The organism is Paenibacillus piri, assembly GCF_004354045.1.
GTDB lineage: Bacteria > Bacillota > Bacilli > Paenibacillales > NBRC-103111 > Paenibacillus_S > Paenibacillus_S piri.
In genome coordinates this window covers 114,712-345,397 of record NZ_SMRT01000002.1, presented here as the reverse complement: position 1 = coordinate 345,397, position 230,686 = coordinate 114,712, and the positions used below count along the sequence as shown (strand labels likewise).

218 protein-coding genes, 1 tRNA gene, 2 CRISPR repeat arrays, 2 riboswitches and 1 other annotated feature (2 of these 224 running past the window's edge) are annotated in these 230,686 nt (G+C 50.4%); of the genes, 20 read left to right on the top strand and 199 right to left on the bottom strand.

The features are described 5' to 3' along the window. On the bottom strand, positions 1-1,074 hold the 5' portion of the coding sequence (locus tag E1757_RS06390; protein ID WP_133226012.1) for a spore germination protein. The gene continues 555 nt to the left of window position 1, outside the view; only the first 1,074 of its 1,629 coding nucleotides appear in the window; its start codon is at positions 1,072-1,074; its stop codon lies beyond the left edge, outside the window. Between the two features lie 386 nt (positions 1,075-1,460). Between E1757_RS06390 and E1757_RS06385 the strand changes: the two genes are divergently transcribed. Both E1757_RS06385 and E1757_RS06380 read left to right on the top strand, forming a co-directional pair. Beyond that, positions 1,461-2,321 carry a sugar phosphate isomerase/epimerase family protein gene (locus E1757_RS06385; protein ID WP_133226011.1) on the top strand — a complete coding sequence of 287 codons (861 nt, stop codon included), beginning with the start codon at positions 1,461-1,463 and terminating at the stop codon, positions 2,319-2,321. Between the two features lie 77 nt (positions 2,322-2,398). After that, entirely contained in the window at positions 2,399-3,487 is a 1,089-nt protein-coding gene (locus E1757_RS06380) for a Gfo/Idh/MocA family protein (RefSeq protein ID WP_133226010.1), read from the top strand. An 11-nt stretch (positions 3,488-3,498) separates the two neighbouring features. Here E1757_RS06380 and E1757_RS06375 read toward each other — a convergent pair whose 3' ends face one another. The 38 genes from E1757_RS06375 to E1757_RS06190 all read right to left on the bottom strand — a co-directional run bounded on the left by E1757_RS06375 (position 3,499) and on the right by E1757_RS06190 (position 50,891). Beyond that, positions 3,499-5,130 carry a response regulator gene (locus tag E1757_RS06375; RefSeq protein ID WP_133226009.1) on the bottom strand — a complete coding sequence of 544 codons (1,632 nt, stop codon included), beginning with the start codon at positions 5,128-5,130 and terminating at the stop codon, positions 3,499-3,501. Further along, entirely contained in the window at positions 5,127-6,503 is a 1,377-nt protein-coding gene (locus E1757_RS06370) for a cache domain-containing sensor histidine kinase (RefSeq protein WP_133226008.1), read from the bottom strand. Before E1757_RS06370 ends, E1757_RS06375 begins: the two co-directional genes overlap by 4 nt. Before the next feature lie 585 nt (positions 6,504-7,088). Then, positions 7,089-8,381 (bottom strand): ABC transporter substrate-binding protein, encoded by a 1,293-nt coding sequence (locus E1757_RS06365; protein ID WP_133226007.1) that lies wholly within the window; start codon positions 8,379-8,381, stop codon positions 7,089-7,091. A 120-nt stretch (positions 8,382-8,501) separates the two neighbouring features. After that, on the bottom strand, positions 8,502-9,335 hold the full coding sequence (locus E1757_RS06360) for a carbohydrate ABC transporter permease (RefSeq protein ID WP_133226006.1): 834 nt from the start codon (positions 9,333-9,335) through the stop codon (positions 8,502-8,504). Next, positions 9,335-10,216, bottom strand: a complete 882-nt coding sequence (locus E1757_RS06355) for a carbohydrate ABC transporter permease (protein ID WP_133226005.1) — start codon at positions 10,214-10,216, stop codon at positions 9,335-9,337. Before E1757_RS06355 ends, E1757_RS06360 begins: the two co-directional genes overlap by 1 nt. Before the next feature lie 69 nt (positions 10,217-10,285). Next, on the bottom strand, positions 10,286-11,626 hold the full coding sequence (gene accC, locus E1757_RS06350; RefSeq protein WP_133226004.1) for an acetyl-CoA carboxylase biotin carboxylase subunit: 1,341 nt from the start codon (positions 11,624-11,626) through the stop codon (positions 10,286-10,288). A gap of 12 nt (positions 11,627-11,638) precedes the next feature. Further along, a complete protein-coding gene (gene accB / locus E1757_RS06345; protein ID WP_133226003.1) occupies positions 11,639-12,145 on the bottom strand; it encodes an acetyl-CoA carboxylase biotin carboxyl carrier protein in 507 nt (168 codons plus the stop codon). 22 nt (positions 12,146-12,167) lie between these two features. Beyond that, positions 12,168-13,094: a 5-oxoprolinase subunit C family protein gene (locus E1757_RS06340; RefSeq protein WP_246079043.1), complete on the bottom strand. Its 927-nt coding sequence runs from the start codon at positions 13,092-13,094 to the stop codon at positions 12,168-12,170. 17 nt (positions 13,095-13,111) lie between these two features. After that, entirely contained in the window at positions 13,112-13,885 is a 774-nt protein-coding gene (pxpB, locus tag E1757_RS06335; protein ID WP_133226001.1) for a 5-oxoprolinase subunit PxpB, read from the bottom strand. A 208-nt stretch (positions 13,886-14,093) separates the two neighbouring features. Continuing rightward, entirely contained in the window at positions 14,094-15,242 is a 1,149-nt protein-coding gene (locus E1757_RS06330) for a Gfo/Idh/MocA family protein (RefSeq protein ID WP_133226000.1), read from the bottom strand. Between the two features lie 228 nt (positions 15,243-15,470). Beyond that, positions 15,471-16,622 (bottom strand): ROK family transcriptional regulator, encoded by a 1,152-nt coding sequence (locus E1757_RS06325; RefSeq protein ID WP_165971979.1) that lies wholly within the window; start codon positions 16,620-16,622, stop codon positions 15,471-15,473. Positions 16,623-16,799: 177 nt separating this feature from the next. Then, positions 16,800-17,693 (bottom strand): class I SAM-dependent methyltransferase, encoded by an 894-nt coding sequence (locus E1757_RS06320; RefSeq protein WP_133225998.1) that lies wholly within the window; start codon positions 17,691-17,693, stop codon positions 16,800-16,802. A 31-nt stretch (positions 17,694-17,724) separates the two neighbouring features. Then, entirely contained in the window at positions 17,725-18,627 is a 903-nt protein-coding gene (locus E1757_RS06315) for an NAD(P)/FAD-dependent oxidoreductase (protein ID WP_133225997.1), read from the bottom strand. A gap of 91 nt (positions 18,628-18,718) precedes the next feature. Further along, a complete protein-coding gene (locus tag E1757_RS06310; protein WP_133225996.1) occupies positions 18,719-19,117 on the bottom strand; it encodes an RrF2 family transcriptional regulator in 399 nt (132 codons plus the stop codon). A 344-nt stretch (positions 19,118-19,461) separates the two neighbouring features. Further along, positions 19,462-19,821: a GIY-YIG nuclease family protein gene (locus tag E1757_RS06305; protein ID WP_133225995.1), complete on the bottom strand. Its 360-nt coding sequence runs from the start codon at positions 19,819-19,821 to the stop codon at positions 19,462-19,464. 40 nt (positions 19,822-19,861) lie between these two features. Continuing rightward, positions 19,862-20,806: a vWA domain-containing protein gene (locus E1757_RS06300; protein ID WP_246079042.1), complete on the bottom strand. Its 945-nt coding sequence runs from the start codon at positions 20,804-20,806 to the stop codon at positions 19,862-19,864. A gap of 143 nt (positions 20,807-20,949) precedes the next feature. After that, positions 20,950-22,071: an AAA family ATPase gene (locus E1757_RS06295; protein WP_133225993.1), complete on the bottom strand. Its 1,122-nt coding sequence runs from the start codon at positions 22,069-22,071 to the stop codon at positions 20,950-20,952. Between the two features lie 23 nt (positions 22,072-22,094). Beyond that, positions 22,095-22,574, bottom strand: a complete 480-nt coding sequence (locus tag E1757_RS06290) for a DUF6530 family protein (RefSeq protein ID WP_133225992.1) — start codon at positions 22,572-22,574, stop codon at positions 22,095-22,097. Positions 22,575-23,140: 566 nt separating this feature from the next. Further along, a complete protein-coding gene (locus E1757_RS35700; protein ID WP_165971978.1) occupies positions 23,141-23,314 on the bottom strand; it encodes a hypothetical protein in 174 nt (57 codons plus the stop codon). Positions 23,315-23,794: 480 nt separating this feature from the next. Next, complete coding sequence (locus E1757_RS06280) at positions 23,795-24,826, bottom strand: glucosaminidase domain-containing protein (protein ID WP_133225990.1); 1,032 nt, start codon at positions 24,824-24,826, stop codon at positions 23,795-23,797. Between the two features lie 317 nt (positions 24,827-25,143). Further along, entirely contained in the window at positions 25,144-25,548 is a 405-nt protein-coding gene (locus tag E1757_RS06275; protein WP_133225989.1) for a CBS domain-containing protein, read from the bottom strand. Positions 25,549-25,695: 147 nt separating this feature from the next. Further along, positions 25,696-26,040 (bottom strand): endoribonuclease MazF, encoded by a 345-nt coding sequence (gene mazF, locus E1757_RS06270; RefSeq protein WP_133225988.1) that lies wholly within the window; start codon positions 26,038-26,040, stop codon positions 25,696-25,698. Continuing rightward, on the bottom strand, positions 26,034-26,264 hold the full coding sequence (locus E1757_RS06265; RefSeq protein WP_133225987.1) for an AbrB/MazE/SpoVT family DNA-binding domain-containing protein: 231 nt from the start codon (positions 26,262-26,264) through the stop codon (positions 26,034-26,036). Before E1757_RS06265 ends, mazF begins: the two co-directional genes overlap by 7 nt. A 236-nt stretch (positions 26,265-26,500) precedes the next feature. Then, positions 26,501-26,896, bottom strand: a complete 396-nt coding sequence (locus tag E1757_RS06260) for a DinB family protein (RefSeq protein WP_342774517.1) — start codon at positions 26,894-26,896, stop codon at positions 26,501-26,503. Between the two features lie 243 nt (positions 26,897-27,139). Next, positions 27,140-28,183: an SPFH domain-containing protein gene (locus E1757_RS06255; protein WP_133225986.1), complete on the bottom strand. Its 1,044-nt coding sequence runs from the start codon at positions 28,181-28,183 to the stop codon at positions 27,140-27,142. Between the two features lie 19 nt (positions 28,184-28,202). Beyond that, complete coding sequence (locus tag E1757_RS06250) at positions 28,203-29,006, bottom strand: TPM domain-containing protein (protein WP_425464827.1); 804 nt, start codon at positions 29,004-29,006, stop codon at positions 28,203-28,205. Next, positions 29,003-30,034: a TFIIB-type zinc ribbon-containing protein gene (locus E1757_RS06245; protein WP_133225984.1), complete on the bottom strand. Its 1,032-nt coding sequence runs from the start codon at positions 30,032-30,034 to the stop codon at positions 29,003-29,005. Before E1757_RS06245 ends, E1757_RS06250 begins: the two co-directional genes overlap by 4 nt. Before the next feature lie 27 nt (positions 30,035-30,061). Continuing rightward, positions 30,062-30,739 (bottom strand): PspA/IM30 family protein, encoded by a 678-nt coding sequence (locus E1757_RS06240; protein ID WP_133225983.1) that lies wholly within the window; start codon positions 30,737-30,739, stop codon positions 30,062-30,064. Positions 30,740-31,145: 406 nt separating this feature from the next. Next, positions 31,146-32,912: a methyl-accepting chemotaxis protein gene (locus E1757_RS06235; RefSeq protein WP_133225982.1), complete on the bottom strand. Its 1,767-nt coding sequence runs from the start codon at positions 32,910-32,912 to the stop codon at positions 31,146-31,148. 525 nt (positions 32,913-33,437) lie between these two features. Next, positions 33,438-36,655: a CRISPR direct-repeat array (repeat unit 32 nt; unit sequence ATTTCAATCCACGCACCCGCGTGGGGTGCGAC). Between the two features lie 167 nt (positions 36,656-36,822). Continuing rightward, positions 36,823-37,113 carry a CRISPR-associated endonuclease Cas2 gene (cas2, locus tag E1757_RS06230; protein ID WP_133226612.1) on the bottom strand — a complete coding sequence of 97 codons (291 nt, stop codon included), beginning with the start codon at positions 37,111-37,113 and terminating at the stop codon, positions 36,823-36,825. 9 nt (positions 37,114-37,122) lie between these two features. Further along, positions 37,123-38,154 (bottom strand): type I-C CRISPR-associated endonuclease Cas1c, encoded by a 1,032-nt coding sequence (gene cas1c, locus E1757_RS06225; protein WP_133225981.1) that lies wholly within the window; start codon positions 38,152-38,154, stop codon positions 37,123-37,125. Further along, positions 38,151-38,810 (bottom strand): CRISPR-associated protein Cas4, encoded by a 660-nt coding sequence (cas4, locus tag E1757_RS06220; protein ID WP_133226610.1) that lies wholly within the window; start codon positions 38,808-38,810, stop codon positions 38,151-38,153. Before cas4 ends, cas1c begins: the two co-directional genes overlap by 4 nt. Next, a complete protein-coding gene (gene cas7c, locus E1757_RS06215; RefSeq protein WP_133225980.1) occupies positions 38,800-39,660 on the bottom strand; it encodes a type I-C CRISPR-associated protein Cas7/Csd2 in 861 nt (286 codons plus the stop codon). Before cas7c ends, cas4 begins: the two co-directional genes overlap by 11 nt. Before the next feature lie 15 nt (positions 39,661-39,675). Continuing rightward, entirely contained in the window at positions 39,676-41,568 is a 1,893-nt protein-coding gene (cas8c, locus tag E1757_RS06210) for a type I-C CRISPR-associated protein Cas8c/Csd1 (RefSeq protein WP_133225979.1), read from the bottom strand. After that, on the bottom strand, positions 41,565-42,281 hold the full coding sequence (cas5c, locus tag E1757_RS06205; protein WP_133225978.1) for a type I-C CRISPR-associated protein Cas5c: 717 nt from the start codon (positions 42,279-42,281) through the stop codon (positions 41,565-41,567). Before cas5c ends, cas8c begins: the two co-directional genes overlap by 4 nt. A gap of 23 nt (positions 42,282-42,304) precedes the next feature. Next, positions 42,305-44,737 (bottom strand): CRISPR-associated helicase Cas3', encoded by a 2,433-nt coding sequence (gene cas3 / locus E1757_RS06200; protein ID WP_133226608.1) that lies wholly within the window; start codon positions 44,735-44,737, stop codon positions 42,305-42,307. Between the two features lie 455 nt (positions 44,738-45,192). Continuing rightward, positions 45,193-48,754: a CRISPR direct-repeat array (repeat unit 32 nt; unit sequence ATTTCAATCCACGCACCCGTGCGGGGTGCGAC). Between the two features lie 1,241 nt (positions 48,755-49,995). After that, positions 49,996-50,388, bottom strand: coding sequence for a helix-turn-helix domain-containing protein (locus tag E1757_RS06195; RefSeq protein ID WP_133225977.1), 393 nt, complete (start codon positions 50,386-50,388; stop codon positions 49,996-49,998). A gap of 56 nt (positions 50,389-50,444) precedes the next feature. After that, positions 50,445-50,891 (bottom strand): NucA/NucB deoxyribonuclease domain-containing protein, encoded by a 447-nt coding sequence (locus E1757_RS06190; RefSeq protein WP_133225976.1) that lies wholly within the window; start codon positions 50,889-50,891, stop codon positions 50,445-50,447. A gap of 441 nt (positions 50,892-51,332) precedes the next feature. Between E1757_RS06190 and E1757_RS35695 the strand changes: the two genes are divergently transcribed. Further along, complete coding sequence (locus E1757_RS35695) at positions 51,333-51,488, top strand: hypothetical protein (RefSeq protein WP_165971977.1); 156 nt, start codon at positions 51,333-51,335, stop codon at positions 51,486-51,488. 211 nt (positions 51,489-51,699) lie between these two features. On the opposite strand, the gene E1757_RS06180 is transcribed toward E1757_RS35695, so the two are convergent. From E1757_RS06180 to E1757_RS06160, 6 genes are all read right to left on the bottom strand, one after another. Then, complete coding sequence (locus E1757_RS06180; protein ID WP_133225974.1) at positions 51,700-52,746, bottom strand: sensor histidine kinase; 1,047 nt, start codon at positions 52,744-52,746, stop codon at positions 51,700-51,702. Further along, positions 52,743-53,417 carry a response regulator transcription factor gene (locus E1757_RS06175; protein WP_133225973.1) on the bottom strand — a complete coding sequence of 225 codons (675 nt, stop codon included), beginning with the start codon at positions 53,415-53,417 and terminating at the stop codon, positions 52,743-52,745. The genes E1757_RS06180 and E1757_RS06175 overlap by 4 nt, the downstream gene beginning before the upstream one ends. Before the next feature lie 84 nt (positions 53,418-53,501). Continuing rightward, complete coding sequence (locus E1757_RS06170) at positions 53,502-55,247, bottom strand: ABC transporter ATP-binding protein (RefSeq protein WP_133226606.1); 1,746 nt, start codon at positions 55,245-55,247, stop codon at positions 53,502-53,504. Next, on the bottom strand, positions 55,247-55,405 hold the full coding sequence (locus E1757_RS35690) for a hypothetical protein (protein WP_165971976.1): 159 nt from the start codon (positions 55,403-55,405) through the stop codon (positions 55,247-55,249). Before E1757_RS35690 ends, E1757_RS06170 begins: the two co-directional genes overlap by 1 nt. 194 nt (positions 55,406-55,599) lie before the next feature. Beyond that, positions 55,600-56,322 (bottom strand): DUF7002 family protein, encoded by a 723-nt coding sequence (locus tag E1757_RS06165; RefSeq protein WP_133225972.1) that lies wholly within the window; start codon positions 56,320-56,322, stop codon positions 55,600-55,602. 175 nt (positions 56,323-56,497) lie between these two features. Next, positions 56,498-57,874 (bottom strand): MFS transporter, encoded by a 1,377-nt coding sequence (locus E1757_RS06160; protein WP_133225971.1) that lies wholly within the window; start codon positions 57,872-57,874, stop codon positions 56,498-56,500. Positions 57,875-58,181: 307 nt separating this feature from the next. Here E1757_RS06160 and E1757_RS37050 point away from each other — a divergent pair, with 307 nt between their 5' ends. Continuing rightward, positions 58,182-58,325 carry a hypothetical protein gene (locus tag E1757_RS37050; protein WP_342774516.1) on the top strand — a complete coding sequence of 48 codons (144 nt, stop codon included), beginning with the start codon at positions 58,182-58,184 and terminating at the stop codon, positions 58,323-58,325. Between the two features lie 201 nt (positions 58,326-58,526). Here E1757_RS37050 and E1757_RS06150 read toward each other — a convergent pair whose 3' ends face one another. The 15 genes from E1757_RS06150 to E1757_RS06080 form a co-directional block, all read right to left on the bottom strand. Next, positions 58,527-59,321, bottom strand: a complete 795-nt coding sequence (locus E1757_RS06150; RefSeq protein ID WP_133225969.1) for a GGDEF domain-containing protein — start codon at positions 59,319-59,321, stop codon at positions 58,527-58,529. After that, complete coding sequence (locus tag E1757_RS06145) at positions 59,321-59,677, bottom strand: hypothetical protein (RefSeq protein WP_133225968.1); 357 nt, start codon at positions 59,675-59,677, stop codon at positions 59,321-59,323. The genes E1757_RS06150 and E1757_RS06145 overlap by 1 nt, the downstream gene beginning before the upstream one ends. Positions 59,678-60,226: 549 nt before the next feature. Continuing rightward, positions 60,227-60,709, bottom strand: coding sequence for a CcdC family protein (locus E1757_RS06140; protein WP_133225967.1), 483 nt, complete (start codon positions 60,707-60,709; stop codon positions 60,227-60,229). 289 nt (positions 60,710-60,998) lie between these two features. Then, entirely contained in the window at positions 60,999-61,439 is a 441-nt protein-coding gene (locus E1757_RS06135) for a hypothetical protein (protein ID WP_133225966.1), read from the bottom strand. Positions 61,440-61,520: 81 nt separating this feature from the next. Then, positions 61,521-62,894, bottom strand: a complete 1,374-nt coding sequence (locus tag E1757_RS06130; protein WP_133225965.1) for a sensor histidine kinase — start codon at positions 62,892-62,894, stop codon at positions 61,521-61,523. Beyond that, positions 62,891-63,571 carry a response regulator transcription factor gene (locus tag E1757_RS06125; RefSeq protein WP_133225964.1) on the bottom strand — a complete coding sequence of 227 codons (681 nt, stop codon included), beginning with the start codon at positions 63,569-63,571 and terminating at the stop codon, positions 62,891-62,893. Before E1757_RS06125 ends, E1757_RS06130 begins: the two co-directional genes overlap by 4 nt. A gap of 372 nt (positions 63,572-63,943) precedes the next feature. Next, complete coding sequence (locus tag E1757_RS06120; RefSeq protein WP_165971975.1) at positions 63,944-64,306, bottom strand: LytTR family DNA-binding domain-containing protein; 363 nt, start codon at positions 64,304-64,306, stop codon at positions 63,944-63,946. Between the two features lie 560 nt (positions 64,307-64,866). Then, the gene (locus E1757_RS06115) at positions 64,867-65,391 is read right to left on the bottom strand and encodes a hypothetical protein (RefSeq protein ID WP_133225962.1); all 525 of its coding nucleotides are present in this window, start codon (positions 65,389-65,391) and stop codon (positions 64,867-64,869) included. 101 nt (positions 65,392-65,492) lie between these two features. Then, positions 65,493-65,621: a cyclic lactone autoinducer peptide gene (locus E1757_RS06110; RefSeq protein WP_133225961.1), complete on the bottom strand. Its 129-nt coding sequence runs from the start codon at positions 65,619-65,621 to the stop codon at positions 65,493-65,495. 715 nt (positions 65,622-66,336) lie between these two features. Continuing rightward, positions 66,337-66,858, bottom strand: a complete 522-nt coding sequence (locus tag E1757_RS37155; protein WP_425464826.1) for an accessory gene regulator B family protein — start codon at positions 66,856-66,858, stop codon at positions 66,337-66,339. A 281-nt stretch (positions 66,859-67,139) separates the two neighbouring features. After that, complete coding sequence (locus tag E1757_RS06100) at positions 67,140-68,072, bottom strand: ketopantoate reductase family protein (protein WP_133225959.1); 933 nt, start codon at positions 68,070-68,072, stop codon at positions 67,140-67,142. Between the two features lie 122 nt (positions 68,073-68,194). Then, entirely contained in the window at positions 68,195-69,250 is a 1,056-nt protein-coding gene (locus E1757_RS06095; RefSeq protein WP_133226604.1) for an alcohol dehydrogenase catalytic domain-containing protein, read from the bottom strand. Positions 69,251-69,501: 251 nt separating this feature from the next. Next, positions 69,502-70,935, bottom strand: coding sequence for an NAD-dependent succinate-semialdehyde dehydrogenase (locus E1757_RS06090; protein WP_133225958.1), 1,434 nt, complete (start codon positions 70,933-70,935; stop codon positions 69,502-69,504). A 76-nt stretch (positions 70,936-71,011) separates the two neighbouring features. Then, entirely contained in the window at positions 71,012-71,971 is a 960-nt protein-coding gene (locus tag E1757_RS06085; RefSeq protein WP_133225957.1) for a phosphoglycerate dehydrogenase, read from the bottom strand. A gap of 24 nt (positions 71,972-71,995) precedes the next feature. Continuing rightward, positions 71,996-72,805: an HpcH/HpaI aldolase family protein gene (locus tag E1757_RS06080; RefSeq protein WP_133225956.1), complete on the bottom strand. Its 810-nt coding sequence runs from the start codon at positions 72,803-72,805 to the stop codon at positions 71,996-71,998. 374 nt (positions 72,806-73,179) lie between these two features. Between E1757_RS06080 and E1757_RS06075 the strand changes: the two genes are divergently transcribed. The 3 genes from E1757_RS06075 to E1757_RS06065 all read left to right on the top strand — a co-directional run bounded on the left by E1757_RS06075 (position 73,180) and on the right by E1757_RS06065 (position 77,255). Beyond that, entirely contained in the window at positions 73,180-74,364 is a 1,185-nt protein-coding gene (locus E1757_RS06075; protein ID WP_133225955.1) for an ROK family transcriptional regulator, read from the top strand. A gap of 59 nt (positions 74,365-74,423) precedes the next feature. Then, entirely contained in the window at positions 74,424-75,479 is a 1,056-nt protein-coding gene (locus tag E1757_RS06070; protein ID WP_165971974.1) for a zinc-dependent alcohol dehydrogenase, read from the top strand. A gap of 84 nt (positions 75,480-75,563) precedes the next feature. After that, positions 75,564-77,255, top strand: a complete 1,692-nt coding sequence (locus tag E1757_RS06065; protein ID WP_133225953.1) for an IlvD/Edd family dehydratase — start codon at positions 75,564-75,566, stop codon at positions 77,253-77,255. A 510-nt stretch (positions 77,256-77,765) separates the two neighbouring features. On the opposite strand, the gene E1757_RS06060 is transcribed toward E1757_RS06065, so the two are convergent. The 3 genes from E1757_RS06060 to E1757_RS06050 all read right to left on the bottom strand — a co-directional run bounded on the left by E1757_RS06060 (position 77,766) and on the right by E1757_RS06050 (position 82,921). Beyond that, entirely contained in the window at positions 77,766-79,913 is a 2,148-nt protein-coding gene (locus E1757_RS06060) for an ABC transporter transmembrane domain-containing protein (protein ID WP_133225952.1), read from the bottom strand. A 498-nt stretch (positions 79,914-80,411) separates the two neighbouring features. Beyond that, positions 80,412-81,341, bottom strand: a complete 930-nt coding sequence (locus E1757_RS06055) for an MBL fold metallo-hydrolase (RefSeq protein WP_133225951.1) — start codon at positions 81,339-81,341, stop codon at positions 80,412-80,414. Positions 81,342-81,442: 101 nt separating this feature from the next. Beyond that, on the bottom strand, positions 81,443-82,921 hold the full coding sequence (locus E1757_RS06050; RefSeq protein WP_425464821.1) for an amidase family protein: 1,479 nt from the start codon (positions 82,919-82,921) through the stop codon (positions 81,443-81,445). 236 nt (positions 82,922-83,157) lie between these two features. Between E1757_RS06050 and E1757_RS06045 the strand changes: the two genes are divergently transcribed. Further along, positions 83,158-83,385 (top strand): hypothetical protein, encoded by a 228-nt coding sequence (locus tag E1757_RS06045; protein WP_133225950.1) that lies wholly within the window; start codon positions 83,158-83,160, stop codon positions 83,383-83,385. A gap of 186 nt (positions 83,386-83,571) precedes the next feature. Here E1757_RS06045 and E1757_RS06040 read toward each other — a convergent pair whose 3' ends face one another. The 5 genes from E1757_RS06040 to glgB form a co-directional block, all read right to left on the bottom strand. Continuing rightward, positions 83,572-84,417 (bottom strand): HAD hydrolase family protein, encoded by an 846-nt coding sequence (locus E1757_RS06040; RefSeq protein ID WP_133225949.1) that lies wholly within the window; start codon positions 84,415-84,417, stop codon positions 83,572-83,574. Continuing rightward, on the bottom strand, positions 84,414-85,865 hold the full coding sequence (gene glgA / locus E1757_RS06035; protein ID WP_133225948.1) for a glycogen synthase GlgA: 1,452 nt from the start codon (positions 85,863-85,865) through the stop codon (positions 84,414-84,416). Before glgA ends, E1757_RS06040 begins: the two co-directional genes overlap by 4 nt. Positions 85,866-85,930: 65 nt before the next feature. Next, positions 85,931-87,040: a glucose-1-phosphate adenylyltransferase subunit GlgD gene (gene glgD, locus E1757_RS06030; RefSeq protein ID WP_181956616.1), complete on the bottom strand. Its 1,110-nt coding sequence runs from the start codon at positions 87,038-87,040 to the stop codon at positions 85,931-85,933. A gap of 6 nt (positions 87,041-87,046) precedes the next feature. After that, entirely contained in the window at positions 87,047-88,207 is a 1,161-nt protein-coding gene (locus E1757_RS06025; RefSeq protein ID WP_133225947.1) for a glucose-1-phosphate adenylyltransferase, read from the bottom strand. A gap of 17 nt (positions 88,208-88,224) precedes the next feature. Further along, a complete protein-coding gene (glgB, locus tag E1757_RS06020; RefSeq protein WP_133225946.1) occupies positions 88,225-90,159 on the bottom strand; it encodes a 1,4-alpha-glucan branching protein GlgB in 1,935 nt (644 codons plus the stop codon). Between the two features lie 249 nt (positions 90,160-90,408). Between glgB and E1757_RS06015 the strand changes: the two genes are divergently transcribed. The 3 genes from E1757_RS06015 to E1757_RS06005 all read left to right on the top strand — a co-directional run bounded on the left by E1757_RS06015 (position 90,409) and on the right by E1757_RS06005 (position 93,235). Then, complete coding sequence (locus tag E1757_RS06015; RefSeq protein ID WP_133225945.1) at positions 90,409-91,536, top strand: peptidylprolyl isomerase; 1,128 nt, start codon at positions 90,409-90,411, stop codon at positions 91,534-91,536. Positions 91,537-91,669: 133 nt separating this feature from the next. Beyond that, positions 91,670-92,533 carry a class I SAM-dependent methyltransferase gene (locus E1757_RS06010; RefSeq protein WP_133225944.1) on the top strand — a complete coding sequence of 288 codons (864 nt, stop codon included), beginning with the start codon at positions 91,670-91,672 and terminating at the stop codon, positions 92,531-92,533. 3 nt (positions 92,534-92,536) lie between these two features. Next, a complete protein-coding gene (locus tag E1757_RS06005) occupies positions 92,537-93,235 on the top strand; it encodes an RluA family pseudouridine synthase (RefSeq protein WP_133225943.1) in 699 nt (232 codons plus the stop codon). A gap of 592 nt (positions 93,236-93,827) precedes the next feature. Here E1757_RS06005 and E1757_RS06000 read toward each other — a convergent pair. The 4 genes from E1757_RS06000 to E1757_RS05985 all read right to left on the bottom strand — a co-directional run bounded on the left by E1757_RS06000 (position 93,828) and on the right by E1757_RS05985 (position 97,007). Next, on the bottom strand, positions 93,828-94,583 hold the full coding sequence (locus tag E1757_RS06000) for an ABC transporter permease (protein ID WP_133225942.1): 756 nt from the start codon (positions 94,581-94,583) through the stop codon (positions 93,828-93,830). Beyond that, the gene (locus E1757_RS05995; protein ID WP_133226598.1) at positions 94,583-95,266 is read right to left on the bottom strand and encodes an ABC transporter ATP-binding protein; all 684 of its coding nucleotides are present in this window, start codon (positions 95,264-95,266) and stop codon (positions 94,583-94,585) included. Before E1757_RS05995 ends, E1757_RS06000 begins: the two co-directional genes overlap by 1 nt. 192 nt (positions 95,267-95,458) lie before the next feature. Further along, on the bottom strand, positions 95,459-96,322 hold the full coding sequence (locus tag E1757_RS05990) for a bifunctional 5,10-methylenetetrahydrofolate dehydrogenase/5,10-methenyltetrahydrofolate cyclohydrolase (RefSeq protein ID WP_133225941.1): 864 nt from the start codon (positions 96,320-96,322) through the stop codon (positions 95,459-95,461). A 114-nt stretch (positions 96,323-96,436) separates the two neighbouring features. Beyond that, positions 96,437-96,516, bottom strand: a riboswitch (ZMP/ZTP riboswitch). A gap of 83 nt (positions 96,517-96,599) precedes the next feature. Continuing rightward, positions 96,600-97,007: a MarR family winged helix-turn-helix transcriptional regulator gene (locus E1757_RS05985; protein ID WP_133225940.1), complete on the bottom strand. Its 408-nt coding sequence runs from the start codon at positions 97,005-97,007 to the stop codon at positions 96,600-96,602. A gap of 215 nt (positions 97,008-97,222) precedes the next feature. Between E1757_RS05985 and E1757_RS35685 the strand changes: the two genes are divergently transcribed. Beyond that, positions 97,223-97,390: a hypothetical protein gene (locus E1757_RS35685; protein WP_165971973.1), complete on the top strand. Its 168-nt coding sequence runs from the start codon at positions 97,223-97,225 to the stop codon at positions 97,388-97,390. Here the strand turns inward: E1757_RS35685 and gyrA are convergent. From gyrA to E1757_RS05895, 18 genes are all read right to left on the bottom strand, one after another. Then, the gene (gyrA, locus tag E1757_RS05980) at positions 97,381-99,825 is read right to left on the bottom strand and encodes a DNA gyrase subunit A (protein ID WP_133225939.1); all 2,445 of its coding nucleotides are present in this window, start codon (positions 99,823-99,825) and stop codon (positions 97,381-97,383) included. The genes E1757_RS35685 and gyrA overlap by 10 nt on opposite strands. Before the next feature lie 6 nt (positions 99,826-99,831). Further along, positions 99,832-101,805 (bottom strand): DNA topoisomerase IV subunit B, encoded by a 1,974-nt coding sequence (gene parE, locus E1757_RS05975; protein ID WP_133225938.1) that lies wholly within the window; start codon positions 101,803-101,805, stop codon positions 99,832-99,834. Between the two features lie 114 nt (positions 101,806-101,919). Further along, positions 101,920-102,912, bottom strand: coding sequence for an ABC transporter permease (locus tag E1757_RS05970; protein ID WP_133225937.1), 993 nt, complete (start codon positions 102,910-102,912; stop codon positions 101,920-101,922). Beyond that, entirely contained in the window at positions 102,905-103,864 is a 960-nt protein-coding gene (locus E1757_RS05965) for an ABC transporter ATP-binding protein (RefSeq protein ID WP_133225936.1), read from the bottom strand. The genes E1757_RS05970 and E1757_RS05965 overlap by 8 nt, the downstream gene beginning before the upstream one ends. 57 nt (positions 103,865-103,921) lie before the next feature. Next, the gene (locus E1757_RS05960; protein ID WP_246079039.1) at positions 103,922-104,740 is read right to left on the bottom strand and encodes a GDSL-type esterase/lipase family protein; all 819 of its coding nucleotides are present in this window, start codon (positions 104,738-104,740) and stop codon (positions 103,922-103,924) included. Positions 104,741-104,891: 151 nt separating this feature from the next. Beyond that, on the bottom strand, positions 104,892-106,400 hold the full coding sequence (locus tag E1757_RS05955) for a LysM peptidoglycan-binding domain-containing M23 family metallopeptidase (protein WP_133225934.1): 1,509 nt from the start codon (positions 106,398-106,400) through the stop codon (positions 104,892-104,894). A 304-nt stretch (positions 106,401-106,704) separates the two neighbouring features. Further along, positions 106,705-108,561, bottom strand: coding sequence for an ABC transporter ATP-binding protein (locus tag E1757_RS05950; RefSeq protein WP_425464820.1), 1,857 nt, complete (start codon positions 108,559-108,561; stop codon positions 106,705-106,707). Next, entirely contained in the window at positions 108,558-110,402 is a 1,845-nt protein-coding gene (locus E1757_RS05945) for an ABC transporter ATP-binding protein (protein ID WP_133225933.1), read from the bottom strand. The genes E1757_RS05950 and E1757_RS05945 overlap by 4 nt, the downstream gene beginning before the upstream one ends. A gap of 410 nt (positions 110,403-110,812) precedes the next feature. Next, positions 110,813-114,499: a dynamin family protein gene (locus E1757_RS05940; RefSeq protein WP_133225932.1), complete on the bottom strand. Its 3,687-nt coding sequence runs from the start codon at positions 114,497-114,499 to the stop codon at positions 110,813-110,815. A 176-nt stretch (positions 114,500-114,675) separates the two neighbouring features. Then, positions 114,676-114,948: an NAD/NADP transhydrogenase alpha subunit gene (locus tag E1757_RS05935; RefSeq protein WP_133225931.1), complete on the bottom strand. Its 273-nt coding sequence runs from the start codon at positions 114,946-114,948 to the stop codon at positions 114,676-114,678. A gap of 39 nt (positions 114,949-114,987) precedes the next feature. Then, a complete protein-coding gene (nth, locus tag E1757_RS05930) occupies positions 114,988-115,653 on the bottom strand; it encodes an endonuclease III (protein ID WP_133225930.1) in 666 nt (221 codons plus the stop codon). Positions 115,654-115,872: 219 nt separating this feature from the next. Further along, complete coding sequence (locus E1757_RS05925) at positions 115,873-118,680, bottom strand: S-layer homology domain-containing protein (RefSeq protein ID WP_133225929.1); 2,808 nt, start codon at positions 118,678-118,680, stop codon at positions 115,873-115,875. Positions 118,681-118,741: 61 nt separating this feature from the next. Then, positions 118,742-119,308 (bottom strand): GerMN domain-containing protein, encoded by a 567-nt coding sequence (locus E1757_RS05920; protein ID WP_133225928.1) that lies wholly within the window; start codon positions 119,306-119,308, stop codon positions 118,742-118,744. 13 nt (positions 119,309-119,321) lie between these two features. Further along, entirely contained in the window at positions 119,322-121,091 is a 1,770-nt protein-coding gene (locus tag E1757_RS05915) for an N-acetylmuramoyl-L-alanine amidase family protein (protein WP_133225927.1), read from the bottom strand. 226 nt (positions 121,092-121,317) lie between these two features. Then, positions 121,318-122,820 (bottom strand): AAA family ATPase, encoded by a 1,503-nt coding sequence (locus tag E1757_RS05910; RefSeq protein ID WP_133225926.1) that lies wholly within the window; start codon positions 122,818-122,820, stop codon positions 121,318-121,320. Continuing rightward, entirely contained in the window at positions 122,813-123,343 is a 531-nt protein-coding gene (locus tag E1757_RS05905; protein ID WP_133225925.1) for a hypothetical protein, read from the bottom strand. Before E1757_RS05905 ends, E1757_RS05910 begins: the two co-directional genes overlap by 8 nt. Before the next feature lie 272 nt (positions 123,344-123,615). Continuing rightward, positions 123,616-124,107, bottom strand: a complete 492-nt coding sequence (locus E1757_RS05900; protein WP_246079038.1) for a cell wall elongation regulator TseB-like domain-containing protein — start codon at positions 124,105-124,107, stop codon at positions 123,616-123,618. 35 nt (positions 124,108-124,142) lie between these two features. Continuing rightward, entirely contained in the window at positions 124,143-125,444 is a 1,302-nt protein-coding gene (locus tag E1757_RS05895; protein ID WP_133225923.1) for an amidohydrolase, read from the bottom strand. Between the two features lie 274 nt (positions 125,445-125,718). On the opposite strand from E1757_RS05895, the gene E1757_RS05890 reads away from it, so the two are divergent. Both E1757_RS05890 and E1757_RS05885 read left to right on the top strand, forming a co-directional pair. Further along, positions 125,719-126,339, top strand: coding sequence for a DUF47 domain-containing protein (locus tag E1757_RS05890; protein WP_133225922.1), 621 nt, complete (start codon positions 125,719-125,721; stop codon positions 126,337-126,339). Positions 126,340-126,483: 144 nt separating this feature from the next. Then, entirely contained in the window at positions 126,484-127,485 is a 1,002-nt protein-coding gene (locus E1757_RS05885) for an inorganic phosphate transporter (protein WP_133225921.1), read from the top strand. 239 nt (positions 127,486-127,724) lie between these two features. Here E1757_RS05885 and E1757_RS05880 read toward each other — a convergent pair whose 3' ends face one another. The 14 genes from E1757_RS05880 to E1757_RS05815 all read right to left on the bottom strand — a co-directional run bounded on the left by E1757_RS05880 (position 127,725) and on the right by E1757_RS05815 (position 141,149). Next, positions 127,725-128,345, bottom strand: a complete 621-nt coding sequence (locus E1757_RS05880; protein WP_133225920.1) for a redox-sensing transcriptional repressor Rex — start codon at positions 128,343-128,345, stop codon at positions 127,725-127,727. After that, positions 128,342-131,197, bottom strand: a complete 2,856-nt coding sequence (gene dinG, locus E1757_RS05875; protein WP_133225919.1) for an ATP-dependent DNA helicase DinG — start codon at positions 131,195-131,197, stop codon at positions 128,342-128,344. Before dinG ends, E1757_RS05880 begins: the two co-directional genes overlap by 4 nt. Positions 131,198-131,340: 143 nt before the next feature. Beyond that, positions 131,341-131,976 (bottom strand): hypothetical protein, encoded by a 636-nt coding sequence (locus E1757_RS05870; RefSeq protein WP_246079037.1) that lies wholly within the window; start codon positions 131,974-131,976, stop codon positions 131,341-131,343. A gap of 64 nt (positions 131,977-132,040) precedes the next feature. Continuing rightward, complete coding sequence (panD, locus tag E1757_RS05865) at positions 132,041-132,424, bottom strand: aspartate 1-decarboxylase (RefSeq protein ID WP_133225918.1); 384 nt, start codon at positions 132,422-132,424, stop codon at positions 132,041-132,043. 89 nt (positions 132,425-132,513) lie between these two features. Further along, positions 132,514-133,377 (bottom strand): pantoate--beta-alanine ligase, encoded by an 864-nt coding sequence (gene panC / locus E1757_RS05860; protein ID WP_133225917.1) that lies wholly within the window; start codon positions 133,375-133,377, stop codon positions 132,514-132,516. A 12-nt stretch (positions 133,378-133,389) separates the two neighbouring features. Beyond that, entirely contained in the window at positions 133,390-134,247 is an 858-nt protein-coding gene (panB, locus tag E1757_RS05855) for a 3-methyl-2-oxobutanoate hydroxymethyltransferase (RefSeq protein ID WP_133225916.1), read from the bottom strand. 280 nt (positions 134,248-134,527) lie between these two features. After that, positions 134,528-135,517 carry a biotin--[acetyl-CoA-carboxylase] ligase gene (locus tag E1757_RS05850; RefSeq protein ID WP_133225915.1) on the bottom strand — a complete coding sequence of 330 codons (990 nt, stop codon included), beginning with the start codon at positions 135,515-135,517 and terminating at the stop codon, positions 134,528-134,530. Continuing rightward, positions 135,514-136,833, bottom strand: coding sequence for a CCA tRNA nucleotidyltransferase (locus E1757_RS05845; protein ID WP_133225914.1), 1,320 nt, complete (start codon positions 136,831-136,833; stop codon positions 135,514-135,516). The genes E1757_RS05850 and E1757_RS05845 overlap by 4 nt, the downstream gene beginning before the upstream one ends. Positions 136,834-136,934: 101 nt before the next feature. Further along, positions 136,935-138,104, bottom strand: a complete 1,170-nt coding sequence (gene bshA, locus E1757_RS05840) for an N-acetyl-alpha-D-glucosaminyl L-malate synthase BshA (protein WP_133225913.1) — start codon at positions 138,102-138,104, stop codon at positions 136,935-136,937. Positions 138,105-138,213: 109 nt separating this feature from the next. After that, positions 138,214-138,912 carry a bacillithiol biosynthesis deacetylase BshB1 gene (gene bshB1 / locus E1757_RS05835; RefSeq protein ID WP_133225912.1) on the bottom strand — a complete coding sequence of 233 codons (699 nt, stop codon included), beginning with the start codon at positions 138,910-138,912 and terminating at the stop codon, positions 138,214-138,216. Next, complete coding sequence (gene mgsA, locus E1757_RS05830; RefSeq protein WP_133225911.1) at positions 138,909-139,334, bottom strand: methylglyoxal synthase; 426 nt, start codon at positions 139,332-139,334, stop codon at positions 138,909-138,911. The genes bshB1 and mgsA overlap by 4 nt, the downstream gene beginning before the upstream one ends. Positions 139,335-139,391: 57 nt before the next feature. Next, complete coding sequence (gene dapB / locus E1757_RS05825) at positions 139,392-140,195, bottom strand: 4-hydroxy-tetrahydrodipicolinate reductase (RefSeq protein ID WP_133225910.1); 804 nt, start codon at positions 140,193-140,195, stop codon at positions 139,392-139,394. 55 nt (positions 140,196-140,250) lie between these two features. After that, positions 140,251-140,766, bottom strand: coding sequence for a tetratricopeptide repeat protein (locus tag E1757_RS05820; protein ID WP_133225909.1), 516 nt, complete (start codon positions 140,764-140,766; stop codon positions 140,251-140,253). A gap of 44 nt (positions 140,767-140,810) precedes the next feature. After that, positions 140,811-141,149: a nucleotide pyrophosphohydrolase gene (locus E1757_RS05815; protein WP_133225908.1), complete on the bottom strand. Its 339-nt coding sequence runs from the start codon at positions 141,147-141,149 to the stop codon at positions 140,811-140,813. 472 nt (positions 141,150-141,621) lie between these two features. Between E1757_RS05815 and E1757_RS05810 the strand changes: the two genes are divergently transcribed. Beyond that, a complete protein-coding gene (locus E1757_RS05810) occupies positions 141,622-142,491 on the top strand; it encodes a YitT family protein (protein ID WP_133225907.1) in 870 nt (289 codons plus the stop codon). Positions 142,492-142,517: 26 nt separating this feature from the next. Here E1757_RS05810 and E1757_RS05805 read toward each other — a convergent pair whose 3' ends face one another. The 14 genes from E1757_RS05805 to hisC form a co-directional block, all read right to left on the bottom strand. Further along, positions 142,518-143,390 (bottom strand): sporulation protein YpjB, encoded by an 873-nt coding sequence (locus tag E1757_RS05805; RefSeq protein ID WP_133225906.1) that lies wholly within the window; start codon positions 143,388-143,390, stop codon positions 142,518-142,520. 43 nt (positions 143,391-143,433) lie between these two features. Beyond that, a complete protein-coding gene (locus tag E1757_RS05800; protein WP_246079079.1) occupies positions 143,434-144,090 on the bottom strand; it encodes a DUF1405 domain-containing protein in 657 nt (218 codons plus the stop codon). Between the two features lie 279 nt (positions 144,091-144,369). Continuing rightward, a complete protein-coding gene (locus E1757_RS05795) occupies positions 144,370-145,251 on the bottom strand; it encodes a menaquinol-cytochrome c reductase cytochrome b/c subunit (protein ID WP_133225905.1) in 882 nt (293 codons plus the stop codon). A 76-nt stretch (positions 145,252-145,327) separates the two neighbouring features. Beyond that, positions 145,328-145,999, bottom strand: coding sequence for a menaquinol-cytochrome c reductase cytochrome b subunit (gene qcrB / locus E1757_RS05790; RefSeq protein ID WP_133225904.1), 672 nt, complete (start codon positions 145,997-145,999; stop codon positions 145,328-145,330). A gap of 16 nt (positions 146,000-146,015) precedes the next feature. After that, positions 146,016-146,561 (bottom strand): Rieske (2Fe-2S) protein, encoded by a 546-nt coding sequence (locus tag E1757_RS05785; RefSeq protein WP_133225903.1) that lies wholly within the window; start codon positions 146,559-146,561, stop codon positions 146,016-146,018. 344 nt (positions 146,562-146,905) lie between these two features. Beyond that, positions 146,906-147,349, bottom strand: coding sequence for a DUF2487 family protein (locus tag E1757_RS05780; RefSeq protein ID WP_133225902.1), 444 nt, complete (start codon positions 147,347-147,349; stop codon positions 146,906-146,908). A gap of 143 nt (positions 147,350-147,492) precedes the next feature. Next, positions 147,493-147,684, bottom strand: coding sequence for an IDEAL domain-containing protein (locus tag E1757_RS05775; RefSeq protein WP_133225901.1), 192 nt, complete (start codon positions 147,682-147,684; stop codon positions 147,493-147,495). Positions 147,685-147,725: 41 nt separating this feature from the next. Continuing rightward, positions 147,726-148,247, bottom strand: coding sequence for a gamma carbonic anhydrase family protein (locus E1757_RS05770; RefSeq protein ID WP_133225900.1), 522 nt, complete (start codon positions 148,245-148,247; stop codon positions 147,726-147,728). A gap of 48 nt (positions 148,248-148,295) precedes the next feature. Next, entirely contained in the window at positions 148,296-149,423 is a 1,128-nt protein-coding gene (locus tag E1757_RS05765) for a hypothetical protein (RefSeq protein WP_133225899.1), read from the bottom strand. A gap of 155 nt (positions 149,424-149,578) precedes the next feature. Next, positions 149,579-150,160: a histidine phosphatase family protein gene (locus E1757_RS05760; protein WP_246079036.1), complete on the bottom strand. Its 582-nt coding sequence runs from the start codon at positions 150,158-150,160 to the stop codon at positions 149,579-149,581. 110 nt (positions 150,161-150,270) lie between these two features. After that, positions 150,271-150,900 (bottom strand): anti-sigma factor family protein, encoded by a 630-nt coding sequence (locus E1757_RS05755; RefSeq protein WP_133225898.1) that lies wholly within the window; start codon positions 150,898-150,900, stop codon positions 150,271-150,273. Then, positions 150,900-151,490 (bottom strand): RNA polymerase sigma factor, encoded by a 591-nt coding sequence (locus tag E1757_RS05750; protein WP_133225897.1) that lies wholly within the window; start codon positions 151,488-151,490, stop codon positions 150,900-150,902. The genes E1757_RS05755 and E1757_RS05750 overlap by 1 nt, the downstream gene beginning before the upstream one ends. Positions 151,491-151,956: 466 nt before the next feature. Continuing rightward, positions 151,957-153,048, bottom strand: a complete 1,092-nt coding sequence (locus E1757_RS05745) for a prephenate dehydrogenase (protein ID WP_133225896.1) — start codon at positions 153,046-153,048, stop codon at positions 151,957-151,959. Positions 153,049-153,100: 52 nt separating this feature from the next. Next, a complete protein-coding gene (hisC, locus tag E1757_RS05740; protein WP_133225895.1) occupies positions 153,101-154,201 on the bottom strand; it encodes a histidinol-phosphate transaminase in 1,101 nt (366 codons plus the stop codon). Between the two features lie 302 nt (positions 154,202-154,503). On the opposite strand from hisC, the gene E1757_RS05735 reads away from it, so the two are divergent. Next, on the top strand, positions 154,504-155,052 hold the full coding sequence (locus E1757_RS05735; protein WP_133225894.1) for a hypothetical protein: 549 nt from the start codon (positions 154,504-154,506) through the stop codon (positions 155,050-155,052). Between the two features lie 163 nt (positions 155,053-155,215). Here E1757_RS05735 and trpA read toward each other — a convergent pair whose 3' ends face one another. From trpA to E1757_RS05630, 22 genes are all read right to left on the bottom strand, one after another. Beyond that, positions 155,216-156,028 (bottom strand): tryptophan synthase subunit alpha, encoded by an 813-nt coding sequence (gene trpA, locus E1757_RS05730; RefSeq protein WP_133225893.1) that lies wholly within the window; start codon positions 156,026-156,028, stop codon positions 155,216-155,218. After that, positions 156,015-157,220: a tryptophan synthase subunit beta gene (gene trpB / locus E1757_RS05725; RefSeq protein ID WP_133225892.1), complete on the bottom strand. Its 1,206-nt coding sequence runs from the start codon at positions 157,218-157,220 to the stop codon at positions 156,015-156,017. Before trpB ends, trpA begins: the two co-directional genes overlap by 14 nt. Next, entirely contained in the window at positions 157,213-157,935 is a 723-nt protein-coding gene (locus E1757_RS05720) for a phosphoribosylanthranilate isomerase (protein ID WP_133225891.1), read from the bottom strand. The genes trpB and E1757_RS05720 overlap by 8 nt, the downstream gene beginning before the upstream one ends. A gap of 7 nt (positions 157,936-157,942) precedes the next feature. Further along, positions 157,943-158,746, bottom strand: coding sequence for an indole-3-glycerol phosphate synthase TrpC (gene trpC, locus E1757_RS05715; protein WP_133225890.1), 804 nt, complete (start codon positions 158,744-158,746; stop codon positions 157,943-157,945). Further along, positions 158,736-159,776: an anthranilate phosphoribosyltransferase gene (gene trpD / locus E1757_RS05710; RefSeq protein ID WP_133225889.1), complete on the bottom strand. Its 1,041-nt coding sequence runs from the start codon at positions 159,774-159,776 to the stop codon at positions 158,736-158,738. The genes trpC and trpD overlap by 11 nt, the downstream gene beginning before the upstream one ends. A gap of 81 nt (positions 159,777-159,857) precedes the next feature. Continuing rightward, complete coding sequence (trpE, locus tag E1757_RS05705) at positions 159,858-161,399, bottom strand: anthranilate synthase component I (protein ID WP_133225888.1); 1,542 nt, start codon at positions 161,397-161,399, stop codon at positions 159,858-159,860. Between the two features lie 313 nt (positions 161,400-161,712). After that, complete coding sequence (gene aroH, locus E1757_RS05700) at positions 161,713-162,090, bottom strand: chorismate mutase (RefSeq protein ID WP_133225887.1); 378 nt, start codon at positions 162,088-162,090, stop codon at positions 161,713-161,715. A gap of 3 nt (positions 162,091-162,093) precedes the next feature. After that, positions 162,094-163,188 carry a 3-dehydroquinate synthase gene (gene aroB, locus E1757_RS05695; protein WP_133225886.1) on the bottom strand — a complete coding sequence of 365 codons (1,095 nt, stop codon included), beginning with the start codon at positions 163,186-163,188 and terminating at the stop codon, positions 162,094-162,096. A 27-nt stretch (positions 163,189-163,215) separates the two neighbouring features. Beyond that, entirely contained in the window at positions 163,216-164,379 is a 1,164-nt protein-coding gene (aroC, locus tag E1757_RS05690) for a chorismate synthase (protein ID WP_133225885.1), read from the bottom strand. A gap of 255 nt (positions 164,380-164,634) precedes the next feature. Beyond that, positions 164,635-164,799: a hypothetical protein gene (locus E1757_RS35680; RefSeq protein WP_165971972.1), complete on the bottom strand. Its 165-nt coding sequence runs from the start codon at positions 164,797-164,799 to the stop codon at positions 164,635-164,637. Between the two features lie 105 nt (positions 164,800-164,904). Further along, positions 164,905-165,687, bottom strand: coding sequence for a CheR family methyltransferase (locus tag E1757_RS05685; RefSeq protein WP_133225884.1), 783 nt, complete (start codon positions 165,685-165,687; stop codon positions 164,905-164,907). Positions 165,688-165,702: 15 nt separating this feature from the next. Then, complete coding sequence (ndk, locus tag E1757_RS05680; RefSeq protein ID WP_133225883.1) at positions 165,703-166,146, bottom strand: nucleoside-diphosphate kinase; 444 nt, start codon at positions 166,144-166,146, stop codon at positions 165,703-165,705. A 70-nt stretch (positions 166,147-166,216) separates the two neighbouring features. Beyond that, complete coding sequence (gene hepT / locus E1757_RS05675) at positions 166,217-167,191, bottom strand: heptaprenyl diphosphate synthase component II (protein WP_133225882.1); 975 nt, start codon at positions 167,189-167,191, stop codon at positions 166,217-166,219. After that, positions 167,188-168,042 (bottom strand): menaquinone biosynthesis protein, encoded by an 855-nt coding sequence (locus E1757_RS05670; RefSeq protein ID WP_342774515.1) that lies wholly within the window; start codon positions 168,040-168,042, stop codon positions 167,188-167,190. The genes hepT and E1757_RS05670 overlap by 4 nt, the downstream gene beginning before the upstream one ends. Next, positions 168,011-168,646 (bottom strand): UbiX family flavin prenyltransferase, encoded by a 636-nt coding sequence (locus tag E1757_RS05665; protein ID WP_133225880.1) that lies wholly within the window; start codon positions 168,644-168,646, stop codon positions 168,011-168,013. Before E1757_RS05665 ends, E1757_RS05670 begins: the two co-directional genes overlap by 32 nt. Continuing rightward, a complete protein-coding gene (locus E1757_RS05660) occupies positions 168,643-169,515 on the bottom strand; it encodes a UbiA-like polyprenyltransferase (RefSeq protein WP_133226588.1) in 873 nt (290 codons plus the stop codon). The genes E1757_RS05665 and E1757_RS05660 overlap by 4 nt, the downstream gene beginning before the upstream one ends. Positions 169,516-169,537: 22 nt before the next feature. Continuing rightward, positions 169,538-170,257, bottom strand: a complete 720-nt coding sequence (locus E1757_RS05655) for a demethylmenaquinone methyltransferase (RefSeq protein ID WP_133226586.1) — start codon at positions 170,255-170,257, stop codon at positions 169,538-169,540. Positions 170,258-170,267: 10 nt separating this feature from the next. Next, entirely contained in the window at positions 170,268-171,131 is an 864-nt protein-coding gene (locus tag E1757_RS05650) for a heptaprenyl diphosphate synthase component 1 (RefSeq protein ID WP_133225879.1), read from the bottom strand. 89 nt (positions 171,132-171,220) lie between these two features. Further along, a complete protein-coding gene (locus E1757_RS05645; RefSeq protein ID WP_133225878.1) occupies positions 171,221-171,751 on the bottom strand; it encodes a hypothetical protein in 531 nt (176 codons plus the stop codon). A gap of 93 nt (positions 171,752-171,844) precedes the next feature. Beyond that, complete coding sequence (mtrB, locus tag E1757_RS05640) at positions 171,845-172,078, bottom strand: trp RNA-binding attenuation protein MtrB (protein WP_133225877.1); 234 nt, start codon at positions 172,076-172,078, stop codon at positions 171,845-171,847. Positions 172,079-172,236: 158 nt separating this feature from the next. Next, positions 172,237-173,160, bottom strand: a complete 924-nt coding sequence (locus E1757_RS05635) for a phosphatase PAP2 family protein (protein WP_246079035.1) — start codon at positions 173,158-173,160, stop codon at positions 172,237-172,239. A gap of 163 nt (positions 173,161-173,323) precedes the next feature. Beyond that, positions 173,324-173,400: transfer RNA gene (locus tag E1757_RS05630), tRNA-Pro, on the bottom strand. An 860-nt stretch (positions 173,401-174,260) separates the two neighbouring features. On the opposite strand from E1757_RS05630, the gene E1757_RS36890 reads away from it, so the two are divergent. Then, positions 174,261-174,755, top strand: coding sequence for a CBO0543 family protein (locus tag E1757_RS36890; protein ID WP_281282480.1), 495 nt, complete (start codon positions 174,261-174,263; stop codon positions 174,753-174,755). A 388-nt stretch (positions 174,756-175,143) separates the two neighbouring features. Here the strand turns inward: E1757_RS36890 and E1757_RS05620 are convergent, their stop codons facing one another. From E1757_RS05620 to E1757_RS05500, 26 genes are all read right to left on the bottom strand, one after another. Next, positions 175,144-175,416 carry an HU family DNA-binding protein gene (locus E1757_RS05620; RefSeq protein ID WP_133225875.1) on the bottom strand — a complete coding sequence of 91 codons (273 nt, stop codon included), beginning with the start codon at positions 175,414-175,416 and terminating at the stop codon, positions 175,144-175,146. Positions 175,417-175,592: 176 nt separating this feature from the next. Continuing rightward, the gene (spoIVA, locus tag E1757_RS05615; RefSeq protein WP_133225874.1) at positions 175,593-177,071 is read right to left on the bottom strand and encodes a stage IV sporulation protein A; all 1,479 of its coding nucleotides are present in this window, start codon (positions 177,069-177,071) and stop codon (positions 175,593-175,595) included. A 262-nt stretch (positions 177,072-177,333) separates the two neighbouring features. Next, positions 177,334-178,071: a hypothetical protein gene (locus tag E1757_RS05610; RefSeq protein ID WP_181956615.1), complete on the bottom strand. Its 738-nt coding sequence runs from the start codon at positions 178,069-178,071 to the stop codon at positions 177,334-177,336. Continuing rightward, positions 178,071-178,415, bottom strand: a complete 345-nt coding sequence (locus E1757_RS05605; protein WP_133225873.1) for a 2Fe-2S iron-sulfur cluster-binding protein — start codon at positions 178,413-178,415, stop codon at positions 178,071-178,073. Before E1757_RS05605 ends, E1757_RS05610 begins: the two co-directional genes overlap by 1 nt. 117 nt (positions 178,416-178,532) lie before the next feature. Beyond that, entirely contained in the window at positions 178,533-179,150 is a 618-nt protein-coding gene (locus E1757_RS05600) for a nucleotidyltransferase domain-containing protein (RefSeq protein WP_246079034.1), read from the bottom strand. Positions 179,151-179,198: 48 nt separating this feature from the next. Further along, positions 179,199-179,492, bottom strand: a complete 294-nt coding sequence (locus E1757_RS05595) for a 2Fe-2S iron-sulfur cluster-binding protein (protein WP_133225872.1) — start codon at positions 179,490-179,492, stop codon at positions 179,199-179,201. Between the two features lie 45 nt (positions 179,493-179,537). After that, on the bottom strand, positions 179,538-179,717 hold the full coding sequence (locus tag E1757_RS05590) for a DUF2768 family protein (protein WP_133225871.1): 180 nt from the start codon (positions 179,715-179,717) through the stop codon (positions 179,538-179,540). Positions 179,718-179,826: 109 nt separating this feature from the next. Beyond that, positions 179,827-180,087: a stage VI sporulation protein F gene (locus tag E1757_RS05585; protein WP_425464825.1), complete on the bottom strand. Its 261-nt coding sequence runs from the start codon at positions 180,085-180,087 to the stop codon at positions 179,827-179,829. 110 nt (positions 180,088-180,197) lie between these two features. Further along, positions 180,198-181,241 (bottom strand): NAD(P)H-dependent glycerol-3-phosphate dehydrogenase, encoded by a 1,044-nt coding sequence (locus tag E1757_RS05580; RefSeq protein ID WP_133225869.1) that lies wholly within the window; start codon positions 181,239-181,241, stop codon positions 180,198-180,200. 50 nt (positions 181,242-181,291) lie between these two features. Continuing rightward, complete coding sequence (gene plsY / locus E1757_RS05575; protein ID WP_165972010.1) at positions 181,292-181,900, bottom strand: glycerol-3-phosphate 1-O-acyltransferase PlsY; 609 nt, start codon at positions 181,898-181,900, stop codon at positions 181,292-181,294. A gap of 9 nt (positions 181,901-181,909) precedes the next feature. Further along, on the bottom strand, positions 181,910-183,232 hold the full coding sequence (gene der, locus E1757_RS05570; protein WP_133225868.1) for a ribosome biogenesis GTPase Der: 1,323 nt from the start codon (positions 183,230-183,232) through the stop codon (positions 181,910-181,912). 112 nt (positions 183,233-183,344) lie between these two features. Beyond that, complete coding sequence (locus E1757_RS05565) at positions 183,345-183,533, bottom strand: capping complex subunit for YIEGIA (RefSeq protein ID WP_133225867.1); 189 nt, start codon at positions 183,531-183,533, stop codon at positions 183,345-183,347. 4 nt (positions 183,534-183,537) lie between these two features. Beyond that, positions 183,538-184,449, bottom strand: a complete 912-nt coding sequence (locus E1757_RS05560; RefSeq protein WP_133226576.1) for a YIEGIA family protein — start codon at positions 184,447-184,449, stop codon at positions 183,538-183,540. A 38-nt stretch (positions 184,450-184,487) separates the two neighbouring features. After that, entirely contained in the window at positions 184,488-185,114 is a 627-nt protein-coding gene (locus E1757_RS05555; RefSeq protein WP_133225866.1) for a YphA family membrane protein, read from the bottom strand. A 118-nt stretch (positions 185,115-185,232) separates the two neighbouring features. Beyond that, entirely contained in the window at positions 185,233-186,315 is a 1,083-nt protein-coding gene (gene fni, locus E1757_RS05550; protein ID WP_133225865.1) for a type 2 isopentenyl-diphosphate Delta-isomerase, read from the bottom strand. A 30-nt stretch (positions 186,316-186,345) separates the two neighbouring features. Next, on the bottom strand, positions 186,346-187,590 hold the full coding sequence (gene rpsA / locus E1757_RS05545) for a 30S ribosomal protein S1 (protein WP_133225864.1): 1,245 nt from the start codon (positions 187,588-187,590) through the stop codon (positions 186,346-186,348). A gap of 128 nt (positions 187,591-187,718) precedes the next feature. Then, positions 187,719-188,303, bottom strand: a complete 585-nt coding sequence (locus tag E1757_RS05540) for a lysophospholipid acyltransferase family protein (RefSeq protein ID WP_133225863.1) — start codon at positions 188,301-188,303, stop codon at positions 187,719-187,721. Position 188,304: 1 nt separating this feature from the next. Beyond that, the gene (gene cmk, locus E1757_RS05535; RefSeq protein WP_133225862.1) at positions 188,305-188,985 is read right to left on the bottom strand and encodes a (d)CMP kinase; all 681 of its coding nucleotides are present in this window, start codon (positions 188,983-188,985) and stop codon (positions 188,305-188,307) included. A 138-nt stretch (positions 188,986-189,123) separates the two neighbouring features. Then, on the bottom strand, positions 189,124-189,342 hold the full coding sequence (locus E1757_RS05530; RefSeq protein WP_133225861.1) for a hypothetical protein: 219 nt from the start codon (positions 189,340-189,342) through the stop codon (positions 189,124-189,126). 62 nt (positions 189,343-189,404) lie between these two features. Continuing rightward, positions 189,405-190,058 (bottom strand): flagellar brake protein, encoded by a 654-nt coding sequence (locus E1757_RS05525; RefSeq protein ID WP_133225860.1) that lies wholly within the window; start codon positions 190,056-190,058, stop codon positions 189,405-189,407. Between the two features lie 136 nt (positions 190,059-190,194). Next, positions 190,195-191,553 carry a germination protein YpeB gene (gene ypeB, locus E1757_RS05520; RefSeq protein WP_133225859.1) on the bottom strand — a complete coding sequence of 453 codons (1,359 nt, stop codon included), beginning with the start codon at positions 191,551-191,553 and terminating at the stop codon, positions 190,195-190,197. Between the two features lie 150 nt (positions 191,554-191,703). Then, on the bottom strand, positions 191,704-191,865 hold the full coding sequence (locus tag E1757_RS35675; protein WP_165971971.1) for a hypothetical protein: 162 nt from the start codon (positions 191,863-191,865) through the stop codon (positions 191,704-191,706). A gap of 47 nt (positions 191,866-191,912) precedes the next feature. Continuing rightward, positions 191,913-192,605, bottom strand: a complete 693-nt coding sequence (gene prsW, locus E1757_RS05515; RefSeq protein ID WP_133225858.1) for a glutamic-type intramembrane protease PrsW — start codon at positions 192,603-192,605, stop codon at positions 191,913-191,915. A 99-nt stretch (positions 192,606-192,704) separates the two neighbouring features. Continuing rightward, positions 192,705-193,949 (bottom strand): Glu/Leu/Phe/Val family dehydrogenase, encoded by a 1,245-nt coding sequence (locus E1757_RS05510; RefSeq protein ID WP_133225857.1) that lies wholly within the window; start codon positions 193,947-193,949, stop codon positions 192,705-192,707. Positions 193,950-194,271: 322 nt separating this feature from the next. After that, positions 194,272-194,874 (bottom strand): genetic competence negative regulator, encoded by a 603-nt coding sequence (locus E1757_RS05505; protein ID WP_133225856.1) that lies wholly within the window; start codon positions 194,872-194,874, stop codon positions 194,272-194,274. A 218-nt stretch (positions 194,875-195,092) separates the two neighbouring features. Further along, positions 195,093-195,446, bottom strand: a complete 354-nt coding sequence (locus E1757_RS05500; protein WP_133225855.1) for a hypothetical protein — start codon at positions 195,444-195,446, stop codon at positions 195,093-195,095. Positions 195,447-195,549: 103 nt separating this feature from the next. On the opposite strand from E1757_RS05500, the gene E1757_RS05495 reads away from it, so the two are divergent. Further along, complete coding sequence (locus E1757_RS05495) at positions 195,550-196,479, top strand: polysaccharide deacetylase family protein (protein ID WP_133225854.1); 930 nt, start codon at positions 195,550-195,552, stop codon at positions 196,477-196,479. 25 nt (positions 196,480-196,504) lie between these two features. Here E1757_RS05495 and E1757_RS05490 read toward each other — a convergent pair whose 3' ends face one another. Both E1757_RS05490 and E1757_RS05485 read right to left on the bottom strand, forming a co-directional pair. Then, complete coding sequence (locus E1757_RS05490; RefSeq protein ID WP_133225853.1) at positions 196,505-196,723, bottom strand: hypothetical protein; 219 nt, start codon at positions 196,721-196,723, stop codon at positions 196,505-196,507. Then, the gene (locus E1757_RS05485; protein WP_133225852.1) at positions 196,723-197,316 is read right to left on the bottom strand and encodes a CPBP family intramembrane glutamic endopeptidase; all 594 of its coding nucleotides are present in this window, start codon (positions 197,314-197,316) and stop codon (positions 196,723-196,725) included. The genes E1757_RS05490 and E1757_RS05485 overlap by 1 nt, the downstream gene beginning before the upstream one ends. A gap of 67 nt (positions 197,317-197,383) precedes the next feature. Between E1757_RS05485 and E1757_RS05480 the strand changes: the two genes are divergently transcribed. Beyond that, complete coding sequence (locus tag E1757_RS05480) at positions 197,384-198,301, top strand: hypothetical protein (RefSeq protein WP_133225851.1); 918 nt, start codon at positions 197,384-197,386, stop codon at positions 198,299-198,301. Positions 198,302-198,623: 322 nt separating this feature from the next. Here E1757_RS05480 and E1757_RS05475 read toward each other — a convergent pair whose 3' ends face one another. After that, on the bottom strand, positions 198,624-198,950 hold the full coding sequence (locus E1757_RS05475) for a rhodanese-like domain-containing protein (protein ID WP_133225850.1): 327 nt from the start codon (positions 198,948-198,950) through the stop codon (positions 198,624-198,626). 255 nt (positions 198,951-199,205) lie between these two features. Further along, positions 199,206-199,465 (top strand) — a binding site (T-box leader). Positions 199,466-199,528: 63 nt separating this feature from the next. Between E1757_RS05475 and serA the strand changes: the two genes are divergently transcribed. Next, positions 199,529-201,112 carry a phosphoglycerate dehydrogenase gene (gene serA / locus E1757_RS05470; RefSeq protein WP_133225849.1) on the top strand — a complete coding sequence of 528 codons (1,584 nt, stop codon included), beginning with the start codon at positions 199,529-199,531 and terminating at the stop codon, positions 201,110-201,112. 143 nt (positions 201,113-201,255) lie between these two features. Here the strand turns inward: serA and E1757_RS05465 are convergent, their stop codons facing one another. The 30 genes from E1757_RS05465 to E1757_RS05320 form a co-directional block, all read right to left on the bottom strand. Further along, entirely contained in the window at positions 201,256-203,136 is a 1,881-nt protein-coding gene (locus E1757_RS05465; RefSeq protein ID WP_133225848.1) for an ATP-binding protein, read from the bottom strand. A gap of 1 nt (position 203,137) precedes the next feature. Continuing rightward, on the bottom strand, positions 203,138-203,854 hold the full coding sequence (locus E1757_RS05460) for a response regulator transcription factor (RefSeq protein WP_133225847.1): 717 nt from the start codon (positions 203,852-203,854) through the stop codon (positions 203,138-203,140). A 26-nt stretch (positions 203,855-203,880) separates the two neighbouring features. Continuing rightward, positions 203,881-205,128: a cytochrome c biogenesis protein CcsA gene (ccsA, locus tag E1757_RS05455; RefSeq protein WP_133225846.1), complete on the bottom strand. Its 1,248-nt coding sequence runs from the start codon at positions 205,126-205,128 to the stop codon at positions 203,881-203,883. After that, positions 205,128-206,825, bottom strand: coding sequence for a cytochrome c biogenesis protein ResB (resB, locus tag E1757_RS05450; RefSeq protein ID WP_133225845.1), 1,698 nt, complete (start codon positions 206,823-206,825; stop codon positions 205,128-205,130). The genes ccsA and resB overlap by 1 nt, the downstream gene beginning before the upstream one ends. Before the next feature lie 223 nt (positions 206,826-207,048). Then, positions 207,049-207,576 (bottom strand): thiol-disulfide oxidoreductase ResA, encoded by a 528-nt coding sequence (resA, locus tag E1757_RS05445; protein ID WP_133225844.1) that lies wholly within the window; start codon positions 207,574-207,576, stop codon positions 207,049-207,051. A gap of 53 nt (positions 207,577-207,629) precedes the next feature. After that, the gene (locus E1757_RS05440) at positions 207,630-208,388 is read right to left on the bottom strand and encodes a pseudouridine synthase (protein ID WP_133225843.1); all 759 of its coding nucleotides are present in this window, start codon (positions 208,386-208,388) and stop codon (positions 207,630-207,632) included. A 21-nt stretch (positions 208,389-208,409) separates the two neighbouring features. After that, positions 208,410-208,751 carry a hypothetical protein gene (locus tag E1757_RS05435; protein WP_133225842.1) on the bottom strand — a complete coding sequence of 114 codons (342 nt, stop codon included), beginning with the start codon at positions 208,749-208,751 and terminating at the stop codon, positions 208,410-208,412. Between the two features lie 101 nt (positions 208,752-208,852). Continuing rightward, a complete protein-coding gene (locus E1757_RS05430; RefSeq protein WP_133225841.1) occupies positions 208,853-209,386 on the bottom strand; it encodes a spore maturation protein in 534 nt (177 codons plus the stop codon). Between the two features lie 5 nt (positions 209,387-209,391). Then, positions 209,392-210,006, bottom strand: a complete 615-nt coding sequence (locus tag E1757_RS05425; RefSeq protein WP_133225840.1) for a nucleoside recognition domain-containing protein — start codon at positions 210,004-210,006, stop codon at positions 209,392-209,394. A gap of 35 nt (positions 210,007-210,041) precedes the next feature. Then, a complete protein-coding gene (locus tag E1757_RS05420) occupies positions 210,042-211,214 on the bottom strand; it encodes a D-alanyl-D-alanine carboxypeptidase family protein (RefSeq protein ID WP_133225839.1) in 1,173 nt (390 codons plus the stop codon). A gap of 411 nt (positions 211,215-211,625) precedes the next feature. Continuing rightward, complete coding sequence (gene ytfJ, locus E1757_RS05415; RefSeq protein WP_133225838.1) at positions 211,626-212,099, bottom strand: GerW family sporulation protein; 474 nt, start codon at positions 212,097-212,099, stop codon at positions 211,626-211,628. A gap of 133 nt (positions 212,100-212,232) precedes the next feature. Further along, positions 212,233-212,907 carry a DUF2953 domain-containing protein gene (locus E1757_RS05410; RefSeq protein WP_133225837.1) on the bottom strand — a complete coding sequence of 225 codons (675 nt, stop codon included), beginning with the start codon at positions 212,905-212,907 and terminating at the stop codon, positions 212,233-212,235. Positions 212,908-213,076: 169 nt separating this feature from the next. Beyond that, the gene (scpB, locus tag E1757_RS05405) at positions 213,077-213,688 is read right to left on the bottom strand and encodes an SMC-Scp complex subunit ScpB (protein WP_133225836.1); all 612 of its coding nucleotides are present in this window, start codon (positions 213,686-213,688) and stop codon (positions 213,077-213,079) included. Further along, positions 213,657-214,448 (bottom strand): segregation and condensation protein A, encoded by a 792-nt coding sequence (locus E1757_RS05400; protein WP_133225835.1) that lies wholly within the window; start codon positions 214,446-214,448, stop codon positions 213,657-213,659. The genes scpB and E1757_RS05400 overlap by 32 nt, the downstream gene beginning before the upstream one ends. A gap of 183 nt (positions 214,449-214,631) precedes the next feature. Further along, positions 214,632-215,099, bottom strand: a complete 468-nt coding sequence (gene ribH / locus E1757_RS05395) for a 6,7-dimethyl-8-ribityllumazine synthase (RefSeq protein WP_133225834.1) — start codon at positions 215,097-215,099, stop codon at positions 214,632-214,634. Between the two features lie 36 nt (positions 215,100-215,135). Beyond that, positions 215,136-216,350: a bifunctional 3,4-dihydroxy-2-butanone-4-phosphate synthase/GTP cyclohydrolase II gene (locus E1757_RS05390; protein WP_133225833.1), complete on the bottom strand. Its 1,215-nt coding sequence runs from the start codon at positions 216,348-216,350 to the stop codon at positions 215,136-215,138. A gap of 45 nt (positions 216,351-216,395) precedes the next feature. Continuing rightward, on the bottom strand, positions 216,396-217,064 hold the full coding sequence (ribE, locus tag E1757_RS05385) for a riboflavin synthase (protein WP_133225832.1): 669 nt from the start codon (positions 217,062-217,064) through the stop codon (positions 216,396-216,398). Then, positions 217,045-218,178, bottom strand: a complete 1,134-nt coding sequence (gene ribD / locus E1757_RS05380; RefSeq protein ID WP_133225831.1) for a bifunctional diaminohydroxyphosphoribosylaminopyrimidine deaminase/5-amino-6-(5-phosphoribosylamino)uracil reductase RibD — start codon at positions 218,176-218,178, stop codon at positions 217,045-217,047. The genes ribE and ribD overlap by 20 nt, the downstream gene beginning before the upstream one ends. 296 nt (positions 218,179-218,474) lie before the next feature. Beyond that, a riboswitch (FMN riboswitch) is annotated at positions 218,475-218,640 on the bottom strand. A 114-nt stretch (positions 218,641-218,754) separates the two neighbouring features. Beyond that, complete coding sequence (locus tag E1757_RS05375; protein WP_133225830.1) at positions 218,755-219,318, bottom strand: hypothetical protein; 564 nt, start codon at positions 219,316-219,318, stop codon at positions 218,755-218,757. Between the two features lie 504 nt (positions 219,319-219,822). Continuing rightward, positions 219,823-220,254 (bottom strand): peptidylprolyl isomerase, encoded by a 432-nt coding sequence (locus E1757_RS05370; protein ID WP_133225829.1) that lies wholly within the window; start codon positions 220,252-220,254, stop codon positions 219,823-219,825. 280 nt (positions 220,255-220,534) lie between these two features. Next, a complete protein-coding gene (gene lysA / locus E1757_RS05365; RefSeq protein ID WP_133225828.1) occupies positions 220,535-221,866 on the bottom strand; it encodes a diaminopimelate decarboxylase in 1,332 nt (443 codons plus the stop codon). 78 nt (positions 221,867-221,944) lie between these two features. After that, entirely contained in the window at positions 221,945-223,765 is a 1,821-nt protein-coding gene (locus tag E1757_RS05360; protein WP_133225827.1) for a spore germination protein, read from the bottom strand. A gap of 75 nt (positions 223,766-223,840) precedes the next feature. Then, positions 223,841-224,266 (bottom strand): stage V sporulation protein AB, encoded by a 426-nt coding sequence (locus E1757_RS05355; RefSeq protein WP_246079033.1) that lies wholly within the window; start codon positions 224,264-224,266, stop codon positions 223,841-223,843. Then, positions 224,259-224,900, bottom strand: coding sequence for a stage V sporulation protein AA (locus E1757_RS05350; protein ID WP_133225825.1), 642 nt, complete (start codon positions 224,898-224,900; stop codon positions 224,259-224,261). Before E1757_RS05350 ends, E1757_RS05355 begins: the two co-directional genes overlap by 8 nt. A 302-nt stretch (positions 224,901-225,202) precedes the next feature. After that, positions 225,203-225,958 carry an RNA polymerase sporulation sigma factor SigF gene (gene sigF / locus E1757_RS05345; protein WP_133225824.1) on the bottom strand — a complete coding sequence of 252 codons (756 nt, stop codon included), beginning with the start codon at positions 225,956-225,958 and terminating at the stop codon, positions 225,203-225,205. A 12-nt stretch (positions 225,959-225,970) separates the two neighbouring features. After that, on the bottom strand, positions 225,971-226,417 hold the full coding sequence (spoIIAB, locus tag E1757_RS05340; RefSeq protein ID WP_133225823.1) for an anti-sigma F factor: 447 nt from the start codon (positions 226,415-226,417) through the stop codon (positions 225,971-225,973). Next, a complete protein-coding gene (gene spoIIAA / locus E1757_RS05335) occupies positions 226,414-226,767 on the bottom strand; it encodes an anti-sigma F factor antagonist (RefSeq protein ID WP_133225822.1) in 354 nt (117 codons plus the stop codon). Before spoIIAA ends, spoIIAB begins: the two co-directional genes overlap by 4 nt. Before the next feature lie 252 nt (positions 226,768-227,019). After that, complete coding sequence (locus E1757_RS05330) at positions 227,020-228,207, bottom strand: D-alanyl-D-alanine carboxypeptidase family protein (protein ID WP_133225821.1); 1,188 nt, start codon at positions 228,205-228,207, stop codon at positions 227,020-227,022. A gap of 235 nt (positions 228,208-228,442) precedes the next feature. Continuing rightward, a complete protein-coding gene (locus E1757_RS05325; protein WP_133225820.1) occupies positions 228,443-229,777 on the bottom strand; it encodes a pyrimidine-nucleoside phosphorylase in 1,335 nt (444 codons plus the stop codon). A 169-nt stretch (positions 229,778-229,946) separates the two neighbouring features. Further along, positions 229,947-230,686, bottom strand: the 3' portion of a protein-coding gene (locus tag E1757_RS05320; protein ID WP_133225819.1) for a hypothetical protein. It continues 445 nt past the right edge of the window; the window shows 740 of its 1,185 coding nt (coding positions 446-1,185); its start codon lies off the right edge, out of view; its stop codon occupies positions 229,947-229,949.

Below are 230,686 nucleotides of genomic sequence, written 5' to 3'. Positions count from 1 at the left end.
CCCCGCCCTCCCGCCAGCTACCGCTACGGCAAATTCCGTCGGGATCAATTCCGGATTGAAAGAAATAATCGCCACATAAATCGACGGGAACACTAATGAAAATACAAGAGCGACAAGCCGAGCCAGACGAATCGCGCTCATCAGCACAAACCGTTCCGTATAGTCCTCCACCGTCTGATAGAACTGGTTGAAGACGGTTGGAACAACCAAGGCTAGCGGTGAACCGTCTACCAATATGGCTACTCTTCCTTCCAGCAGGTTGGCAGCCACTTTATCCGGTCGTTCCGTGTACTGGACTTGCGGAAAAGGGGAATAATAATTATCTTCGATAAACTGCTCCAGGTAACCCGAATCCAGAATGGCGTCAATATCAATCTTGGCAAGGCGCTTATTGACTTCCTTCAACAGATCGGGGTTCGTAATGCCTTCCATGTAACAAATCGCTACTTTCGATTTGGTTCTGCGGCCGATTTCCATCGAGTTGATACGCAGATCCGTCGTTTGCAGCCTATAACGAAGCAGGGCGATATTGGTTGCCAAAGGTTCGATAAAGCCTTCGCGCGGCCCACGAATAACTTGCTCGGTCGCCGGTTGATCGATAGCCCGCTGCTCGATATTGCGCGTACCGATTACAAAGGCTTCGCCCAAACCTTCGATCATTACGACGGTCTTCCCTCGCAGCACACCCTCGATCAGCTTGCCGAATTGATTCTCCACACTCACATCGCTGTGAAAGATCGAATCCTGGAGCAGAGTGTCCTTCAACCGGTGAAATTCAATGTTCTTCCCTTCCAAGTAGGGAGGCAAATACATAAACGGTTTTAATATATCTCCGTTAATCATCGTCTGGTCGATCATAGTGGAAAAGTAGAACATGATCGCGGGATATTGGCCGAACACATGGAAGCGGCGCATCGTAAAGTCGTAGTTGCCGTCAAAAATTCGAGTGATAGATTCGATCGCTTCTTCCAAACGACCGTTTAGGTTCACGTTTTGAAATTGTCCGGAAGCTTGATTGGGAACATCGACGACCTTATGCTCTCTCCGTTTTTTGAACCATTTAAATATGGACATGATTTCATCGCCTGCCGATCTGCTCCTATTGACCCCCTGAATCTGGAAACCTATTAGTAGAATTGACGATTTTCATGCAGTTTAAACGATTGTATTGGAAAAATACAAAAGTAAATAGTGAAATAGGTCGGTTGATAGCCTACCATTACGGCGATTTCATTGATGCGAAGATTCGTATTTTTGCAGCACGTCTTTGTTTTACAACTCCCCCCTTCTGCAGCCTGCTCCTAAGCAATTTCATCCACCTGAATAGTCAAACCTATGAGTGTCTTGCCTTGCAAAGCTTGAATTATAATGAATGAAGTAGCAGCGGCTGTGCGGGAGCCTCCTGTTCCCTTCTGCTCCGGCACTTGCCGGGAGACTAAATAAGTGAGGAGAAAGTTACTATGAGTTTATCAATCGGGCTGCAGCTGTACTCCGTAAGAAATGAACTGCAGAAAGATCCGGTGGGCGCGTTGGAGAGAGTTGCGGCGATCGGATATAAAAATTTGGAGCTTGCCATTCATTATTCCGATGCAGCGGGCGAAGGCGGGTATGCAGTGGCCGGGATGAAGGCTCCGGAATTGAAGCGCCATCTTGACCGTCTTGGCATGAAAGCATTAAACGCGCAATTATTCCCGATCGAAAATGTTAAATGGGACAGCCTGACGGCATTTTGCCAAGAAATTGAAATGCCTGCCGTTTCCATTTCGATGTCCATGTTCAGAAATAAACAGGACGCCCTCGATTTTGCCGCCAAGTTAAACAGCTGCGGAGAAATTTGCCGCAAAAACGGGCTTGATTTTTATTATCATAACCACTTTCAGGAGTTCCAAAAATTTGACGGCCAATATGTCATGGATACGATTCTGGAAAACACCGATAAGAGCTTGGTCAAAATTGAATTCGATACTTATTGGGCGCTGCGCGGCGGCATCGATCCTTGCGATTACTTGCGCACGCTCGGAGACCGCTGTGACCTGGTTCACCAGAAAGATATGCCCGCCACCGCCAAGCCGGTCAATTGGTTCGATTTTTTCGGCGAGGATGCGGACATTACGCTCGATAAGAAGCTGGGAACCTCTACAACCGACCAATTTATCGAAATCGGCGAAGGCATTATGGATATACCTGCGATTATTCGAATGATCCGCGAGCTGGGTTTCGTTAAAACGATGTTTGTCGAGCAAGACTTTACCGCCAGAAATCAGCTGGATAGCGTCGAATTCAGCTACCGCAGCTTAAGCCGGATGCTTAATCAACCATAGGGGACGGCCAACCGGCAAAGCGGGACAAGCCCGTATAGCGGCCAAGCAATACAATTCGATTAAAGGAGATTATAATCATGGCTGAGAAAGTTAGAGTCGGAATTATCGGTACCGGAGGCATAGGCATGTCCAAGCACCTGCCCAGCTTGTCCAAGCTGCCGCAGGTAGAAATCACGGCCTTCTGCGATCTCGTGGAAGAAAAAGCGCGGCAAGCGGCGCAAACATTCGGAGCTGCCAATTCGGGCGTATATACCGATTACCGGAAGCTGCTGGAGGACCGCTCCATCGATGTTGTCCATGTCTGCACACCCAACAGCTCCCATGCGGAAATTACCGTCGCGGCGCTGGAGGCCGGCAAGCATGTGATGTGTGAAAAGCCGATGGCTATCTCTTCGGCCGATGCCCGCCTGATGCTGCAAGCTTCGAAACGGACCGGCAAAAAGCTGAGCATCGGTTATCAGAACCGCTTCCGTCCGGATTCCCTCGTCTTAAAAAGCTTGTGCGAGCAAGGCGAGTTCGGCGACATTTATTTGGGCAAAGCGTTCGCATTGCGCCGTCGCGGCGTTCCTACGTGGGGAGTGTTCCTGGATAAAGAACTGCAAGGCGGGGGCCCGTTGATTGATATCGGAACCCATGCATTGGACTTGACCTTATGGATGATGGACAACTACAAGCCGGTGAGCGTAACAGGCTCGGTTCTCCATAAACTGGGAAACACGAAAAATGCCGCTAACACTTGGGGACCGTGGGACCCGGATAAATTCAAGGTAGAGGACTCCGCTTTTGGCTTCATTAAAATGGAGAACGGCGCGGTCATTACGCTTGAAGCCAGTTGGGCGCTGAACAGCCTGGAAATCCGCGAAGCCAAAACATTGCTTTGCGGTACGCTTGGCGGGGCCGATATGGAGGAAGGATTGCGGATTAACGGTGAAAGACTTAGCCGGTTATACGAAACGAAAATCAAGTTTGACGGCGATGCCGTTGTATTTTACAGCGGAAAGAAAGACGAGACCCCTGCTGACATGGAAGCGCGTTTGTGGATCGAATGCATCCAGAATGACACCGAACCTGTCGTAAAGGCGGAACAAGCCCTGGTTGTCAGTGAAATTCTGGAAGCCGTCTATCAATCCGCTGAAACAGGAAAAACGGTTTATTTAAATCAATAGATCCATAAAATTTAACCGGGTTCGTTTCTTAATACCCTATAATCTTTCGGGGATCGGCCTTCCAGCTTTTTAAACACTCTGCTGAAATATTTTTCATCCTGATTCCCTACCTTGGAGGCCACCTCGGATATTCTCATTTGCGGATTCAGCAACAAGACCTTAGATTTTTCGATTCTCACCCGGTTCAGGAAATCAATCACATTTTCATGCAGCTCTTGCTTAAATTTGCGGGATATATATTCACGATTCAAATGGAATTTATCGGAAATATGTCCAAGTGTAATGTTTTCCGCATAGTTGAGCTGAATATATTTGGCAATCTCATTCATACTATGGCTATACTGGACTCTCTGGCTTACAAGTACGCGCATCAACTCGTTGAGATGATGCGTGAGCTTTTGCCGGAACAGGCTCAAGGAAAAATGCCCTTCGTCATCAACCGGAATAACAAACCGGGTATGCGCAGAGGACAGTTCCATTCCGGCCCCAGGCTCATGGACGTGCTCTTTAATCTCTTCAATCCATCGGGCTTGCAAAACCGTAAATTCGTCAAGCCATAAATCAAGCTGATCCGTAGTGATGGTCTCCATCCTATCCAAAAGGTTAAACCACTCTTGAAGCGCTGCCTCTATTTGCCCGATTCTTCCGCTTATCATCGCTAGGCTTACATGCTGTTCAAACTCGCTGAAACGAAGCGTGCCGATGATCATCGATGATACGGGACGGTACACTTGAATCCGGTTTACACGATCCAATAGATTGCGCTGGCGAAGCGCCTTTTGAGCTTGCTTGTACGCTTCCTTCAGGCTATGAGGGAACGGCATTTCAATACCGATACCGATATCGAACCGCGCTTTAAGCGCGGCCTCAATCCCGCGGTTGATTTCAGCCATCATGGCTTCGGCCTCCTCCAGCCTGTCCCATAGCAGCAAGCCGATTTCATATTTGCTGTTCAGATTGCGGAAGGCGATCCCGCAGTCCGCAGCCTGCACAATTTCATTGCAAATGTTGATTAGCGAGAAAACGAGCAGTCCCCGGTCCGAGACGAACTTTTCCCGAAGGCTTCGTTCCATATATTCGAATCGAAGCAGGGCGACACGGCATGATTTCACTTGCTGCAGCCCGGGAAACTCTTTGATTAGCAGCGCCAATTCGCTGGAATATCCTACAGGCTCGATGATTGAATTGGAAATCAGCTTGTCGCGGTAGATGGTTTTCAATTGGTTGAATTCCATAGTTTGCGATTGTACGTGCATGCGGTTTTGATCCGCTTCCGTCCAGCTGTCGATTGCTTTCTTGATCGCATCCTGAAGCTGCTTTTGGACAATCGGCTTGAGCAAATAATCGGTGCCCCCGTACTTCATAGTTTGCCGGACAAACTCGAAATCATTATGCCCGCTGATCACGATTTTTTTACAGTCCGGGTAGCAGGCATTCAGCCATTCCATCAGCTCGACACCGCTCTTAAGCGGCATCATGATGTCGGTTATGACAAGCTGCGGCCGCTCTTCCTCGATGAGGCGAACCGCTTCCAAGCCATTGCCGGCCTCGAGCACGGCTTCAATATTCAAAGCTTGCCAATCGACCAGCATACGGACGGAATTACGAACATGCTTTTCATCGTCAACAATTAGTACTTTCATGCTTGCACCTCCTCTTGCGCAAATTGCAGCGGAATGCTCAATGTTACTTTAAGTCCGTAAGGCTCGAGATTTTCCAGCTCGATCCCCGCCTGTTCTCCATAATATAAGCGCAGCCTCTGCATGATATTCGGCAATCCGATGTTTTTGCCGTAGCTGTCCCCGTGCTGCTCCTCTTGGGACAAGCTTTGACGGATCGCTTGAATCCGCTCCTCCGCGATACCGGGACCGTTGTCTGCCACACTAATGTAGAGCTTGCCTTCCTCCAACAGCGTAGTCACCTTGAGACATCCGGTTCGCTCCGCCCCGCTGTCAAAACCGTGTTTGAAAAAATTTTCAACGATCGGCTGAACGATCATTTTAGGTATCAGAATAGCATCCGCTTCCTCCAACAGATCAAATTGTATATGCAAATGGTCCTCAAAGCGGATTTGCTGAAGCTCGCAATAATGCTTTACATAATCGATTTCCTTGGAAAGCGGAACGACCGTTTCCTTCGTATTCATGCTGTAATGCATCATCTGACCTAAGGAAGAGACAAGCGAATATACTTTGGGCGCATTGCTTTCGAGTGCTTGATTGCCGATAGACTGCAGCGTATTATTCAAAAAATGGGGATTTACTTGCGCCTGCAGCATCTCTAATTGAATCGTTTTGTTAGCCAGCTTGAGCTTGTATTCTCTCAAAATCAAGCCGTTGATCGTATCCATCATCGTCTGAAACCGTTTGGCCAAAACGCCTATTTCATCCGAACGGTCGATAGCAATCGGCTTTTCCAGCTGCCCGGCCTGAATTTTGCTGATGTGCATAATGAATTGCTTCAGAGGCTTCGTCAGCTGCAAGGAAACCGTCAATACTGCAATCATGGCTATGGACAGAAACAGCACGGCTACGAGCGAATTAATCAGGGTCAGTCTGTGCGGATACTCATACAAATGAACAAAAGGAATGCGTTTCACCATCGTCCAATTCAAATAAGGCGTTTCCATTTTGGTATAAACCATAATACCTGAAAACTCCGCTTTATCCCATTCCATATAACCGGACCGATCCGGCTTATTGACAATCTGATTCATCCAGGTTTCGTTCGATGCCTGACTTTCCCCGGCTTCATTGGCCGCATAGACAACAGCTCCGGAGCTGTCCAAAATATACAGATCTTCATTGGCCTTATCATACAATTGTGACGTCAGCTTCCGGAGCGAATCCAGCTTAACGTCGATTGACAGCAGACCGAGCTGCTCATGGGTAGGCACCCGGAATAAAGGGCGGTGAATGGTGAATACCTTCTCGGGATAAATAAACAGGGAAGGGTTAGCGATTTTGTAATCATGACTCATGTGGGTCGATTCGGTATAAACAGTATAAGGAGCCACTTGTCCCTCCAGCGGAGGCTTGTAATTGATAGCTCCCCGCCGGAAATTGTTTTGATACAACACATAAGAGCTGTTAGTTTCGTTAATGCTTAAATATACCTGATAAATATCGCTCGCTGAACGGGAGAGAATTTGCATAACCGCAAAAATATACGATTCACTTTGGTTATCGGCTAAGCCTTTTGATAATATGCCTTGCAATTCGGCATTGGAATAGATCGCCAGCGACGCATTTTTAACCGTGTCCAAATAATTAATAATATTCGACTTGCCCTCTGAAATAAGACGGGTGTTTTCTTCAATGGATCGGTCTTTTAGGGAACGCTTCGTATAAATGTCGGTAATGAGATTGGATACGGCGATCGGAAGATGGTTGAAATCAGGAGCAGCGTTATCAATTTGTAACGAATACTATGTTTGAACATATGCATCCTCTCTCCTGTTCTTCCGGCAAGTTAAAGTCATTATATTATAGTAGTCTGCTCCCGCGAATTCAACCGCATCCGGTTTAAACCGCCTAAGCGCAGGCTCAGGCGGTTTGCCGGATCAGCTATTTACTTTTGTACAACAGTACGTTTCAATCCGTTATTTCTTCAGCTTGCTCCATCCGTCCTGAAGCTCCTTGTACAATTGCTCACGGTTAATTTTTCCGCCTACATACTTTTGCAGGATCGTTCCGAATTCTTGAACCCCGCCGTCGGGAAACTTGTTGAAATGCCATCCCAATACTTGTTCTTTGGCCAAATACTTGTTAATCCCCTCTCCCAACGGTCCGATTGCAGCGGCATCAGGCTTTACGGTCTTAAAGGCCGGTATAAACTGGAATTCCTTAGCAATGTATCGTTGACCGGTTTCCGAGGTAACAAGCCAATTCAAAAATTCCTTCGCTTCCGTTTTCACTTTGGAGTTTTTGTTTACGACCCAGTTAAGAGGAACGTCCACATACAGCTTATCATTTCTCGCAGCGTCGTCGTTAATCGGCATCGGCATGATACCTACATTTATTTTCGGATCCACTTTCGTTATTAAAGGATAGGTCCAGTTGCCGCTCTGCATCATGGCTGCCTGTCCGCTGCCAAAGGTGGCTATGAGGCTGTTATAATCGGTAGTCAGCTGATTTTTGTTGCCGTATTTAACCATGACATCCAACAGATCGATGCCTTCCTTAATAATAGCATTTCCTTCGAATTTCGCCGTGCCGTCATTTAATCCTTTAATAAAATCATTCGGATTCGGCTGCTGCGCAAACGGAACATTAAGCAGCTGTCTGCCTAGAGTAGTTTGCAATTGGAACATATTCACAAACGGAGTAATACCGGCTGCCTGCAGCTTCTTGGCGGTTTCCTCCAGCTCGGTAAGTGTTGCCGGAATTTTGGTGATGTTTGCTTTTGCAAACAGATCTTTATTATAAACAAATCCGTACCCTTCCAGATTCGCCGGCATGCCGTATAATTTTCCGTCGCTGGTCATCGGTATTTTGGCAAAATCATAAGCGTCCTTCACCCAGGGCTGATCCGACAAATCCTCCAGATGGTCTTTCCATACGTTAAGCTGCTGATAGCCTCCGTTTGTAAAAATATCCGGCATATCGGCTGCAGCGAATTTGGTTTTCAAAGCCGTGTCATAGTCGGAACCGATCACCGTTTCAAGCTGAAGTTTCACTCCCGGATGCGATTTCTCATACTCCTCTTTCAGTTTGTTTAGCTGCTCGGAAATTTCCACTTTGTAGTTAAAAATTTTCAAGGTCACTTCTTTTGCTTTACCCTGGTTGTTATTGCCGGCTCCATTGGCGGAAGGCTTCCCCTCACTAGCCGCACATCCTGCAAAAAGCGAAGCTGACAGGGCAATGGCGCTTCCGGTTAAAAGCACACGTTTCATTTCTAAGACCCCTTTCGTTTATGTCATTATTCCTTACATATCAATTATAATTCAAGCCTGTCCGTTCTGAACACTCATAGGTTTGACCCTGAAGGTGGATGAAATTGCTTTCATGTCCAATTAGCCTTTTACGGAGCCGGCCATAATACCCGCAATGATTTGACGCTGAAGAAGGAGGAAGAAGGCGAGCAGCGGAATGACGCTCATCGTAAGAGCTGCCAAAGCAAGATCCCACTGGTTTGTATACTCCGCAAATAAAGAGTTTATCGCGACCTGGATCGTACGGAGCTCCTGTTTTTGCAGAATGATCAGGGAAAGCAGGAAATCGTTCCAAATCCATAAAGTATTTAAAAGAATGACGGTCACGGTCATCGGCTTAAGCAGCGGGAATATAATCCGCCAAAAAATCCCGTATGGAGTACATCCGTCCATCGTAGCGGATTCTTCTATTTCCAAAGGAACCGATTTCACATATCCTTGAAACAAGAAGATCGATAACGACACTCCTAACCCCAAATAACACACCACCGCACCCGGTATACTATTTAATAAATGAGTCCATGCTGCTACTTTGACCAGCGGGATCATAATCGCTTGAAACGGAATAACCATTGCTGCAATAAACATGGAGAAGAGGAGCTTGTTGATTCGGCTCGGCTTGCGTATCAATCGGTAAGCTGTCATAGAAGCGATAACAACCAATCCTATGTTCGCCAAAATGACAATCGATACCGTGTTCTTGAACCGTAAGCCGAATTGAAGCACATCCCAGGCGCGGGTATAATTAACCCATTTGATAGCGTTAGGCAGACTGGCCGCATTCAGAAGAAGCTCTCCGTACGTCTTGAAGGAGTTGACCAGCACAAAATAAAAGGGGGAAAGAAAACCTAATGCCAACACGATCAATACGGCTTCAATGATCCATAAACGCGGCGCATATCGGTTCAGATTCATTACATATCCACCTCCTTGCGGCGTGTGATAGATACTTGGATTGCCGTAATAACGGAAACCGTAAGGAAAAAGATGAGCGCTTTTGCCGTACCCAAGCCGTAACGGTTTTTAACGAAAGCCTCCGAATAAATATTCATGGCCACCGACTCCGTCGAGTTAAACGGTCCGCCTTTAGTAAGGGACAAGTTCAAATCAAACATTTTAAAGGCCCAGGCAATTGTCAGAAAGAGGCATACCGTAACGACCGGCATGATCATAGGAATGGTGATGCTGCGCAGCACCTGCCAGCCGGTGGCCCCGTCGATACTGGCCGCTTCCAGCATATCCTGGGGGACATTCGCCAGTCCGGCAATATAGATGACCATCAGATAACCCGCTTGATGCCATATAAAAACGATAACCAACCCCCAGAAGGCAGTTGCTTCCGTCCCCAGCCATTGCAGGTTAAAGAAGCCGATATTCGTTAGTTTGCCGAGCGAAGTAAATCCTTGAACGAATATAAACTGCCATATAAAGCCGAGTAAAATCCCGCCCAAAACATTGGGAACAAAAAACACCGTTCTCAGCACATTCCGCGATTTTATAGGCTTTGACAACCAATAAGCGATAGCAAATCCCAATATATTCGTTAAAATAATAACAACAACGGTAAAGCGGGCAGTAAACCAAAAGGAATTGACGAAATTGGGGTCATCCGTCAATATGGACCGGAAATTATTGAAGCCTACCCAAGTAACTTTACCGGAAACACCGTTCCAATCCGTAAACGAATAATAGACGGTGAGCACAAAAGGCAATGCAATGATCAGCAGGTATACCAAGACAGCCGGGCCTAGAAACACGGTCTGCTGCATCCAATTCGATGTCAAAAGCTTTCGCAAATAAATCCCCTCCATCCTGCAATAGTAGTATATCCAGTCATTCAGCTTTCGCATTTAAACCGACCGGTATTATAGTGTCTGTTCTTCAAGAAATCCCGTATTGAATTTCCCCTCTGCAAACGCTTTGTTCTGCAACAACTTTAGATGAAACGGAAGCGTCGTCTTGATGCCTTCGATTCTAGTTTCACGCAAAGAACGTATCATCCGGCTAATCGCTTCTTCGCGGGTTCTCCCCCAAACAATAATCTTGGCCACCATAGAATCATAATAAGGCGGGATTTCATAGCCGGTATATACCGCGCTGTCAACCCGGACACCGGGCCCGCCGGGAGCATGATAGCTTTGGATTGTGCCCGGTGAAGGCGCAAAGCCGCGGTCGGGATCCTCGGCATTAATCCGGCATTCGATCGCCCAGCCGTTTATATGAACATCGCTTTGGGTGAACGGCAAGCTGATACCTGCAGCAACATATATTTGCTCCTTGATCAAATCGATTCCGGTAATCAGCTCCGTGACCGGATGCTCAACTTGAATTCTTGTATTCATTTCCATAAAATAAAACCGGTTATCATCGTCCAATAAGAACTCTACCGTGCCGACTCCGCAATAGTTCACTGATTTTCCGGCTTGGACGGCCGCTTCTCCCATTGCTTCTCTCAGCTTTGGAGTCATGCATGCGGAAGGAGCCTCCTCCAGCAGCTTCTGATGTCTGCGCTGTATGGAACAATCCCTTTCGCCCATATGAACCACGTTACCGAATGAATCCGCAATAATCTGAATTTCAATATGCCGGGGGTTTCGGATATATTTCTCGACGTAAATTCCCGGATTATTGAATGAAGCTTCCGCTTCTTTCCGGGCTTGGGAGAATGCTTTTTGCAGCTCGTCCGCGTTACCCGCAACTCTCATTCCTTTACCGCCGCCGCCGGCTGTCGCTTTAATAATGACGGGAAACCCAATGTGTGCAGCTATTGCGACCGCCTCATCCGGATTGTCCAACAAGCCGTCCGAGCCGGGAACTACCGGTACACCGGCTGCTTGCATTGTTATTTTGGCCTGTGCTTTATCCCCCATCTTGCGGATGGCATCGGAGCCGGGCCCGATAAAAGTAATTCCACAGGTTTGGCAAGCATCGGCAAACTGTGCATTTTCGGCCAGAAATCCGTATCCCGGGTGAATCGCATCCGCTTGCACGGCACATGCTATAGTCAATATTCGGGCAACGTTTAAATAGCTTTGCTTGGAAGCGGCGGGTCCAATACAGTAAGCTTCGTCAGCCATTGCTGCGTGTAAGGCGTGTTTATCGGCTTCCGAATAGACAGCTACGGTCGCAAGCCCCAGTTCCCGGCAGGCTCTAATAATCCGAACGGCTATTTCTCCTCTGTTGGCAATCAGTACCTTCTTGAACATAGAAATTCTCCCTTAATTTGGTCTGACGATAAATAACGGCTGCCCGAATTGTATCAACTGCCCGTTCTCAACTAAAATTTGTACGATTTCACCGTCCGTGTCTGCTTGAAGCTCGTTAAACATTTTCATGGCTTCTATAACACCCACCACAGAATCCTTCGTGATGCGGTCTCCTACTTGCACGAACGGAGGAGCGTCGGGCTCCGAAGAAGCATAAAATATGCCGACCATGGACGAAACGATTTCTTTTAAAGAAACGTTTCCCTTTTCCCCTTGCTCAGCCGCCGCTTTTTCACTGTAAGCCGGTTGGGTATCCGGGATTCGGGCTGTATCGGTATCGGCTTGCGCAAGCTGTGCAGCTTGAGAGGCTTCCGCGGAGCTGCTCTCATCGGGCTGCTGTCCGCTCCTGTTCTCCTTCTTGAACGAAAGCTTGACATCCCCGTATTCCAGAGAAAAATCATAAATCGGGGATTTTAAAACCATTTGAACAATATCTTTGATCTCGTCAATATGACTCAAACTTAACACTCCTTATGTCGTCCTACAAATTGTTGATCTTTAATAATGACAGCCTTTGTTCTTGCTGCTTCCAAAGCCGATGAGCCTGATCGATCCCGATTTGTTCGAACCGGACCGTGTCTCCCGGTTTTTTCTGCGCAAGGTACGGGAGATCTGTACTAATGACCACACCTATTTTGGTATAACCCCCTGTCATTTGGCAGTCGGCCATAAGAACGATCGGTTGTCCGTCTCCCGGAATTTGTATAGATCCGACGGTTATATAATCTGAAATAATATCCGGTCCGTTAATGTGCGCAAGAACGTTGCCTTCCAATCTGTAACCCATCCGGTCGGATTGATTAGATATGGTATAACCGGAGGAGGTGAAGGCTTGAATGGTATCCTCCGTAAAAGCATCCGCTTGGGGGCCTAAAATAAATCTTACGGGGCGTTCTTCCCGAAAATCGGGTTTAAAATCCGGCGGCAAGCTCCTTCCGGTCAAACAGCCAGGATCGCTATGCCTTGAAATTCCGGCTGATATAACGTCTCCCGCCTTCAAAGCTCTTCCGTGAAATCCGCCATAACTGCCTCTTATGAAGGTGGACCGGCTTCCCATAACAAGCGGTACATCGATCCCTCCCGCTGCAGCAATATAAGCGCGGCAGCCGCCATCTTGGGCTTGCTTGAAATTAAGAATGTCGCCCTTGGCTACCCGGAACGTTCTCCATACGGAAACCTTCTTGCCGTTGAGTTCGGGACATAAATCCCCGCCCGCTATAGCTATAATCCCGTCGCGGACAAACTTTAGCTCGGGTCCTGTTAACGTTACTTCAAGCGCTGCATCGTCTTCTTTATTTCCGGCTAACATATTGGCCAAGCGTAACGACAAGGCGTCCATAGCACCGCCCGCTGAAATACCGTAAACCTGATAATCGGCCCGGCCCAAATCTTGCACAGTGGTCAACATACCAGGACGTATTACTTCTAACAATTCCATTTAGCATTCCACTCGCTTTGCTTATATTCGTTCCAGCCGCCTGCTTCTTCCGGACTGACCGGTTCAAATTTAATGCGGTCGCCTGCTTGAAATATACTTGGCGGGTCTAATAGAGGATTAAATGATTTCATTGGCGTCCTGCCAATCAGATGCCATCCGCTTGGAGCGGAAAGAGGAAAAATAATAGTTTGCCGGTTTGCAATTAAGACGGAACCTTCGGCTACTTGAAGCCGCGGCTGCAAGCGGCGCTTCAGGGCAAGCCGGCTGTCCAGATCTCCGCAATAAGGACAGCTTCCGATAAGTCCCAGCATATAAATCATGTAAGTCTGAGCGGAATGAAGCTGGGTTACTTTTTCTTCAGTCAGACGGGTTGCCCCGGCAACGAACTCCAGATCCGGACCGTATTCACCGCCGTACACAATCGGAATGCGAATGGTTTTACCTGAATCAGATGCAGACGTGTCCGCAAAATCTGCCGCTTCCAAAATTGTCTGCAATTGTTGGATGATCCCGTTATAGCTCCAAAGAATAGGATTATAGCGGACAGCCAGACTGCAAAACGTAGGGATGACCTGCTTGATTCCCGGAATTCGGGCATTGGCAATATGGTTGGCAACAGCTATCACCCGGCGGCTAGTGGCGGGCGTTATTTGTTTTTCAAATTGAACAATAACCGCTTGATCCCCGAAAGGTAGAAATTCAATAGGCATATCCGCAAGCAATGCCTTTGGTTCCAGGCTATTGAGTTTTGTTATATCCAAGCTGTCAACACCTCTCTCCTGGCGGGTACTCAACTCTCCATAGAGCCATTATATGGGGTCTGTAACGATAATCCCACACAGAGAATTGAGTTGATTGGTGGACAATTTTGCTGGAAACGGGAAAAGGGCCGTATTAAGCGGGTATGCAAATACGAAAAACCGTCCAGCGAAAATAACCGGACGGCCCTAATAAGAGTATAGATTATGGTTAAACGGAATCGACTTTTTCCCAAGTTCCCGATTTTACGCTTCTAATCACGGCATCATTGATTACCATGATTTGATAGCCTTCTTTAAATGAGGCGACCGAATTCGAAGGCGCTTCCTTATTTAAGATCGCAGCGTAGAAATGGTGCATTGTATTTTTCAGGCTATCCGTCCAGCCCTCCTCATGACCGCTAGGATAGTGTAAGAACGGGAGCGCTTCCTTCTTAACCTGGTTCGGATCCCTTAATACCGTCTCACCCGGCTTGTCCCGGTACCCCGTTAAAATCCGGAACGGTTCCTCCTGCTTCCAGCTGCCGGAGGCAAACGAGCCGTCCAGGCTTATTTCAAGCGCGTTTTTTTTGCCGGCCGACACTTGGGAAACGGTGAACACCCCGCGTGCGCCGTTATTAAACTTCACAAGTACGGAACAGTAGTCTTCTGTCGTAATGTCAACAAGCTGCGGCATGCTGTCCGATTGCGACTGGAACGACTCATTTTGCCCCTTGGTCATGTACCGCTTTGGAATCACGATGGAGGTGTCGGCCAAAACCTCCGTAATCGTTAACCCGGTTACATATTGGACAAGATCAAACAGGTGGGAGCCGATATCGCTTATAGCCCGTGTTGGTCCTCCGAATTTGGGATCCATCCGCCAGTTGTAGTCGGTTTCATACAGGAGCCAATCCTGCAAGTAGCTGCCTCTTACAATGTTGATTTCCCCGAGGTCCTTGTCTTTGACCATGCTTTTTAAATGCTGAACCATTGGAAATTGCCTGTAGTTAAAATTGACGCCTGTGATGAGCTTGGTTTGACCGGCCAGATGATAAAGCTCTTTAGCTTCTTCACTGAATAGCGTCAACGGTTTCTCTGAGAGCAGGTGCTTCCCGTGCAGAAGAGCTTGTTTATTAATTTCAAAATGAAGATGATTGGGTGTGCAGTTGTGAACGGCTTCGATCTCAGTATCCTGCAGTAATTGTTCGTAACTTCCATAAGCTTTGGGAATGTTTAAAGCTTTGGCGTATTGCTCAGCTTTCTCTTGACTGTTTTGCCCGATAGCTACAATATCGACATAACCTACTCTGCGGATCGCTTCAATATGAGCTTTCCCGATAAAACCTGCTCCGAGAACAGCCGTTTTAATCCTTCGCATAATCATCCTCTCCTCGTTCCCACTATAATAAATAAACTTTTAGCAGTCAATGTCAAAAGTTTAATTTTATAAATATAAAGTTCCGCAGACAAGGAAATTCGGCTTTGCCGTCCTTAGGGACGAACGCGTTATCAAGGTTGTGCGAAGCAAGGTATGAATCTTATACTTTCTCCAAACAAAAAAATACCTGTTCGCAATAAGCTTCTCAGGTACCTTTTACCGTTCTATTTAATTGAGAAAATGGTTACCATCGTCGTCCGTCGCCTGGAGAATGAGCTGGTCTATGGTCATAAAAGCTCCGCCGGTCAGTCCGGCAGTATCACCTAAAACAGATTTGTTAATCTGTAAATTGCGGGTAGCTAACGGCAAAGATCTCTGGTAGACGCTTTGTCTTATCGCCGCCAGAAACAGATCTCCAAAGCCGGAAACTTTGCCTCCCAGCACGACAAGAGAAGGATTGGAGAAATTGACGACAGAAGCGAGGACCTGCCCGATCACGGTGCCGCTTTCGCGAACCAATTCCACGGCCATCGGGTCCAGCTTGAGAAGCCCGGCCCCTATATCGTCAAGCGTTAGCTCCCCGTGGTCCTGAAGCCGCGTTAACAAAAAGCCGCTTTTGCCGGCTAAAGCTAATTCTTTCCCTTTGGAAACAATCGCTTTGCCGCCCGCTACCGCTTCCAGGCAGCCTTTATTGCCGCACCAGCATATTTGGTCACGGCCGGTATCAAAATGTCCGATATCCCCGGCGCTGCCGGTCGTTCCCCTGTATAATTTTCCGTCATAAACAATCCCCGAGCCAATGCCTGTACCGATTTTAACAAAAAGTAAATTTTCAGTAGTAAAATTTAATCCTTTGGTATACTCGCCGAGCGCCATGACGTTAACATCATTATCCACGTAACAAGGACAATCATAAAGCTTGGCCCAATACTCCCGGATCGGAAAACGGTCCCAGCCGGGCATAATGGGAGGGGCTATCGGGATACCGAGTGAAAAATCTACCGGCCCCGGTATCCCTATGCCGATTCCTTTGATAGAAGATTTGTTCAGCTTATACTGTTCCAGCAGCTGTTCGGCTAACCGGTTCGTAAACGATAGCACCTTCTCCGGTCCGTCGCTTATATGAATCGGAGATGTTTTCAAACATAAAATGTCACAATCAAAATTGGTGAATGCGACTTGAACGAACGAGCTGCCCATCACTATAGACAAAATCAGTCCGTAATCAGGATTGACCGAATATTGCTTCGGCTTTCTCCCGCCGCTGGACTCTCCGATATGTGATAGTTTTATCAGCTTCTCATGAATCAATCGTTCCACATGAACGGAAACGGCAGATAAAGAAACTCCGGCTTCATCCGCGATTTCAGCCTTGGACAACGGAATCTCCGCCCTCCTGATTATTTGAAGTACGTTGGCTGCCATGGGAAACAATTGAAGCTCACCGCTTTCTTCGATAATACATCCGGATGTGATACTATAATTATAATTATATATGAACTTTCATTTTAAAGTTTATAGCCGATGAATTCAAGTAGAAGACTCGCTTCTCGTTTATCAAGCCTGCTTACTGTACATATGGCGATCTCGAATTTGAATAAGCACTTTACCGAAGCGTCCCCCCTGTTGGAACACAACGTTATTGTCCGGATAAGTGCGATGCAAATATTCCGTGACGATACGACGGGTATGCTCATCCGCGGACAACTGCCGGTGGCGCAGCCCATTCATCGCTTCCTCGATTGCCGCATCGACGGTTAATTCGGTCGTTTTCATCTCACGGGTAATCAGCGAAGCAAAGGAATAGCCTTTGAGATAAAGGAGTTGGAGCAGATAGGCCATCTCTGAATGATCGTGATCGCTTTTCCGGTCGGTAATCAGGGGCATGATCTCATCCATCAGGCCGTGCTCATGTCCGCCTGCCGACAGGCTGATATAACAGAACCGGCTTGCGCAGCTTATCAGGTTCTCTACTCTCTGCCAATCCGTGACGGTTGGACACATGGAGGCAAAAACGAGATCGAAGGCGTTCCGCCATCCTGCCGATTCGAGATCGATCGCTTCAAACGTTTCGCGTACTAACCTGACGCTGCCGGATTCGAGCTTGCCCGCGTTTTCCTGGAGAAGTTCGGCCAGCGGAACGCACGGTTCCACAGCCGTAACATTTGCTCCGCGTTCGGCAAAAGGAATGGAGAAGCCGCCCGAGGCAGCCCCGACATCGAGAACGGAAGCACCCTCGAACGCTACACCCTGATTCTCCAGCCAGCCGATAATCCGCTCTTTTCTCCGAATGCCCTCCTCGCTGAACGCCTGCTCGTTAAAATCTTTAGCTTTATGGTCGAATGCGTGCGCAGGATCGAAGCCCGCTTTCTTCATCCGATTTCCAAACGTCGTCGAATCCGTCTTCCAGACGTTCTCCCAAAAGTGCGCATCGAATAAATCCTTTGTCATTACGGTTCATCCTCTCCTGTTCTGGTATGGTTCAGGCGAAATCCTCTTCCATCAATTCCGCGTTGATGCCGGCAGCCGCCATACTGCCGGCCGCCGCGGCCACGATCAGCTGCGATGGGGCGCCGGAAGCGGCTTCACCGGCCGCAAACAAGCCGGGCACCGTACTTTTCCCCATTTCATCGGTCCGGATCCCGTCCAATTCCGTCGTTTCATAACCGAGCCCTTCGCGAAAAACAGCCTGCGGCAGCCACTGCGGCGTCACGAACCCGCCCGTTCTATTAATCCGAGAGCCGTCTGTGAATTCGACCTGCCGAAGCTTCCCCTCGCTGCCGTGGAAAGCCGCTATCGTTTGTTCCGTTTCAATAATATTTCGAGAATCCAGCACCTGCTTTTGTTTATCCGTCAGAACACTGCGACCATTTGTGCAGATCACGAGATCACGGCTCCAATTATAGAGCAGCTTGGCCATATGGAACACTTTTGGATTATCCGACAACACGATCAGCGGCTGATCCCGAAGCTCCCAACCGTCGCAATAGGGGCAATGGAACAGACTTTTGCCATACATTTCCGCAAGGCCGGGAATGGCAGGAAAAACTTCCTTAAGACCGGTGGCCATCAGCAGCTTGCGGGATTCGATCGTTTCACCGCTATCCGTGATGATTTGGAAACCGTCATGAAGCTTGCGGATATCTGTTACTTTCGCAGGACGGTGCTCTACCGTAGGATAATGCAGCACCTCGTTGTACGCGATGCGCCGGAACTCGGTCGGCGTAACGCCATCCCGTGTAAGAAACCCATGAGAGGCATGCGTAACTGCATTTCGGGGCTGATTATTATCGATTAGCGCCACACTTCTTCTCGCCCTGCCTAGCACCAATGCTGCATTTAGCCCTGCCGGACCTCCACCTATAATCGTACAATCGTAAATCATGGTCATTCTCCTTCCGCTGTGCGGTCATTTATTTTCATTAAGGACATAAAAGACTTTTTATATCTATAATTCAAGAAAAAAAGACGGATGATCAACCTCCTTTGAATTGCTCGGCCAGCTCGGATATTTTTTTATTCTCCAGATACTGCTCCATTTGCCGCTCTGCGTCGATCACAACCTGCTGAATGAGGCATTCGCTGCCATGATTCAGGCTGCATTCAAACAGCGAGGCGGTACCTTCAATCGCATGAATGATGTCCAGAAATGAAATATCTTGTTGGTTGCGTCTAAGCCGATACCCGCCATTTACACCAGAAACGGATTGGATTAATCCCGCTTTGACCAACTTAGTCAGCATTTTGGATAGGTAGGTTGGGGAAACGCCCAGTTTCTCGGCCAATAGCTGCACGCTTACTGGTTTATCCGGTGCTGCAGTTACCAGATAGAGCATAGCATGAAGCGCATAGTCGGTTGCTTGTGAGTATTTCATGGATCACCTCGATTAAAGACTTTATAAATCCATAATAGCTTTATTTTGTGTGTGTTGCAAGTATTTCTTTTCCTAAACGTACTGAACCACCTAACTATTAGGAGATGATGGACTTGAGCCAGTAGTTAAATCACACTTTATGGGCCCAACTTTCCGACTGTAATGAGTCCCATTCGCAGGTCAACGAGACTTACCACACCCAGATAAAAAGAAGAAGCCTTTACTGTGAAAGCTAAAGGTCCCTCCATTTCAATCTTCTGTAGGCTTCCTCGCCCCACAGAAACCAGTCGACGGGGCCTATACGTATTGAAGTAGATTACTGGTTTTTACCGCTCACCTATATATTATATGACTGGCGGCTTATTATATCCTCTGTCTCCGAAGGGCTGCAATTTCTCCAGCCACCGCTTTTCCATTTGCTTAAGCTCCCAGCGCACATCGGAAACTCCTTCGGTTTCCTTCTCTTCCAGCACCTCATAGGCGAAAGCGTCAGCCCCCAGTTCCTTCCAGTCCTTTTGCACCTGGGAATTCGCGAATCTGCCCATGTCCAGTTGGCCCTGCAGGGTCACCCATTTGTTTTTCAAGTTGGGATAGCTAGCCACGTAAATTTTGCCGTTGGCCTTGTTTATTATTTGTATTGCACCCATGTAAGTCTTAAGCTGCTTGTATTCCTCCTGAAGCTCTCTGCGTTTGTTCTTGTCCATGCTTTTCTCTCCTCTCAGGCTCTCCAAATGACTACAATAATTACAAATACCGTGCGATAATCCGTACTAGCTTTGCAGGCAGCTCCGTTAAATTTGTAATATCCAAAAATCTCTCGTTCCCATAGATATGATTAATCACATCTTTGTCCTGTCCTATTGCCGCGGCAAGAAATGTAATTCCTTTCCGTTCATATTCGGTTATGGTTTGTTGCATGTCTGTGATTGCATAACTTCCGGTATAATCATCCATCGCTTTGGGCTGCCCATCGCTAATGCTGATCAATAATTTTGACGTATGCGGCGAACCGGCTAATCGGTCTGCCATAATTCTAAGCGCCATCCCGTCGCGGTTATTGCTTCTGGCACGGATCCCCATAAGTCGGAATCGATCATTGGCATCTGTTTTATCAAAATCGGTATAGGCATAAATCGACATTTGCTCCAGCTTGGAAGCATCCGCCGTATCCCCGTAGATTAATATGGGAATATTGCAAATTTGACAAAATTCATATACGGCTATTACTGCACGCTTTGCAGCTTCTAACCTCCCAAAAGCTGACATGGACGCCGACTCATCCACCCTTAGACCGACCACTAGGGAGGGAGATTCGGTTGGAGGAAGTTTCTTGGCAAAATACCTAAAATCCCGATAAGCGACGCTATCCGCCTGAAATTTGCTGCCATAAAATTGACTCCTCGCAAATTCAGATGATATTTCATGTTCCAACAGCGGAAGTGTCTTTCTGGCAATCTCCCGGACGACAGGCATGAGTTCCTTACTTAGACTGATATATTCCTGTTGGGATTCAATATCGTATTCCGGACGGTGCACGATAAGCTTAACCTTTTTATGAATAGAATCGGATACAGCCTCCCTTGCGTCGCGATTCAGCTTTTTACGGAAATCCCGCTCTTTTTGTTTCGCTTCGTCCGACATTGGTTCAGGATTTGCCTGATGATATTTGGGAGTACCGTCCTCTCCCATATCTGAACTTTCCATATCGGTAAAATCATCGGAAACATCGGATGTGCTTTCGTCGCTATCCGCAGATTTTTTTAATGCGATCCCCTGTTCCTCTTCCTTGTCTTCGGGTTTAAAATCAATGTCGTCGATATTTCCCCATGTTCTTATCTCTGCTTCGTCAAATATTGTTTTTTTTTTAATTCAATCTCAACTTTATCCAGCTCATCTATCAAACCTTGGCTATTCAACGCTTCTTCCAATAATTTGATTTCGTCGGAATCTGTTGTGATCTTGTAGATGACTTTATGATAAAGGGATTGTTTGGCTGAAGCACCTTCGGCAACCGCATCGGCCCAATAAAAAAATGAACGCATACCGGCCACGCCTTTAATCGCATTAACCCGGGCTGTTCTGTCCAAAACAATTATGATATCCGCTAAAACATCCAACACCTTTTCATCCCTATAACCGGTCTTGGACATTGCCCGTTCTATCATGATTTCTTTGGTTGGCAGGTCCATCTTTTCCGTGTGCTGAACCCTGTCGCGCAGTGCTTCGTTTAGCGGTCTGGTTCCGGCATAGCTTCGGTTTGTTGTGATGACTGCTATGAAATCCGGATGTCTGCGTATGATTTCCGTCGGAAGGTTAATGCTGCCATCCAGTTCTAGGGCAGAGTTGAGTGCCATCAGCACCGCGGCATCCCGAATAACGGTTGGTTCTTGTATTTCCAGAAGATAGCCTTTTTGATAAGCTCTGACGATTTCGGACGGGTAAAACCGATACTCAACCACATCGTCCTCTTTGTTTTGCTCAATCCTATTCAATAACTGCTTCATCTTTAAGGCAGCCTGTTCCTGTGTAACTCCCAACACGTTCATCAATATTTCAGCTGTGCTTTGAAAACCGTCGCTTTCATATAATGCTTTCAAAACAGTTTGCTCCGCGGGCTCCATCTTCTCTAATCGATCGGATGAAATAACCGGCAAAATAGCCCCAATAATATCCGATTTATCCATATCGGCGAAACAGGTCACTTTCGTATAGGGCAGCCCAAAATCAGCCGACAATGCTTTGGCAAGCTGTGTTTTCCCGGAACCTGCGTCACCCTCTAACAAAATATTGGCGATTTTCATTTCACCGCGATTCCAGTTGCGCTTTATTTCTTTACATATACGCAGTTCTTCTTCGCTGACCTTATGAGATAATGGTTTTTTCCAAACAAGTTCTTTCTCTACATCAGTCAGCTGTCTTGTAGGGGACAAATAATATTGTTCGTAGTTGTTCATTGTATTTCCCCTCCTCCATCATTTTAATACCCCATTTCTTTTAATAGCCGGGATAATATACGAAGTCGTTCTCCAATCATTTCCCCATCATCATTAAGAGCCTGAGCGAACAGCTTAATATCATTATCAATCATGGGATTTTCTGCACAAACGGATACGCTCATAGCATCCCCTTGCAGCCCAATGCGGTCAATCGTAGTGTTATCAGGGTCATACATTCTCGGGAAACGATATGCATCCTGAAAATATAAGTTGCTCCTGCAAATCAAAATGGCAAGGTCAAGGACACGGTGCATTGGCAGCTCCTCCGACTGCCTTGACCATTTTTCCCCTGTGTGCCTCCATACTTTGGCCGAGATATCGACCTTTCCCCTATCATTCCATTGGGCCAATCCCAGGGATAAACCTTTTGCATCTGTGTTCCGGGCGTATCGGCCGTCAACCTGCTCATAATTTTCCGATACGACAACAGGCTTATGTTTTAAAGTTGTTGGTATTTTCATTTTTCCGCACTCTCCATTGTATATTTTGCCGATTTAATAATTTACTAAATTACTTATTTACTAATTTACTAAATCTGAAATTTATATTAACCCTCATTTCATCATTTGTCAATCCGGTTAATTTGACCAAACGCTGCTCTTGCGAATACGAATGATCTGTCCACCCACAACCAACATGTATCGCTAAAAAATAAAAAGCCACAATTAAGCGGCTTCTAAATAACCTGAATTGAGAATCGACCAATAATTATGCCGGATAAAAAAATACCAATGATTCCCTGCCATCAATGATATGTACGTGAAATCATAAACATTAGTTATACGCAATAAGATGGGCTTTTTTCCTATTTTGCTATTCAAATATATAGGCTTAACATACCCTATAACATAAAGAAAAATCCATGTCTATACATGAATTTTGGATCATGATCTTGACAACCCATTTCTGCAGACTTACTCTCAACAGAGCTCAAAAGTATTATTATTCCTGCAATCGACTTTGCAATGAAATCATCCTTGATCTGACGTTTAAAAAGCTCCCTGGTCAGGACGCTATATTATTTTTATTAAAATTTCATTTCTTCCGTAATCTTATCGGAGATAACTATTATAAAAGTAGCAATTGGCCCTAAAAGCAATGATAACAAGAACCAATTTAAGCCACTTCTGTTCTTCCCTTGTGCTAAACCAGCATTTATTAAAGCTAATGTCCCCCAGCCAACAAAATAGCTGTTCTCCAAGTATTCACCTCATTTGTTAAAGCATTTTTGAAAGCTCCAATTTATTTGTCTTTAAACTTAGAAGGATTCTCAACATAACTTCCCACAATAAACCCACAATTCAAACAAATTAAATGTACGATGGGTGAACCCGTTTTAAAGAAGCTATTTAGAGGGGTTACTGCTGCATATCCGGTTTGCTTCCCTTTACCTATTTCCTTGCTCCCACATTTAGGGCATTGAATCTCCGCATTAACCATAATTCATTCCTCATTTCTCAAAAATTCGTGATCTGAAAGAGGAGAACGAAATCTTATAGCAAACGCGTTTAATTGCGTCCTTCTTCTAAAGATAGCAGAATCGTATTATTAACTCAACTTTTCTGAACCCTATCGTAAATTTATCGAAAGTTGGAGAATCATACCTACACCTTTTCTCCATAAGCTGTTTGCATATCCAGATAATAAGCTGGAGTTGGTCTGGAACTGACATATCCTGCTTTTATAATATCTTTTTATAATCGCTGTTCATAATACTCTTCACTAAATTCGGCCAATTGGAATTTGCCCCACAGTATTTGCCGGCTACCTTTTCAACGCTTGTTAATCCTTGGTTGATATAAAACTCGGAAATAATATCTCCGAACTTCTTGACACTTTCCGCTTTCGTATTGAAGCTGAGGGCTTGATTGTATGAATCGCTGTCAATGGCGTTCAGCCCAAACAAATTGTTTTTGGTTTTGGCTATTTCGCTCTTTCCGTGGCCGCTTTCCAGCTTCATGACAGCAATGGTGAAGTAGGAGTTGATTCCGTATGTTTTCTCGATTTCCAATATTGCTTCCTCCAGGCCTCCATCTTCAAGGGCAGTATCTTTAATGATTTTGGCAATATGTTCTTCCGTTAGACCGGAAATGGATTTTATCATAGATGAAGGTTTAGCGGGTTCAGCGGATTGGACATGGATGGCAGGCTGTAGGGCTTGTACAACAACATTTTTCCTTGAGGTCTGTTCATCCGATATTTTTTCTACATGTACCGAAGGGCTAGTGTCTTCGCTGATCAATTTTGCATAGCTGCCATAGACATAACCTCCACTCTTAAGCTCAAGCCAACCACTGTCGGTTGATTTCAGTACTTCCAAAATATTTCCTTTAGAAACGACATCAATAATTTTGGATGTTCCATTCGCTTCCGCTCGTACATTAAGAAAGTAAGCTGTAACTTCGTAGCTTGCTTCAAATGACAACTCTAAATTCGATCGCTCGTCGACCCGCGGCTCCTCGTTGATCGGCACTGGGGGTAATGCCGGTTCGCTGCTTTCTAGCGGGGCTATTTTGATATTCTCAGGTGGAACTATAAGTGATAGATTTGAATCTATTATTTGCTGTTTCAATTTGGAGTCGATGTCCGCGATCGGATTGGAAAATGTCTCGGTATGATTGTCCATTCGAGCTTCGAATCCGAAGCCCATAGTAAAGATCAGCGTCATGGATAGCAGGCAAGCGAAAATGTTATGGTAAAATTTATTTCGCATGTTCAGCACCTCTTTGCCAGATTAATTTGCGTTTCCTTCTCATTTATAAGCATTGACTATTCTATTTATTCCATCCGAAAGGAAATAGATGATAGGTTACACTGATTGTACACAAACCTTCACGAAAAGCTTGTCATTATGTCGGTGACGCTTTTAGACTTACTTTGTCGCAATATTAAGCAATCAGTCAGAGTAGATAAGATTACGTCTTAGCGCCTTGAAAAAAATGAAATAAAAAAAAAGCATCCTCCCGGATGCTTCATAAAAAATACTAGCAGCAGCTTTGTAAATTAGTAGGCTGCATTGCTGCTTCACTGTCAATCGGTAATACTACTAGTATAGAACTCAATAATGTCTTTGCGGCGGATTATTCCGATAAAGATTTGGTTGCGGTCTACGACTGGAACAAAGTTCTGATCGGCAGCCAGTACCAGCATATCCTCCAGAAGTGCATTGATCGAAACGGATTCATTATAAATGCGGCGTTTAATTTCATGAACTTTGACGGTATCCAGGTTTTGAAAGCTCAAACCGGGAGTTTTCTTCATTTTCCAAAATAAATCCCCCTCCGAGAGAGTACCGACGTATTTCTCCTCCTCATCAATAACAGGAATTGCCGTATATTGATTATGTTCCAACATTTCCATGGCCTCCTGCATGGTAGCCGTTGAGATAATATAAGCCACTTTGTCCTTAGGGAACAGAAAATCGGATATTTCCATATATAAAAACTCCTTTCCTTCAAATGTTGCGTTAGTCCTATAGGTCCTCCATCCATGTCAGGATATGAGATTAATTGTTATTACCAAGTTTAGCATACCCGCTTTTCCGTCTTATTAATGACCCTACAGTTGAAATTTCAAGGAATCTTACTTAACTGAAATTAAAATTTCAGCTTTGGATGCAACCTCGCTCAAAGTTCCCAAAGGCACTTTACAGATGAACGTTGCTTGTCGCGTCTGCCAATCAAGACTCTTCACTTGATCGGAAAGAATTGCACCTTCTATGGGCAAATCCTGAGGGATGATGACCTCAAACGGATATCCTTTAATCTTGGAGGTTACTGGACAAAATAATGATAATCCAACCTTTCCGTTGTATGAGGCGGGAGAGAGAACTAAGGCAGGTCTTTTTCCGGCTTGTTCATGTCCCCATTGCGGAGTAAACTGTAACCACACGAGATCGCCACGGTCCGGTATATAATGCCCTACCATGGCTCCCTGCCTTTCGGTTGACCCGTTGAAGCCTCAGTATGAAGATTCTCTGGGGTAATCTGAGATAACAGATTATCTAACGATTTTGACATAGGCTTTATAACAAGGTTGCCGTTTTCAACATCGAGTTCGATTTTGGAGCCTTCCTCCAGACCGGCTTTATTAGCAATAGTTTTAGGAATTCGAATGCCCAGGCTGTTTCCCCACTTTTGAACCTTTAGCATACCTCAACCCCCTCAGAATGTATAAACAAAGTATATACATATCAAAATGAAATGTCAAATAGTGGTTGTGTTAAATACTTCATACCAACTAAGGCACTGTCATAGTGGAGCTACTGGTGGAATCCAGCGGCCCTCACGTTCCTCCGCTCACGATAAAAACGAGGCGATAAACAATCGTCGAACCGATTGGCGCCTCGTTTTCCAGTTTACAATTTATAGATTTGTTCAAAAAGTGCTCAGAACCCAAGCTTTTGTTCCAGTTCACTCTTCTGACGCAGATGATGGCGGAAATGCATGCCGACAAGAGCGAACCACTCCCGCGCATTCAGCCAGCCAAAGCCATCATGTTTAACTTTATAGTTCGGGTTTATCGTATCTACTTTCCATTCCCATTCTTTCATTTCCAGTAGAACCTTATCGAGCCCGCGCATAAGGTCTTCTTTACTTTCCGAATTGCTAGGCGAGTTTTCAGGCCCGTCCGGCAGCTTGATTTTAATCGGCGGGAATCCGCCGAGTTGGTACAATTGCTCGCCAGCCTCCGTCTTCCCGAGCTTTTGCTCTTCGACTGATGCAGCACATCTCTCCACTTGGTCAATGTAATCGAGAGCAGCGAGGATCAGGTGGTCATACATTTGGCCGAGTACCAAACCCCTGGCGCGGTTATATACCTTAGCTGCTCCAGCGAATAAGTTTGCAAACAGCTTTTGTATGTTTCTATCAATTTCCGGTAAATATGGACGAGCTGCTGTCTTCGGCGGGCAAGCCGGTTCGAGTCGGACGATGCATCCTGGCTCTCATTTCATAAAAAAAAAGAAAAATCCATGTCCGGGACATGGATTTAGTAGTGGAGCGACCGGTTCCGTAGAACTGGGCCCCTAGTTCAGCTTCTGACCGCAATTCGGGCAAAAGTTAGCTCCTTCGGTTTTCGTACCGCAGTTGGGGCAGAAGTTGGGCTTTTGCTTCCCGTCTGAAGCTGAAGGCGCGGAATTCGTCTCAGCCGCCGGAGGCTTCTGGTTCTGGTTCTGGTTCTGGTTCTGGTTCTGGTTCTGGTTCTGGTTCTGGTTCTGATTCTGGTTCTGATTCATATTTTTCATCATTTCGTTCGCAATGTTCATCCCCATCATCATGCCGGCCATGTCCGAAGCGGCGCCGCCGCCCTGCACCTTACCGGATGCGATGCCGTCTGTCATGCTGACCTGCTGGTACTTTTGGAGATTGCCGATCATTTCATGGGAAGCCGTCCTGGTAATCATTTCTTGAATTTCTTGAGGGTAATTGAAGCTCATGACATGAAAACCTGTAATCGTCATCCCGTTGCCGATCATCTGCATATCCAGATCTTCACGAATGCCCTTGGCAATATCATCGGCATTCGCCTGCAGATTGAACATGTCCTTCCCTTCTTTGCTGATCCACTTCATCAATAGCTGATCCAACACGGATGTAATCCGGATTTTAACGTCCTCCACGAGATAGCTGTCTTTCATTCCTGCAATCTTGTCGATGAGCGTAACGTAGTCGTTCACTTTAAAATTAAACGTGCCGTTGGCGCGAATCGGCATGCCGCCCGGAAGCTGGGGAGTCGGGATCAGTACCGGATTTTGCGTTCCCCATTTGACGGTAAACTCCTTCGTGTTGACGAACAGCACTTCCACTCGCATCCCGCTGTTAAAGCCGAACTTAAACCCTTTTAACGTCGACAGAAACGGGATGATCTCGGAATCGATTTGATACTCCCCTTCGTCTTCGAAAATGCCTTCGATCTTGCCATTGTGAAAGAAAATCGCGTCTTGACCCGGGCGGATCATCAGCTTGCTTCCTTTTTTAATTTCCCGGTTGCTCCACTTCCAAAAAATCATATCGTCTCTGAACTCTTCCCATTCCACAACATTGGCAAATTGGTTTCTGAAAAATACCATGCTGCATCCATCCCTTCTATTAAAATGACCCTCTGCTTCCGCTATGCGAATGACCGCCTCTGGTCATGCCGCCTCCGCCGCCGCTGCCGCCACCCTTGCCTCCATTGTTCCTTTCGATCTTTCGTTTCGTTACGGTTGTTCGAATGTACTGGTCTCTTTGATCCAAGATCCCCGATGTGCTTGCATCCTCGTAAGTCCGCCGATTGACCGTGACGCGACCGCCCAAACGATAAGCCATCGTACCGACGATTGCCCCCGCAATACCGAGTGAAACAGCCAATTGAAACCAGCCATTGAATAAAATATTGTCCGGATTCACGCCGGGGCGGATTCCCATATATTTGTAAGAGGTTTTTATATACGTTTGAAAAGCAAGGGCATAGTCGCCGCTCGATAAATTCGGGGTCATTTTGGAACGTATTTTATCAAGCCTGCTGTCATCCAATAATTGTTTGGCTTTATAAAATCCGGCTAAATATACCTCTCTATTTTTCATGTCCAGCGTTAAAATGACCGCATTGCCGTGAGGTTTGTCATAACCGGGAGCATGCTTGTCGTAAAAATCTTGCGTCATTTGCTTGACATCCATATTTTGCGTATTTTTGGAAGTATATACGATGATATCCGTTTCTCTTTTGGCTCCGTATTCCATCGCCATAGCTTGCAGCTCATCCTGCTCTGCCGGACCCAGCAAACCCGCTTCGTCAAAAATGAGCTGTTTCGTGTCCATCGCAGCCGCTTTACCCGCGTTTATCCCCACAGGAATGGCCAGAAAAACGGCGATAAATATCATAACTGCCGCAATCCATCGGATCCTGCTCACCATAGCCCTCCCCCCATCGCCCATGAGATCAGCTTTAATGAAAGGAATGAGACGGAGAAAATGCCTGTAAACCACCCGGCCACCTTCGCCTTGCTGATAGGAGGCTTGCCGACCACCTTGCCCGTCTGACCGTTCATAGCGAACGCATGATCCAGCTTATTGTAATCGTAATGCACCATCCAAACGGGAAGCAGAACATAATCCGCGCGCTGCAGCTTGGTGTCAATTTGCTTATTCGCATAGGTAACGGTGGTATATCCTTCCATGGTAGACCGAATGTAAGCTTCCATATAATCTCTGATTTTATCTTTGGCCCGCGGGAAAAGCTGCTGATCGTCATAATTGTATTTTTCCGCATTGAAGCCGGCGAGATAAGGCGTTTTAAAGCTTTTTAGCTGATCGTAAGGAAATGGTTCCAATTTATCCATAAGTTCGTCATTCATTTTCTCCGAAGCATCGATCGGCAACTTCGTATAATTGAGAACAATGTCACGGTACACTTCGAAATGCTGTGTCTCCGTATAATGGTAGTCGCCTTGCGTGTAGGTTCTCACTCTCGTTGCATGCGCACTGACTTCGATCCGATTGTTTAATTCGTACAGCCAAAAGGGTACGTAAATACCGGTCATGCTCTTGATTCGATCCGCCGTCATAAATCCGCTTGGCGTCAAAAGTCCGTTTCTGCACCATTTCCGAAAAGCTGCCTCCGCTTCCACCTTGCCGATTGAGAAAGGGATCACCTGCGCCGGAGCCAGCTTGCCGGTAAGACGATCGCCAAGAACAACGCCCGACCCGCAAAAACTGCAGATCGTTGCCGTCGTCTCCGCTTCGGTTACAATGGCCGCTCCGCAGCTGGCGCACTGATATTCCTTCGCCTCGTCTTCGGAAAATGTACTGCCCGTCAAAGGATCGGGAATATTCTCTATGTTGTCTTCTTTGCCGCAGCTGTGGCAGGCTAACATCCCGGTTTTGCTGTCAAAAACCATACCGCTGCCGCAGTTCGGGCATTTGTATTCGATGACCCGCATCCGCTCACCTCTTTATCGAAAAAACCGCTATTCGTTTTTATTCATTTTCTTCTTGATGGCCGCCAATTCATCATCGGGGCTCGTATTCGTACTTTTCTCAAACTCTTTGAATAATTCATCCAGATCGTCCTTCGTTCCCGCTCTCAGCTCAGCCAATGCCATGGCTTCATCATACGTTTGGTTAACCTTCTCTTCCAAGTTTCCGAATACAGACTCCGCGGCGCCGCTCATGGGCGAGCCGATGGAGTTCAGTTTTTGCTGCATCTTGGCCGCGGCCATTTTCCCTTGCAGGGCGGCATGGCGCGCTTCCAGCTGGCCGATATCCGACACGAGTTTATCATTCATTTGCTTCATGTTCGCGGCATTCGAAGCGGCCGAATCATAGGAGGCTTGCAATTGGGCTTCTTTTGCCGCCAACACAGCTTTTCTCTCCAGAAACCGTCTGGCGTCCTCATCATTGCCGGCTTCCACCGATTTCTCTGCATAGGACTGCAGCTTTTTGATCTCGGCCCGGCATTCATCGAGCGCAGCTTTGGCTCTTCTTTCGTCGGCCATCACGGAAGCGGTTTCCGCTTTGACCTTACCCAGGTCGCTCTGCAAGCTCCGCATAAACTCCCGAATGACCTTCTCCGGATCTTCAGCCTTATCCAATAAGGCATTTATATTGCTCGCCATAATATCTCTGAACCGCGATAAGATTCCCATGCGTACCTCCCCGCAAAATCGTCGTTTTTAATATATTTACTCGTAATTCAGGCAAAAGGATTCACTTTTTTTGTCGATATCCGTAACAAATAATGGAATCTCAAGTTATGGACCCTTTCCTATAGCAAATGACATGGACGTTTAACCTTAGCTTTATGCTGGAAAATGGCACACTGGCTTAGTCTCTATTATGACTTACTTTTTCATCATCATCAAATCCTGAGCAGCAGGCTTTAGTGACGATCTCGAAGCTCCTGCCTCATCGGATTCCGCACATGTCAAAAAGCGCAAAGCATGCCGTTTGCGCTTATCGAAATCTTGAGGCTCGCCCTGACGATTGCAGCCATAAGTGGCGAAACAATCGCCTCCAAGCTTACGGATCTCGATGTCTTCCGGCAACTCCTGCTTATACGCTAATTTTTTCGACCGCGGATTTCATCTCGTGCGACATTCCGCTTAATTGGTTGGCGGAAGCCGCAATTTGCCGCGCAGCCTGCAGCTGTTGATCAGCCAGTTGATGGATCTCGTGAGTACCTGTGGATGAAACCTTGGCAATCGCTGCGATTTCTCCGACAGATGCCGCTACTTCCTGCGAGCCGGCTGAAATCTGTTCGGACGAAGCAGAGATTTCCTGTATCTGTTCTGTGACGAATCGAAACAGATTGACGACGTTATGGAAAGCCTCGTCTACTTGCTCGGACAGTTGAATACCTTCCGTTATTTCAGTGTACCCTGCAGCCATTGTCTCGCTAATCTCCGCAGAGATTTTCTGAATACTTGTAAGCAGGGAAGCTATTTGCGAAGTGGAGGAGGAGGAAACCTCAGCCAACTTGCGCACTTCGGCTGCAACCACGGCAAACCCGCTTCCATGTTCCCCCGCTCGCGCCGCCTCGATAGAGGCATTCAAGGCCAGCAGCTTGGTCTGATCCGCAATATCTACGATGATATGCAGAACCTCCCCGATCTGCCGGGAATATTGGCCCAGAGCTTCGACAAGCTCTTGCGTGTTGTTGGCGGCCGACGCAATCGCTCCTATCTGCTCCTTCATTTGATGGATCGTGCCCTTGCCTGACTCCGCTGAATCGAGCGCCTGTCGGGAAGCATCCGAGACGTTCAATGCCGCATCCGAGACGCGACTTATGGACTGCGTTATTTCATCCATGGAGCGTGCGCTTTCCGTGGCGCTTTGTTGTTGTGTCTGTGCGCCCTCGTCTACCTTTTGGACCGTTGCATTTACAACTTGATTCAATTGCACCAGCTCCTGCGATTCTCGAACAAACACGTCCATGGAGGCCGCCAGCTGCTCCGCTGTCTGCTGTACATTCGAAGTTATTGTTGCTACCAGCGCATTCAGATTATCGGACATCTTCTTCGTGCTTTGGTAAGCAGACCCGATTTCATCTAGTGAACGTACCGGATGCGAAGTCAAAGTTTCATTAGCTTGAGCGAGGTTTCCTTCGGCGATGCTTTCAGTCGCAGTGACCAGGTATCGAAGCGGACGCAAAGCAAGAGCGATAAACCAGGCAATCAGCAGAAGCGCCAATAATGTAAGGGCTGCCAGTCCGATATAATACAGGACGTTTCCGCGCAAAATATCCCCTGCTATCTGATCGATTACCGATGCTTCTGTGTCAATACCCAACACTCCGATGATTTTGCCTTCCGCATCTTTAACAGGCGAATAGGCGGAAATGTATGTGCCGTATTGCGGGTTATAAATAAGCGCGGAGTGAGCTGTCTCTCCTTTCAATAGCGAATCGACTGCCTTTGAAGGAATATCCGTAACTTCATTGATCGGAGATGCGGATTTATCGTCTTTCGGCTGACCGTCAATCATGATCAAGGGCTCCCGTTTATCGTTAATCTTGACCAAATAGACGTAAAGCGCCCCAATCTGCTTGCGATACTGATCTAGCTCCCCACGAATCGCCCAATATCCCTCATTTTCTTTCGGGTCCTTCAAAAATTCCTTATAAGGCTGCACATTCATTTGCTCGGCATAGCTTTTCGCCAGTTTTATGCCATATTGTGCGATCGCGCTCTCACTGGCCGACTTGGCGTTGTTTATTTGCAAAATCATATTGCTCGCATACAGCAGCACTATAACAACTGCCACGATCAGCACAAGCCTCGCCACCAACCGCTTTTGAAAATACTGAATCAGCTTGTTCACACAAAAGGCCCCCTGTTTTCAAATGATTCTCTATATATCGGTAATTCACCCTGAAATTCTCCCTCGTCGAGACATGGGACTCAAGGCACCCTAAACTCTTTTCCATTACTTGCCTATAACGCTCTTCCATGCAACATTATACTCCATAACGCCGAGAGTGAACATACCGAAAATGTCGCTTTATGTCATTTATTGACGTTTATGCGGAATATGAGAAAACATAAAAAGCATGACATGCCCTATGTGCGATTAGGCTTCATCATGCTGTGATATACGGAATGTATTTTTCTCATTTCGAACCATGCATCCGGGTGGGAAGAGAACAGCAAGACCACGACTCTTCCGCATGGGATGCGACCCCGTTTCAAGGTACCCATCGGGTGACTTATCACATTTCAATCCACGCACCCACGTGGGGTGCGACGGAAGTAACATACTGTGCTCATAACCGCGGCACTTATTTCAATCCTGCACCCGCATGGGGTGCGACGAGTACAATGACATCCTAACAACCCAAGGGAAAGTATTTCAATCCACGCACCCGCGTGGGGTGCGACACGTGTTGCTCTGCCGGATGTCCATCCAGACCGGTTTTTCAATCCACGCACCCGCGTGGGGTGCGACATAATGATCGGGATGATCACCGCGATCAGCGTCAAATTTCAATCCACGCACCCGCGTGGGGTGCGACATTTCCTCGCCGCTGACCGCATCAATGCACCAAAGATTTCAATCCACGCACCCGCGTGGGGTGCGACGGATGACATAAGTCCGTAAACGTTACCACTGCCTATTTCAATCCACGCACCCGCGTGGGGTGCGACTTTCATCCATGGCAACTTTGCTTTGCAATTCAATAATTTCAATCCACGCACCCGCGTGGGGTGCGACGCGGCAGCCGCAGGCGGAACCGCAGCCCCAGCAACATTTCAATCCACGCACCCGCGTGGGGTGCGACACAACGGAGACTGGATTCTACAAAGGATTACATCATTTCAATCCACGCACCCGCGTGGGGTGCGACGATACTCTTATCAATGCTAGAAAAGTAATAAGCATTTCAATCCACGCACCCGCGTGGGGTGCGACCGAATGCCGATCAGGAATATGGGTACATGGCGAGATTTCAATCCACGCACCCGCGTGGGGTGCGACATGGAAGTCTATCGGCATGGTCGAGTCCTCCATATTTCAATCCACGCACCCGCGTGGGGTGCGACTTTCATTCACGGCCGTTTTAGCAGCTGCATGACAGATTTCAATCCACGCACCCGCGTGGGGTGCGACTGACTTTGGTTACGATACGAACAGCAGAGAGGCATTTCAATCCACGCACCCGCGTGGGGTGCGACAACGGCTCGACCCGCAAGTGAGGGCGGTTTTTATGTATTTCAATCCACGCACCCGCGTGGGGTGCGACGAAGGAAAATTATACTAAACCTAACCGAGGTTTTATTTCAATCCACGCACCCGCGTGGGGTGCGACGGCTGCTTCGACGGCTGCTGCGGTCGCGGATGGATTTCAATCCACGCACCCGCGTGGGGTGCGACGAGATAAAAAAGAAAAGAAAGTATACTTTGATGTCATTTCAATCCACGCACCCGCGTGGGGTGCGACCAATGGTTATAGATTAGTGTAATATAATAGATAGATTTCAATCCACGCACCCGCGTGGGGTGCGACGCGCCATTTTATGGGCCTTGTCCTCGTCCAAATCATTTCAATCCACGCACCCGCGTGAGGTGCGACGTCAAATGTTAGAGAAATTCAAAGCACGGTATGAAATTTCAATCCACGCACCCGCGTGGGGTGCGACGGGTCAAGTCCCAGCGCCCGCGTAGTGGATGCCTATTTCAATCCACGCACCCGCGTGGGGTGCGACGTTCCTTTAAGACGTTAAACGCCGCTACTGATCGGATTTCAATCCACGCACCCGCGTGGGGTGCGACGTCATATAGGAGGGGTAAGCATTGAAACCAACTATTTCAATCCACGCACCCGCGTGGGGTGCGACGGAAAAACTCGAGGAAGCCCTTCAAAAAGCGTTTGATTTCAATCCACGCACCCGCGTGGGGTGCGACGACAGAGTCGATGTCGAAGATGCCTTAGACGCGAAAATTTCAATCCACGCACCCGCGTGGGGTGCGACTGATTTTCCCCGACAAAATTACGTTACATATTTCAATCCACGCACCCGCGTGGGGTGCGACGTAGATGCATCGTGTGGCTGCTTCTTTGTTTACTTGGATTTCAATCCACGCACCCGCGTGGGGTGCGACGGTCAATGCGGCGGTGCAGGACTTTGTATTATGGCAATTTCAATCCACGCACCCGCGTGGGGTGCGACTATATTCGCAAATTGAGCATGAAAACATCACGGAATTTCAATCCACGCACCCGCGTGGGGTGCGACGAGGGCGAGAATAGATGAGCTTAACCGCCGCCGAGATTTCAATCCACGCACCCGCGTGGGGTGCGACCCGGGCGCTTCGTATCGCCAAAGAACATGAAATCATTTCAATCCACGCACCCGCGTGGGGTGCGACGCTTGTAGGCTGCGGGCAACGATTTTGTTTTTACCATTTCAATCCACGCACCCGCGTGGGGTGCGACTCTTCGACCTCCTTCCAAGTTCCTTTAACGCCTCCGATTTCAATCCACGCACCCGCGTGGGGTGCGACTTTATATGGATTTGATGTGTATTTGTCTCCAGTTCATTTCAATCCACGCACCCGCGTGGGGTGCGACGAGAGCAAGGCGTGACACAATCAAGACGATAATGATTTCAATCCACGCACCCGCGTGGGGTGCGACGTTGTAAACCGATCAGACGTTCATTGTGGTTCTATTTCAATCCACGCACCCGCGTGGGGTGCGACGTCGGATCCGGAGTTGTGACCGGCGCCGCTTCATTATTTCAATCCACGCACCCGCGTGGGGTGCGACTCCCCCATTTTATTACCATATACGATCTTCAAGAGATTTCAATCCACGCACCCGCGTGGGGTGCGACTTTAAAAAGCTGCTTACAGTATCAGGGGCAAATAATTTCAATCCACGCACCCGCGTGGGGTGCGACGTCTCAGGAACACAAGTTGAATTTCCAGTAGGCGATTTCAATCCACGCACCCGCGTGGGGTGCGACATGATGATAGCCGCTAAAGCTTGCGGTTTGGACATTTCAATCCACGCACCCGCGTGGGGTGCGACTACAAGGGATTGATTACTTTGGCGCTGCGTACTGGTATTTCAATCCACGCACCCGCGTGGGGTGCGACACATAGTCATATATTCTTCCAGCGTCATTTTAGTGATTTCAATCCACGCACCCGCGTGGGGTGCGACGTATCTTTGATAAAGCAAAGGTTATTGAGTCATTATTTCAATCCACGCACCCGCGTGGGGTGCGACGAATCTTGGAGGAAATGGGCAATCCGATGTGGATATTTCAATCCACGCACCCGCGTGGGGTGCGACCGGGTCGCTCGTAATCGATACCATCGACTGGGCAATTTCAATCCACGCACCCGCGTGGGGTGCGACAAAAGCGCTTCGCTGACTACTACATCGAGTCGGGATTTCAATCCACGCACCCGCGTGGGGTGCGACCAACGAAGCGAAAGCTAATAATGATCTGCATATATTTCAATCCACGCACCCGCGTGGGGTGCGACACCGGCCAGCAGGAGCCCGCAGAGACGGCTACGGTTATTTCAATCCACGCACCCGCGTGGGGTGCGACAGCGATTTTTAACCCAAATATGCCCGAAATTGCATATTTGCAATCAAAAACACGCATAATTCAACAATTACTCAATATAATTTGGTTAATAATGTAAATAAATGGAGCCTGCATCCATTTCCATGGTGCGAACCTCCCTTGGAATCCATGTGCGCTTCTGGTTCGCACTACAAAATTAAAGGACCTTCTAAATCTAGCGACTCCTTTACACCAATATGTTCTACCTTATTCTTGTAGTTGTTACCCAGTTGATAGAACCTGAGGCTATCCTGTTCTTGATCGATCAAATCAAGAAGTTTTAGCTTGAGTACGGCAAATTGAGTGGCGTCTACCACGCATTCGAACACTGTATTTTGGACACGTTGGCCGTAATTTTGGCATACTTTTGAAACCTGGCGCAGTCTTCTTTGCCCTTGGCTGCTTACTGTGCTTACATCATATGTAATCAACACCAGCAATTCATTCACCTACTTCCATAAGAAAGGCGGATACTCGTCTAGATCGTTTCGCAAATAACGCGCTAGCAGCAAGGCTTGCGCATGCGGGACTAATCCCCAAGAGATTTTCTCGCCAAGATAAGGGTGTGTGATTTTCTCCTGCTTCTTATTTTGCCATGCCGCCAGAAACTTCCTTCTCGCCTCATCTCTCATCATAACCGTACCGTTCTCTTTTTTCAAAAAATCCTCTTTACTCACAACTTTCGTATTAATTAACGATAATACAAATTTGTCTGCATAGACGCCTCGCAGCTCCTCCATCACATCCAGCGCTAATGAAGCGCGTCCCGGCCGATCGCGATGCAAAAATCCAACGTAAGCATCCAGCCCAACACCTTCAAGCGCGGCTGCCACATCATTCGCCAGCAGCGAATAAGCAAACGATAGCATCGCATTCACATTATCCAGCGGCGGCCTGCGGGAACGAGAATGAAAGTAAAAATCCTCTTTCTGCTGCAAAATCATGGAATCAAATAATTTATTGTAGCTAAAAGCCGCTTGCCCCTCCAAGCCTCTTAATCTTTCCAAATCTTCGCATGCTCTGATATCTAAAATAATGGCGGATAGCTGCTGTGACACAACTTTGAACTGGGCAACATCTATGCGCAAAGGGTAATCTCTGGTCATTCTTTCTATGATCCATTTGTGATTGTAAATCTTGCCGACTATAAAATTGCGCGCAATCTTCGCTGACAACGCCTCATCTTCCGATACCTGATACTGTTTCTTCCTCAAGACGACGTTGCCTTTGCTTTCTCCAATGACTCTTGCAAGAAACCTGCCATTCATAGTGAAAAATACTAATGAGATATTGCGCTCTGCACAATATCCCATTAGAGCCGGGCTTGCACCGGTGTAACCAAAGGCGATAATCGATTCCAGGTTATGCATCGGCAATCTACCCAGCTTCTCCTGTTCCTTAAGAAGAACAACATTATCGCCGTCCAGAGACAAATAAACATCGGGCTGTGTAATAAATAGCGTGTTCAGCAGCTTCTTCATTCCTTGATTTTCCCTTCAATATAACTTTTCACGGTCCGTTTATTCATCAGCTCCGGCAAGCAAATATGTTGAAGAGAGCAGCTTCGGCAGAAGGTCCCGGTTTTCACTTTAGGCGTATACCTGCGCTTATAGTAATCTTGCATTTCAGCGACAACCGACTGCACTTTATTTTTAATTTCCCTGGTTAGCGATACTTCCACTCTATGTTTGATCTCGTTATAGAACATATAGCCTGTGTGTATGTTGCACAAAAGCATTTCTTCCAGGCAAATGGCTTGTGCGGCCAATTGCAAAATATCTTCATCGCTCATTTTCGGCTTTCCTCGCTTATATTCAACCGGATATGCGACGTATTTGCCTTCAGCGCCATTAATTTCAACACCGCTATCATCCCTTATAAATTCCACTACATCGCAAATGCCTGATATGTTCAGGTGCTCCGACTTCACAGGCATTGCGCGGACGATAAGCTTATCGCCCCGCTTCTCTCTTGCAAACGGCTGATCGGCATTCCGATGAAGGTGCTCGCCCTCAATGGTTTTGACATTTTCTTCCCATTGCTGTTCAATATGTATGAATGCCCACTGCCGCTTGCAAAATTGAAAATGCTGAATTCCGGACAACATTAAATACTCGTCGTCCTCCTTATTGACCATCAATGACCTCAACCTTCAAGCCCTCCAACGGCTGAATAACGAACTCGTAATCCTCGAAACTTTTCGGCTCTTCAACACGCTTTTCAACCTTCAACGACCGATGAACCTTGGCGGACGAATATTGACCCAACTTACAATTATGCTCCCACCAATACACGGTATGGACTTCCATGCTGCCTTCCGGTCTGGCGGATGAGGCGTCGTTCTCGAACAATGATACAAGTGCATTCTTAAACCTCTCGGCATCTTCATTCGTAAATCCGGTCTTCTCGGCAAGCTGCGTATTGATGCTCCCGTAAAACATATAGACTCCCCAATCCACGCGATGCTTCATGCCCATCGTATCCGAACCTCTGGACGTACCAGGTTCGGAATTGACGCTTTTCGTAATCTGCATGCTCGTAATATCGATAGGATCAAGGCTCGTTGCGGTATGAATCGATACCGGACCGCGTATGCCGACGGACACACCGGCTCCTTTGTCCGCTTTGAATGCAAACACTTGACCGAAACTTCGGACATCGAGCCATTCCCCGCAAGCGATGTTGGCAAACTCATCTCCGGAAACTGTCTTCGACTTCAAAATCTTTTCTAGCTCGGCATTCGCGTCTGCACGCTCTCTTAAACTACCATAGGAATCTGATTTACGATCGTTAGACTGAACAAAGATAGATTCGCCCATATCCTGCAGGCGGTTTCTAATCTTCCGTTTCAGCGCAACATCCGAAATTTCGCCATAGCCATCGTAGTTTTGCCGCGGACGATTTCCATTTAATGGATCGCCATTAGGATTAGCCTTGGTCACAGATAAAACAACCGCAAAATCGATTTTATGATTTAGTGAGGTCATGTCGATCTCTCCTTCTTAATTCGATGCTTCCACTGCATCGTTAGATTCTTTTTTCTGATAAAGCTCGTGCCGCTGGCTGTAAAAGCCGAGCAAATACAATCCGGATAACGGCTTATTATTGAATTGATCCGCCGGAATTCGAGAAGCCACTTCATCTATGATCTTGGACCAATAAGTCGCCTTCGTACCAAGTCTCGCTTGATAGGGCTGCAAACAGGCCTGGATCGTCCTCCACGTTCTTTCCGGATGTCTGGAGAATGCATTCATATAACGAATCGCATTCGTGGCTCTCGTTTCATCACCCAGTGCACGTCTTTCAAGCACATCGGCGACAGCTAGCAAGCGGCCAAATAAATAATCACGGTCATTGTTATCCGTATCCAATGCCACATTGATTCCCTCCCTTTTGTTGATTAATGCGCATGCGATGCTTAACGTCTTCTCCCATTCCCATTTCTCCATTGATTCAGGGCTTGACGCACGTTGTTTAGCGCTGGATACGATATCTGAAGGAATGTTACGGTCATCGATGATGCACGGCAGCATACGTTCCATCAGCCCTTTGACAACCTTGTCGCTTGCTCTCGGGCCATAAGCGGCATACGCAATATCCTTTGTGGCGGGCGCTCCGTAAAATTGCACAAAATCGCCATTATCGTCCTTCCGGTAGCGGTGTAGCCATACGCAGGTGGAGTGCCATTTTACAAGCTTGTCCAAATAAAGCTCCTTGTTCATATTGCGGTAATACAGCACGGCCATACGTCCGGTTGTCGCCGAATCCATGATCAAAATGTTTACCTTTGCCTCAGATGGAGAACTCAACCGATTTCTATATCCGTCCAGTGCCTTGGCCATTTCGCTGGCGTACTCTTTGTTGGTAAAAGATACTTTCTCTTTGACGGCAACCGCCTCGGGGTCGATCGCAAAAGAATCCTCCGTCAGCCCCGGAATATCCAGGTCATCATTGCCCCATACGAGAAATACTCGCTGATCCATGATTTTTCCCTGTCTATTAATGAGCCATTTTAATGCATTATGCGCTTTCTGGGATACTTCATAGCTAATACTTGCCGCTTCATGGCTAAGATTAAACCGTCCTCGAAACGTAAAACCACTGGTATCATTGGCCGAAATTAATTTGGCCTTGTCTGCCGCATTTCTGATTTTGTTAGCATGCTTATCCGTCGCTGGCATCGTTCTTCCCGTGACGTAGCAAAGGTCCTCGTCGCCCAACTGGCCGCTGTAAAATTGGACAAAGGAATCGTACATCTCCTGATCCTTCCATACTTTCGATAATATCTTTGCAGGCGAATAAACATTGAATCTTACGAATGCGCTCGCTTGCTCGCCAGCAATCACGGAGAAGATCGGCGGCCTTGTTGTGCCATGAAAAGCCTCCGCATGCTGATCCCACTTGTCCAACAGCCGATCCCCGGCATCGACATATAAAACCTTCTCTTTCACCAAATCCTGAATGAGCTTCCCTTTGCTCAAATAGAGGTAGATGCTCTTCACCTTGGCCGCGGCTTGCGGGGAGTCTGCCCAATCTTTCAACTGCTTGATGTAATATGGAAAGGGCTCTTCCTTCTTGATTTCCCCACCAAAAGCCGCATAATCTCCCGCTACATAACTTAATTTGTCATGCAAGGGGTAGGGCGCGATCTTGGAGCCTGCACGGTTCGCAGAATCTTCGGTGCACGGAATCAACGTGCTGGCATCGCTCTTGTCAATCACTGTAGCCGAGTGAAATTCCCCGTTCTCCGTTATCTCCACTTCGATATGTGCATTTTGCGTTGTATGCGAGACAGGCAGCAGCGTATATTCCTGATCATTATGTTTTTTTTCAATTTTGCCAACAAGGTCTAAATTCGATTCATACGTTTCATATAAATTTAACAACCAGCTCATGGATTCCCCCCCTCCAATTGTGCGAACAAATCGTCTACGGATACGACGTTGGCAGGATCGAAATGCTTTGGCTGCATATCTGCAACCGTGCGAATATGCGTACACTGTTCGGGTCGAATGAATTGGACAATGCCGTCTTTCATGACCGGGTTCCACAGACGTACTTCCAATTGGTTTCTGCCCGTCTCATCCGGATAATTCAAGCCATGAAGCATACTTCCCAGATGTATATTGCCATAGTCATCGTAAAAACCTTTTCCTTCGCCAAATACGCATGGCTCGACATAAGCCTGACATTCCCTGGCACCGAGAAAAATATCTCTGCGGCCCCCGACCTGAAGCGAGCGCTTCAATATATTATGGTGCTTATGCTCGTTACGGTCATAGGCCATATCCGGACGGTTTATGTTGAACTCGAAGTGAGCCCGTACCTGGTAGGAAACATCTCTCAGATACGTATAGTTGGCCAGCGTATTTCCTCCGCCATAATCCATGGGGCGAATACCTTTAGACTCCATACGGATGGGCTTCATGATACGCACCTCATCAATATACATGATCAGAGTCGGCTTCCAGTAAATGCTTTCGACAACTCCCTTGAGAGCCTGATAGGTGGGCACCTGGTAGCTGAGCTTTTCCCCGCCAAGCTTGGTCAATGGGTCTGTGAATAAGGCATAATCCCCATATACGACAAATTCTATCGAATTTCTCACAGATTCACCTCCTTCCCTATTCCTCAATACATTCCGAATTCAAACTGGCTGTCATTCTCAAGATCGAGACCGAATTCCATGTTATAAGCGCTTTCCATTAGCGCTAATATCTTCCCGTCGAGCAGGCTAACCAGCCCACCATTCTTCACCAATTGCTCTCGTTCGTAAACAAACAGATTAATGGTGTACTGCTGCGCTTTCCGCAGCAATCGTGAAAGATCCTCAATCGTTTCATCGCCATTGAGCTGCGCAATCATACTCCTGCCTTCCTCGCCATAAGGGACAATAACAGAGGTTGTCCGGTCATCGATAACATGAAAGTTTTCTGCCGCCGTTCGATAGCTGTTCACTATAAATAGCGGAAAGCTTTCCTTCTTATTTTGTGTATAGGCAAGATTGTACGAGTTATGTTTTCGATCAGACGTCAACAGCTCTATCATTTCCTTCTGTAATTTGGGAATAAAATAGTTCAAATTCGAACTGAAATCCGTATAAAATTCCTTGAAATATTTATCCATTGCCTGAGCAGATAGAATATGGCCGCCATGATTGTATGGCTCTTGCTTGAGATCGATGAGGATTTTCTTGGACAGTTGTTTTCCGACCTTAATTTCCTGCAAATGTTTCAGGTTCTCCTCCGCATGATCAATCACATAAACATTCTGAATCTCCTGCTTACCATGCCGATTGCATCTGCCGGCAGCCTGTGCAATAGAATCCAGTCCCGCCAAGGAGCGAATCACGCAATCAAAACTAACATCGACTCCGGCTTCAATCAGTTGGGTGCTGATGCATATGACTTTTTCATTTTTATTATTAAGATGTTTCCGCACTTGTCCTAAAATATGACTCCGATGCGCCGCACACATCGATGTACTTAAGTGATAAACAGGGACCTCGCTTCCCTCCAGTTGGCGATATAATTTTTTCACAACCGTTTTCGTATTCAAAATAACAAGCACACTCTGAACCTCGTTGATTTTCTCTACAATAAAATCGGCTAGTTTGTCATTGTCAAATCTGTCATCCGTTGCTTTATCGACGATTTCTACTCGTTTAAATGCTTCAATTACGCGATCCAGGTCATGGATAATTTCAGCGTCGGTACTCATTTCCAACCTATGCTCGACAAAGTCCAGTGCGGGCTGGGTCGCTGTACAAAGAATGAGACTGGAATGGCCATAGGTTTTCAAAAAATTGAGCGCATGATTAAATAACGATACACATGTAACGGGCACCTTTTGCACCTCGTCAAATATAATCACCGACTCGCATAAGTTATGAAGCCTCCGAATATTTCTGCTTCCTTTGGCATAAAACACGTTCAAAAATTGTACCATCGTTGTAAAAATAATCGGCGAATCCCAGTTATCTTTAGCCAACTTCAACTTTTGCTGCGTATTAATGATGCCATCCTGATGCTCATCGTCATCATTCACATCGTCGATCACGTTAGAGTGATGCTCTAAAATATGCCCGTCATCCAGCAAAATATTGCGAACTTCCTCGGCGTTTTGTTCGATAATCGTCGTATAAGGAACTACATAGATGATGCGCTTTTTATGGTGCAGACTGGCGTGTTTAAGCGCGTATCTTAAGCTCGCTAACGTTTTGCCGCCACCCGTTGGAATCGATAACGTATAAATTCCCGAAGGCTTTTCCGCAAACTGGTCGCACTGCTCCGACATTCCCCTCCTAAGCACATTAATTCGCGTTTGAGCGTTGTCTTGAATTTGATAGGAGTTCATTTTCTCCATAAGCTTCTCATAATAAGCATCGAATAGCTCTCTGCGGTCCAGTTCCGGTTCAACCATTTTATTTTCTTCAAATAATCTCGTATTCGTTCGATCTGCGTCGATTAATGCGCTAAAAATAAATTTAGTCAGGAACATCAAGTTGCTTTCACTATTCCCTATAAACGATTTCAACAAATAAGCTTCCAACTCAACTAATGCATGGGAAACATACTGCTGAAACTCCACCTCTCTCATTACATATTCGAAAAAACATTGCACAGACCCGTCGAACTCTTTTAGCTCATCCCGTGTTTTCTCAACGCGCTTTAAGTAAGGAGATTCCAAATCCGGATTTAAAAAATCGTGAAGATAGGAATGATGAGATAGGATTGCATTGCCTACGACTTCGGCCAGAATCCAATTGTATCTGGAAGGGGTTCCCGTATGAAACCGCTCGTGTAACAGTTTCCCGCCTGCTGTCGAATGATCGACGCTTCCTCGTTTCGGAGGAGCATCCGGATTGTTCACAGCTGCGAGGATATACTCTCGAAATTCATGGGTAAATTTGCCCAGATCATGAAGCATACCTGCGAGACCTGCTATATGCCTGACGCCAATCTTCTCACCGTATGATTCTGCCAAAGCTTTGACTCCAAGCAAATGTTCCTCGACGCTTTGAATCTGCTTATCACTTTCACGGACATGGGCGATGTAGTTCATTTTAGCTCCCCCTGTTCTTTGCAAAATGCTCATTCATCGATTGATCTGGAAGTTGATAGCCATAGAACCTCTAAATGGGTTTTCCGACTGCCTAACACTGCCACATGCTGCTATCTGAAAAGCTTCTCTTACCGATTGTAATCATATATCGTAAATTCAATCTATAATAAGTCTGATGGTAAGAAACTTGCGAAATATGTAGAAATAATAGGAATATTATACTATTTTACCATTGTTTTGGGGACTATTGCTACATAAAAGGAGAAATACTTTTTAAATAGTCTGGATCGAGGATGATATTGAAAAATATACACGATCTTTCAAGCAGGAGGTCGCTTCCGTATAGGATGCGACCTCCTGTTTGAAAGGCAGACGACTGAACCCGTTGTCATTTCAATCCACGTACCCGTGCGGGTGCGACCGTATCAACTTCCGGCATTGGCATATCCATAGCTATTTCAATCCAAGCACCCGTACGGGGTGCGACGGTTACGGTTCGTTACACCATTCGTCCGAAGCAGCATTTCAATCCATGCACCCGTACGGGGTGCGACACCGGCTGCACTACAGATGCTGTATTAAGTGTTAAAATTTCAATCCACACACCCGTGCGGGGTGCGACTTTGTAACCTCGTGTTCGTTACCGTTTGGCTTTTTATTTCAATCCACGCACCCGTGCGGGGTGCGATAGGACTTGCCGTCCTTGGTGATGACGACGACGCATTTCAATCCACGCACCCGTGCGGGGTGCGACGTTCCATTCCTCAAACTTGCGTGTTGGATACGTTGAATTTCAATCCACGCACCCGTACGGGGTGCGACCCCGATAGCCTCTATAGCTGATTGCATCATCAGAATTTCAATCCACGCACCCGTGCGGGGTGCGACCAAATTCAAATTCATCCATTAGGCTGTTTCCTCCCATTTCAATCCACGCACCCGTGCGGGGTGCGAATCTACGATCGTACGAACTTTGTCCTTTTGATCCAATTTCAATCCACGCACCCGTGCGGGGTGCGACGTGCACGGATATTGCCATTCGGAAGGACTTGGATATTTCAATCCACGCACCCGTGCGGGGTGCGACCCGAACTACGGCAAATGGTCGAAATGCACTATCAATTTCAATCCACGCACCCGTGCGGGGTGCGACTTGCCTCGCGGATTCTTTAGCGCCTCAATCGGTATTTCAATCCACGCACCCGTGCGGGGTGCGACCCAGGCGTTTGAACTAGGTGATAAAATTAATGTATTTCAATCCACGCACCCGTGCGGGGTGCGACTTCATCTAAGTTGTATTCCCTATGTTTCATATCTATTTCAATCCACGCACCCGTGCGGGGTGCGACTGCTTACCCGTGCTAATCCAATGATCATGATTCGATTTCAATCCACGCACCCGTGCGGGGTGCGACTTCCAACAACACAGGCAAGCGGTACACCACCGCAATTTCAATCCACGCACCCGTGCGGGGTGCGACTGTACCCGAAGCCACGAATGATTGCGATTCTAGTCATTTCAATCCACGCACCCGTGCGGGGTGCGACGTTTCGATAGTTATCTACCCCCTATAACCAAAGATATTTCAATCCACGCACCCGTGCGGGGTGCGACCCTAAGTCCAATCCCGGTGATGTTATTTTGTCTATATTTCAATCCACGCACCCGTGCGGGGTGCGACTATACCGTAAAGTGACCCTCATATCGCTATGGCCATTTCAATCCACGCACCCGTGCGGGGTGCGACATCCATAAACAGGGTGCCAATGATCAGAGAGAGGATATTTCAATCCACGCACCCGTGCGGGGTGCGACACTTTACAAGACTCACTCGTCAGTACTTCCAAGCGATTTCAATCCACGCACCCGTGCGGGGTGCGACTCCCGAACGCTGAATTAATGGTCGGCATGTATAACATTTCAATCCACGCACCCGTGCGGGGTGCGACTCTAGGAGTACAGTTTGCCCCCTTCGCCTTTATTTAATTTCAATCCACGCACCCGTGCGGGGTGCGACCGGAGAGGCGATTGGATTACGTGGAGTCGGATTAATTTCAATCCACGCACCCGTGCGGGGTGCGACGGGATATGCGTAGGCTTGTTGTACAGGCAAAAATATTTCAATCCACGCACCCGTGCGGGGTGCGACTTTTTACGAGTGACGCTGATCAACCAGCTGATACCATTTCAATCCACGCACCCGTGCGGGGTGCGACCTAACGGCCGCTGTCAAAGCAGAGCCAACTGCCAATTTCAATCCACGCACCCGTGCGGGGTGCGACGTTCAAAGAGGTCTGGTATCTATTAATGATACCACAATTTCAATCCACGCACCCGTGCGGGGTGCGACCTTTGGACTCGCGGGTAAACACTGCGCAGGCCACAGCATTTCAATCCACGCACCCGTGCGGGGTGCGACATCAGAATTATGAGGAGGGATACAGGGTGCAGATATTTCAATCCACGCACCCGTGCGGGGTGCGACCTCATCCAATTCTCGGGAGTGCTACCAGCACGGCAATTTCAATCCACGCACCCGTGCGGGGTGCGACGAAAAAGCAAATCGCCATGGCCGATCAATTGATTATTTCAATCCACGCACCCGTGCGGGGTGCGACGTAAAACAAGATGATAAACAACACACGATCTACATTTCAATCCACGCACCCGTGCGGGGTGCGACAAGGTAGTAATGTTAGGACGGAAAAGCATATTGAGATTTCAATCCACGCACCCGTGCGGGGTGCGACGATGGATGTGATTAGATAAGGGTCGTGGTTGCGGACATTTCAATCCACGCACCCGTGCGGGGTGCGACTGTTGTGGCTGATCATGATTTTCAAAAAAAAGATGAATTTCAATCCACGCACCCGTGCGGGGTGCGACGATTTGAGTAGGACGATGGACTTCATTGGGATAGCATTTCAATCCACGCACCCGTGCGGGGTGCGACGTTGAGTTTTATTAAAAGGGGACGAGTCCATGGCATTTCAATCCACGCACCCGTGCGGGGTGCGACGTAAGGCGTATCTGCTTGATTCAAAACAATTTCGAAATTTCAATCCACGCACCCGTGCGGGGTGCGACCAACGATTCGCCCTTGATATCCAACTTAACCACAGATTTCAATCCACGCACCCGTGCGGGGTGCGACACAGCTTGCCGCTGATCAGGCGAAGAACTTGGCGATTTCAATCCACGCACCCGTGCGGGGTGCGACATGGATAGACGGGTAAGACCTAAGCGCCTTCATATTTCAATCCACGCACCCGTGCGGGGTGCGACTCGTCTTCCTCCCTCAATTCCTCGTCCGTCACACCATTTCAATCCACGCACCCGTGCGGGGTGCGACGAGGAATACAGCTGGAGGAAGACAAAGCAGCAGCCGATTTCAATCCACGCACCCGTGCGGGGTGCGACCAGCGCGGCAGACTGTTGAACCGTTATGGCAAGAAATTTCAATCCACGCACCCGTGCGGGGTGCGACGTAAAAATCCGGACGGCACTCCTGCAACTCCAGGATTTCAATCCACGCACCCGTGCGGGGTGCGACAATAGCAGCAGCCAAGTCATTGGCGCCGTTAGGAAATTTCAATCCACGCACCCGTGCGGGGTGCGACATGTATCAACGCGTTGGACAATAGATTCGTGCAAATTTCAATCCACGCACCCGTGCGGGGTGCGACTCTACGCTGCAACGTGAAATAGGCGGCATTATCATTTCAATCCACGCACCCGTGCGGGGTGCGACTTTGCTGTCCAACTTCTTTGCAGGGATCGGCCAATTTCAATCCACGCACCCGTGCGGGGTGCGACGTCAAACGAGAATGTTTTGACCCCGATGAATATCACATTTCAATCCACGCACCCGTGCGGGGTGCGACTGACAATCCGCCAGGTATCAATGGCTGGTTGGTAATTTCAATCCACGCACCCGTGCGGGGTGCGACCCGGGTCATGAGCATCTTAAAGAATTTGAAGGAGATTTCAATCCACGCACCCGTGCGGGGTGCGACAGCGATTTTTGACCCAAATATGCCCAAAACCGCATAAATACAACCAAAAACACACATATTTTAATAATTACTCAAAACAATATGGACTTTAATATGATTAAATTGGTATTTACATCCATTTCCTTGGTGCGAACCCCCTGGAAATCTATGTGTGCTTCAGGTTCGCACCGCATGTTCACACTACAAAATTAAATGACCCTCTGAATCAAATTATCCTGCGCATTAAGTTTTACCTGATACTGTTGTTGTTCGCAAATGAAAGAATGTTCTTCCCTCCTAAGGTCCATCCTTATGTTAGAAGATTTATGTTTAGTTCCTCTGGATAATAGAAGGAACATTCAAATTCCTTAACTCTACGAAATATGCAGAAAGTATAGGAACATTATACCATCTATTTTGTACTACATTTACGAGTAAATGGATAAAAAATTTTTTTCGAACCAATCGGATTGCTTGCGATTTAGAGAATACGATGAACTGGAATGAATGTAGAGGTTCCTCCTTCATGCATCGGGGTAACAGGCTGGACGAGGTCGTCGATGAGGTACGCTAATTTCAATCCACGCACCTATGAGGGGTGCGACTTGGCTTGATCACTTGTTACATACATTCTTCATTAATTTCAATCCACACACCCCTCATGAGGTGCGACCGGGATGGGAAGGTCGAGCCAGTGTCCGCAGAGGATTTCAATCCACGTACCCCTCATTAGGTGCGACGGCATGGGACAGGCTGGTACGGCTATGGAAGAATTATTTCAATCCACGCACCCCATGAGGGGTGCGACGGCGATTTTTAACCCAATTATGCATGAACTTCATTTGCGACCAAAAACAGGAATAATTCAATAAATAATCTGGATAATAATGTGAATAATTTGGTATTCACATCCATTTTCCAGGTGTGAACCTCTTTGGAAATTCATGTGAACTGCATGTTCGTACTACCAAATTATAGCACCTTCTAAATCAAGTGATTTCTGTGCATCAATATGTTTTACTTAAGAAGCCATCTACCGTTCTCTTCGAAGTCTGTAGAAATATAGGTAACGGTTCTTTCGTGAGCATAGACTACTCTACTTGATTTTTTTATAACCCGGGAAAGCAATAAGTTTAATCATACGATTTGTTTATTGCTCTCCCCTTCGTATTACTAATGCGTCCTGCGGGAAAAATCCAGCAAACGCTTAGCGGAAGTGTCAGCAAACGTGATGCCTGATGTGGTTGAATGGGACGATCAGCTTAATTTAATAAATATACCAAGTACCCATAGATCATTTCGATTTCATGTACTGAAACTCCCAATTCCTTAGCTTGCTGCTCATAGCTTAAATTAGGCGTTGCCTCAATTATCGTCAGCAAATCGAATACTCTCCCAAGAGGGGTCTCCATAAAATCGGTATGTATGACACGATAACCCGCTATTCCGGATTTTTCAATCAATCCAAAATGTATGAATTTCTTTAACCGTTTTGAAATAGCCGTCTGCGAAATTCCCAAATGTGCGGCCATATCCGACTTGGACAACCGGCTTATTCCATCGTTTCCTTTTTTCGCTAAAAGCAGCTCGACAAGCCCGCTATATTGAGCAACCAAATAGTGAAGATTGGCTTCAACGTTTTCTCTCTCTATCATGACAATACTCCTTGGCGGCTGATGATTATCAACTCTTTTTCATAAATGCATCTGGATCATCTAACAATATTCTTCACTTTGGTTCCATCCGAATACTTTTCCAACTGATTGCTCACCCAAGACCCGGCACCCCGGTTATCGGACGGGCTTATATACATGATATCGGCACCGGTACCGCCTTCGGCACACATGGCCATAGGAAACTCATCACGGTCCAAATTAGGTTTTGTAGGTATTCCCTTGAGAGATTCCTTTCGGTTTTCTTCTGCGCCCTTTCTATCAATCGTGCAGACGGACGGTTCCCCATGTTCAATAGCCGATTTGATGTGCGCCGCGGTTTCCGGATAGCGGTCTGAAGGGAAGATGAGCGTATATGCCGCTTCTCCATCACCGTTTTGAGCAGTCGTCGGGGTTGAAAATGAAAATAGCTCCGGCTTGTAAAAATACAGCAAAACAACAATACATAATAGTATCAGTGTAGACCATCTTGGTTTGTTTTTCATAGTCTGGATGCCCTTAAAATGAATTGTTATTTTATTTGCCAAAGTTTATATTAATAAAATCGAATAGTTGATTGATCAGCATAAACTCTACCACTATTACAACAACACAAATAAAAACAAAAAATTTCAATCTCATCGTCCCAAGTTTATCTTGCAAGTACTCTCCTCTGAAAAATGATATGAAATTTGGGGTAAACGAATACCTGACCGATTCATCAAAATCGTCGGCATCAGAGAAAAATAATCTAAAGATGAATCTATAGACAGGAAAATTAATAACGAACAAAATAACAATGATCAAAAAGTTCCAGTTCATGTAAACCCTCCTAATATACTTATAGGACGAGGAGAGATAACAGATAGTTACGAATACGGAATAAAATTTGTTATGACGGGAAATCTATCCCTATCCTATAGTCTTAAAAGGAGGATGGACGCAGCATGCCCAATGAAAACATCGATATTGAAACCGACGGAAATCCCGAAACTATTTATGAAGATACGACAGAACATGAAAGCACAGGTTATACAGCAGAAAACTCCAAGCAGATTCAGCATGAAGATCTCAATGAACCGATTGATGAAATTGAAATTTAAATATTTGATTAGAGTAAACTCCCGATTATCATCGGGGCTTTTTTTATGCCCGTATTTTTTTATGATACTAACAGCCCATTTTGCCCATTCCTTGATTTAGCTATAATTTTCCTTGTGAATCAGGATAAGTACAGCGGATTTTACATTTAGAAGACGTGATTAAAACATTTTTCGCAAGTATCTGTCATGACGATCATCCTCAAAAGAGTCATCACGGCTCCACCGGCAATACAACGGTAAATATCGTCCCCTCGCCCGGTTTGCTCTGCACGCTAACGGCTCCTTTGTGCAAATCGATGATTTTTTTCACGATGGAAAGTCCCAGCCCGCTGCCGCCGAGCTCCCGGTTCCGCGATTTGTCTACTTTAAAGAATCTCTCAAACACATGTTCGCAATCTTCTGCAGACATGCCGATACCGGTGTCGGCAATGCGGATGACCGCCTGCCGGTCTCTCCGCTGCAAATCAACCCTGATAGTTCCGCCGTCCGTAGTAAATTTAATGCTGTTGTTAAGCAGATTGACCCATACTTGGCTCATCATATCCTCATCGGCCTCAATATGCATCTCGGCCAAACTTGCCTCCATTTCAATCGATTTCCCGCTCCACTGCGGCTCGCAGGCCAGGATCAGATTCCTCAGCTGTTTGTCCAGCCTGTAACGCTTGGGCTCGAACGGATGCTGATCCGATTCCAGCGACGTCAGCTTGAGCAAATTTTCGCTCAGCTTCGACAAGCGCTTGCTTTCGGTCTCGATGATGCTTAAGTAATGCATACGTTCCTCCAGGGTCGGTTCTCCCTCCTGCAGCACTCTGGCAAACCCGGCGATGGACGTAAGCGGGGACTGGATTTCGTGCGAGACGTTGGAAATGAACTCCTGGCGCATTTGTTCCATCTGGTTCAACTGTACGGCCATATGGTTGATACTGTCAATGAGCTTGCCAAAGTTGTCATCCCGCTTGATCGTAAGCTTCACATTGAAATCGCCTCTCGCGATTTGCCTCACCGCATCGATTAATATTTGAAAGAAATCCATTTGTCTCGGCCGCATGATGAGGCCATAAGCGATCGTAATAGCGGCAAAAAGCAAGAACCCGCCGATCGAGGTAATCAACCATCTGATATATTCGGAAGGCGGTGTTTCCATCGATTGAAACAGCTGCGAAGCGATCCAATAAACGGCGGACCCGCACAGGTTTGCGAAAATGATAAAGCCTATGACGCCAAGTATTCGGAGAGTTATGTGCCATGCTTTATTCATGGCAGTACCTCCAGACGATACCCGAGACCGCGCATCGTCTTGATCCGAAACGAATGCCGATTGTCGGGAAATCGTTCGCGCAGCCGGTTGATATGGACATCGACCGTCCGCTCGTTCCCCTCGAAGTCGTAGCCCCAAATATCCTCGATCAGCTGCTCCCGGGAAATCGTCTTGCCGGGGTAGCTGGCCAGCTTGAACAGCAGCTCGAATTCTTTCAGCGGCAGCGTCATGTTTTGACCGGCTGCGGAAATTTCAAACGTTTTCCGGTTCAGAACCAAATCTCCGATCTGAACGGTCTGGGACGTGGAGATCCGGTATCGCTTCAGCAGCGCCTTCACCCGGACGACCAGCTCGGCCGGTTCGAACGGTTTGACGAGATAATCGTCCGTGCCAAGCTCGAAGCCTTTTATCTTTTGCGATGTTTCCCCTTTGGCCGTCAGCATGAGGAGCGGGATATCGTAATGCTCCCTCAGCTCGCGGCACAGCTGCCATCCGTCCATGTTCGGCATCATAATATCCAGAATGACCAGATCGGCTTTCAGTGATTCCAGCATCGAGAGCGCCTGCACGCCGTCGCAAGCTTCAAGAACATCGAAGCCTTCATTGCGCAAAAACACCTTGACCAGCTCGCGGATATGCGCATCGTCGTCAACCACCAGCAATTTTGTCATATTCAACATCCTTTATGAAAGTTGATACTATTATTATTAGCATACATCAGTTCGAAGCAGGATACGAATGTCCTGGCAGGCTGTTCAGCCTGCTCTTTGCCGCAGCTGTTGAGCGGCGAATTCGCGATACATGTCATGGCTTTGCAGCAGCTCTTCATGCGTCCCTCTCCCCGTTATTCTGCCTTTCTCGACAAATATAATTTGATCCGCATCCACTACAGTCGAGAGCCGGTGGGCAATCACGACGGTCGTCCGGCCGTTCATCAAGTTTTTCAACGCCTTCTGTACAACGATTTCCGACTTGCTGTCGAGGCTGGATGTGGCTTCGTCGAGCATCAAAATTTGCGGATCCCGCAATAGCGCCCGAGCGATGCCGATTCGTTGACGCTGTCCGCCGGAAAGCTTGACGCCCCGTTCGCCGACTTCCGTCTCGTAGCGGTCCGGAAACCCGCCGATGAACTGATCGACATACGCCATTGCCGCCACGCGTTCCAGCTCTTCGTCGCTGACTTCCCGCTCCATGCCATAGCAGATATTATCCCGCACGGTTCCGGCAATAAGCGGGCTTTCCTGAGATACATAACCGATACGGCTTCTCCACGATTGCAGTGAAAAAGCATCGATCGGCTCCGAACCGAGCCGGATCGTCCCGCTCTGCGGCTGATAAAACCTTTCAAGCAAAGAGAACAGCGTTGTTTTCCCTCCGCCGCTCGGGCCGACGATCGCCGTCACTTTGCCCGGTTCGACGGTAAAGCTCACATCCTTCAAAATGGTCTCGCCGGTTTCGTAAGCAAACGACACTTGCTCCACCGCAATCGGCAGGTTCGCGTTCTTCACTTCTTTTCCCGATGTATGGTCCTCCTCGCGGTACTCAAGCATCGAGATAATCCGTTCCGTGGCGCCTCTCGCCTTTTGCAGCTGGGTGAAAAATTGAGTGAATTGCCCCATCGGCATTATAATTTGCACAAGGTATAAAATAAACGCAACCAGCTCCCCGGCAGTCAATATGCCCGAGGAAACCCGCAGGCCGCCGTAGCCGATAATAATAACAAGCAAAATCATGAGCACGAAAGACATCGATGGCCCGATAATCGCCTGCACTTTGCCCTCCTTCAACCCGAAGCGAAACAAATTCGTGATGCCTCGCTTGCCGTTTTCGTATTCGGCGGCTTCCGCGTTGGACATCTTGACGAGACGAATTTCCGACAGCACCTGGTTCAACACCGTCGTGAAGCTCGCGGTTTCATCCTGCAATCCTTTGGAAATTTTGAACATTTGGCGCCCCAACGGGACGAGAATCAGCATCGTGAGCGGCACGGCCACTAGCATGGTCAGCGTCATCTGCCAGTCGAGATACAGCAAGGTGGCCACAGAGCCGATTATGGAAATAATGCCGGTGAAAAAGTTGGCCAGATGCTCCGTGATCAGTCCTTTCACTACTCCGGTATCATTCGTCATCCGGCTGATCGTATCGCCTGTCCGGTTGTTATCGTAATAAGCTACCGGCAGGACGAGAAGCTTCTTCCACAGCCGGTCCCGCAGGGCCGCGACGATGCTTTGCCCCGCATGGCTCAGCAAATAGATCGAGAGCCCGCCGGCGATGGCCTGAGCGATAAATGCCGCGGCGATCAGGACAATCTGTCCCACACTGAGCGAGCTCAGTGAAAAGCTGTCCACGAAGTTTTTCGTAAACATGGGAATGCTAAGGGCTACCACGGTATTCGTTATGCTCAGAAGCAGCGCCGTGATCAATTTCAGTTTTGGCGGGTTCGTTTGCTGAATAAGACGGATGAACATTCTCCAGCCCCCCGCTTTTTGCGCAAGTTCCATCATGAATCCATCCTTTCCGCTTCCGCAATATCGTTTTTCAAATTATGTTCGGATCGCTTCCGGCTCATGTTTCGGGTAACCTTCACCGCGCTGCTGCCTTTCTCGCCGTCCTCATCCCGGTTTATCCGCCAGGCGACGCTTGTTTGTTCATTTTTCATTCGTTTTCTCTCCTCTCCGTCTTGTAACGTCAACTATACAACAGCTTTTTAAACTCAATTTAAACAGCGCTGTTGACCGTGGTGCGTGTTAATGTTCAACGCAAAAACAAGCCCGCAAAATCAATTGATTTGCGAGCTTGTCTTTGTGTATGGTTTTCATCTTCGGGAATCGCTTCTCGCCGGTGAAAGTTTTTTTATTCAACTCTCTCCTGTTCTATACGCTCCTTTTCGATTTGCAAATCCGTCAAAGGCTTCGCCAGATCTCTCCAGCAATCAGGTATACCTTTGCCATGATCGGCATAAACAGCCCGTAAATGCTTTGAGACTTCGATAACTCGATCTTCTATCAATATCTCCCGTATTTCGGACGCTTTTGCTGGCACTATGTTGTTGACGACGGTCTTGAAACGATTTAATGGCAAAAACATATCCGGACTTTTCCTGTAAGAGCAAAGAGTCGGGAACCGCGGCGAACTCCCCGAGTCGTATTTAGACAGCTTTGCCGCTGAAAAATGCTCAGATAACAAGGAACGCGCATCGAATTCCATAATAGCAAACGATTCATCCGGTTCTCTGCGGGTGTAAGTGTCCAACATTTTCCGGCAATCCTTTAATGTGGGCCAAAAAAATACATGGCGGTCCAGACAAGTACGAAATTGTTCCTGTGTGATTGCAGCGTCCATCATGCTGTCGGGAATTTTTAGATGGGCGTTTATCGTTATACGATATCCATTATAGTTCACTGCCTTGGCTTCGGAACGGCGCTCGCCTGCAAAGAGGGGGTTAATGGTATAGCTGGACAATAGAGCGTCGAATTGGGCAATAGCCGGCAAATTTCTTTCTCTTGTAAAATGATATAAGGACTTTCTGCCCTTTGCTCTGGTTATTGCCGCTATAACAGTATCTTTATTTTCCATGATTCCCCCCTCCTGCCGCTTGTCCTGACAAAGAAACTTTCGTATCTTTATAGTTTGCCAGGGCAGATTTCACTATACAAAGCGCAGGAGCATAGGCGTTATTGCGAATTTCTCAACCGTTCCGTTGTAAGCTGCAGCAAAGCGATATTACGGATTTTGGATGTGCGTAAATTTATTAAGAAGCTTGCGGTCTGCGCAGCGCAGATCGGAGGTAAACGAGCGCGCAGCCGATGGACAGGATAACTACGATCGCCAGCCCCCAATAGATATTGCTATAGGCATGCGCCAAAGTGAGATCCTTCTGCCAGGCAAGTGCGCTCGCTGTGACGGCAACGCCGAAGGCGCCGCTGAAAAATTGCAAGAGCTGAAACAGTCCAAGTCCGGATCCGATCTGCGAAGGGTGCAGCAATTTGGACATTTCATTGGATATGCCGCTCGATAAGAAGGTGAAGCTAACGCTCATTAACATGTAGATGAACAGAATTGCAACATAAGAAATTCCTTCGAACAAAGCGAATAAAATGACGGATGCCAGCAAGAGCAGCGGAATATATCGGATGATCGAGCTGTTTCCATGAGCATCGATGATACGTCCCACCCGTTGGGAGACGATCATCGCCAGAAACGAACCCGGGAAAATGACAAGTCCCGCTTCGATAGCGCTAAGACTATACTGCTTGACGAGGATTTGCGGCATAAGGAACAGCGTTGCAAAGCTGCAAAGATATGCCGCGATACCGACGGCTCCCAGGACAAGATAAGAACGATTTCGGAATAGCGACGGGAGCACGAAAGGATCCTTGGCCGAGCGTATGCGGACAACAAACAGGACAAGCGCGGCAAGTCCGAACGCCAGCGCAATCCAGGAATGGTTCGTCAGGAATAGAAGAAGCCCTGTCGTTCCAACGCCAATGAATAATGCGCCGGGTACGTCGAATGAACCTTTTCGCGCCTTCTCCTTAGGAATGAGAACAGTAAAGAAAGGCACTAACAGCAGCGTTACCGCCGTTACGACAAATAAAATATGCCAGCCCATATATTCGACGACCGCTCCGCCGACGACCGGACCCAGACCAAGACCTAGCGAAACCGACGACATCAGCATCGCCATCGCTTTACCCCGCCGCTCAATCGGTACATAACGAGATATCAAGACCAGTGACAAGGCCGGAATCGAGCCCGCTCCGGACGCTTGAACAATACGGACTGCCAGCAGCATGATGAAGCTGTTGCTGAACAATCCGACAATTGCCGCAAGGCTGAGCGACAGAATTCCGATGATGAACAGCCGACGGATGGGAACGAAATCGGCAAGCCGGCTATAAGTGATCGATGAAATTGCGAATACGATAGAATAGCCTGTTACGATCCACGAGGCCGAAGCTGCCGACAATTGGAAAGCTTCTGCAACGTTCGGCAATGCCAAATTAAACATCATCGTGTTCATGATCACGAGTATAATCGTTATGCCAAGCAGAAGATTAACAGCTCCTTCGCTCATGCCCCCTTGCTCCGCGGCCTTGTTTAAATCATGCGTAGTCCGGGCATTCATGTATTTCTCTCCCTCCAAGTTCTAATATTCGATAGTTATCGAACAATGCAATTAATATAGCACGCATTGTGCTATAATGCAATCATAAGCTAAAAAACAAGGGGGCCATATCGTGAAAATTTTATATCATCCAGACCGCGCAGATATACATTTGTCCTCAGTTCTATATGCCTTAAGCGATCCCGTTCGTTTGCTGATCGCCTCCGCAATTCGCAAATCGGATGAGCGGACATGCGGTGACATAGACGTGCCCGTTGTAAAATCTACCCTCTCCCATCATACTCGCACATTAAGGGAGGCCGGTGTCGTGAACGTTCGCATCCAAGGCACCCAGCGATTTCTGTCTCTAAGAACGGAAGATCTGGAGTTTCGTTTTCCCGGATTGCTCACCTCTATACTGGACGCTTTTGAAACCTCCGACGAGAAGAAAAAGCTGATGAATCCGGATTAAAGCTTATACGTTGATGTAATTGTCAACAAATACATTATATGCAAAAAAAAGCTGCGTAATAGCAGCCTGCGTATTCTATTGGACGAGCCCTTTAATCCAGTGGCAGCGTGCTAATATAGAACAAATTATATAGGAAAATATTTGCATAATAACGCTGATAAGCGCAAATAGGCTGCGGAGGGTGTGGGATACCGCTATTCTTTATGAAGCGGAATATCTTTTTATGGAAGTTGATTGAAGACTGGCGTGGCTTATTAGTTCACGAAGCGAGTATGTAAAAAAATCGGTAACCAGACTGATGTTTACAAGCCCGACAGCTGCAGAAATGTTGATGTTATGAATCATGGCCGGATTGGAGACGGAGTTGACCAAGGCTAACGTATCGTGCTCATTGCGGGTGGTAATAATAACAAATTCATCTCCTGCATATCTGCATACATAATCCCGATCATCCGAAGACGAACGCAAATGATTGGAGAAGCCCACAATGATATCATCCCCCACAGGATGCCCATACACTTTGTTGATTTCACCGAAATTGTTAAGGTCAATAAAAAGCAGCTGGAACGGTTGGCGCTGATTTAACATATACTCGCCGATGTGCTGAATATAGGGCGCACGATACAACCCGGTCAACGGATCAAGTATTTGGCTTAGCTTTATTTGAACCGTTTCACGCGTCACGATACCGATTGTTTGCTCGCCGTCAATAACAAGCAAGCGTTCAATGCAGTGCTTCTCCATAATATCGAGCGCCTCCCAAACAAATTGATCTTGTAATATACTGACCGGTTCAGGGGTCATACTATCCGCCACGATTCGGTTGGGATGGGAAGAACGAATATCGCGGGACGTTATGATGCCAACCGTTTTTCCGTAATCCACCACGACCAGGGAGCCGATTTTAAGCTCGCTCATAATGTCCGACACGTATTGGACGCTTCGTTCCGATGTTACAGTATGGATTGGCGATGTCATTATTTCCCTTACCTTCATTACAGTTCTACCTCCCTTTGCACGGTTACAGAAACCTTCACCTCTGAACGAAGCACCATAGTATCGCTGATCAGCCTGTCCGCTTCTTCCATAATAATTTGCATTAATATACGTTCATCCAACATTTGGAGAATAGAGTTCCGAACTAAAACCGCTTCGATTTTGGCATGATTTAATTTAACGACTGTAAATTGCTCCGGTGACAGCATCTGCGCCATCCGTTTCACAGCCTCCGGGCCGATCGGCGCTTTTTTACCGATTATTAATAAATCTTGCATAGGCGGAACTTCAAATTCAGTGATTTTTAAAGAGAGTGTTGCTTTGCGGGAGTAATAAGACGTATCTTTTTCTTGCACTTTGATTTCTCCTTCATACCCGGATGAGTCTATATCATGCAACATATGGCAAACAACGACAGATTATCTGCAATTGTAATGATCGGTTACGTGGCTGCCATGGCCGCGCGGCAAAGGTAACGCACCCGTATTATGTAGAACTATTATGATCCATAAGTAAAAACGGACGAAAAAACGGTCTTAATACCTAATAAAAAACGTCCCTGATCAAAATCAATCCATCTTTGTACCTAGACATTATTCGACATAAAAGCTTTGACTCCTCCTTTTGATCAAAGGCTCATTGAGTCAATACATGAGTAACAGAAAAAAACTCCGAGCAGCGGCGCTACTTCAGAGCTTCCATTATTTGATATTCGCATAGTGGGACTTGGCCTTCCATGGTCTCACGTTAAATCCAAAGATTGGAGAATACAAACAAAGGCAATAATTCCCGCTCATTTAGCGACACGCCTAATAATACCAGATATTTCCGTCAGCTGCAACATGCTTTCCAATTCCCAGTGAGTATCTTTGAGGCCTGCTTCGTACCCGTTGAGCAAGCTGCATTTAACCCGCTCGCAGCAGTTTGTGATATTGCAGCAGCATGGACACTCGCCACGGCACAAGCATACCGAATGCAAGAATGAAGAAAAGCGCTCCTGTTTGCGGGATAGAAATATATTGTTCGATATATCTATGGAGAACCACGCGTACAGCCAACAGTCCCAACAAAACATATGTGAACGATTGGGATCGTTTGACAAACACCAGGCCGTCATGCAATTCCAGTTTTGAGCTGCGAATTAAAGGGTAAGAGAACAGCAGGAGACCCGCGAAAAAAGCCGGCAAAGCCCACATGACGGAAACCCTGAACAGTGGGATGACAAACATGAGAAAGCCGGTGCTCATACCGAGCGCAGGCATAATAATTTTCGCAGCTGAGACCGGCTTGCCGCTTGACCGCTTGCGAACGAAAATGGCTAGCAGTGCCATCGCGACCATGCCGATACTGGACATTGCTTGCATATGAATCGCGTTAAAATGGACCATGACCATATCCCTCCTGTTTTTGTTTGCCGAAATGTTGGAATGATCATTCGCTAAGCGGGAATCTTAATGGTACGGACTTCAACGAAGGATTGCCGCATACCTTTCAACCGACATTTAACATTTTGAGAATTGTCATTTATATTTATGATTATATAAGTTCATTTTAGATTAGTCAATCGTGACTATTAGCATGAACTGCATCTTTCATACATTCAAAAAGGGGGCAACAGCGCGTCGAATCCGACTAAGCTTTTGCTCACCCCATAAATATTAGCAGTACATGTATAGATTATATCTTCATACTTACGATTAGCATAATCAGAATAATCAAAATGACGATGATTGACATCATTGTTAAATAACCGGTTAATTTTACATTATGGCCTTGCCCGGCTCTCAATTGTTTTTTTACTTTTCCCCCCCAAATTCCTGTTAATATGAGAGAAAGCAATACAATCATGCCGCCCCCTTTTTCCATAGCCGACAGCCAAAAAGGTTTATCGGAGCTCAAACCCAGTTGAACAATCATAAATACCCCGCTGGCTAATACAACGACAGAGCCGGGATGAGCAAACCAACTAAAAACTTTTATAATTCGTTGTGCTAATGCTTTTGATTCTTGAGAACTTATTTGTTTTTTTAACATCAACAGCATCACTATCGTGGCAAATAATGAGCCGATCCAAATAAATAAACCTGTCAAATGCGAAAACAACATCACACCAAACATATGATATTCCCCTTATCCTAATTATTTTTTTGAACAATCCCGATTTTAGGATAGGAATATGAATGGACGATGAACAGAGGATTACAGGAAAGGCAAATGAACCGTAACACTCGTACCTTTGCCCGATTCGCTTTGCACGTTAATGCTTCCATGATGGAGCTCCACGATTTTCTTCGCTATGGACAGCCCCAACCCGCTTCCTGAACGAGTGCGATCTCTTGCTCTATCGACTTTATAAAAGCGCTCAAAAATGCGAGGCAAATCCGACTCGGGTATTCCGATGCCGGTGTCGCTTACTTCTACTACAACATCGTCTTTGACAGCCAATTTGAGGCTAATCGTACCCCCTGAAGGTGTGAACTTGATGCTGTTCGTTATGAAATTAAACCAAACTTGATATAAAAGTTGTTGATCGGCAGTAATGACGGTTTGTTCCAGGTCCAGCTCGATTGACAATTGTTTTTCTGCCCATTGCCACTCGGATACAATTAGTATTTGCCGCAGCTGCTCGTCTAAACGAAAAGCGGACGGATTCATAACGTTGTTTTCCTTGTCTAATGTCGCTAACGTTAAAAGCTGCTTGCTTAAAGACGACAATCGTCTGCTTTCTTCTTCAATGATATGAAGGTATCGTTCACTTTGCACGGGAGTTGCTTCTTTTTCCAGAATTGCTTGGGCGAATCCTTGGATTGATGTTAGTGGGGACTGAATCTCGTGTGAAACGTTGGCAACAAATTGTTGTCTCATCTCATCCAGCTGCTTGATCGATTGGGCCATAAACGTAAAATGCCGCGCCAAATTACCGAGCTCGTCCTGCCGCGCCAAATCAATCTCAATATTGTAGTCTCCTTCGACAATTTTCTTCGTTGCCTTCGTCAGCTTTTTCAATGGCTTCACGATAAATTGTGTCGAAACAGCAATCAATACGATGCTGACCAAAAAGGTTATCACTAAAAGTATGCCCAGCAGTACCCGCACATCGCCTATCTGCTGCTCCAGGTTCGGTCGCACAAACAAAGCGTAGTCAGCCCCCTTTATTTTTAAAGGAACGCCCACGCTATTTCGGATACTGTTTTCGAAAAAACCATTAACGGTCAGCCAATGTTGTGCCTCCACCATACCGTGATAGACCTCTCCTTCCAATACACCGCGAATTTGCTTCACATCGATTTCACGATTCTTAAAAGGAGATCCATAAAATGTTTCTTCCATACGGTCGTTAACGGTATAAATCTGAAATCCCATATTAGAGATATGCGACAAGTAAACATCCAGAGCAAGATCCGGAACTTTCTCATATAACAAGCGAATCTCATTGCTGATATTCAATACTTTCTGCTCGTTGTTTTCCCTTATTTTTCCCAGATAAATATTGGAAAGCAGCAAGGCCGACAGCCCGCTGACCAAAGCAATCAAAATAAATGTGATGACGATACGGGTGTAGAGGGTTCTCATTGTTTGTTCACCTGAAGCTTGTATCCCAGCCCGCGTATCGTAGTGATATTGAAATCGTCAGTTTTATCGTTGAATCGTTCGCGCAAACGTTTAATATGTACATCGACTGTCCGGACGCCTCCTTCATAGTCGATTCCCCAAATGAACTGCAGTAGCTGCTCGCGGGTGAAAATACGTCCGGGATGACTGGCAAGCTGCGACAATAGTTCAAATTCCTTTAACGGTATAATATAGACTTTGTCATCGACGATAACTTCATAGCTCTTCCTGTTGATCACCGTTTTGTTCAATTTGATGATTTCAGATGAGACCATTTGATATCGCCGCAATAATGCTTTGATCCTGAACAGCAGCTCCTTCGGTTCAAAAGGTTTGACTAAATAATCGTCCGTTCCCGATAAGAAGCCTTTTTCTTTATCTTCAATCTCCCCTTTTGCCGTTAACATAATGACCGGAATATCATAATGGATTCGTATTTCTTGACAAAGCTCCAATCCATTTTTTGCAGGCATCATAACATCGACAATAGCCAAATGAACCTGCTCATTTTCCAAAATAATCGAAGCTTGAGCACCGTCTTCTGCCTCAAACACAGTGTAAACTTCCTTCTCGAGAATGAAGCGCAACAGTTCACGAATATGAGGATCGTCATCTGTAACTAGTACATGAGTTTTCATTCCAACGTCCCCCCCTACTATTGAAAATTATAGTTTAACATTCGCTTTAAGTATGTGATTGAACTGTCTTATTGTATATATTATGGCTAACATTTCCTTGCGTCATCAAATTTTTGATCAACGGAAACATGTGCAGAATCAAGTTTAGCACACCACGGCACCAGGATAAACGACTTCGCTGTCCTTAAAGGACGGACAACTAAACAAAAAACCTTTGCCGCGTCAGCAAAGGTTCGATAATTTCAATGCAGCATATTCCACAGTTTACGGATTATGCGGTTTGTTAATAAATTTTGGTTGAAATATGACCCAAAAAGCAGTCCAAAGGAAAGGATCGGAGAGCTTGAAGACTTTTATGCTTTTAATCAGAGATTATATAACTTTCGCAAGCCCTATCTTAGTTAATTCCTGCTCAACCAATTTAAAGTTAATTTTTGCGACCGATGCCGGACGCGTGGAGTCGGCAAAATATAAATTGCCATACTTCTTATCATACTGAACGACTTTATGCAGATTCACTACATTCGATCTGTCGGTTAGCCATAATCCTTCATCAAGAAACAGCGACTCTATGGTTTCCAAATCAAAAAAGTGAAATTTAAAGCGATCGTCCCCAATGGATGCAATCGTGTATCTTCCTTCTTTTTCAAATCTTTCGATATCGTTCAAGTTAATAGAAACCAGTTCATTAGTTGAAACTGAAATTGTCGGGATGTTATATACTCTTAATTTCAAAATAATCATTCCTAACACAAATTAAAGTGACTGTCAATATAATTTCAAAACTGGAAATTAGTTTTACATATGATGGTTGCGGGATTACAATAAGAAAACCACTATCGAGGCCTATCCAAGATGAGCGACCGCGATTTAAATGTAGGTTTTCTTGCAATATCAGAATTGTTCAGCTCCGCTGAAAACATATAAATTCTGATATTATAAGAAAACCACTATCGAGGCCTATCCAAGATGAGCGACCGCGATTTAAATGTAGGTTTTCTTGCAATATCAGAATTGTTCAGCTCCGCTGAAAACATATAAATTCTGATATTATAAAAAAAAAAACAAAACAATACTCTCTAAAAAGTGACAGTCTGCAAACTTAGCACTTTTTAATGAGAGTATTTTTAATAAACCAAAAGTAATCACCATCCAATCTTTTAGGTATATTGGACCACACCCTTAATATAACATGGTGATACTATTTGATTAATGTTCATTTTCTAGGAAAATTTAACATTTACATTAAGTATGAAATATGCATTTCGGTCGAAACATGTCGCATAGAGATGGTTTTAGTCTAATTTCAACTTATCCTTAAACATGGGAGCGTACAAGGACTCATTTTCATTTCGTACGTCGTATTCTTTCCCTTTAATTTTGGGCAATATTCTTTCGACTGCAGTAATTGCAGCATACAATTTTACCGCGTCTTCATTTTCCCAATCTTCATCAAAATAAATAATCCCCATGTAACTGTCATATCTTTTGATTAAATTTTTATTAACCACTGTTTTTTTATCCAGCAGACAAAAGTTTTCTCCCAAAACCTCGCTTACGTCAATATATGGATTAAATAAAGCGTACGGGCCTTCTTTTCTATAAAACAGGTAATCATTTTTGCTTTTTATATGAACATATAAAATATCATCCTGGATATTCGTTATGAAAATTTCGCCTTCACTATTCATTAATGCGATATGACTCGAGCTTCTGTATACATCGGCCAAATCGTTAACCAGAGCTTCGATTTCCGTCATACTGCATTTGTCGCGTAATTTAGTATGTAAAGTGGTTCTAATAAATTCAGCTAATTTCATCGTCTTCACACCTCGACTTGGAATTACTAATAATAAGATGCACCCTATAAAACCATATTGGTTATGTAGAGTGCATCTCAATGAGATATATAATAAATTGTTTATCTTACCATTTCTTCAGGCATTTCTGGCTCATGCCAAGCGCCTGTGCAGGCTGGTTGAAAGATTACAACAGCAGTGACTATTGCATAAACAAATGGAGTTGCTAAAATGGACATCATTTTTTTCATAGTCTCACCCCCTTCAGAGTCAACATTTATATCAGAAGAAGCCAATTAAAAAACACTATTAACTTCTTCATGATTTCTCTTAATTGAGTAATAGATTAATGAAAGAAAGGATATAATGGAAAATAAGACTGTCAAGTAGAAGGACATGGTAATGCTCGAATTATATATTTGAGGGTAGAAGAGCGATACTAAAATCGCCAGGATACATGCGAATACCATATATGGAGTAATCCCTTGTGGAGTTTTCTTTTTCTTGAACTTGTTCTCAAAATCAAACATGAAGCCTTCATTCATTTTCTTGATAAAAAGCGATACTATTAAACAAATGATGAATGTGACCGTTTGTCCTACATAACCCATGATGGTGAACGGCTGAATATCATCCGGTGACATTATTCTTATGTACAAAAACATGTAAATAAGTGTGCCTTGAATCATTAAGAATGTCACAAAGCCAGTTACTGTAATCCAAATTGAATACTTGCTGTTTTCCTTAAAAATATATTTGAATATCAATACTATGATTGGTATTTGGACCAGTAACGCTTCCGTATGCAATCCGACATTCACTAGAACCATAGAGCAAATAGTATAGATAATATTTGAGCCTAGCATTCTTAAAATATTCCCTCTGAACGTAAACCGAAAAACCCCCATTATTAATAGCATGATTGCTGCACAATCCAACATTGAGAAAAGAAATGAGACGAACTCTCTAAACATTCAATGAATCATTCCTTTTGAATTTAATTGGAATAATTGAAACTGCTTGTACAAAAAATGCTAGAGTGAGTACGGCTGAGTTAATGAATGCGAAGTGTATCAAGACAATTAAAGTACTTGCTATCTTAAATCCCCATTTTCTTTTATTCCCTATGTTCCTCTTCGATGCAGGAGAAAAAAAAGCGATTACAATTAACGAAACGACGTTTAATGTCCAGTTTAATGGATCTTCAAGCTCTATCTTTATTGAAATAAACGGGATTAATACAAGAATTAATGATGAAAACAAATAGCAGATGAGGTCGTTTTTAAAATGCCAGCTTCCTCCGCTAATAAATCTGAGAAATATGAAAGCGAAGAAACAGTAGAGAGATTCGGCTGTATTGTTAAATAATATCGAGAATAGTACAACTGTCGCAAATACAAAAAAAAGATTCAGAAAGAAATGTATTGCAAATTTGACTTTAGGTAAGGTTAAGTAATCATTTCTTTCATTGTAGACTAAAATCGCCAAGTATTCTGATAACCTACCAATCAATCAAACAACTTCCTCTCCTAGTACTCCTGTATCATACCATTTTCCTGTATCATATCGCCTTTATTTTCCCTCAACCAACAATATTTTCCTGCAACTGACATGTCCAATATACCATTTTTTATATAAAATTGTCAATATTTTGGACGAATAGGGCTGGGATATGTCACTTTATAGGACATCTGTCATTTCCTACATTCTGATAAAAAAGACAGGGGCATGTCCGATCGACTCCGCCTGTCCACTTGCGATTTTCAATTTTACAGCTCCGTTCGCATCTTAGCCGCAATATTATTTTTTTCATAGATGACCAGATTGCTATAAACGGTTTCAAGAATAGGGGACGGATCGCCGTCAGCAAGCTTTAATAAATATCCTTGAAGATGCTCTGTCTCTGTAGGCAGCCCTTTTTCCATATCTCTCAACATGGAGGATTTCATGGTATAGTGAAGCAATTTGGATGTGTTATAAGTGGTTTCGGCAATATGTTCGGGAATAAAATCAAACTTTTTTTGGGCAATCGAACAAATCTCTTCAATTAAAGACCGGAGCAATTTGTCGGTATGACGGTTTTCAACAATCGGGCCGATAGATGAACGGAAAAGAGACGTAATGCCGCTCAAGCTGGCGATAAAAATATACTTTTGCCAAATGTCAGCTTGAATATGATCACTAACGATTGCATTGCAATTAGCCTTGGAAAAGCTTTCTGTTATCGTCCGGATCCGTTCATCCTCATTTCCATCCCAGCCACCAAAGACCACATCATGTCGGGGGCTGCTTTGAACAATGACTCCGTTAGCTAACGTGGTTTCGATGAAACAAAGACCGCCAAGCACCCGATCCTGTCCGAACTGGTTAAAAAATGTTTGATAATGCTGGTACCCATTTAATAATGGAAGTATCAACGTTCTTTCATGCATATACCCGGCAAGAGATTCGACCGTTCTTTCCAAATGATACGCTTTTAGAGCGACGAGGATCATGTCGAAGGTTTGACATTTCTCATCTGGCGTTATCGTCTTCACCCGGGAACTGAAATGGCCGTGAACGCTCTCAATGACCAGCCCGTCTTGTTCAAGTTGATTCCGACGATTCTCCCGGACTAAAAAAGTGACATCCGCCCCGGATTCAATCAGCCGCCCGCCGAAATATCCGCCGATTGCGCCGGCGCCAACAATCAAAAAGTTCATTTTTAACTCCTTCTCCTATCTCCTGTGCTCTCAGCATGAAATCAGCGCTTTCATTTTACCAGACACAACTCCCGCCTTCCTATTTGCATACAATTCCGTACTGCAGCGCCAATCGTACCTCATCAAGGAACCAGGATCACTTTGATGGAGCCGTCGCCTTTGTCCATGACGCCGAACGCTTCTTCCCATTGCTCCAGCGCATATTGATGCGTCACAACGCCCTCCGTCGGAAGCTCTCCGCTAGCGATGCCGGCGATCACAGGCTCATAGCAATCAGGGCTCAGATGAGCTCCATAAATATCGAGTTCCTTCGTATCGCCGATGATGCTCCAATCAACGGTCACCGGGTCTTTAAATACGCTGAACTCTACGAACCGTCCCAGCTTCCGGATCATCTCCAGCCCCTGATTAACGCTTGCCGGATGTCCGGTCGCCTCGATATAAACATCGCAGCCATATCCTTCAGTCAGTTCCAGCACAGCATCAAGCGCATTCGCCTTGCCCGGGTTCAGAACGACATCGGCGCCGAAACGTTTCGCGAGCTCGAGACGGTCATCCTTCAAATCAAGCACGACTAACAATTGCGGCCTCAGCATACGGATCGCCCCGATCATGCCGAGTCCCAAAGGTCCTGCTCCGGAGAGCACGACGACATCGTCGGGCTCGATCCGCCCGCGGTCAACCGCGTGCTTCGCGCAGGCAATCGGCTCGATCAGCACCGCTTTGCGCAGCGGCAGCTCCGCCGGTACCCGGTATACCAAAGCGTCTTTGGGAAACTTCATGAATTCCGCCATCCCGCCGTGAACATTGGGCCGGAATCCGTAAATATCATGCGTTTGGCACATCCAATATTTGCCGGTCAGACAATAACGGCAATTCCTGCAAGGGACGATTTGCTCGGAGATCACCCTGTCGCCGACCTGAAATTCCCCGTCGTAGCCTTGACCGACCTCTACAACCTTGCCCACAAACTCGTGTCCGGCGATAACCGGCGTTTGGATATAGGGAGCGTTGCCTTCCCCGCCCCAAATTTTAGGCGCGCCATGGTACGTCTTGATATCGCTTGCACAAATGCCGCAAGCCTCGACGCGAATCACGAGCTCGCCTTCCCCGGCCTCTGGGACCGGTACCTCTTCCAACCGATAATTCCCGGGTCCATAAACGACAAGCGCTTTCATTGTTGCTCCTGCAGCCAATTCATCGCCATCCCTTCTTGTTTTATCGTATCACAGGGCGTATGCTCAGCCAAGCCTTTATTCCGCATCCCATTCAGTATTCCACTTCAGAATTCCACTTCAGAATTCCACGCTGAATTCTGACTGTCCCATTCGGCTCCCCATACGCGAAAACCCGGCACGAGCTGCAAAACGGCCGCATCCGCATAAAGCGAACCCGCTTACGGCGGATGGCAGCCGTCGACGAATGATTATTATAAATTCAGCTTCATCGAGATATACTTCGTTTCGAGAAAATCGTCCAATCCCTCTTTGCCGCCTTCCCGCCCGATCCCCGACTCCTTGACGCCGCCGAACGGGGCTTGCGCTACCGAAGGGAACGGATCGTTCAGCCCTACGATGCCATACTCCAGCTTCTCCGCTACCCGGAAGGCGCGGCTTAAATCCTGCGTATAAAAATAAGACGCAAGTCCGTAAGGAACGCGATTCGCCCGCGCGATGACCTCATCCTCCGTATCGAAAACCATGACGGGCGCGACCGGCCCGAATGTTTCCTCGTTGCAGATGAGCATGTTTTCATCCACATCGGACAAGATGGTCGGTTCGAAAAATTGGCCCGGCCGCTCGGCCCGTTTGCCGCCAGTCAACACCTTCGCACCTTTGGATACGGCATCCAAGACATGCTCCTGCGATTTTTCAACCGCGCCTTCATCGATGAGAGGGCCCAATGTAGTGTTCGAATCCAGACCGTTGCCCAGCGTGAGCCCCTTTACCTTTTGCACGAGCAGCGCTTCAAATTGTTCTTTCACCGGGCGCTCCACATATACTCTGTTGGCGCATATGCAGGTTTGGCCCGCATTGCGGAATTTACTCCCGATCACGCCGTTGACCGCATCCTCAAGATCGGCGTCGGCGAATATGATAAAGGGCGCATGGCCTCCAAGCTCCATCGATACTTTCTTCACCTGCTCCGACGAGCGCTTGATCAAATATTTGCCGACATCCGTGGACCCGGTAAACGTAATTTTGCGAACCGAAGGATTCGTTAAAAATTCCTCGCCCACTTCCTTGGAGGAAGAGGTGGAGATCAAATTGACCACGCCCGGCGGAAAACCGACCTGATCGAAAATGCGAAACAGCGCTGCCGCATTGAGCGGCGTATGCTTGGCCGGCTTTACGACAATGGTGCAGCCGGCGGCGAGCGCCGGAGCGATTTTGCGCGTCACCATCGCTTGCGGGAAATTCCAGGTGGAAATAGCCGCTACGACGCCGACCGGCTGCTTGATGACGAAGAGCCGCTTGTCTTTGCTGTTGGCAGGCACCGTATCGCCATAAATACGCCGCGCCTCCTCGGCAAACCAGCGGAAGAAGCTGTTGGCATAGATCAGCTCGTTTTTCGCTTCCTGCAGCGGCTTTCCCTGCTCCGTAGTCAAAATTTCGGCCAATTCATCGAATTGTTCGTTGATTCGGTTATAGCAGTTCATCATAAGATCCGCTCGCTCGAGCGCCGTCATTTGCGACCACGCCGGAAATGCGGCGGCAGCAGCGTCGATTGCCCGCTTGGCGTCCGCTTGGGTACCGTCCGCCGCTTCGCCGATCGGTTCTCCCGTTGCCGGGTTATAGGAAGGGAAATATCGTCCCTGTACAGGTTCTTCCCACTTGCCGTTGATATAAAGCAATCCTTTCATGTTCATCATTCCTTCTATACAGATTTATTGGATTCGGAACGATTCCCGCTCTCGCCGCAGCCTTTTGCCGAACTTTTTACAGCTTTTCGGGAATCGGATGCTTGGGCGGCAATCCTTGGCTTAAACGGATGATTTCTTCCGCGCAAAGCAGGCTCATACGCCACATCGCTTCCTTCGTATGCGACGAGACATGGTGGGTGAGCACGCAATTATCGAGCTCGTAGAACGGGTATTGTTGCGGCAGCGGTTCTTTGGCATACACGTCCAAACCCGCCCCGCCGATCGTACGGTTTTTCAATGCATCATATAAAGCTTCTTCATCGACAAGCTGCCCCCGGGCGGTATTGATCAAAAAAGCCGACGGCTTCATTTGGTTTAAAAATGCGGCATTGACGATTCGATCGGTGGCCTCGTTAAGCGGCAGATGCAGCGTAATATAATCGGATTCCGCAAGCAGCTGTTCCATGGCGACGTAGGTGACCCCTGCCTGCTCCGCCCATGCCGTATCCGGAAAAGCGTCATAGGCGATGATTCGCGCATCGAAGCCCTTCACCCGTTTGGCCACCGCTTTGCCGATGCGGCCTGTGCCAAGGATGCCTACCGTTTTCGACCACACCTCGTTTGTTAAAACTTGCGGCGTCCACTGCCCCTCGCGAATCGACCGGTCGAAATAAGGAATTCGGCGGGATACGCCGAGCATTAAAGCCAAGGCCATATCCGCCACCGATTGCTCGTTCGTGCCTGCCGTGATCGTGACGGAAATATGATGGCTCAGCGCATAGCGCCAATCAATCGCATCGTAGCCGACGCCGAAGCGGGTAATCAGCTTCAACTTGTTCCCTGCGGCGATCGTATCCGCGCTCAGTTTATTGGACCCGGCCACATAAGCGTCGACGCCGGCCAGCTTCTCGCGGACCTCCTCCTCCTTCACGCTCCGCGTCGGTTCCGTATAAGCCAGCTCAAAGCCCGCCTCCTGCAGCTGACGAACCGCATCCTGATGGAAAATATCCGGTGTGATAAGCACTTTCAAGGTCATGCGGCTACCCCCTCTCCCAGTCTGTTAATACCGTACTTCTTTGCCGCCGCTTTTGCTTTCGACCGCAGAAGCGTCCAGCTTGGCGATATCGGATAGCGCCTTGTTCAGCATATTCCCAACCTCGCTGGAAATGGCGATAAATTGAAACCCTTCGGCAATCCGCTTGTTGGCCGTTTCCGGATTCGCCACATGAATGCCGGCGGGGATGCCGTGGCGGCTTGCCGCCTGCTTGATCTGTTCGATCACTTCGGCAACGGCAGGGTCGCCGCTTTCCAACTGCGGCTTCAATCCCATCGACGACATAAGGTCGTTTGGTCCGATAAAGCAGGCATCGATGCCCGGAACGCTAAAAATCTCATCGATGTTGCGGACGGCATCTATATGCTCGATTTGAATGATGACGACAATTTCATCGTTGGCTTGCTCGAAATAGGTCGAGGGATCCGTTTCAAAACCGACGGCATGCCGCCGTCCGCCTATGCTGCGGCCGCCATGCGGAAAATATTTCGCTTCCCGTACAACCCGTTCAGCTTCTTCTTTGCTGTTCACCATCGGGACGACAATCCCCCAAGCCCCCATATCAAGCACCCGCTTTATATTCTCTCCCGTATTCCAAGGGATGCGAACCAATGGAACCGTCCGGCTGTTGAACATTGAAGAGACCATTAAGCCCGCCGTTTCAATCGAGATCGGGTTATGCTCCATATCGATGACGAGCCAATCATAGCCGGCTTGGGCCATAACCTCCGACGTATACGGACTCGGAATGGATAACCAGGTCCCTACAGACGGTTTGCCCTCGCGCAAACGCCGTTTTACCGTATTTTCTCTCATCGTCCTTCACTCCTTTTCATAGGCAAGACGCTGCAATATTTGGACAGCGCTTACATTTTGTGTCGCTTCGCCCTAGCTATCTAATTTTGTTTATCAGTTAAACTAAATAAACCCATAACCACATGTTAGCAAACGTACTCGGCAAAGTCTATACATTTAGGATTATTTTCTTTTTTCGGATTCCAGGTCTTTTCAGTGGCGAAATACTGAGCTATAATCCAGTTAAACATGCTGATTGCCCGTCAGCTTGTCGACAACCTCACTTTCCATTTTGTTTATTCAATAAACTATAAATGACCCAAGATTTAAGTCTCGCCCTCTAGTTTATGTGATAAACTATATAATAATGAACAACATTTACACAGGGGGCCTCTATGCTGAAACGCCATATGACCGGTGATGCCGACCTTATCAAACAGATTAATCTGATGCTGGTCATGAACATCATACGGGAACACGGACCGATCTCCAGAGTCGATATTGCCAAAATATCCAGGCTGAACAAAGCTACCGTATCCTCTATGGTCGAAGAGCTGATGGTCAAGCAATACGCCATTGAAGTCGGCGAGGTCAAATCCAAGCGCGGCCGTCGGCCTACGCTGGTCAACTTTAATCCCGATGCCGGCTGCGTGATCGGCATTGAGCTGAATGTCGGTTTTATGACGGTTATACTCGTTAACCTGAACGCTGCCGTATACCGGGAAAAAACGTACTCGATCACCACCAATGAAAAGGAGATCATCGAACAGCTGTATGCGGCTATTGACGAGATCCGTTCCGAGGCGCCGGAGTCGCCGCTCGGCATCATCGGCATTGGAATAGGCGCGGTTGGCATCGTCAATCACAAAAGCGGCACCATGGTCTCGGCCCCTAATGCCGGACTGCGGGACGTCCCGCTGAAACGGCTTGTCGAAAGCTACACCGGCATCCGAACGTTTGTCGACAACGACTGCAATACTTCGGTTATAGGCGAATCTGCGTTTGGAGCGGGCAAGGGGCGAAACCAGCAAATTTTGCTCAGCGTTACCAACCGGGGTATCGGGATCGGCATATTAATCGATGGGAAAGTATTCCGCGGTCAGGATGGGTATGCCGGGGAAATGGGCCATATGACCATCAATATGGAAGGTCCGCGCTGCAACTGCGGCAACCGGGGATGCTGGGAGCTGTATGCGTCGCCGCAAGCGCTCCGCCGCAATTTTATGAAAACGACGGGGGCGGAAGCTTTGCCATCCGTTGACGAAATTATCGCTTTAGCCGACCAGGGCGATCATGCGGCAATTACCGCATTAGCGGAAGTCGGGGAATACCTCGGCGTCGGTTTGGCCAATGTCGTCAATACGTTCAATCCCGAGATCATTATTATCCGCGGCGCTATGGCGAACGCCGACAAATGGATATTGAATCCGATCCGGCGCAGCTTGTCGGAACGATGCTACTTCTATCATTCCACAAGGATTGAAATCGTGCCAAGCCGCTTCGGCAAGCTGGCAGCCTCCATCGGGGCAGCCTGCGACGTGATTTATCATCTCTTTTATTCCTACGAACAAAAGCTGTAGCCGCAGAGGCATACTTGCAGATGCCTCAAGGCATTTACTTGCGAAAGGAAGTTTGTCACATGTCCCCAAATGAAATGTTGGCTGTCATGGTCGACAAGGAACGCGTCATTCAGGTCCGCGCCTCCGAAATTCCGGTCTGCGGCCGCAGCGAGGTGCTCGTGCGTGTCCGCTGTGTCGGGGTTTGCGCAACCGACCTGCATTTATATCAGGGGCTGCAAAATCATCGGGTGAAGTTCCCGATCATACCCGGCCACGAATGGTCCGGTGAAGTAGCTGCAATCGGAGAAGCCGTATCCGGATTTACCGTCGGAGAACGGGTCGTCGGCGAGGTCACGATTCCTTGCGGCACATGCCCCAGCTGCCGCAAGGGCAATTACAACATATGCCCGCAGCGTACGGAGAACGGCGTCTTTGGACGGAACGGCGCCGCGGCCGAATATATCGTCGTGCCAAGCTATGCGCTCCACCCTTTCTCGCCGGATCTTTCCTTCGAAGAAGCGTGCCTGATCGAACCGACGGCTGTGGCATACCGGAGCATCGAGAAGTTGCGCGTGACTCCGGCCGATCACGTGCTGGTCGTCGGGGCAGGCCCGATCGGACTGCTTACCGTCGCTGTGGCCAAAGCGTTCGGTGCAAGCTCCGTAACCTTGGTCGATTTGCGGGCCAACCGGCTGGAGGCGGGCCGCAGGCTGGGGGCCGACCATACGATCGATCTATCTATCGACGATTATAGATCGAAAGCTATGCAAGCTACGAACGGCACGATGTTCAACGCAATTATCGAAGCGTCGGGCAGCGCGGCCGCCTTCGAAAGCCTGCTGAAGATGACAGCGCCGGGGGCAAGAATTTGCCTTGTCGGCATATTTGAACGCAAGCCGCAGATCGAAGCCAATATGATCATCCGCAAAGATTTGGAAATATATGGTTCAGTCTCCAGTCCGAATGTATGGCGTCAAGCCGTTGCGATGGTCGAGCAGGGAAAAATTCCGGTCCGCGAAATTATTACGCATGAGTACGGATTAAACGAATTCGAAACCGCTTTGCTCCAAATCGAGAACCGCGATGCTTCGCTTATTAAGGCAATCGTCAGACCTTCCCCGGTCAGCGAGGTGTAAGAGATAATCTTGTTCGAGAGGTTCGATTGTCAACATATTTTGGAGTTGAGGAATTGAAGCTATTTGAAACGGAGGTTCGTATCCATGGGTAAATCGTATACATCGTATGGCGACCGGGGCTTCAGCCAATTTCTGCGCAGAGCCTTCAATCGCCACTTGGGGTACAACGAGGAAGATTTCGACAAGCCGATTATCGGCATTTGCAATACGTTCAGTGAAATAAACCGCTGCCATGCTCACATCGGCCCGCTGATCGAGGCGATCAAACGCGGGGTCATTATGGCAGGCGGATTGCCATTGGAATTTCCTACCATTTCTCTGGGAGAAATCAATACGAGTCCGACAACGATGCTTTACCGCAACCTGGCGGCCATGGATACGGAAGAAATGATCCGCGCCCAGCCGATCGACGGCGTCGTATTGATGGGCGGCTGCGATAAAGTGACGCCGGCGCAATTGATGGGCGCCGCCAGCGCGGACATTCCGGCCATCCTATTCACCGGAGGCCCGATGGCCAACGGCGAATACGAAGGGCGAACGCTCGGCGCTTGCTCCGATTGCCGCTATTTTTGGCAGGAATACCGTGGCGGCAGCGTTAGCGAGGAAGAGCTGATCAAAATCAACGAGGCGCTAGCCCCGACAGCCGGTCACTGCATGGTCATGGGCAGCGCCAGCACTATGGCCGTCTGTTCCGAAGCGTTGGGATTGATGCTTCCGGGCGCGGCCGCCATACCGGCTACCCATAATAAGCGGCTCGCGGCAGCTCAGGAGACCGGCAAGCAAATTGTCGAAGCCGTAAGACAGGGCCTGAAGCCGTCCAAACTATTGACCCGGCGCAGCTTCGAGAACGCGATCCGGCTGCTCATGGCCGTCGGCGGCTCGTCCAACGCCGTCATCCATCTTACCGCCATCGCCGGACGGCTCGGCATCGAACTGCCGATCCGCCTGTTCGACGAATTAAGCCGAACCACCCCATTCTTGGCTAATCTCAGACCGGCGGGAACATACCAGATGGAGGATTTGTTCCGCGCAGGCGGCGCTCCGGCCGTGCTGAAGGAGCTTGCTCCCCTGCTGCATCTGGAGGAACTGACCATTACCGGCCGGACGATCGGCGAATCGCTGCAAAGCGTAACCATATCGGAAACGTACCGCGATATTATTCGTCCGTACGGCGATCCGCTTCACCAGGAGGGCGGCATCGCCATTCTGCATGGCAATCTCGCCCCCAACGGAGCCGTCATCAAGACGAAGGCCGCTTCCAGGTCGCTGCTCTCGCATCGCGGGAAGGCGGTCGTCTTCACCTCAGTGTCCGATCTGGAGGCGCGCATCAACGACCCGGAGCTGCAGGTGGCTCCGGAAGATATACTCGTCCTGCAAAATGCCGGACCTGTAGGAGCCCCGGGGATGCCGGAGGCAGGCATGCTGCCGATCCCCGAGAAGCTGTTGAAGCAAGGGGTCCGCGATATGGTCCGGATTTCCGATGCGCGGATGAGCGGAACGGCATTCGGCACGGTCGTGCTCCATGTCACGCCGGAAGCCGCGGTCGGCGGCATGATTGCGCTTGTGCGCACGGGAGATGAAATCGAGCTGGATGTCGAGCGCCGTTCCTTGCAGCTGCTGGTGTCCGAGGAGGAATTGGCCAGAAGGCGGAGCGAATGGACGCCGCTTAAAATTACAGGCCGGGGGTACACGAGGCTGTATCAGGAGCATGTACTGCAGGCAGACAAAGGCTGCGATTTCGACTTCCTGCTGCCTGACGAGCCCGAACATAAGTAAAATGGACACGTTTTTCATTCGGATCAGGAAAAGAAAGAACAGGCCGGATCATCAGATCTCCGCCTGTTCTTTCCAATATTATCCCAGCTTGACAAGTCGAACGCTCTTTCGATATCGACATATGCGATCTCTTTATCCTGGAATTGCTGCTCCCGGGTACCATGGTAATAGGCGCCTGCTGCGATGACCCTGTTTTCAGCATCCGTATTTGAAATCAGATGGCCTTCTGTCGCGCACAAGTGAACTCGTTCAGCTTTGCTGAACATCGGGGAATCAGATGGGGGCTCTACCCCACCTGATTCAAGGCCCACCTTAGAGGTAGGGGTCTTAACCCGATAAAGTCGTAATCGGTAAATCAGGGTAACTGTATCAATCGTTCCAAAGATGGGTGCAGATCGCGGTTTGTGCTTAAGAAAAAATAAACTGAAATTGGCCAAATCTTCATCGCTGACGCAGCGCTTGCAATGGATGCCATGGCCGCCTCCCTCCCGCCTCGTCGAACCTGACCGTTCAAATACGCTGCAGCAGCGTACTTTCCAGCGCGGATAAAATTTGCGGATAAGCTGCAATCAACTTATGAAACGATTCTCGTCTTACGGACAGCAGCACCGAAGGCCCTGTCGCTTGAACCGTAGCGTTTCGCGGAACATCCTTGAGCAGTGCGATTTCGCCGAAATGATCGCCGTCCTGCAGAATTGCCACCCGTTTCTCCCCGGCGCCCGGAATCCATTTCAGCACTTCGAACCTTCCGCGCACAATAATATAAAATTTGCTGCCTTCCTCGCCCTCACGAACAACGGCATCGCCCTCTTTGCACATCTCCGTAGTAAACAGCGTGGCGATATCCCGGAGAAGCTCCGGCTCGATCCCGGCGAAAAATGGCAGCTTGGCCAGCCGCTCGACCTCCACCGTCGCGTGAAGCCCGTCACGGGACAGATGAAACCCGTGTTGCTTTTCCCACAGGCTTCTGTACAGCCCATCGAGCTTCATGAGCTCCTGATGCGTACCCGATTCGACAATGCGGCCCTCGTGGAACACATGAATTGTATCGGCGTTCACGACCGAATCTAACCGGTGGGTGACGGAAATTATCGTCTGCCGGCCGCGAATCCGCTGAATGAGCCGGTTGATATCGGCTTCCGTTGCAGGGTCCAGCGCCGATGTCACCTCGTCAAGCAGCAGCAGCTGCGGTTTTCTCAGCAGCGCCCTCGCTAACGAAATGCGCTGGCGCTCGCCGCCCGATAACGATCCCCCTTCGTGGTAGATCATCGTCTCATAGCCATCGGGCCAGCCCGCGATGATGTCATGAATGTTCGCCTGCCTCGCCGCTTCTACCATTTCCGCCTCCGTGATGTCTTCGCCCTCCGGCATCAGATTGTCACGGATCGACGCATTGAACAGAAACGTATCCTGGGTGACCAGCGTGCATGCTTTCCTCAAGGAAGCTTCACTTACATTCGACAGGTCGTAATGGTCGATCGCAACCGAGCCTTGCTTCGGATCGTAGAAACGGGCGAGCAGCTGCAGCGCTGTGCTTTTGCCTGAACCGCTCGGACCGACGAACGCGACATAGCTCCCCGCCGCAATGTGCAAACTGACGTCCCGCAATTGATCGGCATCGTCGGTGTAGCCAAACGTAACCCGCTCCATCCGGATAGAGCGAATGACAGCCGGGAGCTCGGCAGGGTTGGCCGCTTCCGGAACGTCGGGCCGTTGGTCGAAAATGTCTCTGACGCGATTGAAGCTGATCGAGGAATCAATCAGATTCGGAATGAGGAACGACAAATTGGTGGCGGATTGACCGACGCTTATAAACAAAGTAAAAAATGCCATAAAGCCGCCGACCGTCATTTCGTCATGAAAAATCAAGTAACCGCCGAAGCCGATCATGATTCCGTTTAAAATAAGCAGCGCGGTGAGCGGCAGCCGCTCCATCAAAGCGTTCGTTACATGCATGCTCAGCCCGAACGAAAACAGCTCGTGGATTTGTTTCCGGGCCCGAACCATGAACCGCTGCTGCATATGCAAGCCTTTAATCGTTTTATGACCTTTGACCATCTCGTCGATCGTATTGGAAAATTGCTCCTGAGCTTCTTTATACCTGACATTTGCGGTTTCCGCACGCCCTTGAAGCAGCTTGGGCCCGACAAACATCAACGCGGAGCCGGCAATAACGGCCAGCGTAAGCTTCCATTCGATTGTAAACAGCATGAAAAGCCCCAGCACCGCGCTTAACGATTCCTTCAAAAAGAGCGGGCACGATAGACGGATCACCCGTTCCATTGCGGTCATATCCGCGGCAAACCGCATTACCAGATCGCCGACTCTGTACCGTTGATAGAATGGCAGCGACTGCTTTTGCAAATGAATAAACAGCTCGGTTCTCAGCTTACGAATGACTTCGCCGCTCAGCTTGCCGAGTGAGTAATCACCGATTGCGCTCGCGCAGATGTTGAGCAGACCGCCGCAGATCAAAATAATTAAAATGATCACGAATACTTGGAAATTTTTAGGGCCGAACGCCTCGTCCACCAAATATTTAAGGCTCAATGGAGCCGCTACCGTATAGGCGACTTCCACGAAAATGCTTAGAACAAAGATGCCGCACAAAAGCTTATTGGAAGACAAATAGCGCAGCATAGCCGGTATAAAATTCAAACTTATCGCCGCCTTCCGATACCACTAGATTACATCAGTTTCCCGGGACTGTAAACGGCCGCCGCAACGAATCCGTCCAGACAAGCAAGCCAGGTAATGTATCTCCTGCAGGTTTTGTACGCACAAAAGACCGCCCTCATATCAAGAGCAGTCTTTCTGCAGCCGCCTTGCGGCATTATCGGACAAGCGATTGAGAAGTACGCCAAGCGGCATGGAGCGCATTCAGCATGCAGTTTCGCTTAACGGAATTGCTGAACAATTGCCGCCGACCGTTCGCAGAATCCATCAGTTTTTATCCACATCAAAATTGCGTTCGCCGATTTGCACATCCAGCCGATTCGTTGCTCCGGTCATAGCGGATCCGCTATCCGGACAACAGGCTTGTAGGTTATCCGGATCATTGGACAGGCATGCAAAAAAGCCTCCGTCGCCACAACGTGGCTTCAGGAGGCTCTATCGTATCCGAATGATGCATCGGCCTTCGGCAGTTCGCGACGGTTACTTGCCGGTCCCCAGTTCAAATTCCATCAGATCGCGGGCCATCGTAATTTTTCCATCGTATATGTCACTCATACCTTGCATGTAGGCCGCTTCCGCCTCGTCGGTCGCCTGGGGAGCCGGAATATGATGCGTCAGCACCAAATGCTTGACTCCCGCTTTTTTCGCAATTTCCGCCGCTTCCAGCGTCGTCGTATGATATTTGGCGGGATTGGACAGCCCGACCGTCTGCTCCGGAAATTTCTCGATAAGCGCGTCGAGCCACGGCTTGTTATAGGCTTCATGGATCAGCAGATCGATCCCTTTGCTGTACTTGACCATATTGTCAACCGGGATCGTATCGCCCGATATAACAAGCGCTTTGCCGTTATATTCGAATTTATAGGCAAGGGCCGGCGCGACCGGTCTGTGGTCGACCTCAAAAGCCGTAATTTTAATGCCATTCCGGTCGTATACAACACCTTCATTGCTCTCATGGTATTCGATATGCGCCCCGGCATCCGTCGATTTGTTGTAGCTGACACGCAAATTGATGTCGAATTCGAATGATTCGTGCATTTTACCGATAATGCTTTTCGTTGTCGTCGGCCCGTACACGCTCATCGGCACCTTTCGTCCTTCAAACACCCGATCCCCATTCACATGCGTCCGCCAGCTGCTAATAAAAACATCGAAAAAACCTGAATTATGGTCGCTATGATGATGGGTGAACAGCACATCGGATATGCGCTGCGGCATAACGCCCGCCTGGATCATCCGATCGACCGCGCCTGCCCCGCAATCGACCAGAAACGCTTTGGAGCCTGCCAGCACGATAGCACCCGGTTTCGACCGGCCGTAAAAACTGCGTGGCGTACCTGTGCCCAGCAAAATTACTTTCAAATCGTCATGAACCTCGGGGACCAAATAGGGTTGATCTTGTATAAACATGCAGTATCCTCCTTGAATTACTAGGTATTCATAGTTTAGTAAGGAAGCGGCCGTTCTGTCAAATTATTTTTGAACAGGCTTCCTTAATTGATGCAAGCGGCTTAAATAAGCGGCGGAAATCGATGGCGGGTCGCCTGTTCAAATCCGTACGCAATTTTGATCAGTACCGGCTCGCTGAACGCTTTGCCGGAAAAAACTGCGCCGAAGGGGCCTTTCGTACAATCGCCGTCGGCGTCGACAGTCCCTTTCGAGCAATACCCCGCCGGAACGGCGATGAGCGGATAGCCCAAGCGCGCGGCTGCATACATGCCGTCCACATCGCCCGGCAGCATAAGCGCGTCCAATCGTTCGCGGTCCATTACGGCATCGAGCCCTTCCGGAACCGCCGCCCGCCAAGCTTCCTCTTTCTTTCGGCGATAGGCTTCCCCGGTCAGCGTCGTTTCCTGCGAACGGATCAACGTATCTTGCCCGTATCGCAGTGCGGTCTCCGCATGCAAGCTATTGTACGCAATCAGCTCCTGCAAAGAATGAACCGGGACGGAATCCGCCAACCGGGACAAGTATCGGTTCAAGCCTTTTTTGAATTCATAGGCAATGATATCGTTATTCCAATTGCTTGGCTCGACGCGCACCGCGACAGGGTCTATAATCGTTGCGCCCGCGTCCTTCAAGGCCGCGATGGCCGTTTCCATGATGGCGAGTCTTTCCGGGTCCAAATGGCGATAATAATGTCTCGGAATGCCGATACGGGCATGTCGCAGAAACCCCGCATCCAAAAATGGCGTATAATCGGCGAATGCTCGATTCACGCTCCGCAGCGTAGCCGGATCGTTATCGTCGACACCGGTTAAGGCTCCCAGGAGGATCGCTGCGTCCGTTACGGTTCTCGCTATAGGGCCGGGCGTGTCCTGACTGTAAGATATCGGAATAACACCGGATCGGCTGACTAAACCGACGGTAGGCTTGATGCCGACGACATTATTTTGGCAGGCGGGACCTACGATGGAGCCAGCCGTTTCCGTCCCGATCGCTGCCGCTCCCATATTTGCGGCCACAGCGGCGGCCGAGCCGGAGCTCGACCCGCTGACGAACAGCTCGCCGGGACCGTACGGGTTTAACACAAGTCCTCCCCGTGAGCTGTACCCCGCAGGCATGCTGCCGGACATGAAATTGGACCATTCCGTCATATTCGTCTTCCCGAGCAGCACCGCGCCGGCCGAACGCAGCCTGGCTGCGACGAACGAATCCGACGCCGCGAAGGAATCGGCCAATGCGACAGACCCGGCGCTCGTATGCATGCGGTCTCCGGTATCGATATTATCTTTCAGCAAAACGGGAATGCCGTGGAGCATGCCCCGGCACCCTTGTTCCAGTCGTTCCTTATCCAATGCCCTTGCTATATGTACAGCGTCCGGGTTGATTTCCAGGATCGAATTGATCGATTGATCGCAGTTCCGAATCCGTGTCATATAATACCGGACGATTTCCTCCGACGTTACAGAGCCCGCCTCCATTGCCGCCTGCAGCGCCATGATGTCCGCTTCAATGATCCAATCCAGTTTCTGTTCCAGCCGTTCCACTTTAGCAGCTCCTTCTTTATAAATATATAAAGCCGTATAACCAGCTTACCATAACGCTTTGCAGCGCAGCAGGAAAAATTGGCTATAGCCGTCCATTCCTTCAATTTCTTGCGCGATGGGCCGAACGCCTTTTTGCAAAACCGGGTACTAAATGGCCAAGTCCCGCATATACTTAACATCGCGTACAACTTTTTCGGGGGAGCCTGATCAAAAGAGAGAAGGAGCGGTGAAAGCCGATGTGGGAAACGATCTTAAAAAACGAGCAGTGGGAGCTTCAAGCCGACACGGACCGCAAATCGATCCTTTTTAACGTATTCAGCAGCGATAATAGCGGCAATTCCGTTTCGCTGGAGCTGACTCAGTCCGGGTTGTTCGAGCTGATCCACGCATTTTTGTCGATTAATCGCGCGTTGAACAACGAGACGATGTATTACGATGATTTGGATTTGAACCATCCGGATTAGCATGTCGAGTCTTTATCATACATTGACGCTCTTGCTGAGCTGCCCCCTTCCACGACGGTGAAGGTTTTTTTCATTAATCGTTTATAGGAGGCGAACAGACGACTCGCGGCAAACGGGCTGTAACGGATTGCAAAAGGCACGGCAAAGAGGACGGGTTACCGAAGAACCCGTCCTCTTTGCCGTCTGCTACGCCCGGGAGGCGCTCAGCTGCAGCAAATGCTTCGCAACGCCGTCCTCCGTATTGGCCCCGATCACATAATCGGCCGCTTTCTTCAGCGCAGGCTGGGCGTTGCCGACGGCTACCTTGATTCCCGCCGCCTCCAGCAGGCCGATATCGTTCAGATTATCCCCGAACGCAATCGTCTCCTCCGGACGGCAGCCGACACACTGCGCCCAGGCGATCAAGCCGTCCCTTTTATTCGCCTTGGGATGGCTGATCTCCAAAAAATAATGGTCGGCAATATAGGTATCCTGCATAAAATGCAGATGCACCCGGCCTTCGTAATCGCGGCTTACCCGTTCCCGCAGCCCGGCAAGCTCGTCATGATGTCCGATATAGGTGATGATCATCGTCTGCGCAGTCTCCGGGCAGCTCAGCTCCGGCAGCTCGCGAAAGCGAGGATCGTTCGGCCGGCTCGCTGCGAACTGCCGATAGCCGCCAAGCTCGAGCTTCTCATGCAGCACGCGCTCCCGGTCATGCTCGTCCAGCGCGAACAGCAGCGGGCAGTGCCCGCAGGTGCGGCCCAGGCCGATCAGCTCATTGGTCAGACGGCTGTCGAGAAAAGCTCCGCCCAGCCTCTTGCCGGCCACGGGATCGTACAGCAGCGCCCCGTTGTACAGCACAAGCGGATGCCGCCATGGAATGGAACCGGCCGCTTTCCTGGAGCTTGTATAGCTTCTCGCCGTTGCGTAGCTGATGACATGCCCCTGCTCCAGAAGCCGCGTGATTGCGTCCTTGGTCATAGCGGACAGCGTGGCGTCCGGCTGCAGCAGCGTGCCGTCCAGATCGGTCAGTGCATACAAGGGGCTCATTCGCGATCTCCGGCAGCCGGGAAATACGCCAGCTGCTCATACAACGCCGCATACTGCTCGGCCGATTGGCGCCAGCTGAAATCTTGGGCCAATATATTGGCCCACAGCCGCTTCCATACGACCGGGTCGTTGTACAGGCGGACCGCCCGCTCCACCGTATGCAGCATGTCGTGGGCGTTGTAATGGGCGAAGCTGAAGCCGGTGCCCTTCCCTGTCGCTTCGTTATAGGCAAACACCGTATCCTTCAAGCCGCCCGTTTCCCTGACGATTGGGACGGACAAGTAACGCATCGCGATCAGCTGGCCGATGCCGCAAGGCTCGAACTGCGACGGCATCAGGAACAAATCCGAGCCTGCGTAAATTTGCCGCGCCAACGCTTCGTCGAACGTAATATTGGCCGACAGCTTGGCCGGAAAACGGTCCGCCGCCCAGCGGAACAGCTGCTCGTAACGAGGCTCGCCCGTTCCGAGAATGACCCATTGCGCATCGAGCGACAACAGTTCTTCGATGACGCGTTCGATAAGCGGAAATCCTTTTTGATCGACGAGCCTCGTAACCAGCGCGATCATCGGAGCGTTCCGGTTGACGGGAAGACCGAGCCTCTCCTGCAGCTTTACCTTGTTCCGGCGCTTCAAGTCAGCCGAATCGCTGTAGTTGACCTCCAGATGCGGATCGGTCAGCGGATTCAATTCATTGTAATCGATCCCGTTGACGATGCCGTATAGTCGATCCTTCTGACTGCGAAGGAGGCCGTCCATATGCTCGCCGTAGTAAGGCGTCTGAATTTCCTCGGCGTACGTCGGGCTCACGGTCGTGATGAGGTCAGAGTACAACAGTCCGCCTTTCATAAAGCTGGCGCCGCCGGAAAACTCCAGCGCGTAGCCTCCGAAATGCTCGTCTCCCAACGAAAAGAAATCCCGGAACTGCTCCTGACCAAACACGCCCTGATATTTTAAATTGTGGACGGTCATCATCGTTTTCAATTCTGCGTAATCGTCCCGCCAGCTATAATGCACCCGATAGAGCACGGGAATCATGCCCGCCTGCCAGTCGTGGCAGTGGATCACATCCGGCATGAATCCGATATGCGGCAGCGCCTCCAGCACGGCCAAACAATAAAACGCGAACCGCTCCGCGTCGTCTCCGTAGCCGTAGCAGCCTTTTCTCCGGTAATACATTTCGTTGTCGATAAAATAAAACGGAATCCCTTCGTGCACCAGCTTCAATATACCGCAGTACTGCTGCCGCCAGCCCATGCGAACCGTGAACGTGGCGATCGTTTCCATCTGCTCGGTAAAGCGCGCCGGAATATCCTCATACTTCGGAAGAATGACCCGGACATCAAGTCCCTGACCGGCCAGCTCCTTCGGCAGCGAGCCGATGACGTCGGCCAACCCGCCCGTTTTTACAAAAGGAACGGCTTCCGATGCGGCAAACAATATTTTCATAAGTCCCGCCACTCCTTTCATCTCTGCGGCATTGCATCCGCAAAATCCGAATAAAATCCGCCCGGTCAAATCACCTTTGTTTTGGAGGCGATGAATGGCGCCTGCTTGTCGCCCGTAAGCACCCGGCCTCTGCTTATAAATACGTCCTTATCCAAAATGGCATTTTCAATAATGACGTTCTCTTCGATTTCGCAGTTTTGCAAAATGATGCTGTTTTTCACATAAGCGCCTTTGCGGATTTTGACGCCGCGAAACAAGATGCTGTTCTCCACCTTGCCCTCAATGACGCAGCCGTTGGCGATCAGCGCATTGCGAGCGCTCGAATTTTCCATATATTTGGCCGGCGGTTCGTCTTTGATCTTCGTATAGATGAGCTCTTTTTGAAAAAACAGCTCCCGCCATACTTTCGGGTTCAACAGCTGCATGCTGTGCTTGTAATAGCTCTGAATCGTATTGACGATGCCGGTATGGCCTTCGTGCAAGTAGCCGTAAACGCCGAGCTTGCCGATATTTTTCATAATGCCGTCGCGCACAAGATGATCATATCCCTGCGCCAGGCAAGATTCGACCATATCCAGCAGCAGCTCCTTGCTCATGACATACATTTCCAGCGAAATGTTGTCGGTGCGCAGCCGCCCGGAATGATCCTCCATGACTGTAATTTGACCGTCGTCCTTTACAGCCAGCCGGCGGAATTTGGCGAACTCCTCGTCGTCCGCTCGTTTGTACACGACGGTGATATCGGCGTTCTGCTCCAAATGATAGTTCAGCACGGCGTTGAAATCGATATTGCATACGATATGGCTGCGCGAAATGATCACATACTCCTCGCGGGCGCGGTAAAAATAATCGCGGTGGCTGTAAAATTGGAACAAATCGCCCCGCGACATGCCGGTCGTTTCATTCAGAATCGCCGGCAAAATAAACAGTCCTCCGCGCTTGCGGTCCAGATCCCATTCCTTGCCCGAGCCCAAATGGTCCATCAACGACCGGTATTTATGCTGGGTGAAAACCGCCACATTGTCAATCCCCGAATTTACCATGTTCGAAAGCGAAAAATCGATCAGCCGGTAGCGCGCGCCGAACGGGACCGATGCCACGCAGCGGGAATAGGTCAGCTCTTCCAAATCATCCGGCTCATTCACCAAATTAATAACGCCCATCATTCGTTTCATACGAGCTCACCCCTTCAAGTTGGCCATCGTTGCCAGACTGATATGCTCATTGCTGCCGATTAATATGATGTTCGGCTGCTCGGGCTCGCCGATCACGCAGCCGTCTTCAATGACTGTCCCTTCGCCGATGATCGCTTTAAAAATTTTCACATTGCTTCCGATTTGCACATTCGGCATAATGACCGAATCTTTGATCGAGCTGCCCTCCCCGACCGATACGCCGTAGAACAGCACCGAATGATCCACCTCGCCGAAAACGCTGCAGCCTTCGTTGACGAGCGAACGGCGAATTTGAGCGGTTGGCGCGATGTACTGTCCGGGCTGACACGGATTGACGGAATAAATGCGCCACTCCCGGTCGTTCAAGTTAAAGGCGGGATCGTTTTCCAGCAGGTCCATGTTCGCTTCCCACAAGCTTTCGATCGTCCCGACATCTTTCCAGTACCCTTTGAACGGATAGGCCATCATCCGCTTGTTTTCCTCCAGCATGAGCGGAATAATATCTTTGCCGAAATCTTTGCTGGAATTCGGATTGTTCTCGTCCTTCGTCAAAAATTCCTTGAGCGTTTTCCAATTGAAGATGTAAATTCCCATTGAGGCCAGGTTGCTTTTCGGTTCTTTCGGTTTTTCCGCAAATTCCGTTATCCGGTCCTCGTCATCCGTGCTCATAATACCGAACCGGCTTGCTTCCTCCCATTTGACTCCGATGACGGCAATCGTCGCGTCGGCTCCCCTGCTTTTATGAAAGTCGAGCATCCGATCGTAATCCATCTTGTATATATGATCCCCGGAAATGACAAGCACGTACTCCGGGTCGTACTGCTCGATGAACGACACGTTGCGGAAAATCGCGTTGGCTGTACCGCTGTACCAGTCCCCGCCTTTTTGTTCCATATAAGGAGGCAGCACGGTCACGCCGCCGTTTTTACGGTCAAGATCCCATGGCGCGCCGATGCCGATATACGTGTTCAGCACTAACGGCTGGTACTGTGTAAGCACCCCGACCGTGTCGATTCCGGAGTTGGTGCAGTTGCTTAGCGTAAAATCGATTATGCGGTATTTGCCTCCAAAATGAACCGCAGGCTTCGCCAATCTGCTTGTCAAAACGCCCAACCGTCTGCCTTCGCCCCCTGCAAGCAGCATAGCTACACATTCCTTTTTCCGCATCGTTGCCGACCCCTCTCCTAAATTCTTATGCTTCGATCCTTCTTGGCCAATCGCTTGATCCGGTCCGGCTTCAATACGACCGCCGCCAGCGGAGGAACCGTCAGCCGCAGGCTGAACGGCTGATAATGCCAGGACACGGTTTCTGTCCGTAAACTCCCCTCGTTCCGCTGGCCTGAGCCGCCATACACAGCCAAATCACTGTTAAAGCACTCCTTGTACTCGCCCGGCAGCGGAACGCCGATCCGGTAATCAAAGTGAGTAACCGGAGTAAAATTGCATACGATAATTAAAAAATCGTCCGGATCCCGCGACTTGCGCATAAACGTAACGACGCTCTGATTGCTGTCGTGCGGGTCGATCCAGGAAAAGCCGTCGGATTGATGATCCAGCTCCCATAGAGATTTTTGCCGTACATAAAAGCGGTTCAGCTCGCGCACGTAACGATGCATGGAGCGGTGGCTGTCGAGTTCGAGCAGCTCCCAATCGAGATCCTCCAAATCTTTCCACTCGTCGAACTGACCGAATTCGGAGCCCATAAACAGCAGTTTTTTGCCCGGATGCGCCATCATGTAGCCGTACAGCACGCGTAAATTGGCAAATTTTTGCCAGTAATCGCCCGGCATTTTGTTCAGCAGCGATTTTTTGCCGTGCACGACTTCGTCATGGGACAAGGGCAGCACGTAATTTTCCGAAAATGTATACATAAAAGAAAATGTCAATAACTGGTGGCTGCCGCGCCGGAAATACGGGTCGAGCTCCATATACTTCAGCATATCGTTCATCCAGCCCATATTCCATTTGTAATTAAAGCCGAGACCTCCGGCGTAGACGGGCGCCGTGACCAACGGCCAGGCCGATGAATCCTCGGCCATCATCAACGCCTGGGGATAGCTGGTGAACACGGAATGGTTCAGCTTTTTGAGAAAAGCGATCGCCTCCGGGTTCTCGTCCCCTCCGTGCTCATTGTTGACCCATAGCTCCTTCGGCTTGCCGAAGTTCAAATAAAGCAGGCTGGCAACCGCATCGACGCGAAGTCCGTCGATATGATACATATCCATCCAAAACAGAGCATTGGAAATGAGGAAGCTGACAACTTCCGGCTTGGAAAAGTCAAAGGCAAGCGTCCCCCATTCGGGCTTTTCGGCCAGCCTGGGATCGCCGTGCTCGTACAGCGCCTGCCCGTCAAACTGCCGCAGCCCGTGAGCGTCCTTCACAAAATGACCCGGCACCCAATCCATAATGACGGCGAGTCCGGCCTGATGACAGCGGTCCACCAAATACATAAAGTCTTTCGGCGTGCCGAAGCGGCTCGTGACCGAATAGTAGCCTGTCGCCTGGTAGCCCCATGAGCGGTCATACGGATGCTCCGCCAACGGCAGCAGCTCCAGATGCGTATATCCCATATCCGCCACATAATCGACCAACTCGTCGGCAAGCTCGCGGTACGTATAGTACCCGCTGTCCGGCTTCTTCTTCCATGTTCCGAGATGCGCCTCATAAATGTTCATCGGCCTGTTGTACGAGGAGCCGAAGCGCCTGCTCTCCTGCCATGCCTGATCGTTCCAATCGTAGCCATGCAGATTGTAAACGCGGGACGCCGTGCCCGGCTTCAGCTCGGAATGAAAGGCGTACGGGTCCGCCTTCGCGAGCAGCGTACCGTCTTCGGTCACAATTTCGAACTTGTAATGATCGCCTTCCCGCACATGCGGAACAAATAAATGCCACACTCCCCATGTGCTTACCCTGTTCATGATGTGCAAGCCGCCGTTCCAAGCGTTGAAATCGCCAACGACCCGAACTTCCTTGGCATGTGGCGCCCAGACGGCAAACCTTGCGCCGGCGCAGCCTTCCTGTTCCGCCAAATGGGCCCCGAACAATCGGTAGCTTTGGTACAAGCTCCCTTCGTGAAACAGGAACAGCTCTTCCGGTCCGGGGATTAAATTGTCGTTCATCGCAAACATCCCCTTATGGTCTCATTATTCAGATTTTTCTTACAAATGACAAATACTACATCGCACCCGCAAAATCCTTTCGCTCACGCAATTTTTTATTGATCTGACGCGGATTCCAGCTATTGATCAGGCAATTTTTCGACGTGAAAAAAAGGATTTTGTCAGGTTAAGGCGGAATATATGTAGTCGGGCCTCGGCAAGGTCTGCGAAAACGGATAATTTTGGAAAAGAAAGGGTGGTCTGCGATTTATGAACGATAAATTAAAAGGGCTTGTACTCGGTTTGTCGATCGGCGTCATGATGACCGGTTCGATTGCTTATGCCAGCGGAACACAGATTGAAGTATATTTTAAAAACATCAAATATATGTTTGATGGCCACCAGAAAAAAACGGCGGAAGAAAGCTTTATTTACAACGGGACTACATACGTGCCGCTCCGGTTCGTGAGCGAAGCGCTGGGCAAGGAAGTGCAGTGGGACGGCGACAGCGAAACGGTATGGGTCGGCCGCAAAGTCGACCTCGAGACAACGGCGGCTGTTTATAAAGGCGGCAAGGTGACGCTTGGCGAGCTTGAGAAATATATCGCCGTCAACGATCTGCTCGGCGGGCAGGCGCCAACGGCGGCGGAAGATGATGACGCGAGCTATAAATCCGTCATGCTGCAGCAGCTGATCGCCAATAAAATATGGTCAGGCCGGATCAACAGCGATCAGATGGAATCGGTGCCGGGAGCGCTGTCCAAGCAGATGAAATCGACAAAAGCTTTGATCGACGAGCTCCGCGGCGGGCAGGATGCCGCCGTCTTCCTGCAGCGGTACCGCTTGACGGAGGAGGATGTGCGCAGCCAGCTGGAGCTGATGATCAGCGCCCAGAAAGCGCTTGGCGGGCCTGCGGAAAAAGCTTACGACCGTGAGGTTGCCGCCAATAACACCGATTATTTGGCAGCGTCCGTCAGCCACATTCTTATCAGCTCGAAAGACGAAGAAGGTGTGGACCGCACGAAGGCCGAAATCGACAAGAAGCTGGTCGAGGTGCAGGACAAGCTGCGCGACGGCGAGAATTTCGCCAAAGTCGCGGCGCAATATTCCGAGGACCCGGGCTCGAAGGATAAAGGCGGCTACTATGAAAATGTGGCGGTAAGCGACTGGGTGCCCGAGTTTAAAAAGGCGGCGATCGAGCTGCCCGTCAAATTGATCGGCGGGCCGATTCAAACGCAATTCGGCTACCATATCATACGTGTGGAATCGCGCGGCTATCCGCCGTTCGTACAGGCGCCGAACAGCATTAAACAGAAGCTTATCAACTCAAGCTACGAGCAGTTTTTGAGCAACGAGCTGCCGAACTTGATCGAAAGCGTCAATCTTCCGAAAAAATGACGTATCCTGGGCCGGGGCGATCCCCCGGTCTTTGCTTTGTCCGCGCAGCCGCTTTTTTCCGGTCTATATTTCGTGTACAATAGATAGGATTATACATCTGCCATTCGGATATTGATAAAAGGAAGGTAACGTCATGTTTGCAGCACACGATTGGAAAGATTATGAAGTCATCGATACCGGCGGGGGCGAAAAGCTGGAACGTTGGGGCGATATCGTACTGCGCCGCCCCGATCCGCAAATTATATGGCCCATCGCCAAGGAAAGCGGACGGTGGACGAGCCCGGACGCCCATTACCACAGAAGCTCAAGCGGCGGCGGCGAGTGGGAATACAAGAAGCCGCTGCCTGAACGTTGGACGATCTCCTACGATAAATTGTCGTTTCATATTAAGCCGACCAGCTTCAAGCACACCGGTTTATTTCCGGAGCAGGCGGCCAACTGGAAATGGATGATCGATAAAATTCAGGGCTCGGGACGTAAAATCCGCGTGCTCAATTTATTCGCTTATACCGGCGGCGCTTCTGTCGCCTGCGCTTACGCCGGCGCCGAGGTGTGCCATGTGGACGCCTCCAAGGGGGTCGTGCAGTGGGCGAAGGAAAACCTGCATTTGTCCGGCCTCGGCGAGCGTCCGGTCCGGTTCATTACGGACGACGTCTTCAAGTTCGTCCAGCGGGAGCAGCGCCGCGGCAGCCAGTACGACGCGATCATTATGGACCCTCCTTCCTACGGCCGGGGGCCGAGCGGGGAAACGTGGAAGCTGGAGACGAACCTGTTTCCGTTCGTGGAGTCGTGCATGCAGATTTTGTCGGACCGGCCGCTTTTCTTTCTGATCAATTCGTATACGACGGGCATTTCCGCGACCGTGCTTAAAAATATTTTGGCGATGTCGCTCGGCAGCAAATATGGCGGCAATCTCATTTGCGGAGAAATCGGACTGCCGATTACGGCATCCAAGCTCATGCTGCCCTGCGGCATCCTGGGCCGCTGGGAGGCCTAGGCAATGGCACAGACAGCCGTTCCGCCCGTCCCCGTACTGTATGAGGATAACCATGTCATCGTCGTCGTCAAGCCGGTGAACGTGCCGACGCAGGAGGACGACTCCCGCGATCCCGATCTGCTGACGATGATCAAGCAGGATTTGAAGCACCGGCATCATAAGCCGGGCAACGTATATCTGGGCCTCGTGCACCGGCTGGACAGGCCGGTCGGCGGGGTCATGGTGTTCGCCAAGACGTCGAAAGCGGCTTCGCGCCTTTCCGATGCGGTTCGGACGCGTACCATCCGCAAGCGATATACGGCCGTCGTCAATGGTAAGCCGAAGCAGCCGCAGGGAACGCTGACGCATTACTTGCTGAAAGATACCAGAATGAATATGGTATCCGTCGTCACCCCGGACAAACCTGGCGCCAAGGAAGCCGTATTGGACTACCGGGTTGCGGGTCAGCTGGACGGGCTGTCGCTCGTCGAAATCGAGCTGCATACCGGCAGGCCGCATCAAATCCGCGTCCAATTCGCGGCCATCGGCTGTCCGTTGGTCGGCGACCAGCGCTACGGCGCGCACCTGACCAGGCCCGGACAGCAGATCGCGCTCTGGTCGACTGCGCTCAGCTTCGATCATCCGGTAACGAAAGAGACGCTGAGCTTTACCTCAGCGCCTCCTGCGGAGTTTCCGTGGTTATTATGGAACGGCCGCTTTTGAACGGCCGGAGCGACCAACGTCGCGATTATGACCGGCATATGCGCCGCACTAAGGAAAGCCTGACTCTGACAGACACCGGAGCGCTTATTTGCGGTTAAACAAACGGTTTTACAAGCTTACGGACCCAGGAGACGTTATTTCGCCGAAAATGGGGCAAATGGGCACCTGGCGCGCCTCATAACGTTTCTTGTGTCCGTTACAATTTCAATTTGACGGAATCGCGGCAAATAACGTCATCTCGGTCCGATTCATCTATAGCTTTTAGCAAAGATCGGTCCCAAAGCCAATTGTCCCCGTTTAGAGATTGATTTAAAGCATAATAAGAACCTTCAATTCCACATTATCGGTGGAAATTGAAGGTTCTTTTGCATACAGTTTGGGGTTCTTTCGTTCAGGTGAACCCTTTTCGGCGCGTTCCGCTGCAGGAGGTCTGTTCGCCAATTGCCGGTTGCTTCTGGCGCATGGCGCTGGCCGCCGATTCGCCGGTTGTTTCTGGCGGCACGGCTCTCTTCGCCGATTCGCGGCTGCTTCTGGCACACGGCGCTGGTCGCCGATTCGCCGGTCGCTTCAGATGCCTGCGCGCAGGCGTGATCTACATTTCCCCGGCGCGCAGCATTTCATCCTCAGTAAACCACAGCTTATAGCTGATCATGCTGAGTAAAATACTTGAGATGGCGGCCGCAGCAATAATCGTAAAGATGATCAAAATCTGGTAGCGCACCGCTTCCACCGGATTCGCTCCGGCAACGATCATTCCCGTCATCATGCCGGGCAGCTGCACAAGCCCCATTGTCTTCATTCCGTCGATCGTTGGGATCATGCTCGCTTTGACGGACCGTTTCAGCGATTCCTGAATCGCCTGCCGCGCCGTTGCACCAAGCGCAAGCAGCGTTTCAATCTCGCCTCGCGATGTATGCATCTCGCGCTTCATCTGATTCAGAAACAGTCCGGATACGACCATCGCATTGCCGATAATGATGCCGCTGACCGGGATGATATATTGCGGCGTCGGCTCGATAATGCCAAGCGCGAGAAGCAGCCCCATCGTTAACGCCTCTGTCACGCCGATCGCCGCGATAATCCGCCAGCGGATGCCGGTCAGCCCTTTGGCCCGGCCGCTTGCGTTCCATGACGCGACGAGGATCATTGCGCAAAGAATGAGCACAAGCAACACCGGATTTTGCGCGTTAAATACAAACTGCAGCACGTAACCGACCAGCAGCAGCTGAACGGCCGAACGGATCGTGCCGATCAAAATGTCTTTCTCCAGATCCAGCTTCTGCCACATCGATACGAGAATCGTGATGACAATAAAAACAAGCGTGCAAGCTAACGCGAGATTGGACATCAGTCTTCGCCCACCTCCTGCCCAATTTGCAAAAACCGGGCGGCCTCCGCCGTCCCCGGCCTTGTAAAAAAGCTGACGCTATCGCTCTGCTCCAGCAGCGTATGCTGCGCCATGAACCAGACGCGGCTGCTGGTCTGCCGCGCCTGCTCCAAATCATGCGTCACCCAGATCAGCGTACCCGCTTCCTTGCGATGCCACTCCGTCAGCAGCTCCTGCACCGCCTGTCTGCTGCGCAGGTCGAGCGAAGCGGTAATTTCGTCCAGCAGCAGCACCTCCGGCTTCAGCAGCAGAGAGCGAACGAGTGCCACGCGCTGTTTTTCGCCGCCGGACAAATCCGCCGCCCGCTTGCTCCAGTCCATCCCGCCAAGGCCCGTCTTGTCCATCAGCTCGGCCGCCAGCTTCCGATCGAACGGCTGGCGATGCAGAAAGCTGACCTTGCGCAGGTTGTCCTCAACGCTCCCCGGCAGCATAACCGAATGCTGCGCCACGTAGCTCACCTTCATCCGCCAAGCGTGCGGCGGCCCGTCGCCGGCAAGCTTGCCGCGATACCGGATCGTCCCTTCATCCGGCACATCCAGCAGACCGATGATACGCAGCAGGGTGCTCTTCCCTTGGCCGGATACACCGAGCACAGCGATTACGGCAGGCTCCGTAACCGCTGCCGTGACGCCTTCAAACAACATATTCCGTTCGTTCCGGACAATCGTTTTCTTCAATCCGTGCAAGTCCAGAATCGCATTCCCGCGCACGGCTCTCCCTCCGATCCAACTCCTCATCATATGACTGCGAATTCCATTATACCTTAAATGGCGATTAGAGACTGTCGATGAACTGCGGGAAACATCATATAGAGTTACCCGCCGCAGCGTTCGCACCTAAGCCATGATTGTCTGTGCACTCGCGGCGTTTTCCGCCGCGTCGACCGTATGCCGGAGCAGCATGGCGATCGTAACCGGCCCTACCCCGGCGGGCACCGGCGTAATCGCGCTTGCCCGCTGCAAGCAAGCATCGTAATCCACATCGCCGATGTTGCCTTTGTTATAGCCGGCGTCGAGGATGACGGCGCCGGGTTTTATCCAATCTCCCTGGACAAACCTGGGCCTGCCCACGGCAGCGACGACGATATCCGCAGACCGGACAATTGAAGCCAGCTCCTGCGTTTTGGAATGGCAGATCGTTACGGTCGCATTGCGGTTCAGCAGCAGGAGCGACACCGGCTTTCCGAGAATCGGGCTTCTTCCGATGACGACGGCATGCTTGCCCTCGATAGGCAATTGATACGCATCAAGAATTGCCATTATCGCCGCAGGCGTGCAGGACGGGAAAGCGCCGAAGCCGAAGGCCGTCTGGGCGAACCCGAGCGTCGTCACGCCATCCACGTCTTTTTCCAGGCTTATCGCGTCGAAGGCGGCCCGCTCATCGATGTGCGGCGGTACCGGGTGCTGCAGCAATATCCCGTGCACGAGCGGGTCCTCGTTCAGCTGCCGGATGACATCGAGCAGCTGCTCCGTCGACGTCTCGCGATCCAAATGGATGCGCCGCGAAACCATGCCGAGCCGCTTGCAGGCGCTCCCTTTCATCCGTACATACGTCTCGGAGGCCGGATCGTCGCCGACCAGCACGGTCGCAAGGCACGGAACGACCTGCCGCTCCGCCAGCCGTAATACACGCTGTGCCAATTGCTCCTTGATCGTGTCCGCTACCCGGGCACCGTCTAAAATGATCGGATTTGTTGTCATGTTCTTCCAATCCTTTCCATAAAATAGTGTGAGCAGCTTGAAACAACGAATGACACACGACTTACTTAGTCGTATTGTGCTTTTCAACAGAAAAAGGCAAGGGATGCGCTCCCTTACCTTTGCCCAGGCGTACGGCATATGTCTCTGCGTGCTCCCTCATGGTTCCCCATGCTCCGCCAGTCACACACAGCCAATTGCAAGCTCATGCGAGCTTTTAAATTAATCTTATTGTAACGCTTGCCCTGCCGAAAAAGCAACCGGCACCGCAAGTTTACGCTTAGGCGTTTGCAACCTTGCCCAGCAAATAGACCAGCAGCTGCTGATTATGCGTGGAAATTCGGCTTAAATAGCTTTGCAAAAACCGTTCGCGTATTCGAATCCCGCGCTCGCACTCCATTCTGCCTTTCTCCGAAACCTGCACCCATACGATGCGCCTATCCTTCTCATCGCGCTCCCGGGTTATAAGCTCTGCCTTTTCCATACGATCCAGCAAGGTTGTAATAGCGGCCGGAGTCGTTGCGAGAAATTCGATAAAATCGGACGGTTTCATTCGATCGCGGTTTACGAGCAGCTCAAGCACGGTCAACTGGCCTTCCGTCAACGACGGGGACAGCTCCGTATCCATATGGTTGTGCAAATCCTTGGATAGTTTCCACCACAGCTTAGCGAATTCTTGGGTTATCACAGTTTTATCACTCCTGTTTTCAACTCCAAAATTTTTCCTCGTTTGTTGAATTTATTATACCACTACCTTCCAGCCGTTTAAAGGTTAATATCATAAATACTTTAAGACATTAATCGATAAAAAGGCGGAACTTTAGACCGGTTTCAACATATACTGCAAGATAGGCGTTTAACTATAGGCGGGGCTTGTCAATTCATGTAAGGAGTGATGCAGATATGGAAAAATGGAAACAGCTGATTGGGGAACGTGCTTTGCAGTACGGAATAATAAACGACCCGCAATGGCTCGACCGATTGGATGAGTCGATGCCGATGTGGGCCGTTCTGGAGCTGTTTGTCAACTTTATCGAAAAGCAGGAAGCGAATTACAACAGCTACGATTGATTGTCGCTCTTCAATAAATCGGTAATCATATCGGCTTTTTTCACCGATACGACCTGTCTTCCGGTCGATTTGCGCTGTTCGATCGGCGTGTTTTCCGAAGAGAAGGAGACACGCTCGCCGCTCTGCAGGAACGCCGTAATGAACAGCTCCTCTTTTACCGCAAATGCCTTCACCAGTTGGGTGCCATTCGGCTTTACGCGCTTGCCGTCGCGGAATTCGAACGTGAAGATCCCTTTGCCGCCGCGGCCCTGAACCGGATAATCGAGAATGAGCGAGCGTTTTGCGTAACCAAGCTCGGATACGACGAGCAGCTCACCTTCCTCCCCCTTGATCCACTCGGCACCGATCACTTCATCCTCGTCCTTCAGCTGGATACCGCGAACGCCGCCCGCTGCGCGACCCATCGGATTCACTTCGCTTTCCGCAAAGCGGATCGCCATGCCCAGCTTCGAAACCAGCATAATATCCTGATCGTTGCTGCTGAGACGCACTTCAATGACGGCGTCATGATCGGCGACCTTGCAGGCGACGATGCCGATGGAGCGATTGGTCAAGTATTCCTTCAGATCGGTCCGTTTCACTTGTCCGCGTTTCGTAATAAACACGACCGACCGGCCCTGCTCCTCGAAATCCTTAATCGGAATCACATTAACGATCCGGTCATCCTTCGGAATCGGGATCACATTAACGATCGCAGTGCCGTTTTCCTTCCATTTGTATTCCGGAACCTGATGAACCGGCAGCAAGTAATATTGGCCTTTCTGCGTGAAGATGAGCAGGCTTTCGAGCGTGTTCACCTCGAGCAGGTAGCGTACATAATCGCCTTCCTTCAGCCCAGTTTTATCAATTTCTCCACCGGAACGGGTAAACGACAATTTGCTTGTCCGTTTAATATAACCCTCGTTGGACAAGGTGACATACACATCCTCCGCACTCACCATAACCTCGAGGTTGACCTTCAGCTCCTCCACCTCGTCCTGAATGTCGGAACGCCGGTCGATGCCGTATTTATTGCGGATTTCCGTAATTTCGTCCTTGATGACCGCCATCAGCTTTTTCTCGCTGCCCAAAATCCCGTTTAAATAAGCAATCGTCTTTTGGACATCCTTGAGCTCCTTCTCGATCGAGTGGATTTCAAGGTTGGTCAAGCGGTACAGCTGCAAAGTTAAAATGGCGTCAGCCTGACGTTCGGTGAAGCCGAACTGGGCAACCAAATTTTGCTGCGCGTCCTGGCGGTTTTTGGATGCCTTGATGGCTGCAATAACTTCATCCAGTATGTTAAGCGCCTTGGCCAGCCCCTCCAACACGTGGGCGCGGTCCTCGGCCTTCTCCAGCTCAAAGCGGGAGCGGAAAGTGACAACTTCCTTCTGATGGCCGACATAAGCGTCGATCATGTCTTTAATGCCAAGCTGCTTCGGCGTTTTGTTGACGATCGCGACCATGTTGAAGTTATAAGTAACCTGCAGATCGGTCTTCTTTAACAGATAGGCGAGTATTCCTTGCGCGTCGGCGTCTTTTTTCAGCTCGATCACAATCCGCAAGCCCTGGCGGCCGCTCTCGTCGCGTACGACGGAAATACCTTCGATTTTTTTCTCCAGACGTATGTTTTCCATCGCCGTGACAAGCCGCGATTTCACGACCTGATACGGGATTTCGGTAATTACGATCTGCTGCAAGCCGCCGCGCAGCTGCTCGATTTCGGTGCGCGAGCGAACATAAATCCGCCCTTTCCCCGTACGATACGCTTCGCGGATGCCTTCGGAGCCCATAATGATGCCGCCGGTCGGAAAATCGGGACCTTTGACGATTTGCATCAGCTCCTCCAGATCGATATCGGGCTTGTCGATGACCGCGATGCATGCATCGATCGTCTCGCGCAAATTATGCGGCGGAATTTCCGTGGCAAAACCGGACGAAATGCCGCTGACGCCGTTGACCAGCAAATTCGGAAAACGGGACGGCAGCACGACCGGTTCCTTGGTCGTATTGTCGAAATTATCTTTAAACTGCACAGTGCGCTTCTCGATATCGCGCAGCAGTTCCAGCGCGATTTCCGACAGGCGAGCTTCGGTATAACGCATAGCGGCCGGCGGATCGTCATCCAGCGAGCCCCAGTTGCCATGGCCGTCGACCAGCATATGACCCATCTTCCAAGGCTGTGCCATTCTGACCATCCCGTCATAAATGGACGCATCGCCATGCGGATGATAATTGCCCATCACGTCGCCGACCGTTTTGGCCGACTTGCGGTACGGCTTGTCCGGCGTATTGCCGGCATCGTACATCGCATACAAAATGCGTCGCTGCACAGGCTTCAGTCCGTCTCGCACATCGGGAATCGCACGGTCTTGAATAATATATTTGGAATAGCGGCCGAAACGGTCTCCGACCACTTCCTCCAGAAATGCGGGTAAAAAGTTTTCCAGTATCGTCAAAGTTATCTACTCCTCGAACTCGGTAAAGTCGACATTCTCGATAATCCATCGCTTACGCGGGTCTACCTTATCCCCCATCAGCGTAGATACGCGCCGTTCGGCTTTGGCCGCGTCCTCAATCTGCACCTGCAGCAGTGTGCGCGTCTCCGGATCCATGGTCGTCTCCCACAGCTGGTCCGGATTCATCTCGCCCAAGCCTTTGTATCGCTGCAATTCGATATTTTTGCCCATTTCCTTCGTCAGCGCGCTCAGTTGCTCATCCGTCCATGCATACCGGATCGCGCTCGATTTCCCGGCTTTTTTGGTCACCTTGAAGAGCGGCGGCTGTGCGATATATACTTTGCCTGAATCTATCAACGGCTTCATATAGCGGTAAAAAAACGTAAGCAGCAGCACTTGAATATGAGCGCCGTCGGTATCCGCATCGGTCATGATAATAATTTTCGCGTAATTGCTCTCCGATGCGTCGAATTCGGGCCCTACGCCCGCACCGATCGCGGCGATGATCGCTTTATATTCATCGTTGCGCATAATGTCGATCAGCTTGGCCTTCTCCGGATTCATCGGCTTGCCCTTCAACGGCAAAATCGCCTGATGCTTCGAATCGCGGCCCTGCTTGGCCGAGCCGCCCGCCGAATCGCCTTCCACGATAAACAGCTCATTGCGCGTATAGTCCTTCGATTGTGCCGGCGTCAGCTTGCCGCCCAGATTGGAGCTTTCGCTTTTGCCTTTTTTGCCGCTGCGCACCTCTTCGCGCGCTTTTCGCGCGGCTTCGCGCGCCTTGGCGGATTGAACCGCCTTCTTCATGATCATCTGCGCGGTTTGCGGATTTTCCTCCAGAAAGACGGCCATTTTATCGGATACGGCCGAATCGACCGCGCTCCGCGCCGAAGCGCTGCCTAGCTGATCCTTCGTCTGGCCGACAAATTCAACCTCGCCCATCTTGATGTTGATGACCGCCATCATGCCTTCGCGCAAATCTTGACCATCCAAATTTTTATCTTTTTCTTTAAGTATGGCCGTTTTGCGCGCATAATCGTTCATGACGCGGGTATAAGCGGTTTTAAAGCCGGTTTCGTGCGTGCCTCCGCCGCGGGTAGGAATCGAGTTGACAAACGAAACGATCGTTTCCGTGTAGCCGTCGTTATATTGGAGCGCTACTTCAACCTCGATATCATCCTTTTCCGCCATGAAATGGATAACGTCGTGCAGCACCGTCTTTTCCTCGTTTAAAAACTGGACGAACTGGCTGGCGCCGCCTTCGTATTGGAACACTTCTTCTTTATCGGCACGTTCGTCCTTGATCGTCACCTGCAAGCCGGAGTTGAGGAATGCAATTTCCTGCAGCCGTTCGGCGAGCGTATCGTAGTTTAGCGCGATCCCGGATTGAAACACACGCTTGTCCGGTTTAAACGTAATTTTCGAGCCGGTCTGTCTTGTATTGCCAAGCACCTCAAGGCCGGTAACCGGCTCTCCTACATGTTCGATCCCCTTGTCGTCAACCCAATATTCAAACCGTTGGCGATGCGTTTTACCTTCCCGGTATATCGTCACCTCGAGCCATTCGGACAGCGCGTTCGTGACCGAAGCGCCTACGCCGTGCAGACCGCCCGACTTCTTGTATCCTCCGCCGCCGAACTTGCCCCCGGCATGTAAAATCGTAAACACGACTTGCGGCGTCGGAATGCCCGTCTTATGCATGCCGGTCGGAATTCCCCGACCATTGTCCTGAACGGTAATGGATTGATCTTTATGAATCGTCACGTCGATCTTGGTGCAAAACTTGGCCAAATGCTCGTCGACGGCATTATCCACGATTTCCCATACCAAATGATGAAGCCCGGAAGCGCTCGTGCTCCCTATGTACATACCCGGCCGTTTCCGGACCGCTACAAGACCTTCCAGCACTTGTATATCGTCAGCGTCGTAATCCGTCCGCGTGGTTGTTTTTTCAGCAAACAAATCGAGTTGTTCCGCCATCGCAGCCTCCCTTAAAGTCTGAAGCGCTTGAAGCCTGTGAATCGGTATTGTGCGCAATTGCGCGCAGATAAAGGTGCTTCAAGTTTCTAATGTGCATTATAACATCTTGCGCGGTTAGTTCAATATATCTTTTTTCGTAAACACCATAAAGGATACGACAATCGATGCCGCTCCCCATACCGTCAGCACCGTCAACGAAAACGGCAAATCCATGCCTTTAATGGGCGGAAGGCTGCCTGTCAAATAATCCGTAAGGCGCAAATTGACCATAAATAAATATTTGGCCGTCTCCCACGAGGAGACCATATTCGTCAAGATGGTCCCGGATATAAGCACCGCCAGCATCAGCCCCATTCCGGCAGCCGTACTTCGGATTAGAACGGAAATCATCAGCGACATAACCGCAACAATTAATGCGGAATACCAGACGAGCCCGAATTCCATGATGAGATAAACCCATTGATCGACGGGCCGCACATACGATGTATCCACCTCCGTGCCGACGACCTTGAAGCCGAGGAAGATGGGCATATCCCAGCCTCCGTAACCGAATACAACGCCTGAAATCAGATAACAAAGCAGCGCCGTACAAGTAACAATGAGCGAAGTAAACAATATAATGCTGATCAGCTTGCTCAATAATATTTTCCATCGCTCGACCGGCCTTGTCAGCAGCAGCTTGATCGTGCCGGTGGAATGCTCGGACGATACGAGGTCGGAAGCGATCACCATGATCATCAGCGGAATAAACAGCCCGACGGCATTTTTAAGAAATTCTCTTGTAAAGGTTACCCCGTTCGGTTCCGCGGGATTCACATCTTTATCCAAATAGTATTGGGCCAGTATCACTTCGACGCGGCGGAACTGCTTCCATTCCTCCGGCACGCGGGCGCTTCCGATGCTTCGCGTATAGTCCGTTATTTTTTGCCGCTGCTCCGCACGCCAATCCTTCGTGCCGAACTGCTTCAGGTTGTTTTCCGCCACCTTCATTTGCGCATAGGTGAACATCGGGATAAGTGCGGCCAATATAAGCAAAACGACAAGCAGCCGTTTTTTCTTCACGATCTTGATGCATTCGTTTTTCACCAACGGATATAAACTAACCAATGCGCTTCCCCTCCGTCAAGCTCAAAAATAAATCTTCCAGTGTCGGACTTTTCGTCTCTACGCCGTACAGCAAAACGCCGGCTTCCACCAGCTCCCGGGTCAGAGAGGGTACCGCCTCCGGACTGAGCTGCGTCACGATCGCGGACGCCGACGCTTCGATTCCATCGGACGACGCGGCTTCCTCGGCTTCCAGCACAAGCACGTCCTGTCGGCTCTTCAACACGCCGATCGCGCGCTCGAACGGGGAAACGCGCCATATGACGCGGCTGGCCGATTCGTCGATTAACGCATCGACCTCGCCGACCTTGATGACTTCGCCTTGGCTGATTATGGCGACGCGGTCGCACATTTGCTGAATTTCGCTTAACAGATGGCTGGATACGAACAGGCTCAGCCCGGTTTCGGCCAAACGCTGTATAAATTCGCGCATCTCCTTGATTCCCTGCGGGTCGAGACCGTTGGTCGGCTCGTCCAATATAAGCAGCTTCGGACTGTTCAGCAGCGCTTGGGCGATGCCGAGACGCTGCCGCATGCCGAGCGAATAAGTGCGAACCGTATCATGAATGCGCGCATCCATTCCGACGATTTCGACCACCTCCCGGATGCGCCGGTCCGATACGCCGGGCAGCATGCGGGCGAAATGCTCGAGGTTTTCCCATCCGGTCAAATACGGGTACAGCTCCGGGTTTTCGACGATGCAGCCGACATATTGAAGCGCTTCATTATGCTGCTTATGGACGTCAAAGCCGCAAATTGTAATGGATCCTTCCGTCGGGGCGATCAGATCGACCAGCATGCGGATGGTAGTCGTTTTACCCGATCCGTTCGGCCCGAGAAAACCGAAAATTTCGCCCCCGAATACATCGAATGAAATGCCTTTAATAATTTCTTTGCCCTTGATCGATTTCTTTACATTTTTGACCGACAATACGGTTTCCGGCTGCTTTTCCATATCAAACACTCCCTTGAGGCCATATCTCAGGGCCGTATATAATGAAAAGTTTCTCCCTTATTTGACGACCTGCGCAATTCGTTCCGCAATGCGTTCATATCCGTCCTGATTCGGATGGAAATGATCCGTGTACAAATATTTGCCCAAATTGACCTCGAATAAATCGTAGGTCGGCACCACGACCATATTCGGATAGCGGTTGGCGATTTCAAACGCCGCCGTATTCCACTTTTGAATAAGGAGCGAGCCTTCCCGTTTCGTATCGATATCCAGAAAAGGATGGTACAGTCCTACATAGCAGATAACCGCATTCGGATTTTGCTTGGCGATCCGGTCCATTATTTGCTCCAGCCGCTTCAGCGCATCCGGCATCCGTTCCTGCGCCGCGCTCGGGTCGAACGATTCGTCCGACTGGCCGTTAAACAGCCCCTGCCCGCCGGCAAACAAATCGTTGCCGCCAATCGTCAGCATAATGACATCGGCGTCTGCAAGCGCCGTATCAATCCCTCTTTTCGACTCCATATCCTTCAGCATATCGCTTGTCCGAAAACCGGGAATGGCGAAATTGTTTAAAATAAATACCGGCTTGCCAAGCTGCTTTTCCAGCTTTTCCTTGGCTTGTCCGACGTAGCCCCGACCTGTCAAATCCCCTGTTCCCGCCGTCAAGGAGTCGCCTAATGCGACTATCTGGATTTTCTCCTTGCTCGCCAACGATTCCTTCGGTTTTACCGCTTCCTGCGGTGCGGCGGTTTCAAGGGGAGCCGGCTTGCGGGGGTACATAATTTGATTGATCGCATACACAAAGCCTGCGATGCACAGCAGCGTTGAGAGCAAAGCGGCCAATCCGACCGTGCGCCACAGCAAACGAGTGGACAACAAAACGATTCCTCCCCTTCCTCATCTTTCGACATGCATATACTTCCATTTTTAGAGTAGCGGTTCGCGAAGCATTTTGCAAATTCAGCCCAATAAGACCGGAAGCCGCCGCCCCCGATCTGTACCGAATATGCCCTTCGCCTGCCCGATATTAAGGCAAACGGCCCAAATATTGCAGCGGATTTTGCTGATTGTCTCCTTTGCGCACCTCAAAATGCAAATGGACGCCCGTCGAATTGCCGGTAGTGCCCATCGTGCCGATCCGTTCGCCTTTTTGTACCGATTCGCCCTCGCTCGCTTGGATCTTGCTCAAATGGCCGTACAGCGTGCTGTATCCGTTCTGATGATCGATCACAATACAATTGCCGTAGCCGGTTTTCCAGCCTGCAAACGCAATTTTGCCATGATCGGCCGCCATGATCGATTTATTGTCGGATACCATATCGGTCCCCGGATGGAAGCTCCCCCAGCGCCTGCCGAATTCGCTCGTCAGCTTCGCATTGTACACCGGCCAGGCAAACGTTCCTGTGCCGACGCCGGGGATGACCTTCGTCCCTTTTTTGACAAGCGCCGGTACGCTCGGTATGATAACGGTTTCCGCTGCTGCCGTCTCCTCCTTAAAATCGCCGTTGATGCGTGTCGTCAGGTAGGTTACTTCCTTCTTGCCGGTTTCGCCGGGAACAAGCGTTTCCTTCAAGCCCGCCTTCATCTCGGCATCCTCCACGTAGTTCGTCTCATACGGGACCTCGAACGTCTCGATGCGCTTCTCTACCGTTTTGACTGCCAGCAAAGGCTGCAGGACGGTTAAATCCAGGACATCGCCAACCCGGATCAAATTGTTTTGAATCCACGGATTGTTATCGTAAATGACCTGCTTGCTGATTTTGAACTTGTAGGCAATGCAGGACACGCAGTCTCCCGCTGCGACTTTATAGGTCAACGGCTGAACATCGCCGGTTTCGATCCGGTTCATCATCGCTTCGCTGTCGCTTATGTCCTCAGGCTTCGCCTCGACAGGAGCGAGCTCGACCTGCTGTAAAAACTGCACAGACTCAAATACACCGAGAGGCGAAACCGTCTCCGGTGCTGCTTGACTCGCGGCTTCAACGGCTGCCCCTAGAATCGCAGCTTCGCCGGATGCCGCCCCGGACATATCATTCCCGGCTTTCCCCGGCGCCGTCAAGATTCGAACCTTTCCTTTGCCGCTCGATTTAATTAACCTCTCTTTGGCCATATTCAAAAACGACTGCGCGGCTGCCTCATCTTTAACGAGCCCAAGCGGTTTTCCATCAATCCGGATTTGCATGCCTTTCGTCCTGAGCTTGGTCCGCTTCTCCAGTTGAGCGATGGCGCCGGCGTTATCGTACACGGCTTTGTACTCCCGTTCCTCCAAAAATTGCAGCTCCGCAACTTCAACATCGGCCTGAACCGTCGGATACTGCGATTTGACCGCAACTCGCTTCTGCGCCAGCCAGTCCCGTATGACAGAAGGATTGCTGACGGTTCCAATCGCTTCCGTTCCCGCAATGACGCGGTATCGCGTTACAGTATGATGCAATATGTAGACATAAAATATCGAAAGCAACATGGCAACGACGGCTAAGCTTCCACAGCTGACAATCCACTTATTGTCCAGCTTCCAAACTGTTGTGTGTTCCACTTGTACCTCCTTGAATTGCGATGTATTGGTGGAGTAAACAACCTTTCCCCCTAGTCTATTCGAACGACTGTCTGATTAGCACAAAAGATAAAGCCCGTATCGCCTCCAAGCTGATGTCCGACCGCGGAAATCGCTATTTCAAAAAAGAAAAAACGCCCCGGCACGGGACGCTTTCTCTCTATATTTTCGTGACGTGACGGCATGCGTACGGGCAGGATAGCCCATATTACATGCTTGAGCCGACCTGCGGCCGCCGAAAACGATGTTCGCATCCGGCTTCCCCGTTCCCGGTTATCCAGCCGCTCTATCCGACCTCTCTCAAAAACCTGTACTGCGCCTGGATCAGGCCGTAATAAATCCCCTTTTGCGCCAACAGCTCTTCGTGAGTGCCCTGCTCCATCATAACGCCATGATCGAGCACGATAATTTTATCGGCGCTGCGAATTGTGGACAGACGGTGCGCGATAATGAACGACGTTCTGCCGGCCAGCAGCGTTTTCAGCGCCTCCTGGATTTTCAGCTCGGTTTCCGTATCGATGCTCGCGGTCGCCTCATCCAAAATTAAAATGCGAGGGTCGGCGAGCAGGGCGCGGGCAAACGAGATCAGCTGGCGCTGTCCCATCGACAGCACATTGCCGCGCTCCTGTACCTCGGTTTCATAGCCCTGCGGCAGGTTGACGATAAATTCGTGCGCACGCACCGCCTTGGCGGCGAATTCCACTTCGTCGTCCGTCGCATCCAGCCGGCCGAAACGGATATTATCGCGAATCGTCCCGGAAAAAATAAATGTGTCCTGCAGCACAATGCCGACCTGGGAGCGCAGACTGGACACCGTAACGTCCCGGATGTCATGACCGTCGATCGAGATGCTGCCGCCGGTAATATCGTAAAAGCGGCACAGCAGGTTAATAATCGTGCTTTTTCCGGAGCCCGTATGGCCAACCAGCGCGATCGATTCGCCCGCTTTCACGCTTAGATCGATGCCTTTCAGCGCTTTGCGTCCCGGCTCATATTCGAATTCGACCTTCGTCAGCTCGATATTGCCCTGTACCTTCGGCAGCGCTTTGGCGCTCGCGGATTCCGCCACGTTCGGCTTTTCGTCGATAAATTCGAAGATCCGCTCGGACGAAGCCATCGCGATCAGCATTTGCGAATACATTTGGCCCAGCCGGTTGATCGGCTCCCAGAAGTGACCGATATAGGTCGCAAAGGCGACCAGCAGTCCGACTGTAATTTCCTCCTGTTGAATGAGGTGGGAGCCGAACCAGAACAAAATGCAGTAGCCGATCGCTCCCGTCACTTCGATGATCGGGTTAAACGTCTGATTGAGCATCGATGCGCGGTTCCACGATTTATGGTTATCGAGATTCATTTGATCGAAGAACGCCATGTTTTCCTTTTCCTGGGTAAAAGCCTGCGTTACCTTGATGCCCTGAATGCATTCGTTCAAATGGGCGTTAATTCGCGACTGCTTTGTCTGTACGACCTGCCAGGAACGCCGGATCAAAACGCGCAGCCTCGTCGATACCATGAACATGACCGGCACCGTCACGATGATCGCCAAGCCCAGTTTGACGTTATAAAAGAGCAAAATAAAAATGATGCCGATCAGCTGCACGCAGTCGATCATCAGATTAACGACGCCGTTTGTAAACAAATCCTGCAAAGAGTTTACATAATTCGTAATCCTTACGAGAATCGAACCGGCAGGCCGCTTGTCGAAAAACCGGAACGACAGGCTTTGAATATTTTTAAACAAATCGTGACGCAGGTCGTAGATCACTTTTTGACCGACCTTATTCGTAAACCGGATCCGGTAGTTGTTGGCCGCCCACTGGATGACATATAAAGTCAGCATACCGGCCACGCATTGGAGCAGAAGCGTCGTATCGCCATGCCGCGGAGCGCTCTCGCGCAGCACATTGTCGATAGCGTAAGCGATCAGCAGCGGATTAAGTAGCTTCGTTAATGCGCCAACGATCATCATCGTTATAATGACGGGTATGATTTGCTTCGAATACGGCTTCAAATATTGGCCCAGCCGCTTTACCTGCACCCAATCGAAGCCTTTGTCCAGCAGCTCGTCATCCTGGTAAACGAAGCGCCTGCCCGCCTGCTCGTCGCCGCCGGACTGCGCTTGTTGCTTCTCTGAATCGATCACTGTATGTACCCCCCGCGTTTTGGTTGACCCGCTGCGGCCACCTGGTTTTCCACCCGCTCCTGATGGGATGCCAGCAAGCCTTCTATCGACTCTTCCAGCAGTACGGCATCCGCCTTGTCGGCAAACTGGATTTTATATGTTTCGAGATACGGGCCTTCCTGCTTCATCAGCTGGTCATGCGTACCGCGCTGAACGATCCGCCCTTGATCGAGCACAATAATTTCATCGGCATGCTTCAAGGAAGAAATCCGGTGAGCGATAATGAACGTCGTTCTTCCCTGCATGACCTCCTGAAATCCCATTTGAATTTCATGCTCCGTCTCCATATCGACAGCGCTTGTCGCATCGTCGAGAATTAATATTTTCGGGTTCTTCAACAGCGCCCTGGCAATTGCAATCCGCTGCTTTTGCCCGCCGGACAGCCCCATTCCCCGTTCTCCGACAATCGTCTGGTAGCCGAGCGGCAGCTCCATGATGAAATCATGCGCTTTCGCAAGCTTCGCCGCCTGAATGACTTTCTCCATGGTCACATTTTGTACGCCGTAGGCGATATTATTGAGTATCGTAGACGAGAACAGGAATGTCTCCTGGAACACAATCGCCATCTGCGCTCTCAAGCTTTCCAGCGTCACATCGCGAATATCGATGCCGTCCAGCGTAATTCGGCCTTCCTTGATATTGTAGGCCCGCAGCAGCAGCTGAACGACCGTCGATTTGCCTGAACCGGTTCCGCCCAGCAGACCGATCACCGAACCCGGACGGGCATCCACTTCAAAATGCCGGAGTGCGGATTGCTGGTCCGTATAAGCGAACGACACATTTTCAAACCGGACATGCCCCTTGACCCGATCGGGTGCGAGCTCAATCGCGTTGTCTTTGTTTTTAACATGCACATAATGATGAAGCACCTCGAGCAGCCTTTCGCCGGCAGCCTTCGATTGGGTATAGTTGTTGATGTGAAACCCGATTTGCCACATCGGGCCGATAATGTACCAAATCAAGCTGAAGCAGGCGACCAGCTCGCCCAACGTAATCTTGTCGGTAATGACCATATAGCCGCCGGTTCCCAACAAAATGACAACGCTTAAATTCGCCAAAATCTCCATCAGCGGAAAATAACGCGCCCAGATGCCGGAGGTCGTCACATTATTGATCCGGTAGTCTTCGTTTCGTTCGGAAAACTTCCCGATTTCATAAGGCTCGCGGGCAAACGATTTGACCGTGCGCACGCCTGTAATATTTTCCTGCACGGAGGTCGTCATGGAGCTCATGGACTTGCGGATCGACCGAAACGCAGGGTGAATTTTGCCCTCAAAGCGAATTGCCGTAAAGACGAGTACGGGCATCGAAATCATCGTAATCAGCGTAAGCTGCCAATTGATGGTCAGCATCATGATCGTGCCGAAAGTAAACATCATGAAAACGTTTAATATTTGGACGAATCCGAAGCCGATAAAATCACGGACAGCCTGCAGATCCGCGGTCAGACGGGACATTAAATCGCCGGTTCTTGCTTTGTCGTAATATTGGAACGATAAATACTGCAGCTTTTCGTACAGCGCGTTTCTCAGGTTGTAGGCCGTATTATTGCCAAGCTTGCTGCTGAAAAAACCGTGCGAAAATTGAAACAGCGCTTTACAGCTCACAACCCCGACGACCAGCATGGCCAAGCCGGGAACTAACGAAAATTGCCTCTTGGTGATAACCTCGTCAATCAAATAACGAAGTAAATTCGGGTATACCAGTCCTAATGCCGTTGCGGTTATCAGCGAAATAACGGACGCAATCAACAGCTTTTTTTCAGACCAGTAGTACTCCTTCAACTGCCTAAAGACTTCCATTGGACCCTCCTCAAAGTTTGCTTTACGCGGATCGGTTATCCGAAGTAAAGCAATGGTTTGCCAGTTTCCTTTGCCCTATTAAGGCCGTATTTCTTGTGATAAACAATTTATTCAGCTCCGCTGGAACGTAATAAATTGTTTATCGTTAAACAAAAATTGCTTCCTTAGCAGTCCGGGCTGCTTTCGGAAGCGCTCGCTTTTTTGAATATTAACACCATCCCATAGGTGCGGCAACAACGGGGTTTCCCATAATTCTCCTTCTAAGTAGAAAAACCCTCAAATCTTTACGATTTGGTGACACAATCCACTTTTTTCATGTTAAAATCATCCGTTAGCACCTAATGAAAACCTTTTCAGAAAATCGTTGAAAATCGGCTGTCTTGACCCGACAGCCGAATCTTATATTATACTCATTTATTCCGCCGGCTGCCGATTTGGAGCAACCGGTCATGCTTCAATTTCAGTTCGTCCAGGTCGATCTGCATGTCCAGAGCGGCCAGCTGTCCGCCCGCATATTCCGCAAGCTCCGTGCTCAGCTGCTCTGTCAATTGCCCGTACCACGCCTGCAGCTGCGCCCGGTATGCCGCATCCAGCATATCTGCCTGCGCGAGCACATAGGCGGCGAGCGGTTCGTTCAGCTTCAACTCGAGCTCTGTCCGCAGCGCCTGCTTGCCGTTCCCTTCAAAAAACTGCTTAGCGTTTTTATAAAAGCCGGCCAGCCATTTTACTTGCACCGTATCACACGTAAACGGCTCCGTTTCCTTAGGCGTTTCAAACGAATGCGGCTCGTAATCGGATGGCTGGAAAGTCCCGAGCTCGCTGCCGATCGACTGCACCCACTGCGCTCTGCGCTTTTTGGCTGTCCGGTTAACCGCATTTTCAATCCGCAGCGTCGTAGCCAACAGCTCCTGCGACAGATCGAACGAAATCATTCGGCGCAGATCGTCCCAGGCCGACTGCAGCAATGCTTTCGTATCGCGCCCTTCCTCGCGGAATACGGCCGGATTGAATGCATGCAGAAACAGCTCGCCAAACCGGTACGTAACGCGCTGCTTCACATAATAGAGCAGCTCGTCGATCTCCTTGCGGAGCTCCCGCACCTCCGGCTCGACCGAAATGTCGCGAAGCATGCGCTCGGCGGCTTGCAGGGCGCTTCGGATGGCGGCTGCCCGGCTCTGACGTTCGCTCGCATCGGACTGCGCGCCGGCGATCCATTGCTGCAGCACATCGGCAGCCCGAAGCAAATCCGCTTGACCGGCACGGATCGCAATATCGGTCAGCTCCTCCAGGCTGAAGCGGACGAAGTCTTGCTCAAACGCGGCGATGCCCGACGCCTGAACGGTCGCCTCCTCCGCTGCCAGCTTCCCTTCCAGCGCATAGTAGCTGGAAAGCGGATAAATGCGCGGATGACGGATACCGTGCTGCTGCAAATTGCTCTGAACGTGGGCGACAACCCCGTCCAGCTCCTCCTTCGCGGAAGCGAGATCGGCGGCATTGACGATAAAAAACATTTTATCCAGCTCAAAGCTGTCCTTTACCCGTCCGAGCTGCAGCAAAAATTCGCGGTCCGCATGCGAAAATGCGTGATTATAATAAGTAACGAACAAAATGGCGTCCGCATTTTTAATATAGTTGAACGCCACGCCGGTATGGCGCGCGTTGATCGAGTCGGCCCCCGGCGTGTCGACCAGTACGATGCCTTGATCCGTCAGCGGATTCGAATAATACAATTCGATCAGCTCGACGAAGCACGACTTGCTTTCGTCGGCCGCGTAGAAGGCAAACTGTTCGGCGTCCACCTTCAGCTCCCGGCCCAGATCATGCTCTACGGCCGCCCAGCCGCCTTCCACCGCTTTTAAAAACGTGTAATGCGGCTTGCCCTTGGCGGACACCTGATCCGCCGTCAAGCGGCCGATCGCGGCCAATCCGTCCTGCAGGCCGGACACTTGAATGCCGAGCACCTCAAGCGAGTAGCGGATGTCGTCCGCGAGCCGTTCGCGGCTTTTCATCCGCACTTTGGCGGTGCCGTGCGGCCAGCCCTGCTCCGGCTCGGGCGGCATAATTTTGTTGATCGCCGCCGTCGTCGGATTCGGCGATACGGGCAGCACCCGTTCGCCGATCAGCGCATTGGCGAACGACGATTTGCCTGCGCTGAACGCGCCGAACAGCGCGATCGTAAAGCGGCTCTGCCGGAGCCGCTCGGCTTTATCGCGCAGCGAGCGGCGAATGCTCGCGAGCGGCGCCAGACCCGCGAGCTCGCCGGCGCCCGCGGCGAGCTGCTCCGCCGCGCTGTGCAGCCGGGCGCGGTGGGCGCCCTGCGCCAGCGGCGCCGCGCCGGTGCTTGCGGCGCGGCCCGCGGCCGCAGCCACTGCGGCGAGCGCGTCGCGCGCAGCGTCGCCCGGCTGTGCCGCGGCTGCGCCTGGCGCAGCCGGGCTCGGCGCCGCAGCGCCGGCCGGGTCCGGCAGCGCCGGCTGCGGCGCGCGCACGGCCGCCAGCGGCGCGACGAGCGCCGCGGCGTAGGCCGCCTCCTCGGCGGCGAGCCGCTCGAGCTCGCGCAGGCTGCCGAGGCGCGCTTCAAGCGCCTCCAGCTGCGCGCGAGCATCGCGCAGGCGCGGCCGCTGCGCTTCCTCCAGAGCGGCGGCGAGCTCGTCAATCAGCTCGAACGCCCGCTTGCGGTACTGCAGCTTGATGTCGGCAGCAAGCTGCTTCGAATAGTTGAGCGTATAGTCGCCGCCGAAGCCTGCGGACGTATTGACTTGCTCCGCAAGCCATTCCGGCAATACGGCAACCTGCAGCCGTTCCGCCGTCTCTCTGATCCGATCGGGAGGGACTGCCGCCGCATCCTCCATTCCCTTGATCAGCAGCTGCTGCAGATGACGCTCGATTTGCGCCGCTGCCTGCGAGGCGATATCGGCATGGAATACCGTCAGCCGGCGCTCCACTTCCTTCGCCGTCTTCGCTGCGCCCGCGAACAAGCCGACCTTAAAGCCCGGCTTGCGGCTTTGCAAATAATCGTGCGCGAGATCGCGCGTCACAGCAGGCGTAATATTGGCGTTGTCCAATATTACGCCTGCCTCTTTGCGCAGCGCGGCACGAACCGTCTCCGGCTGCGCTTCCATCCCGGCTATCGCCTCGTTCAGCTCCGCCCGCTGCCGCTGCGCCGCCTCCAATCCGTCGTCGGCAGCCAGTTGGGCGCGCAGCGCCTCTTTGGCCGGCTCGTTGCGCTCGGCCATCTTGGCGGCATGCGCCTCCGCCAAATGGTTCGCCGACTTCTCAAGGCTGAGCGCCGTCAACGCCGCGCGCTCTTCGATCAGCCGTCCCAGCAGCCAATCCAGCCTGCCCCACTCACTGTGCGGATGGCCCGGCGCTTTCACCGACGTATATACGATCCCGTCCGGTTGAATATGCCAGTTGGCGAACGCTTCGAGCACACTCGCCCGATAGTCGTCGAACGACAATTCACGGTCCCGGTGTTTGTCCACCTGATTTATGATTAAATAGAGCGGCTTGCCCCATTCCTTCATTTTTTTCGTAAAAGCAAAATTAATTTCGGACTGCACATGATTATAATCCATCACATAAAACACGACATCGGCCAGATGGAGCGCCGATTCCGTAGCCAGCTGATGCGCGTCGTCCGTCGAGTCGATTCCCGGCGTATCGAGCAGCGCCGCATGCGTTCCCAGGAAAGGGATGGGATACTGCAAGTGGACCGTCTCGATCGCTTCGCCGTCCTTGCAATAAGCCGCCAGCTCCTCAAGCGGTACTCGGGTAACCTGCGCTTCACTCCCGTTCTCAATCCGGTGCACGACGCTCGCTCCCGCTTCTCCGTTGCTGATGCTGACAATATTTGCGCTCGTCGGAATCGGGCTCGACGGCAGCAGCGTATGACCGCAGAGCTTGTTGATCAAGCTCGATTTGCCCGCCGAGAAATGACCGCAAAACGCGATATATAACGTGCCGCTCTCCGATTTTTCCAGCAGCTGCCCGATTTTGCCTTGATGGTCCGCATCTCCGGCAGCGGTTACCCGCTCCAATAATGTTCGTATCGCTTCTTCCATTGTTCTCGTGTCTCCAAGCACTCCTAAGCTGCTCATTCCAGATCTCCCCACACCCTATATTGAACGTCAAACAAAACGACAGAACAAATTCCCCCAAAAGTGACGTGAAGCTCCGAAGTCAATTCCTATTACTTTTGGGGGAGCCCCCGGTTTATCACAGAAATTTGCTGCGCATAATTTCCTAAACAAAAAAAACCGAATCGCTTCGGTTTTCAGTGTACCACACTTTCTTGAACAGGGATGAATATTTCAAACAAATTTTTATGCTGCAAAATCGTAATATCTTTATCGCGCACCTTCATAACGACAACCTCGGGCTTCGTTTTCATCCGGTCCAAGTAATTGTCCGGCACATCTCCCGACTCCATGACTGTAATGCCTTCTATTTGTTTTTCCTCATTTTCCGCCAATGGCATGCTGAGCACCTGTTCATAAATGTCGGAAAAAACCTCAAAATCATTCGTATATACCGATATGCATTTCATCTTAATCCCATCCTTACTATATTCTTTGTGTTTTAGTTATTACTGTATAGGTTTCCTACGACTACCGGATTTCATACGTTTTTTGCCTTCCCGGCACATTTCCACCAATGGACATACGCCGCACTGCGGATTTTGGGCTTTGCAATGATAACGTCCGAAAAAAATGAGCCTGTGATGCGTCAGCGTCCATTCATCCTTCGGCACCAGCTTCATCAGCTTTTTTTCCACTTCCAGTACAGAATCCTTCAGGTTTGCCATTCCCAGCCGTTTCGAGACCCGCTCCACATGCGTATCGACGGCAATAGCCGGTACGCCAAAAGCATTGGACATGACGACGTTCGCCGTCTTCCGGCCGACACCCGGCAGCTCGACCAATTGTTCATGCTGCTCCGGTATGCTTCCGCCATATTTGTCCAGCAGCAGAACACACAAAGCTTGAATGTTTTTGGCCTTGTTCCGGTAAAGTCCGATCCTGCGAATATCCTGTTCCAATTCCTCTATAGGTACTGCGATATAATCTTCAGGCGTTTTGTACTTTTGGAACAATGATGCCGTCACTTTGTTAACCGTTTCATCCGTACACTGCGCCGATAACAGCACGGCGATCGTTAATTCGAACGGGTTCGAATGGTTGAGCTCACAATGGGCATCCGGAAACATGGCGCCGATCGTATCGAGAATGGTACGGACCTGCTTCTTGTTCATAGAATGAAAGCTACCTCTTTCCGGTGGTATAAAGCTTAGTTTACCGAATCCGTGGAAAGGAATCAATGACTTCACCCGACAAAATGCGAACTTTTAACGAAATTTACCTGAATTTAAGGAATCCTTAAGAAAAAAAGCCGCCCACGGCAGAATGATTCATTCTACCTAATAGACGGCTTCAAATACTATAAGGTTACACTTCGATTAAAGAAACATAAATTATTTTTCAATCTCGATAATTTTGTTGGCCAGCACGTAAATCGTAACTTCGTCGTTTTCCACGAACGCATTGGGGGAAACAAGCTCCATACCCTTATGCATGAAAGCTTTCGTATAGAAGTTATATGTCGTTTTATCATTGTTCGGCGTAGATTTCAAAACCAGCTGATTCAGGACGGAATCGTAGGTAGCGACTGTCCGCTTGGACGAGGCGGCAACGTTAATGATCGTTTTATCGACGGCATCGCTGATGATTTCGACGCGGTCATTGACCTTCACATCACTCAAATTGGCCGATGTAACGCCGCCCTGCTTGATGACGAACTTTTGTCCGACCGGAATTGCCTGTACACCGCTCGCAAAGTCTTGGACGGTTACGAGGCCGGTCGTCGTATCCACCGCCGTCACTTTTCCGCGTGTCGTCTTCAAAATCGTTGCGTTCGTCAACGTATTGCCGGAATAAGAAACTTTCACGTAATCGTCTTGCTGAATCGTAGCGAACGTATGCGCAGTGCTATTCGCGTTCGAAATCAGATCGTCGGTATCGATTTTAAATGTAAACAGCGCTCCAGTCTCGTCCTCGGCATTAATTTGCCGGTTGTCTTCATTGGCCATCAATATTTTGTAGACCGCGGTTTTTTTGACGCTGATTTGCTGGACGACATCCTGTGATTTATTCAGGCGCGCAACTACGGCATCCCCCACCTTCAAATCTTTCAACGTACCGTTGGCGTTCGACCAGAAAGATACCCAGAGATTGTCCGGCACTTTAAACGTAATGATTTGACCGCTTTGGGTACGCAGGCTAACTTCCAAGGTTGTCGTATTGACCTGGGTCAAAGTTCCTTCGAGCTGCTCGGTTAATTTAATCGTAATGACCTTGTCCTTCGTCACCCTCAGATCGATTTTGTCGCCCTTATGGAAGTTGGTCGCAAAGTCCGCTAGCGCATAGGTTCGGTTGCCGTCTTTAATGGCGGTACTGTCCGTTAGTTTATAAGCAAACAAATCGCCGTTCTCGTAAGTGCCTGTCAATACCTTCGTATCGTTGTCGAAATTGACGAGCGTCGCGAAAGCCATATCTTTTATCGACCGGTTCGTTACGTTGATTTTCACAATTTTATCGTTGACCAGCTCCAGGCTCACTTCATCGCCGACAACAATGTCAAACAGTCCGGCATTCGCGAGACCTTCGATGGAGACAATCGCATTTTCCGCAATGAAATAAGCTTTTAAGCTTTTGCCGGCCACATTGATGGTCAAGCTTTTCTTATCTTCCTTGATGAAATCAAGCGTCCCCTGGACGGTCGTAACGACATCCGATTGCTTGTTGACGGTAATTCCGGTGATTTGATTCGTTTTGACCTCATAAGTAAGCGTATCGCCGACTCTTAAGGAATTCAGATCGGCCCCGGTTCCATCCGGCAGTTTCACGGGAACAACCGACGCGAGCGGGAAAGTCTCGTTCTGCCCCGACGTTTTTTCGAGGAACGTGATCGTATTCTGGTCTTTTTGGATGCTGACCAGTTTACCTTCCGCGGTTTTGCTGACCGGCACCTGCTGGACGACAATTTGCGAAATTTTCGAATTCGGAATTAACTGGTTTCGCTTCAGTTGGATGATGCTGCCTTTTGGAATCGAACCCAGACTCAATCCGCGTCCTTCCTTATCCGTCGCCGTAACGTTGGGAGCCAGCTCCTTCAGCTTGACGCCTGACGACTGCATGATCGAGATAGCCATCTGATCCAGGAACAGCTGGTCCAGCGTGCCTTCGGTCACTTCCATCTTCTCCTGATCGCTCGTCAACTCGATGTACGCAGCCGCGCCCTTCGATTGAACGACATATACCTCGTATGTTTCTTTAAGCGTGCTGGACGGGATACGGGTATCGTCCTTGGCGTTATAAATGACGGTATCCGAATTGATCGTATACTCGTTCGATTGTCCGCGATCATTTTGTACGGTCAGCTTGTTGTTGCTCAGACCCATGACATAGCCGATCATCACTTTATCGGAGCGGGTAGTCAGCTCTTTATCCGCACGGCTCAGGAAAGTAGCCATTTGCGCGCGGGTAACGGAGCCTTTAGGCTGAAAATTGTTGTCGTCGACGCCGTTTACAATGTTCAGCGCGACTGCCGCGTTTACATAACCTACGGCCCAGCCGGACATATCCTTTTCGTCTTTAAAAATAGTGGTTGTCGTTGCCTTCTCCTGAGCAAGTCCTTGTTTGTTGATGGCACGAATGACCAGCTTCGCCACCCATTCCCGAGTCGCCGGACGAGCTCCCCAGGCCGTTTTGGAGGAGGCGCCGGCCGAATCGGTTTCTTCTTTGATATCGATCAGATTTTTCTCGAACGCATACGCTATGTACGGCTTGAAAAAGCTGTCGACCGTAACCGGCAGGATGGTCTCGGCTTTGTTTTTCAACGCTTCGTTCTCGAGTCCCATCATACGGATCGCCATGACGATGACTTCCTGCTGGGAAACGGGATTTTCCGGTCGGTATTCATTTTTCTCATAGCCCTCGATAATGCCTAGAGCCGCCAGCTTCGTAATATGCTTGATCGCCCAGTGCTGCAGGCTTACATCCGAAAACTTGGATACGGTGTTGATAGAAGTCGAGGCAGTCCCCGGCGGCGCAGTCGTTGCTGACGGCTTGGTCTCGGGCTTCGTCTCCGATTTTGTGTCCGTTTTGGTTTCCGTTTGTGTATCCGTCTTCGTTTCGGCTGCGTATGCCGGGCTGGTCATCAATACGGATAACGCTACGAGTGCTGCAGCCATTTTTTTCGCTTGTTTACGCTTGTGATTCATTTACAAATTCCTCCCGGTTTACTCAACATGAAAGCTGTAATTGCATGCGCTTATCCGTTCATCAGCCGCGCTTGATCGGATGAGGCAGATCCATATGTCCCATCAGGCTCTCAACCTTTTTTCCGTCAACTAAAATTTCAAGACTATGAATCTCTGAAAATTGAAAAACGGTATTTTGCACAGCCTGCAAAAGCAGAGCCTCCCCGCCCGAGCCCAACCGACCTTCCGGTGCGATGGACAAGTTCACGGTCAGCATCTGATCCTTCAGATTGGCCGATAAAATCTTAATTCCTTTTAACAATGCGAGCTGTTTGCCGCCGGGCGATTCGGATAATGCTTTTAAGGCCGCAGCGTATTTGCCGTCCTCCTGCTGGTAGGTAACCGTCGTTTCCTGTTCGACTAATTTCTCGCCGTTTTCGTCCCCGTAATACACTTTGACTTTTGCTTGCTTCATATTATCCTGCTCGGCCGGTTTCACCGCCGGTTGGGACTCGGGAGCGCTTGTCTGCGACTGCTTCGGTATAGCGGGCTGCTCGCCCGATACAAGCGCCTTCGATTGTCCGCATGCAGACAGAAGCGCCAGCAAGGACGCGCCGATGATTGCGGTTTTGACGAAATGGTAAGACATCGTTACCCTCTCCTTAGTCGATATTCAACTGCTGTTTGATGGCAGCAACGATGGATGCGGCAACCTGATTTTGAAAAGCGTCCTGGAACATCGTGCTTTCATCCGTTTGGTTGGATAAAAAGCCGACCTCCAGCAATAACGAAGGCATTGTCGTGTTTTTGACGACATAAAACCCGGATTGCTTCACTTTACGATCGGGAAACCCTGTCGATTTAAGCAATTGCTTGTGCATCAATGCTGCGAAGGATGCGCTTTGTTCCGTATAATAATACGTCTCAACGCCGCGGACGGTTTCTTTCCCTGCGGAATTGCCGTGAATCGCGACAAACAGATCCGCCTGCCGGTCATTTGCATAATCGGCGCGATCAGACAGCTCGACAAACGTGTCGTCTTTTCGGGTCAGTAAAGCTTCGATCTTCGGCTCCTTCTCCAGCAGCTTGTGGACTTTGGTGCTCAAGGCAAGTACAAAATCTTTCTCCAGCCGCTTGGTAATCGAAATAGCGCCGGTATCCTTGCCCCCGTGACCCGGGTCGATAACGACCCGGTAACGATCCTTCGGCGCAATCAGCGACCAGACCAATTGAGTCGGCGAGCTCGCGTTCGAAGGTTTTAAATCTATTTTCTTAGATAAATCTATTATTATTCTAACGTTAGTAGACTCTTTTGAAAATAGCAAATATCGAATTTGCGAGACGGTCTGGCTTTTATCCTTGCTCACGCCTTCGCCGTTCGCTCCCAGCTTCAGGGCCGGGTCGAGCTGCGCATCGGGTATTTCGATCACAATCCGTTTCGGCTCATCCGTGTAGCTTACGTTCGGCACCGCTTTGGCGCCGCTTGCTTTGACAATAAGCTGATCTCCGTCCAATACGATGGATTGAACGGTTGTCGCCGCTTCGGCAGCTTTGCAGTTTGCCGGGGAATTCGGGTTCGTCTGTCCCGGTTGAACGGCTTGGCCAGACTGGACCGGCTGTCCCAATTGACCTTGCTGGCCTTGACCCGGTTGTCCTGCCGGCGGCTGCTGACCTGAAACGGCGTTTTTGTCGCATGGCTTGTCCTTGCCCGCGGCATCGCCCGGCAAAGGCGCCGCTCCCGCAGCGCCCGGCTTGTCCGCCGTTTTGCCAGCGTCTTTGTCTGTGGTTTTGTTCGTCGTGTTGCCAGCGTCTTTGTCGGCGGTTTTGTCGGATGTCTTCGCCGGCTCCTTATCGCCGGATTTATCGCCCGCTTTGCCCTGGTCCTTGTCGGCGGCAGGCTTGCCGTCAACGGGACGACCTTCCTTATCGGACGCCGCAGCTTTACCGTCCACGGCTTCTCCTTCAAGTTCCGCCGCTAAGTCAGCCTCATCGTCCGACATGTCCGTTTCCTGAAAAAGAAAGACGGATCTCGTCGGTTCATCCCAGGTGACCTTGACGCCGAACTGCTCGCTCACAAAACGGAGCGGCAGCATGGTGCTGCCGTCCATAATGGCCGGTGCGGTCTCCAGTTGAAAACGTTTGTTGTTAACGGTTACTTCCTGTTTATTGATAAACAGCTGAATGTTAATGTCGTCTTTAGCTACGGTTACTTTCCGGCTTTTTTCTTCCCACTGCACTTTGGAGCCCAGCGATTCGGCAATGACCCGGACAGGCACGACCGTATTGCCTTGCACAATTTTAGGAGCCACCTCGGCAGCCAGCGCCTTTCCGTTCAAAAACAGATGAATGGGCTGCTCCGCGGCAAACGCCATAAGCGGAACTGCGAGCAGGGATACAAGCAACATGAAAATCATCGTAGTCAGTATTCTCATTGTACACCTCAGCTTATTATGTATTCGAATCTATGAAACCGGTACAAACGAAATCCGGTTTATTGGCGAAATCTACCATTCTATTAGACTGTCAAAAACCGAAAAAGTTGCGTTTCACGACAAAAATAGCCTGAAAGGCACGAAATTCCGCAATTTTTCAAACGCTTTCAATGCATGATTTGGCGAACAAAAACAAAAAAGCTCCGGCAGCCATTGCTGCCGAAGCTTAAGCGATCTGCTCGCCCGATTGCGCGAGCAGCTGACGGAACTGCTCTCCCGAAAGCACTTCTTCTTTAATCAAAATGGTTAACGATTGCTCGAACACCGTGCGGTGGTTTTCCAGCAGCTCGCGGGTACCGATCGTCAGCTGCTCCAGAATCGCCGCGTTTTCCTTCATCAGCTCTTCTTTCGTTACCATCTGCCGGTCGATGATGCCAAGGCTTGTCAACCCGGAATCCATCATCGTGCGGACCAGATGCAGCGCTTGTTCGAAATCGTTGCGGGAACCGGTACTGCGCCCGCCGTAAAACATTTCCTCGGCGACCGCGCCGCCCAGCGCAATCATAATTTGCTCCTCAAGATTTTCTTTTGTATACAAATATTGATCCTGCTGAGGATTGTGACGAACATAGCCCAGTGCCTGGCCGCGCGGACTGAGAGCCACCTGCGATACCGATCCGGGGCGCACCACTTCGGCTGTGATCGCATGACCCAATTCATGCAGCGCGACACGGTCCCGCTCCTCCTTGGTCGATTCGCGGTCCGTCTTCTCCCCCATCATAACTTTATCGACGGCCTGGGATAAATGCCGCTGCTCGATGCAGGCCGATTCATCGCGCATCGCATAGATCGCAGCTTCATTCATCACGCTTTCCAGCTGCGCGCCGGAGAAATGGAACGTTTCCTCGGCAATGTGCTCGAGGTTCGCTTCCTCTGAAATCGGCTTGTTCTTGGCGTGTATGTTTAATATGTGAAGTCTGCCTTTTTTATCGGGCAAATCGACCTCAATATGTCGGTCAAACCGTCCGGGCCGCAGCAGTGCGCTATCCAGCATTTCTTTCCGGTTCGTCGCCGCGACAATCAATATTCTTGGGGTTTCGGCGGTGTGAATTCCGTCCATTTCCGTCAGCAGCTGATTCAAGGTTTGATCGTACTCGCGGTGCTGGCCTCCGTCCCGCTTGCCGCCGATCACATCAATTTCATCGATAAACACAATTGCGCTGTCCTTGTTTTCCTTCACTGCGCGGGAACGCGCATCTTTGAACATATCCCGAATCCGGCTCGCGCCAACGCCGACATACATCTCGACGAACTCGCTGCCTGCGGCGGCCAGAAATACAGAGTTTGTATAATGCGCCGCGGCTTTGGCCATCAGCGTTTTACCCGTTCCGGGCGGTCCGGTCAGCAAAATGCCTTTAAGCGGACGTATGCCGAGCTTCTGGATTTCATCGTGCTTGATCAAAAAATCGAGTGCTTCCTTCAGCTCTCCTTTGGCCCTGTGCTGTCCTCCTATATCGTCGAAGGTCATGTAGCTTGGCGATGCGGCGTTGCGGGCTTTTCGTTCCGATCCTCCGAAGCCGCCGCCGGTCCGCATCCGCGTCATATAGTACAGGGCGCCGAAAATAATGGTCATAAACAATAAAGGAACGATATTGACGCCGATGAAGTACAGAAATATAAGAAGTACCGGAGCCGCTCCGACAAAAATTTCTTTATACAGCTTACTCATTAGGCCACACCCCCATCATCGAAGGAGTTCGCGGCAGCATTTTATACTTGCTCTTCGTGCCGTCCGACATCGTCACATATACATACTTGTCGTCCATCTCCGTAGACACTTTCAAATGGGCGGACGCCGCACGGGCTTGCAACGTTTCCGGAATTTGCGCATACTTCTTCGTTTCCATAGCCTGCGCTACGTCGAATAAAGCCGAGGACCACCATTGATCAATTTCGGGAGAAGATTCGTTAACTACGGTCAGCTTCAGCTCTCTTTTACCTAACGCCGAGCTGCCTTCATGACGGATGCGGTCATAAACTTCTCTTAAGCTTGTACCGGGCTCCATCTTTAATTCCAGCTCTGTCGCCGAATTCGTAATTTTCGTGTTGACCAATTGCACGCCCGGTGTACTTTCGACGACTTGCGTCAGCGGATTTTCCATCGCAACGCTCTGATATACAAACCAGCCGCCGAATAAAACGACAGCCGTAATAGAAACACTAATAACTATAGGCAAGAGACGTAACTTCATAAGCTGACGTCCCCCTTTCTTAAGATATAATAATTTATAAGTTTTCAGCGAAGCTGAATGAATTGTTTATCGCAAGAAAAGCAGCGTTAAAAACACGGTTATATTTTCGTCGATAGGGCTTCGATCAGAAGATTTTCGTATATATCAATTTGGCATATAAATAGTATAGCACACGATATATACGAATGCCTGATGCAATGTGTGGAAACATAGAAGAGCGGCTGCGCACAAGCCGGCGAAAATGCCGTGTCTTATGCGGAGCCGCCCCCGATTTAATTGATGTTTAAATTATACGTATCGATATATGCGCCGTCTTTAAAGTTGTAATAATCGTAGTAAAAATGACCGCGGCCCGCATCTTCCGGCATCACCTTATAAAATGCTTCCCAGACGAGCGCCCCGTTCAGCACGCCGGGAATGAGCCGCATAATTTCCGCTGCGGGCTGCCGTGCCATAAGGAGCTGGCCGGCTTGATCGGCGGTAATTCCGTCCGTTTCCATCTGCGTATAAATCTGATCCTGCCCTACCCATACAATCAGCCTTTGGCCGATTTTATCCATACCGTGAACGACCGTAAACGGCTGATCGCCCACGAACGTTTCCACTTTGTCCGCTTCGGTTAAAATCGTTTTTTCATAAGCGGTTTGAACGGCGCTGCGCTGGACTTTCCATTCGTCTTCCTGGACTTTGTTGAAGATAAAAATACTCAGGTAAACGATCAATCCCAGCACGACGACCGCCGAAGCGATAACTTTGTATTTCACGGGTTGCACTCCTCCTCCCCGTCTCCGGCATGATGTCAGGCTTGTCCGACAAGCCGTTCAAAGCAGCGCTGCGCTTCGAACAATATTTTTTCCTCGTCGAGCGTCAGGCATTGGCCGTTTTTAACGATCATGCTGCCGTTAACCCATACGTCCGCAACATCTTTGGCCGAAGTCGAATAGATGGCATGCGAAATAAAGTTTGTTTTCGGGAAAAAATGCGGCTGATCGATATTCAATGCGATAAAGTCCGCTTTCATGCCGGTCTGCAGCGCGCCCACATCATCCAGCCAGATCGATCTGGCGCCGTCCAGCGTACCCATCCGCAAGGCCGCTTCCGCAGGCACCGCAACGGGATCGCCGGACACGCCCTTATGGATCAAAGCGGCCAGTCTCATTTCTTCGAACATATCCAAATTGTTGTTGCTCGCCGGACCGTCCGTGCCAAGCGATACGAGCACGCCTTGGCGCATCAGGTCCGGAACCCGCGCCACGCCGCTTGCCAGCTTCAGGTTGCTGCCCGGATTATGGGAGACGCGTACATCGTACTGCTTCAGGATGTCAATCTCTTCATCTGTTAGATGGACGGCATGGGCAACGAGTGCCGGACGTGAAAACAATCCCAGCTTGGCCAAATGCGCAACCGGTCTTGCGCCGTACTGATCGACATTATCCTGGACCTCGCGGGCCGTCTCCGACATATGCGTGTGCAGCGGAAGCTGCAAATCGTGCGCAGCCTGCACAATTTTCTCGATATAATCGGGCGGACATGTATAAGGAGCATGCGGCGACATCATGGCCGTGATGCGGCCGTTCGCCTTCCCGTGCCAATCGATGGCAAATTGGCGGGCTTCAGCCAGCTTCGCATTTTGCACCTCTGGCGGGCACAGTCCGATGACGCCGCGGGTGAGACAAGCGCGCATGCCGCTTTCTTCGACCACCTGAGCGACTTCATTCATATGGTCGTACATATCGACAAAAGTCGTTGTGCCGCCTTTTAGCATCTCCAGAATGGACAGCAAAGAACCCCAACGCACATCACGAGCGGTGAACTTGCCTTCCATCGGCCACATTTTTTCCTGCAGCCATACCTGCAGAGCCAGATCGTCGCCATAGCCGCGGAGCAAAGACATCGCCGCATGGTTATGAGTATTGACTAACCCGGGCATGTACAGCTTGTTGGAGCCGTCGATCCGTACGTCATAACTTTCGAGCGGATGCGGAAGCTCTCCGCCTATATAAGCGATCCGGTCATTTTCAATCGCCATGCATCCTTGAACCACAGGCTGCTGCTCGTCCATTGTTATAAAAACGCCGTTCGTAATAATAATTTTACTCATTCCGTCCCCATTCCTTTCCCGACTCTGAAAACAATGCAATCAAATTCCACTGTACATCTTCGCATGTTGAAAATCAAGTAATTTGGTGGAACGAGGGGCCGGTACCTTTACATATTTACACTTTCATGAACATATTTTGTTTTGGATAAACTATGATTGCAAACCATCCGTCTGTTATGTTATTTTTAACTTTGTGTTAAATTTCTCGTCAATTTTCTACATAGACTACCTTTATTTATTAAAATTTTGTTAAACCATTCAAGGAGGCTGCTTCATGCTGTTTGCCAAAAAAAACGATACGGACTTTTTGCTGCTGCTGATCAAAGCGTCGGAAAACACGCTGCACGCCGCGCAAATGTTTCGGAATGCCGTCATGGGCGATCAACCGCCCGCAACCTTTTACCCGCAGCTGAAGGATTTGGAGCATAAAGGGGATCAAATCACGCATCAAATTTTCAAAGGGCTTAATAAAGTATTTATAACGCCGTTGGATCGTGAAGATATTATGGAGCTTGCCTCCAAGGTGGACGACGTGATGGATGGAATCGAAGCGACGATCGCGCGTTTCGATTATTTGAATATTACCATAAGCGATAATTATATGAAGGAATTTTCCGCCGTGATCGTTGCCAGCTGCCAGCATATTCTTGATGCGTTCAAGCTGCTCTCCAAAAAAAAATATATGCAGATCACGGAGCATACCGTGCAAATCAACAGCCTTGAAAATGAAGCAGACCGGTTGATGCGCGAAGGAATCCGCGAAATTTTTCTTCATCCGAAAGATCCGTACCATGATTTCAAATTGAAGGAGCTGTACGAGCGTTTGGAAGAAACGACCGATGCCTGCGAGGATGTAGCTAATATATTAGAAAGCGTTGTACTGCGTTATTCGTAAGGCGGTCAGGCCGTTGCTTGCGAAGCCGCCCTCGCCAAGCGAAGCTCTAAGCCGACGCTTTCGATGTAGGCTTTCCATACGGAAAGCCCTTAGCCGACGCTTTCGATGTAGGCTTTCCATGCGGAAAGCCCTTAGGAGGAATTTATGTTAACGATATTGTTCATCATTGTCGGATTGGCGCTGCTGTTTGATTTTATTAACGGCTTTCACGATACGGCCAACGCCATTGCCACCTCGATCTCGACTCGGGCGCTGACGCCAAGATTTGCCGTTTTTTACGCCGCTGTCTTGAATTTCGTCGGTGCCTTATACTCATCGGAAGTCGCGAAAACGGTCGGCGGCAAAGTCGCCAATCCGGCTACTATTGATAATGGAGTTCCTATCATTATAGCAACCTTGATTTCGGCCATTTTGTGGAACCTGATCACCTGGTATTTCGGTATTCCTTCGTCCTCATCGCATACTTTGATCGGTTCGTTGGCCGGCGGCGTCATTGCCGGCGCAGGCACAAGCTCACTTAATTGGAGCGGCTTCGGAGAAATTATTTTGATTCTGGTGCTGTCGCCCATTATCGCTTTCGCCACCGGTTTTATCATTATGTGGTTCATTCGCAGGCTGATTCTGGCCAGCGGCAATCACTCGCGCTCCAAGCTGAATCGCACGTTTCGGTTTTTCCAGATTTTATCGGCCGGATTGCTGTCCTTCTCGCACGGCGGCAATGACGCGCAAAAAGCGATGGGCATTATCGTGTTCGGACTTGTAACCTTAGGCTATCAAAGCGACATGAACGTCCCGTTATGGGTTAAAATTTGTGCGGCAACCGCAATGGGGCTCGGAACGTCGATCGGCGGTATGCGGATCATTAAAACGATGAGCAAGAAGCTGATTAAAATCGAGCCAATCAACGGCTTTGCTTCGGATTTGAACTCTTCGCTCGTTATCCAGATATCCACTCATATGGGGATGCCGCTGTCGACGACTCACGTTATTTCATCCTCGATTATCGGTACCGGAGCCGTCATGAGATTCTACGATGTGAAATGGGCAACCGTGACGAAGATGGTCATGACCTGGATCATTACGATTCCGATCAGTATGCTGCTCGCGTTTATTTTGTACAAAATCATCTATTTATTTTTCATTTAGAACCGTACATAAAGATGCAATTAAACGAATTATTTCAATAGAGAGCGCTCATTCATATTGAATGGGTGTTTTTAATTTGCCCTTTTTTCATGCGATTCTTTCACGGGAGAAAAAATGAGTCTCCGAACCAAAAAACCCTCCCGGCCGACGTTCGGTTTGTCACCGCGTCTCCTGAAGGGGATTGTTTTCCGGCCGCGCTTGCAGCTGTTTATAACGTTACACAAAAGCGGAACGTACGCCTAATCCAAATAATAGGCAAGGCTTTGCAGCTCCGCCGTAAAATCCGCGTGATGCACGCGAATCTCATTCGGCACCTTGATAATAATCGGCGCAAAGTTCAAAATGGCCTCGACGCCGCCTTCCACAAATTGATTTGCGACATTTTGCGCTTCCGTCGCGGGTACCGTGATGATCCCGATCCGCACGTTCAGTTCCTGAATCGTCGTTTTGAGCTCGCGCATCGGCTTTACTTTCAAATTGTTGATCGATTCGCCGACCTTCGATTCCAGCTCATCGAACACGGCGACAATTTTCATGTTATCTTTCAGGTATGCATTATAATTGCAAAGCGCGCGGCCTAAGTTGCCCGCACCGACCAAAGCGACGGGTATCACCTTATCGATTTTTAAAATTTGCCTTATTTTCTCGATCAAGTAATCGACGTCATAGCCGATTCCCTTCTTGCCGAATTCTCCGAAATATGCGAGATCCTTACGGATTTGCGCCGGATTCAAGTCCAGTTTCACGCCAAGATCCTGAGAGGATACCGTATATACGTTCTTTTTGCTCAGCTCGTTAAGGAAGCGCAGATAAATCGGCAGTCTCCGGACGACTGCTTCCGATATTTTTACTGTTTTCATACTCCGCTTTCTCCCATCCACTGCTTAATTCTCGGTACCAGTTGACTTGTCGGCATATGCTCGATTTTGGGGCCCGGCAGCGAATACAAAAAATATTTACCGTACGTCGTATCGATCACCCTCGTATCGTAAATGATCACGATCCCCTTATCGTTCGCAGTTCTGACGAGACGGCCAAAGCCCTGCTTGAATCGAATGACCGCCTGAGGCACCGAAAGCTTTATAAACGGATTGTGCCCCAGCTTTTTCAAATTTTCCGTCTTGGCCTCGACAAGCGGATGGTTAGGCGGCTGAAAAGGAAGCCGGACAATCGCGAGACAGCTTAACGCTTCTCCGGGGATGTCAACCCCTTCCCAAAAGCTGCTCGTTCCAAGCAATATGCTTGCCGGACTGCTCTGAAACAGCCGGGTCAGCTTGCTGCGGTTGCTGCTGTCCACGCCTTGACCGAGAACTTGAATGCCGAAAGGACTCAGCTTATCCTTCAATGCAGTGTGGGCAAGCTTCAGCATCCGGTTGGAGGTGAACAATACGAGCATCCTCCCCTTCATCTCAAGGGCGACCTCGGCCAATGACTGGACCAGATGGTCCAAAAACTGCTTCTCGCCCGAATTGCCGCGAATGCTCGGGAAATCTCTCGGAATGACGACCAGCGCCTGCTGCCGGTAATTGAACGGCGAAGGCAGCTGAACCGTCTTCAGCTTGGCGTCGTCCTCCTGAGTTTCAAGTCCGAGCTGCTCGCATGTATAATCGAACGATTTGCCGACGGACAGCGTAGCCGATGTCATGATGACGCTATCCTTGACGCTGAAAAAAAACTGCTGCAGCATCGGGCTGACGTCAATCGGAACGCTGACGAGCTGGAGCGACTTGCTTTTACCGAAGCCTGCTTCGATCCAGTACACGTAATTATCGTCAGGCATGGTCATGAAAAAGTGCAAATTGTCGCGATGCCGATACATCTCCTTCAGCGTTCCGTTCAAATCCGTCAGCAGGCTCTGAATATCGAGCTCGTCCTGCCTGTCCTTCAGCTCGCCGAACAGCTTCTCCAGCTGCTTCAATACTTCGTTCATGCAGATGAACAAATTATCTTCGAGCACGAGCAGCTTGTCCCAACCGACTGGCGTCTCGTCTTTTTTCACCCGGTACAGCATCTGGCCTGTCTCCGATTGCGACGGCTCCGACCGTGAAAGAACCAATTGATACAGAAGCTCGGACAGCTCGTCCCATTCTTCCTTGATTTGCACAAGCTTTGGCGTTACGATGTCTATCGTCCGGCACCATTCCTGCACTTGCTCCTGCTCTTGTTCATGCTTTTGCAGCTTTAAGCGCAGCAAGGAGAGCTGGCCGCTGCGGCTGTCCTTGAACAACAACCATAACGTTCCAATCAGAGCGCCGTAATACAGCTCGGTTCCCAGATGCTTGCTTGCCACTTCCTCGAAATGATGCGCTTCATCAATAACCAGATTCTTATAGCCGGGCAACAGCCGATTTTCGGCTTTCATATCGGTAAATAATAACGAGTGATTCGTAATGATAACATCTGCAATGTTCGCTTCATGACGGGCGCGGTGATAGAAGCATTTTTTAAACCAGGGACAAGCCCGGTTCAGGCAGGAATCCGTATCGCTCGCCACCGAGTGCCAAAATTGCGCCCCCCTATTGCCGAAATGCAGCTCCTCGTCGTCCCCATGCTTCGTTTCGCCAAGCCAGACGAGCAATTGCCCTGCCGAAAGTCTATCGTCCTTGCCGTTTTCGAAATCCTGCAGGCTCATCTTCTGCTCGAATTTGCGCAAGCACAAGTAATGGCTTCGTCCTTTCAGCACGGAGGCGCGGAAGCCCACCGGAAACAGGTCGTTCAGCAGCGGGATGTCCCGTTCCCGGATCTGTTCCTGCAGATTGATCGTATGCGTGCTTATAATAACCTTTTTATCCTGCTTCAGCCCGTAATAAAGCGACGGAATCAAATAGCCTAGCGATTTGCCGGTGCCTGTTCCGGCTTCGATCATCAGATGCTGTCCCTGCTTGAAGGCAGACTCCACCTCCTCCAGCATACGGACCTGGGCCTCGCGATCCTCATATGCCTCGAAACGCTGCTGCAGCGCCAGCTTCAGCTCGTCGTAAAAGGCGGGAAAAGCATCGGGCAGCGTCTTGACGTCCTCATCCTCGCGAACCGGATCCTCTTCTCCCCAATCGTCCACATTGATTGCGAACTGCCGGAAATACCGGCCCGTGTCGGCATCCAGGCTCGTAAACGTCTCCTTATACGCTTTCATCTCATGTATGAACCAACCGAAATCGCTCGTCACTTCGTCAAAAATCATCGACAGCCGCTGCAGCGTCAATAATGGAAGCGCCTGAAACCTTTGCAGGCACTTCATCCAGATGAGTGCGGTCGCTTCCGCATCGCTGTCGGCTTGATGGGGACGTTCGTGCTCGACGCCTAATGCCTGGCAGACCATATTGAGCTGCAGGCTTGAAAGCGACGGGTACAGCACTCTCAGCGCATCCATCGTATCCAGCACTTTTCCGTCAAAAGGAAAATAGCCTTCCTCATCCAGGGCGCGCTGCAAAAACGACAAATCAAAAGCGGCGTTATGCCCGACCAGCACGCAATCCTGCAAAAGCGGAACCATCATGCTCATCGCAGTGTCCAGGCCGGGAGCGTCGGCGACCATCTCATCGTCGATCCCTGTCAAAGCCGTTATAGAAGAAGGTATACCTGTCCCGGGATTCACTAGGGTGGTATACCTGTCAATGATGTAATCATCTTGTATGATGACGAGGCCAACCTGAATAATGCGGTCCGTAGACTGGCTCCCGGTCGTTTCAAAATCCAAAACCGCGAATTTCATTACTCTTATGTCAATCCCTTCATACCCACTCTGCAAGTGCCCGCGCACGCGCGTCAGCAATACTTACACTTATTCTAGCATACCATACGGACGGGAAAAGGGAAAAGTAAAACTTTATTCCGATATGGTCAGTGAATTGGCAGCTAATGCCTGGCCGGGTCGTGGAGGAAGTACAGCTTGCCTTTCAGCTCCGCGCATAGTCCCAAATCGACTAACGGTTCGATGCTGGTTGGGTCCGAATAATACGCCAAGGAAAAATATTCAAAAGCTCTGTCCATGTTCCGGTATTGGATTTGAATGCAGCCCATTGCGCTGTACGCTATAGCTTTCAGCCGGTTGTTATCGGTAATCTGGGATACAAACTGAAATTGACTGTAGCTTTCCGCCGTTTCCCCGATTTGCAGGTGGCTCATCGCCAAATAAATACGAGCCAAATTGAAATCCGGCTGCTTCTCGACAATGGCCGCGAATTCGCGGATCGACTCATTAAACATGAGCAGCTTGTAATATCCTTGGCCTTTTACAAATGCAGCCGTCCGTTTCCCTTGCAATTCGGGGTCCATTAAATCGCCGGCCTGTGCCGGATGGTGGAGCTGAAAAAAAGCGGCAAGCTTTTCCTCAAACAACAACCATTCTTCAATATAAGTATCGCTCATCGCCTTCAACGTGTGGATTTTATGCTGAAGCTCCTTTTTTTGGGCGACGGACGCGGTAGCATATTGGTCATTCACTTCGTTAAGCAGTTCATTCATGGAGGCAAATAGCTGTTTGAACATCATGATTGCATCCCACCTTAACCTTGAGCTTACATTCATTTTTTGTTGCAAACGCCGTTTTCATTCGTTACAGCACGGTGGAATGAATTTCTTCTTTCAGCACGCCGATCACTTTATTGTTTTCGCCCATAATGGCGATCTGCGGTTGATGCTCTCTTGCTTCCGCGTCGGACATCATCATATAAGATAAAATAATAACCGTATCGCCGATATGAACGAGCCGGGCCGCGGCGCCGTTCAGACAGATCACGCCGGAACCGCGAGGACCCGGAATAATATAAGTTTCGAAACGCGCACCGTTGTTGTTGTTCACAATTTGCACTTTTTCATTCGGCAGCATATCGACGAGATCGAGCAAATCCTCATCAATCGTAATGCTTCCGACATAATTGAGGTTGGCTTCCGTTACGGTGGCACGGTGTATTTTGGATTTCAGCATCGTTCTGAACATATAAAAGACCTCCTAATCGTTATGCTTGGGCGACGTTCCGACGGTCGCGCAGCGTCAGCCTGCTTGCTCTTATGAAAATGAAGCTCAAATTACAAGGTCAGGATCATATTATCGATGAGTCTCGTTTTTCCGAATTTGATCGCCAGGGCTATAATAATCCGATCGCCGCTGTGAATCCGGTTAACGGCTTCCAAAGAAGGATAGGATAACAGCTCGACGTAATCGATGACGGCCAACGGCTTCTCCTCAATAAGCTTTCGGACGGAGGCTGTGACGGCTTCGGCGTCCAGGCCGCCGCGCTGATCCCGGATGCGCTGCCCGGCGTAGTTTAACGACTGAGACAGCACTAGTGCCTGCTCTCTCTCCTCCGGCTGCAAATATACGTTGCGGGAGCTCATCGCCAAACCGTCCGCTTCCCTTATGATCGGGCAGGGCACGATCTCGACCGGCATATTCAAGTCATGCACCAGCTGCTCGATAACGGCAATTTGCTGGGCGTCCTTCAAACCGAAGTAAGCCGCATCGGGCTGAACGATCTGAAACAGCTTGGATACGACCGTAGCCACTCCGTCAAAATGACCGGGCCGCGATGCTCCGCACAGTTTTTCCGTCATCTGAGATACCGAGACGATCGTTTTCGTCGGCTGCGGATACATTTCTTCAACGGAAGGCATAAATACGATATCGACGCCGGCTGCAGCCGCCACGGCCAAATCGCGCTCCTCGTTGCGCGGATAGCGGGAAAAATCTTCATTGGGCCCAAACTGCAGCGGGTTGACAAATATGCTCAATATGACGAACCCGCACTGCTCGCGCGCCGACTCCATAAGGCTGGCATGCCCGTCGTGGAGATATCCCATCGTCGGGACAAATCCGACGCGCAGCCCGGGATTCTCCCTCCTGGCTTGTCGAACCGCTTCCCGCAGCTCCTGAATGTGACGAATCGTACGCATGGATAACCCCTCCTATTTCTTGGCGCTGCCGTATAAAAAACCGGCAACCTCGTCCTCCATGCGAAAGGCATGGTCCTGTGTCGGAAATGTACGGTTTTTTACTTCCTGGACGTACTGCGTCAGACCGTTGCGGATCATATTGCCCGCTTCCGCGTACGTTTTAACGAACTTCTTGGGCGCCGTATCGGAACCGTAGCCGACCGCATCGTGAAAGACGAGCACCTGACCGTCGCAGCGCGGTCCTGCGCCGATGCCGATCGTCGGAATCGATAGCTGCTCTGTAATATGCGCGGCAAGCTGCTCGGTAACAAGCTCCAGCACGACGGCAAATGCCCCGGCCTGCTCCAACGCTTTGGCGTCTTCAAGCAGCCGCTGCGCTTGCGCCGAGTTTTTGCCTTGAATTTTATAGCCGCCGATCTGGTGAATCGATTGCGGAGTAAGTCCGATGTGGGCCATGACGGGAATACCCGCTTGAGTACAAGCGGCTACAGCATCGCAAATTTCGCGGCCGCCCTCCATCTTGATCGCTTTCGCCAAGCCTTCCTGCATAATTCTCGCGGCGTTGCGGAGCGTCTGGTCGAGGCTGCCGTGGTAAGTCATGAACGGCAAATCTGTAATAATGAATGTATGCTGCGCCGCTCTCACCACCGAGCGGGTATGGTAGATCATATCGTCAAGCGTTACCGGGATGGTCGATTCATAACCAAGGACAACATTTCCGAGCGAGTCGCCCACCAATATGGCATCGACTCCCGCTTCCTCCGCCAATAATGCCGACGGATAATCGTAAGCGGTTATGATTGAAATCGGATTGCCGGTTTCTTTCATTCTTTTTAATTTGGCGGTCGTAGCCGCTTTTCGCTGTTCCATTGCATTGCACCAGCCTTTCGTCGACTTTTATGCCTGGTCGGATATGCTTAGTATGAACAAAAAAAACCTTTTGCCCCTAGGAGCGAAAAGGTTCACATGTTAAATTCATCATATGATCCTTCTGTCTCGGTCCATAAGGCTCAGAGCAGAATCCGACATACTTGCTTGAAACGTATTCAATTTTTCGGGAAAATGAATGTAAATCAGATTGAAAGCTGCATCTTTCGAGTGCGATTCCTTGCGGATATCGCCTCTGATAAGACTTATTATACCAAATATTTCACTGTGAGGATAGAGGGGGAAATTCGATCGTTCCGGAATACCATTTGGTCTCCGTACCGTCATCCAGCCGAACCGTCAGCGCGCCCGAATCGTCCAATCCGATTGCCGTGCCTTCAATCAGCCCGTTGGCCGTTTGATTGCGGACTCTGCGGTTCAACGACACGCTCAGCGCTTCCCACAGCAGCTTGATCGGGCCGAAGCCCTGCTGATGAAATAATGCATACAAGGACTCCAGCTCCTCCAAAAAACGGCACAGCAGCTCCATCCGGTCAACCGGCTTGCCGGATTCGATCTGCAGCGAGGTGGCGACAGCTTTCAACTCCTCCGTATAATCGTCCTCCCGCAGGTTCGCGCTAATCCCGACGCCGACAATGACATACAGCGGATGTTCGTCCTCCGATATCGATTCGGACAGGATACCGCTGATTTTTTTGCCGCCGATCAGCAAATCGTTCGGCCATTTAATTCCCGCCGGAAGCGACGTCACCTGCCGGATCGCGCGGCATAAAGCGACGGCGACGAGCAGCGTTAACTGCGGGGCGAACTGCAGCGGGATGCGCGGCTTCAGCACCATGCTCATCCAGAGCCCTTTGCCCTTGGGAGAATGCCATTTGCGGCCCATTCTTCCGCGCCCTGCGGTTTGCCGCTCGGCGATCACCAAGGTTCCCTCCGGAGCGCCTTCCCGCGCCAGCTCATGCGCCAGCGTCTGAGTCGACCCCAGCTGTTCGTAATAATGGACAGGCCGTCCCAGCAGCTCGGTTTTGAGCATCCGACCGATAAGCTCGGGCTCCAGCTTATCCGGCTTCTCCAACAGACGGTACCCTTTGCGCGACACGGCCTCGAACACGTAGCCTTCACTGCGCAGCTTCTCGACGTGTTTCCAAATGGCCGTCCGGCTGCAGCTTAGCGTTGCGCTCAGCTCTTCGCCGGATACGAACTCCCCTTCCTTCTGCTCAAACAGACGAATCAATCGTTCATTTATGTTCATATTGGACCGCTTTCCTGCCGCAGGACGCCGGCTTCATAACGACCGGCCTCCGCCAGCAATGCTTCTTTCTCATTTTCCAAACGGTTCAAAGCCGTTTCACGCAGCAAATGCCCCATCACCTGCGAAATCCACGCACCCGCCGGCCGGTTCATCAATGCGATCAAATCTTTGCCGTTGATTCGCAGCTCGTCCAGCCGCTGCACCGGCATATCGCGAAGCCAGCGGTTCCCATTCTCCGCCAGGCTGCCGCTCATGTCGATGGAAACGCCAAGCTTCGTCCATGCAGCCGGATCGGCGGCGGCGATGTTGCGGACCGCTTCGACCGCGGCGGCGCCGAAGGCAACTGCCGTCAGCTTCCATGCCCGCTCAAGGCGGGCTTCGCCGGACTCGCCGGAAGCCTCGGTTCCGGCTTCAGCTTCGGCGAGCTGACGGCTTAGCCCGGCCGCCGCCGCCAGCACTTGGCGCACCTGTTCCAGCTGCTGCTTGGAAAAGGTCAGCTTCCGCAGCTCGCTTTCCGCTTCCGCAGCTCCCGCTCCGGCATGCCAATACAAATAAGCCAGCTTGGTCGTAACGCTGTCCAGATTCCCCCATGCCGGAGACAGCTTTCCCGGCTCCAGAGCTGCAAGCAGCAGCGGTTGCTTCGCATTGGCCATCAGCCCGCTCTCGATCAGCAGCTCGACCGCCCGTTTCGGATTCGCGCCTGTCAGCATCCGCTCCAGCTCCATTCTCACGCGCTCCATCGCAATATGCGCAAGCAGCGGTGCCTCAACGAGCAGCGAATGCCAGGTTTGCCGCTCAATATCAAGATCATATTCGGCGGCGAACCGAATACAGCGAAGCATCCGCAGCGCATCCTCCCGAAACCGCTCGGAGGCGTCCCCTACACAGCGAAGCAGCCGGCTCGCCACATCGTCCATGCCGTGGAACGGGTCGATCAGCCGCCCCTCCAGATCCAGCGCCATCGCGTTCATCGTAAAATCGCGGCGGCGCAAATCCTCGTACAGACTGTCAATGTACTGAACCTCGGCCGGACGACGGAAATCGGCATAGCCCGATTCGAGCCGAAACGTCGTCACTTCATACAAACAATCGTCAACCTTAACCGTAATGGTCCCGTGCTGGAGTCCGGTCGGAATGGTGCGGCGAAACAAGCGCTGCACCTGGTCCGGTTTGGCCGAGGTGGCGATATCGTAATCTTTGACGGTACGGTTCAGCTGCCGGTCTCGAACGCAGCCGCCGACCATGTAAGCCTCATAGCCGTTCTCGAGCAGCCGCTGTATTACTTTTTTGGCTCCCCGCTCCAATTGCATGGTCATTCCGATCACCTTTTTACAATGTCAAAATTTATATGATAACGGGCTCCCCGCAAAGTACTTGAATAAATAGCGAAGCCAAAGCTTCGTTTTGTGGGGTTATGTTAACAATTCAATGGTTTTAAGCGAAGCTCATCCGGCAAAGGCAGCCCAAGAACACGGTAATAAATTTCCTCGTATTGCCGCGTAATTACATCGTTGCAAAACGTATACCGGGCGCGATGCAGACAGGTTTCTCTCATCCGCTGGTACAGCTCGGCATCCGAGAGCAGCATCCGCGCATATTCGGCCATTTGCTCGACGTCGCCGATTTCCGCCAGAAATCCGCTTTCGCCATGCGTGATCAGCTCCGGTATTCCGCCCGCATTCGAAGCTATCGTAGGTACTCCGCAAGCCATTGCTTCCAATGCGACGAGACCGAAGCTCTCCTTCTCGGACGGCAGCAGCATGACATCGGACAACGACAGCAGCTGCGCTACATCGTCCTGCTTTCCGCAAAACGTTACCCGGTCCAGCAGACCTTTCTCCTTCACCTTGCAAAGCACCTTGGACAGCTCCGGGCCTTCTCCGACAAACAGCAGCCGGGACGGCACATCCTTGCTCACGCGGTCGAATATTTCGACGACATCGGTTACCCGTTTGACCGGGCGGAAGTTCGAAATATGCACTAAAATTTTTTCGTCCGGCTGGGCAAACTCCTTACGCAGCATGGCAACTTCCCGCGGGTAATAAACCCGTTTGTCGACAAAGTTGTAGGCAAGATCGATCGGTTTCTCGATGTCGAGCAGAGTGCGCGTTTCATGAATCAAATCTTGCGAAACGGCCGTCACGGCATCGCTCTGATTGATCGCAAACCGGATCAAATCGCTCAGCGATTCATCCTGTGCAAGTACAGTAATATCGGTACCGTGCAGTGTCGTGACGACTTTTAACCGGTCTCCGACCATTTGCTTGGCCAATATGGCGCACACGGCATGAGGAATCGCGTAATGGACATGAAGCAAATCGAGCTCCTCCAATTGGGCGACCTGAGCCAGCTTGCTTGCCAGCGATAAATCGTACGGCGGATATTTAAACACATAATAATCGTTTACTTCAACTTCATGATAAAAAATATTTTTATCGAATTTGCCCAGTCTGAATGGCATGCTGTGGGTTATAAAATGAACCTCATGCCCTTTCTCGGCCAGCAGCTTTCCTAATTCGGTCGCGACTACGCCCGATCCGCCGAGTGTCGGGTAACAGGTAATGCCGATTTTCAACCTTTCTTTCATCGGGTTCCCTCCTCAGAACTTTGCAAAAAGTTCACATCGTAAGCATAAGCTTAACTTTGCTTGAGCAAAGTTCAATTCGTAAACATTTGCTTAACTTATAGTATCTATATTAAAATAAGTCAATCAAAAAAGGAAGCCTGCTGACGAAGCCCTCTGCATACGGAACCATATGTTTTTGTCCTAGCATCCGATCCTTCGCCTCTACGCGCTCCAAATATCCTTGATTTAAGGGGGTCGCTACGAAATCATTGCCTGCGCCGACCGTCTCAAACTGGGTCCGGTACGCTTTGAGCGCATCCATTTTCACATCATGCGCTCCCGTAATATCAACCATAATATCGGATTCATAAACATCATTGATAAAATAGAAGAAGCATTGCTCCACCGTATGCGCTTCACTTTCCGGCGCGTAGCGGCGCAGCTTGGCGTTGAACACCGCCTCCTGAACGAGCCTGCTGCAGGCGATATGGTCCGGATGCCGATCCTCCCAGTACGGAGCGAATACGATCCGCGGCTTATGTCTGCGGATTTCCAGCGTTATCGCTTTAACCGATTCCGGGCTCATCCAAAGCCCGCGGTCCGGCAGACCCAGATTGCTCCGCTCTGTCAATCCCAACACGCGTGAAGCGTCAGCCGCCTCCTGCTGACGGATTTCGACGGTTCCGTTGGAGGACATTTCCGCATAGGTCAAATCGCATATACCCACCCGATAGCCGGCCGACGTGTGCTTAAAGATCGTACCGCCCATCCCGATTTCGGCATCATCAGGATGCGCTCCGAATATAAGAATATCAAGCCGGCCGCTCATTCCGTTTCACCCGGCTTATATTTATGTACCAGTTCCCTCCAGGCAAAGTCGCCGCGGTCCAATGCTTTCACCAATATTTCCGACGTGGCGATATTCGTTGCGACCGGAATCCCCTGCACATCGCAAAGGCGAAGCAGCGCGATGATATCCGGCTCATGCGGCTGGGCCATTAACGGATCGCGTAAAAAAATTATCAAATCCATTTCATTGGTCGCCACCATGGCGCCTATTTGCTGATCGCCTCCCAGCGGTCCGGACATGAAACGGTGAACCTTCAGATTCGTGCTGTCCATAATTCGGGTACCTGTCGTACCGGTTGCATACAATTGATGATGCTTGAACACCGGCTCATAAGCGGTGACAAAATTGACCATTTCTTCCTTTTTACGGTCGTGCGCGATCAATGCAATTTTCATGGACATCCCTCTATACTCCTTTGTCATTCTCTCTTACCCGAATGGAACGAACGACGACTCGTTCTAATCTATAAAATGCTCGAAGCCGTAAACAATGCCGTTCAGCTCCATAACCTTTTTCACCGCGACATTAACGCCCGGCATGTAGCCTGCCCGGTCGTACGAATCGTGGCGTATTTTCAACGTTTGACCAAAAGCGCCGAATATCACTTCCTGCTGCGCAAAAACACCCGGCAGCCGGACGCTATGTATTCTGAATCCATTATATAATCCGCCGCGCGAGCCTTCAATCTTCTCTTCTTCGCGAGGGTTGCCCTGTCTTAGTTCCTGCCGGTTCTGCGAGATTAATTCAGCCGTCTTGATCGAGGTGCCCGAAGGGGCGTCCAGCTTTTGATCGCCGTGATATTCGATAATTTCAAGATGCGGATAATATTTGGCAGCCTGTGCGGCGAATTTCATCATCAGAATCGCTCCGATTGAAAAATTGGGGGCAATAATACCGCCAATGCCCTGCTCCTTGCACTGTTTGTCGAAGCTTTCAATGTCCTCGGGCGTAAATCCCGTCGTCCCGATAACCGGCCGCACCTTATGCCGGATCGCCAACGCCGTGTTCGCAACAACGGACTGTGGCGTCGTGAAATCAACCAGCACATCCGGCTTTTGTTCCACGAGCGCCATTTCCAGATCCGTGCTCAGCATGACGCCGCAAGGCTCAAGGCCGACAAGCCGCCCTGCGTCTACGTCCAGCCCGGCCGAGCGGTTAACCGCGGCCGCGAGCTCCAGCCCGGAATCCTCCAGCACCATTTTTACAACCTCGCGACCCATACGTCCGCTTGCTCCGGCAACTGCCACTCGAATTCGGCTCATTGTGTTTCGTCCCCTTTATCTAATAATCTGCGTATGTTAAAGCTGTTGTCTGTCGTTAAGACTGCATATACTGATGCAGCTTCTGCTGAATCTCCGCCAGTAACTGACGGCCTAGCTCATGCTGGGGGTCCAGCTTCAGCAGCTCATTAATAGCCCGAATGGCTTGACTATACTCCTTCAGCTGCGAGTAAGCAAGACCTGTGAGCAAAAATGCGTCCACTGACAAAGAATCGAGCTTTATAGCCTCCTGCAGCAAAATAACAGCCATCCAAAGCTGCTGATCCGATTCCTTGAAATATTTTTGCGCCTGATGGATCAATTCCCTGGACTGTAAATGCTCCAGATGAAAATTATACTGGTTTTCGTCGGGCTCCAGCCGGATAGCTTCCTTTGCGTGCTCGATCGCCTTCCCCAATTTATTGCTTCTGGCATACGTAATCGAAAGCTTATAATGAAAGGCGGCATTGTGAGGCTCTGTGGCAACAGCCTGCTCGAACCATTCAATGGCCTGCTCGAAATCGTTCATCAAGATTGATTCGTACGCCTTCTTTATTTGATCTTCTCCATCCATATGCCCATCCTCCTTTTTCAAGGTGATGGTACAGCATATGAAAATTAGCCATTATCTGTGTTAATTTTTGTCCATCGGTCGGCATCGCGCGTCCGGAATTTATGCATGATTTTATCATGCGCTTCCGTCAAATCGATTCCCAAAGAATTAGCGAAGCAAATCGTAATAAACAAAATATCCCCGAGCTCCAGCTCAATCGAATTGTCCGCTTCCGTCGCTTTCTTCGGCTTTTCGCCGAATTGATGATTCACTTCGCGCGCCAATTCTCCAACCTCTTCCGACATTCGGGCCAGCATCGAAAGCGGGCTGAAATACCCTTCCTTGTACTGCGAAATATATTGATCCACTTCCTGCTGCAATTGCTGCAATGAGCGCTCTGCCATATTTTTCACCAACCTTGTCTTTGCTGCGTAATAACACAGCTTCCATGTTCGGGTATGTAACGATTTCTCTTACCATGTTATCGCAAACCCGAAGGGATGACAAATTTTTTTTGCTTGCTTTACATCGCCAACCTCGATAGACGCGTCCACCCTTTAAGACGGCAAAGCGTTTATTCTGGCCGGCTAATTACGCATACTAAGCAGCAGGCAGGATTAAGAAAAGCTTCTGATCGAAGCCCTTTCGACGAAGATACATTCGTGTTTTTGATGTAGCTTTTCTTGCAATATCAGAATTGTTCAGCTCCGCTGAAAATATATAAATTCTGATATTATAAGAAAAGCTTCTGATCGAAGCCCTTTCGACGAAGATACATTCGTGTTTTTGATGTAGCTTTTCTTGCAATATCAGAATGGTTCAGCTCCGCTGAAAATATATAAATTCTGATATTATCAAAAAATTGGAGGGCTGTTCATGTCAACCGTACAATCGAGTGTTAGGCTGCAAGCTGTCCCCCCCATTATGCTGGGCTCGGCCATTTATGCATTCGGACTGCATTATTTTGTCATTTCGAACGAGCTGATGGAAGGCGGAATAACCGGCATTGCCCTGCTGCTCAATTACATTTTTCAGTTTCCTCCTTCTTTAACCACATTTCTCATCAACGTTCCCTTATTTGGTTTGGGCTGGAAATTTCTTGGAAAAGAATCGATGATTTATTCGATTGCGGGTACGCTGTCTCTCTCATTCTTTTTATGGATCATGGAATGGTTGATTAAATATCAATGGATTGTTCCGTTTCGTTCGCAGCATGATTATTTTTTGGCGACCGCCTATGCGGGCTTAACATTGGGGACCGGACTTGGAATCGTTTTCCGGTTCGGAGGGACGACCGGCGGGTCGGATATCATCGCCCGGATCGGTCAGAAATGGAAAGGCTGGAGCATGGGACAGGTGATATTGATATTTGACGGATTGGTGATCGGCTCGGCGCTGTTTTTCATTCCGAAAGAAAAAATTTTGTACACATTTGTTGCCGTCTTTATTACATCGAAGGTGATCGATATTATCATCGAAGGGGCGTACGCGGCACGCGCATTCACCATTATTACGGATCACGCGGAAAAGCTCGTTGAAGCGATCACCGCGGAAACCGACCGGGGAGCCACTATTCTTCCCGCCATCGGCGGATACTCGAAGCTGAACAAAAATATCGTGTACTGCGTCGTTTACCGGCAGGAAATGAAAAGGCTCAAAGACTTGACCCGTTCCATCGACCCGTCCGCATTCATAATTATCAACGAGGTCCACGATGTGCTGGGAGAAGGCTTTAAGCCTGAATAGTGAAAGTAGGCTGAGGCTGCACGTATTCAACCGCCTTCCGTCGGCTTTTTTACCGATACGAGCCCCCCGTCCTTTTTGGCCAGCCGCCATCCGGCAAAGCCCAGTGCGGCAATAATAAACGAACCGATCGCCAATATCCACAGGATCGGATTTTGATCGTCGACAATCGGCAAATAAGCGGTCGCTTCTCTTTTCATAAACAGCTTATCGAGATGCTGCCGTACCGTCGGCAATATGTTTATGACCTGCTTGAATGTGTCTTGATCGGAACGGACTTGTCCGGACAAGTAGCGGGTTAACGAATCCAGCTTTTCCACATCGGATGGATTGGAGCTTATGAGGAGGCTCGGGTGAATGACGGAAAGATGCTGTTCGAACTGCTGCTCCGTTTGCTGCATATCCGTCTTTTTTTGTTGTTTTGCCGTTTGATCCAGTTGATCCAGATCATTTTGCAAAATTTTGTAGTATTGCAGCCACATCGGCTGCGCCGTATGCGTCAACGCATCGGCAGCGAGACGAATTTTGGCCGCGGAGACTTGTCCTTCAATCGGCGAAAAACGCACCGCATTAAACACTCTCTTTGCATCCGTCACCGTTTCGGTTAAAGCGTTCATCCCTTCGACGGTCGTTAAGCCTTCATAGCGGATTTGCGTAAGCTGCTCGCCGATTTGCTGAAGCGCATTCCGTCCGCCCGTCACATCGCCTTTCATTACCTTATCGTACATATCGTCCGCCGTTTGATTCAGCAGCTCCACCTTTTGCAGCTGCTCCTGCGTAGGCTTGACCATCGCTTTATCATGCGTGCTTGGTTTGGCAGGCTGGCAGCCCGCGATCAGCGCTACACCGAGCAGTACGGCCAGCAGAAAGCCAGTCCCTTTGCTTTGGCTAAAGTACCACATCGTACATCCCTCCTACCATCATCGTATGGAGGGATGTCCACATTTAGACCTGACGTTTTGCCAAAACGCTGCGGATTTTCATTAATACAAACGCTACAATAATGCTTATGAAGCTCAGCTCGACTGTAAACGCCGCGACTGCCGGCAAATCATCCTCCAACGATTCCGGCAGCCATGGATACACGCCGACGCCATAGTCCATATAGTCGTTCCAGAAAGCCCATGCAGCAACTATGAAAATTGGAGCAATTCGGTACGTGTACAGCTGCAGGTAGAGCAGCGCTTCCGCAGCCATCCCCAAATGGGACACGGTCAGCATCCAGCCCTGCCATCCGACGGCATCGCCTTGATAGGCGCCGGCCCAAATCATGCTTACCGCCCATATTCCGTATTTAAAGGAAGTTATGACTGCAAATGCTTCGATAATGCCGCGCACCCAGCCCGGCTTCGGCTGCTTGGCCAGGCCGCGGTAAGAATCAGCCAGCAAATAACCGATCACCGCGGTAAAAAACAGGCTTGCGGTTGGACTATCAGGCACAAAAGGGAGATAGGCTGGCGACAAGTTTTCAGCGGTATATATGAGCTGGTTCCAATACCATACGTACCCGTAAATCGTGCCGAGCAGGTTGACCCAAAACAAGCTCCACAGCATCAAACGGCCGGATAAAAACGTTTTGGACAAATAATATTTTAACGGCATGCTTAACAAACGATCTTCCTCCCGTATTAGCTCTTCCGGCCGGGATATGCGTTGCGTCTCGGCCCTTTGTATGTGCTCGCCCGACCTTGGGCAAGCACTTGAATGATTGCATTGCCTGACAATGCTCCTCTCGTTGACAAGGATTAACGGCTTCGCCGTCCATATAGGAGTCGAGCGCGTTTATCAAGGCTGTGCGAAGCAATGTATAAAATCTTATACTTTCTAGGCGCGCTTCAACTTGAAAAAAACCTGACCGTTCGTACGGTCAGGTCATTCGGGCTATTCCTTTTTCTGTTTGGCCAGCCATTCCGCCAACTTGGTAATGTCGGCATCCGTCAAGCCTTTCTTAATGTTGTCATCATATTGAGCGGCCATATTGCCTTGACCCTTCTTAATGATGTTCATAATTTCATCCTGGCTGTGCTTGTCGCCGACACCGCGCAGAGCGGGAATTCCGGAGGACGGCATCCCTTTCAGGTCGCCGCCGTGACAAGAGACGCAAGTCGCTTTTTTGTAAAGTTCAGCAGCAGGGTCATCCGCAGCGACGATCGATGCGGCCGCAGCCGGCTTTTTGGCCGCGCCGCCTCCGCCGTCACCTTTGCCTGCATGCATTTCTTGCTCACGCTTAATATGCTCGGGAATAATGTTTTTATCTTTCAGTTCATGCTCGTAGTGAGTCCACGAAACGACGGTCAAGTATGTGCAAGCAATCAGGGTTAACATCATTAATGCCGATGTGATCGGACGTTTGTAGAAACGTCTTTCTTTACCGGTGTCGAGGAAAGGAGCAACCATCAGACCGCCGAACATAATCGCGGGAACGATAACCGTACCGAACACAACGAATTTGTCGGATGTGTAAGGGTATTTAAGCAGCTGGTACAAAAATAGGAAGTACCAGTCGGGCATTGGAATAAACTGCGTATTGGTCGGATCAGCCGGATAGCCGAGCGGAGCCGCTTCGGACATTACCAGGCACAGAATACCGACTAGAACGACAACCGCAACCATCCACTCTTTCAAAAGAAAGTTAGGAATAAATACTTCCGACTTCCCGGGATAAGCTGAAAAATCCGGCTGTGGTAAACGCGAGGACTTGGCGCGAACGCGTGAATCCCCGACATATACGATTTTTTCATCAGACTTGTGACCATGTGCCATCAGGACGCACCTCCTTGCTTTCTATTAACATTAAGGAAAGCTCATGTTCATTTAAAGCGCCGAACGCGCATTTCGCTTATAGCGGACCGGAAATCCCTTGTTTACGAATCATAAAGAAGTGTCCCGCCAACAGGGCAAGCAGTGCGCCTGGCAAGAAGAACACATGCAATGCGAAGAATCTTGTCAATGTCTGTGCTCCTACGACTTCTCCGCCTTGAAGGAATGTCTTGACATATTCGCCGATGAAAGGAGCCGATGCGGCGATTTTGATGCCAACCTGCGTTGCGAAGTAAGCTTTGTTATCCCAAGGCAGCAAGTAGCCGGTAAAACCAAGCCCCAGCATAACGAAGAAAATCAAAACGCCCACAACCCAGTTCATTTCACGAGGCGCTTTATACGAGCCTGTAAAGAAAACGCGCAGCGTATGTAGGAACATCATAACGATAACCAAACTCGCTCCCCAGTGATGCATACCGCGCACGATGACGCCGAAAGCGACTTTGTGCTGCAGGTAGTCGACACTCGCGTAAGCATTGATAATGTCCGGAACATAGTACATGGTCAGGAACATACCGGAGAGAATTTGAATAACCGTAATAAAAAACGTCAAGCCGCCGAAACAATAAACAAATGCGGAAAAATGGTGCGCCGGGTTCACGTGCTCAGGCACTTCGTGATCGGCAACATCTCTCCACATCGGCGTGATATCAAGACGTTCATCAATCCAGTTATACATGCTTTTAAACATCAGATCTTACGCCTCCTTATACCCTTTTGTTCGGACCGAGCTGTCCTAAGTAGACAAAACCGTTTTCGACCTTGAGATCGTATTGATCCAACGGCAGCGGTGCGACAGCAAGGTTCTTGCCGTCAGCCGTATAATGCGCGCCGTGGCAAGGACAGAAGTACTGGTCTTTGAACTCAGGGTTTGCATTCCAGTTCACTGTACAACCAAGATGCTTACAAGTCGGATTCAAGGCGAAGACGTTGCCGGATTTATCCTTGGAGATCCATGCTTCCAACTCAGGATCGCTCTCGTACCAGCCGTCGACCTGATGCACTTTAAACTTAAAGGATGTCGGTACATCGGTAATCTTCGAAGCCTCGACAACTTTGACCCAAGCCGCTTGCGTTTTCGGTTGAAGAACCGGATCAATAGCAAAGCGAAGCATAGGAACAATCATTCCGGCGCCCATAAATGCTCCTGCTCCACCCAGGGTATAAGATAGAAACTGTCTGCGCGACATCTCGCGGCGCTTGACAGGCTTTTCCCCTTGATGCTGCGCATCATGATTATTGTGCTCACTCATTCTCGTTCTACCCCCTTTTGCAACATATATCACGTCGTTCGACATAACTTTACAACACATACTAGGACATTACTAATAATAGCCTACGAGTTAGGGTGCGTCAAGAATATTGCCTTCTGTTTCAAGGCTTCAAAGCTTGTCCCCGCAGTAACTTTTAACCAAATTGTCACATCTGCCCGCAGAGTCAAATCTTCTGTCCTATCCTTAGAATTAGCAAAATTGCCACACAACATACACGCTTTACAAACGATCACAGCAGAGCCGGTCAACCCCGTTGAAGCCTGTCCGCTCTCGTACGGATGCGTTGTAAATCGGGTCAATCATCACCGCTTGCAGCTCCCCTATCAGCCTTCTGAATTGGCGGACCATAGTTGCTGCAGCTTCTGCGCGATTTGCCGCTTCACTTCCGGCAATGAATCGTTCAGCATAACCGGAGGGAGCGTCAGCGCACAGTCGGCCCCCGATTCGGATAAGATATTTTCCAGCTCCGCCTTGGCGCCGATCACAATCAGGTAACGAAACCCGCTGTTTTTCAGTCTGGCGCAAACGCGCTTCAGCGTTTCGGAGCCGCATTCTTCGTCGGTTATAAAATGAAAGGCCGGATACGTCAGCACCCTCCCTTTATAAGGTATTTCCAGGCAATCCAAGGCATCTCTCAGCTGCTCCAGAGCGCGCGTCGCTTCCCAAGGCTGCTCCGAGCCGGTCAATCCCGTCACGGGCAGCACGCAGGTATCGACGTAAGGTCGCAGTTCGTCCCAGGCTGTCTCTTCCACATCGCTAAATTTCATCGGTAACTTCCTCCCTGTAGTTGTACAAGCCGCATCAGGACATGCAGCCGCAATCCTCACTGTAACACAGAAAAAAAGACATATGAATCGGGTTCATATGCCTTTCATTAAAATGTCACAACCTAAAGCTCATGAGCGTCCGGTTATTTTCCATGATTGTAGAGAGATTTCAGTTCTGTCGTGAGAGCTAGAAAAGTCTTTTCATCGCCTTTGGCCAAAGCCAAATCAATCTCTTTGTACAAATACTGTTCCTTATGCTTCCGGATCGACTCGTCAAGCACCATTTCAGCAAACAAGCTCAGCATCATATCATTGGAAACGTTCATCTTGCTCATAGAACCACCTCCAGCCCATGGTCGCGCTTTATTATAGTTTATTACAAGGGTTCAACATGCTGCCGGTACTCGCTGCCCTTGATGACGTAGCTTTCCATCGTCCTCCGCATTCTTTGCAGGTCGTCTTCCACCAGCTCGCGGGTAACTTTTGCGGGGGATCCCAGCGCGAGCGTATAGGAAGGAAGCTTCTTATTCTCGGTAACCAAAGAACCTGCTCCTACTAAAGCATATTCACCGACGTCGGCTCCGTTGAGTACAATAGCCCCCATGCCGATTAATGTGCCTTTACCTATCCGGCAGCCATGAATAATCGCTCCATGTCCGACCGATACTTCATCCTCTACAATGAGCGGCTGATCCACATTTACATGTCCGACGCAGCCGTCCTGAATGTTGCTTTTGCGTCCGATGCGAATTGGGGCCAGATCGCCGCGCAGCACCGTGTTATACCAAATCGTCGCCTCCGCCTCAATAATGACATCCCCAATGATTTGAACACCCGCCGCGATATAAACGGATGGGTGAATTTGCGGCGAGATGCCGTTATAGCTATACAATGTCATGCTTTTATTCCTCCATGGCCAATAGTTGGTGGAGAGATTTTAGCAAGCCTATAAGCGATTGTCAAATGGGAGCACGATAAGATCGTCTTCCGCGACATAGATGCCTTGCACGATGCTGCTGCCAAGCCTGGTCATTTGCACGACCGCGCCTTTCTCGTCATGCTGACCCAGCCTCAATAAGCCAAGATGCATCATCATGTGCACGATCCGCTGTTCGAGAATCGATTCGGGCGAGTCGTAATAAAACGGGCGAACCAACGGAATTAACGCCGTTTTGAGCGATGCGACCGTCACCCATTGCTTGGTTAGCTTTTCCATCCAATATGCAAGCGATTGCAGATTCGGGATAGCTCCTTTATATAGCCTTAACCAGAAGCGGTACACTTGAAGCAAATCTTCCTGAGCTCCCGAGGCAAGCCATTCCGCCCCCTTCGGGCTTAAAGTTAACGCTTGATTAGACTCGGTGATCAGCTCATGGAAATAACAGTAATCGTAGATGAATGAGAAACGGTTCGGATACTCCTTGCACATTCGTCCGTAGCCGAATCGCCACGCCGTCCTGCCGACCGGCTCTTCCTTCACGGACAGACGGTCCAGCACCTGCTGCAAATAACGCTTATACATATAATTTTCCGCCGTCAATAAAATCTCCTGCTGCCCGACGAAATGAAGAAAATGACGAATATCGTCGAGGATCAGCTTCTGTTCGTCACGATAGACGGAAGGCTCGCCGATCGTCTCCAGCTGTTGTTGAAACTGCTTGCCCAGCGCATCGTCAAACCTGCGTTTGAGATCGGCGGGCACCTGGAACAAATAACGTGTATTTTGGGAATAGCCGTTGAACAACCAGCCCCGTCGTTTAAACCGGGCGATCAGCTCCCGCGGATTCCAGTCATCGTTGTCTTCTTTGACAAACCGGCTTTGCTGCGCACGGGCGATGAGTTCTTCAAGACTGAACGAGCCCCTTTTATCAAAGATGAGCGAATTCAAAAAACGAACATCCTCGATGGACAGCTCGACGACTTGTCGTTCAAACACTTCCCGCCTGCTGACCGTCGACAAAATCGATTGAATCAGCTCATTTTTAGAGTGGCCGTTGCATTCACAGTTATACGTAATGGCAATCCGGCTCAAGTCGTGAATATCCGCATAGCTCAACATATCCGCTAAATTCATGGCACTCTACCTCCCGTTCATGCTTAGTACTCATTATTGGAAGATGCGCTGAATTTAAACGCGGCGGCGGCAAAAACTTTTCAAGACACCGTTTGTCACTTTCCTTAGATTCAAAAAAAAGCCCGGATCAGGGCTTTCATCGAATCGAATCCGTATTATATTCCCGCCAAATGGGCGGTACAATTCAACAGCTGGCAGGTCCAGGCCGACAAATCCCGTGTCATAACGGTCAACGAAGTATTGCTCAAATGCGAATCGACCGGCTTGCCCATCAAGTGCTCCAGCACCGGTGCAATATACCCGCCATGGCTGACGAGCAGAACCCGTTTGCCGTTCAGCTTCGGCTCATGCTCGGTCAAAAACGAAAACCATCGCGCCATTAACGCTTCATCGTTTTCCATTCCAAGATCCAGCTCTCTCCAGCTTTCCCCCCAGCGGGCAACCCGATCTTCCAGCGTCGTCCCTTCCAATTGTCCGAAGTGGCGTTCCCTCAGTCTGACGTCGACACCCCACATGGGGGTACCGGTTATACTTGCAATCGTCTGGGCAGTTTGTCTGGCCCGGATCAGATCGCTGGACATGATGCCGTCCCAAATCTCATCCTTTAACCGCTCGGCCAACAGCTCGGCCTGCCGGATGCCGACCGCCGCCAAGTCCGTATCCATCTGCCCCTGCATGCGCCCGGCCAAATTCCATTCTGTCGTACCGTGCCGTATCAATCCCAATGTCATCATCATCCCTATGTCACTTCCCGTTCCGTATTAGTTATTAATGCGAGTTTGCATTGAACCTGTGATTCAGCCACCGGCAACAAAAAAGCCCCGCTCGGGGGCGCTGCGCGCAAGTTTTAAGATTTCGTTCTCGACAGCCAATTTAAAATTAGCAGCGTGCAGGTCAAGCCGAACAATGAAATAAACAGCATATAATCCTGATACGTGTGAAACGGACCGACTTGGTACATAAACGGCTCGTTGAAGCCCTTCAAACTGGCGACAGCGGACGGCATCGTATGTACGTTCATCGATTCCGGCTTGCTGCCTGCAACGACAACCGGATCGCCGATCCGACCGAATACCGAGGAATCCGCGCTCGCTGCATATTCTCCCGGCCCCTGCTGATGGGTAATCGAATAAATAAAAGAAAACATAAACAGAGCGAGGCAAAAGGCGATGGCCGCCGTTACATTTCTCCGCAGCTTATATGAGATCGAGTACAGCCGGTCAGCGACGGGCACTCTCCAGCCTTCATCCTCGTAGATCCGCTTCATAACGCTGCTCGAGATCGGCGTCGGACTATCATCCAGATCTCCCGCAACCGCGGCCGATTTGATGAGCTCCGTGCTTTCCAGCCACAGCTCAAATTCGGCCCGGCAGCTCGCGCAATGCTCGATATGCTCATCGACCCGCTGCTTTTTTAAATCATGCTCGGGCAAATCCCAGTAGACGCCGAACAATTCTTGAATGTCTTCACATTTCATTATCGTTTCATCCCTTCATACTCCTCAAAAATCGGATCAAGAAAGTATGGTTCCAATTGAAGCTTTACACTCGCTCTTGCCCTGAACAGCAGCGATTTAACCGAGCTTACTGTTTGTCCAAGGATATTCGCAATCTCCTGGTAGTCCAGTTGCTCGTATTCGCGCAGAATGAGTGCGGACCGCTGTTTTTCCGGAAGATTATTTATCGCATCACGAACCATCGTCACTTTCTCGTTGCGCAGCGCGCTCAGCTCCGGCATTGCGTCCAATCCGGCGTGAGGCTCATGCCCGCTTTGATCCAACGAAACGTTGTTGTTTTTATTTTTACGCAATTCGCTTAATACCGTATTTCTCGCGATCGTATATAACCACGTTGAAAAAGTCGCTTCCACTTCACGAAAGGAATGAAGACTGCGGTACGCTTTGTAAAACGTCTCGTTGCACAAATCTTCAGCCATCGTTTCCATCTTGGCGCTTTTTAACATGTGATAAATAAACGCTAATATTTTACGTTCGTAACGCCGCATTAAATCATCATATAATTGGACGTTGCCGTCCTTGATCTCTCTGATCAACTGGGAATCGGTCATGCAATACGACCCTCCTTGTGATTCCTAGCTTACCCCCAGCGATTCTAAAAAGTTTTACTGGCCGGGAGTAAAAAAGTTGCGCACATTTTCAAAAAAATTAATGAATATTTGCAGTATCTTATACCATTCGGTAAATGTAGTCAAAATTCCTGCTTAATCGACATCTTCGGAATTATTTTCAAAAAAAGGATCATATTCCTACTACAATCAGTGTACGAAAATGATACCGAAAAAATAGCACTCCGGCAACAAAAAAAATAACCACCTTTTAAATAAAAGGTGGCTGCACAGAGTGCACATGATTCGGATAGGAGTGGAGAGAAACCATACTGTACTTTTATTATATGTATCCGTTTTCAAAATGTCAATGGTTTTTTTGAAAACGCTTTATTTTTTTTATTTTCCTTCACTTTTTTAGGGGACGGGCGCGTTGTCCAGGTTGGCACTCCAACGAAAAAAGAAAGAATTACACGTGAACCGTGTAATTCTCCTGTTTTAACAGCTCCAGCGCCCTGTCCAAATGAGATTCCTCGCGGAACGACAGTCGGAGCACGCCCGGCACATCCTCCCGGCTTTCAATAATATGAATGTTGCTCAGATTCACTTTTTGATTGCCGAGCAGCATCGTAATTTGTCCGATAATTCCCGGATGATCCGGCACGTCGACATAAAGCTCGTATACCGAGGTCAACACTCCTTTACGGCGCTCCGGAAGACTGCTGCGAAATTCGCCGGCTGTTTGAAACTGCTTCGCGATGCCGTCTCCGTCCTGCTCCTCGAGCAGCCGGATAAAACGGTCGACTTCCCGGTTCCAATCGGCAAGCAGCTTCAGCATGACCTCGCGGTTATTGATTAATATATCGCGCCAAATGATCGGATCGCCCGAAGCAATCCGCGTAATATCGCGGAATCCGCCGGCGGCCAAATTTTGGTACAGATCGTTCGACTCGTTGTAGCCGGCGATCTGGTTGACCAGGGCAACCGCAATAATATGCGGCAAATGGCTGATCGCGCCCACCACCTCGTCGTGCAGCACCGGATCGACCTTGATCAGCTTGGCCCTCGTCCACTCCAGAAGCTCCGCCAGTTTGCGGTAAGCCTCGTCCGGAACCGACGCATCCGGCGTAAGCACGTAAAAGGCATTTTCAAACAAATGCGAGGTCGCGGCCTCGACGCCCGACTTCTCCTTGCCGGCCATAGGATGGCCGCCGATGAAGAACGCCCGATTCAACTGAAGTCTGGCCGCGCAGGCTGCGATGGACGCTTTCGTGCTGCCGACATCCGTAATGATGCAGTCCGGCTTTAACGGTATCGCAGACAGCTTGATCAAGTATTCGTCGAGATTGCCTACAGGTACGCACAGAAATATAAAGTCTGCGTCTGCAGCCGCTTCCTCCATCGAGGTGGTGGCATGATCGACCACCTGGCGCTTTATATATTTGTCTACGGATTGCGGATTATTGGAGTGGCCCACGACCGTAAGTCCCGGCTTTCCCTTGAAGCAGAGCGCCAGCGAGCCGCCGATCAGGCCGACGCCGAAAATAACGATTTTTGTCATGAACAGGTTCCTTCTACACGTTAATAGTCCGGATGCGTTTGCCGGATAATCCTTACGCTTCTACTGCAACTTCGTTTAGCGCCAACTCCAGCGCGCCGATGAACTTTTCATTTTGCTCCTGGCTGCCTACGGTGACGCGGATCATCGTCGGCAGCTTCCAGGACGGATCATGACGTACAATAAGGCCTTTGCGCAGCAAGGATTCGAACACTTGTCCGCCCGGACGCTGCACGTCGACCATCATGAAGTTGCCGTGAGCCGGGTAATAGTTCAGCTTCAGCCGGTCAAACTGCGCGGAAAGGTATACGATCCCTTTCGCATTCGCTTCGCGGCAGTCCGCAATAAACTGCTCGTCCTTCAATGCCGCCAGCGCCGCCTTCTGGGCAAAGCCGGTCGTGTTGAACGGCTCGCGCACCTGATTGACGGAACGAATGACATCCGCATGACCGATCCCGTAGCCGATACGCAGGGAAGCCAGACCGTAAATTTTCGAGAATGTACGAAGAATAATGACGTTTTTATATTGATTCGCCAAGCCGATGCTGTCGGGATATTGTCCGCTCACATTGTACTCGGCATAAGCTTCGTCCAGTACGACGAGCACATGCGCAGGTACCTTGCTCAAGAAACCGGCCACTTCCTGATGCGAATTCATCGTGCCGGTCGGATTATTCGGATTGCACAGCCACAAAATTTTCGTCTTTGCGTTAATGCCGGCGAGCATTGCATCCAGATCGTGGGTTCCGTCCTTAAGCGGAACTTCGATGCAGACGGCGCCTTCGATCTCGGCATTATGCTTATATTGCGGGAACGTCGTATTGGCCATGATCGTTTCATCCCCGGGCTCCAAATAAGCGCGAGCCAGCATTAATATGATTTCATCCGAGCCCGCCCCGAATATAATCTGGTTCGTCTCAACTTTGAAATATTCGGCAATCGCCGCTGTCAGCTCGACCGCTCCGCCATCCGGATAGATGCTCGCCTGATCGACATGAGCAATGATCGCTTCTTTGGCTTTCGGGGAACAGCCGAACGGATTTTCATTGGATGCCAATTTAATGACTTCGGTCAATCCGAGCTCTCGCTTGACTTCTTCCATCGGTTTGCCGGGCTTGTACACCGGCAGGTGAACAATATTTTTCTTAGGCTGCACGCAAGGTCACCTCATTCAATTAATTAAAATTCAGCAGTTCGGTATTTATCATTTATTGGCTGCACATGCAACTAAAACATAAACATTATTTTAACTTATCTGTTTCGCACTTACCAGTATATTTCATATTTAATTTGTCAGGGCTGAAAATCGAAGGCGATTCCATATAATGGTATTCATTGTTTAAACAATATGGTATTCTAGTGAACGTGTCCTGAAGTTATCCTCAATGCCCTAATCCCCTTTTAAACGACAGCCTCCCACAACCGAATACGAAATTGTAAAAAGGCAGGTAGATCAACATGCTGCGACATATGCCCCGTTCGAAGAAAAATATGGTGATCGCCGCGACCGTACTCCTGGCGCTCGTTGCGGCCTCGTTCTTGTTCGCGGTCAACGCGGCCCATAAGAAAGCGATTTACCCCAAGACGCCGCGGCAGGTCGTAGATCTATTTTTCCAGGCGGCCATCGCCGGAGATGCCAAGCAAATGGTTTCCGTATCGGTAGATCCGTGCATCGAAAGCAAAAGGGAGAGGCTCGACTATTTTTCCGGAGACCAGTTTACCGCCGACCCCCTCCTTTCTTATCAGATTGTGAGCTCGAATCCGATCGATCCGTCCACGGAGCAGTATGTGATCAGATTCACATCGAAATCGGGACCGCAGATCGGCGATCTGCCATACCGTATTATACTGATAAACAACGAATGGAAGCTTGTGTTTGACCGATTTGCAATAGACGGGATACCGAATTCGCCCACTTACGGGAGCGTTTCGCGAATAAACGGCTGCGAAGCGCGGGAAAGTGCGGTTGACAAGATCAAGGACCGGATAAAATCATTTTTAAAATAATTTCGGTTCCACGGCTTCCGGCGCTGAAAATCAAGAACCGTCCCAAAAGGGGAAATCGAGCGATTCAGTCACGAATCAGATGCGAAAGACGCCTCCAAAACCGCTTGTAAGCGAACATGGTGGCGTCTTTTTGTAAGCAAATTCATGATTGCATTGGATTAAGTCATGATTGAATAAGATTGCGTACAAATGTATCGATTTGCGACAACGCTTCGGAACGGGTGCTCTCCTGCTCGAGCAACGGCAGCACTTCCTCCACCTGTCTCACCAGTGCGCTGCCGACGACGATGCCGTCGCAAGCCTGTGAAAAGCGCTTGAACTGCTCGTTCGTCGAAATGCCGAAGCCGATCGCGACCGGAAGCGCAGTCGACTGCTTGACGGTATCCAGGAAGCCGTCAATGCCGCTGTGGAACTGCGTTCGCGTACCGGTAACCCCTAAGGACGATACGCAGTATACAAACCCGGAGGCGCGCGATACGATCCGCTTGATCCGGTCGTTTGAAGTCGGCGCTACGAGCGGGATAAGATGAATGCCATGACGCTCGGCGGCGGCCCGCACTTCCGCATCCTCCTCCATCGGCAAATCGGGAATAATAATGCCGCTTATGTCGCTTTCCTGAAGAAGTCCGAATATGCGATCCAGGCCGAACTGCAGCACCGGGTTGTAGTACGTGAACAAAATGAACGGAAGCTCGCAGCCTTCGCTTCTGGCTTGGCGGGCGGCCTCGATGCAATCGCGGATCGAAACCTTGTTGTTTTTCAACGCCCTGCCCGATGAGCGCTGGATGACCGGACCGTCGGCCAGCGGGTCGGAATATGGCACGCCCAGCTCCACCATGGTTGCGCCGGATTGCTCCAGCTGCTTAATAATATCGATGGAGGTCCGGACGTCCGGATCGCCGATCGTCAGAAAAGGAATAAATGCGGGCTTGTTCTGATCTTTCAATTCGGCAAATGCCCGATCAATGCGATTCATTCGGCGACCCTCCCAAATATTTCATAATCGCTTCCACATCTTTATCACCGCGTCCCGACAAGCTGACGACGATAATCTCGTCCTTGCCCATCGTCGGAGCGATCTTCATCGTCTGGGCTATCGCATGGGCGCTTTCGAGCGCCGGAATGATGCCTTCCGTCCGGCTCAGCAGCTGCAGCGCCTCAAGCGCTTCCTTATCCGTGATCGGATAATATTCCGCCCGGTTTGAATCTTTCAAATGCGCATGCTCGGGTCCGATGCCCGGGTAATCAAGGCCGGCCGAGATGGAATGCGCTTCTTGCACCTGCCCGAATTCATCCTGCAGCAAATAGCTCATCGAGCCCTGGAATACGCCGTGGCTGCCTTTGGTCATCGTCGCCGCATGCTCATTCGTATCGATTCCTCTGCCCGCCGCTTCGGCGCCGATCAAGCGTACGCCCTCGTCGTCGACAAACGGATAGAAGATGCCGATCGCGTTGCTGCCTCCGCCGACGGCGGCAATTACTGCATCCGGCAGCCTGCCCTCCTGCTCGACTATTTGCGAGCGCGACTCGTCGCCGATAATGCGCTGAAAGTCGCGGACCATCATCGGATACGGATGCGGGCCGGTCGCCGAGCCAAGAATATAGAACGTGTCGTCGACATGACTAACCCAATAACGCAGCGTTTCGTTACAGGCGTCCTTCAGCGTCTTCGTGCCGGAAGTGACCGGAACGACCTCGGTTCCGAGCAGATTCATCCGGAACACGTTCAGCTGCTGGCGCTTCGTATCTTCCTCGCCCATAAACACTTTGCACTCGTAGCCGAGCAAAGCCGCTACGGTCGCCGTCGCTACGCCATGCTGGCCTGCGCCGGTTTCGGCAATCAGCTTCTTCTTGCCCATCCATTTGGCCAGCAAGCCTTGACCCAGCGCATTATTGATCTTGTGGGCGCCGGTATGGTTCAAGTCCTCGCGCTTCAAATATATTTTCGCGCCGCCCAAATGCGCGGACAATCGCTCCGCATAAAACAGCGACGTCGGTCTTCCCGAATAACGGTGAAGCAAATATTTCAGCTCCTGCTGAAACTTCTCTTCTTTGACATATTTTTTATAGGCTTCTTCCAGTTCGATTAGAGCGTTCATTAAAGTTTCAGGAACGTAGCGTCCGCCAAATTTGCCGAACCGCCCTTGTTCATCAGGCACGTTATACACGCCGCTTCACCCTTTCGACAAAGCTGATTATTTTATTCACATCTTTCACGCCGTCCGTTTCAACGCCGCTTGATACGTCCACGCCGTCCGGAGCGTAGGCTTCGATCAGTTCGCCGACATTATCAGACTGCAGTCCGCCTGCCACCAGCAATCGGATGCCTGCCTCACGGCACCAGGTCCTATAAGGAGGAATGGACTCCCAGTCGAATGTTTTGCCGGAGCCCCCTCCGTGCGTATCTAGCAGGATCGCCTCCACAACGCCCTTATACGGCTCCAGCAGAGCACGGACAGCGGCTTCCGCCGGCTGTTCCGGACTTTCTGCCGACAAAGCGGCTTCATCATTATCCGTCTTCATGACTTGCGTCTGTGTGACGGAAACGACCTTCCACACCTTGGCACGGGGATATGCCTCCTGCACCTGCCGGCAAAAATCCGGGCTTTCCTGTCCATGCAGTTGAATCACGTCAAGCGGCGCTTCGGCCATTACGGCAGCCAGCTCGGCCGGCTGCGGATTGACGAAGACGCCTACCGTAAGCGGCACACGGCCGCCAGACCGGCTTCGCTCCGCCAGTACGTCCAGCATCGCGCCCGCCTGCTGCGGCGTCACCTGGCGCTTGCTTTTGGCAAATAAAAAGCCGATATAGTCAATCGGCAGGTGCAAAATGTCGCGCACCGTATCCGGCCGCTGCAGACCGCATATTTTCACCGTGCTCATAAACGGATCACTGCTCCTTTACCGGAAGCGGCCCCAGCAGCTCATGTACCGCCTGCCCGATCTCCGGCTGCCGCATAAAATGCTCGCCGACCAGCACGGCGCCCGCTCCGATCGACTGCAAATAGCCGATTTCCGAAGCTTTCGAGATGCCGCTTTCGCTGACAACCTTAACGCCCTTCGGGATATAGCCGATCAACTCCTCGGTCGTCTTCAAGTCGGTCACGAACGACTTCAGGTTGCGGTTGTTAATGCCGATCAAGCTCGGGCCGTCCAGCTCCAGCACCCGGTCCAGCTCTTCTTTATCATGAACCTCGATCAGCACATCCAATCCCAATTGTTTGGCCGCGGCGGAAAACTGCTTCATTTGACCGGTCGTCAAAATGGCCGCGATCAGCAGAATCGCGTCGGCTCCGATAACGCGCGCTTCATAAATTTGATGCAAATCGATCGTAAAATCTTTGCGCAAAATCGGCACGCCCACCGCCTGCCTGATTTGGCTTAAATATTCGTTCGAGCCTTGAAAATAGTTGACATCCGTCAGGACGGAAATACAGTCTGTACCCGCCGCTTCATAAGCCTGCGCCAACCGGACCGGCTCGAAGTCCGCGCGGATCAAGCCTTTCGAAGGCGACGCTTTTTTCACTTCGGCGATGAGACCCATGGACCGGTTGCGCCGATCCGCCAACGCCCGCTCGAATCCGAGGCAGGCGGGCAGCGACATGATTTGTTTTTCCATGTCCGACAGGCTGATCCGGCTTTTAAGCGCCGCGACCTCCTGCTGCTTGGTAGCTACGATTTTATCAAGAAACATGGCTGATTTCTCCCGTAAATTGAACTAATTGCTGCAGTTTGGCGGCGGCCTGCCCCGAATCGATCACATGGGCCGCATATTTGACGCCCTCCTGCAAAGTGCCGCATTTGCCCGTTACGTAGAAGCAGGCGCCGGCGTTGGCCAGCACGATATCGCGGCATGCTCCTGCCGCCCCTCCGAAAATGCTGCGGATAATTTCCGCATTGACGACAGGGTCTCCGCCGATCACTTCCTTCATATCGTAGGAGCGCAATCCCAATAAATCGGGGGTCACGTCATACGTGATGATGTCCCCGCTCTTCAATTCCGTCACCTGCGTCGCGTCGGAAATGCTGATTTCGTCCAGCCCGTCATAGCTGGCGACGACCAGCGACCGTTTCACGTTCAACGCCTGCATGACGCAGGCGATCGTTTCCGTCTTGCCGCGGTCGAAAATGCCGAGCACCTGACGGTCGGCACCGGCCGGATTGGTCAGCGGACCGAGCAGGTTGAACACGGTGCGGATGCCAAGCTCTTTGCGCGGCGCCGCCGCATGCTTCATTGATTGATGATACAGCTGCGCGAACATGAAGCAGATGCCGACCTGATCCAGGCAGTTTGCCGCCTGCTGGCGGTCCAGCCCGATGTTGACGCCGAGCGCCTCCAGCACATCCGCGCTGCCGCTTTTGCTCGACATCGCGCGGTTGCCATGCTTGGCGACACGGATGCCGCCTGCCGCCGCCACGATGGCCGCCGTCGTCGAAATGTTAAACGTATCGGCGCCGTCTCCCCCGGTGCCGCACGTATCCAGCAAATCGGCTTGCTCCGTCTGCACCCGGTTCGCCTTGAAGCGCATCGCCTCGGCGAATCCGGTAATTTCCTCAATCGTTTCGCCTTTCATTCGAAGCACGGTCAGAAACCCGCCGATTTGCGCCGGCGTGGCCAGACCGTCCATAATATCGGACATCACCTCGTTAGCTTCGGCACGTGTCAAATGCTGCGCTGCGACGACCTTTTGAATCGCCTGCTGTACCGTAATTTTATTTTCCATTGCCAAACTGCCTCCCCCAATATAAATTAAGCAGCCGTCAAATGCATAATGCCGGTAGCGGCTGTCGACCGTACGAACGAATCAATGATAATAATCGTGGTTAATCACGGCATGGGCATACGATTTTTGGGCGAATACCGCTTCGGCGGTACGGATCGATTTCAGCATCCCTTTCGCTTTATTCACCGTTTCCTCGTACTCGTTTTCCGGAATGGAATCCCAGACAATGCCGGCTCCCGCCTGCACGTACGCTTTGCCTTTCTTAAAGACGATGGTGCGGATCGTGATGCACGTATCCATATTGCCCGAGAAGCCCAAATATCCGATTGCGCCTCCATAAGAGCCGCGCGATTCGTTCTCCAGCTCGGCGATAATTTCCATCGCCCTCAGCTTGGGGGCGCCGGATACGGTGCCGGCCGGCAGGCAGGAGATGAATGCATCGAAAAAATCTTTACCTTCGGCGATCTTTCCGGTCACATTCGAAACGATATGCATGACATGCGAATACCGCTCGACCTGCATGAACGTATCGCAGTGCACCGTGCCGAATTCGGATACGCGGCCGAGATCGTTGCGGCCCAGATCGACGAGCATCAAATGCTCCGCGCGTTCTTTTTCATCGGCCAACAGCTCGCGTTCGTACGCTTCGTCCTGCTCCGGCGTTTTACCGCGGGGACGGGTGCCGGCGATCGGCCGCGTATCGACCTTCTCATCCTCCACCCGAACCAGCAGCTCAGGCGAAGTGCCGACGATCACCTCATCGTCCATTTTCAGCACATACATATAAGGGGAAGGATTCATCGTGCGCAAAATCCGGTAAACATGCAAAGGCGATACATCGGTTTCGATCTCGAAGCGCTGTGACAGCACCACTTGAAAAATATCGCCGGCGCGAATATATTCCTTCGCTTTTTCCACGTTGGCGATGTACTGCTCCTTGGTCATATTCGAACGAATCTCGCCCAAATCCACTTCGTCCGGTATCGGCTGCTGCGACATCGACATGGTAGGAAGCGGACGTTTGAGACGTTCGATCGTCTCATCGATTTTGGCGCAGGTCGCTTCATAGGCCGCAACGATATCCGCATCGGTGCCATGCTTAGGGATGTGCACGTTCGCGATTACTTTCAATTGCTGCTTGAAGTGGTCGAAGACGATGACCTGATCGCACAGCATGAACTGAATGTCGTTCATTTCCAGATCGTCGATCCGGTGAGCCGGCAGCTTTTCATAATATTGCAGCAGATCGTATCCGAAGAAGCCTACCGCTCCGCCTGTAAATCTCGGCAAGTCCGGCAGAGAAGGACTCGAATAAGCCCGCAAATACCCTTTCAGCACATCGATCGGCTTTTGCTGCGTCTGCGTCTTGCCCCCCTGGCTCTCGATCGTTGTCACACCGTCTTTGGCCGTAATCATCAAAAACGGATCGGTACCGATGAACGAATACCTTGCCCATTTCAATCCGCCTTCTACGCTTTCCAGCAGAAATGAACGCTTCTCCTGGTAAAAATGCTGAAATACCCGAATCGGCGTCTCCGTATCGGCCATAATCGACCGGACAACGGGAATTAGATTGTACTGCTTGGACAAGCGAATGACTTCCTTGGCTTCCGGTGTGTACATGTTCACTCTCTCCTTTACTCATCTCAAATGGGCCTTTAAGATCCCCCGGTTATCCCGGAATTTGCTGTGCATCATTTCCTGGGCAACAAAAAAACCTCTACGTCAAAGTAGAGGCGGTTTCGCAGTTTGATCATTCCACAACGCAGCTCCCGAATGCTGAATGACAATAAGGAATAAAAGTGCAGGAAAGCTCCATACACACGGGAAACGCGGGAATCCGGAATAACACTCGGCTCAACTCTGCTCTCACTTGCTCACTCTACTCTGCTCAACTCAAACTCACTCAATCACTACTGTAACTATACTATTGCTTCTATGCTTTTGTCAATTTCGATAAATCAGGACGAAGACGCATCGCTTCCCGCAAATAAACATGAACGATTTCATCCTGCTTCTTTTCCGTATTGACCATCACCATCAAGCGGATGCACAGCGGCAAGCTGCCGACTACCGGCACTTCCAGCGAGCACATTAATGGAACAAGCTCCCATCCCGGCATCGCACGAATCGCCGCCGCCGGAAAGGTTGCTGTAACGTCGGTCGTAACGGTAACAAAAATACTGGCGATTTCTTCAGGAATAATGCTGTTTTCGGCAATAATTTGATTCAATAATTCCGTTGTCGCCGTTAAAATTTCCGCTGCTTCATTATGCTCGACTGTAGTCGCACCGCGAATTCCCCGAACAAACATGGACTAGGCCTCCTGTTTCAATTCCTCTACGACTTCTCTCACCCATGCCGCAGATACGTTTTTGTTAATTTCCACTTTTCCGATTTCCGTTGGAATAATGAAGGTCATCCGGCCTTCCATAAATTTCTTGTCGTGCATCATTGCGCTCATGATCGCCTCGGTTTCCAGATGAGCCGGCAGACGAACCGGCAGGCCGAACGTTTGCAAAATCCGTTTCGTTGCCGTATAGATCTGCCCGGAATAGCCAAGTCTCATCGCCAGCTTGGCAGCGCCAACCATGCCGATCGAGATGGCTTCGCCGTGAAGCAGCTCGCCGTATCCCGCTACCGCCTCCAGCGCATGGCCGATCGTATGGCCCAAATTCAGAATGGCGCGAAGATCGTTTTCTTTCTCGTCCTTGGACACGACCGCCGCTTTCACCTTGCAGCCCTCGTACAAGCCGTACTGCAGCGCCTCCTGATCGAGCGAAATGAGCTTCTGCGCATTTTGCTCCAGCCATGCCGTAAATCCGGCATCCCAGATCAAGCCGTGCTTGATCATTTCCGACAAGCCGGCACGCACTTCACGGTCCGGCAGCGTCTTCAGCGTAGCCGTGTCGTACAGCACCATTTCCGGCTGGTGGAACGCGCCGATAATGTTTTTGGCGAGCGGATGATTCACCGCCACTTTGCCGCCGACGCTGCTGTCATGCGCCAAAATCGTCGTCGGAATTTGCACGAAGCGGATGCCGCGCATATAGCTGGCGGCGACAAAGCCGGCAAGATCGCCTACGACGCCGCCGCCTAAAGCGATAACGGTCGATTTGCGGTCGAGCCCCGCCTGCAGCGCGGCACCCACGATGTCCTCCAGAACGGCGAGCGATTTCGATTTCTCGCCCCAAGCAGCCGTATAGGAGACCGTCGCGTACCCGGCTTCCTTCAACCGGGCTTCAACCGCCCCGAGATGATGCTCCGCCACATGCGAATCGGTCACAATCAGCAGCGGCGAGCCTTTTCCGATTGCGTGCTTGGCGAAAAGTTCCCCGATTTGCCCGAGTACTCCCTCTCCGATATAGATCGGGTAAGAACGCGCGCCTAAATCTACTGTCAGCTCTTTCATCCGTTTCAGCACCCCATACCGTCCGAATTAATACTGCCTGATTTGTTCCAAGTAGCCGTTATAGTTATTGCGGATTTCTTCCAGCGAATCGCCGCCGAATTTGTCGAGGAAAGCGTTGGCCACTTCCCATGCCACGATATTTTCCAGAATGACGCCTGCCGCCGGGACCGCACACGTATCGGAACGCTCCACCTGGGCGGTGAACGCCTCCTTCGTATCGATATCGACGCTTTGCAGCGCTTTGTACAACGTCGATATCGGCTTCATAACGCCGCGGACAACGATCGGCTCGCCGGTCGTCATGCCGCCCTCAAACCCGCCTGCGCGATTCGACGCACGGTAAAACCCGCGGCCTTCCTCATACATGATCTCGTCGTGCACCTTCGAGCCTCTGAGCTTCGCCGCTTCGAAGCCGATGCCGATTTCACAGCCCTTGAACGCTTGAATCGACAGGACCGCCTGAGCGATACGTCCGTCCAGTTTGCGGTCCCATTGCACATGGCTGCCCAATCCGGCCGGGACGCCTTCAACGATGCATTCCACTATACCGCCGAGCGTATCGCCATCTTCCTTGGCGGCGTCGATCGCGGCGATCATCTTCGCTTCGGCTTCCTTGTCCACCACGCGGACCTGGGACTCCTCGGTGATACGGATCAGCTCGTCGATCGGCAGCTCCTGGCGGTTTACCTCCACCTCGCCGATGCGGATGACTTGTCCGGCCACTTTAATGCCGAAGGCGGCCAGAAATTGACGGGCTACCGCGCCGACCGCTACGCGCATCGTCGTTTCTCTGGCGCTTGAGCGCTCCAAAATATTGCGCAAATCTTTCTGATTATATTTCAAGCCCCCGTTCAAGTCCGCATGTCCGGGACGCGGGCGGTTTACTCTGCGCTTCGTTTCGTCACTGCCTTCGATCGGCTCGATATTCATGACGGACGTCCAATGCTTCCAGTCATTATTTTCAACAACGAGCGCAATCGGCGCGCCGGTCGTTTTTCCGTGTCTTACGCCTCCGACAATGTTGGCCGTATCCTTCTCGATCTGCATCCGGCGTCCGCGGCCGTATCCTTTTTGACGGCGCGCCAGCTGAAAGTTGACCTCCTCAAAATCGATCGTTACATTGCTCGGAAACCCTTCAATGATCCCGGTTAATTGTGGACCATGCGTTTCCCCTGCCGTTAAATATCTCACGTGTTTATCCCCTTTCATCCTATCGCCAAAAAACGCGGCTGTCCGCTGCGGTCAAGCCTGGTGCCGGGTGTGCCTGTCGACCTGCTCCGGTTCGCACACCAGACGCTTTAACGCTTTTATGTACTCAATTCATGTGCTAATTATAGTATAGGTACCACGGTTTGACAAGAAAAGGGCTACAAAAAACACGCCGCAGCGGCTTGACAGCCGCAGCAGCGTGTCTTGTTTCAAACGGTTGCCGCACGAATGAACCCGTCATCCGTTTACCGGCTGCTTTTTCGGATTACGCGGCAAACCGTTCAGCTCGGGATCCTCTACCAAACCGACAATCTGGGGCGTATCGATGCCCAAAATTTGCGCGCATTCCTGAATCGTAATAAAGCCTCTTCGGTATGCCATGATCACTTTTCGTTTATCCACCAGAGCCCCTCCCGATTATTCTTCTGCTGCGTTGACAGTCAGCTCTTCTCATACTAGTAAGTATGGGGAACTATGGAAAAAAACATACATGGCGAGTGGCGAGGCCTATTCCTTTTTACGGTAAAAGAATGTTTCCGCCGTTTCCAGCCCGTATTGGCCCGGCGAAAAAATTTGCTCCGTGCTGCCGACAAACAGAATGGCTCCGGGCTTTAAAGCTTTGGCGAACTTGTGATAGAGCTCATGCTTCGCTTCTTCGGTAAAATAGATCATCACGTTTCTGCAAATGATGAGATCGAATTGCGTATCGAATGAGTCCGTTAATAAATTTTGCTTCTGGAAGCGAATGCCTTTCTTCAGCTCCTCCGAAATGAGGAAGGTGGCCTGCTCCCGCTTGTAATATTTGGCCAAATAATGGGACGGCACATCCTTCACCGACCGGTCGGAGTAGATGCCCTTCTTCGCCTTAGCCAAAGCGCCGTCGTCGATGTCGGTCGCGAGCAGATGCGCATCCTGAAGCGCATTCAATTGGTCCAAAATCATTGCCAGCGTATACGGTTCTTCGCCTGTAGAGCAGGCTGCGCTCCAGCATTTCAGCCTTTTGCTTTTGCGCAGCATATCCGGGATGAACGTCTGCTCGAGCACCTGCCAACGGTTCGGATTGCGCCAAAACTCCGACACATTAATCGTCATTCTGTCCAGAAACTCATACAGCAGCTCCTTGTCCTTCGCCATGGCTTCGAAAAATGCGGCAAACGTCGCATATCCTTTTTTCATTCGCAGCGTCGTCAACCGGCGTTTCATTTGCGCTTCTTTATATTGTGAGAGATCAATGGATGTATGGTCTTTAACTTTTTTTATAAAAAATAAAAAATCTTGATCCTCCGTCATGCCGTTATCCCCATCCTAAATCCACGATTGCACCGCTTTGCTGTATGTAAGCAATTCCTCCGCGGTAAAGAAGTTTGCTATTTCCCGCTGCGCGCTTTGCGGAGAATCCGAGCCATGGATCAAATTCAAGTTCGTATGAACGGCGAAATCGCCGCGAATCGTTCCGGGAGCGGCTTCCAAAGCACTTGTTTTGCCAATCATCGAGCGCGACAGCGCAATGACATCGTCCCCTTGCCAAACCATGGCAAAAACGGGGCCGGATGTGATGAAATTGACGAGTTTTTCAAAAAAATCTTTCCCAAGATGCTCTTGATAGTGCAGCTCCGCCTGCTGTCTCGTCATATGAATCAGCTTGGCGCCGATCAGTTGAAAACCTTTCCGCTCAAACCGCTTCATAATTTCTCCAATCAGCCCGCGCTGTACGCCGTCAGGCTTGACCATTAGAAATGTGCGTTCCATCTACCTATTCCCCCTGTTCTACGAAATCCGGAATCATCGCTTAGCCCGACCCGGCTTTCTCGGTTTCTGTTCAATAAGACCTGTTGCCGATAAAATGCGCGATGCCGGTAAAATCTTTTTTCGCCTGGATGTCGGGCAGCGGCTCCAGTGCGGCGATCGCTTTGTCGATATAGCGGGAAGCCAGCTCCTCCGCCCTCGTAATGCCGTTGCTGCCGCGAATCGTACGGATAAATCCGCTGATGTCCGTCTGCCCGTCCAGCTGCTGAATGCGTTGAATTTCATTCAACAAGCCCGGCCTGAGCGACTTGTCCTGAAGCGCGAAAATAACCGGCACCGTAATATTGCCTTGGCGGATATCGCTTCCGGGCGGCTTCCCGATCTCTTTCTCGGTGCCGCATAAATCCAGTATATCATCACGGACTTGAAACGCCATCCCCACATTATATCCATATGTATATAACGATTTGGACGCCGCCTCTCCGGCGCCGGCAGCGATAGCGCCAAGCTGGCAGCTGATCGCAATGAGCAGCGCGGTCTTGCGTTTGATTCTGAGCAAATAATCGCGAAATGTTTGATCCGCATTGAAAAAGTAGCGAATCTGCTCCATCTCGCCGATGCTCATCTCCACGATCGCTTTGGACATAATCTGGTGAATGAGAGGATTCGGCAGCTGTGTTACGACGCTTAATGCTTTTGCAAATATATAATCTCCGGTATACATCGCGATCCGGTTGTCCCACTTGGATCTGACCGTCAGCTGGCCGCGGCGCGTCAGAGCGTCGTCGATCACATCGTCATGAACGAGCGAAGCCATATGAATCAGCTCCAGCGGAACGGCTACATGCTTGATACGCGCGAGGTCGTACGTGCCGAATTTGGCGCCAAGCAGCACAAATACGGGCCGAATCCGCTTTCCGCCCGCCTTCAGCAGGTGAAGCGACGCTTCGCGCAGCAGGTCGTTATCGACATCGATGCTGCGTTCAAGCTCTTTTTCTATGTAGGATATGTCTTTTTTCAGTTTTGCATATAAGTCGATCAGTTTCATTCCGTCACCTGTGCCACATTTTTATCATTCCATAATTGAATACCCGCTTCGCTCTTCAGAAATCCGAGCTCCCAGGCATAACGGAAATAAAGACTCAAGCCGGCCTGCTGCTCGGGGCCGAAATCATAAATCAGCGAAGAGAAATAATGCCGCCAATAAGAGTCCGTTCCGCCGATCGCCGCTTGAGCGTCCTTCACCATGGAAGGAATGTCTGCCAACGAAGCTTTTTTGCTGTCCATAAACGCCTGGTATATACGCCGCACCAGCTCAGGATGCGCCTGGACGGTCTGCTTCCGGATTGCGCATACCGCAAAGGACATCCAATGCCCTGTCAGCCGGTTCCATTCGGCAGCCAAGTCGGTGACCATCAGTCCCGTGTCCGTCCAGCTTTCGCGGATGGCATGATCGCCTATGAGCAGCGCCGCGTCGGCGGATTTCAGCATGTCCTTCAGCACCGGCGCCGCGTAATGATATTCGGGCTCCGCATCGTAAAAGCGGCGCATAATAATTTTTAACAGATTGACGGATGTGGCCGAGGTCGTCGGCAGAGCGATCGATGCGCCCGACAGCTCCTCCAGCGGACGCCGGTGAAACAGCAAAATCGATTGCACCTGCTTATGGGCGCTGACCGACATATCGGGCAGCAGCAAATATTCGTCCACATGCTCGCCATATGAAAATGAAGAGATCGGGCCGATATCGATTCTGCCTTCCGCCATCGCTGCATTCAATTGCGTGGGGACCTGGGTAATGATCTCCACCTCTCCTTGAAAGCGTTCAAGCGGAAAATAATAAAAAAACGGCCATACGTTCGTAAAATCAATCCGACCGATGCGAACCGGCTTGTCCATGCAGCTCATCCGCCTTACCCCATCTTTTGTACAATTCATGGTCCACACCCATGCTGTCCAACACTTTTCCAGCCATAAAGTCGACCAAATCGTCTAATGTTTGCGGCTCCTGATAAAAAGCCGGCATTGCCGGGATGATCCGCACGCCCATCCGCGACAGCTTAAGCATATTTTCCAAATGAATCGCATGCAGCGGCGTCTCTCTCGGCACGATGATCAGCGGTCTGCCTTCCTTCAGCATCACATCCGCCGTCCGCTCCAGCAAATTGTCGGAGGCTCCGTTCGCGATGCCCGACAGTGTACCCATGGAGCACGGAATGATGACCATGCCCGAGGTGCGAAAAGAGCCGCTGGCTGTGCTCGCCCCGATATCTTGAACCGGATGATACAGGAAGGTTCCGGGGCCGGCCGTTGCCAGCCTGGATTCCAGCGTTTCTTTCCGCTTCGAAGCATCCCAGCCGAGCTCTTCTTTCAGCACGCGCCAGCCGGCATCGGTAATAATGAGATGAATATGCAGACCTTGCGAAAGCAGGTAGCGGCACAGCCGAACCCCGTAGACCGCTCCGCTCGCCCCGGTGATCCCGATTACCCACGGCCTGCTCATTTGCCCAGCACCACCAGATCTACCAGAGTAAAGACGAAGACGGCGATGCTTAGAACGCTGTTTAAGGTGAAAAACGCAGTATTCAAGCGGCTTAAATTTTGCGGGTTGACGATTTTATGCTCATAGAACAGCAAACCGTTGGCGGCAATAAGGCCGATCAAATATACCCAGCTCAAGTCGGTCAAATAAAACAACGTCAGCAGCCCGATCGCCGTAATCGCATGGAACCAGCGGGCGATGCGCAGCGCATTGGCGATGCCGAAGCGGGACGGAATCGAATGCAGGCCTTCTTTTTTATCGATCTCGTAATCCTGGCAAGCGTAAACGATATCGAAGCCTGCAACCCAAAATGCGATGGATACGTAAAAAATGAATGCCGTCAGCGTAACCCCGTCCGTAACCGCCACCCAGCCGCCGAGCGGCGCCAGTGCAACGGTAAAGCCCAAAATAATATGGCAGGCCCAAGTAAACCGTTTCGTGTACGAATAGAAGACAAGAAAAAAAACTGCAATCGGCAGCAATTTCATCGAGAGCCCGCTCAAATTGGCCGTTGACCAAAAGAGTAATGTGAAGGAAATCACAATGAAAATAATAGCTTCTTTGGAAGAAATCAATCCGGCCGGAATGGCTCTCCCTGCAGTCCGAGGATTTCTTGCATCGAATACTCTGTCGATCACGCGGTTCAATCCCATCGCGGCGCTCCGCGCACCGAACATCGCCATTATAATCCAGCCGATCTGTCCCCAGCCGGGCAGATGCCCGTTGACAACGACCGATCCGAGTATCGCTCCCATAAATGCAAACGGCAGCGCAAACAGCGTATGCTCGAATTTAATCATCTCTAAAAAAATTTTTGCCTTCTTCAGCAGCATGCTGACCCCACCCTCGTCTTTATTCCGCTTCCTGCTTCTTGATGCCGATATGAAGTGCTGCTATGCCTCCAGTAAGCGGATAAGCTTGTACATGGGTCAGCCCTGTTTTTCTGAATATGTCTGCTAATTTCTTATGATCAGGAAAATGAATCAATGATTCAGGCAGCCACTTGTACTGCTCGTAGCGCTTGGCTATCAATTTACCGAGCAGCGGTAATATATGTTGAAAATAAAAATAATAAAGGCTTTTGAACGGCTGCCAAGTAGGCTTGGACAATTCCAGAGATACCACCATCCCGCCCGGCTTGACGACCCGCTGCATTTCTTCGATCACTTTGACCAGATCGGGCACATTCCGCAGTGCGAAGCCGATGGTGGCATAATCGAAGGTGTTATCCTTATAAGGCAGCTGCATCGCGTTGCCTCTCACCAGCTCGATCTGCTTATCGAGGCCCCGCTCGCGAATCTTCGTGGCGCCGTAATCCAGCATGTTTTGGCTGAAGTCGAGGCCGACAACCCCGCCGGTGCCGCTATGCTCGGCAAGACTGATCGTCCAGTCGCAGGTGCCGCAGCACAGGTCTATCGCCGCACTTCCCGGCTGTACGTCCATTTTGCGCATCGTAAAATCTCTCCAGGCTTTATGCCTGCGAAAGCTGAGTATATCGTTCATTAAATCATACTTGGGCGCGATGCTTTCAAATACGGAGTGAACGAATTCTTCCTTGGATTTGGATTGCATGGTCATCACCTCAAATTTCTTCCAGCGCTTTAGGTGTCGATAGGTAGCGGGCAATAGGCTCCCCGATCGATAGAAGCTCTCTCCCCAGCTCTTTGGAGTCCAGCGAATGCAGCTTGTCTTGAAGCTGATTCATGCATGAGTCCAGCATTTGATACAGCTGTACCGTCACCTTATATTTCAGCCATATGCTCCGCAGCTTGCCGGGATCGAGTTCTTCCGCCTGCATATGCCTGCGCTCTTCCTTCGACGCCTGCTGCATAATATGCCAGTACCCCCAGCTGTCGCGAAGCTGCTGGGCTTTCTCGGATTTTGTAATTTCCTGCAGCAGAACCTCACATTGCGTGAACAGCCTAAGCACCTCCGGCCATAAGCTGTGCACCGATTCCTCCATAAAGCCGGCAAACGATAAATACAGTTGGGTGCGAACCTCAACTGTCTGCTTTATGTAATCATCCGCCGTTAATTTCAACTGCTTCATTAATTGGTAAAAATTAATTTTCAACCGGTTGGCTTCGCAAATTGCTTGGGAAATAATCCCGATCAGATCGATATGGCCGGCATGGGAGAGCAAATAGTAGAACCGTCCGCTAAAATAATCGCCTGCCAGCACTTTCAACTGCCTGGATCTTGCCGCCTTCATTTCCTTGGCCTGGTTCGTAATGCTGACCATGTCATGGGTGTCAAGGCCCATCTGAACCAATGACGTGACCAAACTGAATAGCTCGCTGTAGCTCGATAATGTGCTGTGTCTGCTCAAAAATGTATATAGAAGCCGCGTACGAAATTCAGGAAAATGCGGTAATTCCGTATGCTTTTGAATCATGTCGTATTCTATATATTTTCTCGCCATCTCCGGGATTCGATAACCACTCATATTTAGCCTCCGAACAAGTACAAAGAATCGCTTTTATCCTAATCCAAATTATTATAGCATAGTCGAAGCTTCGACGCATAATAAAAGGATCAACTTTTTATATCAAACCGGTTCTTCCATTTGGTCGTATACGTCATCCTGAAATGGGATTGCAGGTATTGCTCCATCTCCTCGATGCTCAGCGGCATAAAGACCGTCTCGCTTGGGAGCCATTTCTCGCGTCTTGCATCCGTCGCCAGCAAGAGCGTTGCCGTCGCCCCGTTGCCGGCCGTCGGGCTGTCCATGACCCGGATCAGCACTTGATTGATATTCGTCGAGCGGCTGAAAAAAGTGCGCGGAATTTCGTACATATCCTGAACGATATCGTCTTTTTCCGAAGCCGGCGAAGCCAACAGGTCGACCGAAACAATTGCGTGATTCACTTCGACTTTCCGGATACGCAGGTGGAGCGGCATTTTGCTCATCACATCCACGATGTTGTTCTCCGATACGGGCTGTGCCTTGACCGAGCGGAACACCGGCGAATTCCATCCGTTTTCCATTTTCGGCAGCAGCGACAATGCCAAAGCAACGCCGGTAGACAATAGCAAGGTGACAAGAAGCCGGGACAACCATTTCATCGGATCAAATCCTCCTCATGTACTTGACCGAAAACCGTGTCCCTATCATTGTACAACGAAAAAAAGCAGGCTATGCCTGCGAAAACTGAAAAATTATTCCTCCGTATCCATTACACCATACTTGGTCATGACCAATGCTTTGCCCCGAACCTTTACCGCCGACGTGTGCGCCGTAAATTGAGCGATCATCACTTCACCCTTATCCAGCTTCTCGGTATGATGAAATCTTGTATCCTGGCCGCGCGTCAGTCCGATGACCTGAACCCCGTTTTCCTTGGCCTTGATCACAAAATAGTCGCCCTGCGATTGATTTGTGTTGGCATCCATATTCTCTACGTCCTTCCCGTCAAATGTCGCTTACTTGTATGATGCAGAAAAACGGAGGGGATGTCAACCTTTAACCTGACAAAGCAATGAGAAAAGCACCCGGTCGAAGTTTTTCAATTCAAGCTGCCAGCCGTTTTTAAAAGAAAAGAGGCCGCCCGTTAGGCGACCATCGATTCATTCGTATAAGTCTGCTCCCGTTTGCCGTAAAATCCTTTGAATTTGTTCGGCAGCAGCTTGGATGCCAGGTGGATGACCAGATCGGCCAGCTTGACCGTGCCGTATGCAAACGCCATGCCGGCAACAACGTCGAGCACCCAGTGAATTTGCAGATACATCGTAGAGAAAATAATGGACGCACAGTAAGCCACCATCATATATTTGAAAATCCGATCCTTCTCTCTTAATGCCAAAAGCAGCATCGCGAACGAAATGGAGGTATGCATGCTCGGGAAGCAGTTCATTACGCTAACCAGCAGATCGTTCTCCGTCGCAAAGTGGCGGCCGAGCAAATCCGGCTGTCCCTTTACCCACCATACCTCGCGCAGCAAAATGAGGTTATAGAACGGCAAAATTAACGGAAATTGCATCAAATGTCCGGATAATGCGTATGACAGCATTTTTTTCATACTTCTGGTCCAGAAGCTGCGGACGATACAAATCCATAGGGAAAGCACGAAGCCGTAATTATATATCCATACCATGGCGCGGTCCAAATAAGGATGGTGGAATGCTCTGGCCCACCCTGCGCTGTTGAGCGGAATGCTGTTCATCATCGCGTCCCAATTCCATGGATGGCGGTTATTTTCAAACATCCAGTTGGCGATTTTCCACCACAGCCCGTTACCGGAGCCGTAAAAATAATAAAATACGTACAGCATCGGGATGCCAAACAAAAAAAAACGTTTCCAATCTACGTCAATTTGATCCCTTCTGACACCTAACAGGCACACTAATAATAATATCCAGCAAGCTGGACTCCAACCTCCGGCTGTCCCGATCCGCCAAATCAAGTAAATGGATGCGATAATGCCATACATGGTCCAATCCAGCGATCCGATCCAGGCTTTTGCCTTAACTCCCACTCTTTTGTTCCCCCTCTAGCGATGTCACGATGCTTGCAATTTCAGTCAATTCAGTATAGCAAAAAAGCCGGCAGCATGCTTCATCAAATTTTTACATGTGCAGCTTGCCTGCCAAAATCCTAATTCAAAAGAAAAAGACACCGATTCGACGATGTCTTTCTCATGGTCGGAGTAACACGATTCGAACGTGCGACCTCACCCACCCCAAGGGTGCGCGCTACCAGGCTGCGCCATACCCCGTTATAAAATCGGTGCCCTACGCTCGCAAACGATTGCCGGAAGCGGCAGCTTCACATTCATGCAGCGAGACGTTATGTGCCGGCGAATCGTATTATATCACACAGGCGCGGGCCCCTGCAATACTGCTGCGCACACTGTTTAAGCTTAGACACGCCGTATTATAGTAGTAGAAACAGACAGCGCCCGCTGCAAGGCTGACAGCGATTGCGGGCGTTCACCCCGATCAGCTGCCGCTGTTTAAAAGCGCTCGAATAAGATCATACTTTTATCATTAATGGTCTAAGTAGGTGCCCTATGCAAATTGGCTACATATTCGCCTATGTTTCAGCAGTTATATTTATTGTTGCAATCCTTTTCTCACCGAAGCGTCTGTCCAAGAGCGATATATATTTCACCTGGTTTATAATGGCTGCCTTGACGATCTATATTGATTTATTTTTTGGCTATATATTGGATCTTTACGACTTCGTAAAACCCAATTTAACGGTAATCGACCTCATACTTGAAGCATCACTGGTTCCGGCTGCTGGAATTTTGATCGTCAATTTCCTCCCAAAAAGAACAAGAAACTTCGCAATTTATCTCATCGCAGTTGTATGCCTGTCTATTGTTTTCGAGTGGCTGTCAACAATTACGGGATACCTTGTATATAAAGGCTGGAAGTTAATCTATTCCGTTCCGATTTATACTTTAGGAGTAATGTATCTGAGATGGCATCTTCATTATCTTCGCAGAACAACAAAGTAACTTGCCCTATTTGATCTTTCTCGCCGAACCTTAAATCCCATTCGACAGCTTGAAATTTATTTGCTTGAAGTCGCCGCGGCATTCGATTGAATCGTATAAGGAGCGAACATTTCATGATACTGGCTACTAACGCGGCTTTCTTATTAGCTGCCATTTTTTCCGGAGCATATAAGAAATGGAAAGCATACTATGCATCGATAGTTTTTGTCTCTTTCTGCAATCTTCTATATAACCAGTTGTGCCGCGATCATCTAACCTGGTCGTATCATCCCGATTTCTTGTTAAATCACAGTACTATAGACTTGTTTAATTGTTTCGTTCTTTTGCCTGCTACTACCGTTCTGTACCTGCACTTCCTGCCGGCTCATACAATGAAGCAAATTTATTACTACCTCGGGTGGATTGCCGGTTTTTCCGCACTCGAATATTTGTGGTTCCTGTCCGGCTACATAACTTATCATTATGGATGGAATATTTTTTGGTCCATTGGTTTTTACTTTGCCATGTTCTACGTGATCAAAACCCACCATAGAAACGTGAAGAAAGCGCTGCTTGTATCGCTTGTTTCGGTTGTCTTCCTGATGATTGTATTCAAAGTCAAGATCTGAGCTGAAAAACTGTCCACAGTAATCCTCAAATATCCACCTCGATATCAAAGCAACCATCTCCGATCCAAACCATCTTGAAACGTCTCCCCCATTCTTTCTAATCCATTATTCCAAAGTAAAAAACTACCGAACAAAAGGCGCGTCCTATTCCAGCGTTAAGCAGGGCGTGCAGGCGACTGTCACAAGCCCGTTACAATAGCAGAAAGGCAGATGGTGGTCTTCATGATGAAGCGACCTGAAAACGGCTTTCAAACCGTTCTGATAACATTCAAAGCAGCGCTGTCACTAAATCAAGCGTCCATATATACAATTATCGCAAAAACACCCAAACCGGGAATCGGCTCGGGTGTTTGGGAATGTAGCACGGGTATGTAGAAAAACGAGGTTATTACTGAATACCGTCTCTCAAAGCTTTACCGGGCTTGAAAGCCGGAATTTTGCTGGAAGGGATATCGATCTCTTCGCCAGTTTGCGGGTTACGTCCTTTACGAGCGGAACGTTCACGAACTTCAAAGTTTCCGAATCCAACCAGCTGTACTTTGTCGCCGCCTTGCAAAGCTTCGGAAATTGCTTCAAAAACAGCTTCGACTGCTTTCGTTGCATCCTTCTTGGAAAGCTCCGAGGTTTCTGCGACTTTATTAATCAATTCAGATTTATTCATGCCATTCACCTCCCCCCACAATATCTGTTATTACCCTTTGTTTACTGAAAAGTTTAAAAATATACATACAAATCAAGGAAAATCGAACAAACAAGAATATATTAATACACCCAGGTCGCTTTTTCAAGTACAAACAATAAAAATGCACCCAAAGGAGTGCATTTTTAGCGGATTTCTTATAATATAATGGCAATTAGGCCTCCCGAGCCTTCATTAATAATTCGGCCCAGCGTTTCCTGCAGCTTGTAACGGGCATTGTCCGGCATCATCGCCAGTTTTCCTTGAATTCCCTCGCGTACGATGGAGTGCAGCGATCTGCCGAAAATATCGGATTCCCATATTTTAAGCGGATTATCTTCAAAGTCCTGCATCAAATAGCGGACGAGCTCTTCGCTCTGCTTCTCGGTCCCGATAATCGGTGAAAACTCCGATTCGACATCGACGCGGATCATGTGGATCGAAGGGGCGGTAGCTTTCAGCCTCACTCCGAATCTGGAGCCCTGCCGGATCAGCTCGGGCTCATCGAGCGCCATTTCCTCCAAGGTTGGCGGCGCAATGCCGTAGCCGGTCGTTTTGACCATTTCCAGCGCTTCGGCAAAATGATCGTATTCGCGCTTGGCATGCGTGAAATCCTGCATCAGCTGCAGCAGGTGATCCTTGCCGCGGATCTCCACGCCGACGACTTCCATCAGGATGCGGTCATACAGCTCATCGGGAGCATACAAATCGATTTCTGCAACGCCCTGACCCATGTTCATGCCGGCCAATGCAGCTCTATCAATAAATTCATATTCTTCAAAATGGCTGACGACGCGGTCAACGTCGCGTAATCTGCGAATATCCTGCACCGTTTCGCGAACCGAATTTTCAAAGTGGGAACGGAGCCAGTGGGTATCCTCGAGCACCATGACCCAGCTTGGCAGATTGACGTTCACTTCGTGAACCGGGAATTCGTAGAGCACCTCCCGCAGCACCGAGGTCATATCGTCCTCGTTCATGTTGGCGACGCTCATCGCAACAACCGGCACATCATGCTGCGATTGCAGCTCGCTGCGCAGCTCTTGTGCGATTTCGCCGTTCGGCTTCGTCGAGTTCACGATGACGATAAACGGCTTGCCGACTTCCTTCAGCTCGTTAATGATGCGGGCTTCCGCATCTACATAAGAGGACCGCGGGATTTCTGCTATCGTACCGTCGGTCGTAATGACGACGCCTAATGTGGCATGCTCTTGAATGACTTTGCGCGTGCCGATTTCGGCAGCTTCCTGGAACGGAATCGCTTCGTCGAACCAGGGCGTATTGATCATGCGGGGGCCGTTCTCATCCTCATAGCCTTTGGCGCCGTCAACGACATAGCCTACGCAATCGACTAACCGAACGTTTACATTCAGTCCTTCAGCCACGTGCAGTTGAACCGCCGTGTTCGGTACGAATTTCGGCTCCGTCGTCATGATAGTGCGGCCCGCAGCGCTTTGCGGCAGTTCATCCGTCGCCCGGATACGGTCGGCTTCGTTCTGAATGTTCGGCAGCACGATCGATTCCATAAAGCGTTTGATAAACGTTGATTTTCCCGTACGGACCGCTCCAACGACCCCCAGATAAATATCCCCGCCTGTTCGCTCTGCAATGTCCTTAAAGATATCTACTTTTTCCAATGAGAATCCCTCCTACAGGTTGTTTAAGACGAAACTCGTACTATGCTTTCGGACTAGTAAAAATATATGTACTAGCAGAAGAATTATGATGATTATTCTCTATTTTTATTTTTACTCACTTCTTGCCCGAAACGGCCCTTAGCCCAAGCCGAAGCATGATCTCTAAGTGAATATATGAAAACCGGCGATGGGATATGCCGGAAACGCAAAAAAACCTCCGGGAACGCCCTTGGGGCATCCGGAGGCCTGGATAGTTCGGGTTTTACGGCTTGTCAACCGGCATCGGCTGCCCGTTTTGCCAGCTGTAGGCAAAAGAACGCGCCGGCACGTAAAATGATTCTTTGACCAGCAACTCTCTTAAATCTTGTTTGGCGTCAAGATTGCTTTTCAGCGATTTTTTATCGATTAACCGCATCAGCTCTTCGGAATAATCGATCCCTATCTGCCCGGATTCGCTCATCACGAATGGAAGATTGACCTGCCTTGTATACACACTCTGTACCTGAACCGGCTTTTTGTTCATGGCCGCATAATCGATCCTCGTAAAAGAAGGCGCAACCTGCTCGCCTTTAGGCAGCTTACCGCCGTTCTTCGACTTGTATTCATCTACAAATCTTTGCACCTCGACGGCCTGCTGATAGGAAACGAGATCCATCATTTTGACAGTCGGCTTCGTCTCCGGATCGACCAGCACATAGATCGCCGTCCCGCCGTTTTCGAACGCGTTGGCCGGAACATTGCTCAGCAATGCGCGTTCCTTCAGCTTTTTAAAGTCGATCGGGTATTTCTCGTAAAGCGGAGTAGACTCCGTACTGTTTTTAATAGGGAGAACGGACGTTTTCGCATGGAACTGCTCGACCGCATTTTGCACGACGACAACGTACTCCCCGGTTGCCACCTGATTTTCTTTGCGCATCTCATTCGGATACATGCAGCCCGCCAACAGTGCGCACAGCAGCATAAATGCGGCTGCGACGGCCGTCTGTCTTGCTCGATTCATTATGATTCATCCTCCCGCTGCATTTCCAACTGCTTGCGGACCGCCGCTTTCAGCGGGTCCTCCGGAAGCGTGACCGTAACATTCCCAATCACCTTCGCCTGACAAGCCAGCCGGTAGCCCTGCTCCTGCAGACCGCCCAGCTTCAGTCGTTCGTTCTGGTTCAAGGGGGTCAGTCCGGCAGCCGACGGGGCCGGCACCAACACTTTACACATCAAACAAGAGGCATTCCCTCCGCAGCGCGTGCGGATTTGTACTCTGACCCTGCGGGAAGCGTCCAAAATCGTTGTTCCCGGACGTACCTCGATCGTTTTGCCGTTCGGCATGAACGTGATATGAACTCCCATCGCCTGTTTAACTCCTTTATGCATTCGGAGACAACGGCGGGTGCGCGCATACAACGCTCCGATGCGATCCCGCCCGCTCTACTGTTAGTATACCGTATTTCAGCTCTGCTTGTTCGTTTATGGCTGCAGCAGCCTTTTTAATCGGGCCTTCACCTGCTTGCCCAAACGGTTTCTCCGCATCAGCTCGCGCATAAACGGTGTCATCCCTTTGCTGCGGCTGCGCATGACGCCTGCGATCGCCTCGTACCGGTCAGGCCGGTCCCTCAGCACGTTGAACAGCAGCTCATGCTCGAGCGGCATCAGCTTTAAGGGGGGCAGCGAAACGTCGGATTCCGTCTCAGGCTCCATGACACCACCGGTGCGGATCGCAATCGGCTGCGATTGGACCAAATAGCCGGCTTCTACGCGATAGACGCTTTCATGAGCCGTTACTTCGAACCCGCATACCAACTCTACCTTTATATCTTCGATGCTGTAATGGCTAAGGATCGAGCGGTACATTCCCGAACGATCCTCCGTCTGTTCGTCCACGGCATAACCCGACAGCGCCCGGTGCAGCTCGGACGCGCTTTCGTCGTCCGCATACAAATCCAAATCGCGCGGGGGCGCTTGAAGCGGAACGCCGTGAAGCAGCAGTCCGCAGCTGCCGCCAACGAGCCACGGTTTATCGACGCCGCGCAGACGCAGCTGAACCTGCCTGAGCGCGTTTTCCAAATGATCCAACGTTGATGGCAAGCAGAAAATCCCCCTTTCCAAGCAAGCCCCCGAAAGTAAAAACCGTTTCTAAAAATATGGCTTATGAACGACCGTAACCGGACCTTCCTGCCGCACTGACGCCTGACAGCCAAGCCTGAAGCCTTCCTCGAGCTCTTCCGGCTCCAGGCGATCAAGCTCGGCATCCGTCGGCTCATTCAGCAACAGCCGGCCTTCGGTTACGAGACAGCGGCAGCGGGCACAAGTGCCGCGCGTGCAGGAAAAGCCCCAATCGACATCATGCTTAAGAGCCAAATCCAGCAAAGTAAGCTTGGATTCGGCGGGAACTTCTTTATGTACCTTTCTTCCTTTTAACGTGATCATGGTCGGCTGTACTCCTTCGGCAATTAAATCGTTACGTGAGACCCGTTATAATAGAGAGACTAGCATATACAGCAAAATAGGCACAAACAGAAGAAAAGCGACCGTTGATAGCACAAGCCTGAGAAATCCGGTCGTTTTGGCGCGCGCAAAAGAGATCAGCAGCGATGCTCCGACCATCAGTCCGATTGCGATAAACGACGCCCACATTTTATCCATGGAACTCATTACATCATGCCCCTAACCGTAAAAGTTTCCGAAAGTCGGTTAAACAAACTTGATTATAACACAAAAAAAGCATAAGCGCCCTTCCGGGAAGCCTATGCCACAAAACCGTCTATTTTTTAATCATTTTCATCAGCTGCTCCACGCTGGATGCATCCATTTTGCTGGATTTGATTGCCGATATGAGTTCTTTCATGGTCGATTCGGAGACCGGTACATTCACCAGGCTGGATACCTGCTTAATCAACTGCTTGAGCTGCGCATCGCTTTGAACGGTTGACGGCTTAACCCCGCTCGCCAATTTATATATATCTTTCTCGTTGACTGTCTTACCGGTTTTTTTCTTGACGACGTTGAGCACGTCCTTGGGCATATTTTTATTTGCCACTGTCCTGTCCCTCCTTAACCCCATACTTCCGCATTCGCAGAGTATGAATCTAAGATAGTTTATGTACAGGAGTGACGATCCGTGTAGGCGGCCGTCTAACCGAACCACTTTGTTTGAACCTGCTTGGCCACTTCCTCGATTTCATGGGTGCGCCCCCGTCCCATCAAGTCTTCAACCGCTGTCCGGGGCGATTTTCCTTCAAAAAGAACGGCATACAGTTCATCCGCAATGGGCATCGAAATATCGTACTTTTGCGAAAGGATGCAGGCGGCTTGTGTCGTTCTGACTCCTTCGACCACCATGCCCATCTGCTCCAGCACCGTTTCCAGCGAGTTTCCCTGGGCCAGCATGTAGCCGGCGCGCCAATTGCGGCTGTGCTTGCTCGTACAGGTTACGACGAGGTCCCCGACGCCCGCCAGGCCGGAAAAGGTTAGCGGATTGCCGCCCATCGCCGTACCCAAACGCGATATCTCGGCCAATCCCCGGGTCAGCAGCGCCGCTTTGGCATTGTCGCCGAAGCCGAGCCCGTCGCTTAATCCCGCACCCAGCGCAATGATGTTTTTCAATGCGCCGCCAACCTCGACGCCGATCATATCCGGATTCGTATACACGCGAAAATATGTATTGATCAGCAAATCCTGCGCCTTCTCCGCGGCTTGCGGATCGGCAGAGGCCACGACCACCGTCGTCGGACATTGGGTGATGACTTCCTCCGCATGACTCGGTCCCGACAGTACGACAATCGAGTCCGCGTCATAATGCGGCAGCTCTTCGGCCAAAACCGTGCTCATGCGGCGCAAGCCCGCCGTCTCGAAGCCTTTCGTCGCATGCACCAGCACCGTATCCTTTTGCAAAAAAGGGCGCATCTGCCTCGCCACCTCGCGCATGGCGGCGGATGGGGCCACGACGATTACGGCGCTTGCGTCCCGCAGCGCCTCCTCCATCGAGGCCGTAGCGCGGACGTGCGGCGGCAGCTCGACGTCTCCAAGAAACCGGCGATTGCGATGCTCGACGTTAATTTCCGCAGCCTGCCGCTCACTGCGTGTCCACAGCATAACGTCGTGCTGATTTTCCGCCAATACGGAGGCGATGGCCGTCCCCCAGCTTCCTGCGACAAGAACGGATACTTTATCGGTCATATGCGCTGTCTCCTTGAGCCAACGGTTGATCGGACATCGTTACCGGCCGGTCAACCGGAGTTATTTTTTCTCGAGCCGAGTCTGTTTTCATTTCCCTGCACGAGTCTTATAATGTTGGAACGGTGGCGAAACCAGGCAAATGCGAAGACGACCAGGCTGAAGCAAAAAACTTCGACCGGAAAGTGCATGAACCATACGAAAATAGGTAAAAGTGCTGTAAACAGCAGCGATCCGAGCGAAACGTAACGTGTTGCGGCAATAGCCAAAATGCAGACGATACCTGCGAAAACGGCGGGCAGCGGGGCCAAAGTCAGCATCACGCCGATCGTTGTGGCAATCCCTTTTCCTCCGCGGAAGCCGAAATAAACCGGCCAATTATGGCCTACGATCGCCGCGACGCCGCAGAGCACGAGCAGCAGCGCACCGCCGTCGCCCAGCCAGCGGCCGAGCAGCACGGCGATAATGCCTTTCATCGCGTCCAGCAGCAGGACGGCAATACCGGGTCCTACGCCAAGGACCCTCATTGTATTCGTTGCGCCGGCATTGCCGCTGCCGTGGTTGCGGATATCGATACCTTTCAACAGCTTGCCCGCCAAAAAACTAAAGCTGACCGAGCCGAGCAAGTACGCGATCACAATCGGTATGACGAACCACACCAGTCATCTCTCCTATTCATCATCCGATTTTTTTCTTGTAAAGAACCTGATGGGCGTTCCCTCGAAGCCAAAGGCGGCGCGCACTTTATTTTCCAAATAACGCTCATACGAAAAATGCATCAGCTCCGGATCGTTGACAAAGAACACGAAGGTGGGCGGCTTCACCGAAACCTGAGTCGCATAATTGATCCGGAGACGCCGGCCCTTATCGGTCGGAGGCGGATTGATCGCTACCGCATCGGAAATGACGTCGTTCAATACGTGAGTCTGGATTCGCAGCGCGTGCTGCTCGGCCACCTGGTTGACCACGGGCAGCAGCTTATGGACACGCTGCTTCGTCTTCGCCGACAGGAACAGGATCGGCGCATAGGTCATGAACAGGAAATGATCGCGGATTTTTTGAGTAAACTGCTGCATCGTTTTTTCGTCCTTTTCGACGACATCCCATTTATTGACAACGAAAACAGCCGCTTTACCCGCTTCATGGGCATATCCCGCAATATGCTTATCCTGCTCGATAATGCCCTCTTCTCCATTGATCAGCACCAGGACGACATCGGCGCGTTCAATCGCTTTCATCGCCCGCATGACGCTGTATTTCTCCGTATTTTCATATACTTTCCCGCGCTTGCGCATGCCGGCCGTATCGATGACGACATACTTTTGACCGTCCTTTTCAAACGGCGTATCGATCGCATCCCGCGTCGTGCCGGCCACATTGCTGACAATGACCCGTTCTTCACCCAAAATCGTGTTGACAAGTGAAGACTTGCCGACGTTGGGCCGCCCGATCAATGCGACGCGGATGACTTCCTCGCCGTATTCATCCTCCTTGGAGGAAGGGAAATGCTCGACCACTTCATCCAGCAAATCACCGATTCCCGTCCCGTGCGAACCGGAAATACCGTACGGCGTACCGAAGCCGAGGCTGTAAAACTCATAAATATCGTCGGTCCGTCTAATATTGTCGATTTTATTTACGGCCAGTACGACCGGTTTTTTGGAGCGGAACAACAGCTCGGCGACCTCCGAATCCGCCGGAGTGACGCCGGCCTTGCCATCGACCATGAACACAATGACATCGGCTTCTTCAATTGCCAGCTCCGCTTGTACGCGAATCGACTTGAGCATCTCGTCGTCCCCGTCAATTTCGATACCTCCGGTATCGATCACGCTGAACTGATGATCCAGCCATTCGCCTCTTCCATATAATCGGTCCCGGGTTACCCCTGGCATATCTTCTACGATGGCAAGCCTGTCCCCAATGATGCGGTTGAAAATCGTTGATTTCCCCACATTAGGTCGGCCGACGATTGCTACAACGGGCCTTGACATAAAACTTCATTCCTTTCGTGGCTGCAGCAAATGCGCAACAAGCAAAATTTCACAATCTACATCATAGCACTTGCCTCCGACTAAATCAACGAAATCCCTTTGCCGGTCCTGCTTACGAATGATCTTTGTGATCCACCAGGACGAATGTGCCGTTCTGCAAATCATGCGCGGATGCATCCAAAATTTTTTCCAGTTTGAACGCGACCTTCTGCTGCTCCTCCGGACTGCCGACAATAAAGATCGGCGCGCCGCCGGCTACCTGATTCCCGACTGCTGTCACAATGGCAACGATTTTCCCCATTCGGCTACCCTTCCTTTCGTTCCGGCTGAAGATTCGTTTCCGACGGCATCCGTACAGCGCTTTCCAGAACAGGCGATTGCAGCAGCACCTGCCTCGCTTTGTCCGCATCGTATTCCTGCGGCAGCAAAAAGACGGCCAGACGTCCGTCCGCCATATCCAGCTTTGCAAGCGGAAGCAGCGACGGTTCTCCCTCATCGCGGTACACGCCCAATATCGTCGAAAGATCATGCAGCAGCGCTTGGCGCTGTCCGACGTTGGCCAGGGTAACGCGGCAGTTTTTATTCAGCGGAACGAGAATGAAGCCCATCCCCCGTTGTTTAATCGTATGCCGTGTATCCTCCAGCCCGACATTCATGATATAAATATCGTCGACATATAAATTCGGGCCGTCCAGCCGCACCTCCCCCTTGTGCACATCCGCAATGTGGCTGATGCTTTTGCCGCTTTTAAAACGGTTTGTCAGCAAGATCGCGGCAATGCCCGCAGCTATTCCCCAATACCAGGCGAATACGATGCTGAACAACGCGGTGATAAACGAGGTGAAAATAACCAAGTAATTTCGCCCCTCGAACACCATGGCGATACCTTCTATGTAAGTCGCGCCGCGGGGTACGAGTTCCATACTGTCTATTTTGGATAGCGTTTGCCGCTCCATGTTGCGGACATCGCGAAATTGCTGCGCCGCCAGCGACAGAAAAGTGACCGCCGTATAGTTCTTGTCCAGCAGCGAAGGCACGGCGACCGAACCGAGACCGGCGGCTATGGCGCCGAGCGACAGATGAATGATTTTACCGTGAGGATAGGTCGGATATTGGCGATAATCGGTCCGCAGCATGCTCAATCTTGCGGCCATGCCGAAAATAACACCCAACACGATGCCCACCGTATATTTTTGTTCTGCGATCCAATTCAGCATCATAAGCGCCTCTTTTCTGCAGTATTGCCCTAGCCGCGTTATCGGATTCTTTTGCGGATTCCGGAAACAATCCAGAGCAAGCTTTTTCTGCTTATCAGTACGAGGCAGGCAAGCATAACGGACAGCATACGGGCCGCATAAACGGTCAGCCACCAGCGGTCCTGCAGCAGTGCGCTGCCCAGATGAAACTCCAGATGCCCTTTATGCACATAGCGGTAATAAGTTTCACCCAGCAAAAGTCCGATCGAGATGACGGCTAATTGAGCGGCCGGCAGCTTGACCAACGCGCTCACCAGCAGACCGATGAGTAAAGCCGCAGACAGCTCCGCGCTGCCAAGCACCAAGGCAGGCATAAGATGAATCGTTTCCTGCAAAAAGAACGATACCGAACCGATCAGTACAGCCGCAGAGACAAGATGCAATTTATGCAGAATACCATGAGAGCGCCACAATACAACGGCGGCAATTGCAAGCAGCATGACCGCCCACAGGCTTACACGTATTTGCATCAACGATACGGACGTTTCCATGCTCACTATCCATAAAATAAAAAAGAGAAGTATCACCTTGGAAGTTATACCTCTCATTAAAAAATCGGTCCAGCCGCTGGCATATAAAATCAATGAGACGACCAGCAATACGAATGACAAATATCCCGGATTCATCGGCACCACCTAAGAGCTTGATCGTAATCGGCAGCTTGCGTTATGTCCATCATACATTTTTCTTTAACGCAAGCTGCAGTTTATCGGTTCTTAGTATGGCTATCTTCAGCATTTATTATCAAATCCGGTTTCTTCTGGCGTACATCCCGATATCAACGCCTCTCAACCCGCACCATTGCGCCGTTTCCCCTAATATGACAACGGGGACCTGCCGCAGACCGGCAATCGACGACGCGCCCAATGCGGTCATGATAAGCTTTATTTCCTGATGAAACGTATCAATCCGCTCGATTAATGCGGCGGTTCCCTCATATTGCAATACGCGCAGCAGCGCACCCGCCATTCCGACCGCAGAAGCGCCGACGATTAGCGCCTTGCCGATTTCGAGACTGCTCCGGATTCCGCCCGAAGCGATGACGGATACGGACCGATCGCCACCTCCGGATGACTGCTGTGCATGTGCTGCCTTCAGCACCTCCAGCAGCGCAACTGCCGTCGTACAGCCCCAATCGTTCAGCCAGTCGAGCTTTGCTGTACGGCGTGCATTTTCGATTGCGGCAAAATTAGTGCCTCCGGAGCCCCCGGTGTCAATCACGTTCACACCCGCCTGCAGCAGCGCAGCTGCGCCTTCCTGCGCAATGCCGAAGCCGACCTCCTTCACGATAACCGGCACGCCGACCCGAGCTGCAATTAACGCGATCCGCTCCAGCATTCCCGTAAACTGGCGGTCCCCCTCCGGCATAATCAGCTCCTGCATCACATTCAGATGGATTTGCAGCGCATCGGCTTTAATCATTTCGACGGCACGCTCCGCCTGCTCCAAGGTCGCCTCGCTCCCCAGGTTGCCGAACACAATTCCGTCCGGATTTATTTTTCTGACAACCGTATAGCTGGATGCCGCATCCGCATGCCTGATTGCAGCCATCTGCGATCCAACCGCCATCGCCAATCCGGTTTCTCTTGCGGCCACCGCCAATTCGCGATTGATCGCTTCTGTCTCCTGTGCCCCGCCTGTCATCGCATTAATAATAATCGGCGAGCTCAATATGAGTTCGCCGATTACGGTTTGTAAACAGATTCGATTAATGGAAGCTTCAGGCAGACAGTTGGGGACGATCCTGATATCGGCGAAGCCCTGCTCACCGCTTTGTCCAAGCTGCAGAGCATGATGCACATGCTCCAATTTTCTTGGAATTCGCAACCCGTCTCCTCCTAACCTGTCCGGAACAGCTTATTTAAATTTGCTCAGCTTATCGCCGAACCGTTCGCCCAGCGTCAGGTTCAGCCCTTGATTTTGATATTCCTCGGCAATAGCCGTTTCCTTGGATGCTCTTGCCGGTCTATCCGATTTCGGAGCGCGTTCCGGTGCTGCCGGCGCTTCTTCGGTTTCTTTAATACTCAGGCTGATCCGCTTCTCGTCAGGATTGACATCAAGAACTTTAGCCTTTACTTCCTGGCCTTCCTTCAGCACTTCAAAAGGAGTTGCAATATGGCGGTGTGCGATCTGCGAAATATGCACGAGCCCTTCAACGCCCGGCGCCACTTCGACGAAAGCGCCGAACTGCGCAAGCCGTTTGACGGTTCCGGTTACAATATCGCCAACCTTAAATTTGTCGGATACCTGCTGCCAAGGACCCGGCTGCGTCGCTTTGATGCTGAGGCTGATCCGCTCGTTGGCAGGGTCCAGCTTCAATATTTGCACGCTTACCTGATCGCCTTCCTTGACGACCTCGGAAGGCGTTTCGACATGATGCCAAGCCATCTCGGAAATATGCACCAAGCCGTCGACGCCGCCGATATCAACGAATGCCCCGAATTGGGTCAAGCGCTGTACGGTTCCCGTCAGCTCTTGTCCGACGGACAGCTCGCTGATAACCTCTTTCTTCTTCGCTTCGAACTCTTCATCCAATACATCCTTTTGGGACAGGATGACTTTATTTTTCTCGCGGTCCATTTCTTTCACGCGCAGACGAAGCGTACGACCTTTATAATCGCTGAAATCTTCGACGAACGTGCGCTCTACCATCGAAGCAGGCACGAAACCTCTCAAGCCTACATCCACGACAAGACCGCCCTTCACGACATCGGCTACACGAGCTTCGAGAATCGTTTTATTCTCCATATCGTCAGCCAGCTTATCCCAAGCTTTTTCGCTGTCGACTACGCGCTTGGAAAGCTCAAGCTTCTCCTTGTTGTCGTTGATCGAGAGCACTTTCAGCTCGACCTCCTGGCCGACCTGGACGCTTTCGCCCGCACTGCCGACCGGAACCGACGAAAGCTCGCGGACCGGAATGACGCCGTCATACTTATAGCCGATATCGACAAACGCTTGATCGTCGTCGACCTTAATAATTGTACCTTTTACAGTATCGCCCTTTTTCAGGACAGTCACATTCGCCATTGACTCCTCCTGGGAAGCCTCCTGCTGCGTTTCTTCCGCTTGTACGTTTTGTTCCACTTTTGTTTCTTCTGACATGGTCCAATACCCTCCTTGATTAGCAACCTCAACCAAAAAATTTAGTTACAATTGCTGCTGCCTTATATAATTTACCGTCGCAAAAAGAATACGCGGTTAATTGTTTTTCTTAAGTATTCCACATATTATCATTTCGATTCGTACTGCTTCACCATGGAACGAATGACGGACATAATTTTGTCAGTCGCCCGCTCCAGCCCTTCCGATCCGCCATCCGCAAATTCCGAGAGATCCACAGGTTTGCCATAGGCGAGCGTAATGCGTCTGAACGGTTTGTAACCGCCTACGATTGCCGCAGGGATGACGGTTGCGCCCGATTTAATGGCCAAGCTGGCCGCGCCCTTCTTGCCCATTCCTCCCGAATTGCTGCGGCTGCCTTCCGGAAATATTCCGATAATGCTGTTCTCGCTCAACAGCTGCAGCGATAAGCGGATGGATTCCTTGCTGACACCCCCCCGTTTAACGGGAAATGCGCTGATTTTCGGAAGCAGCTTTCCCAGAACAGGGATATCGAACAGCTCGGCCTTCGCCATATAATGCACGCGTCTATCGGTGATCGGACTGCCAAGCAGAGGCGGGTCCAGATTGCTCGTATGATTCGCGCATAATATAACGGGCCGATCCGGGGGAATATGCTCCAAACCGACGACCTTGAGGCGAAACAGTACCCGGAAAATCAAATAAAACAGGACGCGAAGCGATGTGTAGAGCATGCTACTTCCCCCCGCCGACTTCAGTTCTGCACAGCTCCAGTATGCGTTCAACCACCTCATGTATCGTCATGCTGGTCGTATCCAGCAGTACGGCATCCGGCGCTTGAACCAAAGGCGCGGTTTTCCTCTGCTCGTCCATCCGGTCCCTTGCCGCTATCTCCGATTCGAGCTGCTCCAAGGTGACGCTTGCGCGCTGGTCCTGAATTTCATTGTAACGCCTTTCGGCTCTAACCCGTACGCTTGCCGTCAAAAATATTTTGAGCTCCGCATCGGGAAGCACATGGCTGCCAATATCCCGGCCGTCCATGACAACGCCTTTAACGGCGGCAAGCCGCTTCTGTTTAACCGTTAAAATCCGGCGTACATCGGCGATCGCAGCAATCTGGGAGACATTCCCCGTGACTTCCGCGGAACGGATCTCGGCGGTCGCATCATGTCCGTCGACAAACACTTGTTGACCGTTTTCACCCGGGGCAAGACGAATATCCATCCGATCCGTAACGGCAATAACGTCTGCCGTATGATCCGGACTTATACCCGAACTGAGCACCTTCCAGGTTACTGCTCTATACATGGCGCCTGTATCTACATAGACAAAGCCTAATGTATTGGCAACAAGCCGGGCGATCGTGCTTTTCCCTGCTCCTGCCGGGCCATCTATAGCAATATTAAACTTATCCAAAACACGGGCCTCCCAGCAATAAAAGAAAATAACAGCGAAGCAAGAATAACAGGCCCTGCCTGCGATCGTAGAAAATTATACCATAGGTGAAAGCGGGATTGCAAAAAAGCTTCCCCTTAAATCGACGTCCGCAGCGGTTTAATGGCGGGTGCGGTCGAACGAATTTCCTTCCAATTGCTCTACCTTGACCAGGTAATGGCGGACGGCCGGGAATTGCAGCAGGAATTGGGCGGCGATCAGCAGGGCCAACAGTCCCAATACAGCCCGGATCAGCCATTTTTCCGCCAAACCGGAAAAAATAATAAACAGTTCTTCATACCCATTATTCCGCTTGCTCGTATCGTCTTTACGTTTCATAGGTTAATTCTCCAAAAAATTATTTTTGGAGGTAGTTTATCCATATTTTTACAAGTTATGCATTACCGTTTGCGAAACTCGAGCTGCCGCTCGAAGCAGTAGCGGATTATTTTTTGCCGGTCTTTGTCCGAAATTTCGGCAAACCGCATCATGACCTGCTGCTTCCCGGTTTCCAGCGGCTTTATACGGACCAGCTCTCCCTTAAACGGAATATGCTCGATTTGTCCGTTCCGGTAGTTGGCCAGCAGCCAGCAGCTGACCGTCTGCTGCGCGGCAAGCGGTATATACCCGTCGCATATAAAGGAGATGCCGCCGCCCCCGACGTCATCCGTCAAGGCGGTAAACTGCAGCTGCTCGGAAAATTTGACCGCAATCTCAAGCTCGGCCGGCACGCGTAAAAAATTGCGCCGCTGCACTTTGGTAATTGTTTCCGGCTCCGGTTTTTTAATCATGACAAGCCGGATTACATCATCGCTGAAGCCCAGCACCGACGATGTAAAATAATTTTTGACGCCGCCCTCCGTTATGTAATAGGCTGACAGCTCGTCACCGACGTATAGCCGCTTTAACCGGCCCGTTTTTTCATTCAGGGGCACTTCCATGCTGATATAGCCTTGATTGACGTCGGCGATTCTGGATTTATGCTCCTGCTTGGCTTCTTCTTCATCGATCGAATTCACTTGTATATATAAAATTTGATTGACCGTTGGAAGCATGTTTGGCACCTCCGCTGTTATGCTGGTCCGTACTAACAGGTACGATAGTACTAGATTCTAATTCATTATAGCATGACACGGTCAGATGGGAAGAAAAAAAAGGAGACTTTTGTCAAGTCCCCCCGCAATTTCTTTATCAAGTTTGATTGACCTGCTGCTCGGCGGTGCCGAGCCGTTCTATTTTTTCCTCGACACCGTTTTCCGCGTTAATATAAATGCGGTAGACACCGCCGTTTATTTGACCGGTAAATTGGTAGCACAGCACTTCATCCTGATTTTCGTTTCGTATCAAGGCCATCGCCTCGCTATTGGTCTTGAAGTTCGGATTCAGCACTTTGCGCGCTTCCTCAATTGTCAGCTTGGGAGCGGCCGTCTGACGATCCTTATGGTTGAACACGTAATCGGTCGCCTGGAGGCCCGTCACTTCGCCGTTATCGAGCGCAACCTTCACCGCCAGCTTGTCCAAATAGTTGATCACATCATGATCGCGGCTGGCAAATGTGATATTGGCGATATTATTGTACTCGTCATAGCTGACCGCCGCCATGTTCTTATATCCGTGCGCATCCAAAAACTCGGAAGCGATATCTCTGGCCCGGCGAACGTCCAGCTTCTTTTCGTTCACGTCGCGGCTCGTCGAAAACCACAGCATTTGCCCGCCCTTGGCCGTGTAATCGGCATGGATGCCGTCCGCCGTATGCTCCTTCGGCGCCGATACGCTGAACGAATGATACTCCGTTCCCGGTCCGTTTTCTACCGCCTGAACCGCGTTCGCGTCTTGAAGTCCGAAGAACTGCGCCGCTTTCTGCTTGATTTCATCCACGGTTACGTCATTGCCGGACAGCATCTTGACGTCATATTTTTGATGGGCGTTCATTACGGATGGGCTCCATTTCACGTCGGAATAATCGCCGACTTTTTTATCCACCGTCTGGAAGCCGTCGATAATCGCGTTATCCAACGGTTCCTTCCGAGTGGCAAGCGCCGTTTCGACATCCATCCACCGCAAGTTTTTCTCCAGCACCTTCGACTGCATACCACGCAGATCCGTCGAAATTTCCTGGGCATGCGTATACAGTGCATTCAGCGTGCCCATCTCCTCCTGCGACAACGGCTGCTTGTTCAAGTCGCGAAGCGCGGCCCGGTAAGAGAAGTTGGACAAATTAGCCAAAAAGCTTTCGGTCTTATTAAAGGGCAGCAGCGTCAGCGGCAGCTGGCTGATTTCATTTTGCGCCTGGCTCGTAATGCGCCATACGTTAATCAGCCCTTTTTTGTACGCATCCTGAGACATTGAGTTCACTGCCAACGTATTGCCCAGCTCATTGTGCAGTCTGTCCACATGGTACGACAAATCGTGGAAAGCCCGCTGGTATTGGTTTTCCGCCTTGATCAGAATTGAATTTTTCTCCTGATGCTCCAGATAACCCCAAAATCCCGCCCCAATCAATGCGACCACGAGAATTGGAAACATAACGATGCTTAATCTTTTGTACATGCGCTTGCAATCTCCCTTCTTCAGCCAAACTTGGTTATAGCTTTCGCGGAAGGGAGCAGTCTTATTCACAGTTTTGCCCATAACCGTTATGAAAATGTTGATTGGCCGTCAACCGGCAAAAATGAAAGAAGCCGCCTGACCGGCAGCTTCTCATAAATCGTTCGTTTCAATATCAAAATCGGTTTCATTGCTGCAAATACATTGTTTAAAGCCCGTATCGATCTTCCCCTTGTCTCTTCTCCCTCTAAGGACAAAGCGTTCGCCGCATCGCATGCAGCGTATCGTCACTTTGACACGTTCGTTTACCGTCATGCATTCCCTCCGGTTTGATAGAATACTAAGCAGTATGGACAAACCGGTTATATTTTAACCTGATCTTCTTTATGAATGACACGCAGCGGCGAGGTGGAGTTAGCGCGGTTGACCTTCCACAGGCTGCGCATCCACAAAAATACCATGAGCGGAATCATGAACCAGACCCAGTAAGATTTTGTCGTCAATAAAATATAGTCGAACAAGCCGTGCCAAAAAATCGGAAAGGCCAATGAGTATAAAAGATGCCGCTTTGTCCGCTCCGGCGTAAATTTGGCTCTGCCCAAATGGTAACCCATTATGACGCCGAACATCGCGTGCCCGGATACGGGCAGCAGCGCCCGATACAGCAGCGATGAAATGGATGACGAATTCAGAAACGCATAAAACACATTTTCCAACGTGGCAAAGCCGAGCGAAACCGCAACCGCATATACGATCCCGTCATACGGTTCGTCAAAGGTCGCATGCTGATAAATAATCGTATAGACCAAAAACCATTTCAGAAACTCCTCCAAGCCCGCCGAAATGATAAACGAAAATACAAACGGGTCATCGCCAAGCCCATGCACCAGCGCGCGCTGCAGCACCATCACCGGAAATACGAGCAGCACGCCGAATAAAAACATTTTGATTACATGATGAATAGGCTCCGTATCATACCGGTCCTTCAAATAGAAATATGCAAGCAGAGCGACACCCGGCGCAATGGCCGCCGTCAAGACTGACAAGACGCTCAAACAGTGTCCCCTCCGTTCCGTGCTTTATCGGGAAGACATAAATCCGGCTCCAACCCGCTGTTGAAGCGGCTGCCACACCCTATAAAGCGTTTCGTTTCTTTAAACCCACCCGCGGAAACGGACGGCATCAGCCATTTTCCTGACCCCGACCATATAAGCGGCAAGACGCATATCCACTTTTCTCGTGATATGAACATTATAGACATTTTCAAAGCCTTTTTCCATCACTTCTTGCAATCTGGCATGCACTTCCGCTTCCGTCCAGTAATAACCTTGATTGTTTTGCACCCACTCGAAATACGATACGACGACCCCGCCGGCGCTGGCCAGCACATCGGGCACAATCAAAATTCCGCGGTCGGTCAATATGCGGGTCGCCTCCATCGTCGTCGGACCGTTGGCCGCCTCGACAACGATCGGAGCCCGGATCCGGCTCGCATTTTCTCCCGTTATCTGATTCTCGATCGCAGCAGGCACCAAAATATCGCATTCGAGCTCCAGCAGCTCCTTGTTCGTGATCGTGTCTTTGAACAGATTGGTTACGGAGCCGAACGAATCGCGGCGGTCGAGCAAATATTCGATATCCAGCCCATCCTTGTTATACAGCGCGCCGTGCGCATCCGATATGCCGATGACCTTGGCTCCCGTCTCATGCATAAACTTAGCCAAATAGCTTCCCGCATTGCCGAATCCTTGAATGACGACGCGCGCGTCCTGCAGCGGGATACCTTTCTTGGCCAGCGCCTGGTTGATCATGATCGTGACGCCCTTGGCCGTTGCGGTCTCCCGGCCGTGGGAGCCGCCCAGTACAATCGGCTTGCCGGTAATAAAATTCGGCGCGTCGAACTCGCGGATTCGGCTGTATTCATCCATCATCCAGGCCATAATCTGCGAATTGGTCATCACGTCGGGAGCGGGGATGTCTTTCGTCGGCCCTACGATTTGGCTGATGGCTCTTACATAGCCTCGGCTCAACCGCTCCAGTTCGCGGAAGGACATGTTGCGCGGATCGCAGATGATCCCGCCCTTCCCGCCGCCGTATGGAAGATCGACAATGCCGCATTTCAAGCTCATCCAGATGGACAACGCTTTGACCTCATCCTCCGTCACATTGGGGTGGAACCTTACCCCGCCTTTCGTCGGCCCTACGGCGTCGTTATGCTGCGCGCGATAGCCTGTGAACACTTTGATCGTGTCGTCGTCCATCCGGATCGGAATGCGCACCGTCATCACTCTCATCGGCTCCTTCAACAGCTCCACCATCGCCGAGGAGAAGCCGAGCTTGGTCAATGCATGCTCTATGATTACTTGTGTCGCTTGGTACACGTTTAAGTTTTCAGCCATCGGAACCACCCTTCGTCGGTTCTGCTTTTTTGGATTGCCCGACCGGTATGAGCGGGATCAAACCGCCCGATCGTTTGCCTGTTCGCCATGTTTGAGGCTTTGTCTTATTCTTGCACGTTGGCGGCGACCTGATTCATCAATCGGCTTCAACGGGGCCAAGCCGCAAGGATAAACAGCGCCGCGCTATAGGATAAGAGCGTTTTGCCAAGGTTATACGCAGCAAAAGTATATGCTTTATACTTTTCATAACAACCAAAAAAAAGCACCCACAAAAACAATACTGTTTTTGAGAATGCTTCCGACAGCTACAAGTTTTCAGGAATTATTTAAAGTGTGTGCAAAGTACGTTAACAGCATCCGCAGCTATAATAGTTTTCCCATATTCCTCCAGGACAGCTCTTGTAATGGACGCAGCTTCGCCAAACTCCGACAAAACGGCAATGACAGCCTGATAACTGTTTTCATCCATATCAACGGCATCGAGCTGTAAAAACCACTTGTCTTTATATGAGTATAACATGCCGCCATCGGTTACCATAGGCTGTAGCACTTTGACCATCCGAAGCAGGTCTTCAAAATCGTGATACATATAGGAGATTTGATCCGACTGCTCCATCGTAACCTCAAGCTCATACATCTCTTCGACTTCCTCGTCGTAAGAGTCGCCGGAGGAAGTGAAGTCCAGCTTGCTTCGGGTTACGATCACAACCATACCTTGCGCAGGAAGCGCCAACACTTCTACCGCCAGCGGTCCCGAAGGATCGAATCCCAGTTCCGTATATGCCTGGTCCATCATATCGCTGAACAGTTCGTGCACCTTCGGTATCTCTCTCCACATATCATCCTTTTGAATGCCTCGCTCCGTCAAGTCGTCGAATGTGAGAAAAATCCGTATTTTGTCCTGACTTAAACGCTCCATTTTCATACAGGATTCCTCCCTTGCCGCTGCGTATATAACAGCTTATGAAGTAAGGTTAAAAAGGTGATTAAGCTTAGCTTGTATTCAATTATATGAGTATTATATCACATCATAACAAGAAATGTAGGGTACGCATAAAAAAAGAAAAGGCACGGGTTAAAGAGCGGCCCCTGCCTGTCATTTATGCGCACTAACACCGCTAATTATGCCTGCTTGCGAAATTTTTATTGAGTGTGTACCGTTTCTTTTGCTTGATTATGGGATAAAATTTCTTGTACGGTGACTTTCAGCTCGGGATCCTGATTAATGATTTCTTGAACCTTGCCGAGACCGCCGACGGCCGCGTCCTTATGAACCGAATGGTCTGCAGCCGACTTGGATTCGGTCTTGCTCGCTGTAAAGGTATCAGATGCTGTGACTTTGCCTGTAGCTTTGGTCATTCTATCTTTTGCCTTGTCCATCATTTTCCCTGCCGACTGGCTGCTGCTTAACGCGGAAAAAAACATTGAATTTTTGCTGAAATAAACGACTGCCGCGGCTCCAACCAAACCGCCAAGTAAAAACGAACCGAATTTCATGCTATCCCTCCATCCGTTTTGGTTCACACATATTTTTTGCTACCTGCGAACGAAGCATGCATGATAAAATTAGGAAACCACCTTGAATAGGAGAGCCCATAAAATGAACAAAACGATGCTTGCGCTATTATCGGCCGCACTGCTTACTACAGCCGCGGCCTGCCAAAACAACAGCAATGCCCAGCCTGCCGCCGTTCAGCTTCAGACCGCTCCCGTTCAGCAGCCGGCTAGCGGAGACGCGGCCAAGACGCCGGAGCAAAGCCAAACCGCCGGTGCCGGCAAAGCTGCCGAGCCGGCCCCCGCCAAACCGGCAGGGGACGCAGGAGGCGCCGCCCCAACAACCGTGCCGACTCCTGCCCAGCCAGAAAAAACGGCGCTTCAGCCCGCCGCCAAGCTGTATAAAATGAACCCGAAAACGTACGATATCGTGCCGATCGACCCGGCTGCAGCGAGCAAAAACGTGGTGCTGCTGACATTTGACGACGGACCGCGCAACAAAGAGGTGCTCGCTTCCATCCTGGACACGCTGGACAAGCATAAAGCGAAGGCGATCTTTTTCGTCAACGGCTATTTGGTCAAGCAAAAGCCGGAGCTGCTGAAGCTGATCCAGGAGCGCGGCCATGCGATCGGAAATCATTCCTGGGATCACATCGATTTGAAGAAGGAAAGCAAAGACAAGGTCGATCAGCAAATCGGGGACGTTCAAAAGATTGTGAAGGAAGTGACAGGCAGCGCGCCGCAATTTTTCCGTCCGCCCTTCGGCTCGGGAAGCGATGATGTCCGCGCCAAAGCGAAGCAGGAAAACATGCTGTACATGACATGGTCCAACGGCTCGCTGGATTGGGAGATGACCGTCAAAAAGAACGATCCGAACAAGGTGGTCAGCAATGTGCTGGGACAACTGAGAGGCGGCAGCAATATTTTGATGCACGAGCTCCCCTGGACGGCACAGGCACTGGATCCGCTGTTAACGCAGCTGGAGGAAAAGCAGTTCGGCTTCGTCGACCCGCATCTGATCGACATTAACCAATAGCAGCCGTCAAAACAGGGCCGTCCGGTTATAGAGGCACTTTTCGCCAGCCCCAGACGACAAGCCCGGCGACCAATAAAACAAACATCCACAGCAAGGTCCGGTAAAAGATACGAAGCCACTTGTCTTTCTCCGTCGGATGGACCGTTTTGCGGGGAGGAAGGAACGTATCCTCGTACCCTCCCTCCACCGGGACCTTGCTGTTTTCATCCGTACGATTGCGCTGTTGTTTGAATGTGCCGTGCATTAATCCTCTCTCCTGTAACGAATAATACAACCCATAATAAAATCAATCACAAAATGCGCCACGATCGGCGTCCACAGCGTGCCCGTCTGAATATAAATCCAGCCGAGTCCATAGCTGATCCCGAATACGAGCCCGGTCATAAGCCAATGCTGCAAATACCGGATATGAATCGCTGCAAACAAAATACTCGTCCAGTATGGCCCCCAGGAAGCCTGAATCGCACCGCGAAACAGCCATTCCTCGCAAATAGCGACAATTAACGACAGCAGCGCGATATGCCACAGCGGACGATTGCGGAAAATCATTTCATTGATCCCGCCGTCATCCATCACCTCCGGAGGCACCCACCGCGATACAAGCACGTCCACAATGAGCACCGCCGCGGCAAACGCAACGCCCCAGAATGCGATATACATCCCTTTATGCATCGACAGCATTGCCATCAGCGACGGCTTCTGAAACAGCATGACGACGCATCCGATCACAAATACGGCCAGTTGGGTCAGATATAAATTCATAAGGAGCATTTTTTCATCCAACGAATCGAGATCGACTTTCGGCAGCTTGAATTGCTTGAAATTTATTTTTTTCATCAATTATTCCCTTTTTCGACAAAATCACCTATACTATCAGTAAAATTACATATGAGGAGCTCAGGTCATGAATAAGCGGCTGTCACGCACCGACTACTTATTTGCTATCATGTTTATCTTTATGCTCGTCCTCGCACTGGGCGCCTTCTTTTACGGTCTCCGGTTGGGCCAGGAACGGACAACAGCAAAGTATGAGGACCTGCTCTTCAAAAAGAACGAAGAAGCGAACGGATACTCGGCTTATCATCAACAGTATTTGGTGTCCTACTATCATACCATTTATCAGCCGTACAGGGAATTTCATAAGAAATGGTTTGCCAAAATGGACGAATTGGAACAAAACCGCTCGGCCGACGGGGCACTGATTCTCAAGGAACTGAGCAAAACGGCCAAAGAAAAGTACGATGAGCTGAGCAATAAGTCCATGCCTGATTCATCGCCGCTGCTCCAGAACGGACAGCAAAACTACGCCAAAAGCCTCAAGCTGTTTTATGAGGCGCTGGACAGTTTGACACCTCGAGCCAATGGCATGCCCGGTACAGAATTAATCGCTGTATTGGAAAAGGATGCCTACTTGTCCGAGGCCAAAAAATTTTCGTTAACTGCGCAAGCCGATTATTACGATGCGATTGTCAAATGGAGCGAATCCACCCATCCGCAGCTGAAGCAGGCGGAAGACGGCAAGCCTCTCCCGCTCACCGACTGGAGCGCATTAAGCTTGAATGCGAAAAATAAATACATAGCGAACGCATTGGCAAACGGCAAACTGTTCACTCCTTTTACCCCGCAGGATTTGACGGGCAGAATTGACGAGCTCGTTGTCGCCGGACAAGCTAAAAAGCTGAACCTGAACGAGGTTCATCAAGTCATAGATCTGCTCCTTCCAACGAAAGCGGTTCGCACCGGCGATTTCATTAAAAATAAAGCGAAGCTGTACCCGAATGAAACGCTGCCTCAGCTGCCGTTCTTTGTCAACCCGGGCTAATGCTACAAAGTCCCCCATAAGTGACACGAAGCTGCAAGCTGAATCCGCAAACCCGTAACCACGGGTTTCGTCAAGAGTGCAAGCAACTGTTGACCTTACTTTTGGGGAGCCCCGGTTATCCACAGATATTGCTGCGCATTAATTTCCTAAGCAGTGAACTCGTTCAGCTTTGCTGAAATCGGGGAATCAGAAGGGGACTCTACCCCACCTGATTCAAGGCCTACCTTAGAGGTGGGGGTCTTAACCCGATAAAGTCGTAATCGGATAAAAAAAGCCATCGTCTCACGGATATTCCGTGACGATGGCTTTTTGCTGCCTTTGGTCAATCGTATTGGAACCCTCTCAGCATCGCAACGGCCGCCATACCGCCCTCCACATTGACTACATCCTCGTAGCCTTGCTCCCTTAAGTAGTAGCAAACATGCGCGCTGCGGACGCCGTGTGCGCAAATCACATACAGCTTACAGTCGGCCGGCACCTTATCCAGCTGCGCAGGAACTGTATTCATCGGGATAAGAACCGCTTCGTCGAGGTGATAATAATCCCATTCCTGCTTTTCGCGGACATCGATGATCATAGCCTGCCCGAGCTCGCCCTTCTGAAGCTTGGCGGTAAATTGCTGCGGCGAAATCATGTCGAAATCATCCATGGCTCATCTCTCCTTTGACCGGCGTTGATACGCGTTGATAGAAGAATAACGAAAAATTTACATTTGATCAAGCGAAAACCATTGCATTTCCACCCTGATTACCATAAAATATGGTACGTAACGAGCTAGGACGGCATCGAATCTTGCGCTGCGGCGCGCATTGTGAAAATTAGGTGTTGAACATCGTGTGACAACGTCCGGCATCTATTGACACGATTTCCAGGTCATGTTACGCTAATGAAAATTTCATTTTGCAACAAAACATTGACGGAGACAGTATGAACCGGGAATGCGCAGAGAGCCGATGGAAGGTGCGAATCGGACATGACGGTTTTTACGGAGCACTCCAGAGTTGCTGAGCTGAACGATGCGGAACGATGCATGTCCCCTCTGTAGGTGCAGCCGGGTAGAAACCGTTATATTTCGGGGTCTTGTCGACAAGACTCATAAGGCTGTCAGTGCGAGCTTGCAGCGAATTAGGGTGGTACCACGAAAAGCAACTTTTCGTCCCTTATATACGGATAACGTATGGGGATGAGAAGTTTTTTTATTGCCAAAAAATGGAGGTAAGTGAGAACATGTATAAAGTACTGGTTATGGATGGGATCAGCGATCTGGGGATCCAACTGCTGAATGACGCAGCCGATGTGACGGTGGATAAAAAAGCCGGTCTCTCCGAAGACGAACTGATTGCCATCATCGCGGATTACGATGCATTGATGGTTCGCAGCCAAACGAAGGTCACCGAGCGCATTATGGCTGCAGCTTCAAAGCTTAAAGTCGTAGGACGCGCCGGCGTCGGCGTCGACAATATTAATCTTGAAGCGGCAACGCAGCGCGGTATCGTCGTCATCAACGCGCCGGACGGCAATACGATCGCCACATGCGAATTGACGTTCGCCATGATGATGTCGGTTGCCCGCTCCATCCCGCAAGCTTACAAGAAAACCGTCGGCGGCGAATGGGACCGCAAAACGTTCGTAGGCGTCGAGCTGCGCAACAAGGTGCTCGGTATCCTTGGTATGGGCCGCATCGGCAGCGAGGTGGCCAAGCGTGCGAAGGTGTTCGGTATGGAAGTGATCGGCTACGACCCGTTCCTGACCGAAGAGCGCGCGGAAAAGATCGGCGTGAAGCTGGGCACGGTTAATGAAATCTCGGCAAAAGCCGATTTCATTACGGTGCATACGCCGCTTACGAACGAAACCCGGCATATTATCGCCCGCCCGCAGTTTGAGCTGATGAAGAAAGGCGTACGGATCATCAACTGCGCCCGCGGCGGAATTATCGACGAGATGGCTTTAGTGGAAGCGATCGAAAGCGGCACAGTGGCCGGAGCCGCATTCGACGTATACGAGCAAGAGCCGCCTCAGGCGGACCATCCTTTCCTGAACAACCCGAAAATTATCGTTACGCCTCACTTGGGCGCTTCGACCGTTGAAGCGCAAGAAAACGTGGCGATCGACGTATCGGAAGAAGTGCTTCATATTTTACGCGACGAGCCGTTCAAAAATGCCGTCAACATGCCGCCGGTGCCGGCAACCGTCATGAACAAGCTGCAGCCGTACTTCACGCTCGGCGAGAAGCTGGGTCAATTTATCGGTCAAACAACCGAAGGCGCGGTAAAAGAAATTGTCGTGAGCTATGCAGGCGAACTGACTGGCGTGGATACGACTCCATTGACCCGCTATATTGTCAAGGGCGTACTGTCCAATCAGCTGGAAGGCGTCAATATCGTCAATGCGATGCATTTGGCCAAATCCCGCGATGTGAATGTCGTCATACAGCAGTCGTCCGCAAGCAAGACGTTTACCAATCTGGTATCCGTCAAGTTAAAAACGAAAAACGACGAGCATTTGGTCGCAGGCACGCTGCTCAGCGGCTACGGCGAGCGGATTGTTCAAATCGATCAATACCCGGTCGATATTGCGCCGAACGGCAATCTGCTGCTGATCTCGCATAACGACAAGCCGGGCATCATCGGTAAAGTCGGCACGCTGCTCGGAAACAACGACGTCAATATCGCGACGATGCAGGTCGGCCGCAAAGTGATCGGCGGCTCCGCCATCATGCTGCTGACGACCGACAAGCAAACGCCGAAGGAAGTGCTTCAACAGCTCAAGCAGCTTCCGGAATTAATCGACGTGAATGAACTCAGCCTGTAACAGCCAGGCTTAACGGCTCGATCGCATATTTCAACTGTCCGAACGAGCTGTAAGTCCTTGGTATTGTTTCACGAACAACAAGATAATGTATTACGATTCAACAAAAAAAGAGAGCTTTCGGTGCGGAACCGGAAGCTCTCTTTTTATGTTTTTGGAGGTTTCAGAGGAACAATTACAGAAAATGTCGTTCCTTGGCCTACAGCGCTCTTGGCCTGCACGGCTCCCTGATGCGCTTCAATAATATTGCGCACGATGGACAGCCCTAGCCCGGTTCCCCCGGAATTTGCTCTCGTGCGGGCTTTGTCCGCTTTATAGAACCGTTCAAAAATGAACGGCAGATCACTTGCCGGAATACCATAGCCCTGGTCGCTGATTTCAATCAGCGCCGCCTCCTCGCCTTTATACGTCGTCCTGTCGGCGCGTATCCGGATTTCGGCGTTCTCCGGCGTGTGACGGATGGCGTTGTCCAGCAAATTCGTCATGACCTGCTCAAGCCGGTCCTCGTCGGCCTGCTCAAGGATCAGCTCCTGCTCCGGCAGCTCGCAGGTCATCGTGATGCCTTGATCTTTGGAGAGCACGGCAAACTTGCGGTGCACCCGCTTCATGAAGCTTCCGACATCGACCTGTCTGAAATGAAGCTCCATATTGCCGGTTTCCATCCGTGCCAGATCGAGCAGATCACGCACCAGCCGTCCCATCCGCAGCGATTCGTCGTGAATGACCTGAGCCAGCTCCCTGCGCTCTTCCGGCGTGCCCGCAATGTCGTCCAGCAGCGCTTCGCTGTAGCCCTGAAGCATGGACAATGGCGTGCGCAGCTCATGCGATACATTGGCGACGAAATCTTTGCGCACCTTATCGAGCCGGAATTCCTCCGTCACGTTGCGCAGAACGGCAACGACACCGCGTACCGCATCCCGTGAATATAACGGCGCCATAACGACCGACCACACTTCATTTTGCACATGCAGGTTAGTAGCCATCTCCTGCGCGCCGCTGGTTACGCTGTCGAACAGCATCTTCATCGGCTCCGGGATCGTTTCGAGCCGGATCTCCTGAAGCGCCTGAGACTCCTGGAGCGACCTGTTCGATTTATCCGCCTCGGACTCGCCTTCGTCTTCCCAATGAATCTGATTCCATTCCTTGACGATTTTTTCCCCTTGCGGGTTCGTCAGAATCACTTCCCCGTCGGCGTTGAAGGTGACGACAGCGTCCGTCATGCTTCGAAGCACGCTGGACAAATGTTCCTTTTCATGGTTCAACGCTTTAATCGTATCCGATAATTCTTCACCCATCCGGTTGAACGTTTTGCCCAGCTCGCCAATCTCGTCGGTTGATGTCACCGGCACTCTCGTCCCGTACTCGCCGTGCGAAATTAAATCGGCCGCCTTCTTGAGCCTAAGCAGCGGCTGCGTAATTTGAGTGAACAGAAAAAATGAGAAGAATGTTGTCATCAAAAAGCCGATGACGCCGACATAGACGAACAGCCGCATGACGTAAGCCTGCGTCGCCTCCACCGATTGGGTGGACTGATATAAAACGGCCGCGCCGATAATGTTTTTCTGCGAGCTGTCCATGAGCGGCACCGCGACGGCCGAGTACAGGCTGTTCGTGCGCTGCTTCGTTCCCGTTTTGCCGACAACCTGGTTATCGATCGTCTCTCCTGCGAATACTTTTTGCAGTGCCTGCTTCGTAAAGAAATCGTTATAATGCAGGTCGCCGTTATTTATATTTTCGGGAGACATTTCCAACTGCTTGAACTCGGTATCCACAATGAATACTGTAGCTTCCTGAGCGCTCAGCAAATCATTGACCAGCGTGAGATAGCGGCCGTCCTCCATATGAATGGAAATTCCGCTCGCCACCTTCATGCCGAGCTTGCGAAGACTTTCCGTCTGATCCTGCGATTTGGGGAATGAGGTTGCGATATATTGACCGAGAAACAGCCCCAGCACGATCAAAATGACGGCGACCAGCCCGATGATGGTCAGCCACAACTTGCCTACGACGCTTTTTAAAATAAACACGCTATTTCGGCACCTCGAGCTTATAGCCTACGCCCCATACCGTCGTAATCATCGATGCGGCATCCGGCGATACTTTGTTGAGCTTTTCGCGCAATCTTTTGACATGTGTATCCACCGTACGCAGATCGCCGAAAAACTCGTAGTTCCAAACATCCTTCAGCAATTCTTCTCTGGAAAATACTTTATCCGGCGATACGGCCAAGTAATGCAGCAGCTCATATTCTTTCGGCGTCAAAGCCACTTCCTGCCCGCCAGCCGTTACCCGGTGCGCATCATGTTCTATGACCAGATTCGGGAAAACGATATTGTTGCTCGTGTTCACTTCTTTGGACAAGTAGGCGGTGACCGAAGAACGGCGCAAAATCGCTTTGACCCGGTAGATGACCTCGCGCGGGCTGAAAGGCTTGACGACGTAATCGTCGGCGCCCATTTCGAAGCCCTGCACACGGTTCGTCTCCTCTCCCTTGGCCGTCAGCATAATGACCGGCGTCGACTTGACCTGGCGCAGCCGGGCGCACACTTCATTGCCGTCGATGCCCGGCAGCATTACATCCAGCAGGATCAGATCATAATCGATCTCAAGCGCTTTTTTCAAAGCGGTTTCCCCGTCTTCCGCTTCCTCGATGGTAAAATTTTCCTTTTCCAAATACATCCGCAGCAGCCGGCGAATCCGTTCTTCATCATCGACGACCAGAATCGTCATTTTTGCATCCGACATGAGCTTTCAATCCTTTCTTTGTTCAATTAAACGCCCGCATAAGAATGAAGTCCCGCAATAACGAGATTGACGCCGATCAGTGTAAACATGACGACCATGAAGCCGATAACGGCCAGCCATGCCGATTTCTTGCCCTGCCAGCCCCGCGATAAACGCAAATGCAAGTAAGCCGCATAATACAGCCACGTAATTAAAGCCCATACTTCCTTCGGATCCCAGCCCCAGAACCGTCCCCATGCTTCCGCCGCCCAGATCATGGCAAAAATCAAAGCGCCGAGCGTAAATATCGGATAGCCGATGGCGATCGCCCGGTAGCTGATCTCGTCGATATCTTCTCCGTCGATTCCTTGCAGCATCGGGCTTATCGCAGCGCCTAACGGTTTGCGGACGATCAGCCGGAGCAAGCCGTACAGGATCAAGCCGGCGGCCACCGACCATACGACCGTATTCAGCTTGCGCCCTGCATTCGCGCCTTTCATCCAGGACGGCGCCTCGAACGGCGCCTCGGTCATGCCGAGGAATGGCTTCATCTCCAGCTGCTCGCCCTGATGCGGCTTGAAGAACGGCGGCAGCACATAATCGACAGGCTGCTTTACCGTACGCTCGATTCCGTCTTTATCCGTATATACTACAGTGTCTGCGAACTTGGCATGATAGCCTGACGCATTAAAGCCGAAAGTCGTAATGACGAACGCCACGATCATCACCAAAAAAAACAGCGTGAATTCAACGCCTCTCTGCTCTTTGCGATGCGGCTTCTCTCTGCTGGAGAAGTTCACGCAGCGCAGCAAATACATAAGTCCGGCGGCAAAGCCGACGGCAAAAAACGCTTCCCCCGCCGCAGCCGTCGTCACATGGATTTTCAACCAATAGCTTTGCAGCGCGGGAATGAGCGGTTGAATTTCCTTCGGAAACACGGAGGCATAGGCGATAATAATGATGCCTACCGGCAAGGCGAAAACGCCAAGCACCGGTGTCCGGTACAAAAAATAAACGATAATAAAGGCGAGCATGATCATCATACCCAGAAACGTCATGAACTCGTACATGTTGCTTGTCGGGATATGGCCCGATTCCGCCCAGCGCAGAAAGAAGAACGCGGCATGGCCGGCAAAGCCGGCGATGGAAAGGCCGATGGCGATATTACCCCATCTTTTTCCGTGTGCTTCGGGATCGTGCTGCCCCCACTTTTTACCCAGTATCGCGATGACAAAGCTTAAAAATGCGGCGTTGTAGACGATAAAGGCGATCAATAAAAACGTACTGCTGTCCACTACTTCACCTCTCCTGCTTCTAACGATTTGGAATCGACAGGGATTCCCGATTTAAGCAAAAATTGCGCAACCTCCTGACGGATGCCATACCAATTTTTGTTCGTATGCGCGCCTAAGGCAAGCTTTCCGTTATCGATCCGCAGCCAAATCCGGCGATGATGCCAATAAAAGCCCATAATCAAGCCGATCATGGAAATCGCCGAGCCGATCCAGACATAAGGCATCGCCCGGTCGATCCGAATGTTCAGGTAACTGATATATTCCGAAAATTGCACGTCGGCCATGGAGTTTACCGACAAATCGAGCTTGTCCGCCAACGCGCCGTTAATTTTATCCTGCTGAAACGACTCTTTGTCGATTTGCCGCGGGAAATATAGGAAAGGTTCGCCCTGCGGCTTCAGATCGGGACCCGTGACGGAGAAAATAAAAGCCGGCATTTTCGGTTCATTCGAATTGGTCATCGGCGTGCCTTTGTCATCCAGGCCAAAATCCGGGAAATAGGCTTTCAGCTTTAGCGTATACGGTCCGGCCTCATAGCTGTCCTGCGGTCTGGACATCGACAGGTCGATCGTGCCGTATGCCTCGCCCGTTTTCTTATTTTTAAGCGTCGGCTTGACGGAAATAAGCATCGGCGATTCCTTGAAGTCGAATTGGTACGCCATAAATCCTTTATATTCAAGCGGCTCGTTGACGATAATGTTTTGCCGGTGAACTTCCTCAAGCTTCGGTTCCTTCCCGGTTTCGCTGCAGTCCGCCGTACAACGGTACAGCACTGCCCGGGTTTCGTATATTTTGGGAACAGCCTGCTGCTTTTCGCGAAAGTCTTTCGACATTTCCTGCTCGCTGTAATATTCAATCGTAAATTTTTCATTTTTCAAATAATACGGAGTATCGGGAATTTTTACGGTTTGTCCTTCGGGAAACGCGATATGCTGATCCATATGCCAGCCCGGAATGCTTCTCATTAATACAGCCATCAGAAAAATGATAAGTCCAATATGATTGATATAGGGGCCCCACCGGCTAAACCGGTATTTCTCGGCCAGCAGCGCCGTTCCGTCCGTATGTACACGGTAACGCTGTTTTTTGAGCAGTCCGGCGGCTTGCTCTACCCAAGCTCTCTCCTCCTGCCCGGACTTCTCCGGCCGATCGGCTGCAGTCTCGCCAACGCCGCCGATACGACCGTTGTACGATACTTTTTGCCGTAAAATAAAGCTTAAATGTTTGCGGATCTGCTGCTTGCTGAGCGCGCGGTACAAGGGCAGCACACGGTCAAGACTGCACACGACGAGCGAAGTGCCGATCATGAAAAGGAGCGTAATAAACCACCACGATTCGAACGTATGCGACAGGCCGAGCCTGTAATAAATTTCGCCTAACGTTCCGTACGTTTCTTTATAGTAGGTGGACGGATCGAAATTTAAAAATGTATTCTCCTGCGGATAAATCGTCCCCAGGGCCGCTCCGAGCAATGTCACAATAATCATGTAGATGGCGATTTTGACGGAAGAAAAAAAGTTCCAAACTTGGTCAAGCAAGCTCGGATTTTCTTTTTGGGAACGTCTTGCTACACCGTCATAACGCATCTCCAGCGGCGTATCCCCTTCGTCCTCGAACAAGGGCTTGCCGCAGGATTCGCAAAGTACGGTGCCCACATGGTTCTGGTGGCCGCATTCGCATTTGGTATTTTGAATCATGGTGTTCCTCCTTACAGTCAGACGGATGACGAGGGTGCGTTGTATGCTATACGGCGCCTGCGCGGAAGAAAGCGCCTACGGACACGGCCGAAAAAGTGCTTCTGAAAGAATATCCGGTACGCTTTCAGAAACACCCGTTCCAGGCAGACGGCCATCTTCGGCTTTATGGGCGGGCCTTATTAAAAGCTCGCGCATTCCTTATAGAAGGAATACCGCCCGTATATCATTTGGCTGCGGGGATGGAAGCGATCGTCTGCTCGATAAAAGCTTCGTCCATTTCCCCAATCCGGATTTTGGCGATTTTGCCGTCGGGACCGATGAAAAACGTCGTTGGATACTGCATTACGCCATACCGCTTGCGGATTTCCTCGTTATCGTCAAGCAAAATCGGGAATGAAATTTTGTATTGTTCGACAAAATTCTGCACCGTTATCTTGCTCTCCCCCAGGTTCAAGCCGAGAAATTCGACCTGCTGGACATTGCGTTTATCATATTGATGCTGGATTGCAGGCATCTCGTTTTTGCATGGCGGGCAAAACGTCCCCCAAAAGTTGACGACGACCGTCTTCCCTTTGAAGTCTGACAGCTGATGCTTTTTGCCATCCAGGCCTGCCAGTGCGAAATCCGGCGCTTTGCTGCCTTCGACAGGCTTTTTATCTTTGGCGTACAAATTATTGATCAGCGTTAAAGCGCCGATAATCATGACCGCCGAAAAAATAACCAGTTGCACCCATCTTTTATTTTTTCCCATTGGTTTACACCTCAAACGGTTGCTAGTCGAACTAATTCCCATTATATCCGAATTTATGAACCGTGCTTATTTCCCTTTTGAATATTATGTGACTTGAGCGCTTGTCCTGACAGTTCTTTAATCTCTTGATCGGTCAGATGGCGGTATTTGCCGCGACCGACGCCGGTCAGCGCAAGCGGACCGAACATCACGCGTCTCAAGCGGATTACCGGAAACTGGATCGCGTCGAACATCCGGCGCACCTGGCGGTTGCGGCCTTCATAGATCGTAATGGAGACGATCGTTTCATTGCGCTCCGGATTGATGTCATAATAATCCACCTCGGCCGGCGCGGTCATTCCGTCCTCCAGCTCGATACCGTCGCGCAGCTTGTCCAAAAGCGATCCATGCGGCACACCTTTCACCGTAGCGTGGTACGTGCGCGGCACATGATGCTTCGGATGCGTCAGCAGATTGGCGAATTCGCCGTCGTTCGTCAGCAGCAGCAGCCCTTCCGTATCGTAGTCGAGCCTTCCGACCGGATAAATCCGTTCCGAAATATCCTTTAGAAAATCTGTGACGATTTTGCGTCCGCCGGGATCGGAGGCGCTTGTAATAACACCTTTCGGTTTATGAAAAAGCACGTACACCTTTTTTTGCTGCCGGATGGCCCGTCCGTCGACATGGATGGTATCTTTTTTCGCGTCGACTTTCACGCCCAAGGCGGTTACCGTTTCTCCGTTTACCTGGACGCGCCCGGCCGTAATCAATTCCTCGCACTTGCGGCGGGAGGCGACCCCTGCCTCAGCTAATACTTTTTGTAATCGTTCCATTGATTTCTATTCACCTCAACCCTAATGATACCTATCCTCGGCTGAAATCACAAGCTGAGACCAGGGGAAGAAAGCGCCCGGACAGGATACGGTATGAGGGAAAATGTCGTCCCGTTGAAACCGGAACGTACCGGCCAACTGAAGCACCAATTTGTTCAATAAAAAAAACTGCTCCTTCTCTTCGACAGTGTAGGTGTGGCGGTGTCCGGAAAAATCGCCTTCCAAACAAATATGGATGTACAGGGGGTCCGTTTGTTCGATAGACGGGATGATTGCCCCGCCTCGGGTGATAAAGAAATCATACCCTTTTCCGTTAATGGAGGGACAGCTCGATTGATGAATAACAATGCCAAAAAACTGCACGCAGCTCACTCCTCCGCGCAGCCGACGCTCGATACGATATCGGCTGACGCTTGTTGATCCGTTAGCTGGTACAGTATATGTGCGGAGTCAAGCGGGGGTTCCTAGGCGAATACAAGATAGCAAATAAGGATCGAAGCGACAAAGCCGACCGCGTCGGAAATTAACCCGACCTTTAAAGCGTAGCTGGCTTTGCGGATGCCGATCGCCCCAAAATAGACGGTGATGACGTATAGCGTCGTGTCCGTACTGCCCTGAATAGTCGATGCGATTCGGCCGATCATCGAATCGGGACCGAATTGCTGCAGCAGATCGGTCGTAAAAGCGAGCGACCCCGCCCCCGTTATCGGACGCAAGATCGCTAATGGAAGCACTTCGCTTGGAATGCCGATCATATCAAACAGGGGGCGCGACCACCCGAGCAGCAGCTCCATCGCTCCGGAAGCCCGAAACACGCTGATCGCCACCATCATGCCGACAAGGTGAGGAATGATGCGAATTGCCGTATCGAAGCCGTCCTTCGCGCCCTCCACGAACGATTCATAAACCGGCACTTTACGGTAAGCGGCGTACAGCGGGATAAACACAATGATGACCGGAATCGCCCAGGCGGAGATCATGCTTACGAATGCGTACAAGGGAATCACCCTTTCCCTTTCGGATTATGATGAGAGCCGCGGAGCAAATCATTACGTCTGTACCATTTGTCCACGAGAATGGCGGCCAGCGTCGAGATGAAGGTCGCCATCAGCGTAGTCCCGACGATTTCAGCCGGATTCACGGAATTGTAATTCATCCGGATCGCAATCAGCGTCGTCGGGATCAGCGTTATGCTCGCCGTATTTAAAGCAAGCAGCGTACACATCGCGGGGCTGGCCGTTTCCTTGTGGACATTCAACGACTGCAGCTCCTGCATCGCCTTAATCCCCATCGGAGTAGCCGCGTTGCCCAGGCCCAATATGTTCGCACCCATATTGGTCATAATATAACCTAGCGCCGGATGATCCTTCGGGACGCTCGGGAACAGGAAGCGGACGATAGGCTGCAGCAGCGAGGATAATACACGCAGCAGCCCCGCGTCTTCCGCAATCCGCATCATGCCAAGCCAAAAAACCATGATGCTGACCAAACCAAAGCATACGGTAACGCCGCTTTTGGCCCCATCGAAGGTCGCTTGCGTAACCAGCTCGATCTTACCTTGCGCCGCGGCGACGATAAAACCGGCTACGATGAAAAACAGCCAAATAAAATTGACCATATGTTGACCGCCACTCCTTTCCGCCGCTTCGGCTGCTAATTGGACCTGCCCAAAAACAAGACACGGACCAGGAAATGCAAATGGTACAGCCATTTTTCGAACAGGGAGCTTTCTCCTGCGGACGATTCCGTGAAAGAAAACGCAGACCCTTCCTTCTGCTTCAATCTCGGGCTGTCCTTGGGCAATAAGACCACATGGCCGATTTCTTTTCCGTCGATTAAATACTGCAGCCGCCCTGCTTCTCCAAGCCGGAAGCTGGTCGAATTTGCCGCGTTCAGCACGATTTTCGAGGAGATCCTCGATTTTTCCTCATTCAACGCCGGATAAGCGAAATCCGCGCCGGCTACGTAGTCCGAACCTTGGACGGCATCCCCTTTACGGATAAAAGTTTCCAGCGGGTAATTTTTGAAGCCGTAATCAAGCAGCTTGGCATGATCGGCCCAATCGTCCGAGTCGTTCAACGTAACGACAGCCAGCTGCTGTCCGTTGCGTGTCGCCGAAGAGATCAGGCAACGCTTGGCCAGCTTCGTGTAGCCTGTCTTCACGCCGTCCGCACCTTCGTAAATATGGAGCATTTTGTTTTTATTCAGCCAATTATAATCCCAGCGCTCGTTCGGGTTCGGAGCTTTCTTCACCTTGGTTTTGACGATCTCCTGAAAAACCGGGTTGCGAAGCGCATAGGCGGTCAGCATGGCCATATCGTTAGCCGTGGAATAATGGCCTTCCGCATCCAGGCCGTGCGGATTTTTAAAGCTGGAATGGGTCATGCCGATCATTTTCGCCTTTTCGTTCATCATATAGACGAATCCGTCCAACGTCCCTCCGACATGCTCGGCGATTGCGGTGGCGGCGTCGTTACCGGAGCGCAGCATCATTCCGTACAGCAGGTGCTGCAGACTCATCTCCTCGTTCAGCCTCAAATAAATAGAAGAGCCTTCTTTTCGGAAAGCGTTTTTCCCAACTTTGACCATGCTTGAGAGCTTGCCGTTTTCGATTGCGACGATGGCCGTCATAACCTTGGTCAAGCTCGCGACCCGCATCGGCTTGTCCCCTTGCCGGCTGTACAGCACCCTTCCCGAGCGAACGTCGATCAGGGCCGCCGCCTCGGCATGCGTAGAAACGGAAGGCGCAGCTTGTACGATTACAGGCCATGAGAACGCGGAGCATAAACATGCCAAAGCAATTAACAGCATACCGATTCTTTTCATTTGACCCTCCCAAAAAACGTTGCTTTAGCAAAATGAACTTTCAACCCGATACTTGTACATATATATGCTCATCCGGACGAGTTATGTCCAATCGATACCGTCATGGTTTTTAACGGTTACAAATCGGAGTATAAGCAAAAATACCGCCCCTCTGCCAAGGGACGGATACCGAGTTTGTATGCACAAAAAAGACCCCGACAAATGCTGCGCTTGCCAAAGGTCATGAGATTGTAATTGTGATCTTAACCGGTCGGATTACAAACAGCCTATGTAAACTGCCCGCCTATGTACGGACAGCCGTGTATCTAACCTTATTCTATCTCTATCCGAACTATATGTTCAGTATGAAGGAAAAGCTTTGAATTGGACAGTTATTTTTACTGGAAAACAATGAAATAGGTTCCAGCCGGATCAAACGATAAAGTTTTGATTCTCGATATTCGTCGTTACATTCGAGCCGTTTGTCCCGGTCGTTCCGGCTGTGCCTTGAGTTTTCATCATGCTTTGTATCCGATCGACTACATGCGGCGCTGAATCGATCAACCGCTCCAGCAAATGCGTCTGATTGTCGAGCGGAACAATTTTCACGCCCGATTTGCCTACGACCAGGAAAGCGATCGGCGTAATGGACACGCCGCCGCCGCTGCCGCCGCCGAACGGAAGATCAACCTTGGCATTCATAGCATCGTGGCGGTTAGGCTGGTTCTCCTCCGTACCAAATTCGCTGCCTCCGGCGGCAAAACCGAAGCCAACCTTGGAAATCGGCATAATGACACTGCCGTCCGGCGTTTCAACAGGATCGCCGACAATCGTATTGACATCGACCATTTCCTTGATGTTTTCCATCGCTGTTTTCATTAACCCTTGAATCGGATGCTCTGACATCGTGATATCCTCCTTAATTATTTTATAAAAAGGGTTCGTTTAAGCATTTGTTAGAGTTCCCTTCCGCCGCGAGGCATATCCTTCTGCTCATCTGTCAAAAAATCACATCGATAAAAATGGTTCGAGGTCCGCTTCAAGTTTTGAACAGCAGCCGCTGCCATGTTTTCAACCCGCCCTTAACTTTAAGAATCCGATATAACAGCAAAATTCCGGCCAGCATTACATAAAAAAAGCGGATGCGCGCGGTCCAAATCACATCGGTAAAAAATTTGACCTGATTAAACAACGGCACCACGTTAATTTCCGGCGTGACATCCAATTTTATAAACCGGAAAATAAAGCCGAGCAGAGACGTTTTCAAGCCCCAAACCAGCCCCGTTGTCATCGCGGTTTCTGCGGCGTCACCGAGGCCGACTTCCGTTTTCCAATACATTCCCGTACAGTGAACATGCTTCAACGTGCCCAGCAACCAATCATGCAGGTGAAAGCAGTGTGCAAAAAGCTCGCGCATATTTTCAAAAGCTTCCGTAATGGTCCGCTTGTTGATGTGCTGACGGTTGTCGTGAGTTAGCTCCTGCGCCTTGCTATTGACGAATTCGGTCTTGTAGCCGATGCCTTCTTTTATATTGTGGAATTGAAGCATGGGTATTTCGATTCTTTTTTTCACCAGGCCGTACAAGCCCTGAATATCCAGGACGATTTCGTCGTTTTTTTTCTCGCGCAAAATCAACATCCGCAGCTTTACATTGCTAGCGGCCAGCAGCACCAGCACAACCGCCGCCGTTCCCGCAATCCAGGCACCAATCATAGTTGACCTCCCCTTGCTGTAACCAAGCCCTCAATATCAAGCTTGCCGTTCTGCGGGATAACGCAAAAAAACCCCGCATGCCGGCAGCTCCGCTTTCCGGTCATGTTGGAGTTAGTATAGCCCTCGATTGGTAAAACATGCAGCAACGCGGCTTATGACTATTGGCTGATTATTCCGTATCGGAAACGTCCTCGAACGTCATTTGCTGCGTATCCGACAGCTTATCGAACAGCAGCCTTGTTTCTTCTTCCAAATTATCCTCATTTTGAAATAAAGACGACTCCGGAAGCTCGGCTATGCTGGCCAATGCGAAATAATCGAGAAACGATTTGGTCGTTCCGTATAAAATCGGTCTCCCCGGCGCATCGGCCCGGTCCACTTCCTGAATCAGGTCTTTGGCGACAAGGGTCTGCAATGCTCTGTCCGCCTTGACGCCGCGAATTTCCTCGATTTCAACGCGGGTAATCGGCTGTTTGTAGGCGACGATCGCCAATGTCTCCAGTGCAGCCTGCGACAAGGAGCTTCTTGAAGGGGAATAAGCCAACCGTTCAAAATAAGGAGCGTGATCGGGCAAGGTCGTCAGCTGAAATGTTCCGGCCAGCTCGACGATCTGCAGCCCTCTTTTGCCGCGGCGAAGATCCGCCTTCAAATCGAGTATAAGCTCCTTTACGAAATCAGCAGGCTGCTCCAAAACCTCGCCCAGCTGCTTCGCATCGAGCCCTTCGTCTCCTGCGACAAACAGCAAGCCTTCAATAACTGATTTCATCTGGCGAGAATCCATCTGCAAACCCTTCCTCTCTTGCCTGGATCACAATATCCTCAAATAATCGATGCTGATAGCATACAACAGCCTTCATCTTCATCAGCTCCAGCAGCGCCAAAAATGTCGTGACAATCCCTTCACGGGTCATATCCTCGTCCACCAGCTTGGAAAAAAGCAGCTTGCCGCCCGCCTGCTCAAGCCAATTCACAACTTCCTTCATCCGGTCTTTGACGGAAATTTCATCTCTGCGAATTTTGGCAATCATATTGCGGCTCGTCATGCGGCGCAGCGCTTTTTGAAAAGCATGAACCAAATCGGCAATATGCAAGCCTTTGACCGGATTTTCGATCACATGCGGTACATAAGGCGTCAAATCCTCGGGCTCGCGGGTATAGATCAGACTCCGTTCCAGCTCCTTGTCGCGCAAATGATCCGCAATCGCTTTATATTTCCGGTATTCGATCAGCTTGGATACGAGCTCCGCCCGCGGATCGTAATCCTCGTCCATCATGTAATCGTCGTCATAATCCAGCTCGATTACCGGCGGCTTCGGAAGCAGCATCTTGCTTTTGATGGACAAAAGCGTAGCTGCCATGACGAGAAATTCGCTCGTCACTTCAAGCTCGAGTTCTTGCATATCGTCCAGGTAGCTCATGTACTGATCGGTAATTTCCTTGATTGGAATATTATAAATGTCTACCTCGGCTTTGTCGATAAGATGCAGCAGCAAATCGAGGGGGCCTTCAAATGTATCCAGTTTGTATGTAACTTTTTCCAACTAGAATTTCCCCCTAAGAGTTTTTGCGTTAGCAAAAACTGACTTCGTAAGCATATGCCAAGTTTTCGCGAAAGCAAAAACTGACTTCGTAAAGCAACGAAAGCCCCTTAACGGGGCGCTCGCAGCTTTTTCATGATACGTACAGCCAGACCGCTCACCTTGATTTTATAGGAAAACGGACAATTAAGATAGCTGTTTCGTTAAATTTGCCATTTCGATAGCCGTTACAGCGGCTTCCCAGCCTTTGTTGCCGGCTTTCGTGCCTGCCCGCTCCACCGCTTGCTCGATGGAATCGGTCGTTAAAACGCCGAATATCGTCGGCACTCCCGTCTTCAGACCGATCGCCGCCACGCCTTTGGCCGCTTCGTTGCATACATAGTCAAAATGCGGCGTTGACCCGCGAATGACCGCGCCCAATGTAATGACTGCGTCGTATTTGCCGCTTTCGGCCATTTTTTGCGCGATTAACGCGATTTCAAAAGCTCCCGGAACCCAGGCTATCTCGACCTCGTCTTCCGTCGCGCCATGACGCTTTAATGCATCTAATGCGCCGCTCAACAGCTTGCCCGTAATGAATTCGTTAAACCGGCCGACAACGATTCCGTATTTGAGTCCTGCCGAGATTAAATGCCCCTCGTATATTTTCGCCATGATTCGTTCGACATCCTTCCAACATAGGTTTATTTTTTAAATTTCAAAATTAAGCATATGGCCTAATTTCTCCTGCTTCGTGTGCAAATAGCTCGAATTTGATACATTTTCTTCCATTTGAAGCGGCACCCGCTCCACAACTTCCAGCCCATAGCCTTCCAGCCCTTTAATTTTACGGGGATTGTTGGTCAGAAGGCGCATTTGGGTGACGCCCAAATCTTTTAAAATTTGCGCGCCGATTCCGTAATCCCGCAAATCGGGGGCAAACCCAAGCTGCAGATTCGCTTCTACCGTATCGAGACCTTCCTCCTGAAGCACATATGCCTTCAATTTATTGATCAGGCCGATCCCGCGCCCCTCCTGACGCATATAGAGCAGCACGCCGGAGCCTGCCTCGTCGATCTGCTTCAGCGCCGCGTTCAGCTGAGGTCCGCAATCGCAGCGGTGGGAATGAAACACATCTCCCGTCAAGCATTCGGAATGAACGCGCACCAGCGTAGGAACCGAGCTATCGATCTGCCCTTTGACGAGCGCAACATGCTCCTTTTGGTCCAGCACATTCGTGTAGGCGATGGCGCGGTACATGCCGTAATCCGTCGGCAGCTTCGCTTCCACCTCGCGCTGTACGAGCTTTTCCTTATGGTTGCGGTACTCGATCAAATCGCGGATCGTAATAATTTTCATGTCATGCTTGCGGCTGAACTCGATCAATTCGGGAACGCGCGCCATTTCCCCGTCTTCCTTGATGACCTCGCAAATGACCGCGGCCGGGTAAGCGCCGCACATCCTCGCCAAATCGACCGCAGCCTCGGTGTGGCCGGCTCTGCGCAGGACACCGCCATTTTTCGCGATCAGCGGGAAAATATGTCCCGGGCGCCGGAAGCTTTGCGCTTTGGTGGCCGGGTTGATCAGCGCCTTGACGGTCATGGAACGTTCGGAAGCGGATATCCCGGTAGTCGTATCGTTATGATCGACCGAGACGGTAAAAGCGGTCCCGTGATAGTCGGTATTTCTCGCCACCATCGGAGGCAAGTCCAGCTCCTGTGCCCGTTCCTCGGTAATGGGCGCACACACGAGGCCGCGTCCTTCCTTGATCATAAAATTGATAACCTCCGGCGTCGCTTTTTCCGCCAATGCGATAAAATCGCCTTCATTCTCGCGGTCTTCATCGTCGACCACTATAATAACTTTACCCATCATCAGATCATAGATCGCCGCCTCGATCGGATGGAATTGTAACGATTCAGTCATTTTCCTCTCCCTGCCTTTCCTTCTATCTAGGGTTGCATAAAACAGTTACATGAATCCGTTCTCCGCTAAAAATGTCTCTGTCAAGCCGCCCCGCCTCCGGTCAGCCGGCGAATCGGAAGCGCCGCGGGAAAACAGCAGCTTCTCCATATATTTGCCGAGCACATCCGCCTCCAGATTAACCTGCTCGCCCGGCTGCTTATGCTGCAGCACTGTCTGCGCCAGCGTATGCGGAATAATCGAAACGGTAAACCTGCGTTCCGTCACTTGCACGAGCGTCAAGCTGATCCCGTCGACCGTGACGGAGCCGTGCGGAATCATATAATTCAGAATGGACGTATCTCCCGGCTCGATCTGAAAAACGACCGCATTTTGCTCCGACGTGCGGGTAATAATGAGGCCTGTCGAATCGACATGTCCCTGCACGATGTGCCCGCCAAATCTGCCTCCGACCGCCATCGCTCGCTCCAGATTGACGCGGTCGCCGGTCTGAAGCTTTTGCAATGTACTGCGGCGGAACGTTTCCGGCATGACATCGACCGTAATCGAAGACTCATCAAACTGAATGACTGTCAGGCATACGCCGTTGACAGCAATGCTGTCACCCAAATGCACATCCTCCAGAATCCGTTTCGCTCCGACGGTCAAGATCATCGCCTGGCCCTGCTTCGCTATTCTTCGCATCGTGCCGATCTCTTCAATAATTCCTGTAAACATGCTGCACCCCGTTCCTGTTAAGCGGATAACCGGTTATACAAATATCGTCACCAAACTGCTGTACCCGAATACCTTCGAGCCGGATCGCATCCTCCATCGAATCGAAGCCGGCAAATTGAAAGGAATCAGGTGCAAGGCGCCCGCCGCCGATTATTTTCGGCGCATAGAACAGAAGCGCCTTATCGATCAAGCCCAGCTCCAGCATCGAGCCGTTCAGCTGTCCGCCGCCCTCCAGCAGCACTGAGCCGATTTCCCGTTCGCCGAGCAGCTCCATTGCCCTGGTCAAATCCACGGCCGGTCCCGCACCGCATTCGAGTACCGTTACGCCGGCCGCCTCCAATGCATTCCGCTTGGCTAACGGCGCATTCGCTGCCGTCAGCACCAGCGTCTCGGAAGAACGATCCGTCACGACCTTGGCCGCAAGCGGCAGACGCAGGCCCGAATCGACGATAACGCGAACCGGGTTCAATCCGGTTACCTCCAGCCGTGTTGTCAGCAGCGGGTCGTCGCTAAGCACGGTCCCTATGCCGACCATAATCGCTTGATTGCGATGGCGCAGCGTGTGAACGAAGCTTCTGGAATCCGGGTTCGTGATCCATTTGCTGTCGCCCGACCGGGAAGCTATTTTCCCGTCCAAAGTACTTGCCGTCTTCAGCGTAACAAACGGTCGGCGCGTCAAAATATATTTGTTGAACGCCTCGTTCATTTGGCGGGATTCCCGCTCGAGCAGTCCGACATCGACCTGGAGGCCATGCTCCCTGAGTCTGGCGATCCCCGTCCCCGCTACAAGCGGATTCGGATCGGCGCTGCCTACGACAACCCGCTTGACTTTCTCCTTGATCAGCCGGTCGCTGCAGGGCGGCGTCTTGCCGTAATGGCTGCAAGGCTCCAGCGTGACATATGCGGTGCTGCCTTCCGCTTCCGCTCCGGCCATCTGCAGCGCGTGAATTTCCGCATGCGGGGTGCCTCGCTTTAAATGTGCGCCCATCCCGACAATACGGCCTTCTTTAACCAGCACGCAGCCGACGACCGGGTTGATTCCGGTTTGGCCCGCAGCTCCCTCGGCAAGCTGGAGCGCCAATCTCATGTAGGTTTCATCATTCAAAAGCTGCATCGACTTTCTCCTCCCCGAACCGGCCGATACGGCCGTGGACCAAGCTGAGGGCCCAAAACAGATCCCCCGCAATCCGGGAAATGGCTGCGCATCATTTCCCAAAACAACAAAAAAGCCCTCTTTTCCAAATGAAAAGGGGCTTGTGCTGAACAGGCATGAACAAAAAAACGCAGAATGATGGCGTCTAAGCACATAGCCGAACAACTCGTGCAGCACAAAATGAACAGCCGATTGAACTGTTTTTTCGAAAAAAGCTGCACTCGTTTACAGGCCATGGCTAAATAAGCCGTTCCCGTTTTTTCCTTCTCCCATCCAGACTATACTGTCGGTCTCGGAGTTGCACCGAGTCCACCGGCTGCGGCTTGCGACAAGCTGCGGCACGGGTCACGGACTGAATAAAACGCGCCATTCGCGCTTCATATCACCGCCGGTGGGGAATTTCACCCCGCCCCGAAGGAAATCATTTGAAGTACATGCATTGACCAACAATGCCAATACACTAATTGATTAGAAATATTATCATTAACGCAAAAAAAAAGCAAGGATTTAATCCTAACTTTAAATTAGTAAATATATTTATTTATTGGATACTGACGCTTTTGAAATATAATATTTGTCTTTCTCCATCTTGATCTCAAGTCCCAATTGCTCGACCGCAAACCGCCATGTCATCGGGAAATAGGTGATATCGTTGAACACCAATACCGGGTACGGCTCGTTGGCATTATCGATTGCATGATTGTTTACACGGACTTGAAAAGACGGCAGCTTCGCGTAAAAATGTCTGGCTGACAATATCGCCGTATCGTTGACCAGCTTGGACGCCGGCTTGCCGCTCTTTGAAATGGCGAATCCGTCGACAGGATCCCATTGAGTATCCAGACCGAGCGCTTGCGTATAGCGCCAGGTCATCGGAAAATAGACCATTCCGTCGTACATCATGACCGGATACATCGCTTTACCGTTATACATCGGCGCGCCGTTAATCATGATTTGAAACTTCGGATATGTCACCTCATAAGTTTTCGGCGACATCTCGCCTTGGACCGGCGCCGGGGTTTTGGGATTCGCAGCTGCAGTAACAGGTAGAGCCGCCAGTATGGACAAGACCGCCAGGAACGATTGGATATGACGTTTCATAGAACCCGCACCTCTGGATCGTATTCAATACCGAAGCCCGCCGCAACCGGCTTTTCAGTCCGATTCAATGGCTGCGGTATTGTCCTTACCATCCTATGCTTGTCCCCGTGCACTCATTCCGCTTTATACCGGAAAACAACGAAGTCTGCAGGTTTTCGATCCGCTATTATTAGCCGTGCGCTCCACTATCGTGTTCAGAGCATCGCGTTATAGCTTTTTATAAAAAAACCTTTATCGAGGCCTTTCAGGATGAGCGACCGCGATTTAAATGTAGGTTTTTTTGAAATGATAGAAAGCTTCAGCTCCGCTGAAAACTTATACTTTCTATCATTATAAAAAAACCTTTATCGAGGCCTTTCAGGATGAGCGACCGCGATTTAAATGTAGGTTTTTTTGAAATGATAGAAAGCTTCAGCTCCGCTGAAAACTTATACTTTCTATCATTATAAAAAAAGCCATACATCCCTGTATTTCAGGAATGTATGACCTTGTCCCAAATTCGTATTAAGCTTCAACGATTTTGACGGATTCCATTTTATCTCTGCCTTTAAAAGCATCCACATGCTCCATACCGGAAACGACTTTGCCGAACACGGTGTGCTGACCGTCCAGATGCGGCTGCGGCTGATAGCAAATGTAAAACTGGCTGCCGCCGGTGTTGCGGCCTGCATGCGCCATGGCGAGCGATCCGCGCTCATGCTTGTTCGGGTTGATCTCGCAGTTGATTTGGTAGCCCGGTCCGCCGGCTCCCGTACCTTGAGGGCATCCGCCTTGTGCGACAAATCCGGGGATAACGCGATGAAATACCAAGCCGTCGTAGAAGCCTTCATTCGCCAATTTCTCGAAATTCGCTACTGTATTCGGAGCGTCCTTGTCAAAAAGATCGAGGACAACCTCGCTGCCGTTGGCTAATTTGATATGAGCCTGCTTTGCCATAAATATGTAACACTCCTTTTTTAGTAGTTGTAAAGAAAGTATAAATTTTATACTTTGCTTCGCATAGTTGACAAACGCGCTCGTCCTATAAGGACGGCGGAGCCGTTTATCCTGGTTCAATGTGTCTAATTGTACTATATTCGCTCTGCCTGTACAAATCAAATCTAAGAAGACCCTGACAGCCGCATCTGTTTGCTGCGCAGCATTTTTCAAGCAAAAAAAACACAGCTCCGCGGTCAACCGTCCGGAGCCGTGCCGTTCAAGCATAACACAGCGAATGTTATACGGATTTCGAAACCTGCTTCATCCGTGAAGGCACTACGTCGTTGCCGATGATGTTCTCGTACGATTCCCGTTCTACGACGACGTCCGCTTCCCCGTCTTTGACGAACACGACGGCCGGCCGGCGAATCCGGTTGTAGTTGCTGGCCATCGCATAATTATAGGCGCCTGTGCAGGAAACGGCCAATGTATCTCCCGTGTTCACCTTCGGCAATTCCACGTCCCAGATCAGCATATCGCCGCTTTCGCAGCATTTGCCCGCGATGGATACGACTTCTTCCCCCGGCTCGTTGGCGCGGTTGGCCAGCATCGCCTCGTAGCGTGACTCGTACAGCGCCGGGCGCGGATTGTCCGTCATCCCGCCGTCGACGGCAACATATTTGCGGATGCCCGGAATGTCCTTATACGTTCCGACCGTATACAGCGTCGTTCCCGAGTCGCCGACGATGCTGCGGCCCGGCTCGATCCAAATTTCCGGCATCGGATAGTCGTACCGGCTGAAGTTCGTTATCACCGATTCCGTAATCGCTTGAACGTAGCTCGCTACCGGAAGCGGCGTATCGCCTTCCACATAACGGATACCGAAGCCGCCGCCCAAATTGACGACGGAGAAAATAACGCCCAGCTCCGAGCGAACTTTGGCGGCGAAGCCGATCACTTTATCGACGGCCAATTGAAAGCCCTCGACCTCGAATATTTGCGAGCCGATATGCGAATGAATGCCCAGCAGCTCGATATTCGGCAGCTGCGCGACCTCTTGCACCGCACGGAAAGCGGAGCCGTTATCCAGATCAAAGCCGAATTTGGAGTCGTTTTGACCGGTCGAAATATATTCGTGGGTATGAGCCTCGACACCCGGCGTGATGCGGAACAAGATGTTCACCTTGCGTCGCTTCTCCGCCGCGATCGCGTTCACCATATGCAGCTCCACCCGATTATCGACAACGAAGCAGCCGATCTGCGCTTCAATGGCCATTCCAATCTCATACGGCGTCTTGTTATTGCCGTGAAAATGAATTCGCTCCGGCGGGAAACCTGCTTTCAGCGCCGTATACAGCTCGCCGTCGGACACGACATCCAGCGACATCCCCTCTTCTTCGACGATCCGGCACATCGCCATGACGCAAAACGCCTTGCTCGCGTAAGCAACTTGAAATTTTAAGCCGGTAGCACGGAACGCATCGACATATTCGCGGCATCTTTGACGAATCAGAGCTTCATCCATCACATACAAAGGAGTACCAAACCGCTTCACCAAATCGCTTGTGTCGCAGCCTCCAATTTCCAAATGGCCTTGATCATTAATTTTACTTGTTCCATGCAAGTACATAGTCAGCTTCCCTCTTCCCGTAAACATTTCCTCTAAGGTACCATAATGAAGTATATGCTGACAATACACCAGTGCGCTTTATCGTACCGGTTTGCGCGTCCCGTCCCTCGGGCGGGTCAGACTCATCCGCGTATTGCCGATCGAAAACGGCTTTCTGACTAGGACAGCCCACAGCGCCTTTCCATTAAACGGAATAAACGGCCACAAGTACGGCGAATTATACGACCGTTTGACCGCCAGGTAAACGAGCCATGCCGAAGCGGCAATGACAAGACCGGGCACTTTAAAAACGGCGGCGGCGATGAGCAGTGCAAGTCGGGTCAGCCGGTTGGCCAAACTCATTTCATAGCTTGGCGTGGCGAAGGTGCCGACGGCGGCGATGGACAAATACAATATAACCTCATTAACGAAAAGTCCCGATTTCACGGCCACATCGCCTACCAGTATGGCGGCGACCAAGCCCATGGCCGTTGCAAGCGGGGAGGGGGTATGTACGGCTGCCATACGCATCAAATCCGTGCCGATTTCGGCGAGCAAAAACTGCAGCAAAAGCGGCAGCTTCGCCGATTTTTGCGGCCCGAGAAATTCAAGTCCGGCCGGCTTCAGCTCGGGGGACGTCACGAGCAGTAACCATAGCGGCAGTAAAAACAACGAGGCGGCAATTCCGAAGAAGCGGACCCAGCGCAAATAGGTGCCGACCATCGGCGTCTGACGATATTCCTCCGCATGCTGGACGTGGTGAAAAAATGTCGTCGGCAAAATAATGACGCTGGGCGACGTGTCCACAAAGATGGCAACATGCCCTTCCAGCAAATGAACCGATACGACATCCGGTCTTTCCGAATAACGAACCATCGGATAAGGATTCCAGCCTTTCCCGATGATGGCTTCCTCCAGCTGTTTTTCCGCAAGCGGCAGGCCGTCCACGTCGACTTGCTTGATTTTATCGCGGATCGCTTCGATCAATGACCTGTCGCAAATATCGTCGATGTAAGCCAGACATATATCGGTATGCGTCCGCCTCCCTGCGCGCAGCATTTCCAGCTTCAGCCTCGGGTCCCGGATGCGCCGTCTGAGCAGCGTAACGTTCGTCAGCAGCGTCTCGACAAAGCCGTCTCTCGCCCCCCGCACAACACGCTCCAAATCGGGCTCGTCCGTCGAACGGACCGGAAACAGCTTGGCGTCGACCAGCAGTGCGGATGTGGAGCCTTCGAAAAAAAACGCAGTCGCTCCGGTCGAAGTATTATCGATAACTTCGCTCAACCGCTGCGATTGTTTGACCTGAATATGCGGCAGCAGCGCATCCATGAACAGCTGAACGGTATTGTCGCCTTCACTGCCGTGAACCGTATGCTTGACGGGCGAATCGCTTAAAGAATGTTTTTCCTTCCGCCCCGTATCTACGGCAGTCGATAGACGTTCCAAAATAATCGTCAGCACCTCGTCCTTGGCAAAGCCGTTGTAATAAAAGATTCCTACCTTCGTTCCGCCGAACACCATTTCCCGAAAGACGACGTCGAAGCTTATGTTAAATCCGACCTGTTCCTCCAGCTCGCGCTTTAATACGTCGAAGTCCGCATCGATCCGGTCTTCTTTTTTCAGCGTCTGCTGCTGCCGCGGCGCCGTCTCCTTTTCGCCGTCAGGTTCGGACTCGAGCCCGGCCTCGTGGCGGTGAACGGGCAGGACATTCTCGAACTGTCGGACCCCGCCTTCGTCCCGCTCCCTTTCCTCTGCATACGAACCAGCAGCAGCAGCCGGATCGTCCGTTGCTTCTGCGGATCTGTCGATAATATTGCCGTCATCGTCAATGATCAGTTTGGGATGCCCCTCCGCTTCCCCCGCTTCGCCCTTGTTCTTGAAGCGCGACAGCTTGATCGGTTTGTTCGGTAGTTTATTCATGCATATATGCCTCTCTTTCTTAATGAATAAGTCGAACAACAGGATGGCTTACCGTCTATACATCAAAGCGTGAACCTAGCCTAATATTTGCAGCCAGTCCAGAAGCGAGCCGATCATTTTGCCAAAAATCATCGCCATGAGCAGCCAAATCATGTAGGAGCCCATCCCGATGCGTTTGGCCAGTATGGGCAGCACATTGATCACTTCCGTCAAAGCTCCCGCCAACATGCCGACGAATCCCCCCGCGAACAGTCCGAACACCGCTGCGGACAGCGGAAACAAGGAATATGTAATTTGAAAAAAATCGGTAATTGTAAAAAACAGCGAGCCCAGCACGACTGCCGCCTCATACCAGCGGATTAACGAATAGGAACGTGTAATTTGCGCCAAACGCGGGATCACGTCCAGGACGACGAGGAAAGCCACCATTCCGCTGCCAACCGCCAAGCCGCCGGCGAAGCCGATAAATACTTGCAGCGGAATCGTCCACCATTCATTCATGACGCGCCTCATCCTCGGCTTTTTGGATTTTGGCGTACTCCTCGGTAATGACGTAGTAATTTACATTTTCCTGGTACATAAACATTTCGACTTCAAGCGGGCTCGGTTCCTCGTTAAATTTCTTCTTGAACAAATGGTTAAAGAATACAATCATGCCCACACCGATTCCGATCGAATACGGTATTTGCAGAAGCAGCGGATGCTCCTTCCAATGGCCGGTCAGCAGCTGGTAAATGCGCTGATGCACGACTCCCATGCTGACGTCGGCGTGAAAATTCATAATCGCGAGGCCCGACCCGACAAACAGCAGCAGCCACACCATACCGATGAAAATAAGGTTGGGCGGCTTGCGGGGTTCGGCGATTTCAATCAGACAATGAGGCTCGCCGAAATGCGCGATCTGCAAAAACGGAAACTTGCGCTTGATTTTCTCGACAATCAGCATCATATCGATCAGGATAATGCTGCCTTCGTGTTCCTTGGGCTCATGAAGCAGAAGCTTGTGCAAGTCTTGCTCGTACTTCGGGTCCACCAGCATTTGCGCAACCCGGCCGAGATGAACCGATTCGCCGCGGCGGATCGACATCCGTTTGCGCAAGCGGATATACAAGGTAGAACCGGAATCCGTCAGCATGCGTTTGTCACTTCCTTGTCCATGGTTTAAACAGCCGCAGGCTCAGGCTGCCATTTAACCCATAGTATGAAAAGAAATCGCGACCAATAAACATTCCGCCGTTTGGCAAAAATTCACTTGCAATCTAAACAACAATAAAGTCCCCCAAAAGTGACGTGAAGCTCCGAAGCCAATTCCTATTACTTTTGGGGGAGCCCCCGGTTATCCACAGAAATTTGCTGCGCATAATTTCCTAAACACAATAAAAACCGGGCCGCCCGCAAAAACGGACAGTCCGGTTTATGTAAGTAATCGACACCGCGCTACTGCGCGATCTGATCTTTGATCGATTGCAAAATCTTTTTCTCCAGCCGTGAAACCTGCACCTGGGAAATGCCCAGGCGGGATGCCACTTCGGATTGGGTCTGATCGCGGAAATATCGCAGATAGACGATCAAACGCTCCCGTTCACTCAACGATCCGATCGCTTCATTGAGGGCAAGCTTTTCAAACCATTTCTCCTGCCCTTCGTCGGCTATTTGATCCATCAGCGTAATCGGATCCCCGTCGTTTTCGAACACCGTTTCGTGAATGGAGGAAAGCGGCTTATTCGCTTCCTGTGCGAACACCACATCCTCGGGCGTAATGGCCAGCTCTTCGGCGACTTCTTTAATCGTTGGCAATCTGCCGTTGCGCTTGGACAGCTCGTCTTTCGTCTTCCGGATTTTATTCGCCAATTCCTTTAACGACCGGCTTACCTTCAACGTCCCGTCATCGCGTAAAAACCGTTGAATTTCCCCGATAATCATGGGCACCGCATACGTCGAAAATTTTACGTCGTACGACAAGTCGAATTTATCCACCGACTTCAGCAGTCCGATACAGCCAATTTGAAACAAATCCTCGGCCTCATAGCCCCGGTTCAAAAAGCGCTGTACGACGGACCAAACCAACCGGATGTTGCAGTTGACCAGCGTTTCTCTGGCGAGCGTATCCCCGGATTGGCTTAAAGCAATTAACCGCTTGACCTCGGTATCGTCCAAATAGCTGTGGGAGGCATGTTTCAAATCGACATCCATATGATCAGACCCCTAATTGAATAAAGCTTTTTTAGATTCAATTCGCTTTTTCATTTTAATTTTCGTACCGATCCCGACGTCCGTTTTCACTTCAATTTCATCCATAAAATTTTCCATAATCGTAAAGCCCATTCCCGAGCGTTCCAGCTCCGGCCTCGTTGTGTACAAAGGCTGCTTCGCCAGCTCCAGATCCGCAATTCCCGCTCCCTGATCCTCTACCTCGAGATAGACGGTTTCGCCTTCGATTTCCGCACGAATCGTAATTATCCCGTCCGGCCGGTTATCGTAAGCGTGAATGATCGAATTGGTGACGGCTTCCGAAATGACGGTTTTCAGATCGTTGAGCTCATCCATCGTCGGGTCGAGCTGCGAGACGAACGCGGCAACGGTGACACGGGCGAAAGCTTCATTCTCGGAACGGCTCGCAAACTGCAGGTTCATAAAATTGCGCTCACTCATGATACGACCTCCAAACTGCTTAAAGCCTGAGTTTCGCTATCCTGAATAGACAATATTTTGAACATGCCCGACATTTCAAACAGCCGGTAAACCGACGGGGTGACATCGCATACGACCATTTTCCCGCCTCTGGCCACAATTTGCTTATACCGTCCGAGAATGACGCCGAGCCCCGAGCTGTCCATAAAGGAAAGCTCTTTCAGGTTCAGGATGATATGGCTCGTATCACCCTTCAATAGCGCTTCCTCCATACGTGCCTTGACCATGTCCGCGGTGTGATGATCCAACTCGCCCTTAAGCCTAACGATCAGTGCCTTCCGATGATGTTTCAATTCAATGTGAAGACTCAAGCTGCTCACTCCTTCCCTTTCATGCACACTCATTTCTACACGGGATTTGCCTTTTCCTGCCCCCCGACAAAACTAGAAGAAATGCGCCACAATCAGTACAGAAGTGACATTTTACGCACAAAGCGGACCTTCCCGAATGAACCGGAACGGAGCTGCGGAAGTACGGCGAATAAGCAGCGGCAAGCAGCTGACAATTTAATATCGATTCAGTATGATGATCCGCCGATACAGCAGGCGGAATTCACCGGAGCTCTATTCATCGCCGATAAAGAACAAATGTTTGGCTGTCCGCTTCATCAGCTTCCACCAGCCTGCTTTCCTCACCTCGACCGACGATTCCAACGGAAACTCGGACAGCATTTGATCGCCCTTGAAAATGACAATTTTACCGATAGGCTGGCCGATGGCAATCGGCGCTTTCAGGTCGGAATTCATTTGTACTTCATGACGCAGCCCGTCCCCAGCTTCACCCTTTTTCAATAAAATGCTGTAAGGATGCTTGGCCGTAAACGGCACGACCGCCTGCTCGCCTTTGCTGATCTTGAACTTGCCTATTTCATCGCCTGTTTTAAAAATGGAATAGCTTGTATACTGGGAAAATCCGTAATCGAACAACCCGGATACTTCCGCATTGCGCGTTTTCGTGTTCGGCTCGCCCATTACGACAGTGATCAGACGGAAATTATCTCTCTTGGCCGTAGCGGACAAGCAAAACTTCGCCTCGCTCGTATAGCCCGTTTTCAATCCGTCCGCTCCGCTGTAGAAGCGAACCAGCTTGTTCGTGTTGACCAGCCAGAACGGCTTCGGCGAATCTTTGCGCAAATAATCCTGGTACAGCCCGGTAAACTTGGTAATTTCCTCGTGCTTCAGCAGCTCCCGCGACATGATGGCAATATCCATCGCGGAGGAGTAGTGATTATCCGCCGGAAGCCCGTTCGGATTGATGAATTGGGTATTTTTCAGCCCGAGCTGCTGGGAGCGATCATTCATCATTTTGACGAAGCCCTGTTCGGTGCCGCCCAATTTTTCGGCTATCGCTACCGAAGCGTCATTGCCTGAAGCCAGTGCGATACCCTTGAGCATATCCTGCACCGTCATTTCTTCGCCCGGCTCGAGAAATATTTGCGAGCCTCCCATGGATGCGGCGTATTCGCTTGTGCGCACCTTGTCATCCATTTTGATTTTGCCTTGGTCCAACGCTTCCATGACAAGCAGCATCGTCATAATTTTGGTAATACTGGCTGGAGGAAGCTTGGCATCTTTATTTTTTTCGAAAATGACCGTTCCGGTATCTGCATCCATCACGACTGCAGAGGTTGCGTTCGGAGCGAGATCAACGGCGGATCCCGGAGCTTTTTTCTCCTCTGCGAACGCCGCAGGCAGCGATAACGCCATAACGAGCTGAATGGTGACAAACAGCTGTAACGCCTTCTTAAACATACCTTTCTACCCCTCCAAATCTATGGTTGTAGGAGACTGTCGATGAACGGCAAGCCATTCTCCAAGTCATTATCTCTATTCGTCGACAGTCTCTATATTGCTTCTATTCAGTGTTGACGAGATTGCAGCAAAATATTCCATCCGGGGGGAGTTCGGCCCAAAAGAAAAAACCGTCGGAAACGGATTCCGGCGGTTTCGTGGATAAATCGTACGTACTCTATGAACTTGCGGAGATTTATTGCAGCAGCTTCACGCCGTCTTTGGTTACGACCGCGTATATAAGCGGCGCTTTCTCGACCGCTTCTTGACTAATGGTGTACGCATTGCGCATGCGCTGCGTCATATCTTCAGTGAACATCGGCTCATTGCGGTTCATGTGCAGCTCGGCAATTGGTTCGCCCGCCGCAACGCGGTCGCCGACTTTTTTGCGCAGCACGATTCCGACCGCCAGGTCGATGACGTCCTCCTTGGTCGCACGCCCCGCGCCCAGCATCATCGCCGTGACGCCGAGCGCTTCGGCGTCAATATGCGATACGGTGCCGTCCTCGAGAGCCGGCACCGGCACTTGAAATTCGGCCGCAGGCAGCAGCTCCGGCCGGTCTGCAAGCGCAGGCTTGCCGCCCTGTGCGGCAATCAGCTCCTTCAGCTTGCCGAGCGCGGCGCCGCTTGCGAGCAGCTGCCCGGCGGCGGCTCTCGCCTCGTCGTACGACGCCGCCTTGCCTCCAAGCTGCAGCATATGCGCGCCGAGTACGAGGCACAGCTCGGTCAAATCCGCGGGCCCCGCGCCTTGCAGCGTATCGACCGCTTCGCGCACCTCCAGCGCGTTGCCGATCGCAAACCCGAGCGGCTCATCCATGTTGGTGATGACCGCGACGGTCGCCCTGCCGACCTGCGCCCCGATCTCGACCATCGCCTGCGCCAGCCGGATGGAATCGTCCAGCGTCTTCATAAAGGCGCCGCTGCCGGTCTTTACGTCCAGTACGATCGCATCCGCGCCGGAAGCGATCTTCTTGCTCATGATCGAGCTTGCGATGAGCGGGATCGAATCTACGGTCGCCGTCACGTCGCGCAGCCCATACAGCATTTTATCGGCAGGCGTAATATTGCCGGATTGGCTGATGACCGAAACGCCGATCGAGCGGACCTGCTGCAAAAACTGCTCCTTCGTCAGCTCCACCCTATAACCGTCTATCGCCTCCAGCTTATCGACCGTACCTCCGGTATGACCGAGCCCGCGTCCGGACATTTTGGCCACGGGCACGCCGGCGGCGGCGGCGAGCGGCGCCAATATTAACGTGGTCGTGTCGCCCACGCCGCCCGTGCTGTGCTTGTCGACCTTCACGCCGGGAATCGAGGTCAAATCCGCCTGATCGCCGGAGCGTGCCATCGCCATCGTCAGATCGGCCGTTTCCTTTGCTGACATGCCGTTGAAGTAAACCGCCATCGCCCATGCCGACATTTGATAATCCGGGATTTCGCCCGAGCAGTAGCCTTCGATCAAAAATTCGATTTCCTCGGTAGACAGCAGCTTGCCATCCCGCTTTTTCTGGATAATATCAACAGTTCTCATAACGGCACCTCGCTGACATTTATATAAGATTTTACAAGTACGGTGAAAGGCTCAAGCAGTTGAAATTAATAGACAATGGCGCGTGACGGCGCTTCTTCTGAACGACTCCGCCGCCTTATTTCACCGGACTTCTAAATTTTAACACAGCGAGGCCCGCTTCTCCTAACGCTTAAGAGTTGAAAACATCCCTCATATCGGCCATGTACATATGCCGCTGCCCCTCATGCGTGGAGTCGAATGAAATCGCGGTGCCGGCCCGGTTCCACTTCGGATGCAGGTCGCACCGGAAATCGCCGTTCGCCTTCGGATTCGAATAAAAGGAGCCGAGCAAGGCTCCCTTCTTATGAACCAGATCGTACACATACAAATGGCGGTAGCCGTCTTCGTCCGGATAGCTGTCGTACAGCAGCATGGAGCGGTCCGGCGAATAGCTGCAGTGTCCGTCTTTACGAAAAAATGCCGGATCCACCAATTCGACCCGATGTGTCCGGTCGGTCAGCACGTACAGCTGATTTCCCGCGTTCGATCCTGCTGCCCCATTGGAATAAATGACAAGCCGCTCCGGGTCCTTCCAATGGTAATGGGATGCGTAGGAAAAATCGGATAGCAGAAACAGCTCCGAGCCGTCGCAGTTCGCTGTCACAATCGCCGTTTTCCACCCGGCCGCTACCGGAAAATTGCGTACCAGAGCAATGAAACGCGTTCCGTCCGTGTTGAAATTAAGATGATTGATCATGATCTTCCGGTCGGCGCCGTTGAAGGCCCCCTTCGTCAATTCCCAAATGCGCTGCAGCGATACAACGAGCTCGCTTCTGCCGGTTGCAAGCTCGATCCGAAAAATGCCGTCCTGCTCCGGATGAGGATCGTCATAAAAAGGATCGCGAATACCCGCGTACCCATAACCGGGAC

Excerpts from the sequence above, each read along its gene's own strand:
- nth (WP_133225930.1), bottom strand. The coding sequence starts at position 115,653 with ATGAACAAGAAGCAGGTCCGTACCATTCTCGATACGATCGGCGCCATG.
- mtrB (WP_133225877.1), bottom strand. The coding sequence starts at position 172,078 with ATGGATGCCAACACAAATCAATCGCAGGGCGACTATTTTGTGATCAAG.
- E1757_RS05805 (WP_133225906.1), bottom strand. The coding sequence starts at position 143,390 with ATGTGGTACTTTAGCCAAAGCAAAGGGACTGGCTTTCTGCTGGCCGTA.
- E1757_RS05750 (WP_133225897.1), bottom strand. The coding sequence starts at position 151,490 with ATGACCGATTCCCAGTTGATCAGAGAGATCAAGGACGGCAACGTCCAA.
- E1757_RS05755 (WP_133225898.1), bottom strand. The coding sequence starts at position 150,900 with ATGAAATGTGAAGACATTCAAGAATTGTTCGGCGTCTACTGGGATTTG.
- E1757_RS05735 (WP_133225894.1), top strand. The coding sequence starts at position 154,504 with ATGCTGCGACATATGCCCCGTTCGAAGAAAAATATGGTGATCGCCGCG.
- E1757_RS05580 (WP_133225869.1), bottom strand. The coding sequence starts at position 181,241 with ATGACCGATAAAGTATCCGTTCTTGTCGCAGGAAGCTGGGGGACGGCC.
- serA (WP_133225849.1), top strand. The coding sequence starts at position 199,529 with ATGTATAAAGTACTGGTTATGGATGGGATCAGCGATCTGGGGATCCAA.
- E1757_RS06055 (WP_133225951.1), bottom strand. The coding sequence starts at position 81,341 with ATGTTTATACAAGATCAACCCTATTTGGTCCCCGAGGTTCATGACGAT.
- E1757_RS06110 (WP_133225961.1), bottom strand. The coding sequence starts at position 65,621 with ATGAAAAAAATGATGTCCATTTTAGCAACTCCATTTGTTTATGCAATA.
- E1757_RS06085 (WP_133225957.1), bottom strand. The coding sequence starts at position 71,971 with ATGACCTTGAAAGTGCTTATCACACCGGATATTTTCCATCAGGATGCG.
- trpA (WP_133225893.1), bottom strand. The coding sequence starts at position 156,028 with ATGAATCGCATTGATCGGGCATTTGCCGAATTGAAAGATCAGAACAAG.
- E1757_RS05770 (WP_133225900.1), bottom strand. The coding sequence starts at position 148,247 with ATGACATTGTATAGCTATAACGGCATCTCGCCGCAAATTCACCCATCC.
- ribD (WP_133225831.1), bottom strand. The coding sequence starts at position 218,178 with ATGCAGCTTTTGAATGATGAAACCTACATGAGATTGGCGCTCCAGCTT.
- E1757_RS06240 (WP_133225983.1), bottom strand. The coding sequence starts at position 30,739 with ATGGGAATCTTATCGCGGTTCAGAGATATTATGGCGAGCAATATAAAT.
- E1757_RS05775 (WP_133225901.1), bottom strand. The coding sequence starts at position 147,684 with ATGAGCAAGATGAACGTTTCCAATGATATGATGCTGAGCTTGTTTGCT.
- E1757_RS06255 (WP_133225986.1), bottom strand. The coding sequence starts at position 28,183 with ATGGTATTTTTCAGAAACCAATTTGCCAATGTTGTGGAATGGGAAGAG.
- E1757_RS05595 (WP_133225872.1), bottom strand. The coding sequence starts at position 179,492 with ATGATCACGTTAAAAGGAAGAAAGGTACATAAAGAAGTTCCCGCCGAA.
- E1757_RS05820 (WP_133225909.1), bottom strand. The coding sequence starts at position 140,766 with ATGGATGGAGAAGATCAAATAAAGAAGGCGTACGAATCAATCTTGATG.
- E1757_RS05375 (WP_133225830.1), bottom strand. The coding sequence starts at position 219,318 with ATGAAACGTCATATCCAATCGTTCCTGGCGGTCTTGTCCATACTGGCG.
- E1757_RS05995 (WP_133226598.1), bottom strand. The coding sequence starts at position 95,266 with ATGTTGTTTGAAGGCGTCACGGCAGCGGTTACGGAGCCTGCCGTAATC.
- E1757_RS06280 (WP_133225990.1), bottom strand. The coding sequence starts at position 24,826 with ATGCGAAATAAATTTTACCATAACATTTTCGCTTGCCTGCTATCCATG.
- ytfJ (WP_133225838.1), bottom strand. The coding sequence starts at position 212,099 with ATGTCAGAGCATCCGATTCAAGGGTTAATGAAAACAGCGATGGAAAAC.
- E1757_RS05485 (WP_133225852.1), bottom strand. The coding sequence starts at position 197,316 with ATGAAAAAAATAAATTTCAAGCAATTCAAGCTGCCGAAAGTCGATCTC.
- E1757_RS06305 (WP_133225995.1), bottom strand. The coding sequence starts at position 19,821 with ATGGACAAGAACAAACGCAGAGAGCTTCAGGAGGAATACAAGCAGCTT.
- E1757_RS05370 (WP_133225829.1), bottom strand. The coding sequence starts at position 220,254 with ATGGCAAAGCAGGCTCATATCAAATTAGCCAACGGCAGCGAGGTTGTC.
- E1757_RS05530 (WP_133225861.1), bottom strand. The coding sequence starts at position 189,342 with ATGAAACGTAAAGACGATACGAGCAAGCGGAATAATGGGTATGAAGAA.
- E1757_RS06160 (WP_133225971.1), bottom strand. The coding sequence starts at position 57,874 with ATGAATGCCCGGACTACGCATGATTTAAACAAGGCCGCGGAGCAAGGG.
- E1757_RS05490 (WP_133225853.1), bottom strand. The coding sequence starts at position 196,723 with ATGCACGGCACATTCAAACAACAGCGCAATCGTACGGATGAAAACAGC.
- scpB (WP_133225836.1), bottom strand. The coding sequence starts at position 213,688 with ATGGATTCTCGCCAGATGAAATCAGTTATTGAAGGCTTGCTGTTTGTC.
- bshA (WP_133225913.1), bottom strand. The coding sequence starts at position 138,104 with ATGAAAGAAAGGTTGAAAATCGGCATTACCTGTTACCCGACACTCGGC.
- mgsA (WP_133225911.1), bottom strand. The coding sequence starts at position 139,334 with ATGTCCATGAAAATTGCATTGATCGCGCACGACCGTAAAAAGGAAGAA.
- E1757_RS06300 (WP_246079042.1), bottom strand. The coding sequence starts at position 20,806 with ATGGGAGAGGACGGTACTCCCAAATATCATCAGGCAAATCCTGAACCA.
- E1757_RS05920 (WP_133225928.1), bottom strand. The coding sequence starts at position 119,308 with ATGTCTTACCATTTCGTCAAAACCGCAATCATCGGCGCGTCCTTGCTG.
- E1757_RS06385 (WP_133226011.1), top strand. The coding sequence starts at position 1,461 with ATGAGTTTATCAATCGGGCTGCAGCTGTACTCCGTAAGAAATGAACTG.
- aroB (WP_133225886.1), bottom strand. The coding sequence starts at position 163,188 with ATGAAAGAGCTGACAGTAGATTTAGGCGCGCGTTCTTACCCGATCTAT.
- ribE (WP_133225832.1), bottom strand. The coding sequence starts at position 217,064 with ATGTTTACAGGAATTATTGAAGAGATCGGCACGATGCGAAGAATAGCG.
- E1757_RS05905 (WP_133225925.1), bottom strand. The coding sequence starts at position 123,343 with ATGAAGTTACGTCTCTTGCCTATAGTTATTAGTGTTTCTATTACGGCT.
- E1757_RS06150 (WP_133225969.1), bottom strand. The coding sequence starts at position 59,321 with ATGAAGGTAAGGGAAATAATGACATCGCCAATCCATACTGTAACATCG.
- E1757_RS05510 (WP_133225857.1), bottom strand. The coding sequence starts at position 193,949 with ATGGCTGAAAACTTAAACGTGTACCAAGCGACACAAGTAATCATAGAG.
- E1757_RS06130 (WP_133225965.1), bottom strand. The coding sequence starts at position 62,894 with ATGAGAACCCTCTACACCCGTATCGTCATCACATTTATTTTGATTGCT.
- E1757_RS05940 (WP_133225932.1), bottom strand. The coding sequence starts at position 114,499 with ATGAGCAGCTTAGGAGTGCTTGGAGACACGAGAACAATGGAAGAAGCG.
- E1757_RS05890 (WP_133225922.1), top strand. The coding sequence starts at position 125,719 with ATGCTGTTTGCCAAAAAAAACGATACGGACTTTTTGCTGCTGCTGATC.
- E1757_RS06265 (WP_133225987.1), bottom strand. The coding sequence starts at position 26,264 with ATGCTAAAGGTTCAAAAGTGGGGAAACAGCCTGGGCATTCGAATTCCT.
- trpC (WP_133225890.1), bottom strand. The coding sequence starts at position 158,746 with ATGTTTCTTGATAAAATCGTAGCTACCAAGCAGCAGGAGGTCGCGGCG.
- E1757_RS06070 (WP_165971974.1), top strand. The coding sequence starts at position 74,424 with ATGTCCCCAAATGAAATGTTGGCTGTCATGGTCGACAAGGAACGCGTC.
- E1757_RS05925 (WP_133225929.1), bottom strand. The coding sequence starts at position 118,680 with ATGAATCACAAGCGTAAACAAGCGAAAAAAATGGCTGCAGCACTCGTA.
- trpD (WP_133225889.1), bottom strand. The coding sequence starts at position 159,776 with ATGGAAAATAAAATTACGGTACAGCAGGCGATTCAAAAGGTCGTCGCA.
- E1757_RS05945 (WP_133225933.1), bottom strand. The coding sequence starts at position 110,402 with ATGGAAGTCTTTAGGCAGTTGAAGGAGTACTACTGGTCTGAAAAAAAG.
- parE (WP_133225938.1), bottom strand. The coding sequence starts at position 101,805 with ATGGCGGAACAACTCGATTTGTTTGCTGAAAAAACAACCACGCGGACG.
- E1757_RS06365 (WP_133226007.1), bottom strand. The coding sequence starts at position 8,381 with ATGAAACGTGTGCTTTTAACCGGAAGCGCCATTGCCCTGTCAGCTTCG.
- E1757_RS05585 (WP_425464825.1), bottom strand. The coding sequence starts at position 180,087 with ATGCCCAAGGACGTGCTCAACGTCGTCAAGAAAAAAACCGGTAAGACA.
- E1757_RS06295 (WP_133225993.1), bottom strand. The coding sequence starts at position 22,071 with ATGAACAACTACGAACAATATTATTTGTCCCCTACAAGACAGCTGACT.
- hepT (WP_133225882.1), bottom strand. The coding sequence starts at position 167,191 with ATGAAACTGATCGACTTATATGCAAAACTGAAAAAAGACATATCCTAC.
- accC (WP_133226004.1), bottom strand. The coding sequence starts at position 11,626 with ATGTTCAAGAAGGTACTGATTGCCAACAGAGGAGAAATAGCCGTTCGG.
- E1757_RS05910 (WP_133225926.1), bottom strand. The coding sequence starts at position 122,820 with ATGAGTAAGCTGTATAAAGAAATTTTTGTCGGAGCGGCTCCGGTACTT.
- E1757_RS36890 (WP_281282480.1), top strand. The coding sequence starts at position 174,261 with ATGATACTGGCTACTAACGCGGCTTTCTTATTAGCTGCCATTTTTTCC.
- E1757_RS06080 (WP_133225956.1), bottom strand. The coding sequence starts at position 72,805 with ATGAGAGAAAATACGGTAAAACGGCGTTTGCGCGAGGGCAAACCGTCT.
- spoIIAB (WP_133225823.1), bottom strand. The coding sequence starts at position 226,417 with ATGAGTGAGCGCAATTTTATGAACCTGCAGTTTGCGAGCCGTTCCGAG.
- E1757_RS06115 (WP_133225962.1), bottom strand. The coding sequence starts at position 65,391 with ATGAAATTAGCTGAATTTATTAGAACCACTTTACATACTAAATTACGC.
- cas7c (WP_133225980.1), bottom strand. The coding sequence starts at position 39,660 with ATGACCTCACTAAATCATAAAATCGATTTTGCGGTTGTTTTATCTGTG.
- E1757_RS06005 (WP_133225943.1), top strand. The coding sequence starts at position 92,537 with ATGGCACAGACAGCCGTTCCGCCCGTCCCCGTACTGTATGAGGATAAC.
- E1757_RS06190 (WP_133225976.1), bottom strand. The coding sequence starts at position 50,891 with ATGAAAAACAAACCAAGATGGTCTACACTGATACTATTATGTATTGTT.
- E1757_RS35675 (WP_165971971.1), bottom strand. The coding sequence starts at position 191,865 with ATGACGGTAAACGAACGTGTCAAAGTGACGATACGCTGCATGCGATGC.
- mazF (WP_133225988.1), bottom strand. The coding sequence starts at position 26,040 with ATGGTAGGGCATTATATACCGGACCGTGGCGATCTCGTGTGGTTACAG.
- E1757_RS05410 (WP_133225837.1), bottom strand. The coding sequence starts at position 212,907 with ATGATTGGTGCCTGGATTGCGGGAACGGCGGCGGTTGTGCTGGTGCTG.
- E1757_RS06330 (WP_133226000.1), bottom strand. The coding sequence starts at position 15,242 with ATGCGAAGGATTAAAACGGCTGTTCTCGGAGCAGGTTTTATCGGGAAA.
- E1757_RS05440 (WP_133225843.1), bottom strand. The coding sequence starts at position 208,388 with ATGGAACGATTACAAAAAGTATTAGCTGAGGCAGGGGTCGCCTCCCGC.
- E1757_RS05495 (WP_133225854.1), top strand. The coding sequence starts at position 195,550 with ATGAACAAAACGATGCTTGCGCTATTATCGGCCGCACTGCTTACTACA.
- E1757_RS05420 (WP_133225839.1), bottom strand. The coding sequence starts at position 211,214 with ATGAAAAGAATCGGTATGCTGTTAATTGCTTTGGCATGTTTATGCTCC.
- E1757_RS06340 (WP_246079043.1), bottom strand. The coding sequence starts at position 13,094 with ATGTTGACCACTGTGCAAGATTTGGGCCGGGCCGATTATCAGGTTTAC.
- E1757_RS05720 (WP_133225891.1), bottom strand. The coding sequence starts at position 157,935 with ATGAGCACGGTGAAAATATGCGGTCTGCAGCGGCCGGATACGGTGCGC.
- ndk (WP_133225883.1), bottom strand. The coding sequence starts at position 166,146 with ATGGAACGCACATTTCTAATGGTCAAGCCTGACGGCGTACAGCGCGGG.
- panC (WP_133225917.1), bottom strand. The coding sequence starts at position 133,377 with ATGCGTACGATTCGTCACATTCAGGAGCTGCGGGAAGCGGTTCGACAA.
- E1757_RS06170 (WP_133226606.1), bottom strand. The coding sequence starts at position 55,247 with ATGGAACTTGCGCAAAAAGCGGGGGGCTGGAGAATGTTCATCCGTCTT.
- E1757_RS05935 (WP_133225931.1), bottom strand. The coding sequence starts at position 114,948 with ATGAAATGCATATCGGTATATACGAATGATTTTGAGGTTTTTTCCGAC.
- E1757_RS05560 (WP_133226576.1), bottom strand. The coding sequence starts at position 184,449 with ATGCTGAATTGGATCGCAGAACAAAAATATACGGTGGGCATCGTGTTG.
- E1757_RS06100 (WP_133225959.1), bottom strand. The coding sequence starts at position 68,072 with ATGAACTTTTTGATTGTTGGCGCCGGCGCAATCGGCGGATATTTCGGC.
- E1757_RS05590 (WP_133225871.1), bottom strand. The coding sequence starts at position 179,717 with ATGAGTTCCATGGATAAAATGTGGGCGTCGTTTATCGCAATCGGACTG.
- E1757_RS05480 (WP_133225851.1), top strand. The coding sequence starts at position 197,384 with ATGAATAAGCGGCTGTCACGCACCGACTACTTATTTGCTATCATGTTT.
- E1757_RS05670 (WP_342774515.1), bottom strand. The coding sequence starts at position 168,042 with ATGGACAAGCCGGTTCGCATCGGTCGGATTGATTTTACGAACGTATGG.
- E1757_RS05870 (WP_246079037.1), bottom strand. The coding sequence starts at position 131,976 with ATGATGTTCAAACAGCTATTTGCCTCCATGAATGAACTGCTTAACGAA.
- E1757_RS05915 (WP_133225927.1), bottom strand. The coding sequence starts at position 121,091 with ATGAGAATACTGACTACGATGATTTTCATGTTGCTTGTATCCCTGCTC.
- E1757_RS05555 (WP_133225866.1), bottom strand. The coding sequence starts at position 185,114 with ATGAATCCGGGATATTTGTCATTCGTATTGCTGGTCGTCTCATTGATT.
- E1757_RS06275 (WP_133225989.1), bottom strand. The coding sequence starts at position 25,548 with ATGGAAATATCCGATTTTCTGTTCCCTAAGGACAAAGTGGCTTATATT.
- E1757_RS05505 (WP_133225856.1), bottom strand. The coding sequence starts at position 194,874 with ATGAAAATGGAGCGTTTAAGTCAGGACAAAATACGGATTTTTCTCACA.
- resA (WP_133225844.1), bottom strand. The coding sequence starts at position 207,576 with ATGGGAAAAAATAAAAGATGGGTGCAACTGGTTATTTTTTCGGCGGTC.
- E1757_RS05815 (WP_133225908.1), bottom strand. The coding sequence starts at position 141,149 with ATGGCAGAGCGCTCATTGCAGCAATTGCAGCAGGAAGTGGATCAATAT.
- glgB (WP_133225946.1), bottom strand. The coding sequence starts at position 90,159 with ATGAACGACAATTTAATCCCCGGACCGGAAGAGCTGTTCCTGTTTCAC.
- E1757_RS05990 (WP_133225941.1), bottom strand. The coding sequence starts at position 96,322 with ATGACAACAAATCCGATCATTTTAGACGGTGCCCGGGTAGCGGACACG.
- rpsA (WP_133225864.1), bottom strand. The coding sequence starts at position 187,590 with ATGTCAGAAGAAACAAAAGTGGAACAAAACGTACAAGCGGAAGAAACG.
- E1757_RS06095 (WP_133226604.1), bottom strand. The coding sequence starts at position 69,250 with ATGAAAGCGCTTGTCGTTTATGGACCCGGGAATTATCGGTTGGAAGAG.
- E1757_RS05460 (WP_133225847.1), bottom strand. The coding sequence starts at position 203,854 with ATGTCGGATGCAAAAATGACGATTCTGGTCGTCGATGATGAAGAACGG.
- E1757_RS05965 (WP_133225936.1), bottom strand. The coding sequence starts at position 103,864 with ATGGAAAAGCAGCCGGAAACCGTATTGTCGGTCAAAAATGTAAAGAAA.
- E1757_RS05325 (WP_133225820.1), bottom strand. The coding sequence starts at position 229,777 with ATGAGAACTGTTGATATTATCCAGAAAAAGCGGGATGGCAAGCTGCTG.
- E1757_RS06320 (WP_133225998.1), bottom strand. The coding sequence starts at position 17,693 with ATGACAAAGGATTTATTCGATGCGCACTTTTGGGAGAACGTCTGGAAG.
- glgA (WP_133225948.1), bottom strand. The coding sequence starts at position 85,865 with ATGAAAATATTGTTTGCCGCATCGGAAGCCGTTCCTTTTGTAAAAACG.
- E1757_RS05885 (WP_133225921.1), top strand. The coding sequence starts at position 126,484 with ATGTTAACGATATTGTTCATCATTGTCGGATTGGCGCTGCTGTTTGAT.
- E1757_RS05620 (WP_133225875.1), bottom strand. The coding sequence starts at position 175,416 with ATGAATAAATCTGAATTGATTAATAAAGTCGCAGAAACCTCGGAGCTT.
- E1757_RS06040 (WP_133225949.1), bottom strand. The coding sequence starts at position 84,417 with ATGAGCCCCTTGTATGCACTGACCGATCTGGACGGCACGCTGCTGCAG.
- E1757_RS06245 (WP_133225984.1), bottom strand. The coding sequence starts at position 30,034 with ATGCGGGTCATCGAATACAAATGCCCGAACTGCGGCAGCGGTATGGTT.
- E1757_RS05525 (WP_133225860.1), bottom strand. The coding sequence starts at position 190,058 with ATGCTTCCAACGGTCAATCAAATTTTATATATACAAGTGAATTCGATC.
- E1757_RS05605 (WP_133225873.1), bottom strand. The coding sequence starts at position 178,415 with ATGGGAGTTCATATCACGTTCATGCCGAACGGCAAAACGATCGAGGTA.
- E1757_RS05390 (WP_133225833.1), bottom strand. The coding sequence starts at position 216,350 with ATGACTGAATCGTTACAATTCCATCCGATCGAGGCGGCGATCTATGAT.
- panD (WP_133225918.1), bottom strand. The coding sequence starts at position 132,424 with ATGTTCAGAACGATGCTGAAATCCAAAATACACCGTGCCACCGTAACG.
- E1757_RS05330 (WP_133225821.1), bottom strand. The coding sequence starts at position 228,207 with ATGTTTAAGAAGGCGTTACAGCTGTTTGTCACCATTCAGCTCGTTATG.
- lysA (WP_133225828.1), bottom strand. The coding sequence starts at position 221,866 with ATGTACTTGCATGGAACAAGTAAAATTAATGATCAAGGCCATTTGGAA.
- E1757_RS05765 (WP_133225899.1), bottom strand. The coding sequence starts at position 149,423 with ATGAATTTAGCGGATATGTTGAGCTATGCGGATATTCACGACTTGAGC.
- der (WP_133225868.1), bottom strand. The coding sequence starts at position 183,232 with ATGTCAAGGCCCGTTGTAGCAATCGTCGGCCGACCTAATGTGGGGAAA.
- E1757_RS06000 (WP_133225942.1), bottom strand. The coding sequence starts at position 94,583 with ATGTCCAATCTCGCGTTAGCTTGCACGCTTGTTTTTATTGTCATCACG.
- aroH (WP_133225887.1), bottom strand. The coding sequence starts at position 162,090 with ATGTTTGTTCGGGGAATTCGCGGTGCGACTACAGTCGAGCATAATGAA.
- E1757_RS06010 (WP_133225944.1), top strand. The coding sequence starts at position 91,670 with ATGTTTGCAGCACACGATTGGAAAGATTATGAAGTCATCGATACCGGC.
- bshB1 (WP_133225912.1), bottom strand. The coding sequence starts at position 138,912 with ATGAGCGGCCGGCTTGATATTCTTATATTCGGAGCGCATCCTGATGAT.
- E1757_RS05665 (WP_133225880.1), bottom strand. The coding sequence starts at position 168,646 with ATGAGCAGGCCGTGGGTAATCGGGATCACCGGGGCGAGCGGAGCGGTC.
- resB (WP_133225845.1), bottom strand. The coding sequence starts at position 206,825 with ATGATTCAAAATACCAAATGCGAATGCGGCCACCAGAACCATGTGGGC.
- E1757_RS05880 (WP_133225920.1), bottom strand. The coding sequence starts at position 128,345 with ATGAAAACAGTAAAAATATCGGAAGCAGTCGTCCGGAGACTGCCGATT.
- E1757_RS05650 (WP_133225879.1), bottom strand. The coding sequence starts at position 171,131 with ATGAGTGGTTATCGAATCCCGGAGATGGCGAGAAAATATATAGAATAC.
- E1757_RS35685 (WP_165971973.1), top strand. The coding sequence starts at position 97,223 with ATGGAAAAATGGAAACAGCTGATTGGGGAACGTGCTTTGCAGTACGGA.
- E1757_RS06125 (WP_133225964.1), bottom strand. The coding sequence starts at position 63,571 with ATGAAAACTCATGTACTAGTTACAGATGACGATCCTCATATTCGTGAA.
- E1757_RS06380 (WP_133226010.1), top strand. The coding sequence starts at position 2,399 with ATGGCTGAGAAAGTTAGAGTCGGAATTATCGGTACCGGAGGCATAGGC.
- E1757_RS05645 (WP_133225878.1), bottom strand. The coding sequence starts at position 171,751 with ATGAAATGGTTGTCCCGGCTTCTTGTCACCTTGCTATTGTCTACCGGC.
- dapB (WP_133225910.1), bottom strand. The coding sequence starts at position 140,195 with ATGAGCCGAATTCGAGTGGCAGTTGCCGGAGCAAGCGGACGTATGGGT.
- E1757_RS05500 (WP_133225855.1), bottom strand. The coding sequence starts at position 195,446 with ATGAAATTCGGTTCGTTTTTACTTGGCGGTTTGGTTGGAGCCGCGGCA.
- cas8c (WP_133225979.1), bottom strand. The coding sequence starts at position 41,568 with ATGAGCTGGTTGTTAAATTTATATGAAACGTATGAATCGAATTTAGAC.
- E1757_RS06315 (WP_133225997.1), bottom strand. The coding sequence starts at position 18,627 with ATGATTTACGATTGTACGATTATAGGTGGAGGTCCGGCAGGGCTAAAT.
- panB (WP_133225916.1), bottom strand. The coding sequence starts at position 134,247 with ATGGAACAGCGAAAAGCGGCTACGACCGCCAAATTAAAAAGAATGAAA.
- E1757_RS06090 (WP_133225958.1), bottom strand. The coding sequence starts at position 70,935 with ATGAAAGGATTGCTTTATATCAACGGCAAGTGGGAAGAACCTGTACAG.
- E1757_RS06195 (WP_133225977.1), bottom strand. The coding sequence starts at position 50,388 with ATGATAGAGAGAGAAAACGTTGAAGCCAATCTTCACTATTTGGTTGCT.
- E1757_RS05425 (WP_133225840.1), bottom strand. The coding sequence starts at position 210,006 with ATGGTCAATTTTATTTGGCTGTTTTTCATCGTAGCCGGTTTTATCGTC.
- ribH (WP_133225834.1), bottom strand. The coding sequence starts at position 215,099 with ATGGCGAAAATATACGAGGGGCATTTAATCTCGGCAGGACTCAAATAC.
- E1757_RS05360 (WP_133225827.1), bottom strand. The coding sequence starts at position 223,765 with ATGAATAAACTACCGAACAAACCGATCAAGCTGTCGCGCTTCAAGAAC.
- dinG (WP_133225919.1), bottom strand. The coding sequence starts at position 131,197 with ATGAAATTCGCGGTTTTGGATTTTGAAACGACCGGGAGCCAGTCTACG.
- E1757_RS06025 (WP_133225947.1), bottom strand. The coding sequence starts at position 88,207 with ATGCGGAAAAAGGAATGTGTAGCTATGCTGCTTGCAGGGGGCGAAGGC.
- E1757_RS06375 (WP_133226009.1), bottom strand. The coding sequence starts at position 5,130 with ATGAAAGTACTAATTGTTGACGATGAAAAGCATGTTCGTAATTCCGTC.
- E1757_RS35690 (WP_165971976.1), bottom strand. The coding sequence starts at position 55,405 with ATGAAAAATGAACAAACAAGCGTCGCCTGGCGGATAAACCGGGATGAG.
- E1757_RS06180 (WP_133225974.1), bottom strand. The coding sequence starts at position 52,746 with ATGAATAAAGCATGGCACATAACTCTCCGAATACTTGGCGTCATAGGC.
- ypeB (WP_133225859.1), bottom strand. The coding sequence starts at position 191,553 with ATGTACAAAAGATTAAGCATCGTTATGTTTCCAATTCTCGTGGTCGCA.
- E1757_RS06135 (WP_133225966.1), bottom strand. The coding sequence starts at position 61,439 with ATGTTTGGTGTGATGTTGTTTTCGCATTTGACAGGTTTATTTATTTGG.
- qcrB (WP_133225904.1), bottom strand. The coding sequence starts at position 145,999 with ATGTTTAAAAGCATGTATAACTGGATTGATGAACGTCTTGATATCACG.
- E1757_RS05780 (WP_133225902.1), bottom strand. The coding sequence starts at position 147,349 with ATGAAATTTAGCGATGTGGAAGAGACAGCCTGGGACGAACTGCGACCT.
- E1757_RS06290 (WP_133225992.1), bottom strand. The coding sequence starts at position 22,574 with ATGAAAATACCAACAACTTTAAAACATAAGCCTGTTGTCGTATCGGAA.
- E1757_RS05895 (WP_133225923.1), bottom strand. The coding sequence starts at position 125,444 with ATGAGTAAAATTATTATTACGAACGGCGTTTTTATAACAATGGACGAG.
- E1757_RS05745 (WP_133225896.1), bottom strand. The coding sequence starts at position 153,048 with ATGACAAAAATCGTTATTTTCGGCGTCGGCCTGATCGGCGGCTCGCTG.
- E1757_RS06175 (WP_133225973.1), bottom strand. The coding sequence starts at position 53,417 with ATGACAAAATTGCTGGTGGTTGACGACGATGCGCATATCCGCGAGCTG.
- E1757_RS06015 (WP_133225945.1), top strand. The coding sequence starts at position 90,409 with ATGAACGATAAATTAAAAGGGCTTGTACTCGGTTTGTCGATCGGCGTC.
- E1757_RS05355 (WP_246079033.1), bottom strand. The coding sequence starts at position 224,266 with ATGAATGAATGGTGGACGATTCCGCTGCAAGTATTTATCGGCTTCGCC.
- E1757_RS06360 (WP_133226006.1), bottom strand. The coding sequence starts at position 9,335 with ATGAATCTGAACCGATATGCGCCGCGTTTATGGATCATTGAAGCCGTA.
- E1757_RS06140 (WP_133225967.1), bottom strand. The coding sequence starts at position 60,709 with ATGGTCCATTTTAACGCGATTCATATGCAAGCAATGTCCAGTATCGGC.
- E1757_RS06045 (WP_133225950.1), top strand. The coding sequence starts at position 83,158 with ATGTGGGAAACGATCTTAAAAAACGAGCAGTGGGAGCTTCAAGCCGAC.
- E1757_RS05655 (WP_133226586.1), bottom strand. The coding sequence starts at position 170,257 with ATGCAATCCAAATCCAAGGAAGAATTCGTTCACTCCGTATTTGAAAGC.
- E1757_RS06165 (WP_133225972.1), bottom strand. The coding sequence starts at position 56,322 with ATGGAAAATAAAGATACTGTTATAGCGGCAATAACCAGAGCAAAGGGC.
- cas4 (WP_133226610.1), bottom strand. The coding sequence starts at position 38,810 with ATGGTCAATAAGGAGGACGACGAGTATTTAATGTTGTCCGGAATTCAG.
- trpE (WP_133225888.1), bottom strand. The coding sequence starts at position 161,399 with ATGTACACACCGGAAGCCAAGGAAGTCATTCGCTTGTCCAAGCAGTAC.
- E1757_RS05350 (WP_133225825.1), bottom strand. The coding sequence starts at position 224,900 with ATGCTGACGGATTCCGGTTCTACCTTGTATATCCGCTTGCGCAAACGG.
- E1757_RS05795 (WP_133225905.1), bottom strand. The coding sequence starts at position 145,251 with ATGGCACATGGTCACAAGTCTGATGAAAAAATCGTATATGTCGGGGAT.
- E1757_RS06260 (WP_342774517.1), bottom strand. The coding sequence starts at position 26,896 with ATGTATGACCACCTGATCCTCGCTGCTCTCGATTACATTGACCAAGTG.
- E1757_RS05475 (WP_133225850.1), bottom strand. The coding sequence starts at position 198,950 with ATGGATGATTTCGACATGATTTCGCCGCAGCAATTTACCGCCAAGCTT.
- E1757_RS05800 (WP_246079079.1), bottom strand. The coding sequence starts at position 144,090 with ATGCCGTTAAAATATTATTTGTCCAAAACGTTTTTATCCGGCCGTTTG.
- E1757_RS05565 (WP_133225867.1), bottom strand. The coding sequence starts at position 183,533 with ATGGGGAAAATCGTTGCCATTGTGACAGCAGTCGGGAATCAGGTAGCC.
- E1757_RS05760 (WP_246079036.1), bottom strand. The coding sequence starts at position 150,160 with ATGATGATGACATTGGGATTGATACGGCACGGTACGACAGAATGGAAT.
- E1757_RS06075 (WP_133225955.1), top strand. The coding sequence starts at position 73,180 with ATGCTGAAACGCCATATGACCGGTGATGCCGACCTTATCAAACAGATT.
- E1757_RS06310 (WP_133225996.1), bottom strand. The coding sequence starts at position 19,117 with ATGAAATACTCACAAGCAACCGACTATGCGCTTCATGCTATGCTCTAT.
- E1757_RS05785 (WP_133225903.1), bottom strand. The coding sequence starts at position 146,561 with ATGAGTGAGCACAATAATCATGATGCGCAGCATCAAGGGGAAAAGCCT.
- E1757_RS06065 (WP_133225953.1), top strand. The coding sequence starts at position 75,564 with ATGGGTAAATCGTATACATCGTATGGCGACCGGGGCTTCAGCCAATTT.
- cas3 (WP_133226608.1), bottom strand. The coding sequence starts at position 44,737 with ATGAACTACATCGCCCATGTCCGTGAAAGTGATAAGCAGATTCAAAGC.
- E1757_RS05850 (WP_133225915.1), bottom strand. The coding sequence starts at position 135,517 with ATGAACATAAATGAACGATTGATTCGTCTGTTTGAGCAGAAGGAAGGG.
- cas1c (WP_133225981.1), bottom strand. The coding sequence starts at position 38,154 with ATGAAGAAGCTGCTGAACACGCTATTTATTACACAGCCCGATGTTTAT.
- sigF (WP_133225824.1), bottom strand. The coding sequence starts at position 225,958 with ATGGATGTCGATTTGAAACATGCCTCCCACAGCTATTTGGACGATACC.
- E1757_RS05610 (WP_181956615.1), bottom strand. The coding sequence starts at position 178,071 with ATGAATCGAGCAAGACAGACGGCCGTCGCAGCCGCATTTATGCTGCTG.
- E1757_RS35695 (WP_165971977.1), top strand. The coding sequence starts at position 51,333 with ATGCCCAATGAAAACATCGATATTGAAACCGACGGAAATCCCGAAACT.
- E1757_RS05540 (WP_133225863.1), bottom strand. The coding sequence starts at position 188,303 with ATGCTCTACACATCGCTTCGCGTCCTGTTTTATTTGATTTTCCGGGTA.
- E1757_RS05685 (WP_133225884.1), bottom strand. The coding sequence starts at position 165,687 with ATGACGGAGGATCAAGATTTTTTATTTTTTATAAAAAAAGTTAAAGAC.
- E1757_RS05845 (WP_133225914.1), bottom strand. The coding sequence starts at position 136,833 with ATGACCATGCAATTGGAGCGGGGAGCCAAAAAAGTAATACAGCGGCTG.
- E1757_RS05810 (WP_133225907.1), top strand. The coding sequence starts at position 141,622 with ATGTCAACCGTACAATCGAGTGTTAGGCTGCAAGCTGTCCCCCCCATT.
- glgD (WP_181956616.1), bottom strand. The coding sequence starts at position 87,040 with ATGAAACGAATGATGGGCGTTATTAATTTGGTGAATGAGCCGGATGAT.